The sequence below is a fragment of the Chryseobacterium formosense genome (assembly GCF_900116415.1).
Lineage (GTDB): Bacteria > Bacteroidota > Bacteroidia > Flavobacteriales > Weeksellaceae > Chryseobacterium > Chryseobacterium formosense.
Window position 1 is genome coordinate 980418 of the sequence record NZ_FPAP01000001.1, and the last position, 230686, is coordinate 1211103.

General features: G+C 34.2%; 199 protein-coding genes, 1 tRNA gene and 2 pseudogenes (2 of these 202 only partly in view). 88 read left to right on the forward strand and 114 right to left on the reverse strand.

Annotated features, from left to right (window positions below; genetic code table 11):
* The 6 genes from BM371_RS04620 to amaB form a co-directional block, all read right to left on the reverse strand.
* Positions 1-1001 carry the 5' portion of an efflux RND transporter periplasmic adaptor subunit gene (locus BM371_RS04620; protein WP_034676340.1) on the reverse strand. Its footprint begins 184 nt before the window's first position, so the window shows 1001 of its 1185 coding nt (coding positions 1-1001); it begins with the start codon at positions 999-1001; its stop codon lies beyond the left edge, outside the window.
* A gap of 1 nt (position 1002) precedes the next feature.
* Complete coding sequence (locus tag BM371_RS04625; RefSeq protein ID WP_034676342.1) at positions 1003-1458, reverse strand: P-loop NTPase family protein; 456 nt, start codon at positions 1456-1458, stop codon at positions 1003-1005.
* 124 nt (positions 1459-1582) lie between these two features.
* Positions 1583-2101, reverse strand: coding sequence for a GNAT family N-acetyltransferase (locus BM371_RS04630; RefSeq protein WP_034676344.1), 519 nt, complete (start codon positions 2099-2101; stop codon positions 1583-1585).
* Positions 2102-2278: 177 nt separating this feature from the next.
* A complete protein-coding gene (locus BM371_RS04635) occupies positions 2279-2509 on the reverse strand; it encodes a DUF2007 domain-containing protein (protein ID WP_034676346.1) in 231 nt (76 codons plus the stop codon).
* A gap of 63 nt (positions 2510-2572) precedes the next feature.
* Positions 2573-3898 (reverse strand): L-lysine 6-transaminase, encoded by a 1326-nt coding sequence (gene lat, locus BM371_RS04640; protein ID WP_034677373.1) that lies wholly within the window; start codon positions 3896-3898, stop codon positions 2573-2575.
* Positions 3899-3996: 98 nt separating this feature from the next.
* Positions 3997-5547: an L-piperidine-6-carboxylate dehydrogenase gene (gene amaB, locus BM371_RS04645; RefSeq protein ID WP_034676349.1), complete on the reverse strand. Its 1551-nt coding sequence runs from the start codon at positions 5545-5547 to the stop codon at positions 3997-3999.
* 137 nt (positions 5548-5684) lie between these two features.
* Here amaB and BM371_RS04650 point away from each other — a divergent pair, with 137 nt between their 5' ends.
* Positions 5685-5879 (forward strand): hypothetical protein, encoded by a 195-nt coding sequence (locus BM371_RS04650; RefSeq protein WP_034676352.1) that lies wholly within the window; start codon positions 5685-5687, stop codon positions 5877-5879.
* Positions 5880-5929: 50 nt separating this feature from the next.
* On the opposite strand, the gene BM371_RS04655 is transcribed toward BM371_RS04650, so the two are convergent.
* The 3 genes from BM371_RS04655 to ccsA all read right to left on the reverse strand — a co-directional run bounded on the left by BM371_RS04655 (position 5930) and on the right by ccsA (position 10675).
* Positions 5930-6118, reverse strand: coding sequence for a type II toxin-antitoxin system antitoxin (locus tag BM371_RS04655; protein ID WP_034676354.1), 189 nt, complete (start codon positions 6116-6118; stop codon positions 5930-5932).
* A gap of 188 nt (positions 6119-6306) precedes the next feature.
* Positions 6307-7185, reverse strand: coding sequence for an SPFH domain-containing protein (locus tag BM371_RS04660; RefSeq protein WP_034676356.1), 879 nt, complete (start codon positions 7183-7185; stop codon positions 6307-6309).
* Positions 7186-7342: 157 nt separating this feature from the next.
* Positions 7343-10675, reverse strand: coding sequence for a cytochrome c biogenesis protein CcsA (gene ccsA / locus BM371_RS04665; RefSeq protein WP_034676359.1), 3333 nt, complete (start codon positions 10673-10675; stop codon positions 7343-7345).
* A gap of 249 nt (positions 10676-10924) precedes the next feature.
* Between ccsA and BM371_RS04670 the strand changes: the two genes are divergently transcribed.
* The 6 genes from BM371_RS04670 (at position 10925) to BM371_RS04695 (ending at position 17415) form a co-directional block, all read left to right on the forward strand.
* Complete coding sequence (locus tag BM371_RS04670) at positions 10925-13447, forward strand: DNA translocase FtsK (protein ID WP_034676361.1); 2523 nt, start codon at positions 10925-10927, stop codon at positions 13445-13447.
* Between the two features lie 26 nt (positions 13448-13473).
* Complete coding sequence (locus tag BM371_RS04675; protein ID WP_034676364.1) at positions 13474-13935, forward strand: hypothetical protein; 462 nt, start codon at positions 13474-13476, stop codon at positions 13933-13935.
* 136 nt (positions 13936-14071) lie between these two features.
* Positions 14072-14719 (forward strand): outer membrane lipoprotein periplasmic chaperone LolA1, encoded by a 648-nt coding sequence (locus BM371_RS04680; RefSeq protein ID WP_034676366.1) that lies wholly within the window; start codon positions 14072-14074, stop codon positions 14717-14719.
* Between the two features lie 67 nt (positions 14720-14786).
* Positions 14787-16241, forward strand: coding sequence for an LptF/LptG family permease (locus BM371_RS04685; RefSeq protein WP_034676368.1), 1455 nt, complete (start codon positions 14787-14789; stop codon positions 16239-16241).
* Positions 16242-16372: 131 nt separating this feature from the next.
* A complete protein-coding gene (locus BM371_RS04690; protein WP_034676371.1) occupies positions 16373-16720 on the forward strand; it encodes a hypothetical protein in 348 nt (115 codons plus the stop codon).
* Between the two features lie 47 nt (positions 16721-16767).
* Positions 16768-17415 carry a hypothetical protein gene (locus BM371_RS04695; protein WP_034676373.1) on the forward strand — a complete coding sequence of 216 codons (648 nt, stop codon included), beginning with the start codon at positions 16768-16770 and terminating at the stop codon, positions 17413-17415.
* A 54-nt stretch (positions 17416-17469) separates the two neighbouring features.
* Here the strand turns inward: BM371_RS04695 and frr are convergent, their stop codons facing one another.
* Together frr and pyrH are read right to left on the reverse strand one after the other, a co-directional pair.
* The gene (gene frr, locus BM371_RS04700; protein ID WP_034676377.1) at positions 17470-18024 is read right to left on the reverse strand and encodes a ribosome recycling factor; all 555 of its coding nucleotides are present in this window, start codon (positions 18022-18024) and stop codon (positions 17470-17472) included.
* A 124-nt stretch (positions 18025-18148) separates the two neighbouring features.
* The gene (pyrH, locus tag BM371_RS04705) at positions 18149-18856 is read right to left on the reverse strand and encodes a UMP kinase (protein WP_034676378.1); all 708 of its coding nucleotides are present in this window, start codon (positions 18854-18856) and stop codon (positions 18149-18151) included.
* A gap of 166 nt (positions 18857-19022) precedes the next feature.
* Between pyrH and porQ the strand changes: the two genes are divergently transcribed.
* The 5 genes from porQ to BM371_RS04730 all read left to right on the forward strand — a co-directional run bounded on the left by porQ (position 19023) and on the right by BM371_RS04730 (position 22101).
* On the forward strand, positions 19023-20015 hold the full coding sequence (porQ, locus tag BM371_RS04710) for a type IX secretion system protein PorQ (protein WP_034676380.1): 993 nt from the start codon (positions 19023-19025) through the stop codon (positions 20013-20015).
* 80 nt (positions 20016-20095) lie between these two features.
* Entirely contained in the window at positions 20096-20782 is a 687-nt protein-coding gene (gene cmk / locus BM371_RS04715) for a (d)CMP kinase (protein ID WP_034676382.1), read from the forward strand.
* Between the two features lie 79 nt (positions 20783-20861).
* Positions 20862-21212, forward strand: a complete 351-nt coding sequence (locus BM371_RS04720) for a YtxH domain-containing protein (protein ID WP_034676384.1) — start codon at positions 20862-20864, stop codon at positions 21210-21212.
* Between the two features lie 79 nt (positions 21213-21291).
* Positions 21292-21600: a phage holin family protein gene (locus tag BM371_RS04725; protein WP_034676386.1), complete on the forward strand. Its 309-nt coding sequence runs from the start codon at positions 21292-21294 to the stop codon at positions 21598-21600.
* Between the two features lie 3 nt (positions 21601-21603).
* Positions 21604-22101, forward strand: a complete 498-nt coding sequence (locus tag BM371_RS04730; protein WP_034676389.1) for a hypothetical protein — start codon at positions 21604-21606, stop codon at positions 22099-22101.
* 71 nt (positions 22102-22172) lie between these two features.
* Here the strand turns inward: BM371_RS04730 and BM371_RS04735 are convergent, their stop codons facing one another.
* Positions 22173-22898, reverse strand: a complete 726-nt coding sequence (locus BM371_RS04735) for a TrmH family RNA methyltransferase (RefSeq protein ID WP_034676390.1) — start codon at positions 22896-22898, stop codon at positions 22173-22175.
* On the opposite strand from BM371_RS04735, the gene tamL reads away from it, so the two are divergent.
* Positions 22884-25481 carry a translocation and assembly module lipoprotein TamL gene (gene tamL, locus BM371_RS04740; protein ID WP_034676391.1) on the forward strand — a complete coding sequence of 866 codons (2598 nt, stop codon included), beginning with the start codon at positions 22884-22886 and terminating at the stop codon, positions 25479-25481. The two genes, BM371_RS04735 and tamL, sit on opposite strands and share 15 nt — an antisense overlap.
* Here the strand turns inward: tamL and BM371_RS04745 are convergent.
* Together BM371_RS04745 and BM371_RS04750 are read right to left on the reverse strand one after the other, a co-directional pair.
* Complete coding sequence (locus BM371_RS04745) at positions 25478-26095, reverse strand: SanA/YdcF family protein (protein ID WP_051882777.1); 618 nt, start codon at positions 26093-26095, stop codon at positions 25478-25480. The two genes, tamL and BM371_RS04745, sit on opposite strands and share 4 nt — an antisense overlap.
* Positions 26092-27216, reverse strand: a complete 1125-nt coding sequence (locus tag BM371_RS04750; protein ID WP_034676393.1) for a ferredoxin--NADP reductase — start codon at positions 27214-27216, stop codon at positions 26092-26094. The genes BM371_RS04745 and BM371_RS04750 overlap by 4 nt, the downstream gene beginning before the upstream one ends.
* Positions 27217-27247: 31 nt before the next feature.
* Here BM371_RS04750 and BM371_RS04755 point away from each other — a divergent pair, with 31 nt between their 5' ends.
* The 11 genes and pseudogenes from BM371_RS04755 (at position 27248) to BM371_RS04805 (ending at position 38120) form a co-directional block, all read left to right on the forward strand.
* The gene (locus BM371_RS04755; protein ID WP_034676395.1) at positions 27248-27808 is read left to right on the forward strand and encodes a TlpA family protein disulfide reductase; all 561 of its coding nucleotides are present in this window, start codon (positions 27248-27250) and stop codon (positions 27806-27808) included.
* Between the two features lie 16 nt (positions 27809-27824).
* Positions 27825-28796, forward strand: a complete 972-nt coding sequence (locus tag BM371_RS04760) for a FecCD family ABC transporter permease (protein ID WP_034676397.1) — start codon at positions 27825-27827, stop codon at positions 28794-28796.
* A gap of 234 nt (positions 28797-29030) precedes the next feature.
* Positions 29031-29407: pseudogene (locus BM371_RS04765) on the forward strand (GxxExxY protein).
* Positions 29408-29506: 99 nt separating this feature from the next.
* The gene (locus BM371_RS04770; protein WP_034676399.1) at positions 29507-30430 is read left to right on the forward strand and encodes an ABC transporter ATP-binding protein; all 924 of its coding nucleotides are present in this window, start codon (positions 29507-29509) and stop codon (positions 30428-30430) included.
* A gap of 166 nt (positions 30431-30596) precedes the next feature.
* A complete protein-coding gene (locus tag BM371_RS04775) occupies positions 30597-31046 on the forward strand; it encodes a MarR family winged helix-turn-helix transcriptional regulator (protein WP_034676401.1) in 450 nt (149 codons plus the stop codon).
* A 12-nt stretch (positions 31047-31058) separates the two neighbouring features.
* On the forward strand, positions 31059-33452 hold the full coding sequence (locus BM371_RS04780) for a 3-hydroxyacyl-CoA dehydrogenase/enoyl-CoA hydratase family protein (protein WP_034676404.1): 2394 nt from the start codon (positions 31059-31061) through the stop codon (positions 33450-33452).
* A gap of 84 nt (positions 33453-33536) precedes the next feature.
* On the forward strand, positions 33537-34001 hold the full coding sequence (gene tnpA, locus BM371_RS04785) for an IS200/IS605 family transposase (RefSeq protein ID WP_034676406.1): 465 nt from the start codon (positions 33537-33539) through the stop codon (positions 33999-34001).
* Positions 34002-34112: 111 nt separating this feature from the next.
* Positions 34113-35291 (forward strand): acetyl-CoA C-acyltransferase, encoded by a 1179-nt coding sequence (locus BM371_RS04790; protein ID WP_034676408.1) that lies wholly within the window; start codon positions 34113-34115, stop codon positions 35289-35291.
* A gap of 17 nt (positions 35292-35308) precedes the next feature.
* A complete protein-coding gene (locus tag BM371_RS04795; RefSeq protein WP_034676411.1) occupies positions 35309-37099 on the forward strand; it encodes an acyl-CoA dehydrogenase family protein in 1791 nt (596 codons plus the stop codon).
* A gap of 174 nt (positions 37100-37273) precedes the next feature.
* Complete coding sequence (locus BM371_RS04800) at positions 37274-37576, forward strand: hypothetical protein (RefSeq protein WP_034676414.1); 303 nt, start codon at positions 37274-37276, stop codon at positions 37574-37576.
* 97 nt (positions 37577-37673) lie between these two features.
* Positions 37674-38120, forward strand: a complete 447-nt coding sequence (locus BM371_RS04805) for a phosphohydrolase (RefSeq protein WP_034676416.1) — start codon at positions 37674-37676, stop codon at positions 38118-38120.
* Between the two features lies 1 nt (position 38121).
* On the opposite strand, the gene BM371_RS04810 is transcribed toward BM371_RS04805, so the two are convergent.
* Together BM371_RS04810 and BM371_RS04815 are read right to left on the reverse strand one after the other, a co-directional pair.
* On the reverse strand, positions 38122-38838 hold the full coding sequence (locus BM371_RS04810) for a DUF2490 domain-containing protein (RefSeq protein WP_034676418.1): 717 nt from the start codon (positions 38836-38838) through the stop codon (positions 38122-38124).
* 52 nt (positions 38839-38890) lie between these two features.
* A complete protein-coding gene (locus tag BM371_RS04815; RefSeq protein ID WP_034676421.1) occupies positions 38891-40702 on the reverse strand; it encodes a TonB-dependent receptor plug domain-containing protein in 1812 nt (603 codons plus the stop codon).
* A gap of 342 nt (positions 40703-41044) precedes the next feature.
* Here BM371_RS04815 and uvrA point away from each other — a divergent pair, with 342 nt between their 5' ends.
* The gene (gene uvrA / locus BM371_RS04820) at positions 41045-43837 is read left to right on the forward strand and encodes an excinuclease ABC subunit UvrA (RefSeq protein WP_034676423.1); all 2793 of its coding nucleotides are present in this window, start codon (positions 41045-41047) and stop codon (positions 43835-43837) included.
* A 146-nt stretch (positions 43838-43983) separates the two neighbouring features.
* On the opposite strand, the gene BM371_RS04825 is transcribed toward uvrA, so the two are convergent.
* The 6 genes from BM371_RS04825 to BM371_RS04855 form a co-directional block, all read right to left on the reverse strand.
* Positions 43984-44619 (reverse strand): NAD(P)-dependent oxidoreductase, encoded by a 636-nt coding sequence (locus BM371_RS04825; RefSeq protein ID WP_034676425.1) that lies wholly within the window; start codon positions 44617-44619, stop codon positions 43984-43986.
* A 454-nt stretch (positions 44620-45073) separates the two neighbouring features.
* On the reverse strand, positions 45074-45547 hold the full coding sequence (locus tag BM371_RS04835; RefSeq protein ID WP_131430932.1) for a hypothetical protein: 474 nt from the start codon (positions 45545-45547) through the stop codon (positions 45074-45076).
* A gap of 230 nt (positions 45548-45777) precedes the next feature.
* Positions 45778-46281, reverse strand: coding sequence for an endonuclease V (locus BM371_RS04840; protein WP_034676431.1), 504 nt, complete (start codon positions 46279-46281; stop codon positions 45778-45780).
* Position 46282: 1 nt separating this feature from the next.
* Positions 46283-46651, reverse strand: a complete 369-nt coding sequence (locus BM371_RS04845) for a VOC family protein (RefSeq protein WP_034676433.1) — start codon at positions 46649-46651, stop codon at positions 46283-46285.
* On the reverse strand, positions 46635-47093 hold the full coding sequence (locus BM371_RS04850; protein ID WP_034677378.1) for a GNAT family N-acetyltransferase: 459 nt from the start codon (positions 47091-47093) through the stop codon (positions 46635-46637). The genes BM371_RS04845 and BM371_RS04850 overlap by 17 nt, the downstream gene beginning before the upstream one ends.
* A 10-nt stretch (positions 47094-47103) precedes the next feature.
* On the reverse strand, positions 47104-48141 hold the full coding sequence (locus tag BM371_RS04855; RefSeq protein WP_034676435.1) for a M28 family metallopeptidase: 1038 nt from the start codon (positions 48139-48141) through the stop codon (positions 47104-47106).
* A gap of 81 nt (positions 48142-48222) precedes the next feature.
* On the opposite strand from BM371_RS04855, the gene BM371_RS04860 reads away from it, so the two are divergent.
* On the forward strand, positions 48223-49362 hold the full coding sequence (locus BM371_RS04860) for an aminotransferase class I/II-fold pyridoxal phosphate-dependent enzyme (protein ID WP_034676437.1): 1140 nt from the start codon (positions 48223-48225) through the stop codon (positions 49360-49362).
* A 49-nt stretch (positions 49363-49411) separates the two neighbouring features.
* Here the strand turns inward: BM371_RS04860 and BM371_RS04865 are convergent, their stop codons facing one another.
* The 12 genes from BM371_RS04865 to pepE all read right to left on the reverse strand — a co-directional run bounded on the left by BM371_RS04865 (position 49412) and on the right by pepE (position 61882).
* The gene (locus BM371_RS04865) at positions 49412-52147 is read right to left on the reverse strand and encodes a sodium-translocating pyrophosphatase (protein WP_034676438.1); all 2736 of its coding nucleotides are present in this window, start codon (positions 52145-52147) and stop codon (positions 49412-49414) included.
* A 168-nt stretch (positions 52148-52315) separates the two neighbouring features.
* A complete protein-coding gene (locus tag BM371_RS04870; protein ID WP_034676440.1) occupies positions 52316-52927 on the reverse strand; it encodes an inorganic pyrophosphatase in 612 nt (203 codons plus the stop codon).
* Between the two features lie 20 nt (positions 52928-52947).
* Positions 52948-53460 carry a DUF7935 family protein gene (locus tag BM371_RS04875; protein ID WP_034676442.1) on the reverse strand — a complete coding sequence of 171 codons (513 nt, stop codon included), beginning with the start codon at positions 53458-53460 and terminating at the stop codon, positions 52948-52950.
* A gap of 35 nt (positions 53461-53495) precedes the next feature.
* Positions 53496-54593 carry a hypothetical protein gene (locus BM371_RS04880; protein ID WP_034676444.1) on the reverse strand — a complete coding sequence of 366 codons (1098 nt, stop codon included), beginning with the start codon at positions 54591-54593 and terminating at the stop codon, positions 53496-53498.
* Positions 54594-54651: 58 nt separating this feature from the next.
* A complete protein-coding gene (locus tag BM371_RS04885) occupies positions 54652-55548 on the reverse strand; it encodes a phytanoyl-CoA dioxygenase family protein (RefSeq protein ID WP_228376739.1) in 897 nt (298 codons plus the stop codon).
* Between the two features lie 107 nt (positions 55549-55655).
* A complete protein-coding gene (locus tag BM371_RS04890; RefSeq protein ID WP_051882779.1) occupies positions 55656-56564 on the reverse strand; it encodes a hypothetical protein in 909 nt (302 codons plus the stop codon).
* A complete protein-coding gene (gene radC, locus BM371_RS04895; protein WP_034676449.1) occupies positions 56561-57238 on the reverse strand; it encodes a RadC family protein in 678 nt (225 codons plus the stop codon). The genes BM371_RS04890 and radC overlap by 4 nt, the downstream gene beginning before the upstream one ends.
* Before the next feature lie 31 nt (positions 57239-57269).
* A complete protein-coding gene (locus BM371_RS04900) occupies positions 57270-57842 on the reverse strand; it encodes a murein L,D-transpeptidase catalytic domain-containing protein (RefSeq protein ID WP_034676451.1) in 573 nt (190 codons plus the stop codon).
* A 9-nt stretch (positions 57843-57851) separates the two neighbouring features.
* Positions 57852-58520, reverse strand: a complete 669-nt coding sequence (locus BM371_RS04905) for an ABC transporter ATP-binding protein (RefSeq protein WP_034676453.1) — start codon at positions 58518-58520, stop codon at positions 57852-57854.
* A 66-nt stretch (positions 58521-58586) separates the two neighbouring features.
* On the reverse strand, positions 58587-59744 hold the full coding sequence (locus BM371_RS04910; protein WP_034676456.1) for a sensor histidine kinase: 1158 nt from the start codon (positions 59742-59744) through the stop codon (positions 58587-58589).
* Between the two features lie 6 nt (positions 59745-59750).
* A complete protein-coding gene (dacB, locus tag BM371_RS04915; protein ID WP_034676458.1) occupies positions 59751-61121 on the reverse strand; it encodes a D-alanyl-D-alanine carboxypeptidase/D-alanyl-D-alanine endopeptidase in 1371 nt (456 codons plus the stop codon).
* A 68-nt stretch (positions 61122-61189) separates the two neighbouring features.
* A complete protein-coding gene (gene pepE, locus BM371_RS04920; RefSeq protein WP_034676459.1) occupies positions 61190-61882 on the reverse strand; it encodes a dipeptidase PepE in 693 nt (230 codons plus the stop codon).
* Between the two features lie 185 nt (positions 61883-62067).
* Between pepE and BM371_RS04925 the strand changes: the two genes are divergently transcribed.
* Positions 62068-62631: a tetratricopeptide repeat protein gene (locus BM371_RS04925; RefSeq protein WP_034676461.1), complete on the forward strand. Its 564-nt coding sequence runs from the start codon at positions 62068-62070 to the stop codon at positions 62629-62631.
* Positions 62632-62661: 30 nt separating this feature from the next.
* Here the strand turns inward: BM371_RS04925 and BM371_RS04930 are convergent, their stop codons facing one another.
* Entirely contained in the window at positions 62662-63147 is a 486-nt protein-coding gene (locus BM371_RS04930) for a YdeI/OmpD-associated family protein (RefSeq protein ID WP_034676463.1), read from the reverse strand.
* A 268-nt stretch (positions 63148-63415) separates the two neighbouring features.
* Here BM371_RS04930 and fsa point away from each other — a divergent pair, with 268 nt between their 5' ends.
* On the forward strand, positions 63416-64069 hold the full coding sequence (gene fsa, locus BM371_RS04935) for a fructose-6-phosphate aldolase (protein WP_034676464.1): 654 nt from the start codon (positions 63416-63418) through the stop codon (positions 64067-64069).
* 101 nt (positions 64070-64170) lie between these two features.
* Here fsa and BM371_RS04940 read toward each other — a convergent pair whose 3' ends face one another.
* Positions 64171-64602 (reverse strand): DoxX family protein, encoded by a 432-nt coding sequence (locus tag BM371_RS04940; RefSeq protein WP_034676465.1) that lies wholly within the window; start codon positions 64600-64602, stop codon positions 64171-64173.
* A 67-nt stretch (positions 64603-64669) separates the two neighbouring features.
* Positions 64670-65545: a GTPase Era gene (era, locus tag BM371_RS04945; protein ID WP_034676468.1), complete on the reverse strand. Its 876-nt coding sequence runs from the start codon at positions 65543-65545 to the stop codon at positions 64670-64672.
* Positions 65546-65673: 128 nt separating this feature from the next.
* Here era and BM371_RS04950 point away from each other — a divergent pair, with 128 nt between their 5' ends.
* The 3 genes from BM371_RS04950 to BM371_RS04960 all read left to right on the forward strand — a co-directional run bounded on the left by BM371_RS04950 (position 65674) and on the right by BM371_RS04960 (position 67485).
* On the forward strand, positions 65674-66237 hold the full coding sequence (locus BM371_RS04950; RefSeq protein WP_034676469.1) for a Crp/Fnr family transcriptional regulator: 564 nt from the start codon (positions 65674-65676) through the stop codon (positions 66235-66237).
* Between the two features lie 178 nt (positions 66238-66415).
* The gene (locus tag BM371_RS04955) at positions 66416-66742 is read left to right on the forward strand and encodes a DMT family transporter (protein WP_034676471.1); all 327 of its coding nucleotides are present in this window, start codon (positions 66416-66418) and stop codon (positions 66740-66742) included.
* A 23-nt stretch (positions 66743-66765) separates the two neighbouring features.
* Positions 66766-67485: a T9SS type A sorting domain-containing protein gene (locus BM371_RS04960; RefSeq protein ID WP_131430934.1), complete on the forward strand. Its 720-nt coding sequence runs from the start codon at positions 66766-66768 to the stop codon at positions 67483-67485.
* Positions 67486-67532: 47 nt separating this feature from the next.
* On the opposite strand, the gene BM371_RS04965 is transcribed toward BM371_RS04960, so the two are convergent.
* The 7 genes from BM371_RS04965 to gpmI all read right to left on the reverse strand — a co-directional run bounded on the left by BM371_RS04965 (position 67533) and on the right by gpmI (position 73728).
* Entirely contained in the window at positions 67533-68300 is a 768-nt protein-coding gene (locus tag BM371_RS04965) for a class I SAM-dependent methyltransferase (RefSeq protein WP_034676475.1), read from the reverse strand.
* The gene (map, locus tag BM371_RS04970) at positions 68300-69109 is read right to left on the reverse strand and encodes a type I methionyl aminopeptidase (RefSeq protein WP_034676477.1); all 810 of its coding nucleotides are present in this window, start codon (positions 69107-69109) and stop codon (positions 68300-68302) included. Before map ends, BM371_RS04965 begins: the two co-directional genes overlap by 1 nt.
* Before the next feature lie 63 nt (positions 69110-69172).
* The gene (locus BM371_RS04975) at positions 69173-69538 is read right to left on the reverse strand and encodes a four helix bundle protein (RefSeq protein WP_034676479.1); all 366 of its coding nucleotides are present in this window, start codon (positions 69536-69538) and stop codon (positions 69173-69175) included.
* A 62-nt stretch (positions 69539-69600) separates the two neighbouring features.
* Entirely contained in the window at positions 69601-70032 is a 432-nt protein-coding gene (locus BM371_RS04980) for a BT0820 family HAD-type phosphatase (RefSeq protein WP_034676481.1), read from the reverse strand.
* Positions 70033-70117: 85 nt separating this feature from the next.
* Positions 70118-70942 carry a GLPGLI family protein gene (locus BM371_RS04985; protein WP_034676482.1) on the reverse strand — a complete coding sequence of 275 codons (825 nt, stop codon included), beginning with the start codon at positions 70940-70942 and terminating at the stop codon, positions 70118-70120.
* Between the two features lie 113 nt (positions 70943-71055).
* Positions 71056-72036: an acyl-ACP desaturase gene (locus tag BM371_RS04990; RefSeq protein WP_034676483.1), complete on the reverse strand. Its 981-nt coding sequence runs from the start codon at positions 72034-72036 to the stop codon at positions 71056-71058.
* Between the two features lie 150 nt (positions 72037-72186).
* The gene (gene gpmI / locus BM371_RS04995; protein WP_034676485.1) at positions 72187-73728 is read right to left on the reverse strand and encodes a 2,3-bisphosphoglycerate-independent phosphoglycerate mutase; all 1542 of its coding nucleotides are present in this window, start codon (positions 73726-73728) and stop codon (positions 72187-72189) included.
* Between the two features lie 141 nt (positions 73729-73869).
* On the opposite strand from gpmI, the gene BM371_RS05000 reads away from it, so the two are divergent.
* Positions 73870-74193: a translation initiation factor gene (locus BM371_RS05000; protein WP_034676487.1), complete on the forward strand. Its 324-nt coding sequence runs from the start codon at positions 73870-73872 to the stop codon at positions 74191-74193.
* A gap of 1 nt (position 74194) precedes the next feature.
* Here BM371_RS05000 and BM371_RS05005 read toward each other — a convergent pair whose 3' ends face one another.
* From BM371_RS05005 to BM371_RS05015, 3 genes are all read right to left on the reverse strand, one after another.
* Positions 74195-75094 carry a leucine-rich repeat domain-containing protein gene (locus BM371_RS05005; protein WP_034676489.1) on the reverse strand — a complete coding sequence of 300 codons (900 nt, stop codon included), beginning with the start codon at positions 75092-75094 and terminating at the stop codon, positions 74195-74197.
* Positions 75095-75150: 56 nt separating this feature from the next.
* A complete protein-coding gene (locus BM371_RS05010; RefSeq protein ID WP_034676490.1) occupies positions 75151-77301 on the reverse strand; it encodes an alkaline phosphatase PhoX in 2151 nt (716 codons plus the stop codon).
* 166 nt (positions 77302-77467) lie between these two features.
* A complete protein-coding gene (locus BM371_RS05015) occupies positions 77468-79252 on the reverse strand; it encodes a cytochrome-c peroxidase (RefSeq protein WP_228376740.1) in 1785 nt (594 codons plus the stop codon).
* A gap of 200 nt (positions 79253-79452) precedes the next feature.
* Here BM371_RS05015 and BM371_RS05020 point away from each other — a divergent pair, with 200 nt between their 5' ends.
* From BM371_RS05020 to BM371_RS05030, 3 genes are all read left to right on the forward strand, one after another.
* Positions 79453-80307 carry a nucleoside phosphorylase gene (locus BM371_RS05020; RefSeq protein ID WP_034676493.1) on the forward strand — a complete coding sequence of 285 codons (855 nt, stop codon included), beginning with the start codon at positions 79453-79455 and terminating at the stop codon, positions 80305-80307.
* Positions 80308-80488: 181 nt separating this feature from the next.
* The gene (locus tag BM371_RS05025) at positions 80489-80788 is read left to right on the forward strand and encodes a hypothetical protein (protein WP_034676494.1); all 300 of its coding nucleotides are present in this window, start codon (positions 80489-80491) and stop codon (positions 80786-80788) included.
* A 121-nt stretch (positions 80789-80909) separates the two neighbouring features.
* Positions 80910-81722: an enoyl-ACP reductase FabI gene (locus BM371_RS05030; RefSeq protein WP_034676495.1), complete on the forward strand. Its 813-nt coding sequence runs from the start codon at positions 80910-80912 to the stop codon at positions 81720-81722.
* A gap of 73 nt (positions 81723-81795) precedes the next feature.
* On the opposite strand, the gene BM371_RS05035 is transcribed toward BM371_RS05030, so the two are convergent.
* The 7 genes from BM371_RS05035 to BM371_RS05065 form a co-directional block, all read right to left on the reverse strand.
* Entirely contained in the window at positions 81796-82812 is a 1017-nt protein-coding gene (locus tag BM371_RS05035; protein WP_034676498.1) for a terpene synthase family protein, read from the reverse strand.
* Positions 82813-82999: 187 nt separating this feature from the next.
* Positions 83000-84439, reverse strand: a complete 1440-nt coding sequence (locus tag BM371_RS05040; protein WP_034676500.1) for a glycoside hydrolase family 30 protein — start codon at positions 84437-84439, stop codon at positions 83000-83002.
* A 99-nt stretch (positions 84440-84538) separates the two neighbouring features.
* On the reverse strand, positions 84539-85351 hold the full coding sequence (locus tag BM371_RS05045) for a glycoside hydrolase family 16 protein (RefSeq protein ID WP_034676501.1): 813 nt from the start codon (positions 85349-85351) through the stop codon (positions 84539-84541).
* 203 nt (positions 85352-85554) lie between these two features.
* Positions 85555-87777: a beta-glucosidase BglX gene (gene bglX, locus BM371_RS05050; RefSeq protein WP_034676503.1), complete on the reverse strand. Its 2223-nt coding sequence runs from the start codon at positions 87775-87777 to the stop codon at positions 85555-85557.
* A 182-nt stretch (positions 87778-87959) separates the two neighbouring features.
* Entirely contained in the window at positions 87960-89390 is a 1431-nt protein-coding gene (locus tag BM371_RS05055; protein WP_034676505.1) for a glycoside hydrolase family 30 protein, read from the reverse strand.
* A 2-nt stretch (positions 89391-89392) separates the two neighbouring features.
* Complete coding sequence (locus tag BM371_RS05060; RefSeq protein WP_034676507.1) at positions 89393-90856, reverse strand: RagB/SusD family nutrient uptake outer membrane protein; 1464 nt, start codon at positions 90854-90856, stop codon at positions 89393-89395.
* Positions 90857-90867: 11 nt separating this feature from the next.
* The gene (locus BM371_RS05065) at positions 90868-93651 is read right to left on the reverse strand and encodes a SusC/RagA family TonB-linked outer membrane protein (protein ID WP_034676509.1); all 2784 of its coding nucleotides are present in this window, start codon (positions 93649-93651) and stop codon (positions 90868-90870) included.
* 177 nt (positions 93652-93828) lie between these two features.
* On the opposite strand from BM371_RS05065, the gene BM371_RS05070 reads away from it, so the two are divergent.
* The 3 genes from BM371_RS05070 to BM371_RS05080 all read left to right on the forward strand — a co-directional run bounded on the left by BM371_RS05070 (position 93829) and on the right by BM371_RS05080 (position 97027).
* Entirely contained in the window at positions 93829-95013 is a 1185-nt protein-coding gene (locus BM371_RS05070; protein WP_034676511.1) for an MFS transporter, read from the forward strand.
* 22 nt (positions 95014-95035) lie between these two features.
* Positions 95036-95776: an NUDIX hydrolase gene (locus BM371_RS05075; protein WP_034676513.1), complete on the forward strand. Its 741-nt coding sequence runs from the start codon at positions 95036-95038 to the stop codon at positions 95774-95776.
* A 72-nt stretch (positions 95777-95848) separates the two neighbouring features.
* A complete protein-coding gene (locus BM371_RS05080; protein WP_034676515.1) occupies positions 95849-97027 on the forward strand; it encodes an acyl-CoA dehydrogenase family protein in 1179 nt (392 codons plus the stop codon).
* Between the two features lie 51 nt (positions 97028-97078).
* Here the strand turns inward: BM371_RS05080 and BM371_RS05085 are convergent, their stop codons facing one another.
* The 4 genes from BM371_RS05085 to rsmG all read right to left on the reverse strand — a co-directional run bounded on the left by BM371_RS05085 (position 97079) and on the right by rsmG (position 101416).
* On the reverse strand, positions 97079-99778 hold the full coding sequence (locus tag BM371_RS05085) for a PD-(D/E)XK nuclease family protein (RefSeq protein WP_034676517.1): 2700 nt from the start codon (positions 99776-99778) through the stop codon (positions 97079-97081).
* Entirely contained in the window at positions 99775-100311 is a 537-nt protein-coding gene (locus BM371_RS05090; protein WP_034676519.1) for a DUF922 domain-containing protein, read from the reverse strand. The genes BM371_RS05085 and BM371_RS05090 overlap by 4 nt, the downstream gene beginning before the upstream one ends.
* Positions 100311-100718, reverse strand: coding sequence for a hypothetical protein (locus BM371_RS05095; protein WP_034676520.1), 408 nt, complete (start codon positions 100716-100718; stop codon positions 100311-100313). Before BM371_RS05095 ends, BM371_RS05090 begins: the two co-directional genes overlap by 1 nt.
* Before the next feature lie 62 nt (positions 100719-100780).
* Complete coding sequence (rsmG, locus tag BM371_RS05100; protein ID WP_034676521.1) at positions 100781-101416, reverse strand: 16S rRNA (guanine(527)-N(7))-methyltransferase RsmG; 636 nt, start codon at positions 101414-101416, stop codon at positions 100781-100783.
* A 91-nt stretch (positions 101417-101507) separates the two neighbouring features.
* Between rsmG and BM371_RS05105 the strand changes: the two genes are divergently transcribed.
* From BM371_RS05105 to BM371_RS05120, 4 genes are all read left to right on the forward strand, one after another.
* Entirely contained in the window at positions 101508-102701 is a 1194-nt protein-coding gene (locus tag BM371_RS05105) for a pyridoxal phosphate-dependent aminotransferase (RefSeq protein WP_034676523.1), read from the forward strand.
* 167 nt (positions 102702-102868) lie between these two features.
* Positions 102869-103501 carry a peroxiredoxin gene (locus BM371_RS05110; protein WP_034676525.1) on the forward strand — a complete coding sequence of 211 codons (633 nt, stop codon included), beginning with the start codon at positions 102869-102871 and terminating at the stop codon, positions 103499-103501.
* A 299-nt stretch (positions 103502-103800) separates the two neighbouring features.
* Entirely contained in the window at positions 103801-104106 is a 306-nt protein-coding gene (locus BM371_RS05115) for a thioredoxin family protein (RefSeq protein ID WP_034676527.1), read from the forward strand.
* 58 nt (positions 104107-104164) lie between these two features.
* The gene (locus BM371_RS05120; RefSeq protein WP_034676529.1) at positions 104165-104413 is read left to right on the forward strand and encodes a DUF6952 family protein; all 249 of its coding nucleotides are present in this window, start codon (positions 104165-104167) and stop codon (positions 104411-104413) included.
* 204 nt (positions 104414-104617) lie between these two features.
* On the opposite strand, the gene BM371_RS05125 is transcribed toward BM371_RS05120, so the two are convergent.
* The 4 genes from BM371_RS05125 to BM371_RS05140 form a co-directional block, all read right to left on the reverse strand.
* A complete protein-coding gene (locus BM371_RS05125; RefSeq protein ID WP_034676531.1) occupies positions 104618-105304 on the reverse strand; it encodes a Bax inhibitor-1/YccA family protein in 687 nt (228 codons plus the stop codon).
* Between the two features lie 29 nt (positions 105305-105333).
* Entirely contained in the window at positions 105334-105798 is a 465-nt protein-coding gene (locus BM371_RS05130; protein ID WP_034676533.1) for a hypothetical protein, read from the reverse strand.
* Positions 105799-105863: 65 nt separating this feature from the next.
* Positions 105864-106310, reverse strand: coding sequence for a hypothetical protein (locus tag BM371_RS05135; protein WP_034676535.1), 447 nt, complete (start codon positions 106308-106310; stop codon positions 105864-105866).
* A 48-nt stretch (positions 106311-106358) separates the two neighbouring features.
* Positions 106359-107393 carry an acyl-CoA reductase gene (locus BM371_RS05140; RefSeq protein WP_034676537.1) on the reverse strand — a complete coding sequence of 345 codons (1035 nt, stop codon included), beginning with the start codon at positions 107391-107393 and terminating at the stop codon, positions 106359-106361.
* A 59-nt stretch (positions 107394-107452) separates the two neighbouring features.
* On the opposite strand from BM371_RS05140, the gene BM371_RS05145 reads away from it, so the two are divergent.
* The 8 genes from BM371_RS05145 to BM371_RS05180 all read left to right on the forward strand — a co-directional run bounded on the left by BM371_RS05145 (position 107453) and on the right by BM371_RS05180 (position 115052).
* Complete coding sequence (locus BM371_RS05145) at positions 107453-107803, forward strand: 4Fe-4S binding protein (RefSeq protein WP_034676539.1); 351 nt, start codon at positions 107453-107455, stop codon at positions 107801-107803.
* Positions 107804-107930: 127 nt separating this feature from the next.
* Positions 107931-108995, forward strand: coding sequence for a 3-phosphoserine/phosphohydroxythreonine transaminase (serC, locus tag BM371_RS05150; RefSeq protein WP_034676541.1), 1065 nt, complete (start codon positions 107931-107933; stop codon positions 108993-108995).
* Between the two features lie 109 nt (positions 108996-109104).
* Positions 109105-110064, forward strand: coding sequence for a D-2-hydroxyacid dehydrogenase (locus tag BM371_RS05155; protein ID WP_034676543.1), 960 nt, complete (start codon positions 109105-109107; stop codon positions 110062-110064).
* 7 nt (positions 110065-110071) lie between these two features.
* Entirely contained in the window at positions 110072-111316 is a 1245-nt protein-coding gene (locus tag BM371_RS05160; protein ID WP_034676545.1) for a DUF1015 domain-containing protein, read from the forward strand.
* Between the two features lie 52 nt (positions 111317-111368).
* On the forward strand, positions 111369-112769 hold the full coding sequence (locus BM371_RS05165) for a M28 family peptidase (protein ID WP_051882782.1): 1401 nt from the start codon (positions 111369-111371) through the stop codon (positions 112767-112769).
* A 28-nt stretch (positions 112770-112797) separates the two neighbouring features.
* Positions 112798-113208, forward strand: coding sequence for a hypothetical protein (locus BM371_RS05170; RefSeq protein ID WP_034676547.1), 411 nt, complete (start codon positions 112798-112800; stop codon positions 113206-113208).
* A gap of 1 nt (position 113209) precedes the next feature.
* On the forward strand, positions 113210-113674 hold the full coding sequence (locus BM371_RS05175) for a hypothetical protein (protein ID WP_034676549.1): 465 nt from the start codon (positions 113210-113212) through the stop codon (positions 113672-113674).
* Positions 113675-113693: 19 nt separating this feature from the next.
* Positions 113694-115052 (forward strand): M20/M25/M40 family metallo-hydrolase, encoded by a 1359-nt coding sequence (locus BM371_RS05180; protein WP_034676551.1) that lies wholly within the window; start codon positions 113694-113696, stop codon positions 115050-115052.
* 41 nt (positions 115053-115093) lie between these two features.
* Here BM371_RS05180 and BM371_RS05185 read toward each other — a convergent pair whose 3' ends face one another.
* Complete coding sequence (locus tag BM371_RS05185; RefSeq protein WP_034676553.1) at positions 115094-116260, reverse strand: retropepsin-like aspartic protease; 1167 nt, start codon at positions 116258-116260, stop codon at positions 115094-115096.
* Positions 116261-116424: 164 nt separating this feature from the next.
* Between BM371_RS05185 and BM371_RS05190 the strand changes: the two genes are divergently transcribed.
* From BM371_RS05190 to BM371_RS05245, 12 genes are all read left to right on the forward strand, one after another.
* Positions 116425-118107 carry an SNIPE associated domain-containing protein gene (locus BM371_RS05190; protein ID WP_034676555.1) on the forward strand — a complete coding sequence of 561 codons (1683 nt, stop codon included), beginning with the start codon at positions 116425-116427 and terminating at the stop codon, positions 118105-118107.
* Between the two features lie 124 nt (positions 118108-118231).
* Positions 118232-118319, forward strand: a tRNA-Ser gene (locus BM371_RS05195).
* Positions 118320-118569: 250 nt separating this feature from the next.
* The gene (locus BM371_RS05200) at positions 118570-119790 is read left to right on the forward strand and encodes a site-specific integrase (protein ID WP_034676557.1); all 1221 of its coding nucleotides are present in this window, start codon (positions 118570-118572) and stop codon (positions 119788-119790) included.
* A gap of 551 nt (positions 119791-120341) precedes the next feature.
* Positions 120342-121001 carry a TetR family transcriptional regulator C-terminal domain-containing protein gene (locus BM371_RS05205; protein WP_034676559.1) on the forward strand — a complete coding sequence of 220 codons (660 nt, stop codon included), beginning with the start codon at positions 120342-120344 and terminating at the stop codon, positions 120999-121001.
* Between the two features lies 1 nt (position 121002).
* On the forward strand, positions 121003-122319 hold the full coding sequence (locus BM371_RS05210) for an ABC1 kinase family protein (RefSeq protein ID WP_034676561.1): 1317 nt from the start codon (positions 121003-121005) through the stop codon (positions 122317-122319).
* A gap of 1 nt (position 122320) precedes the next feature.
* Positions 122321-122476, forward strand: coding sequence for a DUF2256 domain-containing protein (locus BM371_RS05215; protein WP_074958540.1), 156 nt, complete (start codon positions 122321-122323; stop codon positions 122474-122476).
* Complete coding sequence (locus BM371_RS05220) at positions 122428-123726, forward strand: DASH family cryptochrome (RefSeq protein ID WP_034676563.1); 1299 nt, start codon at positions 122428-122430, stop codon at positions 123724-123726. Before BM371_RS05215 ends, BM371_RS05220 begins: the two co-directional genes overlap by 49 nt.
* The gene (locus tag BM371_RS05225) at positions 123714-125189 is read left to right on the forward strand and encodes a cryptochrome/photolyase family protein (protein ID WP_034676566.1); all 1476 of its coding nucleotides are present in this window, start codon (positions 123714-123716) and stop codon (positions 125187-125189) included. The genes BM371_RS05220 and BM371_RS05225 overlap by 13 nt, the downstream gene beginning before the upstream one ends.
* 2 nt (positions 125190-125191) lie before the next feature.
* Positions 125192-125473 carry a TIGR03643 family protein gene (locus BM371_RS05230; RefSeq protein ID WP_034676568.1) on the forward strand — a complete coding sequence of 94 codons (282 nt, stop codon included), beginning with the start codon at positions 125192-125194 and terminating at the stop codon, positions 125471-125473.
* A gap of 110 nt (positions 125474-125583) precedes the next feature.
* The gene (locus BM371_RS05235) at positions 125584-126282 is read left to right on the forward strand and encodes an SDR family NAD(P)-dependent oxidoreductase (protein WP_034676569.1); all 699 of its coding nucleotides are present in this window, start codon (positions 125584-125586) and stop codon (positions 126280-126282) included.
* A 37-nt stretch (positions 126283-126319) separates the two neighbouring features.
* Positions 126320-126943, forward strand: coding sequence for a MarR family winged helix-turn-helix transcriptional regulator (locus BM371_RS05240; RefSeq protein ID WP_034676571.1), 624 nt, complete (start codon positions 126320-126322; stop codon positions 126941-126943).
* A 711-nt stretch (positions 126944-127654) separates the two neighbouring features.
* Positions 127655-130405, forward strand: coding sequence for an RCC1 domain-containing protein (locus BM371_RS05245; RefSeq protein WP_131430936.1), 2751 nt, complete (start codon positions 127655-127657; stop codon positions 130403-130405).
* 445 nt (positions 130406-130850) lie between these two features.
* Here the strand turns inward: BM371_RS05245 and BM371_RS05250 are convergent, their stop codons facing one another.
* The 31 genes from BM371_RS05250 to BM371_RS05410 form a co-directional block, all read right to left on the reverse strand.
* A complete protein-coding gene (locus BM371_RS05250) occupies positions 130851-131531 on the reverse strand; it encodes a hypothetical protein (RefSeq protein WP_034676575.1) in 681 nt (226 codons plus the stop codon).
* 74 nt (positions 131532-131605) lie between these two features.
* Positions 131606-132883, reverse strand: a complete 1278-nt coding sequence (locus BM371_RS05255) for a hypothetical protein (RefSeq protein WP_228376742.1) — start codon at positions 132881-132883, stop codon at positions 131606-131608.
* A 179-nt stretch (positions 132884-133062) separates the two neighbouring features.
* On the reverse strand, positions 133063-133809 hold the full coding sequence (locus BM371_RS05260) for a hypothetical protein (RefSeq protein WP_081874549.1): 747 nt from the start codon (positions 133807-133809) through the stop codon (positions 133063-133065).
* Complete coding sequence (locus BM371_RS05265) at positions 133775-134644, reverse strand: M23 family metallopeptidase (protein ID WP_034676577.1); 870 nt, start codon at positions 134642-134644, stop codon at positions 133775-133777. The genes BM371_RS05260 and BM371_RS05265 overlap by 35 nt, the downstream gene beginning before the upstream one ends.
* A 4-nt stretch (positions 134645-134648) precedes the next feature.
* A complete protein-coding gene (locus tag BM371_RS05270; RefSeq protein WP_034676579.1) occupies positions 134649-136637 on the reverse strand; it encodes a type IV secretion system DNA-binding domain-containing protein in 1989 nt (662 codons plus the stop codon).
* 40 nt (positions 136638-136677) lie between these two features.
* On the reverse strand, positions 136678-137541 hold the full coding sequence (gene traN / locus BM371_RS05275; RefSeq protein ID WP_034676581.1) for a conjugative transposon protein TraN: 864 nt from the start codon (positions 137539-137541) through the stop codon (positions 136678-136680).
* A 5-nt stretch (positions 137542-137546) separates the two neighbouring features.
* The gene (gene traM / locus BM371_RS05280) at positions 137547-138758 is read right to left on the reverse strand and encodes a conjugative transposon protein TraM (protein ID WP_051882784.1); all 1212 of its coding nucleotides are present in this window, start codon (positions 138756-138758) and stop codon (positions 137547-137549) included.
* Positions 138748-139101, reverse strand: a complete 354-nt coding sequence (locus BM371_RS05285) for a hypothetical protein (RefSeq protein ID WP_034676583.1) — start codon at positions 139099-139101, stop codon at positions 138748-138750. Before BM371_RS05285 ends, traM begins: the two co-directional genes overlap by 11 nt.
* A 1-nt stretch (position 139102) precedes the next feature.
* Positions 139103-139717, reverse strand: coding sequence for a conjugative transposon protein TraK (gene traK / locus BM371_RS05290; protein WP_034676585.1), 615 nt, complete (start codon positions 139715-139717; stop codon positions 139103-139105).
* A gap of 20 nt (positions 139718-139737) precedes the next feature.
* Positions 139738-140985 carry a type IV secretion system protein gene (locus BM371_RS05295; RefSeq protein ID WP_034676587.1) on the reverse strand — a complete coding sequence of 416 codons (1248 nt, stop codon included), beginning with the start codon at positions 140983-140985 and terminating at the stop codon, positions 139738-139740.
* Position 140986: 1 nt separating this feature from the next.
* Positions 140987-141817, reverse strand: coding sequence for a hypothetical protein (locus BM371_RS05300; protein WP_034676589.1), 831 nt, complete (start codon positions 141815-141817; stop codon positions 140987-140989).
* Between the two features lie 4 nt (positions 141818-141821).
* A complete protein-coding gene (locus BM371_RS20490) occupies positions 141822-142487 on the reverse strand; it encodes a hypothetical protein (protein WP_034676591.1) in 666 nt (221 codons plus the stop codon).
* 1 nt (position 142488) lies between these two features.
* Positions 142489-143169: a hypothetical protein gene (locus BM371_RS05310; protein WP_034676593.1), complete on the reverse strand. Its 681-nt coding sequence runs from the start codon at positions 143167-143169 to the stop codon at positions 142489-142491.
* Between the two features lie 10 nt (positions 143170-143179).
* Positions 143180-143833, reverse strand: coding sequence for a hypothetical protein (locus tag BM371_RS05315; protein ID WP_034676594.1), 654 nt, complete (start codon positions 143831-143833; stop codon positions 143180-143182).
* Positions 143820-146891, reverse strand: coding sequence for a TraG family conjugative transposon ATPase (locus tag BM371_RS05320; RefSeq protein WP_177225341.1), 3072 nt, complete (start codon positions 146889-146891; stop codon positions 143820-143822). The genes BM371_RS05315 and BM371_RS05320 overlap by 14 nt, the downstream gene beginning before the upstream one ends.
* Positions 146863-147177, reverse strand: coding sequence for a DUF4133 domain-containing protein (locus BM371_RS05325; RefSeq protein WP_034676596.1), 315 nt, complete (start codon positions 147175-147177; stop codon positions 146863-146865). The genes BM371_RS05320 and BM371_RS05325 overlap by 29 nt, the downstream gene beginning before the upstream one ends.
* Position 147178: 1 nt before the next feature.
* Positions 147179-147499 (reverse strand): DUF4134 domain-containing protein, encoded by a 321-nt coding sequence (locus tag BM371_RS05330; RefSeq protein ID WP_081874567.1) that lies wholly within the window; start codon positions 147497-147499, stop codon positions 147179-147181.
* 119 nt (positions 147500-147618) lie between these two features.
* Positions 147619-148164, reverse strand: coding sequence for a hypothetical protein (locus tag BM371_RS05335; protein WP_034676599.1), 546 nt, complete (start codon positions 148162-148164; stop codon positions 147619-147621).
* 20 nt (positions 148165-148184) lie between these two features.
* Positions 148185-148835: a ParA family protein gene (locus BM371_RS05340; protein ID WP_034676601.1), complete on the reverse strand. Its 651-nt coding sequence runs from the start codon at positions 148833-148835 to the stop codon at positions 148185-148187.
* A 36-nt stretch (positions 148836-148871) separates the two neighbouring features.
* Positions 148872-150335, reverse strand: a complete 1464-nt coding sequence (locus BM371_RS05345; RefSeq protein ID WP_034676603.1) for a relaxase/mobilization nuclease domain-containing protein — start codon at positions 150333-150335, stop codon at positions 148872-148874.
* Positions 150332-150682 (reverse strand): hypothetical protein, encoded by a 351-nt coding sequence (locus BM371_RS05350; RefSeq protein ID WP_051882785.1) that lies wholly within the window; start codon positions 150680-150682, stop codon positions 150332-150334. The genes BM371_RS05345 and BM371_RS05350 overlap by 4 nt, the downstream gene beginning before the upstream one ends.
* A 12-nt stretch (positions 150683-150694) precedes the next feature.
* A complete protein-coding gene (locus BM371_RS05355) occupies positions 150695-151273 on the reverse strand; it encodes a hypothetical protein (protein ID WP_131430938.1) in 579 nt (192 codons plus the stop codon).
* A 1327-nt stretch (positions 151274-152600) separates the two neighbouring features.
* Positions 152601-152999, reverse strand: a complete 399-nt coding sequence (locus tag BM371_RS05365) for a hypothetical protein (protein ID WP_131430941.1) — start codon at positions 152997-152999, stop codon at positions 152601-152603.
* 9 nt (positions 153000-153008) lie between these two features.
* A complete protein-coding gene (locus BM371_RS05370; RefSeq protein ID WP_034676614.1) occupies positions 153009-154007 on the reverse strand; it encodes a 4Fe-4S dicluster domain-containing protein in 999 nt (332 codons plus the stop codon).
* A complete protein-coding gene (locus BM371_RS05375) occupies positions 154008-154478 on the reverse strand; it encodes a hypothetical protein (protein ID WP_034676616.1) in 471 nt (156 codons plus the stop codon).
* 201 nt (positions 154479-154679) lie between these two features.
* On the reverse strand, positions 154680-155504 hold the full coding sequence (locus tag BM371_RS05380; protein ID WP_034676618.1) for a toprim domain-containing protein: 825 nt from the start codon (positions 155502-155504) through the stop codon (positions 154680-154682).
* 404 nt (positions 155505-155908) lie between these two features.
* A complete protein-coding gene (locus BM371_RS05385; RefSeq protein ID WP_228376743.1) occupies positions 155909-156979 on the reverse strand; it encodes a hypothetical protein in 1071 nt (356 codons plus the stop codon).
* Between the two features lie 90 nt (positions 156980-157069).
* Positions 157070-157720, reverse strand: coding sequence for a hypothetical protein (locus BM371_RS05390; protein ID WP_034676622.1), 651 nt, complete (start codon positions 157718-157720; stop codon positions 157070-157072).
* 1 nt (position 157721) lies between these two features.
* Positions 157722-157973: a DUF3853 family protein gene (locus BM371_RS05395; RefSeq protein WP_034676624.1), complete on the reverse strand. Its 252-nt coding sequence runs from the start codon at positions 157971-157973 to the stop codon at positions 157722-157724.
* Between the two features lie 832 nt (positions 157974-158805).
* Positions 158806-159651, reverse strand: a complete 846-nt coding sequence (locus BM371_RS05405) for an RteC domain-containing protein (RefSeq protein WP_034676628.1) — start codon at positions 159649-159651, stop codon at positions 158806-158808.
* 244 nt (positions 159652-159895) lie between these two features.
* The gene (locus BM371_RS05410; protein ID WP_165571778.1) at positions 159896-161512 is read right to left on the reverse strand and encodes a helix-turn-helix domain-containing protein; all 1617 of its coding nucleotides are present in this window, start codon (positions 161510-161512) and stop codon (positions 159896-159898) included.
* 356 nt (positions 161513-161868) lie between these two features.
* Here BM371_RS05410 and BM371_RS05415 point away from each other — a divergent pair, with 356 nt between their 5' ends.
* The 3 genes from BM371_RS05415 to BM371_RS05425 all read left to right on the forward strand — a co-directional run bounded on the left by BM371_RS05415 (position 161869) and on the right by BM371_RS05425 (position 164163).
* The gene (locus tag BM371_RS05415; RefSeq protein ID WP_034676632.1) at positions 161869-162201 is read left to right on the forward strand and encodes a hypothetical protein; all 333 of its coding nucleotides are present in this window, start codon (positions 161869-161871) and stop codon (positions 162199-162201) included.
* A 141-nt stretch (positions 162202-162342) separates the two neighbouring features.
* A complete protein-coding gene (locus BM371_RS05420) occupies positions 162343-163833 on the forward strand; it encodes a MauE/DoxX family redox-associated membrane protein (RefSeq protein ID WP_034676634.1) in 1491 nt (496 codons plus the stop codon).
* Positions 163834-163887: 54 nt separating this feature from the next.
* The gene (locus tag BM371_RS05425) at positions 163888-164163 is read left to right on the forward strand and encodes a DUF6520 family protein (RefSeq protein WP_034676636.1); all 276 of its coding nucleotides are present in this window, start codon (positions 163888-163890) and stop codon (positions 164161-164163) included.
* 71 nt (positions 164164-164234) lie between these two features.
* Here the strand turns inward: BM371_RS05425 and BM371_RS20635 are convergent.
* Positions 164235-164831 (reverse strand): annotated as a pseudogene (locus tag BM371_RS20635) (Gfo/Idh/MocA family protein); the annotation flags it as partial.
* On the reverse strand, positions 164807-165565 hold the full coding sequence (locus BM371_RS20640; RefSeq protein WP_228376744.1) for a Gfo/Idh/MocA family protein: 759 nt from the start codon (positions 165563-165565) through the stop codon (positions 164807-164809). The gene BM371_RS20640 and the pseudogene BM371_RS20635, both read right to left, overlap by 25 nt.
* Positions 165566-165799: 234 nt before the next feature.
* On the opposite strand from BM371_RS20640, the gene BM371_RS05435 reads away from it, so the two are divergent.
* A complete protein-coding gene (locus tag BM371_RS05435; RefSeq protein WP_051882786.1) occupies positions 165800-166180 on the forward strand; it encodes a response regulator transcription factor in 381 nt (126 codons plus the stop codon).
* Between the two features lie 43 nt (positions 166181-166223).
* Here the strand turns inward: BM371_RS05435 and BM371_RS05440 are convergent, their stop codons facing one another.
* On the reverse strand, positions 166224-168734 hold the full coding sequence (locus tag BM371_RS05440; protein ID WP_051882787.1) for an ATP-binding protein: 2511 nt from the start codon (positions 168732-168734) through the stop codon (positions 166224-166226).
* 463 nt (positions 168735-169197) lie between these two features.
* On the opposite strand from BM371_RS05440, the gene BM371_RS05445 reads away from it, so the two are divergent.
* A complete protein-coding gene (locus BM371_RS05445) occupies positions 169198-169467 on the forward strand; it encodes a hypothetical protein (protein ID WP_034676640.1) in 270 nt (89 codons plus the stop codon).
* Between the two features lie 1193 nt (positions 169468-170660).
* Here the strand turns inward: BM371_RS05445 and BM371_RS05450 are convergent.
* The 3 genes from BM371_RS05450 to BM371_RS05460 all read right to left on the reverse strand — a co-directional run bounded on the left by BM371_RS05450 (position 170661) and on the right by BM371_RS05460 (position 174310).
* Complete coding sequence (locus tag BM371_RS05450) at positions 170661-172064, reverse strand: serine hydrolase (RefSeq protein WP_034676641.1); 1404 nt, start codon at positions 172062-172064, stop codon at positions 170661-170663.
* 200 nt (positions 172065-172264) lie between these two features.
* Positions 172265-172936: a hypothetical protein gene (locus tag BM371_RS05455; protein WP_051882788.1), complete on the reverse strand. Its 672-nt coding sequence runs from the start codon at positions 172934-172936 to the stop codon at positions 172265-172267.
* A gap of 267 nt (positions 172937-173203) precedes the next feature.
* Entirely contained in the window at positions 173204-174310 is a 1107-nt protein-coding gene (locus BM371_RS05460) for a S41 family peptidase (protein WP_081874551.1), read from the reverse strand.
* 232 nt (positions 174311-174542) lie between these two features.
* On the opposite strand from BM371_RS05460, the gene BM371_RS05465 reads away from it, so the two are divergent.
* Together BM371_RS05465 and BM371_RS05470 are read left to right on the forward strand one after the other, a co-directional pair.
* Positions 174543-177026, forward strand: a complete 2484-nt coding sequence (locus tag BM371_RS05465; protein WP_034676643.1) for a hypothetical protein — start codon at positions 174543-174545, stop codon at positions 177024-177026.
* Between the two features lie 295 nt (positions 177027-177321).
* The gene (locus BM371_RS05470) at positions 177322-177660 is read left to right on the forward strand and encodes a prevent-host-death protein (RefSeq protein ID WP_228376745.1); all 339 of its coding nucleotides are present in this window, start codon (positions 177322-177324) and stop codon (positions 177658-177660) included.
* 737 nt (positions 177661-178397) lie between these two features.
* On the opposite strand, the gene BM371_RS05475 is transcribed toward BM371_RS05470, so the two are convergent.
* From BM371_RS05475 to BM371_RS05505, 7 genes are all read right to left on the reverse strand, one after another.
* Complete coding sequence (locus BM371_RS05475; protein ID WP_131430943.1) at positions 178398-179051, reverse strand: hypothetical protein; 654 nt, start codon at positions 179049-179051, stop codon at positions 178398-178400.
* Positions 179017-182541 (reverse strand): DUF6443 domain-containing protein, encoded by a 3525-nt coding sequence (locus BM371_RS05480; protein WP_051882789.1) that lies wholly within the window; start codon positions 182539-182541, stop codon positions 179017-179019. Before BM371_RS05480 ends, BM371_RS05475 begins: the two co-directional genes overlap by 35 nt.
* A 9-nt stretch (positions 182542-182550) precedes the next feature.
* On the reverse strand, positions 182551-185592 hold the full coding sequence (locus tag BM371_RS05485) for a hypothetical protein (protein WP_131430945.1): 3042 nt from the start codon (positions 185590-185592) through the stop codon (positions 182551-182553).
* Between the two features lie 106 nt (positions 185593-185698).
* Positions 185699-187294 (reverse strand): T9SS type A sorting domain-containing protein, encoded by a 1596-nt coding sequence (locus BM371_RS05490; protein ID WP_034676649.1) that lies wholly within the window; start codon positions 187292-187294, stop codon positions 185699-185701.
* Between the two features lie 252 nt (positions 187295-187546).
* Entirely contained in the window at positions 187547-190120 is a 2574-nt protein-coding gene (locus tag BM371_RS05495) for an alpha/beta hydrolase family protein (protein WP_131430947.1), read from the reverse strand.
* The gene (locus tag BM371_RS05500) at positions 190054-191355 is read right to left on the reverse strand and encodes a RagB/SusD family nutrient uptake outer membrane protein (RefSeq protein ID WP_228376747.1); all 1302 of its coding nucleotides are present in this window, start codon (positions 191353-191355) and stop codon (positions 190054-190056) included. The genes BM371_RS05495 and BM371_RS05500 overlap by 67 nt, the downstream gene beginning before the upstream one ends.
* 111 nt (positions 191356-191466) lie before the next feature.
* On the reverse strand, positions 191467-194538 hold the full coding sequence (locus BM371_RS05505) for a SusC/RagA family TonB-linked outer membrane protein (RefSeq protein ID WP_034676655.1): 3072 nt from the start codon (positions 194536-194538) through the stop codon (positions 191467-191469).
* Positions 194539-195196: 658 nt separating this feature from the next.
* On the opposite strand from BM371_RS05505, the gene BM371_RS05510 reads away from it, so the two are divergent.
* The 9 genes from BM371_RS05510 to BM371_RS05550 all read left to right on the forward strand — a co-directional run bounded on the left by BM371_RS05510 (position 195197) and on the right by BM371_RS05550 (position 207163).
* Positions 195197-195490, forward strand: a complete 294-nt coding sequence (locus tag BM371_RS05510) for a helix-turn-helix domain-containing protein (RefSeq protein WP_034676657.1) — start codon at positions 195197-195199, stop codon at positions 195488-195490.
* A 95-nt stretch (positions 195491-195585) separates the two neighbouring features.
* Positions 195586-195762 (forward strand): DUF3606 domain-containing protein, encoded by a 177-nt coding sequence (locus BM371_RS05515; protein WP_074958544.1) that lies wholly within the window; start codon positions 195586-195588, stop codon positions 195760-195762.
* 212 nt (positions 195763-195974) lie between these two features.
* Positions 195975-196385, forward strand: a complete 411-nt coding sequence (locus tag BM371_RS05520) for a hypothetical protein (RefSeq protein ID WP_034676658.1) — start codon at positions 195975-195977, stop codon at positions 196383-196385.
* 305 nt (positions 196386-196690) lie between these two features.
* Positions 196691-197200, forward strand: coding sequence for a hypothetical protein (locus BM371_RS05525; RefSeq protein WP_143106481.1), 510 nt, complete (start codon positions 196691-196693; stop codon positions 197198-197200).
* A 158-nt stretch (positions 197201-197358) separates the two neighbouring features.
* Positions 197359-200559: a sacsin N-terminal ATP-binding-like domain-containing protein gene (locus BM371_RS05530; RefSeq protein WP_034676659.1), complete on the forward strand. Its 3201-nt coding sequence runs from the start codon at positions 197359-197361 to the stop codon at positions 200557-200559.
* Positions 200560-200612: 53 nt separating this feature from the next.
* The gene (locus tag BM371_RS05535) at positions 200613-201758 is read left to right on the forward strand and encodes a cysteine desulfurase family protein (protein ID WP_034676660.1); all 1146 of its coding nucleotides are present in this window, start codon (positions 200613-200615) and stop codon (positions 201756-201758) included.
* Between the two features lie 30 nt (positions 201759-201788).
* Complete coding sequence (locus BM371_RS05540) at positions 201789-204176, forward strand: ATP-binding protein (protein WP_034676662.1); 2388 nt, start codon at positions 201789-201791, stop codon at positions 204174-204176.
* 9 nt (positions 204177-204185) lie between these two features.
* A complete protein-coding gene (locus BM371_RS05545; protein WP_034676664.1) occupies positions 204186-205961 on the forward strand; it encodes an AAA family ATPase in 1776 nt (591 codons plus the stop codon).
* Positions 205962-205966: 5 nt separating this feature from the next.
* Positions 205967-207163 (forward strand): hypothetical protein, encoded by a 1197-nt coding sequence (locus BM371_RS05550; RefSeq protein WP_131430949.1) that lies wholly within the window; start codon positions 205967-205969, stop codon positions 207161-207163.
* A 567-nt stretch (positions 207164-207730) separates the two neighbouring features.
* On the opposite strand, the gene BM371_RS05555 is transcribed toward BM371_RS05550, so the two are convergent.
* The gene (locus BM371_RS05555; RefSeq protein WP_034676672.1) at positions 207731-211525 is read right to left on the reverse strand and encodes a hypothetical protein; all 3795 of its coding nucleotides are present in this window, start codon (positions 211523-211525) and stop codon (positions 207731-207733) included.
* A 556-nt stretch (positions 211526-212081) separates the two neighbouring features.
* Here BM371_RS05555 and BM371_RS05560 point away from each other — a divergent pair.
* The 6 genes from BM371_RS05560 to BM371_RS05585 are packed head-to-tail and all read left to right on the forward strand — an operon-like array spanning position 212082 to position 221364.
* Positions 212082-212999: a DUF4007 family protein gene (locus BM371_RS05560; RefSeq protein WP_034676673.1), complete on the forward strand. Its 918-nt coding sequence runs from the start codon at positions 212082-212084 to the stop codon at positions 212997-212999.
* On the forward strand, positions 212989-216207 hold the full coding sequence (locus BM371_RS05565; protein WP_034676674.1) for a hypothetical protein: 3219 nt from the start codon (positions 212989-212991) through the stop codon (positions 216205-216207). Before BM371_RS05560 ends, BM371_RS05565 begins: the two co-directional genes overlap by 11 nt.
* Positions 216204-217307 (forward strand): phosphoadenosine phosphosulfate reductase domain-containing protein, encoded by a 1104-nt coding sequence (locus tag BM371_RS05570; RefSeq protein ID WP_034676676.1) that lies wholly within the window; start codon positions 216204-216206, stop codon positions 217305-217307. Before BM371_RS05565 ends, BM371_RS05570 begins: the two co-directional genes overlap by 4 nt.
* Positions 217308-217312: 5 nt before the next feature.
* On the forward strand, positions 217313-219535 hold the full coding sequence (locus BM371_RS05575) for a sensor histidine kinase (protein ID WP_051882791.1): 2223 nt from the start codon (positions 217313-217315) through the stop codon (positions 219533-219535).
* Complete coding sequence (locus BM371_RS05580; RefSeq protein ID WP_131430951.1) at positions 219516-220652, forward strand: hypothetical protein; 1137 nt, start codon at positions 219516-219518, stop codon at positions 220650-220652. Before BM371_RS05575 ends, BM371_RS05580 begins: the two co-directional genes overlap by 20 nt.
* Positions 220630-221364, forward strand: coding sequence for a hypothetical protein (locus BM371_RS05585; protein WP_034676682.1), 735 nt, complete (start codon positions 220630-220632; stop codon positions 221362-221364). Before BM371_RS05580 ends, BM371_RS05585 begins: the two co-directional genes overlap by 23 nt.
* Positions 221365-221434: 70 nt before the next feature.
* On the opposite strand, the gene BM371_RS05590 is transcribed toward BM371_RS05585, so the two are convergent.
* The 3 genes from BM371_RS05590 to BM371_RS05610 form a co-directional block, all read right to left on the reverse strand.
* Positions 221435-222577, reverse strand: coding sequence for a cysteine desulfurase family protein (locus BM371_RS05590; RefSeq protein ID WP_034676684.1), 1143 nt, complete (start codon positions 222575-222577; stop codon positions 221435-221437).
* Between the two features lie 1252 nt (positions 222578-223829).
* Positions 223830-225110: a DUF3945 domain-containing protein gene (locus BM371_RS05605; RefSeq protein ID WP_034677404.1), complete on the reverse strand. Its 1281-nt coding sequence runs from the start codon at positions 225108-225110 to the stop codon at positions 223830-223832.
* Between the two features lie 60 nt (positions 225111-225170).
* Positions 225171-225614, reverse strand: coding sequence for a JAB domain-containing protein (locus tag BM371_RS05610; RefSeq protein ID WP_034676688.1), 444 nt, complete (start codon positions 225612-225614; stop codon positions 225171-225173).
* Between the two features lie 920 nt (positions 225615-226534).
* Here BM371_RS05610 and BM371_RS05620 point away from each other — a divergent pair.
* The 4 genes from BM371_RS05620 (at position 226535) to BM371_RS20885 (ending at position 229241) form a co-directional block, all read left to right on the forward strand.
* Complete coding sequence (locus BM371_RS05620) at positions 226535-227098, forward strand: Crp/Fnr family transcriptional regulator (protein WP_034676692.1); 564 nt, start codon at positions 226535-226537, stop codon at positions 227096-227098.
* 70 nt (positions 227099-227168) lie between these two features.
* Positions 227169-228098, forward strand: coding sequence for an alpha/beta fold hydrolase (locus BM371_RS05625; RefSeq protein ID WP_034676694.1), 930 nt, complete (start codon positions 227169-227171; stop codon positions 228096-228098).
* 14 nt (positions 228099-228112) lie between these two features.
* On the forward strand, positions 228113-229009 hold the full coding sequence (locus BM371_RS05630) for an NmrA family NAD(P)-binding protein (protein WP_034676695.1): 897 nt from the start codon (positions 228113-228115) through the stop codon (positions 229007-229009).
* Between the two features lie 103 nt (positions 229010-229112).
* Entirely contained in the window at positions 229113-229241 is a 129-nt protein-coding gene (locus BM371_RS20885) for a hypothetical protein (RefSeq protein WP_262487374.1), read from the forward strand.
* 155 nt (positions 229242-229396) lie between these two features.
* Here the strand turns inward: BM371_RS20885 and BM371_RS20910 are convergent, their stop codons facing one another.
* The 3 genes in view from BM371_RS20910 to BM371_RS05640 are tightly spaced (at most 26 nt apart) and all read right to left on the reverse strand, a layout consistent with a single transcriptional unit that may run on beyond the window.
* A complete protein-coding gene (locus BM371_RS20910; protein ID WP_316931472.1) occupies positions 229397-229603 on the reverse strand; it encodes a helix-turn-helix domain-containing protein in 207 nt (68 codons plus the stop codon).
* Between the two features lie 26 nt (positions 229604-229629).
* A complete protein-coding gene (locus BM371_RS05635; protein ID WP_316931473.1) occupies positions 229630-230310 on the reverse strand; it encodes an AraC family transcriptional regulator in 681 nt (226 codons plus the stop codon).
* A 17-nt stretch (positions 230311-230327) separates the two neighbouring features.
* Positions 230328-230686, reverse strand: the 3' portion of a protein-coding gene (locus BM371_RS05640; protein ID WP_034676696.1) for an SDR family oxidoreductase. It continues 379 nt past the right edge of the window; 359 of the gene's 738 nt are visible here — the last part of the coding sequence; its start codon lies beyond the right edge, outside the window; it ends in the stop codon at positions 230328-230330.

Genomic DNA, 230686 nt, shown 5'->3' on the forward strand with positions numbered 1-230686 from the left:
GTATCTTTATCAACTTTATAAACATAAACAATACCTTGCTGCTCGTACGTTGCACTTTCCGGAACTACCAATACATTATCAAAATGTTTAGGGAATCTGATGGTTCCACTGTTTCCATTGCTTAATAATTTCTGAGCATTTGTAAAAACAACTCTGAACTGAATCGTTCCTGTTGTAGGATCTAAAGAACCTGTAATCGCCTCAATTCTACCCTTTTCAGGATAAATACTTCCATTCGCCAACTGAAGTTCAACCATCGGAAGATTTTTGATTTTTTCAGGTACACTTGCTCCGACTGATTTTTCAAGGAAATCAAAATATGCTTTTTCATTCATTGAGAAATAAGCGAAGATTTCTGAAGTATCTGAAATGGTTGTTAAAGCAGTCTGGTCAGTTGGCCCAACCAAACTTCCTACTTTCAATGGCAATTTTCCGATTACTCCGGAAATCGGAGCACGGATTACCGAATAATCGATATTGGCTTCAACTCCTTTGTAATTGGCAACAGCCTGACTTTTTGCAGCTCTTGCCTGTTGTAATCCTGCCTGAGCCTGAGCTAAATTTGCCTGAGCCGTTTGAAGCTGTACATTGCTGATAATGTTTTTCTGAACCAGTGGTTTTAATTTATTGACTTCCACATTAGCCGCATTTACAGCAGCTTGAGCAGCAGCAATATTTGATTCTGCAGCAGTGATTCCGGCTTTGGAAGCAGCGGCATTTTCAGTGAGAATATTGGTTTCAAGACGAAATAAAGGCTGCCCTTTCGTAACGTACTGCCCTTCATCTACCAAAACCTGAGTGATGTACCCCTGAATTTTTGCTCTCACATCATTATTCACTCTACCTTCAATCGTTGCGGGAAACGTATCGTACCCTACAATATTTTTATTCTCTACCGAAACTACAGGGAAAGGCTTTGGCCCGTCCTGCTTCGGAGCTTCTTTTTTGCAAGCAGTTAAAGAGAAAGCTGCTACAGAAAATAGTATAAGCTTGTTTGTCATTTTATAGTTTATTAAGAGATTCCTGAATATTTTTTATGTTTTTATTTAAAAGTGCTTTGTACACCTCAAATCTTTCATCGGCTTCTTTATGCTCTGTTTTTCTGAAGTTTTTGAGATCATCCAGAAGTTTCAGTTCGTCCTGCATTTTTTGCACAATTTTTTCAAACCTTATTTTTTTATAATCATCGTTGGCGAAAAAATAACGTTTTCTTTCATCCATCTTGTTGACATCGACAATTAATTCAGCATTAAGAAGTAAATTAATACTCGTGGAAACCGAGCTTTTGCTAGCCGAAAAAACTTCGACAAATTCATCAAAAGTAATTCCCACCTTATCAAAATCGAAAATCAGGTAGGAATATATTTTTGAAGCCAGTGGTGGAAGATTGAGAACAGTACCGTAAAATTTTACAGCATCCTGAAAGATTTTCTCATCTATTTCCAGACTTTTTTTCATTATAGAAAAATTTTTGAACAAATTTAGAAATTAGTTCGGAACTAAACGAACAAACCCAATAGAGTTTATGAATAAATAGTTTCTTAAAGAATCAATGAAATTTGATTTAACCTTTTGCTTTTTTCTACATCAACACTTTTTCAAATGCTTTTCTTATGCCTCCCGCAAGATAAACTTCACCACAATAGGTGTAACCTTTAGATTCCAAAATTTTCAACATCGCAAGATTGTCATAGTTGGTATCAACTTTTATGCTTAAAACATTCTGTGACTTTGTAAAATCTTCAATATAATCGAAGAGTTTTTTTGCAAGTCCTTGTCCTGCAAATTTTTCAGAAACTGCTACTCTATGTACAACCACAAATTCTCCTGTGGTAAGCCATGCCCCTTCAATAGAGCTATAGGCTGGTTCATCATTAAAAATAAGTGCTACAAAAACAGCTACTTCCCCATCAACTGTAAGAACATGACCAAATCCTTTTTCCACGTCACTTTCAACAGTTTGCAGATTAGGATATCCGTTTTGCCATTGTTGGCTGCCGTCTTTTCTTCTCCTTTCAATAGATTGCTGTATGATTTCCCAGATGGGATTGATGTCTGAGGTTTCCGCTTTCCTGAAATGGATTTCGTTTTTTTGAGTCATAAGAGCTTTGTATTACAAACTTGAAAATTGGGAAATTGCACAATCAGTGCCAAAAAATACCCATTAAAATTTTATTAATAATTGATGCTTTAAGATTATTAAACACCAAAAAACCGAAAATTAACTCTCATTAATTTTCGGTCCGAAGTAGTAAAATTTAAAATTATGAAATTGTTTTTATTGATTTAAATTTTGTTGAAGATAAGCATCTATTACATCAAATGCTTTCTTCTCGTCATGTAAATCTACCATTACTTTCAAAGACGTTGCCGTCGGTGTTGTTGTAAAAGTAAGATAATTATTTTCTACCGCATTAGTGATCTGTGCATCGTCTAACTTTGATTTGATCAACTGTATTTCTGCAGGTTTATCACTTTCAAAAACTGATACTCTCGTGTTTCTTTCCATATAAAATCCATTTTGAGTATCTAAATATAGAAATTTTTTTTCAGAATTCCAAATCCTGATGTTTTAAATTTTATTAATGTTATTTTCAATTTTATCTAAAGCGATCTGAATTTCTTCTTTTGTAACATTCAAATGTGGTCTGAATCTGATTGACTGATCGCCGCATGCAAGAATGATTAAGTTATCGTTGTAAAGCTCACTTCTTAGTTGGTCTCTTTGTTCTCCTGACGGAAGATCTATTGCGCACATCAAACCTTTTCCTCTTGCGTTGGATAATTTTTCAGGATATTTCTGAGCTAAATTTTGCAAGCCTTCCAATAGATATTCTCCCACAATATTGGCATTTTCTAGAAGATTTTCTTTTTCGATCACTTCCATCACCAATTGGAAACGAAGCATATCAATAAAGTTACCGCCAAAAGTAGAATTGATTCTTGAGCTTTCTCTGAAAACATTATTCGGAATCTCATCAAACTTTTCTTTATTGGCTAAAACTCCGCAAACCTGAGTTTTTTTACCAAAAGAAATAATATCCGGTACAACACTTAAATGTTCAAAAGCCCACATTTTACCGGTAATTCCGATTCCTGTCTGTACTTCATCAAAAATTAAAAGAACTTCATGCTCGTCGCAGATATTTCTTAAACCAACAAAAAATTCGTCTCTGAAATGATTATCACCACCTTCAGCCTGAATTGGCTCTATGATGATGCAAGCTACCTTATCTGGATTTGAAAGAATAGCTTCTGTAATCTGAAGCAATGCTAAATTTTCGTTCTTGATTGTTTCTTCTAAATTTTCTTCAGTAATGGGAAAATGTAATTTAGGATTCAAAATTCTAGGCCATTCAAACATCGGGAAATACTGATATTTTCTTGGATCAGAAGTATTGGTTAAGCTTAAAGTATAACCGCTTCTTCCGTGAAATGCCTGTCTGAAATGGATACAGATTCCGGCTTCTACATCAAGACCTTTTTCGAAATTTTTTCTTGTTTTCCAGTCAAAACAAGCTTTCATTGCATTTTCAACACCTAAAGAACCGCCTTCAATAAAAAATGCATATTGTAATTCTTTTGGTAAAACTACCCTTTCAAAAACTTCAAGAAAATGAGCATACTCTTTAGAATAAACATCGGCCAAAGTAGGTTTGTTCACGGCCATTTTACCCAACCATTCAGATTTTTCAACCAGATAAGGGTGGTTGTAACCGATGGATGCTGAACCGAACATTGAAAACATATCAAGGAAATTTTTCCCTGAAACGGAATCATGAATCCAGGATCCGTGTGAGTTTTCGATATCCATTACAAAATCAAAACCGTCTGCCAGAACATGTTTTCCTACGGTCTCTTTAACTTTGTTTGACTGAATTTCTAATATATTGCCCATATTAATTTTAGAATTTTTAGTTTGTGTTGAGTTATTTTTGATGCGGAATTTTTCATAAAACTTTGTCAAAGATTTAAACTTTGACAAAGTGCGATGATTTATAAATCAAATTTAATTCCCTGAGCCAATGGAAGACTCGCCGTGTAATTGATGGTATTGGTTTGTCTTCTCATGTAGTATTTCCAGACATCAGAACCGGATTCTCTACCGCCTCCCGTTTCTTTTTCACCACCAAAAGCACCACCAATTTCAGCACCTGAAGTTCCGATATTAACGTTTGCAATACCGCAATCTGAACCTGCATGAGAAAGGAATAATTCTGCTTCTCTCAGATTCTGAGTCATAATTGCTGAAGATAAACCTTGCGGAACATCATTCTGAATTGCAATGGCTTCTTCTAAAGTTTTGTATTTAATTAAATATAAAATAGGTGCAAAAGTTTCGTGCTGTACGATTTCGTAAGAGTTTTCAACTTCAGCGATACATGGTTTTACGTAGCAACCGGATTCGTAATCTTTCCCTTCTAAAACGCCGCCTTCAACGATAAATTTACCACCTTCTTTTTTACATTTTTCAATCGCCAGTTCGTATTGATTTACAGCATCAACATCGATAAGCGGTCCAACATGCATATTTTCATCTAACGGATTTCCGATTTTTAATTGTCCGTAGGCTTTTGCCAAACGGTTTTTGACTTCATCATAAACAGATTCATGAATAATCAGTCTTCTTGTGGAAGTACATCTTTGCCCTGCAGTTCCTACAGCTCCGAAAACAGCTCCGATAATAGACATATCCAGATCTGCATCTTTGGAAATGATGATGGCATTATTTCCACCCAATTCTAAGATTGATTTACCGAATCTTTCAGCCACTTTAGAAGAAACCATTCTTCCTACTCTTGTAGAACCTGTGAATGAAACCAAGGAAATACGTTTGTCATCTACTAATTTTTGCCCAATCGTGTGATCTGCAACCATTACACTTGAAATTCCTTCTGGAAGATTGTTTTCCTTTAAAACTTCATTCATAATATTTTGGCAGGCAATCGCGCAAAGTGGTGTTTTTTCAGACGGTTTCCAGATCGTTACGTTTCCACAAATCCATGCTAAAGCGGTGTTCCAAGCCCAAACTGCTACCGGAAAGTTGAACGCGGTAATGATGCTCACAATTCCAAGCGGATGATATTGCTCGTACATTCTGTGTCCCGGTCTTTCGGAATGCATGGTGTATCCGTGAAGCTGTCGTGATAAACCAACAGCAAAATCACAGATGTCGATCATTTCCTGAACTTCACCCAAACCTTCCTGTAAAGATTTACCCATTTCGTAAGAAACGAGTTTACCTAAGTCGTCTTTATATTCTCTTAATTTTTGTCCTAACTGACGTACAATTTCACCTCTTTTTGGCGCAGGCATTGTTCTGAATTCTAAAAATGCCTGCTGAGCAGATTCTATTACTTTGTCGTAATCTTTCTCGTTTGATAATTTTACTTTCCCTATTAATCTTCCGTCTGCCGGAGAATAGCTTTCTATAGATTTTCCTGATGCAAAAAATTTCCCTCCTGTAGAAGTTCCTTTATTTTCATCTTTGATTCCTAAATTTTTTAATGATTTTTCAATTCCGAAATCTTTGATTTTTTTTGACATAAAAATGTAACTTTTCGTTTTGCCTAAGATAGAAAATATTATGAAACTGGGAAATTTTAATTTTTTTTAACCTATTTATTATTTGGAATCATTATAAACATGCTTATCTTTGTAGAGCAACATATATTAATTCGGAGATGGAAAATAAGGAAGTTATCAACGATCAGAATACAGAAAAAAGCACAAGATGGAAAAAGATGCTGAAGAAATTCGGGATCTGGGGAATTGTGTTTTTTACGGTAAAAGGTATCATTACTTCTACCCTAATTTATTTTTTAGGTAAAAATTTCTGGACTGTAATCAGCGGTTATTTTACAGGAGCTGCTGAATAAAAAAAGCAAAGAAATTATTCTCTGCTTTTTATTTTTGTATAAACTAAATCTTATTCTTTTTTCTTTCTCCCCGAATTGATTAGGCTCTGATTAAGAAGATATTCTATCTGTCCGTTCACGCTTCTGAACTCATCATTTGCCCATTTTTCGAGAAGTTTATAGGTAGTCTCATCTATCCTTATCACGAAAGATTTTTTGCTTTTGTTTTCGGGAGAGTTCTGAGCTTTCTCTGATTTCATTTTCTTGTTTTTCTAATTGCTAGCTTTTTTGTTTTAACGCAAAGTACGCAAAGATTTTTTTATAATCTGTCTGCTTTTTAAGTTCGCGAAGGCGTTTCACTCAGCAAAGAACGCTGTAATTTCAATAAAATTAATTTTTATAAATACAGTAAATTCTTTTTTTCTCAATCTTAGCCTTAATCTCAACCTTAATTATACAAAGTTCCTGCATTTAAAATAGGTTGTGCCGCTTTTTCACCGCAAAGAACAACCATTAAATTGCTTACCATTGCTGCTTTTCTTTCGTCATCCAATTCAACAATATTTTCTTCTGAAAGTTTCTTTAAAGCTAAATCTACCATTCCCACTGCACCTTCCACGATTTTTGTTCTTGCCGCTACAATAGCTGTTGCCTGCTGTCTCTGAAGCATCGCTCCGGCAATTTCTGAAGCATAGGCTAAGTGCGAAATTCTCGCTTCCTGAATGATAATTCCCGCTTTTGATAATCTGTCAGTTAATTCCTGTTCCAAAATAGAATTGATTTTATCACCGCCTTCTCTCAATGTAATCGGAGCATGGTCGTCTTCTAAATTATCGTAAGGAAAACTCATTGCCAAATGACGAACTGCCGCTTCACTTTGCATTTTTACAAAATCTGAATATCTTTCAACATCAAAAGCTGCTTTGTAAGTATCACCAACTTTCCAAACCATTACAACAGCAATTTCGATTGGATTACCCATTTTGTCATTCACTTTCAAAGTCTGTCCCTGCAAGTTTTCAGAACGTAAAGACATTTTTTGAGATGAATAGAGAGGATTAATAAAAAACAGTCCGTTGTCTTTTACTGTTCCTACATATCTTCCGAAAAAGTTGAGTACTCTTGAATGGTTTGGCTGAATAATCATTAAACCTTTCAATAAAAAACACATTAGAAAGAATGCAACAATTGAGATGATAATATAAGTTACGTCAACATTTTCTCCATCATTAATCCCTGTTACAAAAAGATACGCTGAAACTCCTAGTAAGATTAATGAGAGAATTAATGCCAAATAACCTGACATTGGTTTTAAAACTTTTTCCATGATTGTAATTTTTAAAGTGATATTATTTTGATATCATAAAGATATAGATAAGTTTTGAATGATGAATGATTTTTTTTTAAAATTATTTAATATTCTTAAGCACAAAAAAATCCCGAAAATTACTTTCGGGATTCTGTATTTATTTTCAGTTAAAAATTTATTTCTTTTTTAAAGCAACAAATTTAAAGTAAGATATTACTGATAAGGTAAACATGGTTGCGAGACCGATGTACACCCAAGCCGGAACCGGAACCGGATCTCCCGCTGCATAAGAGTGAAGTCCGCTCAGATAATAATTTACCCCAAAATAGGTCATTACCATTGAGCAGAAAGCAAACATTGTTGCTACGTGAAATGCCCATCTGCTTCTTAAGCCCGGAACTAATCTCATGTGTAAAACAAATGCATAGACCATGATTGAGATAAATGCCCAGGTTTCTTTCGGATCCCAGCTCCAGTATCTTCCCCAAGATTCGTTTGCCCAGATTCCGCCTAAGAAATTCCCTACCGTTAAAGCAAAAAGTCCGATAGTTAAAGACATTTCAGATACAATTGCCAATTCTTTTAAGGTAGAATCGTTATGTAATTTGAATTTATTTTTATCCGTAATAATATAGAATACCAATGAAATCACTGCAATAATCATTGATAGTGCAAAGAAGCCGTAACTCGATACAATAATAGCAACGTGAACAATTAGCCAATACGATTTCAGAACAGGAACTAATGGCGTAATCTGTGGATCAAGCGCTGAACCTCCATGAGCAAACCCCATCATAATGACTGCAACCATAAATCCTGCAGCAGGAATTAATGCGTTTGAAGTGTTTCCTTTTTTGATAAGTTTTACTATAGAATCAGATGTTTTTTTGTTGAAATTTGGCTTTCCGAATCCGAAATAGAACATTAAACCTGCCGAAATTCCGACCCATGAAATAAAGATAATAGCTTCATAACCATTACTCCAAGGAGCATGACCGGAAATGTACCATCTTGCAATCAATCCTAAGAAATGGCAGATATAGCCAACAATTCCGATATAAATAATTGCTTTGATGATTTTATTAAGAGTTTTATTAGGTTTAAACAATTCCACAAAACCTAAAATCAATAACAATCCACCCACCAAAGTATAGAAAATCAATAATTTAAAATTGATATCTGCTTTATTCATGAATACTTCCAGATTAACTTTTGATTCTGAAGGAACAACTGCTTTCCCCCATTTTTGTTGATAATCTGATAATTTTTTCAACTCAGCATCCGCTTTGCTCCAGTCTCCAGTTTTTTGTGCCTGAAGTGCTTCTGCGAAATAAGGTCCCATCACTTTCTGAGATTCCATATCGGGTTCCATTTTCTGGTCAAGCCAAGAATGCCAAGTATGATTCGGGTCATTTTTCACAGGAACAATTCTCATAAACTGTCCGCTGAAGAATTCGTTGAAGATCTGAACTCTTTCGTTTAGTTTAATAACTTGTTTGTCGTATTCAGATTGCTCTGCCGGTTTTTTACGGAATGCCGTATTGTATTCTGCATCTAAAATATAAGTAAGATTTCCGTTGGCATCAGAAGGGAAAAGATTCATTAAAGATGTGTAACCGTCTTCATCAGCTTTTGTTATTCTCAAAAGTTCTTTTCCGCCTTTTGCATCAACTTTAATCAACGGAACCATTGTCCAGCTTGGCGTGTCTGTGTTAATCGACAAAAACCATTGTTCAGCTGTTAAATATTTTCCGTCGGTTCCTTTAAATTTATCTTTTTTGTAAAGTTTTCTTAAAACATCTAAAGCCTGCGTGTTGATCGGAACGATTCTACCTTCATAATTCTGTACCAAAAGGTAGCCGAATTTATCTGCATGCTCTTTGGTGATCTTGTTTCTGGCAATAATTTCGTCAGGCGAAATCATTCTCATTTTTGAAAGCGGAGCTGCTAAAGAATTCTGTTGATTTCCTTGTGGCTGAACAGTTTGAGGAGCAGCTTCATGAGTATGACCATCTCCTTCTACATGTACATGTTCCCTGCTTCCGTCACTTGTTCCGTGCGTTTCAATTTTCTGAGCAGTTAATGTTAAACTTAAAAATAGTAAAACAACTGTTGCTGCTCTTTTCTGATTGATGTCTTTCAGCATTTTGTTAAGCTTCCAGAAGTGAGTTCCTTTCCAGAAAAATATTACAAACATCCCTCCAAATAAAAGTGCATAACCGATATATGAAATCAAAGTTCCCCAAAAATCATGATTTACAGACAATAAAGTTCCCATTCTGTCTGGTGTATAACTTGCCTGGAAGAAGCGGTATCCTTTATAATTAAGAACATTGTTCATATAGATTTTATATGGAGTCTGTTTTCCTTCGTCAATAATTTTAATATGACTTTCATAAGCACTCGGAGATGAACTTCCCGGATATGTTTCCATCACGAAATCATCAAGTTTAATTGCGAAAGGCGTTGTGTAAATTTTAGGACCAAAACCTACCATAATATTTAAACCATCCATTGTTACTTGTTTGTAAGCATTAGGATTTCCTCTTTCTACAGAAAGTTCTACGATTTGCTTTGTTTTAGGACCTTCAATTTCGATCGTCATTGCATCGGGAACATTCTGGTCTTTCTTTTTGTCTCCTTCGAAAGCCATTAATTTTCCTTTTCTCAGAGGTTCAGGAACAACCAATTTTAATTCATTAATGCTGTATAAACTTCTTAAAACCAAAGGTTGATATTGGTCTTTCGTCGTATTTCCTGTTGCCTGAGTGGCCATTGTCATGTAAGTTGCATCAACAGGAGTTTTAATGAACATTTGTCCGTTTTCTTTTTTGAATTCTACGGCTCCATCAATCGCTCTGTTGAAAGTTACCAAAGTTCCGTTGATCGATTTTGTTTCTCCGGATTTGATGTAAATATTCTGTCTTCCCGTTTCCGCGGTTGATACCAAATGAAGATATTCTTGCCCATTTGCATCAGCAACCAGACTGTCTTTTTTTCTTTGAACATAATCCATAGTTTTTACTTTGACAGGTTTTCCATGGAAATCGTAAGTCGCTTTGAAATCTTTGTGCAAAGGCGACATCAGATAAGGAACATCCTGATAATTTAAAACATCTCCTTTGTCTTCAATCTGAATTTTAAAGAATTGCTTATCAGTTACAATTTCGTTTGAAGTTTCACCTTCTCGGATGCTCATTTGCCCTTCAAAGCTGATGTATCTTGTAATTGCGCCCCCAATGAAAATAAAAACAAAGGCAAGGTGGAAAACCAAAACCGGCCATTTTTCTCTTTTCCAAAGACGGTATCTTCCGATATTTCCGATAAAGTTGATGATTAGGAGAAGCATAATGAGTTCAAACCATTTTGCTTCATAGATTAAGGCTTTTGCGGTCGGTGTTCCGTAATCGTTTTCAAGGAACGTCGCATAAGCCATGGAAAATGCGTAAACCAGCAATAGAACAGCCATTGTTCTGGTTGAAATAAGAATATCTTGGATCTTCTTCATGATTTTTTTACTTGACATGCAAAAATAAGGATGATAAACCGAAAGGAGGTTAAAAAAAGCTGTTTTTTGTCATTTAAAAAGGGATTTGGCTTATTTTGAAGCGTTCTTAATAAGCTTGTTTTTATTAAATAAAACATAAAATTTAAGCATAATTTCATTCATAAAATATCACATCAAAAAACAAACGTGTTTTCCTCTAAAAAATATTTAAAATCTAAAAAAAACATTAAATTTGCGCAGACTGACATTATGGAAAAGAAATCACAGAAAAATCAAACACAGACGCCTGAAATAGGCAAAATCTTATCAAAACCACGTATTTTTTTCGGATTGACATTCATTGTTTTTGCCGGAGTGCTTACGCTGTCTTTTATTTCTTATTTAATGAATTGGAAAGCAGATCAGAGCCAGGCCGGAACAATGCTTGATAAGACGATAAAATCATCCAACATCTTCGGAAAGCTTGGCGATTGGCTCGGAAATATTTTTATTTTCGAAAGCATTGGTGTCGCTTCTTTCATCATTGCTTTTCTTTTTGTGGTTTTCGGAACAATGATTTTAAAGAAAAAAATCTTTAAACCATGGATGACTTTCGGGCATTCTTTATTCTTTATCTGTTGGTTGCCGATTTTATTCGGAGCGATTACGAAAGGACAAGGTGTTTTAAGCGGAGTTTACGGTTACCAGATTATGGATTCTCTGGCTGCAATTATTGGAAGTGTTGGTCTTTGGGTTGTTTTAATTGTGAGTATTGCGCTTTATTTTATTCTGGAATTTAATCTTCGCCCGAGTTCAATCAAAGCGAAGCTTGATACCATCAACGAAAATACGATCGGAAAAGTAAAATCGATGATGCCAAACTCTGAGCAGAATTTTGATGCAGACCAGGAATTGGAAGATGAGATCAACGAAAATCCTTCTAATATTACAGTAACAGATTTATCTGAGACCGTGGAAATTCAAGCTCCAAAAAGAGAATCTCCGTTCAAGGAAACTAAAAAGGAAGCAGAAGTTGAAACCATCGTAACTCCGAATCAGACTTCTTTTGAAGACGAAAAAGTAGAAATTCCGCAAACAGTTAATTTAAATCTTGATACAAAACCAGTAATTCCCGCTGTAAAACCGGAAGATGCTTTTGAAGTTCATTCTAATTTTTCTGCACCTGCAACTGAAGATATTAAATTTAAAGTAGAAGTTGCTCCCGTAATTGATATTGTTGATGATTCAGAGAAACAATCTCAGGAATTGGTTGATAAGCATGGCTTGTATGACCATCGCTTAGATTTGGCAAAATTCCAAATGCCTACTTTGGATTTGCTGAAAGATTATGGAAATGAAGAAATTTCAATTAATAAAGAAGAATTAGAGGAAAATAAAAATAAAATTGTTGGTCTTTTAAAGAACTTCAACGTTGGAATTGCTGAAATTAAGGCGACGATCGGACCAACAGTTACTTTGTACGAAATTGTTCCCGAAGCAGGAATCAGAGTAGCGTCCATTAAAAAATTACAGGATGATATTGCGTTGAATCTTTCTGCTTTAGGAATCAGAATTATTGCACCAATGCCTGGAAAAGGAACAATTGGTATTGAAGTTCCGAGAAAAAATCCTACGATGGTTTCTATGAGATCGGTTATTGCTTCTCAGAAATTCCAGAATACCGATATGGATTTGCCTGTGGTTTTCGGTAAAACAATTTCCAACGAAGTATTTATGGCAGATTTGTCTAAAATGCCTCACCTTTTGATGGCCGGAGCAACAGGACAGGGAAAATCTGTCGGAATTAATGCAATCCTTACTTCCCTGCTTTACAAAAAACATCCAAGCGAACTGAAATTCGTCATGGTGGATCCTAAAAAAGTGGAACTTTCATTGTATTCAAAAATTGAAAGACATTATTTAGCAAAACTTCCGGATTCTGATGATGCCATTATTACGGATACCAATAAAGTAATCAACACCTTGAATTCTCTTTGCGTTGAAATGGATCAGCGTTATGATTTGCTTAAAAATGCGTTCTGTAAAAACCTTAAAGAATACAATAAAAAATTCGCAGAAAGAAAACTAAATCCTGAAAACGGACACCGTTACTTACCATACATCGTTTTGGTCGTTGACGAATTTGCAGATTTAATTATGACCGCAGGAAAAGAAGTTGAACTTCCGATTGCCAGATTGGCGCAGTTGGCAAGAGCAGTTGGAATTCATTTAATTGTTGCCACACAAAGACCTTCCGTAAATGTAATTACCGGTATGATTAAAGCAAATTTCCCTGCAAGAGCTGCGTTCAGAGTGATTTCAAGTGTGGATTCCAGAACGATTTTAGATTCTACGGGTGCAGATCAGTTGATTGGTAAAGGAGATATGCTTTACTTTAACGGAAATGAAATTTTAAGATTACAGTGTGCTTTTGTTGATACTCCCGAAGTTGAAAAGCTGGCTGAGTTTATCGGTGAACAAAAAGGGTATGCTTCTGCGTTCTTACTTCCTGAATTTGTTTCTGAAGAAGCTACAAGCACAGTCGGAGCGTTTGATCCCAATGAAAAAGATGCTTTGTTTGAAGAGGCAGCAAGAATTATTGTTTCAACACAACAAGGCTCTACTTCTATGCTTCAGAGACAATTGAAATTGGGTTACAACAGAGCCGGAAGAATTATGGATCAGCTTGAAGCAAGCGGTATCGTTGGTGGATTTAATGGAGCCAAAGCAAGAGAAGTTCTTATCAGTGATCTGCATTCTTTGGAACAGTTTTTAGAAGATTTGAAAAATTAATAACCAATTTAAAACAATAATAAAAGATGAAAATTGTAAAATTTATCAAGGGATTTTTTTTAGGTTCTTTCGCTTTAATGATGTCATCTTGTGCTTTGAAGTCAATTCCAAGTGACTATAATACGGTGAAATTGGATGTTGTAAACACAGAAAGTTTGGGAAACGGAACAGTTTTGGTTTATAACGGAGCTGGAATATTGCATTCTGCTGACAATACTGCAAGATTAAATGTTTGGGTTGACGGTAAATCACTAGGACAAATAAAAGCTCGAGAATACCTGATTGTCGATCTTAATAAAGGTGATCACGAGTTTAAAATTCTCCATATCGACATGGTGAATATGAGAAGTACTCATCAGATTAATGTTAATGAAAATACAAAAGTAATCAGATTAGAACCTACTATCACATCAAACAAAGCAACTGTTACAAATATTTTGCCTGATAATTTCGATAAATACAGGTATAGAATTGAGCAGAATAAATAGATAAGGTTTTTCACATCGATCATTTGGAATAGTTTTTGGAAGATCTGCGAAATTAAAATTAAAATTAAAAAAAAGCTGCGATTTTAACTTTCAGATGATATGAAGGTCTAAAGAATAGAAAAATTAGAAAAATAAAATGAAAAAAATAATTTCAAAAGTAGTTTTGGGGGTATTTGTAGTGGGAAGTATGAGTTTTGTAGAGGCTCAGAAAATTGATGCTAAAGCAAAGAAAATTTTAGATGATATTACAGCAAACTACAATTCTAAGAAAAACTCATATTTTAAATTTGCATTCGGAAGCGGAACGAACGGAGCTGTTTCTAAAACTGAACCGGGAATCTATTATTCTGCCGGAGACAAGTATAAGTTGAAGATCATGGAAACCGAGCAGATTTTTGACGGAAACAAAATCTACAACATCAATACCGAAGACATGGAAGTAACAGTGGCAAAACCTAATGCAAACACAGCTATGTTTTCTCCGATCAACTATCTTACTTCATACAGAAATGATTATAACGTTTCTTACAGCGGTAAAAAAACAGTAGATGGAGTAAGTGCAGATTTAATTAAACTGACTCCTGTAAAAGCAAACGGATTGAAGTATATTTATCTTTATGTAGATTCATCGAAAAAGCAGATGCTGAAACTGGAACAGTTCGGAAACAACAAAGACATTTCTGTAATTTCTATTAAAGAATATAAAGAAAATCAGCAATTAGATCCGAATATGTTTGTCTATGACAAGAATAAATACAAGAATTATCTGGTTACAGAATTATAATTCTAAATAAATATTAAAATTTAAAGTCACAAAGAAAACTTTGTGGCTTTTTCATTAATTTTGGCGAATGTTTAAAATATTAGACCGATATATCATCAAGACCTTTTTTGGTCCGTTTTTATTTATATTCAGTGTTCTGTTTTTTATATTTATTGTAAACATTATCTGGATTCAGCTGGGTCAGTTTATGGGTAAAGGTTTAACGACGTTACAGATCATGAAGCTCCTTTTTTATCTCGGGGTAAGTGTAGTAAGTATGGTTTTGCCTTTAACGATTCTCCTGGCGAGTATCATGTCTTTTGGTGAACTGGGAGAACGTTACGAACTTGCTGCAATGAAAGCTGCCGGAATTTCTTTAACGCGTGTGATGATGCCGCTTTTAGGTGTAACCACTGTTCTGGCTATCCTACTCTATTTCTTTTCGAATAATATTATTCCGGATTTTCAGAGAAAAGCAAAGAATATGCTTTTTAATATTGCACAGACTAAACCTGCACTGAATTTTACGCCGGGACAATTTATTGATCAGATCCCCGGTTTCATGGTGAAATTTGATAAAATTAAAGGAGAAGAAGGAAGAGATCTTGAAGGTATTTTTATTCATAAAAAAGCGAGTAATTTCGAAAATCAACAAACCATTGTTGCTGAGAAAGGAAAATTTGCCAATGCAAAAAACCCGAAATTCATGCAGCTGATTTTATACAATGGATATGTCATCGAAGACAGCCATGCCGGAAAATCAGATCTTGTCAGAGCAAAACAACCCGATCAGACAACAAAATTCGATACGCTAATTACCCATTTCGACATTAGTGAGCTTATTGATAAAGCTATCGAAAAAGAACAGATTACCGATGATTATCGTTTTGAAACTTTTACACAGCTCTTTAAAACCATTGATAAGGCAAAGAAAGACAACACCAAAACTGTAGACAATATCAGTAATGATCTCATTAGCCAAACCAATGCTGTCGTTACGTACATGGATAAAAATAAAACCAAAGCTCCGGTAAAATCACAGTACAAATTAGATTCTATAAAAGGAGATAAAAAGCTTCAGATTCTTAGTAATGCTTATTCAAGGCTTGATAATTTAAAGGCAAATTTAGATTCCAAAAATAAAGAGCTGGATCCGAGTATAAAATATTTCAGTAAAGTAGTTATTTATCAGCAGAGAATTCTTACTTATTCTTTTACCTGTATTATTTTCTTTATGATCGGGGCGAGTTTGGGATCAATTATCAGAAAAGGAGGAATGGGAGTTCCTGTAATTATTGCGATTGTGATTTTCATTGTTTTTTATGTCATTAACGTTGGTTTTGAAAACGTTGCATGGTCGGGAAAAATGAGTCCTTATCTTGCAGCATGGCTTCCGAATATCATCTTATTCCCTTTTGGAGTTTGGATGACTTACAAAGCTTTGACCGACTCTCAGTTGTTTGATTCTGAAAAGTACAAAGCATTCTTCAAACCCATTACACGGGTTTTTGTCAAACAGAAAGAACATAAACGTTATCAATAATATTAAATCCGAAATTTATTTTTCGGATTTTTTTATAAAGTTTGATTAAAAAATTACGATTTAATTCATATTCAAAGATTGTTTATCTTTTCTTGTTTTCATTATTTTCGCAGCAGATTTATTATAACTAAATGAAAAGAGCTTTAATTGCAATACTGATTTCCGGAACATTATTTACTTCTTGTGTTTCTACAAAAGTGAGCCGCAACAACAATTTTGACTATTCAGTTTTAAAAGCCGATAAAAATTATATTATAGAAACCGGGGACGGAAATAAAATAAGGGCTTTTAAATATTTAAACCAGGATGATCTCTCCTTATCCGGAAGTATCGAAGGAAAAGAAATTTCTATAGAAAAGAACCAGATCAAAAGAATTCTGAAACCAAGCACAGGCAAAACTTTAGGACTGGTTGTCGGAATCATTGGAGCCGCTGTAGTTATTCCTGCTTATGCAGGGAATCGTCCGGTTGGTCAATAAAGAATTGCACATTTTTTGATGCTCTCAAAAAAGCAAAATATTAATCAATGAAAAAACTCATTTTATTACCGGCTGTTGTTCTGTTATTTTCGTGTGAAAACAAAAAGAATGATTCAACAGAAGGAAAATCTTCAACCGATACTTTAAAAACGGTTTCAAATAAAGATTCTTTAGACAAAAACAATTCTCCGCAAACGGTTGATGAAATCAAAGCTGAATTTACTTTATTAAATAATCTATTAATTGCTAAAAAGCTCGATTCTACAAGCTTTGAGTATGAATGCAATGAAGTTTCGGGAAATGTTGTTTATTATACTTCAAACGGAGAATTGAAAAGCATTAAACATTTTCACGGTGACAGTCATTTTTCTTCTGTAGAAAATTATTATCTGAAAAACGGGAAGCCTTATTTTATTTTTAAAGATGATATGCTTTGGAATTTTGACGGCGGAACTCCCGAAAAACCGGAAACAAAAGATAATATTGAGCAACAAAGAATCTACATCGTAAACGATAAAGCAATAGAATGTCTGGAAAAAAAATATACCATTAGATCCAGCTCCAAAAACAATCCGAATCCTGATAATATTCAGAATGTTCCGAGTAAAAATTGTTCTTATTCAGAATTGCAGAAAACTTTTGAAGTTCTTTTGAAGAACAAGGATAAAAAAGGAAAATCCGACTGTATTCTATAAAAACAAAAAGAGGCTTCAATTGAAACCTCTTTTTTTATTTTCAAAAACCGAAAATTATACCTTCATAATTTCAGCTTCCTTCGTCTTCAAATGGTCGTCACAAGACTTCACATATTTATCGGTAAGCTCTTGAATAGTTGCTTCTACATTTTTTACTAAATCTTCAGAAACACCTTCTAATTTTTTAAGTTCTTTCAAACCGTTTTGTCTGGCATTTCTTACAACGATTTTTGTATCTTCAGTTTCTCCTTTAGCCTGTTTTGCCAATTCTTTTCTTCTGTCCTCTGTCAAAGGCGGTACATTAAGGATAATGTTTTCACCATTATTAGAAGGTGCAAATCCTAAATTAGAATTGATAATCGCTTTTTCGATAGCATTAATCGCAGTTCTGTCCCAAGGTTGAATAGAAATGGTCATTGCATCCGGAACAGAAACGTTCGCAACCTGGTTTAGAGGAGTTTGAGCACCGTAGTATTCCACCATCACATCCTGAACCATGCTTGTAGACGCACGTCCCGCTCTGATTCTTTGAAATGCGTGATCCAAATGCTTAATAGCCGCATCCATGTCTTGTTGTACAGATTCTACGATAAGATCTAATTCTTCCATTACTATAATAAAATTTGATATGTTACACATTTATTGAAGATTCAAGTTTAAGAAAAAAGTTTGTTCACTTACAAACTTTATCACCTTATCCCTCTTGGATCTTTTTCCTTTTTACTTGGTTCTTTTAAAGATCAACTAATGTTCCAATATTTTCTCCGTCTACGATCTTAAGAAGGTTTCCGTCTTTATTCATATCGAAAACGATGATTGGAAGTTTATTTTCGTGGCTTAAAGTAAAGGCAGTCATATCCATTACCTTAAGATCTTTTTCAAAAACTTCTTCGAAAGTTAAAGAGTTATATTTTACTGCATTTTCGTTTTTCTCAGGATCGCTGTCGTAGATTCCGTCTACTCTTGTTCCTTTAAGAATAACATCAGCTCCGATTTCGATCGCTCTTAGCGTTGCTGCAGTATCTGTTGTGAAATATGGGTTTCCCGTTCCGGCTCCGAAGATCACTACTCTGCCTTTTTCAAGATGTCTTACGGCTCTTCTTTTGATGAAAGGTTCAGCCACTTTATCCATCTCAATGGCAGATTGTAATCTGGTTTTGATTCCTGCATCTTCCAAAGCCCCCTGTAAAGCCATTCCGTTGATTACAGTTGCAAGCATTCCCATGTAGTCACCCTGCACTCTGTCCATCCCTTTTGCAGCTCCTGCTACTCCACGGAAAATATTTCCTCCTCCGATCACAATTGCGATTTCACAACCTCTGTCAACCACCTTTTTGATCTCTTGAGCATATTCCATCAGTCTGTCATTATCAATACCGTATTGTCTGTTCCCCATTAATGCCTCACCGCTCAGTTTCAGAAGGATTCTTTTATATTTCATCTTTAATTTTAATAATAGTTTTCAAGTATTAATCTCCCCGGAAATTAACTTTGCAAATATAATCATTATAAATATTGAAAAAAGAAAAATATTATACATAAAATAATCGTCGAAATATTTTGATAAGTAGCAAAAAGAATTATTTTTGCATTAATTAAATAATGATTTGAAGAAAGTTCTAATTTTTTCACTATTTCTTTCGGGAATTGTTTCATTTGCACAAACTGGAACAAACGTTTATTCTTTTTTAAATATTCCTGTCTCCGCAAGACAGGCTGCTTTAGGTGGTGATGCAATAACAATAAGAGATTATGACGTTTCTTTTGCGATTGCCAATCCTGCTTTGCTGAATAAAGATTCCGACAAACAGCTTTCAGTAAATGCTGCAACCTATCTTGCCGACTCCAAATTCGGAACCATTGCTTTTGCAAAGGATCTTGATAACGGTCATATGGTTACAGTGAATGCGCGATATTTAGGCTATGGAAATATTCCGAGAACCGACGAAAGCGGTTTTGAAATGGGAGAATTTTCTGCTTCAGATGTTGCTGTTGGAGCCGGTTACGCCTATCAGTTCGAAGAAGACTGGACGATTGGTGGTGGATTGAATTTTATTACTTCAAAAATTGATACCTACACTTCTTCCGCTTTATCGGGAACTGCAGGAATTACTTACCACAATAAACAAAGTAAAGAAGTTGCGTCTGTTGTTTTCAGAAACTTCGGATATCAGTTTAAATCTTTCAACGGAGAGCGGGAAAATCTTCCTTTCAGAATAGATTTGGGTTATACTAAAATATTAAAGAACTTCCCTCTTGCTGTAACGATTACAGCACACGATCTTCAACAATTTGATATTTCTGAAGAATATAATGTGAACGGACAAGAAGTAGGTTTCGGAAGAAAACTGGCCGATCACTTTTCAATCGGAGCTGAATTGTTTCCTGAAAAAGGATTCAATATCAGATTGGGTTACAACGTGAGACGCGGAAATGAACTTGTTGTTCAGGATCAGAGAAGTTTTACGGGGCTTTCGGGAGGATTTGGCATAAAAATTTCCAAGTTCCGTTTAGATTATGCTCATGTGAGGTATCATAATTCTTCTAATGTCAACCAAATTGGTATTTCTGTAGACTTAAGCGGTCACAGAGGAGAATAATTTCTTTTAAAATTTATAATTATTAGGGTAATACCTGAAACCTACTTGATTTTTTCAGAAAAATTCTTGAAATTTGTCGTATGAAAAAACCAGTAATCGCTATTGATGGCTATTCTTCTACAGGGAAAAGTTCTATCTCAAAAATTATTGCCGAAAAGCTTGGTATTGTACATTTAGATACCGGTGCATTATATCGTGGGATTACGTGGTTTGCTTTGCAGAACTGTGTGGATGATAAGGACGAAATCAATTTAGAAGAACTTTTCAAATCATTTCATCTTATCGAGCTTGAATTTAAAAAAGAGGAAGACGAGCTGGTTCTATTCTTAAATAAAATCAATGTTTCTAAAGAGATCCGTACTGCGGAAGTTTCTGATAACGTAAGTTTAATTGCCAAACAAAAAGAAGTGAGAGATTTTTTGCTTGAAGCACAAAGATCAATTGCAAGAAACGGCGGGGTAATTATGGATGGTAGAGACATCGGAACAGTTGTTTTACCTGATGCGGATTTTAAATTTTTCCTTACGGCAAGTATTGAAGAACGCACAAAACGCAGATACAACGAACTTTTATCAATGGGGTTTGAAGCCGATGAAAATCAGGTCAGAGAAAATCTTATCGAAAGAGACCGTATCGACAGTGAAAGAGAAATTTCACCATTGCGACAGGCAGAAGATGCCATTGTCATTGATAATACAAATCTGACAAAAAGTCAAACCATTGAAAGTATTTTGCAGCATCTTAAAAAAATTAACAATTTTTATTAGACAGAAACCTCGATTGGTATGTTAATTGTAACCTTTTAAAACGAAAACTAGTATTTATTAACTATTAAAAAAACAAAAAATGTCTAGAAAAGGAAATAATACAGCAGGTATTTTGGCAGGACTTTTAGCAGGTGCTGCAGCAGGTGTAATTTTAGGAATGCTTTATGCACCTGAAGAAGGAAAAGAAACAAGAAAAAAAATCAGAACAAAAGCGAACGATCTGAAAGATCAGGCTAAAAATAAATATGGTGAAGTATCTGAAAAAGTAAAAGATCAGTATGACAATATTTCTTCTACTTTCAAAGAAACTGCCAATAATGTAGCTCATACCGTGAAAGACGGATATGATAAATACAAAGATCAAATTGTTTCTAAGACTACCGATATGGTAAAAGATGTAGAATCCGGATTGAACGATCTTAAAAACTAATATTTAATTTATTTTAAATATAAAAAAGGAACTTTAGGTAAAAGAGTTCCTTTTTTTGTAACTTTTAAAAAAAATAAGGATGATTGAAACTATTAAAGAATATGCATCTAAAAGAATAGATTTGCTAAAAATTGAAGCCACCGAAAAATCTTCAATTTCCGCAGGTGTTATTGCCTATCTTGTTGTATTATTGGTAGCTTTTGGCTTTTTTATCATTCTTTTTAATTTCGGATTGGCGTTTCTGCTGGGAAAAGCACTTAATAATACCTCTTACGGATTTCTGATTGTAGCAGCATTTTATTTTGTTATCATGCTTTTAGTTGTTACCTTTAAGAAGAAAATCGTGCATATGGTCGCAAATAAAGTAATCGAATTTTTAAATCACTAAACTATGGGCAGAAATTACGAGAGTCTGGAAGAACTTAAAAGAAAAAAAAGACTTTTAAAAGGTGAAATTAAAGATTTGGAAGCACTTCTTACATTTAAAAACACCAAAGAAAGTCTCAGTGCGTTTACAAACGGTCTCAGTGACCAGTATTTGCAGGAGAAAGTAGATGAAGACGGCGAAGAAAAAACGGTTATCAGAAAAGATGTTATTGCAAAGCAACTCACTTCCGAAGTTAAAGATATGCTTTTGAGCAAAAATGCGGCAGTAGGTTTGGCAAGTTCTGCTTTCAGTGGAAATGCTGTAGACGGGCTTATCAAATTGGGGGTAACTGCTTTAGTTGCCAATTATGCCAAAAAAAATATGAAAAGTTCCAACTGGAAGAAAAAACTTTTGGGAGCAGCATTGATTTATGTGGCACCGATTGCTTTAAAATATGTCCGCAAAAAGTTGGAAAATTACCAAAAAACAAAAAGTCTATCCAGTATGGAGCAACTTATATGAGTTTTGGAGTTGGAGAGTGAATGCGTGTTTGAGTATGTTAATTACCCTTCCACTCTCCGACTCTACAGCTCTCAATCTTTGAAGAGCTGTCCCAAAATAATTCCGGCTGCCATAGAAACATTTAAGCTTTCTGTCGACTGCGATTTTCCGAATCTTGGAATGCTTATTTTTTTCTGAAGAAGATTTTCTGTTTCATCGCGCATTCCGTTTCCTTCGTTTCCTAAAATTAAATTGATTTTATTGGGTTTTTCAAATTGGTAGATATTTTCCCCTTCCATATCAGTCCCTACATTCAGGTTTTCGGTGTTTGAAAGATATTCAACCAAATCACAGTAGACGATATTTACTCTGGTAAAAGAACCCATCGTTGCCTGGATTACTTTAGGATTATAAAAATCTACGGTATCTTCGCTGCAGATAATCTGTTCAATTCCGAACCAGTCTGCCAAACGGATAATTGTTCCGAGATTTCCCGGATCCTGAATTCCATCCAGTACCAATTGAAAGTTTTTATCTTCAAATTGTGACTCTTTTAAAAGTTCACAAACAGCCAGAGAATCTTTAGGATTTCTCAGAAAACTGATTTTTTTAAGTTCATTTTCAGAGATGTGTGTGAATTGTACATCTTTGGACAGAAAATTGTTAGGTTCTGTAGAAAATATTTCTTTAATTTTAAAGTTAGAATTAGGAAGTTCAAGAATAGTTTTATTCCCTTCAACCAAAAACAAATTGTATTTTTGCCTGAACTTCTTTTTATCTAAAGATTGTAAAATTTTAATTGTATGAGCTGTAAGCATTATAAGAATTCTCCTCAAAAGTATTATAAAATTATTTCTTTTGCAACATTTGTAGGTTTACTTTATGCCTGCAGTACCACGAAGAAAGTTCCGGACGGTGAATATCTGCTTACCAAAAACAACTTCGAGTTTGAAGATAAAAAACAATTTTTCGATGAAGAACTGAAAGATTATGTGCAGCAAAAACCGAATAAAAAGCAATTGCTTTTCATGCCTTTGAGTCTTCTTTTATACAATGCGGCAAATCCTAAATATGATACGATTCTCAATGAATACATGACCTACCCGAGTGAAATGAGAAATCAGAAACTTCGGGATTCTCTTTTCATCAAATACAATATGCAAAGCAGTGTCGGGAAAAGTCTTTTCATGGACAGATTGTATCACAACTGGGGAACTCCGCCGGTTATTTTAGACCAGACAAGAACTGAAAAAAGTGCAGAGTCTATCGAAAAAAGAATGACTTACAGAGGTTTTTGGGATTCTGAAGTGAAATATGCACACAAACTTGATTCTGCGAATAAAAAAGCATCAGTACAATATTCAATAAAACACAATACTCCCACCAATATTAAAGAGTATTATTATAATATTACAGATCCGGGGATCAAAAGTCTTTTTGAGCAAAACATTAATGAAAGTCTTGTGCGAAAAGGACAGGTATTAGATCAGACCGTACTCGAAAAAGAAATTACCCGATTGAATGATCTGATGCGTAAAAGTGGATATTATAGATTCAACGCAGGAAATGATGAAGTAGGTTTCATCGCAGATTCATTGAAAAGCAGAAAAGAAGTGCCGCTTGTTTTGGAGATTCACAAAGATTCTGCCGACCGTCCATACAAAAGAGCAACTTTCGGAAATGTTGATATTGCCATTGTCAACAGAAACAGAGATTTCCCTAGGAGGACGGTAAAAGACAGCCTTAGAAGAATAAGATTCCACAAAGTAAACGATAACTATAAGACCTCTGCTTTGTGGAGAACGATTATTGTTGACAGTAAAGGAATTTATGACCAAAGTAAACTGGATCTTACCAAGAGAAATATTCTTGCAATGAACAACTTCAGTATTCTGAAAGCAAGAGATTCTCTGAGACAAGGCGGTGTAACAGCTCCCAACGACAGTATTGTTGATGTTTTATATGTACTTAAACCGCTTGATAAATATGATCTGAAAGTGGCTACAGATTTGAATTATTCTCAGTTTTTAAATTGGGGTATTTCTCCGTCTGTAGATTTAACCACTAGAAATGTTTTTGGCGGTGCAGAAAACCTTTCAACCAGTTTGGCAGGAACGATCGGACGTGTTGTAGACCCGAAAAATCTTGATAAAAGAATCTGGGCATCTGAAATTTCTGCGCAGGCATCCTTAAGTTTTCCTCGATTACTTCTTCCGTTCAATTATTATAAACTGATTCCTAAAAGATATACTCCTACTTCTTCGATCGTTTTAGGAGCTTCGGTGCAGAATAATATCGGCTTGGGAAGAACGAACTTCAATACAGGTTTAAATTATTTTGCCAACGTGAACGATCAGGTGTCTCATAGATTGACTTTATTTAATACCCTTTTCAGTTTAACAAAAAATAAAGACAGTTACTACGATTTCTTTGTAGGAGACGATAATATCAGACGTGCTGCATTCGCAGATTATTTTGCTTATAACCCACAGTTAGGACAACAATTCGAGGCTGGAGAATTTACCCGAGATGAAATTTCACAGAAAATCATCGAAGATCTTGATTATGTTGCAACTTTGGATGTAGAAAAAGCAGACAGGCTTTTGGACTTCACAGGAACACTTGTAAATAAAGACAGACAAACTCAGGACGTTCTGATCTCTTCCATGGTTTATAATTTTATTTATAATGAAATCGGGAAGAAAGATTATCCGAATGCTTTTTACTTTAACGGAAAAGTAGAATTGGCAGGAAATATACCGAGTCTTTTTAATCAGAAAAGAGAAGATAACAGTGGGATTCTGAGAAGTCCGGAACGTACAATTTTCGGAATTCCGTATGCACAGTTTGTGAAATTCGATTTTGATATAAGAAAATATTTCAGGTTTAATGGAAATCAATCTTTGGTACTGCGTCAGTTCATAGGTTTAGGCGTTCCGTACGGAAATTCATCGGCAATGCCTTTTGTAAGATCATATTTTAATGGTGGAGCGAATGACATTAGAGCCTGGGTTGCTTTCGGAGGTTTAGGTCCGGGGGGATCTCAGATTGACGAAAGAGTACGTACTTATCTGATGGGGAATGTAAAACTTACTACAAATATCGAATACAGAATTCCGTTTACTAATATGTATGAAGGAGCCCTTTTTACGGATATAGGAAACGTTTGGAATACGGAAAATAATGGCTTTGACGATCAGTTTAAATTCAATAAATTCATCAGAGAAATGGGGATTGGTAGCGGATTTGGCCTGAGAGTAAATGTTGCTTACATTACTTTAAGAGTAGATTTAGCCTACAAAATCTATGATCCGAACAAACCAGATGGTGAAAAATGGAGATTCAATGATATTAAACCCCTGAAGCCAACTCTGAATATCGCCTTCGGATATCCTTTCTAATCAGGAGAAATTCCCAAAGTAAAATATATAACAGCAGCCACTCTTGCGATAATTTCGCGGGATTGGTTTCTGTAATAGCTTTCAGGTTTTGTAACGTCTTGCGCATCAAAACCCAAAGCATTCATATTGTTGTTTCGTGCAAAAAATAAAGCTCTTAAGTTGTGAAATCCCTGCGAAACAATGATCACATTTTTTGTTTTGTATACATCTTTACAGCGTAAAATACTCTTGTAAGTATTAAAACCTTCAGGGTCTTCAATAATGATTTCTTCAGGCACACCTTCCTGATAAATAAGGTAATTTTTCATTGCGGCAGGTTCGTTATAACCTTTACTTTTTTCTCCGCTTACGATGATTTTTTTAATTTTCCCGTGATGATACAATAAAGCTGTTGCATCCATTCTTTTGGTAAAGTAAGGATTGGAAAGTCCGGAACGCATTCTTGGAGAAGTTCCTAAAACTAAAGCTACTTCACGCGGCGGAATCTTTGAGATTTTGGTATAAGTTCTTCCGTTGGTCAATCCGAAAACCCACGCATTAGATAAGCAGATCAGAAGAAAAACAATTTCTGCTGACCCGAAAATAAATTTAAATATGTTTCGGATGATTCTCAATTAAAATCAAAGTTAAGTTTTATTTTCTTTGTTTTAGCAATCGACATGCATGCTAAAATTTTTCCGTTGGCTTCTTCTTTTTCTGTTAAATATTCATTTTCGAGTAATTCTACTTCACCTTCTTCAAGAGTACATTCACAACTGCCACAAATTCCTGATTTACAGGAATACGGTACCGGAAAACCTTTTAACAACAGCTGTTGCAGAATTTTTTCTCTGTTATCGTCAAGCTGAGTCTGATATTCTTTTCCAAACATTTTAAAATCAATGCCAACATCAGTAATCAGCGGAAACTCTTTTTCTATCGGATAAATATCATCATTAAATTCTTCAAACAATTCAAAATGGATGTTTTTTTTCGGAATTCCGTGATGATAACAGGCATTTGCCAAAGCTTTGATCATCTCTCCTTTTCCGCAGATCAAAACATCATCTACAGCATCCCAAATTGTCGATTCTTCATCGGTATCATCCAGATGCAGAATCTGATTGATAATTAAACTTAATTTTTTTTCATCCAGTCTTCCGTAAAAGAAAGAATTGGCAGTTTTTTCCTGAGAATAAAAATAAAAAATCTGCAGTCTGTCTCCATGCATTCTTGCAAGATTATCCAAAGCATCTCTGTAAATTAAATCTTCAGAACTTTTATTTCCAAAAAACAAAAACAATCTTGTTCGTGGTTCGTTATGAAGAATATTTTTAAAATGACTTAAAATCGGCGTAATTCCAATACCTGCAGCAAAACCTATAATCGTTCTGAACTCACTTGGTTTTGAAACCAACGTAAATCTTCCGCTTGGTTCACTTACCCAAAGTTCATCACCAATATTATAGTTTGCATACAATTCTGAGGTGGCTCCGTTCTCAGAATTAACTTTAATTCCGAGACATATCTTTTTCTCGTACGGAGCAGATGTCATTGAGTAATCATGGATAATTTCCTTACCATGAGACTGAAATTTCACACTGACAAACTGTCCCGCCTCAAATTCGAAATTTCCCTTCAAATCCTCAGGAATTTCAAGCTCAAGAGAAAAAGTATTTTTGGTCAGGTTCTCTTTTTTAGCTATTTTTAACCGATGAAACTTTATCAGTTTCCCTTTGTAGATGTGTTCTTCCATACTGCAAATCAAAAATAGAGAAAAATAATTTATGAAAAAGATAATTTTATCCACTCTTTTAGTTGCAATGCTTGCAAGCTGTAAAAAAGAAGCTGAAAAAACAGAAGAGAACATCAGTTCGGTAGATTCTACAGAAATTGATGTTCCGGAACCTGTAGCTGCAAATAATTCTATAAAATATTTATCGGTACAGCAAGCTTCAGATTATCTGCAGAAAAAAAATGATACGCTGTATGTAACCAATTTCTTTGCAACCTGGTGTGGACCATGCGTTAGAGAAATTCCTCATTTTAAAGAGAAAATTGAAGAACTGAAAGACAAGCCTGTAAAAATTACATTTGTCAGCTTAGACCAAAAGGCAATCTGGAATACAGAAGTCCCTCGTTTTACACAAGAACACGGAATTCAGAATCACACCGTTCTTTTAGACGGACAATTGCTCGATCAGAATTTTTTCGCTTCTAATTTTAAACAATGGGACGGTGGAGCTATTCCTTTCACATTTATGAGAAAAGGGGATAAAACCGATGAAACTTTGGGAATGATGAGTAAAGAACAGCTTAATGAGAAGATTAATTATCTTTTAAAATAAACTGCAGACTTCAATAATGTCTACAAAATTTAAAATCCTGTGTTTTCTTTTACTGATCGCCATTATTTTAACAGCGATTATTAATCTGAACACAGGATTTTTAAGTTTGAATTTTCAGGATTTTTTTGCAGAATCATCCAACAGCCAGATTGCTGAAATCCGTATAAATCGTGTTCTAGTAATGCTTTTAGCAGGAATTTCAATTCCGACCTCCGGTTTTCTGATGCAGGAATATTTTCAGAATCCTTTAGCCGGACCCGATATTCTCGGAATTACTTCTGTGGCAAGTTTGTCGGTAGCTTTTTATATTTTTTTTTCTTATAATGTTGATCTTCCTGAATTTCTTCAAAATAGCTTTCTCAGTTTGTCATCAATTATCGGAAGCTTAGTTTTGATGTTGGTTTTATTATCGATGTCGAATAAATTTCAGGATAAATCTTATTTAATCATTTTTGGTTTTCTTGTCTCGGCTTTTGCAGGAGCAATTGTTTCTTTGCTTCAGTTTTATGCTGAAAATCAAAGTCTGAAAAACTATATTTTATGGTCTTTTGGGGCGAATAATATGGTGACGAGAAACCAAGTTTATGTATTGTCAATTTTAGTTTTAATCGGATTATTTATCTGTTTTAAAAGTATAAAACCTCTAATCGGAAATTCATTGGGAACATCTTATGCACAAAGTTTGGGAGTTAATCTAAATCAGCTGAAGATATTCATAATTGTAGCTTCTTCCCTTCTTTCAGCTTCAGTGACGGCATTTTTAGGACCTATTTTATTCATTGGAATTATTGTTCCGCATTTTTGCAGGTTGATTTATAATCCTGCAAAACTTTGGCAACAATGGATTCTGAATATGTTTTTGGGAATGTTGATTATGTTGCTTTTTTCCATCATCGCAGAAAAAACACAAATTCCATTGAATGTGATAAGCTCAGTTTTTGGAATTCCTGTAATTTTGATGATGCTTTTGAAACATAATAAAGTCTAACTTTTTGTTGGTTTTTTCGCAAAGGCACAAAGATTTTTTTTATATGTTTACGTTTTAAGACGCAAGGATTTTATCTTTGATAAAATTTAGTCTTGTAAAGTTATTGCTGAATTAATTTTGATACAACACTTGCTGAAAATCTTTGATTTTCTTGCGCCTTAGAACAGATTGAAGATTAAAACATTTGCGCTTTTGCGACAAACCAACAAAGGGCAAAATAAAAATAGAACACAAATGACAGAAAACGAATTATCAAAGGTTGTCTTTGAGACAGGATTAAAAATACATAAAAAACTTGGAGCAGGGTTATTTGAACATGTTTATGAAGAATGTATGTTTATGAATTGACAAAAGCTGGGCTCTTCGTTGAAAAACAAAAACTTCTTCCAATTATCTATGAAGAATTAAAAATTGAAAATGCTTTCAGATTAGACATGATTGTTGAGAACAAATTAATTTTAGAAATAAAAACAGTTGATTATATTAATTCAACACATAAAGCCCAACTTTTAACTTATTTGAAAATGACAAATTGTAAATTAGGATTATTAATCAATTTTCAAAATGATCTTTTCAAAAATGGAGTTACAAGAATTGTAAACTTTATATAAATAATCAGCATTAAAATTTGACAAAGTCAAATTCCTTGCACCTTAAAAACAGTATGTTTGTAAAATAAACTTTGCGCCTTTGCGAAAAACCCAACAAAAATGCACCTACAGATCAACCAAGCAAACATCGGCTACAACAAAACTTTAATTTCAAATGCAAACGCACATTTGAATTTAGGAGAAGTATGCTTACTGATTGGTAACAACGGTGTCGGGAAAACCACTTTAATTAAATCTATTTTACATCAGATTCCAATTTTAAGCGGAGAAATTTCTATTAATCATAAAAAAGTGCAACATCTTTCCGTTAAAGAAATTGCTGCATATATTGCTGTTGTTTTTTCAAAGTCTATTATTCCACAGAATTATACGGTAGAAGATCTGATTTCGTTGGGAAAATATATTTATTATCCGTTTTATTTTGAACTTAAAAAAGAAGATAGAGAAGAAGTTTTACATATTATCGAAGAACTTGATTTAGTTCAGTATAAAAATACTTTGCTTAAAAATCTTTCAGATGGAAACCTGCAAAAAGCCTTTATTGGAAGAGCTCTAACGCAGAACTCACCTATCATTATTCTGGACGAACCCACAACCCATTTAGATGAAAAAAATAAAATTATTATTTTAAAAACGCTTCGAAAATTAGCACAGGAACAGAATAAGTTGATCCTATTTTCATCTCACGATTGGCGTTTAGCTAAAGAGTTTGCTGATAAATTATGGTATGTAAAAGACAATCAATTATACTCCGGAATTGTAGAGGATATTTTGCTGCAACATGAAGAACTGACGAATGCGTCTTTGTTTCAAATTAATGAAAATTTTGTTGCTCCAAAAATTATTGCACCTGATTTTTATAAAGAAATGTTGTACTCTTTACTTCAAAAAAACTTTCAAAAAGATCTTTCTTCCTTAAATTTTGAATTTCAAGATAAGTTTTGGTTAATTTCCAACGAATCTGTAAAAAAAGAATGCGAATCCTTTGAAGAAATGGTTAATTTCGTGAAAACCATTTATTAATACTTGTTTTTCATTACAAACTTCACATACTATGCATGCATAGTATTATGCAAATCATATAATTTAATTATCTTATTATCAGTTTGTTAACGAATTTTAACGTTAATAAATACTATGCATGCATAATATTTGCTATATTTGAGTAAAACCATTTGAGCAAAATAACATGGATAACAATAAGGAAAAAACAGAAAATATTGATCTTATTCTGAAACAGACCTGGATTTCTGTACAAAAAATGTACTCAGATCTTGCTCAGGAATATGATTCTACTGCTGTACAGGCACTTACCCTTTTAAAAATTGATCCCAAAGAAGGCACAAGAAGTACAAATCTTGGCCCTAAAATGGCCATTGAACCAACTTCTTTAACGAGAATTATTAAACTTCTGGAAGATAACGGTTATATCTATAAAGAAAAAACGACTACCGACAAACGTGAAGTGATTATTAAATTGACCGATAAAGGTTTGAATTCCAGAAACATGTCTAAAGAAGTTGTTGTAAACTTCAACAAAAAAGTAATGGAGAAAATTACTCCCGAAAAATTAGAAATTTTCAAAGAAGTAATGTCCGAAATCATGAAAATTTCAAACGATCTCAACAACAGAAAATAAAATAAATAAAATATGAACAGAAGAATCAAACACGTTACAGTTCTTGGTTCAGGAATTATGGGGAGCGGTATTGCGGCTCACTTCGCTAATATTGGCGTAGAAGTTTCGCTTTTAGATATCGTCCCTTTTGATTTAACTGAAGCAGAACAGAAAAAAGGTTTGACCAAAGATGACAAAGCGGTAAGAAACAGAATCGCTTCCGAAAACTTTGAAAAACTGAAAAAAGCAAGCCCGGCTCTACTCTATTCTCCTAAATTCGCAGATAGAATTAAAGTTGGAAATTTTGATGATGATTTACCAAAAATAAAAAACACAGACTGGATTATTGAAGTGGTAGTTGAAAAACTAGACATCAAAAAATCAGTTTACGAAAAAATCGAACAGTTCAGAAAGCCGGGAACTTTAGTTTCTTCAAACACTTCCGGTATTCCAATTAACATGTTGGTGGAAGGAAGAAGCGATGATTTCAAACATTATTTTGCAGGAACGCACTTTTTTAATCCTGTAAGATATCTTCCTCTTTTAGAAATTATTCCTACAAACGATACAAATTCGGAAATTATTGATTTCTACATGAATTATGGAGCAAAATTCTTAGGTAAAACAACCGTTTTAGCTAAAGATACTCCTGCGTTTATTGCGAACAGAATCGGGGTTTTCTCAATGATGGATTTGCTTCATAACGTTCAAAAATTAGGTTTAACCGTTTCTGAAGTTGATAAATTGACAGGTCCTGTTATTGGTCGTCCAAAATCTGCTACGTTCAGAACAGCTGATGTTGTTGGTCTAGATACGTTGGTAATGGTTGCAAATGGAGTCCGTAACAGTGGTGTTGAAGCGAATAATTTCAATGATGTTTTTGCACTTCCTGAGTACATCCAGAAAATGGTTGATAATAAATGGTTAGGTTCAAAAACAGAACAAGGTTTCTACAAAAAAGTGAAAAATGCAGAAGGAAAATCTGAAATTCACGGATTAAATCTTGATACTTTAGAATACGAACTTCAAGGAAAATCTTCTTTCCCGACATTAGAATTAACTAAAAATATTGATAAGCCAATTGACAGATTTAAAGTATTAATTGGTGGAAAAGATAAAGCCGGAGAACTTTACAGAAAATCTTTAGGGGCGTTATTTGCTTATGTTTCGCATAAAGTTCCAGAAATTTCTGATGAAGTTTATAAGATTGATGATGCGATGAGAGCAGGTTTCGGATGGGAAAACGGTCCGTTTGAAATCTGGGATGCCGTTGGTGTTCAAAAAGGTATTGAATTGGCTAAAGATGCGGGTTATGAAGTTTCAGACTGGGTTAAAAATGTAGAGACTTTCTATAAAGTAAATGATGAAGGACAAAGTATTTATGTTGATAAAAACTCAGGAGAATACAACAAAATTCCGGGTCAGGAAGCTTTTATTATTTTAGATAATATCAGAAAAAACAAAACGCTTTGGAGTAATTCCGGTGCATCGATTGAAGATCTTGGCGACGGAATTATCAACTTCGAAATCCGTTCTAAAATGAATTCTCTTGGAGGAGAAGTTCTGGATGGATTGAACAGAGCGATCGATTTAGCTGAAAAAGAATATGACGGTTTAGTTATCGGAAATCAAGGGACAAATTTCTCTGTTGGAGCGAATTTAGCGATGATTTTAATGATGGCTATCGAACAGGATTGGGATGATTTGAATATGGCAATCGCTTATTTCCAAAAATCGATGATGCGAGTGCGTTACTCTTCTATTCCTGTGGTGGTTGCTCCTCACGGAATGACGCTTGGCGGTGGTTGTGAAATGACCATGCATGCTGACAGAGTGGTTGCAGCAGCAGAAACTTATATCGGATTGGTTGAAACCGGAGTGGGTGTAATTCCCGGCGGTGGCGGAACGAAAGAATTGACATTGAGAACCTCAAGAGAATTCCACAGTGATGATGTTAAAAACAACAGACTTCGTGAAGCTTTCATGAATATCGCGATGGGTAAAGTAGCAACTTCTGCTTATGAAGCCTACGATATGGGAATTCTTGAAAAAGGAAAAGATATCGTTGCTGTTGATAAAAGAACACAGATTAAAACAGCAAAAATGCTGGCAATAAGTTTAGCAGAACACGGATACACTCAACCTATCGAACAAAAAGTAAAAGTTTTGGGTAAAGATGCATTGGGAATGTTCTACGTTGGAACTGACCAGATGTTGACCGGAAACTTCATCTCTGCACACGACAAAAAAATTGCAGATAAGTTAGCCAACGTTATGGTTGGAGGAAACCTTTCTGAACCGACTGTCGTTACTGAACAGTATTTATTGAATCTTGAAAGAGAAACATTCTTGCAGCTTTGTGGCGAAAGAAAAACGTTGGAGAGAATTCAGTATATGTTACAGAATGGTAAACCTTTGAGAAATTAATAGGGAGCTCCGTAGGAGCGAACTGTTAATAGCAGAATAATTTTAGAATGCATTGAGCCTCGTAGAGGCGACCTGTTAGTTTTTATGGCAAACACATACACACAGATTTATATTCAAATTGTTTTCGCCGTTAAAGGAAAACAAAACCTGATTTCAAAAGAAAACAGAGAGGAATTACATAAATTTATTACAGGTATTGTTTCCAATAGAAATCAAAAATTATTTGCAGTTTTTGCAATGCCGGATCACGTTCATATTCTTATGAGTATGAGTCCAACCATTTCGATTTCAGACTTAGTAAGAGATATTAAAGCGGGTTCGTCAAAATTCATTAATGAAAAAGGATGGACAAACGCAAAATTCAACTGGCAGGAAGGATACGGAGCTTTCTCCTATTCCAAAAGCAGTGTAGATTCTGTTGTTAAATATATTTCAAACCAAGAAGAACATCATAAAAAGAAAACATTTAAAGAAGAATATTTGGATTTTATGAAAAAATTTGAGATTGAATATGATCCAAAATATGTATTTGAATGGATTGAAAATTAACAGGTCGCTCCTACGGAGCTCCATAAAGCAAAGCAAAAACAAATAGCTATGAACAGTTTTACCTCTACGAGGCAAAAACTCTCAGAAAATAATATTAATCAATAAAAAAATATGAAAACAGCATATATAGTAAAGGGGTTCAGAACTGCCGTTGGAAAAGCTCCAAAAGGAAGTTTAAGATTCACGAGACCCGATGTAATGGCGGCAACTGTAATTGAAAAATTAATGGCTGAACTTCCGCAATTAGACAAAAACAGAATCGATGACCTTATCGTAGGAAATGCAATGCCGGAAGCTGAACAAGGCTTGAACGTTGCCCGTTTGATCTCTTTAATGGGATTGAATACAGACAAGGTTCCCGGAGTTACGGTGAATAGATATTGTGCATCAGGAAGTGAAGCGATTGCGATTGCGTCTGCAAAAATTCAGGCAGGAATGGCTGATTGTATCATTGCAGGAGGTACAGAATCAATGTCTTACATTCCTATGGGTGGTTACAAGCCGGTTCCAGAAACTGAAATTGCAAAAACAAACCCTGATTATTATTGGGGAATGGGCTACACTGCTGAAGAAGTTGCAAAACAATACAATATCACAAGAGAAGAACAGGATCAGTTCGCTTTTGAATCTCATATGAAAGCTTTAAAAGCTAATGCAGAAGGCAAATTTGCCAATCAGATTGTTCCGCTTCCTGTTGAATATAATTTCCTGGATGAAAACCAGAAAGTGCAGACTAAAAAGTTTGATTTTTCAGTGGATGAAGGTCCGAGAGCAGATACTTCTTTACAGGGTTTGGCTAAATTAAGACCAGTTTTCGCCAACGGAGGAAGCGTAACTGCCGGAAACTCTTCTCAAATGAGTGACGGAGCAGCTTTTGTGATGGTGATGAGCGAAGAAATGGTCAAAGAATTAGGATTAGAACCTGAAGCAAGATTAGTAGCTTATGCAGCTGCCGGACTTGAGCCAAGAATCATGGGAATGGGACCAATTTACGCTATTCCAAAGGCTTTAAAACAGGCAGGATTAGAACTTAAGGATATTGAATTAATTGAATTAAACGAAGCATTCGCCTCTCAATCTGTTGCCATCAAAAAAGAATTAGGGTTAAATCCTGATATTTTGAACGTAAACGGCGGTGCCATCGCTCTTGGTCACCCTCTTGGATGTACAGGAACAAAATTAACGGTTCAACTTCTTGACGAAATGAGAAAACGCGGAAACAAATATGGAATGGTTTCAATGTGCGTAGGAACAGGTCAAGGCGCAGCTTCAATCTTTGAATTATTATAATTAAAAAAACAAAAACAATGAGTGATACACTTAATAAAACATTAAAAGGCGGTGAATTTTTAATTAAAGAAATTCCAGCTAATGAAATATTTTCTTTGGAAGAACTTTCTGAAGAGCAAAAAATGCTTCGTGATTCTGCGAAAGAATTCATTGATAGAGAAGTTGTTCCGCAACACGATCGTTTTGAGAAAAAAGACTATGCATTGACAGAAGAAACAATGCGTAAATTAGGAGAAATGGGATTATTAGGAATTACCGTTCCTGAAGAATATGGCGGTCTTGGAATGGGATTCGTTAGTACGATGTTGGCTTGCGATTACGTTTCGGGTGGAAACGGTTCATTAGCAACAGCTTACGGAGCACACACCGGAATCGGAACGCTTCCAACGCTACTTTACGGAAGTGAAGAATTGAAAAAGAAATATCTTCCGGATTTAGCTACAGGAACAAAATTCGGAGCGTATTGTTTGACAGAACCGGATGCTGGTTCGGACGCCAATTCAGGGAAAACAAGAGCAAAATTGTCTGAAGACGGAAAACATTACATCATCAACGGGCAAAAAATGTGGATTTCCAATGCTGGTTTTGCGGATACGTTCACTTTGTTCGCTAAAATTGATGATGATAAAAACATCACTGGTTTTGTAATCAACCGCTCAGAACTGGAAGATCCAAACAGTTTGACTTTTGGTGAGGAAGAACATAAATTAGGAATCCGTTCCTCTTCTACTCGTCAGGTTTTCTTCAATGATATGAAGGTTCCTGTAGAGAATATGCTGGGTGAAAGAAATAACGGTTTCAAGATCGCTTTGAATGCTTTGAATGTTGGTAGAATTAAATTAGCTGCTGCAAACCTTGACGGACAAAGAAGAATTTTGAACCACTCTATTCAATATTCAAATGAGAGAAAACAGTTTGGTGTCTCTATTTCAACTTTCGGAGCAATCAGAAAGAAAATTGCAGAAATGTCAACGGGAGTTTTCGTAAGTGAAGCGGGATCTTACCGTTTAGCAAAAAATGTTGAGGATAAAATTGCAGAATTGATTGCAGGAGGAATGGATCATCAACAAGCTGAATTAAAAGGTGTTGAAGAATTTGCAGTGGAAGCTTCCATTCTTAAAGTTTTCGTATCTGATCTTACTCAAAATACAGCAGACGAAGGAATCCAGATCTATGGAGGAATGGGATTCTCAGAAGATACTCCAATGGAATCTGCATGGAGAGATGCCAGAATCGGTAGAATTTATGAAGGAACCAACGAAATCAACAGATTGTTGGCTGTCGGAATGTTGATTAAGAGAGCAATGAAAGGAGAATTGGATTTATTATCTCCGGCAATGGCGATCAGTAAAGAATTGATGGGAATCCCATCTTTCGAAGTTCCTGATTATTCTGCATTCATGAGTGAAGAAAAAGCAATCATCGCTAATCTTAAGAAAGTATTCTTAATGGTTTCCGGAGCTGCTCTTCAAAAATATATGATGGATATTGAAAAACAACAACATTTATTATTAAATGCATCTGAAATTCTTAACCAGATTTACATGGCAGAATCGACAATCTTAAGAGCTGAAAAACACTTCTCGGCTGATTCTGTGGAAGCTGCAATGGCTCAGTTAAACCTTTATAAAGCTGTTGAAAAAATTATAGTTGCAGCAAAAGAAGGAATCATTTCTTTTGCGGAAGGTGACGAACAGAGAATGATGCTTTCAGGATTAAGAAGATTTACAAAATATACAAATCATCCAAATGTAGTGGCTTTAACTGAAAAAGTGGCTGCTCATTATATTGGAAAAGGGGCTTATTAGTCTTTTATATATAAATTTGATTTTAAAGCGTCTCATTTTGAGACGTTTTTTATTTTAATACAAAGAAATTTAATTTAAAGTGTAATAAAAACTCATTTTGAATTGTCTTATAATAATCAGATAATAAAAAAGTTTAATTTTTAATTAAACTTTTAGATGTTTAAAATAAATATTATGAAAATTTACATTGTTGCACTTATACTGTCTTCAGCATCTTTTTCAGCACAGATTTCTCCCAGAAAACCTTTGATAATTGATTCTACCAAGCTTCCGAAAATTGAAAAATCAATTATCAAAACACCTTCGGATGTTTCAAAGTTTGACACGGCTATTGCTAAATTATACAAAATGCCGGTAGCTAAACCAAAAAATCTTGAACTTTACTCAAGTTTAAAAGCTCCGAAAAAAGACTCTACATTGCATAAAATACCAAATATTCTGGATGCAGCAAAACGACATAAACTGGCATTGAAATAGCAACTGTTGAAGAGGAAAATTGTTGATAAATTTTATGTAAAATCGTTGAGTTTATCTCAGACGTTTTATATTTTTGTATTCTATTTTTCAAAAAAGAATGACAAAAGAAGAATTGCTGAATAAAGCCATCAAAATTGCTGATAAAGCACATAAAGGGCAAAAAGATAAATATCACGCTCCGTACATTGCTCATGTGATGCGTGTAATGGAATATGGCAAAACAATGGACGAAAAAATAGTGGGAGTTTTGCATGATGTCGTTGAAGATCATCCTGAAGAATTCAGTTTTGAATATCTACGATCTGAAGGTTTTCCTGAATACATTCTTTTCGCAGTGAGCTGTCTTACTAAATTTGATCCGGAAGAAAATTACGATGATTTCGTTAAAAGAACAGAAAGATCACCTCTTGCTGTGGCCGTAAAGCTGAACGATCTTCGTGATAACATGGATTTGAGAAGAGTAAACCGGGAATTAACTCAAAAAGACATTCACCGATTTAATAAGTATCTGAAAGCTTACCGATATTTATCCGAGAAATATTAAATTAATCGGCGCCCGGGAAATGATACGTTTTGGTATCGTTATCGGTGTCGTCGATGTTGATATTCAGAGCTAGATATACAAAATGAACATTTTTGTTACCTTTCGCTTCAAATTCTCGCTGCCAAAGATAACCGCCCAAAACTCCGAAGTTTTCGTCAATCTGATATCCGAAACCCCCATAAACCCTGTTTCTTGCAAATGAAGGTTTATTAGGAGAAACTACAAAAATCTCATCATAAACATTCGCAAATAATGTTCCCGGTGCGATTTTTTTAGCATTTAATGGAACTGAAACATTCAAACGGTAACGGTAGCGCATTCTTTCCGATCTTGTGTCGGTTTGAGGCTCATAAAACCATGATTTTTCAGCACGAAACCTGTTTTCAAACTTTACAATTCCTTTTTTGAAATCGATCACATCCTGTAGCCAAACACGAAATTCTTCTTTATTAATAGCATGATCTTTATAGGTTGCATATCGACCTAAACCGATAAATGGCTTATGATTTTTGGTAAGATTATATCCTAAACCTCCTTTTATTTCGTAATAATCGGGATAGGTGTATTCTTCGATTCCTCTGGATTGTCCTTCAGCATAAAGGAAAAATTTTGGATGAAACTTGTAAGTAATCGTCAGTGCATTAAATGAGGAAATATGTTCCTGCGCTTTGAAAATACTTACACTTAAAAGTAAACCAAGACTTAAAAAAAGTTTCATCCAAAAAAATTTTTGCAAATGTATATTATTTAACTATTCGGTAATATTAAGTTTACTTAATATTAATATTGTAGGAAAACCCAATGTGAAACCATCTTTGAGGCATCGGTACACCAAAAGTTTCGGTATATTCTGAATCGGTAACATTATTCACCAATACATAGACCGAAAAATCTTTCTTATTAAAGCTTAGCTTTTCATCCAATACATTATAACTTCCGAAATTCATTCTGTCATTATATCTGTAAACCAGTTCGTTGGTAAAATATTTTAGAAATTTTGTGTTAAGTTTTGCTACAAATTGATGTTTCAGATTATCAAGGGCATAACGTGAGTTTAATTCGTTGATGTCTTTAAGCTTATTATCAAGATACGTGTAGCCTACCGTATATTTCAACCAGTCAAAAACCTGATGACCAATTTCTGCTTCAATACCCTTAATTTCAGTATCTCCGATATTTCTTGAATACCAAACAGGATCTGTCAAAGATTTTTTCACCCAGTCGATCGAATTTTCTGAACTTCTGTAAAATCCGCTCAATTTTGCTAAAATATTTTTATTCTGAAATTGGTAACCCACTTCAGTATAAATTGCATTTTCAGGTAAAAGATCAGAATTTCCCTGTTCCGTTTTGCTTACATAATATAAGTCTGTGAAGGTAGGAACTCTATGTACTTTTGAAATATTCCCATACACTTTATGATTTTGAAAAAATGTGTAACCCACATCTAAACCGGGATAAAAGAAATTTCCGTTGGTAGAATAATTTGCCCAAGAGGCTCCCGGACTGATATTCAATTTCTTATCGAAAAATGAAAAATGATGTTCAAAGAAAACCTGCGTTACAAATCTTTCTCTGTCACCCAGATTATTACTTGCCAGAAACTCTTTTCTCAATTCTACTCCTAAACCAGTCGTTCCTAAGCTTGAAGTATAACTTGAGTTCACCTCTCCTCCAACGTTATTTCCGATGTGCATATTTCTGTAGATCTCAGGTTTTTCTCTGTTAAAAAGGTACATATCCTGCCCTCTTCTCCAATACACATTAGAATTAAGCTTAAATTTCCCAAAAGTCTGCTGATGAGCAAGACTTATGATCGAAGCCTGCAGTTCTTCATATTGTTCTGTAGCTAGAGGTGATGAATAAAAACCGTTTGCTCCGAATTTTTTCTCAGAAAACCCGGCTTGTAATCGGATGTCTCCGTTTTTTATTTTCAACTGATTTTGATAGTACACATTTCTGATGTCAAAATCGGTGTTGTGTCTGTAGCCTTGCGATGAGTTTGAGTTTGCCTGCAATAATTGTGAAAATTTTTCATTACCAATATTTGCACTTAGCCCAAAACCATACGTCTCATAATCTCCTGCATTTGCGCTGATTTTTACATTTTTACCGATCTGTGCTTTAGTAATAATATTGATCGCTCCTGCATAAGCATTCTGCCCAAATCTTCTTGCTGCAGGACCTTTAATGACCTCTATTCTTTCAACATTATCCAAATCAACAGGAACGTTTAAAGAATTATGACCCGTCTGTGAATCATTCATTCTGATTCCGTTGATCAGGATTAAAACCTGCTCAAAAGAACTTCCTCTGAAACCGACATCGCTCTGCACTCCGTTTGCTCCTCTCCTTCTGATGTCCATTCCCTGGATCTGCTGCAGAATCTCATCAATACTTGCAGCCGGAGAATTCAGAATATCTTCTCTCGTAATCACAGAAATATTCTGATTGGCATTTTTATAAGTTGTTGCGACAAATTTTCCCTGAATTTCTACCGAATCTATATCCGTAGTTTTTACCTGTGCATTTGTCGAACAAAGTGCAGCAAGGAAAATCACAGTTCCGAGTTTCTTATTCATATTACTTTTAGTTTTTATTTGAAGTTTCCAAAATTAGGAGACTTTACCAAAACCAAAAAATGATACATATCATAAAAAAAGATGCATCATAAAATGCATCTTAGTGGATTGTAAATACTTTTAAATTATCTTTTTCTCATTAAATGTGCAATAAAATGGCTGAAAAGCTTTCTCATTGTTATCACGTATTTAAAGTGCAATTTTACATGAAAATAATTAATAAAACAAGTATAAAAAACTGCTTCATTTATTTTTTTAAAACCTGAATTACTTGTTTTTTGATTGTTTATTAATAAAAAGAATCCGTCAAAAATTCGTATTTTTGTTAGTCTTAAATTTACTATGGCTTCAACAACAGATATAGATATAAAAAAACAGGTCTTCGTTAAAAACGCGCACCTTAACAACCTGAAACACATTGATGTTTTAATACCGAAAAACAAATTGATCGTTATCACAGGAGTTTCCGGAAGCGGGAAATCTTCTTTGGCTTTCGATACTATTTATGCAGAAGGACAGAGAAGATATGTGGAGAGTCTGAGCTCTTATGCACGGCAGTTTTTGGGCAAACTTGAAAAACCGAAAGTTGATGATATTAAAGGTTTGGCACCTTCCATTGCAATTCAGCAGAAAGTAATTTCATCGAATCCGCGTTCTACAGTCGGAACTTCTACGGAAATTTACGATTACATGAAGCTTCTTTTTGCAAGAATCGGGAAAACGTTTTCTCCGGTTTCAGGGAATGAAGTGAAAAAAGATTCGGTAACGGATGTTGTAGATTATATTAAAAATTCTAAAAAAGACATTCCGTTTTTATTAACGGCTCCTTTAGATTTTGATCTTGAAAATTTCACGGAAACTTTAAATATTTTAAAGCTTGCAGGTTTCACAAGATTAGAAATCAATGGAAATGTTGCCGGTATTGAAGATTTGGAAAGTTTTGGTTTCACTCCTGAAAAAGGTATGGAAATCAATCTTGTGATCGACCGTTTTTCTTACGAAGAAGATGAAAGTTTTCTTCAGCGTTTGGCAGATTCTATTCAGATGGCGTTTTATGAAGGTCGAGGATATTGTTCGTTAAAAAACACCGAAACAGGAACTGTAAAAGAATTTTCCAATAAGTTTGAGCTCGACGGAATAGAATTTCTTGAGCCGAATGTTCATTTTTTCAGCTTTAATAACCCTTTCGGCGCTTGTCCGACCTGTGAAGGCTACGGAAAAGTCATCGGAATTGATGAAGATCTTGTAATTCCAAACAAAGCTTTGTCGGTTTTTGAAGATGCCGTTGCTTCCTGGAAAGGTGAAACCATGAGCGAATGGAAAAAAGATTTCATTAAGAAAGCAAAGGACTTCCCTATTCATAAGCCTTATCATCAACTAACCAAAGAACAGAAAAATTATCTGTGGAAGGGCGACGGAAAAAGCACCTTCCCTTCGCTGAATAATTTCTTCAAAATGCTTGAGGAAAATTTATACAAAATTCAGTATCGTGTAATGCTTTCCCGTTACAGAGGGAAAACACTTTGCCCTACTTGTGAAGGTTTACGTTTGCGTGAAGAAACAAGCTGGGTGAAAATTGACGGACACAATATCCAGTCGATGATTGAGCTTCCTTTGGATGAACTTTTACCTTTAATTCAAGGTTTAAAACTTTCAGAGCATGATAAGGAAGTTGCAAAAAGATTGCTGTATGAAATTACAACCCGTCTAGAATTTTTACTAAAAGTCGGATTAGGATATTTAACTTTAAACCGTACTTCCAATACACTTTCCGGAGGTGAAAGTCAAAGAATTAATCTGGCAACAAGTTTAGGGAGCTCTTTGGTAGGATCTATTTATATTTTGGATGAACCATCGATTGGTTTGCACTCAAGAGATACTGAAAACTTAATTGAAGTTTTAAAAAATCTTCGTGACATCGGAAACACGGTCATCGTTGTAGAGCATGACGAAGATGTGATGAGAGCGGCAGATTATATTATTGATATCGGTCCTGAAGCAGGATATTTGGGTGGCGAGCTGGTTTTCGCAGGTGATTTTAAAGAACTGAAAAGTGCCGATACGCTTACTTCAAAATATCTGACCGGAAAATTAGAAATAAAAGTTCCTGAAAAGCGCAGACAAGCAAAGGAATTCATTCATATAAAAGGCGCAAGATCAAATAATCTGAAGAATATCGATGTTGATGTTCCATTGGAAAGTTTAGTTGTTATTTCAGGAGTTTCAGGAAGTGGGAAATCAACTTTGATGAAAGAAATTCTGACCAATGATATTCAGATTCAATTAGGAATGGGCGGTAAAAAGGGAGATTATGACTCTGTGGAATTTCCTAAAAAGCTCATTAAGCATATAGAATTAATCGACCAGAATCCTATCGGAAAATCTTCCCGTTCGAATCCTGTAACGTATCTGAAAGCTTATGACGATATTCGTGATTTGTTTTCGAAGCAGAAAAGTGCCAAAATGATGGGTTACAAGCCCAAACATTTTTCATTTAACGTTGATGGCGGAAGATGTGATGAATGTAAGGGTGAAGGCGTGATCAATGTTTCGATGCAGTTTATGGCAGACATAGAGCTTGAGTGTGAAACCTGTAAGGGAACCCGTTTTAAAAATGAAATTCTTGAAATAAGATTCGACGAAAAAAATATTTCGGATATTCTTCATATGACCGTTGATGAAGCATTAGAATTTTTCAGAGAGAATAAAGAGGATAAAATCGTTACAAAACTTACTCCGCTTCAGGACGTCGGTTTGGGATATTTACAGCTCGGGCAAAGCTCTTCTACACTTTCGGGAGGTGAAGCACAACGTGTGAAACTGGCATCTTTCCTGGTAAAAGGGGTAACAACGGATAAAACTTTATTTGTTTTTGATGAACCTTCAACCGGATTGCATTTCCATGATATTCAAAAATTATTAAAATCTTTGCAGGCATTGATCGATCTCGGACATTCTGTGATCGTCATTGAACATCAACCTGATATTATGAAATGCGCCGATCATATCATCGACATCGGTCCGGAAGCCGGAAAATACGGAGGAGAAGTTGTTTTTGCAGGAACTCCTGAAGATCTAGCTAAAAATAAAAAATCGCATACAGCGAAATACATTAAAGAGAAGCTTGAAAATTAAATAGAAAGAGAGTCACAAAGACTCTCTTTTTTAGCTTAAACACTAATGACGCAAATGTTTTCACTAATTTTCACAATTTGATATTTTGAATTATTATTGATATCAAGATTAGTATCATTTGTGAAGAAAAATAGTGCAATTTGTGTTTAAACACTATACAAAAACGGACTCTTTTTAATAAAAGCCTCATCATCAATTTGAGAAACCAGAAATTCCCCTAAATCTGTTGCTGAGATATTTTTGCCTCTACAATCTTCCAGACTTGTTTCCGTTTTAAAACTGTCATCGGTTAAATTGATTAAAGGAAGTCTTACCAAAGTCCAGTCAAGATTACTCTGAGTAAGCAGCTCGTATTCTTTTTGTTTGTCAACCGTTGTTTCAGGATAGTTTTGGTACATCCAGTCCGTAGCCATTTTCACAGTCTCATTTTTATTATCAAAAGGTGTATTTACGCTCAAACCTGTTGTTACAATATATCGTTTGATTTTTTGGTAATTCATTGCACTGACAACATTTTTAGTTGCATCACTGAAGATTGTTCTTTCTCCTTTTGGCTGTCCCAAAGTGCTTAAAAGAACGTTACAGTTTTCCAGTAATTTTAAAACTGAATGATAATCTCGGGCATCTCCTTGTACAACTTCAATTAAAGGATTCTGAAGCTGGAAATTTTCAGGATTTCTTATTAAAAGCTTAATTGAATATTTTTTTTCTAGTAAACTCTGAACAAGATATTTACCCGATTTTCCTGTTCCACCAATTACGGCAATTATATGTGTATTCATTTTTTATAAATGTTTAAAGTTGGCTAACTATTCATCTGTAGTTAGCATTAATTGTTGAAATGAAGATTTAAGACTCAGGAAGTTGAGTCTTTGCGAATCAAGCCATTTGAAATTCGGCTGATTAATTAGGGTAATATTAAAAGAAGATTTTGATTTAATAAAGATATTAAATTTGTCAAATTTAAAAATGGATACAATGAAAAAAGAGCGTCTGATTTTATCCACAAAAAAATGTGGATAACTTGTGAATTTTAACATTTAATTCATTGTTTATCAAAAATATATTCCTACTTTTACTATGTAATAAAAATGAAATGAATCTTTTTCTTGCCTTTTTCGATTACGAAATTGCAATTAAATTTGAAATAAAAATTTAAGCACAGCATCGTCGGCTGTGCTTTTTTGTTGTTGTCTAATTAAAAAAATGAGATGTATTTATCTACTGAGTCCGCTTCTAAAGAGCGGATTCTTTTTTTTTAGGCTTTGAAAAAGGTTTTTCTTTTGAAGTTAAGATGTTGTTGATGACGTTTTGATCACGATAGATCCATACATTTATAAAGTGCAACTCTTTTGAGTTTTCAAAACCGGCATCAAAAGTCATCAATTCTATTGGATCACTATTTTTCGTGTAATCTTTAATATAAGCAGATCTGAATTTTAGAGAAGTAATTTTTCCATTCTTATTTATTATTTCGCATATTTTTTCATAATCATTATTTAGTTTTCTTTCTAACCTTTTATCTAAAATAAAACTGCTAAATTGAGAATAATCTTTATTGTTGCATTTTCTGTAGAATTCTTTAATGAAATTTTCGCTTACATCAATCCTTTCATTACTAACTTTCGAGCTGCTTATCTTGGTATAATGTCTTTGTGAGACCAGTTGAAGAGAAGAAATAATGGCGATAAGGTGAATAATTTTTTTCATTTTAAAAGTGTTTATTTCTTTCAAAAATATAGATTTTGAATTTAATTTTGGATTTAAAATAAAAAAACCGATAAGCAAAACTTATCGGTTCTTGAAAAATGAAAAATTAATATGGATATGAACTATTTGATGTTTTTAGAATCGTTTCTAAAAGACAAGCGAATTTATATTTATTTAGAATAAATACAAATAATAATTATACTGACTTTTATCAGTTTATTCACTTAATCTCATTTTTCTCTGGTCAACTGATCAAGTTTTTTGAGCAAAGTCGGAATTCTATAAGATCCGCTCATATTTTCAACAGCTATTTTTATCTCATCAACATCAATTCCCTGCGAAGTTACAAACAATGGAGTTTTGCTTTCGCCGCGAAAAACTTCACGTCTTTTGCTGTCTTCTGCTGCAAAACCATTTTTTGCGATTCCGATGACAGGAATCTTATTGTCGAGTGCATTGTAAAGATAGCCACCCAAACCAATTTTACCATCATTATCAAGAGTAACGTAGCCATCAACAATAATGATGTCACTTTCTTTTAAATCAATCTTTTTCAATAAACTGAGAATACACGGTAATTCACGTTTATAGAATGCCCCACTTTCATACTCGGAAGTGATGGCTGTATTTTCAGAATAGATTGCTTCTTCATTTTCAGAATCCCAGTTTTTGAAAGCGATGCAGATTGTTTTGGCAAAACCATCGTAGTAATAAGTATCGAATGCGTAGATCATTTTATTTATTGAAAAATTCACCAAAATGCCACAAAATTCCGGCAGGATCGATCATGAAGCATTCTTTACCCCAATCCATTGTTCTGGTGGGAACCAATTTAATGGAATCATACTTTTCGTTTAATTTTAAACTAACAAGCTCATCCCAAAAAAGATCAGTGTTTTCAACTTCAAGAAAAAGCATTGTGTTTTCTACCCATTCTTTAGCATAATAATCCTGAAGATAAAAGGCAAATTCGCCTTTCTTAAAAACCGAAAGCTTTGGTTCGAGAATGTTTTCTTCAAATCCTAAATCTGTGTAAAATGCTCTGCTCTCAGCAAAATCTTTCGAGCCAATAAATGGTCTTAGTGATTTAATTTTCTGATTCATATTGTTTTTTATTAATCCAATGATTATAAGTCATTTCAAATTTTATCTCATTTTTTCCATGCATTCCGATGTAGTTCCAACCGTTTTTTGTGTAGAATATTTCGGCTCTGGTATTCGGTGATGTTCCGAGCCATACATTTTCCCGGGTTTGATTGAAATACCAATCCAGCATAATATCATGGAGCTTCTTTCCGATTCCTTTCTTTTCAAAATCGGGATCAACAAACAATGCCCAAATATTATTTTCTTTTAGATCAACGATAGAAAAACCTGTTATCCTCCCATCGATCTCACAAACCCAGCCTTTGCCTCTTTCAGTTAAAAACTCTTTACAATCATCATCTGTTACAAGATTGGGATTAGAAAGCATGTTTTCTTTTACCGAATTTCTTACGATCTGAATTTGCGGAATGTCTTCTATTTTCGCTGCACGAATAACCATATCTGAAAATTTATTTTTTATCAACCACAATTCTATTTTCACGGTTCGCCAGTTCCCAGGCTGTGGTGAAGATCAGCTGTGTTCTTTTCTGAAGTAGATTAAAGTCAATTTTTTCCACATCATCAGTCGGCTGATGATAATCTTCGTGAATTCCGTCGAAATAGAATGCTACAGGAATGCCGTGTTTTGCAAAATTATAATGATCGGAACGATAATACAGTCTGTCAGGATCTTTCGGATCATCGTATTTATAATTCAGCTCAAGATTATGAGTTTTTTTATTGGCAGCTTCATTAATTATTTTTAATTCTGAACTCAGCATTTCAGAACCAATCACGTAGACATAATTTTTCCCTCTATTTGCGGGATCATCTCTTCCGATCATATCAATATTCAAGTCTGCAACTGTATTGGCTAAAGGAAAAACAGAATTTTCAGAATAGTAAGATGAGCCAAAAAGACCATGTTCTTCACCAGTAGCATGTAAAAACAAAAGAGATCGTTTCGGACCTTTTCCTTTCTTTTTCGCCGACTGAAAAGCTTTGGCGATCTGCATCACTGCGACCGTTCCGCTTCCGTCGTCATCTGCTCCGTTATAGACTACTCCATTTTTAGTTCCGACATGATCATAATGAGCAGAAACAACAATGGTTTCTTCAGGTTTTTCGTTTCCTTCAATAAATGCAATAATATTTTCTGAATCAGGAAGATTTCCACCACCTCTTTTTTTCATAAATGATGATGGAACTTTCTGGTAATATGAGCCCATTTTTTTTGGAAATGAGATGCCTAATTCTTTATAAAATTGTACAATATATTCGCCCGCTTTTTTCTGGCCGGGACTTCCCGTATCTCTTCCTTCCATTTCATCGGATGCAATAATGTGTAAATTTTTCTTTAAATCATTAAGCTTAATTTGCTGATATGCTTTATTAAAGACTTTCTCACTTTTAGCATTAATTGAATCTATTCGATCGCTCGAAACATTTGCTGTATTGCAACTCAGAAGAATAATAGCTGAAAATACAGGAAGAAATATCTTTTTCATGAACTGATAATTTCCCTAAAAATAGCAAAAATATCTCAACCTTAATTTGATAACAAATTTTTAATATATTTGATAAAGCCTATGCAAAAAAACTACGGATTTAATGATTATACGTTTTTCACAGAAATGTCGGAGCTTGCTTCGAGATACAACAGCTATGATTTATCGTTAGGTCTTCCAGATTTTGAAATTGATCCGCGTTTAAGATACTATCTAAAGGAATCAGCCGATGTGATCAGCCATAGTTATGAATCTTTAGCCGGAAATTCTCTATTAATTGATCAGATTATAAAGTTTAATGGCAATAGAAAAAATAGCTTACAGTTAAAAAGAGAAGAAGTAAATATTGTTCCCTGTTCTACATTCGGGTTATATACATCCTTAAAGTCAATTTTAAATAATGGTGATGAAGTTATTGTTATTCAACCATCTTATTATACTTATGCGCCATCAATTGTGCTCAACGGTGGCATTCCTGTTTACTACGATCTTGATTTTGATTTTAAAATAAACTGGGAAAAATTAAAGAGTTGCATTACCGCTAAAACGAAAGCCATCATTGTAAATTCTCCGCAAAATCCTACCGGTAAAATGTGGAGCAAAGAGGATTGGAATCAGTTGTATGATTTGATTAAAGATCAGGAAATTTATCTTATATCAGAAGAAATTTATGATATCTATTGTTACGATAATCAAGAGCATTACAGTTCTTTCATACATCCCGAGCTTAAAAAAAGAACGTTTTGTATTTTTTCTTTCGGTAAAATGTTTCATTCTACAGGTTGGAAGGTTAGCTATCTCTTAGCAGATGAAGATTTATTGCAAAATTTCAGAAATCATCAGCAATATATTTCGTACAGCTCTAATTCTCCGTGCCAATATGCGATTTCTAAATATCTGGAGGTTTTTGACCCTACAGGGAATAGAAATATTATGCAGAGTAAACGTGATATTTTTAATGAGATGATCAGTCACACTCCTTTAAAAGTGGAAGATAAATCTCAGGGTGGTTTTTTTCAGCTTGTTAATTTCAGAGAAATCAATAAAACAATGACGGATGTTGAATTTTCAAAATGGCTTACTATAGAAAAAAAAGTTTCGTGTTTACCGCTTTCAGCATTTTACCATTCTAAACAGGATTCGGACTATATACGATTCAGCTTTGTAAAAAAAGATGAAGTGATTATACAGGCAATGGAACACTTAAAAAACAATTTATAACAAAAAACACTGCAAGATGCAGTGTTTTTTTATATGTATCAGTAAGAAATTATAACGCTAAAACTCTGATATCTATTCTGCGGTTTATTGCCTTACATTCTTCGGTGTCATTTTCCGGACAAACAGGATGCTGTGAACCGTATCCTTCGGCTTCTACCCTATCTCCTGCAATTCCCATCTCGAGTAGTTTTAATTTGGCAGTCTGAGCTCTCAGATTTGAAAGCTTCAGATTGGTTTCCTCACTTCCCGTATTATCTGTATAGCCACCTAATTTTATCTTTAAATCAGGATAAGCATTCATTAATTCAGCAAGATTGGCAAGTTGGGCTTCTGAGCCTGTCTTTAAATCACTCGAACCTGTTTCAAAATACAGATTTTCAATGGTGTACCATTTATCAGGATTTAAAGCAGCTTTGTCTTTATTTTTAACATCATTATACAAGAAGTACAATTGACTTTGATTTCCGAGAGAAATTTTCTTACCTCCGTCTAATTTTATTTCCTGAATATCTCCTGTTGTATAAACGAAATCCCCGTTTTCATTTAGCTGACCATTAATTTCCAAAGGTTCAATAATAGTATTTCCTTCTTGAGCTGCTTGCTTTTCTGTATGAATCCCTGTCATTCCGGTCAAGCTTTCAATTTTTGCTTTTCTGTTTGCTTCTATTTTATCTTTATGCAAAACGGCTAAAGTCGGAGCAATGACTAATGAAACAATAGACATTAATTTAATCAAAATATTCATCGATGGCCCTGAAGTATCTTTAAACGGATCACCAACCGTATCTCCGGTTATCGAAGCTTTATGAGGCTCTGAACCTTTATAATAAGTTTGTCCGTTGATATCTACCCCTTTTTCAAAAGACTTTTTTGCATTATCCCATGCTCCTCCTGCGTTATTTTGAAAAATCCCCATTAAAACTCCGCAAACGGTTGCTCCTGCCAAAAAACCTCCTAAAACTTCTGGACCGAAAATAAATCCTATTAATAAGGGAGAGATAATAGCAATTGCTCCGGGAAGCATCATTTTTTTGATGGATGCGTCAGTAGAAATGGCAACGCATTTTTGATATTCGGGTTCGGCTTTTCCTTCTAGAATTCCCGGGATTTCCCGGAATTGTCTTCTCACTTCTTCCACCATCGCCATCGCAGCTTGTCCAACTGCTGTAATCGCCAACGAAGAGAAAATAAACGGAATCATTCCACCGACAAATAATCCTGCTAAAACGTCGGCTCTGTAAATATCAATTCCGTCGATTCCTGCAATTCCTACGAAAGCGGCAAATAAAGCTAAAGCTGTTAAGGCAGCAGATGCAATTGCAAAGCCTTTCCCAGTTGCAGCGGTAGTATTTCCAACGGCATCTAAAATGTCTGTTTTTTCACGTACTTCTTTGGGTAACTCACTCATTTCGGCAATTCCTCCTGCGTTGTCTGCAATAGGTCCGAAAGCATCAATAGCCAACTGCATTGCTGTTGTAGCCATCATTCCGGCTGCTGCAATGGCAACACCATATAATCCGGCGCATAAAAAAGAACCGTAAATTCCACCTGCCAAAACTAAAATTGGTAAAAGTGTAGATTCCATTCCTACGGAAAGCCCACCAATAATATTTGTTGCATGCCCTGTTGAAGATTGCCTCACGATGCTAGAAACAGGTCTTTTTCCCATGGCTGTGTAAAATTCTGTGATGATACTCATTAAAGTTCCTACCACTAAGCCAACCATGATTGCTCCGAAAACTCCCATTTTGGTAAACTCATGACCTCTTAAAACCATTTTCTCCGGTAACAGATAGGTTACCAAGAAATAAGAAGCAATTGCAGTAATTACGATGCTTCCCCAGTTTCCTAAGTTTAAAGCATTCTGAACGTTCGAAGTCGACGAGCCATCATTATCATTGATTTTAACAAATAAAGTTCCGATCATAGAAAAGATAATTCCTGTTCCTGCAATCAGCATCGGTAAAAGAATTGGAGCAAATCCGCCAAAAGAATCTTGAGAAATTGTTTCTCTGCCTAAAACCATTGTTGCTAAAACCGTTGCCACATAAGATCCGAATAAATCGGCTCCCATTCCTGCCACATCTCCTACGTTATCACCAACATTGTCAGCGATTGTTGCCGGATTTCTGGGATCATCTTCAGGAATTCCGGCCTCCACTTTTCCTACCAAATCAGCTCCAACGTCTGCGGCTTTTGTATAAATTCCTCCACCTACTCTCGCAAATAATGCAATAGATTCTGCACCTAAAGAAAAACCTGTAAGAATTTCGATGGTTCTTTCCATTTCATGAGAATCTACAGTTGCATCGGGTGCAAAAATCTGTTTAATAATTAAATAAAGAGCTCCCAAACCCAAAACTGCCAATCCGGCAACTCCCATTCCCATAACCGAGCCTCCTGTGAAAGATACTTTTAAGGCTTTGGATAATGAAGTTTTTGCTGCTTCCGCAGTTCTTACATTCGCTTTCGTTGCGATTTTCATTCCGATAAATCCGGCTAAGGCAGAAAGCACTGCGCCTATAATAAAGGAAATTCCGATACTCCAATGTGAATGAGAATTGGTCATTCCCATTACGGCTAATAGAATGGCTACAATAATTACGAAGTAGGTGAGAATTTTGTACTCGGCCTTGAGAAAAGCCATTGCACCGTCAGCGATATGTCCGCTGATAACTTTCATTTTTTCATTTCCGGCGTTTTGTCTGCTTACCCAGTTACTCTGCAGAAAAGTGTAGACGAGGGCAATAACGCCAAAAATTGGCACTAAAACAAATAAGTCCATAGTTTAATATTTTTTTGGTAATAGAATATTAAATATACTTAATAATTTCCATTAAACTGTTTAAAAAATTATGACTTATAAAAGTTTTTGTGAAATTTAGATAAATTTAGTAACAAAAAAGCAGATGAAAATTCATCTGCTTTGTATATTTTTAAAGTTTTTGAAGAATTATCCTCCGAATTTCTCAGAATAATCTTTCTGTGAAGCAACAATTACTTTTCTTGCATGTTCTGCTCCGTAAACCTCTTGGATTCTACATTTTGCAGGCTCATCCGGTAAGTTTTTGTAAGTAAGGAAGTAGTGCATCAATCTTTTGATTTCAGCTTCAGGCAATTCAGAAATATCTCTGAAATGACCAAATGCGTGATCGTTGATCATTACTGCAACGATTTTATCATCAGCTTCACCTCCATCAATCATTTTAAAACCTCCGATCGGAATAGCTTCCATCAAAAGTCCTCCAGCGTGAATGTTGTGTGAGCTTAATACACAAATGTCCAACGGATCGTGATCTCCCATAGTAACATCATTTGCTCCACTTTCGATCGCCAATTTCATTACCTCATTATGGCAGTATGTTCTTGGAACAAAACCGTACAATGCCGGAATGATGTTTGAGAATTTCTGCGGTCTGTCTACTTTAAGGTAACCAGTTTCTTTATCTATTTCATATTTAATGGTGTCTGAAGGAACTATTTCCACGAATACGTTTACAACGTTTGGCGCATCTTCTCCTGCAGAAATCCCATGCCACGGATGTGCTTTAAAATTTGGAATCATTATTTATATTTATTATTTAATTATGCTATTATTAAAATTTCTCTTCTCAAGTCTTCAATCGTCGCTCCGATATAATCATTATCATTCATGTAATTCATAATGAAAATGGTTTTATAGTCATTAAGATTCGGATTGTTACTAAGGCTTTCGTAAGTTTTGTGCAACAAATCTATTACAGCATTTTTAGAATCAACGATATTCTGCCATGAATTTTTCGTTAAATAAAGCTGTTGCGAAGCATTGTATTCAAATTCTTCGTTGATGGTTCTTTCTGTAAGAAATACAAACTCATGCACGGCAAGATCCTTATCGAATTTCTGAACCAGATTAGATGGCTTTATCCTTTCTAAAAAAAGCGTCATTCTTTCGTAAGAATGGGTCTTGTTTTCAGAGTTAGATTTTACAGACAGAAGCTTGATCTCCTGATTCTTTAAGTTGATGTAGGTATATACAAATTGTCTCAGCAAAACCAAAAAAGGAATTGCGATAACTAATGCGGCTGCATAAGGTAAATAGTCTGAAAAATCTGCCATAATTTGAGGTAGCAAAATTACTAATAAATTGGGTCTTAGGAAAGTTTTTTAAATAAATCTTCTTTTGAAGACTGAATATAGATCAAACTTAAGATAGTCAGAAGGTAAAAGCCGATCATCATTCTGTTGACCAATGTCGGAAAAACAAGAAATCTGATAAAAAAAGACAAATAAATAACCCCGAAAAACAAATACGGCATCCGGTTTTTCTTAATCTGAGGAAACTTATGATAAACGATGATCACCACAAAAATTAACAGTAAAAGGAAATAAGATGAATTAAATTCAAATAATAATTTAGATTTAATATAACCAAGATATTCATGGAAATTGAAATGATCCGGGTTTGAAATTGGGTACAACTGAACTTTTGTAAACTGATTCATAAACAAAACCGACCAGGAGATTTGGTTAAAATACTGTACTAAACCAAATGAAAGAAACAGATATAAAAATGAAAAAGCCAGTTCGTGGTTTTTTATATTGAAATTTTTCCGTTTAATGAAAATTAATGCATACAAAAACGAATAGAAGATAAAATATTCCGGTCTGGTTAAAATGCACAGCATCGAAAAAAATGTTGCGAAAAAAAAGCTTCTTTTAACAAGGAAAAAATAAAAGCTAACCAGTAAAAGTAAACAAGATAAAGTATCTGGTGAAGCATGCCTCGCTGATTCTAATAATGGCTTAAAAATCGAGAATAAAAAAGTCAAAAAAATTGCCAGACTATGATTTTTCAGGATTTTGCTTAAAAACAAAAATATAAACCCAAGAATTAATACATAAGATAATATTGAAATCAAAAAAGTAGAAGTTGATGCCTCGAAACCTGCTTTAAAAAATAAAAGATTGGTAAAATTATAAAACGGTTTTACCGAAAAAAGCTGAAGTTCTTCTTCAAAAATCTTGGGATTCTCGGAAATGGTTTTGTAATACGTATTTTCACCTTTTGCTGTTTCTTCATGCGAAAGATCAGACTCAAACATTCCCGGTCTTTTCTCATTAAGTTCCGTGAAAACTTTCTGATGAATATCTTCAATTTTCATATTGGGATATTCCGTCTTGTACAACAATCCCATATATGCTTCCATATCGACATTGTAATACTGATGCGTATAAAGATAATACGACATAATGCACAGATATACTGAAAAAAAGATTTTCAATAAAATATCAAAACGTTTTACCATTTTAAAGTTCGAATAATGCGGGTCTTTGCGTTACCTCGTGATAACAGATGCTTTTTTCATCAAAATAATGATATACCAAGCTTTTTCTGGTTCTTGTTTTATCTAAATGTGGTTCTCCGCCGTGAAGAATGTTGGCGTGCCAAATTAAAAGATCTCCTTTCTTGGCTCTGAAAACTTCTTTTTTCAAACCTAATTCCTTCACTTTATTTTCCAGGAATTCTTCGTAGGCAAGATAACTTTTTTTGCCGATTTTAAAAGCCGTTCCTTCATTATCATAATCGGAATTAAGGAAATACGGGAGCTTGTGACTTCCCGGAATGTAATGTAAAGCTCCATTGTTTTCGTCAATGTCTTCCAAAGCGATCCAGACTCCGAGAAGCCCGCCCAAAGGATAGGTTGTCATGTGAATGCTGTCTGAGTGCGTTTTTTGCTGACTTCCGTTGATGAAGTTGATGCTTTGAAACAATTTGGCGTCTCCATCAATCAAAACCGATAAAAATTCGAGTAAATTTTTGTCATTTCCGATGTTTCTGATGATTTCCGAATGATGAATAACAAACATCAGCTTTCCGCCATACCGAAATTTTATAATTCCCTCTTCCATCAGTTTTTCGATCTCATTATTGATCTGGTCTGCTGTTTCAGGCTTCAAATAATTCCTTAAAATTAAAAAACCATTGTCATCAAAACCTTGAGCACTCAGTTTGTTTTCTTCTGAAAGATTCCTGTAAAAATCTGTATTGAAAAGCTTTTCCGAATCAAATTTTCTTTCGTTCTCAGGTAAATGTGCAAAATCTTTACTTGAAATGCTCGAGAAATAAGATTTATTGAGACCGTATTTTTTGTAGAGCGGGATGTTATGCTGTAATTTTTTTCGGTTGAAAAAATTATAAATCATGTAAGGCAATTTGTAATTGCGTATCTTCTTTAGCATTGCTATTAGTTTGTAATACCTGTATAAATGTATGAAATATATTCAGAACTAATCTAAATAGCGTGATTAAATTAAAGTTTCATGATAAATTTCAAGCTCAGTAATTTTTTAATAATATCTTTTTTAGAATATTCAATCAAATGATAAGGTCGAAGTTCCGGTCTGAAACCTCTGAAAAACTCTTCTACATTGGGAATTTCACTTCCTTCAAAATCAAAAATTTTAGACTCAATATTTTGTTTTAAACAGGAATCGATCAAAACAGAAGCTCCGGAAATCTTCACAAAATCTTTATCGTTAAATGTTCCTAAAAGCGCTACCGTATGTTTATCAAAATAAGTAACGATCACATTAATGATTCTTTTATTCAAGTAAAAAGCAGAAAATGTAAGGCAACCAGCTTCCGCCATTTTTTTGAAAATCATCATGAAAGAATCAATATCTTCTTCTTTACTGGCTCCCAAAAAATTTTCTTTAATAAAGCTTTCAGCCTGTTCGAAATTGATATCTTTGGTTTCGGAATTGTTTACGACCTCTTCGTCAAGTCTTAATTTTCTTTTTCTTTTCGGAGAATATTTGGCATAAACAGTTTCATATTTTTCCGGAAGTATAAGGAAGTTTTTTTTGGATTTTAATGATGTTTTAAACTGATTAAATTCATTAAAAGCGTAAATTCTGATCAGGTAATTTTTCTCTAAAAATTTCAGAAAAACTTCATTGATTTCTACTTGATCTTCTTTAGAAAAAATTCCCAATTGCTGACAAAGCATAGGATTGTGAACAATTTTCACGCCCGATTTGTAAACATACGGAACAGGCATTACTGCTTCATAATCGTTGTAAACAATCAGTTCCCATTTTTTATCTGATGTAATATCTAGAAACGTTTTTGTTGCAGAATACTTTCGCTGTGCAGAGTTTTCGAGACAGAGCGTATATTTTTCAAAATCAATTTCATGGTATTGTAATCGTCTAATCATAATAATCCTTCGTCTGCAAAACTCAGATACGAGTTTTGGGTAATAATCAAATGATCCAGAAGCTGAATGCTCATAAGATCTCCGGCTTCCTTTACTTTTTTGGTGATGGTAATATCTTCAGAGCTTGGTTTCAGACTTCCCGAAGGGTGATTGTGCGAAATGATAATTCCCGTAGAAAAATGTTCTAAAGCCGTTTTGAAAAGTATTCTGATGTCTACAATCGACTGATTGATTCCGCCCTGAGTGAGTTGTGCAATATGAATCACTTTATTGTTCTGATTGAGAAACAGTGCCCAAAATTCTTCAGTTCTAAGATCAGCCAAATGTAATTTCAAAAGATCATAAGCATTTCTGCTGCTTGAAATCTGTGGTTTTTCCGGAATTTCCTGAGCTGCTCTTCGTTTTCCGATTTCCAGGGCGGTTGCAATAGAAATGGCTTTCACTTCACCGACGCCTTTAAATTTCATTAAATCTTTTATCGTCAGTAAACTCAGCTGATGCCAATTGTTATTCACCGAAGCTAAAATTTTTCTTGCCAGTTCCACAGCAGTTTCGTCCCTGCTTCCACTACCCATAATGATGGCTAAAAGTTCAGAATCAGAAAGCGAATTTTTACCTTTCAATAAAAACTTTTCTCTTGGTCTGTCGTCTTCGGCTAAAAATTTTATAGACATGGGATCAGATTTAAACTAAAACTTTTTAAAGTTAATAAAAAGCATATAAAATAACGCTCTTTTTTGACTGATCGAGATGTTTTGCAGTCTCATTAAAAGCTTTTGAAGAAAGCATCGGACAACCTAAACTTAAGCAAGCTAAATTCTGAGACTCTTTATCAGGAACACAGCCGAAAGAATGCAGTACAATGGCACGTTGCATTGCATTGCTGTTGGTGGAATCTAATCCGTTTAAACGATACGCTTTTCCGAACTGACCGACATAACTTTCTTTTATTTCGTATTTCCCTAAAGATGATTGATAAGAACCTTCAATATTGGAAAATTTTAAAGTACTCGATTTTGGAATAACAGATCCTGAACCATGAGAAACTATTGCTCTCTGAATGATTTTGTTATTTTTGAGATCATATACAAAATACCTATATTTTCCGGAATGTAATTTAAAATTAATAAAAACCGCCAGATCCTGATTGTAGTTTTTATTTTTAATAAAATTTTTCAACTCCGAAATCTTCTCTTTTGGTAATATTTCTGCATTTTCCTGTGCTTTTGACTCGCTGCAGGAAATAAAAAACAATAGTAATAAAAGTAAAGATCTCATTTGGAAAAATTATTCAATGATTAATCCGTCTTTCATCACCAATTTGCGGTCGGTAATTTCGGCTAACTGCGGATTGTGTGTTACAATCACGAAAGTCTGGTTGTATTTGTCTCTTAAATCAAAAAATAAACGGTGAAGATCATCAGCATTTTTTGAATCCAAATTTCCTGTCGGTTCATCTGCATAAATAATCTTCGGAGAGTTGATTAAAGCTCTTGCAACCGCAACTCTTTGCGCTTCCCCACCCGATAACTGATTGGGTTTGTGATGAATTCTCTGTGCAATTTTAAGATCTTCAAACAGATCATATGCTTTTTCCAGCATTTCTTTTTCGTTGGCTCCTGCAATTTTTGTCGGTAATAAAACATTTTCCAGCGCTGTAAATTCGGGAAGCAACTGGTGAAACTGAAATACAAAACCAATATTCTGATTTCTGAATTTCGAGATCTGTTTGTCGCTCATGTAAATAAACGGCTGATCGTTCAAGAAAATTTCGGTGTCGTATTTTTGAGGATTTGAAGGGGTGTCTAAAGTCCCTAAAATCTGAAGAAGTGTAGATTTTCCTGCGCCGGATTCCCCGACGATAGAAACTACTTCACCTGCTTTGATGTGAATATCAACTCCTTTCAATACTTCCAGATTTCCATAAGATTTATGGATGTTTCTTGCTTTAATCATGCTTCAAAAATAGTGAAATTTTTGCTTCCTGCTTTTAGCATTTAGCGTTTACTGCAATTTTTATTGTTATTTTTCTTTCCGGATTAAAATTCTAAAAGTTGTGCCTTTTCCGACTTCAGTCTGAGAAATTTTAATATCACCGTTATGATATTCCTGCACTACTCTTTTAGCTAAACTCAACCCTAATCCCCAACCGCGTTTTTTTGTAGAATATCCAGGCTTGAAAGCATTCTGAGCCTGATATTTTGTCATTCCGCTTCCGTTGTCTTTTACTTCTACCAGAATGTTTTTATTCCTTTCAAAAACAGACATTTGCAGAATTCCCTCCCCTTTCATCGCATCTACCGCGTTTTTCACGAGATTTTCTATTACCCAGCTCATCAGAATTTTATTGTGCGGAACCAGAATATTGTAAGTGGGAAGCAAAAGAGTGAATTTTATTTTTTTTGAAATCCTAGTTTTCAGGTAATCAAAATTTTCCTGAATGGTTTCATTAAAATTCATATCATTCAGCTCAGGAACGGAACCTATTTTCGAAAACCTTTCCGAGATTGTTCTCAGTCGGCTGATGTCTTTTTCAATTTCAATAACGCCATCCGAATCCGGATTTTCCATTTTCATGATTTCCATCCAGCCCATCATGGAAGATAGCGGAGTTCCGATCTGATGTGCGGTTTCTTTTGCTAAACCAGCCCAAAGATAACCTTCGTCGGTTTTTTTAACCGTTCTTAAAAACCAGAATGAAAATAAAAAATAACATAAGACAAAGAAGCCCAGAAGAAACGGAAAATACTGAAGGTTATTGAGAATTTCAGAATTATCGTAATACACAAACTGATCATTTCCACCCTGAACTTTTATTTCGATAGCCGGATATTTCTTCTCCATCCTGTTTGCTTCAGCAATGATCTTCTGAGGGTCTTCTCCTATTTCTTTTGATAAATGTTTGTATTCTATGATCTGATCATTTTTATCTAAAATAATCATAGGAATGGTTGTGTTTGAGCTGTAAATCGCCAAAAGCAATTCCTGAACCTCCAAACTAGGAGTGACATCCTGCTGAAATTTCAGAGCTCTTACCAAAATATCAACCCTTTTTACTTCTTCTTTCTTTAAGTAATTGACCACTAAAGTAGATGTAATTACGATGGATACAACGACCAGAGTCATTAAAGAAAAAATAAACCAGTTGTTGAACCTGGCAAAAATGGATCTTTTTTTCAATCTAATTTATTTTAAAACATTTAAAATCTTTTGCAGCTCTGTACTTCCGCTTCCCTGATAATTATTGATAATGATTGCATACACATATCTCTTGCCGTCTTTTGATGTATGATAACCTGCATAGGATTTTGTGTCTCTCATGGTGCCGCTTTTCATTTTCATGCCATTGTCCTGAGTCGGAAATCCGTCATAATAGGCATCAAACCAAGTCTGTTTTTTAGCATACAGTAAAGCCTGAACTTCTGCTTTTGCCGACACATAATTTTGTGGTGAAAGCCCACTTCCGTCAGCAAAATTAATCATGTTAGCATTGATTCCTTTTGATTTCCAAAATTCTTTCAGGTAAGCAATTCCACTTTTGAAACTTGGATTTCCTTTTTTCTCTTTGCCTAAAGTTTTAATCAGATTTTCACCATATAAATTAACGGATTTTCTTAAAAACCAATAAACGATTTTATCTAAAGACGGCGATTCATATGTGAGAATAATATTGTTTTTAGGAGCTTCCAAAGATTTATTTCCATCGATTTCCAGTTGAGAATTGGTCAAAACTTTACCTGAAATTTCAATTCCTGATTCTTTCAGCCATTTCTGAGCTTCAATACCTAATTGTAACGGCGGATTCGGGACAGAACCTGAAACAGTGACTGCTTTTGAGGGTAAAGTTCCGTTAATTAAAGCCACATCAGAATATGGGGCAGTAAAAATTAAACTTTGATCTGAACTTCCGCCAGTTTTTACATCATTCAGCCATTTTACACCTTCCAGCGGATAAGAAAAACTTTTGATCTCGCTTCCGTTCATATTCATGTCGAACTGATTTTCGCGCCAGTTGATTCCCCAAACTCCTGCTCCGTAATAATTTCCTAAGTCATCCCACGGCCAACCTCCGGGAATTGTCTGATGATCGAAATAAGAATCGTCAATAATCAGATCTCCTGAAATCTTTGTAATTCCTGATTTTTTTACGGCTTCAATAAGTTTTTGTTTAAAATTCTCAGGTTTATAGCCTTCATAACGCCAACTTCCTAAAGTCGGGTCACCGTTTGAGGTAATAAATAGATTTCCATTTAAATTTCCACCTGAAATATTCCCTGAATACGATGAAGTTGTTTTATAAGTATAGTTTTTTCCTAAAGTTTCGAGAGCTGCGGCGGCAGTGAAAATTTTCTGCGTTGAAGCTGTAGAAAGTCCTTTGCTTCCCTGAAATTCATAGATCAGATTTCCGCTTTCATCAGAAACATAAAAGGAAAGATTAGATGAAACGGCCAATGAAGAATTCATTAGATTTTTTGTGACATCATCTAACTTCTGAGCGACATTTTGTGCGAAAATAATTTGTGTGGAAAGAACTGATATGGTAAGTAACTTTTTCATAAATAAAATATAAACATTGAGATTCTTCACTTTCGCTTTGTTATCGTTCAGAATGACAAACTGTAAAATTAAAGATTTGAACCAGATTCAATTTCGTAAGGTTCTTTTCCCTTTTCAAAAATCCTTGTCAATTCGCTTCCTTCAACCGTAGTTTTCTTGCCAATTTTTCGGATCCAGTTTCCTTCACGAAGTCCGACAACTTTAATATCATTTTGGGTTAAAAATTCTTTGATTCTGGTTTCTCTCGTTTCACCATTATGCTTCAAATCCGGATTTGGATCTAAGTAATGCGGATTGATATTAAACGGAACCAATCCCATACAATCAAAACTTGGTGGATAAACAATCGGCATATCGTTCGTTGTTTTCATGTTTTGTCCGCCAATATTACTTCCTGCACTACAGCCTAAATAAGCTTTTCCGTTTTCTATGTTTTGTTTTAAAACAGACATCAGATTTTCTTCGTGTAACGTTTTAACCAATAAAAAAGTGTTTCCGCCGCCCGTAAAATATCCTTTTGCTGAATGTAAAGCTTCGGTTTTGTCTTCAAACTCGTGTAAACCTTTTACATTGATATTTATTGTTTCAAAGAAAGATTTAGCTTTTGCCGTGTAATCATCGTGTGAAATTCCGCCCGGTCTTGCAAACGGAATGAAGATGATCTCATCAATTTCTTTATATAATTCGATTAATTCTTCTTTTAAATATTCAAGATAATCTCCGCCAAAAAGTGTGGAAGTAGATGCTAATAATACATTCATAAATAAAAAATTGCTTAATTATTAAAACAAAGATAAACTCAAACGCAGTAAGAATCAAAAATTACGCTAAAAAACATAGTAAAACCGTTAAGAAACTCAAAAAAAGCTTAAAGGCTCTAAAAGAATGGGCAAAAAACAAATTTGAATCTGCTAAATTAGCTATAGTAATTTTAAAATGTAGAAATATGAAAACGGTTAAAATGAATATCAAGCAATTATTTACAGGTTTAATGATCTTGGGAAGTACAGGAATTATTTTTGCACAGACAAGTCCCAAAATGGATAGTGTAAGCAGTACGCCAGTTCAGGCATCTGCAAATGTTCAGACAAATCCTGTCATTGAAAATTTAAAAAAACAGGTAGAAGCCAATCCTAAAGATGCAGAATCTCTTGCAAAATTAGCAACCGCTTATCAGGATGCTTCTGACTGGCAAAATGCTGTAGCAACCTGGAAAAAAATATCTGTTTTACTCCCAGATTGGGCACCATCATATTACAGCCAGGCTTACGCCTATCAGTCTGCAAAAGATGATGTGAATGCAAAACTGGCTTATGAAAAATATATTTCAACGGTGAAACCTGAAGAGATTGAAGCCAGTAAAAAGAATTTAGCTTATGCTTATTATTTCATTGCGTTCTCGGAACAAAAAGAGAATCCGGACAAAGCAAAAGAACACATTGCAAAATCTATTCAATATGATCCAAGCAATCAGGATGCAATTAAACTGAGCCAAGCTTTAAATTCATAAAACAACACTCCGGAAAAATTTCCGGAGTTTTTATTTTATTCTTTTTCCGAAGAAATCTCCTTCTCCAATTAAATATCTTATTATTTTTCCAATATTTCTTTCGATGCTTTCTGCTGTTTTCAGATTGTTGATATAACGAACTACCTCTAATCTCATTGATGGAATGAGACTTTCAAAATTTTTCGTAGCAATAGGATTTTTTTTAATTGCTTTTTCTAAATCAGGATGCATTAAAATTGTTCTGTCCGAATCATCAAATTCTACTGAAATTTCAAGTATTTCCCCAATTCTTTTAGGGGAATTTTTCAGCATGGTTAAATTGATATACAACCGCCATTCTCCTGAATATCTCATTAAATTTTGTTTAAATTCTTTACCATTTACCACACCTTTTACAGGAATCGGACTTTTATTCTTTCCCGAGGTTTTAAATATTTCATTTAAAATCTCATCAGGAATGAAAACAAACGGATTGATTCCTATGATTTCGAGTTTGGCTGTGAAATGGTTTTTCATTTAAGTTTTTAAGAAGTTTAAAATTAATGATTAAATATATTTTATAAGTGTTTATTTTTAAACCAATCCGTCAAAAATTCTTTCGAATTTTCGCCACCAATGCCTCATTATTTTTAATTAATTTTTGTTTTGGTGAATCTCGTTCCTCGATTTCCAATGGAGGGGAATTTTATTTTGTATTCCATATTTATATTCTGATGTAACCCGCAAAATAATTTCGCACTCGAAATGGATTGTTTATCTTTGTGAATCTAAATAATTAAAGAAAATGAAATTTTTTATTGACACTGCTAATTTAGAGCAAATTAAAGAAGCAAAAGACCTTGGAATTTTGGACGGTGTTACCACCAACCCATCATTGATGGCAAAAGAAGGAATTCAGGGAGCTGAAGCGATCAAAAATCATTATAAGACAATCTGCGAAATCGTAGACGGAGATATTTCTGCTGAAGTGCTTTCTACGACTTACGAAGAAATGATCAAAGAAGGAGACGAACTGGCTGCAATTCACCCGAATATCGTTGTGAAAATTCCGATGATCAAAGACGGAATTAAAGCGTTGAAATATTTTTCAGATAAAGGTATAAAAACCAACTGTACTTTGATTTTCTCTCCGGGACAGGCGCTTTTAGCGGCTAAAGCTGGGGCAACTTATGTTTCTCCATTCTTGGGAAGATTAGATGATATTACGACAGATGGTTTAAATTTAATTCAGGAAATCAGATTGATTTTTGATAATTATATGTACGAAACTGAAATTTTGGCTGCATCCATCCGTCATTCAATGCACATTATCGACTGTGCTAAAATTGGTGCAGATGTGATCACTTCACCACTTCCTCCAATCTTGAGTTTATTGAAGCATCCATTAACAGACAGCGGATTGGCTCAGTTTGTTGCAGATTCTCAGAAATTAGCGTAATCATTTGAAATTTGATATTCTTCGATTATTAAATTTTAGCTCTACACATAAAAAATCCCGGAACAATTCGTTTCGGGATTTAATTTTATATAGGATTTATTTTACCAGTCATTGGCTCTTTTTCTTTTTTCGATCATATAATCGACTGAAATTTTTCCAGCTCCAAAAGCTATGATCATTAAATAAATTGAAAGATAAAGTAAACTTAATTCTCTTGCATTAAAACCATCGGCTCCATGTTTAACGAAAGCTACAATTGCCATGGTGAAAATTAAAAAACCAGCAGCAACTCTTGTAAACAATCCTAAAATCAGAAAAATCGAACAAATAAATTCAGAAAAAACGGTTAATCCCAGTGTAATTGTAGGTCCCAAACCCAAAAAATCGAAAGGGTCTTTTCCTAAATTTCCATCAATCAGATTCTGAAGTTTAGGATATCCGTGAGAAAGCATTGCAAATCCCACAAACAATCGCACAATAAAAATAATAATATCAAAAATTAATGGATTAGTCTTTGAATTTACGTAGCTCATCGATTGAAAATTTAGATTAAAGATAATAAAAATCTTTTAATACAACGATGGATATTGAGTTTTTAGTCTATCTATATCCGAAATTCTTCAAATCTCTGTCGTTTTTTCTCCAGTCTTTTTTTACTTTTACGAAAAGGTTAAGATGAATTTTTTTAGCAAAGAATTTTTCAAGATCAAGTCTCGCTTCTGTTCCTACTTTTTTGATCGCCTCACCTTTATGACCGATAATGATCCCTTTCTGGGTATCTCTCTCTACATAAATAATAGAATCAATAAAGATAATTCCTTCTTTTTCTTTGAACATTTCTGTTACCACTTCTACAGAATACGGAATTTCTTTATCGTAATTTAAAAGTATTTTCTCTCTGATCGCTTCATTTACAAAGAAACGTTCAGGTTTATCGGTGTACATATCTTTGTCATAATACGGCGGATTTTCCGGTAACATTGATTTCAGTTTCGGAAGAATAATCTCTGTATTAAAAGCATTTAAAGCAGAAATCGGAAGAATTTCAGCTTTAGGAATTCTCTCATGCCAATCGGAAACCAGTTTCTCAAGACCTTCCTGATTCGTCTGATCAACTTTATTGAGCAGCAATAAAACAGGAACCGGAATTTTATTTAACTTATCAATTAAAAATTCAGAAGGTTCAGCTTTATCAGTTACGTCAACAATAAAAAGGAAAACGTCTGCATCCTGTAAAGAATCTTTCACAAAATCCATCATTTTTTCCTGCAAACCATATTTTGGGTCTAAAACTCCGGGAGTATCAGAGAATACAATCTGTAGATCATCTTCATTATAAATTCCAAAAATTCTATGTCTTGTTGTCTGAGCCTTTTGGGTTACAATAGCCAGCTTCTCACCCATCAGTTGATTGAGAAGGGTTGATTTTCCGGCATTTGGCTTTCCAACGATATTTACAAATCCTGCTTTATGCATATAAAAAAATTAAATCGTTTTTATTACGATCTGCAAAGTTACTAAAACAAAATTTGGATTTTGGTCTATATTAAAATTAGATGCTTAAAAAAGTCTATTTTTGAAAAATAATTAATCCTGACTTTCTCATGGAAATCGATCAGATCATCAATACCATTTTTCCGCTTCCGGAATTATCCAAATTAAATTTAATTCAACATATTTCTGAAGTGAGCTATTCTAAAGGTTTTTGTCTGATGAAAGCCAATAAAATCATTCCCCATATTTATTTTCTGAAAAAAGGGATTGTTCGGGCTTATGCATCAACTGAAAACAATGATATTACTTTTTGGTTCGGGACTGAAGGAGAACCCGTTGTTTCGATGAAAAGCTATGTGGATGAAAAACCTGGTTACGAAAGCATTGAGCTTTTGGAAGATTGTGATTTTTATGTTTTGGAAACCGAAAAATTAAAGACTCTTTTTAATGAAGATATTCATATTGCGAACTGGGGAAGAAAATTTGCAGAAAGAGAGCTTGTGAAAACAGAAGAATTGATCATTTCCAGGCAGTATAAAACGGCTTTAGAGCGATATAAAGATTTGATAAAAGAAAAACCTTATTTGCTTCAAAGAGTTCAGCTGGGGCATATTGCTTCTTATTTAGGAATTACACAGGTGAGTTTGAGCAGGATTCGCTCGGAAATTAGGTGATTTCAAAATTTCAAGTTCTCGCAGATTCTGCTGATTAAGCAGATTTTTTCCAATCAGCGTTATCTGCTAAATCTGCGAGAGTTTTCTTATTAAAATTCAACAATAAATCTTTTTTTAACATTTGTAAAATTTTAATTCGGTAGAAAATCTCAATTTTGCGGCATAAAATTATGTATTAATGAACTGGATTATTTTAATCATTGCAGGATTATTTGAGGTGGCTTTTGCATCATGCCTAGGAAAAGTAAAGGAAACCACAGGAAATGAAATGTATTGGTGGTTTGGTGGTTTTTTGGTTTGCCTTACTGTTTCGATGCTTTTACTCATCAAAGCCACAGAAACTTTGCCGATAGGAACCGCTTATGCAGTGTGGACTGGAATTGGGGCAGTTGGAACTGCTTTGGTAGGAATATTTATATTTAAAGATCCTGCAAGTTTTTGGAGAGTATTTTTTATCTGTACTCTGATTGGTTCTGTAATTGGTTTGAAAGCAGTTTCTCATTAATTTTAGACCATTATTTCTTATATTTGGGAAAAATATTTATGAAGACAAAATTATTTTTTCTTTTAATCACATGTTCTTTATTTGGTCAGAATGCTGAGCTTTTAAATAATAACTGGTATGTTTCTCAGATTGTAACGAACGGCCAGACAACAAATGCAGTTTCTCTGCCTTCACCTTTGGGATCATCTAAATTTACATTAAGCGGATCTGATTATGTATTTATTTCTTATTATTTTAATACGGCAGGAAATAATGTAATCTTCTCATCATCGCAAAACAGCTTTACTAAAAATCAGGGTTCATGTACATTAGCACAATATGTTGGAGTAAATCAAGATGCAGTTAGAGATTTTGATCAGAAACATTGTGATTTTTACGTGAGTTATATTCCTGTTGGAACTATTTTTAATTATCAAATTATTAATAATGGAAGCTCAAAAATACTTGCAATAACCAATGCAACTACTGGTAATATAATTTATTATAATAATTCAATTTTGGGTACTAAGGAAAATGCTTTGAAGAAAACATTTAGAATCTATCCAAATCCTTCGAGTGACTTTTTGATTGTAGAAAATATTGATAAAAATTTAAAGGTGAAAATTTATGATGTATCAGGTAAAATAATTTATGAGACTTTATCATCCGGTAAAGCATTAAAAATTAATACTGAAAATTTTCAAAAAGGTCAATATATTTTAAGTATAGAAAATTCCAAATCTGAATTTTTCATAAAGAGTTAAACCTCAATTTTATAAACAAAAACGGCTTCAAATTCTGAAGCCGTTTTTTATTTCTTTAAAACAATCGGTAAAATTTCGTTGTGTCTTAAACCGTATTTTTTTATTTCAGCATCGGAGAACTCCTGCGAATAAAAATTAGCCTGAGCTTGGAAACCAGCTGCCTCAAGACGATCAAAATAATCCATCCCATACCATCGAACATGGTCGTACTGACCGAAATGTTTCTGACGTTCTTTCGGATCTGTAATGGTAAAATCTTCATAAGTTTTCTCCAGAGAATTTTTCATCGGAACCTGTAAAATTCCCCAACCGCCCGGTTTCATTACTCTGTATAGTTCACTCATTGCTTTTGCATCATCTTCAATATGTTCCAGAACATGGTTGCAGAAAATAATATCAAAAGAATTATCTTCAAATGGCAGATTCAAGATATCCGCTTTCACATCAACAATAGGCGAGTACAAATCTGCAGAAATGTAATTCAGGTTGCTCATCCTTTTGAATTTTCTCAAAAATTCCTGTTCGGGAGCAATATGAAGAACTTTATAATTCTTGATGAAAAAATCGGTTTCATTCTGAAGATAAAGATACATTTGACGGTGTCTTTCAAGACTTAAAGTTCCAGGAGAAAGTGCATTTTCTCGCTGCTTTCCGTATCCATAAGGAAGAAATTTCCTGTAAGATCTTCCGTCAATCGGATCAAAAAACTGATCTCCTTTAAAAAACTGGTATATAATCGGCCGCGCCCAAATGCTCATTTTAATCAACATCGGACGTGGAATTTTATTTAATAAAAACTTAGTCAGCTTTTTCATTAAAAATCCAGTTGAAATGGCTTTTCTTCATCACTTACGATTCCTAAAGCCTCATAAATGTAATCAAAAGTAGACAGCAAAACGGGTTTACCATTAATTACACAAACATCATGCTCGAAATGTGCAGAAGGCTGATTATCAAGTGTTGTAACCGTCCAACCATCATTATGGAATTTCACTTTTTCTGTACCAAGGTTAATCATCGGTTCGATAGCGATTGCCAAACCGTCTTTGATCACTTTTCCACTTCCCTGTCTTCCGTAATTCGGCACTTGTGGATCTTCGTGCATTTTCTTTCCTAAACCATGGCCAACAAGCTCTTTTACAACTCCGTAACCTTCTTTCTCACAGTGATTCTGAATGGCATAGGAAATATCTCCGATACGCTTTCCTCTTACACATTGCTCGATACCTTTATAAAGAGATTCTTTGGCTACTTTAAGCAGTTTTTTAGTTTCCGGTTTTACTTCACCGATTTCGAAAGTATAGGCGTGATCTCCTACGTAACCGTTAAGAATTGCACCACAGTCCACAGAAAGAATATCACCTTCCTTAATCTCTTCCTTATTCGGAAAACCATGAACAACTTGTTCGTTTGGTGAAATACAAAGAGAATTCGGGAAACCACCGTATCCTAAAAATGCAGGTTCAGCACCATGATCTTTTATAAAATCGTGTGCTAATTTATCTAAATGTAAAGTAGTGATTCCGGGTTTGATTTCTTTCGCCAACATTCCTAATGTTCTGGAAACCAATCTCGCACTTTCTTTCATAAGACGAAGCTCGTCTATCGTTTTTAAATGAATCATTATTTTTATGAAGAACCAAGAAACAAGTAAAAAGAAACTTTTTTCTAACTTTTGGTTCTATTTTTAATTTATATTATTGTCTTTATCTTTCGTATTATTTAAAATACTTCCAAAAATATTCTTTAGTTCGAAACTTTCTTGCAAGAGTGTATCTAATTCTGAAGATTCAAAATCGCTAAGTGATTTTATAATTCTCAGCCAATAATTCGTTTCTCTTGTTTCCCTTAAAGATATTCTTATTTTATTTCTAAAATCTTTTAAAGAAGAACCAGCTTGTGATTCTTCATAATTTGCTTCAAGTGAAGTTGCTGACTTACATATTTGAAATCTTATCACTTTATATTCAGGATAATTGGGAAGATTTCTTAAAAATTTTATACAATCAACTCCAAACTTAAAAGTTCTTTCAAGTAAATCATTTTTTTTCATCAGGTTTGAGTTTTGATTTTTGCGAACTCAAATTTGTGTCTTTTTACTTTTATCTTGTTTCTTTACCAAAACAAGCCTTTTTTCTTCTCTTTTTTTAATTTTGAATAAGGTAAAACCTCTCTACCCTCGACACGGAATTCAATTCTTTCGTTGATGATATTGTAGATTTCACCCCAACCCGGAAAACCGCCTAAATTTCTGTCATCAATAAACCAGTCTGCATCTAATTTTCTTGACTGTGTTTCAGAATCAAAAACTTCTCCTTCGAAACTTGAATTAATGGCATAGAACTCAATACCATTCTGTCTGCAGAATTCTACAGCCTCATCCAAGGTTTTTCCGTGTCTGTACGTCCAAAGTATCAATCTAAAACCTTGAGCCTGAAGTTTTTTAAGGGTTTCGAAAGCGAAAATTTTAGCTTTTCCGATCGCCGGATAAGCATCATCTACGATCGTTCCGTCAAAATCAACAGCAATTTTCTTATTGTTTAACATTTTGTTGCGTTTTTAGCTGGGCAAAGATACTAAAAAAAATGAGTGAGAAATTCCATTTTCTTGCACTGATTAGCTATAACATTTATTAAGGATAATGAACTATTCTATCTAACTCAAGAGGATTATTATATTTTTTAATCAGTTTTTTTTGAATTTCTGTTGATGAACGTAAATTTTCTTTTGTTAATTTGATACCATTATCGAGTAATATTTCTTCAGTTTGCGACCAGTCTACTCTTCCGTTTTTAAGATAGGCAAATGGATCATTATAATATGAAAGTTTATATTTCAAATATTCTTTATCTTGTAGAAATAAGTTTTTCTTAAGCATTCTGCTCAGTAAATCTATTTGATTTGTCGTACTGTAAGATTCAGACTTTATTAATTCGAAACTAAAATTATTTTTATCATCTGCAAGTTCAACAATCAATCCTGGTAAACCTCTAAACTTATGAGGTCCTTCCTGAAACGGAATTTCTGTAGTAAACCATGCAATCCAGTTTCTTCCTCCAAATGTTGTTGTTGCTTTTTGTAGAGAAAGATTTTGTGATATTTTCTTTTCAGATAATAATATCCATTTCTGATTTGGTTCAGATTCTTGTTTAATAATATCCCAACCTAAAAATTCGTATCGATCATATTTTTGACTATTCACTTCATGCACAATAAAATCATTTAGCTTTGGCGCAGGAAATCCATTTGGAAGCTGAAGTTTTTTTATAGAATCTGAAATAAATAAATCTCGTCCGTAGTATAATATTTTATCCGGATTAATATCTAAGTGGAAAATATCTTTTGTGAAAACATTTTCTGTAGAATCTCTTTTAGTATTTACTTCATATATAAAGCGGTATGTTTGTGCTTTTGCAAATCCAACAACTAAAAGAACAAAATAAAGTAATTTTTCCATAATTTATTTTTAGACAAATTTATAAATTATATAGAACTATGCAATACAAATTACTGTTTAATAAAAAAAGCACTAAAATATTTAGTGCTTATCAATTAAAATTTATAATCTTTTTATTTTTTTACCCAAGAGAATTCAAACTGTAAATCGGGTGTTGCAATTCTGTCGGTAATTTTTTGTAGTCTTGAAGGGAGCTTCATTAGATATTCCTGAGCTTTTTCAGCCTTTTCGGTAAGGCCGGTAACGTGCTCAATTTTCCATTCATCCAAAAGATCTTTCAGGATGTTGATATAATCCTGTCCTGTATAAACCATGCATCTTTGTGCCGCATCCGAAAAATGTCCCCAAAGTTCACCTGCTTTCTGACCAGACTGTCTCATCATGTGTGCAGGCATCACGATTTTTTTTCGCATCATATCTTCAAATGCTAAAATCAGTTCTGAAGGATCTAATTCTAATATCTTTGCCACAAAATGTTTGTAAGCTTTAGCATGTCTTGCTTCATCTGCAGCAATTACGCCACACATTTTTGCCAGTTTACCATTTCCGGTTTGTTTTGCTAAAGTCCCTACTCTTCGATGCGAAACGTTGGTTGCTGTTTCCTGAAAACTTGTATAAATAAAATTTCGGTAAGGATCCATACTTGTCCCAATATCAAAACCGTCACTGATGAGATATTGAGTTGTAATTTCCATCTGCCTCATATTTACTCTTCCGCATAAATACAGATATTTCCCAAGTAAGTCGCCATGTCTGTTTTCTTCTGCTGTCCAGGATCTGATCCAGCTTGCCCAAGTAGGCCCGCTTTTCTCCTGATCAATTCCGTCAACACTCATCAGCCAAGATTCGTAAGAAGGTAAAGCTTCTTCTGTAATACAGTCACCAATCAAAGTAACAAAAAGATCGTAAGGCATCTCACGAGCATAAGTTTGTATCTCGTCTAAATCATATTTAAAATCCTCACTTGAAGGATCCGGTAAAAAATCTGAAGGTTGCCATATTTTTTCAATCGGAGTCAAAAATTTCTCAAGAAAAGAACCCACTTCCTTTTCCAAAATACCCATTACCTCTTTTCTTACCAGCTTATTGTACATCTAAAAATTAAGTTTATAATTTGCAAAGATATGATTTATTTATTATTTAGGGCATAATATTCTATGTATCTCATAACATGCCTGATATAAATCATAAAAAATACCGCTATCTCTATGATAACGGTATTTTTCCAACATTATTATTCAATTTTAGCTTATTAAAATATCTCCTGTCATCACAGCCGGAATTTCAACGCCCATGGTGTGTAAAATTGTTGGAGCCATATCTCCTAATTTTCCGGGTTTTAAATTCCAGTTTTTGTCTTTATCCATCACAATTAAAGGAACAAGATTTGTTGAGTGTTGTGTATTCGGAGAACCATCTGGATTGATCATGACATCAGAATTTCCGTGATCTGCCAAAATGAAAACTGCATAACCATGTTCATAAGCCATTGTAGCAACTTTTTCTATACATTTATCAACCGTTTCGGCAGCTTTTACAGCCGCTTCAAAAACTCCGGTGTGACCTACCATATCCGTATTTGCGAAATTTAAACAAATAAAATCTGCTGTTTCATTTTCCAGTTCAGGTAAAATAGAATTGGTGATTTCATAAGCAGACATTTCAGGCTTTAAATCGTAAGTCGGGACATCTTTCGGGCTCGGACAAAGCAATCTTTTTTCTCCATGAAACTCCTCTTCACGACCACCCGAAAAGAAGAATGTAACGTGAGGATATTTCTCTGTCTCAGCAATTCTGATCTGGGTTTTTCCGTTTCTTTCCAAAACTTCACCCATGGTGTCTTTTAAAACTTCTTCATCAAAAACTACATTTACATTTTGGTAGGTTTTATCATAATTCGTCAATGTAATATAATGCAACGGAAGTTTTCTCATGAAATATTCGGGCATATCGTGCTGACAAAGCACTTCTGTAATTTCTCTTCCTCTGTCTGTCCGGAAATTGAAGCAAATCACGACATCATTATCGACTATTTTCCCAACAGGGACAATGTTTCCGATCTGAGTTTCTTTTACCAAAATAATCGGCTTAATGAATTCATCGGTAACATTTTCATTATAAGAATGTTTAATTGCCGCAACAGCATCTGTTGTCTGCAAACCGACTCCTTCCACCATTGCATCGTAAGCCAATTTCACACGTTCCCATCTTCTGTCACGATCCATTGCATAATATCTTCCGATGACAGAAGCTAATTTTCCGGTTGTATGATTCATATGATCCTGAATTTCTTCAATGAATCCCAATCCTGAATGCGGATCACAATCTCTTCCGTCTGTAAAAGCATGAACGTAAACGTTTTCATGTAAGCCAAAATCTTTTGCAGCAGACAATAATCCTTTTAAATGATTGATATGCGAATGCACTCCCCCATTAGAAACCAAGCCAATAAAGTGTACATTTTTGTTTTCTTTTTTAGCATAAGCAAAAGCATCCTGAATTACTTTTTCCTGTCCCAAAGTTCCGTTTTCGACAGCCATATTCAGCTTTACCAGATTTTGATAAACTACTCTACCCGCTCCCAAATTCATGTGGCCTACTTCGGAATTTCCCATCTGACCTGCCGGAAGCCCTACAGCCAAGCCGCTTGCTTCTAAAGTGGTGTGGGGAAATCTTTGATAACAGCTATCTATAAATGGTGTATTTGCCTGTGCCAATGCAGAAACTTCAGGATTTGTTCCCAAACCCCATCCGTCAAGAATGGCTAAAATTGCTTTCTTCGACATTATATTTTTAATTTTTAACAAACAAATTTACCGATTTTATGATGAATTCGAGAATTTGAGGACTTAAATTTTTGTTTAAAAATGATGAAAAGCTTTGATGAAAAATGATAATCAATAAAGTTTTATTTATAATTTTGCTTTATGGATTTACGAGATCAACTAAAAAACCTTTTTCCTGAGCATGAAGAGCAGGATTTTGAAATGCCTGAAGAAGAATTTAAGCAGAAAGAACCATTGGTTTGTAAGTTTGAAAAGAAAGGCAGAAACGGAAAACCTGTAACGATTGTTGAAGGTTGGGAAGGCAGTGAGGAAGATCTGAAAAAGATTTCAAAAAAGATAAAAACCACTTTGGGAATCGGTGGTTCCGAAAAAGACGGTACCATTATCATTCAGGGAGATAACCGTGATAAAATCATGGCAATTCTGAAAGATTTGGGTTACAAAACGAAAAGAGTCGGCGGATAATTTAAAAATAAATCTGTGTCTGTGGCATTAAGATCTTAAGCTTATCAATTGTCGCTTTATTCATCGGATTTCCGGATAAAATAAGGGTTTTGAGATTTTTTAGTTTACTAAATTCTTTAGGAAGATCTTTTAATTGATTGTTCGCAAGATTCATACTTACTACATTTTTTAATCCTTTTACTTTAGGTGAAATTTTTTTAAGATTGTTTTGACTGACATTCAAAAATTCCAGATTTTTAGATTTAAATATTGATTCCGGTAGATTTATAATAGAATTTTGTTGAAGTTCGAGGTATTTTAAATTTCCAGGAAACCTTACATCCGTTAAATCATTGATCTGATTGGCTGCGAGATTGAGGTATTTTAAATTTTTAATTTGATGTAAATCTTTCTCAACAAAGCTAATCTGATTACCTGAAAGGTTGATTTCTTCGAGAGTTGCAATCTTAATGAGAGCTTCGGGAAATACACTCAGATTGTTTGCATCGAAATGTACTATTTTCAGATTTTGAAGTTTTGCGAAATTATTGTTGATCTTGGTTAAGCTATTCAGGTTCATTGAGAAGCTCGTAAGCTTTTTAAGATCACCAATTTCATCAGGAATAAATTTAATGCTGTTTCCGTTTAAATTTAATATTTCAAGTTGTTTCAGCTTAAAAATTTCATCATCCATCTTTTCTAAGTTGTTTCCCATTAAATTCAGGAAAAAAAGAGAATCCATCTTTGAAAGCTTGGGAGAAACATTGAATAAGCCTTTATCTCTAAAACTCATACTGTAAATGGTTTTACCACTTTTTAGAGCATCTTCTACATTTGTATAAGTAGGATATTTTAGTGGATCAATCTGTGCCTGAATATTTGACAGAGATAATATGGCAATAAGAAAAAGTAATTTTTTCATAATAAAAAAAGCCACCGACAAAGAAAATGCCGGCAGCTGAGAAAGAAAATTAGTAATTATTTTTTAAGGATTTTAACCGTTTTCTGGAAACCGTCTGCTTCGATGTTCAGCATCAAAACTCTTGAAACCTGAAGCTGTGAAGTGAAATCCAGTTCTAATGAACTATTTGATCCTGTAAACTTTTTAGTATAAACAATTTTACCATCCATGCTGTACGCTGTTACAGAAAGATTTTTAAGTGCTTTCGGAGATTCTATTTTCACTAAACCTGAAGTTGGGTTTGGAGAAACGGTAACTTCTGTTTCAGAAATAGCTTCTGATGTTCCTAAAGAACCTGTTGTTCCTAAAAACTCCTTCAATGCGATGATCATCGTAGCCGATTTACCTTTGTAATCAATTGTATTTCCTGTTGCATCAATATCGGTAGAGATTGAAGAATCCGGATGCTGAACAGAGAAGAATCCGAATTTGTGATCCGGCGTAAACGTCAATCCTGTCGGTTCTGAGCCTGCAGGCATTGAAGCAAACAGTCTTACGTTAGGATTTGCCTGAGTGTGTGTTGGAGCAACTACCCAAATATAGTTTTTACCACCATCCTGAAGAACCCAAAGATTTCCAAGTTCATCGAATGTTAAATTATCATTACCATCACCCCAAGTTTCTGTTTTAACGCCCTGTGCTGTGTTGAAAGAATACTGAGTGTTTAATCCGCCTACAAAAACTTCAACCTGAGAAGCTGTAGTTCCGTTATCCAGCATACGGTAAACTTTGTTCAGACCTTTCGCAGCAAAATAAACTTTACCATCGATCGGGCTGATTTCAATATCTTCGATTCCGTTGAATTTTGTTCCGCCTAAAGATTCTGCTAAAGTTGTCGTATTGTTTTGGTCTGCCTGAGTTTTATTCGGAACCTGAACCCATGTTGCTGTAGTCGCAACCGGATCTCCACCTGATAATCCCTGATCTAATTTCAGTACATATAAATTTCCTGAAGCCAAATTATTTGGGGTATCCATTACATATTTGTAAACCATGTGTGTTCCGCCATCTTCTCCGTAATAAGCCGTCGTTCCTGCATTGTTAACCACTACATTTTCGTGGTTCATGATTCCCATCTGCCAAAGCTTATCTTTTGTGCCGTTAGAATTATGAGACATTACCTGAGCGGTTGCAGGATTGATCTCAACCAACCATCCGTAATCTTTGTATCCGTCTGCATTGGTATCATTTCCGGTAACAGATTCTTCTGCCGTAACAATTGTTCCCCAAGGTGTAACTCCACCCGAACAGTTTCTGATGGTTTGTACCAAGCTCGTAGAAGAGAAATCTACTCCTCTTGATTTTGTTAATTGCCAAAGCTTTGCAGTAGGATTATAGTTGATTTCTGCCATCGTCACTCCACCTGGGTTGGTTTCATGATTTACAGATAAATAACCGTCTGTACTGCTTGCATTTTTAGGAACATAACCTGTGAAATCATTTTGTCCGCCTACTAATCCTCCACCTTCTGTATAAGCATCTCCTTCTTTAAGGATCATCTGGAATTTGTGCTCTGCCGGAATAATCAATTTTGAAGTCTGGTTGGTAGGAACTATTGAAGTAAAGCAGCTGATGTGAGTTCCCGTACAAGTATTTGTAGGAGGTGGCGTAGTTGTAGCCACTGTTTTTAAATAAGCATCAATAGTTAAATCTGAACTGGATGCACTTCTGTTGTGTAATTCGATTGAAATTCTGTTATTTCCCTGAACAAATTTACTTTTGGGGATTGAGAAAGTATTAATCGCCGTTTCTGCTCCGCCATCGATTATTGTGCTGGAAAAAGTACTGTGAGAAATTGTTCCTGCAGGCATATTGTCTCGGATTACTTCTTCACCGTTCAGATAAACGATAATACCGTCGTCTCGTCTTACACCAAATTCCATTGTATTAGTAAGATCTGCTAAGTTTACCGTAAAATCTTTTGTAAGATAAGCCGTATCAACACCTGATACGAAAGCAGTTGTTACAGGATCTCCATAACCAAGCGGTCCGTTTCCTGATGCCCATGTTGAAACATCATAATTAGTGTTTTTCCATGTTGCAGGAAGTGCAACGTCTGCGTCATTAAAACGCCAAGAACTTGCAAGACCGAAAATTGTGGTCTGAGCCTGCATTGCAGAGCTCGTAACTAAAGCAAGCATTGCAACTGTAAGTAGTTTTTTCTTCATTTTTAATACTTTTATTATTTCTGATGCAAAACTATTTTTTTCCTGCGAAGCCTTTATTAATAGGGTTTTAAATAAACAACGTTAAAAATTAACAAATCAAAAACCTAATGTTACGAGCATTAAATAATTGTTAAATTATATAAGGATGAAAAACCAATTAGAATTTTTATTTAGATTTTGTTTTACTAATGTCAGTAAGAGCATTCAGAAAAGCGATGATCTGCTTTATTTCAATCAGAGAAAGATCCAGTTTATCTGCGGGTAAAGTCTGATTTTTTATTTTTAAACCAAGACCTTCTGCCCCGCCCTGATTATAAAACTCCAGAACTTCTTCCAATGTATTGAATGCACCGTTGTGAAAATAGGGTTTTGTGAGGGCAATATTTCTTACGGTTGTTGTTTTAAAAGAGTTTTCATAGATCCATGAATCTTCTTTTTTTACATTACTTTTTATTCTTCCTCTGTCCGAATCTATTTCTAAAGGTAAATTCTGAACAGGTTTTTTGGTAACTCCCAAAACTTCAGATTCATTTTCATTAAAAAACGGCGGAACAAGCCCCGAAAACAACGGCGCGAAATGACATGTTGCACAATTGGCTTTCCCCATAAAAAGATTAAATCCTTTTTTGGCATCATCAGAAATTTCTTTTTCATTTCTCATAAATCGGTCGAAATCGCTGTCGAAAGAATATAATGAAGCCACATAAGAACTCAGCGCTTTTGAAAAGGTCTGCTTATCAATATTTGCGTTTTTGTAGGCTTTTTTAAATGCCTGTTTGTATTCAGGATTTAATTTTAATTTTTTGATGATGCTTTCATAGCTTGTATTAAATTCTTCTGAATTGTAGATAACGTGTTCTGCCTGTTGTTCAAGATAATAAGCTCTCATATCATAGAAGAATCTTTTAGCGAAGACAGCATTATAAAGAGATGGTGAATTTCTTAAAACCGTTTTTCCTTCTGCATTGCTCAAAGATTTAGTTTTAAGATCTGTGAATGCATTTTCGGGTAAGTGGCAGGTTGCGCAACTCATTTTACCATTGTCGCTTAAACTTATATCATAAAATATTTTCTCTCCTAAACTTCTCAGGTCAGCATTGTCTTCGGAACCTTTCAGCAAAGTAAAAAAATAAGGGTTAAGAAAATCGCTGCTGAAAAAGTTTTTATTGGAGGCATTCCAGCCGGAAAATTCTTTCAAATCATCTTCATTCCCGTCCCATTTTCCCAATTCTTCATAGATTGGCTGTAAATGTTTTTTATAAAATTCTATGCGGTCGAAACTTTCAAAATCTTTATTTTTTGAAAGATACAAGATGGCATCAGAAAACATTCTGTTAACATTTTCTTTATTGTAATTATCAAAATACGGATCGTCATTGATGTACTTTTTTATTCCCTGAAAAGCAAAACTTGCTTCTTCAGAAATATTAAGAGATCCCGGAGTATCGAAACCGGTAAGTCCCAAAGTATAGATTCTGATCAATTCTATTCTTAAAGGAAGCGTTTTATTTTTCCCCTGACTGGTCCCGTTTTTTATCGTGCTTGTATAAAAATTGTTATAATTATTATATAAATAACCCGTGATTTCAGAGATTTTGTCTTTTTGTTCGGCAGCTTCATCAGAAAAAATCAGTTCATCCAAAACCTGCAATCCTTCCGGAGGTAAAGTATAGGCTGTTGTTCCTGCCGCTTCTATTCTGAATAAAGGAGCTGCATTAAGATGTGTTTTTGAAAATTCAGGGTAATGATAGGCAATATAGAATTCTATTTCCTTGTAAGAATTTCTTGTATTGCTTAATGATTTCTGAAGCTCTTCCAGACTTACTTTATCTTCTTTAAAGAGCTCAACATCAGCTTTTAAACTTTCAAGCTTAAACTTAAAATCAGACAATCCGTTTCTGATAAAACTGCTTTCAATGGAGTGGCCTTTATCAACAGTATTGAATGACATGACGAAAATCGTTGTTAATAAGACTAAAATAACTATAGGATAAGATTTCATAGAAAAAATTAAACGCAAAACTATCATCCTAAGATTACCACAGTTTTAACAAGGAATTAAATAATGTTTATATTTATTTCATTTAAAATTCACTAATTTTAAATCCCCAAAAATTAAAACAGATATTCATTTTATAATTAAAATAAACTATGCTAAATAAACTTGCAGCTTCAGAATTGGTTCTGAACGATGACGGAAGCGTCTATCACCTTAATCTTTTACCTGAAGATATTGCCGATAAAATTATTCTGGTTGGTGATCCCGACAGAGTTCCTAAGGTTTCTAAATATTTTGACAAAGTAGAAATCAAAAAAAACAAAAGAGAATTTTATACCCACACCGGAACTTTGCGTGGCGAAAGAATTTCTGTAATGTCTACAGGAATTGGTACGGAGAACATCGATATTGTGATGAATGAGCTTGATGCTTTAGTAAATATAGATTTGAAGCAGAAAGAATTTAAAACCGAACATAAATCTCTGGAATTGTTCAGAATGGGAACTTGCGGAAGTGTAAATCCTGATGTTCAGGTTGATAATATGCTTGTTACCCAGAATGTGGTTGGTTTAGATGGTTTAATGCACTTTTATCAGGATTATCATTTTGAAAATGAATTTTCGAAGCAGTTTTTAGACAAATTTCCATATCAGAAGATTAAGCCGATGCTTTATTTCTCTGAGTGGTCTGAAGAATTGGGAGAGTTGTATAAAGATGCAAAATACCACGGAAATACAGCTACTTTCCCGGGATTTTATGCTCCACAGGGAAGACAGCTCCGTCTGAAAGCTCTGGATGACAAATTTCTTGAAACTTTGAATGATCTGGGAATTACCAATTTTGAAATGGAAACTTCTGCCATTTATGCATTCTCAAAATTATTAGGGCATAAAGCTATTACCGTAAATAATGTCATCGCCAACAGAAGACGAGGTGAGTTTTCTTCTGATCACCACGCTTCAGAAAAGAATCTCATCGAATGGGTTCTTGAAAGAATCATCAAATAAAAGTAAACAGGATTTCAAATTTTGGAATCCTGTTTTATTTTTCATTAATCATTGTTTGTCTCGGTATTAAAAGCATCGACAGATCTGCAGTATAAGATTATGAAAAATTTAACAGTCGATATTTTTGTTAGGAACAGTTCTTGTTTAATGATTGTCATAACACACTTAAATTATCATTATTATGGAAAACCAAGATTATAACAAAGCCGAAAAAGCTGTTGACAACACAGAAAATTCTTTGAGAAATGCAGCCAACGATGCGAAATGGAAAATCAGTGATCTTGCAGACAAAGCGAGAGATTATATCAACGAAAAAAGAAACAATGATGAAGAGGCAAGCCAGGAAGACTGGTTCGACAGGGTAAAAGCTAACGCAGCCGAAACTTGGGAAGATATTAAAGACGGAGCCAACGAAGCTTGGGAAAAAACAAAGGATGCAGCAGAAGATGTAAAGGCAGAATGGAATAAAAAAACAAATTAGTTTATTAGTCTTTTATATATTATCAAAGAAAACGGAGTCTTTTTAGTGAAGGCTTCGTTTTTTATTATGCTCTAAACACAAATTATTGCTACATTTGTACATCAATAAACATTAAAAAATTATGTCATACGGTTTACTTAAAGGCAAGAAGGGAATTATTTTTGGAGCCCTTAATGAACAATCTATCGCATGGAAAGTTGCTGAAAGATGCCACGAAGAAGGCGCAGAATTCATCCTGTCAAACGCTCCTATCGCTCTTAGAATGGGAGAACTTAATGGTTTAGCAGAAAAAACAGGTTCTGAGGTAATCGGTGCAGATGCAACTTCTATTGAAGATCTTGAAAAACTTTTTGATGCCGCTGTTGCAAAATTTGGTAAAATAGACTTCATCCTTCACTCTATCGGTATGTCTATCAACGTTAGAAAAGGAAAACATTATACAGAAATGAACTACGACTGGTTGGAAAAAGGCTGGGATATCTCTGCTGTTTCTTTCCACAAAGTAATGAGAGTGGCGTACGAAAAAGACTGTATGAATGAATGGGGAAGCATTTTGGCGCTCACGTATATTGCAGCACAAAGAACATTCCCCGACTATAATGATATGTCTGACAACAAAGCGTATCTTGAAAGTATTGCAAGAACTTTCGGAAATTATTGGGGTGAAAGAAAAGTACGTGTAAACACTGTTTCACAATCTCCTACTCCAACAACTGCAGGAAGCGGTGTAAAAGGTTTCGGAGGTTTCTTGGGATATGCTGAAGATATGTCTCCGCTAGGAAACGCTACAGCTCTTGAATGCGCAGACTATTGTGTAACTCTTTTCTCTGATTTGACTAAAAAAGTGACGATGCAGAATCTTTTCCACGATGGTGGCTTCAGCAGCTCTGGTGTTACTCAGAAAGTGATCAGTAAGTATGATGTTGAAAATTAATTTATTTTAAAGGATATAATATAAAAACCCATGCATTGACATGGGTTTTTGTTTTTAGTATTTATACTTATGTTTATTGATTCCAACCGGGAAATTCACCTTCTACATATCCTCCGTTCACATATCTGGAAGTGTCGTTTGTATGCCATGCGTATACTCCGGCAATCATAATTCCAAGATCCTGTATGTAATTGTAGACATTGTTTTGATGCTCTCCGAATGGTGGAAGATGCTCCTGTAAGATTAAAAATTCTTTCAAATATTCATCATGAATTTCCATGGATTTTTTATAAGCGTCAAATAATGATAAATTATTCTCTTTCTGCAAAACTTTTACAATATTCATCGTATCACCTTCTCTCTGAAGTTCTTTTGGCAATGAAATAATATCATTATGTATTCCTATCATTAATGAGCAGAGACTGTAAATGCGTTTTATATGAGGATGATCAAAAATTTCTTCAGGAAGATTTCGGTATTCTTTCTGTAATAGCACATAATCGCAATATGGCTGAACTCCGCTTGTCGCTTCCCTGATAAGAAGATAAACTGGTAAGGGCGGAACTGTGTTGGTTCGATAGTATACTTTTTCTTCAGAATAACCAATTAAAACATCCTTGATTGACTTTACAAATCTTTTATATATTTTTTCAGGAATTTCGCATTTCATGGCATCCTGTCTTAAAATCCAGAACAAATGAAATATTCCGTTTTCTTTGGGCTCCTGAGTATCTTCACCTGATAATAAAGCAATAATCTTGTTCATTATCTGATACATTTCATCACGCGAACAACGATCAAAATAATCATCCATCATTGCTCCGTTTGCTGTATAATTCGCCAAAGGTCGTAATTCTGCAATATCTTTCAAGAATGGGCATCCTCTTGCAGCAATATCTGTAAGGTGATGCTTCTTGTGCTTTTCTCTGGCTTCTGTACTTTGGAACGCATATTCTTTGTCGATCCATTCGTAATATTCTTCCCGCTGTTTTTGCATATCGGGATGAGTAAAATCGGGAAATGGGTAATGCGGTTTGGGAAGATGCTGTAAACCAGCAATAAACTCGTCGTTTGTGCTTACTGTTTTCATAATTATTTTGTGTTAATTTAAGGTCTGTTAAAAATAATACAAAATTATATACCACGCGTTTTTTTTTTACATCATTATAAATTATATCTAAAACATAGAATTTATGATCATTTGAACCCTATATAAACAGTTTCGGCGGAGCCAAAGGCTCCGCCGAAACATAATAAAAATGTTAATACGAAGTGATCTATAAAATTATAGTCTGTATAGAATGTGCAGGTGCAGATAACTTGGCCGACATTCCTTCGATCCAAAGATTCGTATCGATATCGTTGTCAGAGTCGTTCATGATGACAGTAACTAACTGTCCGTTTTCATTCATGAAAGTAGTAGAAGTTAAAGCTGCTCTGTTAGATGAGCTTCCGATTCTTTGCGCATTTGGCTTAATGAATTTAGAAACGTGACCAACATAATAATACTCATACGTATAATGAACTTCCCCGGTTTTTGTATCGGCGATGATTGGTGCAAAACAGAAGTTTCCAACGTGGTTTGGTCCGCCTGTTTCGTCAAGAAGTACATTCCAATCCGTCCATAAAACGGTTCCTTTGTTGAAATCGTTGATCATATTTCTTCCGTACAATTCGCCTAAGCTTACATCGTAAATTTTCGACATATCAAATTGCTCTTTGCAACCTTCCGTAAACGCTAAAAACTTATCAGGAAAAGCTCTTTGCGTTTCTAATAAATTGTCGAATAACTGAGTTTTGTTATTCCATGTTTCGTACCAGTGATAGCCGATTCCATGGGCGTATTTTGAAGTTTCAGGATCGCTCAAAGTAGTTGTAGCTCTTTGGTAGATCAAGTCTCTGTTATGATCCCAAATCATCACCTTTTTATCTTTAAAACCGTTTTTCCAAAGCGTTGGTCCTAAATTATTTTTAAGAAAAGCTCCCTCTTCTTCGGCAGTATAAATACAGGATTCCCAAGTCTGCGTTGCCATCGGCTCATTCTGAATCGTCAATCCCCAAACATTGATTCCTCTTTTCTCGTATTCTTTGATGAATTTCACATAATAATCTGCCCAGGTTTGATAGAAAGCATTTTCCAGCCTTCCGCCTTTCAACATACTTTTGTTCGATTTCATCCAGGCTGGTGGGCTCCAGGGAGAAAAATAGAAGGTAAAATCTTTTCCAATTGCTTTTTGAGCTTCCTTAATTAATGGAATTTTATACTTTTCATCATGCGCAACGTTGAATGATTTTAACGATTGATCATTTTCTGTTACATAAGTATAAGAATCGCTTGAGAAGTCACACGAGTTCATACTGGTACGAACAACCGTATAACCCAACCCATTTTTACCATAATAAGCATCAATAATTTCTTTCTGCTTATTCTTTGGAAGTTTATAAAAAGTTTCAGCTGATGCATCTGTGATAGCACCACCGATTCCGATCAGTTTTTGATATTTAAAATCTGGATCTACAAAAATACAGGCATCAGTTTCTTTTGGCTGATCCATCTTTTCGAATTTCACCATTCCTTTATCGACCATTTTTTCGTTGGTCTTAGAATTGGTGAAAATTACTTTCGCTGTTTTTCCTGCATTCTTTTTCCAGTAATTCTGAGCATTTGCATTGAATACAATTCCGATTACAAAACAACTTACAATTAGCTTTTTCATTTATTTCTTCTTCTTTTTTCTATTTATATTTAAACCACCCCGTCTAAATTTTCCTCGAATATTTATCCACCCCTCCAAAGGAGGGGAATTTTGCAACGTTTATTTTTTATTCTGATAGACTCTTACATAATCAATGTAATATTTCTGAGGGAAAATAGAATCATCAATTCCTTCTTTTCCGCCCCAAAATCCACCGACCGCTAAATTTAAAATGATGAAATATGGTTGATCAAAAGGCCAAGATTCATAGGTTTTCTCTTTATTTTCATAGGTGAAAAACTTTTGATCATCAATGTAAACATCAATTTTTTCAGGTGTCCAATCCGCTTTATAGACATGAAATTTTTCGCTTGCATCTTTCATGATCAACGTATCAGTTTTCTGAGTTCCGATAATATGATTGTACTTTTTAGTATGAACCGAAGCATGAATATAACCTTGATTAAAACCAACGTGTTCCATGATATCCAATTCCCCATCGTCCGGCCATTTCTTCATATTTTCGCTCATCATCCAGATGGCAGGCCATGTTCCGCGACCTTTCGGAAGCTTTGCACGAACTTCAACCGTTCCATATTGAAAGGAAAATTTCCCTCTGGTTAAAAGCCTTGCAGAAGTATATTTGTTCTTTTCCCAGTTTTCTTTTTTAGCTTCAATGACTAAATTTCCGTTTTCAACTCTTGCATTTTCCAAACGGTTTTTGGTATAAAACTGAGCTTCATTGTTACCGTAACCATCACCTCCGACGTCATAATTCCATTTTGTGGAATCTGGTAAACCATTTCCATTAAATTCATCATTCCAGATTAATTTTCTGCTGGAATCAGGCTTGTTTGAAGCACAATTTGAAGCAGAAAAAGCTAAAGCTCCTCCGACTAAAATGGTAATGATATGTTGGAATTTTATGTTCAAAGTTTTATTCAGTTTAATTTATTTTCAAAGTTTGTCATTCTGATGAAGGAAGAATCTCAAATCCGTTTTAATAGATTCTTCTATACGCTGCGCTTCTTTCAGAATGACAAACAATGCTTTCTATTAATGCTCTTATAAAAAACGTTCAGTCTTTTACCACCAAAAGCGGGTTTTATCCCGCTCTCAGTTTCGTAAACTAATATTTATTTTAACCAATTGATTCTTTTTGTCTGAACATTTTGAGAATCGGTTCCTACCATAATATCAAATTCTCCGGATTCCCAATCATAGTTTAATGCATCATCGTAGAATTTTAAATTTTCCGGAGTCAACGTAAAGTTTACGGTTTTACTTTCTCCTTTTTTGATGAACACTTTTTGGAAATTTTTCAATTCTTTCACAGGTCTTACCACTTTTCCGAACAAATCTCTGATGTATAACTGCACCACTTCCTCCCCATCATAATTTCCGGTGTTGGAAACATTTACACTGATATTTAAAGTCTGATTTCCTTTAAGGTTTGTTGAACTTAAATTCATATCAGAATATTTAAACTGAGTATAACTTAAACCATACCCAAACGGGAATTTCGGATCATTATCCAAATCGATGTAAGCGGAAACGTAATTTCTGTCTGTATTGTTTTTCGCTGGTCTTCCTGTATTGTAATGATTGTAATACACAGGAATCTGCCCTTCCGTTCTAGGGAATGTTATTGGAAGTTTTCCACCCGGATTTACTGTTCCGAAAAGAACATCCGCGATCGAATTTCCAGCTTCCGTTCCCAACCACCAAGTGTAAACAATCGTCGGAATATTGTCTGCAGCCCAGTCAAAAACCAAAGGTCTTCCTGCGTTGATCATTAAAACAATCGGTTTTCTGGTTTTTGCAATTTCTTTTAATAAATCTTCCTGAACTCCCGTGAAACGCAGATTACTTCTACTTTTCGCCTCACCGCTCATGGCGTGCCCTTCGCCTAAAGTCATGATGACAACGTCTGCTTTTTTTGCCGTTTCTACAGCTTCTGCAAACATCGATTTATCCTGATCATCAACGTTTGCGCCTTTTGCATAGAGTAAAGTTGAGTTTTTGTCTAATTGATTTTTAATTCCATCAAATTGGGTTACAATTCTTTGATTGTCATCTTTAAATGCAACCGACCAAAAACCGTGATTAGCAGTGGTTTCTTTTCCGAAAGGCCCGATCAATGCAATCGTTTTTATAGTTTTTGAAAGCGGAAGAATATTCTTTTGATTCTTCAGTAAAACAATACTTTTTGAACCAAATTCTCTTCCGAATTTTCTATTTTCCTGATTGTTTAACTGTTCTTTCTGCCTTTTTTCATTACTAAATCTGTAAGGATCATCAAATAATCCCATCTCGAATTTTTTAATTAAAATTCTTCTTGCCGCATCATCAATCAACTTCGGATCAACCTTTCCTTCCTGAACCAACTTTGGAAGTTCAGCCATATAAGCACGACTTTCCATATCCATATCGCTTCCTGCAATGATTGCTTTTTCGGCAGCTTCTTTATTGTCTTTTGCGTACCCGTGAGGAACCATTTCGCCGATACTTCCCCAATCTGAAACCACAAAACCTTGATAGTTCCATTTGTCTTTTAATAAATCTCTTAAAATATATTTGTTTGCCGTTGCCGGAATTCCGTTGATATCATTAAAAGAGTTCATGAAAGTTGCAACTCCCGCTTCTGCAGCTGCTTTGAACGGAGGAAGATAAGTTTCGTTCAATTGTCTTAAACTCATGTCAACAGAATTGTAATCTCTTCCGCCAACTGCCGCTCCGTATGCTGCGAAATGCTTTGCACAAGCCATAATAGCATCAATATTTCCAAGTCCCTTCCCCTGAAAACCTTTGATTCTTGCCAAACCGATTTGTGTTCCCAAGTAAGTATCTTCACCCGAACCTTCCATCACTCTACCCCATCTCGGATCTCTGGCAACGTCAACCATTGGAGCAAAAGTCCAGTGGATTCCGTAGGCTGAGGCTTCTGTTGCGGCGATTCTTTCAGATTTTTCAATTAAACCTAAATCCCAGCTTGCAGCCTGTCCAAGATTTACAGGAAAAGTTGTTCTGTATCCGTGAATAACGTCCTGACCGAATAACAAAGGAATTTTTAACCTTGACTGCAAAGCTAATTTTTGAAAAGCACGTGTTTCTTCTGCTCCTGCTACATTCAGCATGGAACCTACTTTGCCTTGCTTTATTTCATTTAAAACATTTGCAGAGTTGGAATTCTGAGGACCTGTCGCATATTCAAATCCGCTGTATTGAACAAGCTGCCCTACTTTTTCTTCTAAAGTCATTTTCGACAATAATTCAGAAACTTTCTGATCGATTGTCTTTTGTCCAAAAGAATTGAAACCAAATACTGTAAATGCTAGTATGAAATAAAGCTTTTTCATTGTAATTTAATTTTGCTCTAACTTTAAATTTTAACGCAAAGTCCGCAAAGATTTTTTTTGAAAATTATACTGTTGATTTTTTTAAGTTCGCAAAGGTGTTTGACTATGTCGAATCTTCGATTTCACTTAACAAAGAACACAGAGTTTTCATTCTCAAAACATCTAAATGTGTCATTTAAAATTTAAAAAACATAAGTTGCAACCGAACTTGCTGTAATGTTTACAGGAGCTGTTTTGTTGTTATATTTAATATTAAAATTTTCATCTGTCTTGCTGTAATTCTGAACTATTAAAACCGTTTTTCCTTCAGAGGTTTTAAAGGCCACTGTAGACAGGTTATCCGTCTGCGTTGAAGATATTCTCTGAGAATTGGCAGGAACAAATTTTGATGCGTGAGCGATAATATAATACCCTACATTTCTCGTAAAATTCTCTTTATCTGAAACCGTAATTGCACCTTTACATTCTGTACAACCTCCGGGAGTATGGGGTTTAAATTCAGTGTCGTTGGCAAGATTCCATTCTAAAGCGATTTTGCTCCAATTTCTCATAGAACCAATCACAACATTTTTGGTATGCCAGTTTAAATCTTCATTGAAAGTACCTTTTGCACCCGTCCATTGCTCTGTGAAATATAAATTTTTATTAGGGTGTGCATTATGAACTGTACTTAAAGCTGAAATATCACCTTCGTATAAATGAAAAGCTGAACCATCGATATATTGGTTTGCTTCACCATCATTTAAAATATTGATGGCATATTCTGGCTTATTGCAATTGTGATCGTAAACGACAATTTTAGTTTTAATATTATTTGACTTAAAAATTGGTCCTAAACTTTGCTTGATAAAATCTCTCTGCTGATCAGAAACCATCAACAAACTAGGATTATTTCCCGGATGTAACGGTTCGTTTTGAGGAGTAATTGCATCAATGGTTATTCCTTCTTTCTGCATTCCCTGAATATATTTGACAAAATATTTTGCATAAGCATCATAAAATTCAGGCTTAAGACTTCCCCCAACTGATTTCCCATTATCTTTCATCCAAACCGGTGGCGACCAAGGCGCTGCAATGATCTTGATTTTCGGATTGATGGCTAAAATTTCTTTTAACATCGCAATTAAATCCTTATCTCTCGCCAAACTGAATTTTGATAAACTTGGATCAGTTTGACCTTGAGGCAAATCGTCATAAGAAAAAACTTCGCCATCCAAATCAGATGCGCCAATGCTTAATCTTAAATAACTGATGGAAATCGAATTTTCATCTTTCCCGAAAAGTTCGTTCAACAAAGCTTTTCTTTTTGTTGATGAAAGACGATTGATTACTTCAACACTTCCGCCCGTTAATGTATAACCGAAACCGTCAACATATTGAAATTTTTGAGTGTCGTCAATTTCAATATTCTGAAAGTTGTTGGATGTATTTACAAAAACTAAAGGTAATTGTTGCTGTAATTTTACGCTCTCATCTCCTTTCGTCAACCAGGATTGAACCTGATCTTTCGTATTTATTGTCGATTTACAAGACGTTAAAGATAAAAGTACCACACCGCTAAATAGCAGTGCAGTACTCTTTAAAAAGAAACTATATGATTTTTTATTGAACATATTTAATATCCAGGATTTTGGGTTAAGTTAGGGTTGTTATCAAGTTGAGTTTGTGGTATAGGCCACAATAATCTGTTTTGGTTCAAATTATTTACATATGGTAATAAGTTACCAGCTGCATTCCTTTGTTGAGAAAGTATTTCAATTGCTTTTCCTGTTCGTTTCAAATCAAACCAACGGTGACCTTCGAATGCTAATTCTAACTTTCTTTCTTTAAGAATCTTATTAATTCCGTCATCAGTATTAGCAATTGTAATAGGTGTTAAACTTGAACTCGCTCTTGCTCTCACTTGGTTCACCAGCGCTGCAGCATCTGTGAAATTACCTTGACGAACCAAAGCTTCCGCTCTGATTAATAATAAATCGGCATATCTCATCACATAAAAATTCTGACTACCATCCGTTTTTCTTAATTTATACATAAAAGGAAAACTTGAACTTGGCCAAAAGTTATCTGACCAATCAACGGTGGTAGGAGAAACCCAAATACTTGAATTTTTTCTAACCAAGTCGTTTTCTATATTAAAAGTATTTATAAGATCATAAGAAGGAGTATTGAATTTTTTCCAGTCTGTACCAAAAAACATAGATGATCCCCAAGCCCAGATAGTTCCAGTATTTCCATTGGATTCAAAAATTGATTCTGCATTGGCTTCATGAGCTCCATCAAATAAATGGTCGTAATTGGGAAGCAAAGAATATCCTTGCCCCATTAACTGCGATGTATAATCTAAGACTTTTGCATAATCTGGATTGGGTTTTGTCGCATATACTTTCGCCAATAGAGCCATAGCTAAACCTTTTGTAGCTCTATATTTATTTGAACTCGCAGGAGCATTCGCAATAGCTCCTTCCAAATCTGAGATGATTTGAGCATAAACTTCATTCACAGGTTTTCTTGCAGGATAAACTTGACTGTAAACTTCATCGAAATTATCTGCATTTACTCCAACAACTGCTTTTGTTACTAAAGGAAAATCGCCCCACAATTGTACGCCGTGGAAATTGTACATTGCTCGCATAATCGCAGCTTCAGCTTTCATTTCCGCTTTTCGAGAATTTGAAAGTGCAGGATCCGAAATATTATCTACGTAATTTAGGACTTTATTACAATTATTGATAAATCTGAACAAATAATTCCAGTCTCTGTTAACGTTTGAATTGGTTGCGATAATTCTGTATTCATCAATTTGAAAATTTTGAATATTATCACTTCCTGCATGAGCTACATCCGTTTGCGCATCACCATTAAAAAAATAATCTAACTGCCAGTATTCGTTACCCAAATCTGTGTAGATAACAGTCATCAAACCTTCCGCTTGATCCGCTTTTGTGTAGGGAGTATCATTATTCGGCACTGCTCTATCAGTAAGTGGCTCCGTATCCAAATAATCACTACAAGAAGTTGTTCCTAGAGTTAAAGTTGCTCCAAGTAGAAAATAGTATATTGTTTTATTAATTTTCATGAGAATTTAAATTAAAAATTAGCTTTAAGACCGAAAATAAAAGTTCTTACCTGAGGATAAGTTCCGTAGTCAACACCTGAAACACCATTTGTTGTATTGAATGCATTTACTTCAGGATCAAAACCTGTATAATCTGTCCAAGTTAGTAGATTTTGTCCCGTAATATAGAGATTTATCTTACTTACACCTTTGAAGGGACTTAAGAAATTATAGCCAAGTGTAGCACTCTTAATTTTAAGGAAAGAACCATTTTCCACAAATCTATCAGATACATACTGCGAAGTTGGAGAATTAGCCCTTGGTGTATTTGTAATTTGTCCAGGAGTAGTCCATCTGTCTAAGACCGCTGTAGATTGATTTTTAAAATCATTCATCATTTCAAGATCAAATCTTGAAGCATTGTAAATTTCACCTCCGTAAGATCCGGTCACCAAAACATCTAAATACCAGTTTTTATATGAAAAATTATTGCTGAAACCAAAACTGAAGTCCGGATTTGGATTTCCTATTATTGTTCTGTCATTGGGGTCAAAAATTCCATTTCCATTATTATCTTTGTATACCAAATCACCTGTTTGAGAATCGACATGACTCACTTGATAACCGTAAAAAGAACTTATTGCCTGACCAGGTGTAAATCTTACTAAATTAGCTCCAACCGTTTCAATATTTGCTACATCAATGTTTGGTCTATAATTTAAATCTAATACCTTATTTTTTGTAAATGAAATATTGAAATTTGTGCTCCAATTAAAGTTTTCTCCTTTGAAATTCTGCGTGTTTAGAGCAAATTCTAAACCTTTGTTTTCCATGCTGCCAATATTCTTAAGAATGTTTCCGATACCAGCACTTTCGAATGAAATAGGAACAATTAAGTCCTTGGTTTTTCTTTTGTAAGCATCTATGCTCAATTTAATTCTATTGTTTAAGAAGCCAAAATCTAAACCTATGTTTGCATCCGTAGTTGTTTCCCAACCCAAGTCACTACTATCCCACTGATAACTGTACCAGACACCATCTGGACCTACACGTGAATTTCTTTCAAGGTTATAATGAGAATATGGAGGAATTCCTGAAGCATTACCACTTTGTCCCCATCCTCCTCTCAATTTTAATTCGGATAAGATTTTATTGTCAGCTAAGAAATCTTCATTAGATACAGTCCACGCTGCTGAAACTCCAGGGAAGAATCCCCATTTATTTCCGGGAGCTAAAGCTGAACTTCCGTTATATCTGAAAACTCCCATAATAGTATACTTGTTATCATAGGTGTACAGAGCTCTTCCGAAGAATGATAATTCTCTCAAATGTTCTTTTACAAGACTTTCACGCTTATTATCAATTACTGTATTATAATCAAAGAAAGTTGTGCCTTCAGGAAAGTTGTTTCCTTCAAAATTATTCCATGAGTTTCTCTTTTCATGGATCTGATTTCCACCTAATAAAGCTAAATCATGAACTCCTGATTTTATAGTATAAGTTAAGGTGTTTTCAATATTTAAATCCTGATAAGTCGATAAATATTTGCCTCCAATACCTTTTTGCTGTCTTCCGTAACTCGTCTGGTAACCATCAGTAAACTGATCATTTGTTACATCTATAAAATCAAACGAAACTGTTGGCTTCCAAACTAAGTTTTTAAGAATGTTTACTTCTAAGCCTAAATTGCTTAAAAAACGCTGTGTACGAGTCTCGTTTTGTCTTGACTGATAAGCCACAGGGTTTTCCCAAGAAGACTGGAATGGGTTTAAAGCAAATTGTCCGTCTTTATAACCATCTAAGTAATTTCCTGCAGTATCTTTGTCTCTTATCGCAAGCTGACTGCCGTAAATAGGAAGAAAAGCTGGTGTATTCAACGCACTTAAAATAACTCCTCCTCTTGAAGTACCAAGATTATCATTGGTGTTTTTTAATCCGGTATTAATATAATTAAAATTCGCCGTAAGTTTGATCCAGGGAGCTATTTTAGCGTCTAAATTTGCTTTTGCCGAAACTCTGTCGAATCTTGCAGGATCAATTATCCCGTCGATTCCCTGATAACCCAAAGCAGTGTATGCTCTTACATTTTCGTTACCGAAAGAATAATTAACATTATAGTTCTGATCAAAACCTGTTCTAAATACTTCGTCTCTCCAATTGGTATTAATACCTTCATATCTTGGATTGTTAATGGTTGTTAAGTAAGAAGGATTAATTTCCGCCATTAACGTTTTATACTGATCTAGATTTAAAACATCAATATTATTAACGGTTTTAGACATACCCCAGTAAGCATTGAAACCTAACTGCGGTTTGTTTGCTTTCCCTCTTTTTGTAGTAACAATCACTACTCCTGAAGAACCATTAATACCATAAATTGCAGCAGAAGTTGCATCCTTCAGAATTGTCATATCGGTAATATCGTCAGGATTAATTCCACTAATATCAAACGTCTGAATTCCATCAACAACATATAAAGGGTTTACACTCGAAGAAATAGAGTTGTTACCCCTGATTTTTACATCAATTGCAGCTCCCGGTTTTCCTGAAGACTGAATGACGTTGACTCCGGCTGCATTACCTTGTAATGCCTGACCGACGTTGTAAATCGGTCTGTCATCAAAAGTTTCAGACTTCACTGTAGAAACGGCACTGGTAAGGTTTGATTTTTTAACGGATCCGTAACCAATTACAACCACTTCCTCAATTTTCTGTTCTTTCTGAACAGTGTCTTTCGGCGCTGTTTGTGCATGGAAATTTGCCGTAAAGTAAAGCGCTGCAACCAGCCCGATACTTCTTGATATTTTTACATTCATATACAGTTTGTTTTTTAATTCTCAAATTGAGACAATAAAAATATATTTTTTTTTGAACATTTAACATTTATTTAATAATTATTTTAATATTTCCTGTATTTTTGGGACTTTAAAGCCTATCAAATCAGGCAAAACAAAGTAAAAAATTCAATTCTTAGCTAAAAATTTATCCCCAAAATGAATCTCAAGCAGCCCAATATTTCTCTTCCGTTGAAGCTAACTTTCCTTATTTTCTCAATGGTTTTGAATTGCATGGGCATCATTATCATTCAGCTTTCACAGGAAAATATCACTTATGATAAGTTAGGTTTTTTAGAATCATTTAAGGATATTCCCATTGCTTTTATTTCACTTTTTGCAGTAAATTTCATCAGCAGATTCGGAACAAAAAAATCACTCGTTTTTTCGCTTTTGTTTGTTGCCATCTGTTCACTTATTCTTCCATTTGTAAAAGTATTCTGGTTTTATAAACTTTGGTTTGCGATAATCGGGACTTGTTTTGCACTAGGAAAAATTTGTGTTTACGGAATTATCCGGAATAATATGATCGAAGAAAAATCTCTTGCCAAAACCATGAACAGTGTGGAAGCTTCTTTCATGATCGGAATTTTTGTGGTCAATACAGGTTTTGGGTGGCTTATTTCAAGTAAATATGGTGAATTCTGGAAATTCGGGTTTATATTTATATCACTGATTTCATTTTTTACGGTGTATCTTTTTTCAAAACTAAAAATATCCGAACCGGAAAATAAAAATACCCGGTTGCTTCCCGACTTATCAGGCTTCGGAAAAACATCGGTTGTCGTATTTTTTGCGGTAATCTTTTTTATTGTTTTTACAGAACAGAGTTTCAACTCCTGGTTACCAGCTTTTTATAAAGATCATTTGAAGGTAAACTCATTTTTTGCATTGCAGGCTTCCTCATTTTTAGCCCTGTTTTCTTATGCCGGAAGAACGATCACATCTAAAATCATACAGAGATTTTCTTTAGGTAAATATTTTATAACTTGTCTACTTCTTACCATTTCCCTACTCATCATTATATCAATCATTCAATTTTATTTTTCGGATGATGCGAAGGTTCTTTTGTATCTTTTCCCGGTAATCGGCTTGTTTCTTTCACCTCTTTATCCGGTGATCAATGCAAAAATGATTGCTAAAATTGATAGAGAAAAAATTAATACCTTCACCTCACTCATTGTAATTTTCTCTTCATTGGGAAGTTCACTCAGTTCAATTACCATATCGATATTATTTGAAAGACAGTTACTTAGTTACTATTCTGTGTACATTTTAAGTGCTGTTGTCGTTATTTTTATACTTGCATTTGCTTATTTTAGATTAAGCGCTAATAAAATTTAAAAAATAATTTTATTTTTATCCCATGAAAACGGATCACAATAAAAACTTAGAATCATTAAAGGAACTCATTGACAGTAAGGATCTTATCCCTAATATCTCAGTAGACTGTACCATTTTCGGTTTCCACGACAATATCCTTAAAGTCTTATTATTGAAGTACCACGATATGGATTTGTATTCTCTTCCCGGTGGTTTTGTTTTCATAGATGAAGATCTTAGAGAAGCCGCAGATCGTGTTTTATATGAAAGAACCCATCTTAAAGGTTTGTTTCTGGAACAGTTTCATACTTTTGGAAGGCTCGACAGAACAAAGAATAACGTTCACAAAACTTTAATTAATAACAAAGGCCTTGAGGTTCCTTCTGATCACTGGATTTTGCAAAGATTTATCACAGTCGGTTATTGCAGCCTGATCGATTTTTCGATGGCAAATACTTTTCCGGATGCTTTTAATGAATCTTGCGCTTGGTTTGAAGTAAATAAACTTCCACAAATGGCTTTCGACCATGACAGAGTCATTTCTGAAGGATTGCAATATCTCAGAAAAAACATTGATACTCAGATTGCTGCAAGTAATCTTTTGCCTGAAAAATTCACCATGAAAGATCTTCAGTCATTATACGAGACAATTTTAGGGGAAAAATTCAGAAGGAATAATTTTCAGCGTAAAATATTAAGCACCAATTCTTTAGAAAGAATGGAAAAACTTTACGACGGTTCTGCCAACAAAGCGCCTTATCTGTATAAATTTATCAAAGAATAGCCTTTTTTCTCATTTTTAAAGTTTTTTTTTCAGGGTTCCGAAAAAATCTTACTTTTAGAAAAATTAAATTACATGTCATATTATCCTCTTACCAGCATTCCCGATTACTACGGAATTGATGCTTTATTAACCGAAGAACACAAACTAATTCGCCAGTCTGTAAGAGATTGGGTAGAAAGTTTTGTAATGCCGAAAATAGATGAAGCCGCTCAAAATCATACCGATTTGCCGAATCTGATGAAAGAATTGGGTAAAATCGGAGCTTTGGGACCATACATTCCTGAGGAATATGGTGGTTCTGGTTTAGATCAGATTTCGTATGGTTTAATTATGCAGGAATTGGAAAGAGGAGATTCAGCAGTACGTTCTGCGGCTTCTGTGCAAAGTTCTTTGGTGATGTTCCCGATTAATGAATTCGGTTCTGAAGAGCAGAAAAGAAAATATTTACCAAAATTAGCTTCAGGAGAAATGATCGGATCTTTCGGTCTTACTGAGCCTAATCATGGTTCCGACCCAAGCTCTATGGAGACTTATTTTAAAGATATGGGAGATCATTATCTTTTAAATGGTGCTAAAATGTGGATTACCAATTCTCCATTGTGCGATATTGCAGTAATTTGGGCTAAAAATGAAGAGGGAAAAGTGCAGGGACTGATCGTTGAAAGAGGAATGGAAGGTTTCACAACTCCGGAAACACACAATAAATGGAGCTTGAGAGCATCTAAAACCGGTGAATTGGTTTTCAATGATGTGAAGGTTCCAAAAGAAAACTTATTACCCAATGTTACAGGCTTGAAAGGACCTTTATCATGTTTAAATTCTGCAAGATACGGAATTTCGTGGGGTGTAATTGGCGCAGCGATTGATTGTTATTGTACTGCTGTTCAGTATTCTAAAGAAAGAAAACAATTCGGAAAACCAATTGGTTCATATCAGTTACAGCAGAAAAAATTAGCTGAATTTTTAACGGAAATCACTAAAGCTCAGTTACTTTGTTTACAGTTAGGAAACCTGAAGAATGACCACAAGGCAAGTCCGGCTCAGATTTCTATGGCGAAAAGAAATAATGTAAAGATGGCAATTGATATTGCAAGAGAATCACGACAGATTCTTGGCGGGATGGGAATCATGGGAGAATTCCCGATGATGCGTCACGCTGCCAATTTAGAATCGGTAATTACTTATGAAGGAACACATGATGTTCACTTGTTGATTACAGGTCTTGACATTACAGGAATTAACGCTTTTTAAATAACTCAATTCAAACCTGACAGATTTTTGAAACCTGTCAGGTTTATAATTTTAGCTAGCATTGTACGTTTTTACATTTTCAAGGAAACTTATTTCAGGATTTAAAATTTCAAGAATTAAATTTTGGATTGAAACCATTGCATCATCGAGATTCCCCTGAGCAAATTCAAGTGACACTACCCCTTTTTTAGCATCTGCAAAACTCCAGATTCCTGTTTCTACAGGATAACCCCAAAATTCGGGCAAACTTTGAACTACATATTGATACAAACAAAGCTGCATTGCCTGTTTTCGATCGCTATTCTGAAAGTAATCCGATTTGTTGAGCTCATCAATTTTTACCGTCAGATTTTTAGTTTTTGCTGTTTTATAATCAATAATTCGAATCGTTCCGTTGAGCTTATCAATTCGATCGATGAATCCAAAGAAAGATACCTTGTCAGATTTTTCATCATTAAGGTAAAAATCTACACTTTCAAAACGTCTTTCAATATCAATGATCTCTAAAGAGTTTCCGTTTTTAATCAATTCAAGATCATGATTAAGAATATTCTCAGTCACTTTTTTGGCAATTGCCCGATGAATGTAATTCATCCCTTTCTGATAGAATTCCGGTTGGTGTTTCAACTTTTCGATAGCAACATCTATAAATTGATCTATTTGTTTAATTGAATCCTGTAAATCATTTAATTTTAAAACTTTACCTTTTAATACTTCATAAATCTCTTGAAGGGTGAAATGCACTAAATTTCCGTAATTTCTGATGGATAATTCTTCTTCAATTTCATCAGCTTCAGAAGTATTTAATATTTTAGAAAGATAAAAATCAACCGGATTATACAGATAACTCGTCAAATGCGAAGCCGAAACTTTCTCTTTCCATTTCAAGAGCTGTTGCTGAACAATATCCGTTTTGAATATTTCGATGGGCTGGCTCAAAATTGGTTCAGAAGAATTCTCGACAATGATATGTTCGATCTGATGTGAACTTTCCATTTCAATTTGGGTGATAAATCTACTTTTTTCTCCTGTATTTACCCCCGAACTTAAAGCATTAAAAAGCAAATGAACATTCTTTGCATCCTGAATCAAACGATAGAAATGATAGGCATAAATACTGTCATTTTCCAGGAAAGTGTGCAGATCAAAATGTCTGCGAATATCAAAAGGAATATAGGTGTTTTGTGAATTTCCTAGAGGTAATTTGCCTTCATTTACCGACAGAAGAATTACGTTTTCAAAATTTAAAAGACGGGTTTCCAGCAATCCCATTACCTGAAGCCCTTTCAAAGGTTCTCCCTGAAAATCGATACTTTCTGAATTGATATGCTGGTTGATCAGAATTTCAAGCGTTTCCATCTTTATATCAAAACCATAAGGCGTGATCTGATTTTTGATGATTCTGAATGCATTTTCAAAATGAGAAACGTTTTCATATTGAATATCATCAAGCTCAAGCCATTTTATTTTACGGCAAAACTCAATAAGATCATCCAAAAAACGATATCCAGATTGTGCTTTTTGGAGAAGATTGAAATAAGATAAATTTTCTAAAAGTTCCCGAAAAAGCTTTTGAGAGATATAAACAATGTTCCTCTCCTCTATTTTAGACTTAAATTCATTAATGGTTTTTTCGTCTTCATCAGATTTAGGAAGTTCTTCAAGAATCGGAAAAACATCGCGATAATAGTATGAACTTTTGCTTTTTTCAAGCTGTTTCTGAAGATAAAAAAGTTGTTTTACCGCATTTGAAAATGAAAGATTTTTCAACGGAAAACCCATTGTAATGTTTAGATTTTCAACAGCATGCATGACATCGAGACTTGCAGGCAAAAGATTTTCATCTAATAAAACTACTGCGGTATTGGTAAATGTTTTATTATCAATTTTTTCAAATAATTCTGGTAGAATTTTGGTTTGGGTAACATTCCCTGAAACTTCGTAAACCCTGATGTTTTTAGGTTGATTAAAATCATCCTCAATCCAATTGAAAGCTCTGCTGTCATTGAATTCCTTCCATGTTTTATGATTTCTAAGGAATTTCCCGGCTTCTTGTCTTTCATCATCAAAATAATATTTATCTGCCTGAAAAAAACATTGTGCTTTATCCCATTGCAAAAGATTTCGCACTAATTTTTCTTCAACTGGTGTAAATGCATTAAAACCACAAAAAACAAAATTCTCGGTATTATTTTTAGCAAATTGTTCGATTTTAGCTTTTGCAGATTCATGAATCATTCCGGGAGTTGCCCAGTTTTTTTCTTTTAATTTCTTTTTTAAAACCGGAAGAAAAACATTCATGTTCCGCCAGAAATTCAGGAATTTTTTCCTTGGAACTTCATCATCACCCAAATCCTGTGCCCATTCTTTGATCCGCTCTTCATCAAACATATACTGCAGAACGGCTTCATCTGAATCTGAAAACTTCAGAATATCATCCCAATCTTTCTGAAGTGTCGGAAACCATTTTAAAAATTCAGAAAAATCATCATTAGGAATGAGGTTTAAACTTTTATAAACATCGTACGCAAAAAGCCAGAGAGAAATCCCCTGAATGGTTTGTTGGTCAACAATGTTAACAATAAGTTCTTCAATCGTGTAAAAAGTCGGAAGAAATCCCGAATAGTTGTTTTCTTCCAGAATCTGACGAATGAAAACGATGGGTCTTTTCCCGGGAAGAACAATATTAAATTGCGATAAATCAGAATTCTGAATTATTAATTCATTGATGATTTTGTTTAGAAATTTCAAATTTTCTGGTAGTTTTTTAGTTTTTCGAGCTCTTCGCTTATTAACATATTGTATTCTGCCTGTTTTTCTTTATTCATTCCGTGCTCTGTAACCCGGTCATAAGCAGCCTGAAAATTTTTATATTCTGAAGAAATTTTAGCGTAAATCGTCTTGAAAAGTTTATTGTAATCCGCAGTCGTTTTTATTTTTTCCGAAACTTCTTTTCTCAGTTTTCTTGCATGAATTTCAGCAATATCGAAATGTTTCTGCTCATGAAGAAGCACATAATCATTGATTCTCTTATCGTCCTTCCAGGATTTATCTTCGTTAAAAACAGTTTCAATGGTCATTTTTACAGGAATTTTAGGATCGCTTGAAGTAATTACAGAATATTCCCAACCGCAATGCGTGTATGCTACGACTGTTGAACCACCTAAATTGTTGCGTTTGCTTTTAAAATTATCCCAAACCAACTTCTGATCTTCACTCCAGTAAATTTTCTGAGCAGATAATCCGCTAAAAATCAATAAGAAAACGATTAAAAAAAACTTCATTATTCCACTACAATTGTTTTTGTGATCCAGCTATTATCTCCGTTCCAGAATTTGAAAGTGTATGTTCCCACTTTTTGAGGTCTGAAATTAATCTGATTCGCTCCGGTATAAATTGCCTGTGTACACGGACCGTTTGTTGTAAACTGATAGGCTGTAATATCCCTTTCAAGATCCGACAAGTGAACGTAGTCGTAACCGTAAAAACCTTTGCATCCCGATGAATAGGTTGAATACGTTCTGATACTCTGAACCGAAAAAACATCCATTGTATCGTTCACTATTTTCACACTGTCGATTTTCACCTTATCAACAGATTCGATCGTCTGATAATCGTCATCATCTTTACATGAAGTAAATGAGATACCAAAAATTATAGCAGCAAGACTTATTTTCAAAAGAGATTTCATGATACAGGATTTGATTAAATTCTAATTAAAATTAACAAAAATTATTCTTTATTAACGTCAAATTATGAATTAAAATTGCCTTTTGATAAATAAACTACCTTTTTAGTATCAAAAAATTCTTCATCAAAATAGTTTTTAAGGTTATAGAGTTCACATTTCAAGCCTGCTAATTCTTCGGCAAGATCTCCTCCTTTCAGATAAAGAACACCGTTATGCTTAGAATTTATTTGCTCTTTTTCAAATTTTCCTTTCAGCCATCTTAAGAATTCCGGCATTTGCGTAACAGCACGACTTACTACAAAATGAAACTTTTCTTTTACTTTTTCAGCTCTTCCGTGAATTGCAGTAACATTCGTTAAACCAACTCCTTCTGCAACAGCACTTACCACTGTAATTTTTTTGCCAATAGAATCTATTAAGGTAAATTCAGTTTCAGGAAACAAAATTGCCAAAGGAATTCCCGGGAAACCACCACCAGTTCCTACATCTAAAACTTTTGTTCCGGGAGCAAATTCCATGATTTTTGCAATTCCTAAAGAATGAAGAATGTGTTTTTCATATAGAGATTCCATGTCTTTTCTGGAAATAACGTTGATCTTTTCGTTCCATTCACCATAAAGGCTTTCAAGCTTTGTAAACTGCTCAATTTGTTTTTCTGTAAGATCCGGGAAATATTTTTGGATAATTGATATCGACATAAAGTTATTGTAAAGAGCAAAAATAAGTTTTATTCACATTTTATTCAAATTAAGTTTTTATATATATTTGTTAAAAAGACAAAAACAGTATATGGATAAACTTTCAGACAGAGTAAAAAGATTAGGCTACTCTCAGACTTTCGTGATGTCTAACAAAGCTAGAGAAATGAAAGCCAGCGGAATAGATGTAATAAGTTTAACGCTTGGCGAACCTGACTTTGACGTTCCCGACAATATAAAACAGGCGGCATTTGATGCAATTAATGAAAATTACAGCCACTACTCTCCTGTTCCGGGATTTTTGGAACTTCGGCAAGCTATTTCTGAAAAATTAAAAAGAGACAATCAGTTAGACTATAAACCGACACAAATTTGTGTTTCTAATGGTGCGAAACAGGCCATCATTAATGTTTTGGCAGCAATTGTTAACGACGGAGACGAGGTAATTCTTCCGACACCTTATTGGGTAAGCTATGATGAGATGGTAAAAATGATGGGCGGAAATTCTGTGATGCTTCCGACTTCTTATGTTACTGATTTTAAAATTACTGCAGAGCAGCTTGAAGGGGCTATTAATGATAAAACAAAAGCAATCCTTTTCAGCTCACCTTGTAATCCTTCAGGCGGATATTATACGTATGATGAATTGAAATCTTTAGCTAAAGTTATAGCTAAATATCCTCATGTTACGGTAATTTCTGATGAAATCTATGAGTACATTAATTACGAAACAAAAACAACTTCGATTGCACAGTTTTCTGAAATTTATGAGCAAACCGCTGTTATCAACGGGATGTCTAAAGCTTTCGCAATGACGGGCTGGAGAATCGGTTATTCTGCTTGTCCCGAATGGTTGGCAAAAGCTTGTGAAAAAGTACAGGGACAAATGACGAGCGGCGCCAATACTGTTGCTCAAAGAGCTTCGATTGTTGCTTTGAAAACCGATCCTTCAGAATATAAATACATGATTGATGCTTTCAAAATAAGAAGAGATTTGGTATTTGATTTAATGAAAGATATTCCAGGATTTAAAGTTCTTTTGCCTAAAGCAGCATTTTACTTTTTCCCTGATATTTCTTATTACATAGGAAAAACCTTAAACGGAACAGAAATAAAGGATGCTGATGATTTCGCCATGTTTATTTTAGAAAATGCTCATGTAGGTTGTGTTGGAGGCGTTTCATTCGGAAGTCCGGAATGTATTAGATTTTCGTATGCAGCGTCTGAAAATGATTTAAGAGAAGCGATGAGAAGAATCAAACATCTTTTGGAAAATTTAAACTAAATTACATATTTCCCGATAAAATATAATAAAAAGGCTCTTTAAACGGAGCTTTTTTCAGTATTTAAGTTTAAAAACAATTATAGATTTTATTTATCAATAATTGTAATATCAATAGATAAAACTATGTATATTTGCAAAGTAAAATTTTAAATCAAAAATAGAAAATTATGTCTTTAGTAGGAAAAAAATTCCCAAATGTAACGGTAGACGCAATGTCTGAAATGGGTGATGATTTAAAAATCAACATCTTGGAAGAAGCTACAAACAATCAGCAAAAAGTTCTTTTGTTCTGGTATCCGAAAGATTTCACTTTCGTTTGCCCGACTGAGCTTCACGCTTTCCAGGAAGCTTTAGGTGAGTTCGAAAAAAGAAACACTAAAGTAATCGGTGCTTCTTGTGATACAAACGAGGTACACTTCGCTTGGTTGAACGTATCAAAAGATAACGGTGGTATCGAAGGGGTTACGTACCCACTTTTAGCTGACACACACAGACAATTGGCAAACCTTTTAGGAATTGTGGATCAGGATTTCGAATACAATGAAGAAGGTGAAGAAGTTTTCACAGGTTCAAACGTAACTTACAGAGCGACTTATCTTATCGACGAAACAGGAAAAATTTTCCACGAGTCTGTAAACGATATGCCTCTTGGTAGAAACGTAAAAGAATATTTAAGATTAATCGACGCTTACACTCACGTTCAGAAGCATGGTGAAGTTTGCCCTGCGAACTGGGAAGAAGGTAAAGAAGCGATGAAAGCCGACAGAACTTCTACTGCTGAGTATTTAGCGAAGAACTAATACAATGTGGTAATTTGAAAATGAGATAATTTGAAAATTAATCACATGATTACTTTAAGGATTATCTCATTTTCTATTTCTAAGAACAGGTTTAAGTTTTATTATTTTAAATTCTATATGATTAACTTTTAGTTTTTCTCAATCAATTTTTAATATAATTCTCACTGATTTTGCTGATTGAGCAGATTTATTTCAATGTTTTTAATCTGTTAAATCTCTACAATATAGAGAGACTATAAATTTAAACATACTCTAAGCATTTTCAAATTAATCAATTTCCAAATTTTCAAATTAAAATTATGTATACAGAATTAACAGAAGATACGCTACAAAATATTGTAAGCGACAATGAAAAAGTGGTTGTACAATACGGAGCAACATGGTGCGGAAACTGCAGAATCATGAAGCCTAAATTCAAAAAACTGGCATCAGAAAACGACAGTATTCCTTTCCTTTATATAGATGCAGAAAAATTACCTGAAAGCAGAAAATTAGCTAAAGTTGATAATTTACCTACTTTTGCGATCTTCAAAAATGGAGAATTGGTGAATCAGGTGCAGTCTAATCAGGCAGAAAGTTTAATTAATTTATTTAATGAATTGTAATTATGAATTCGTATCACACGAATCCATATGACAAACAAAAAAAATACAGAAATCACATATGAAATTGCCAGTTATCAGACAGTTTTACCAAAATCAGACTCCTGAAAACCTTGAAAAAACGTTAGAAGTTTTGGAAAGCTTCACCGAGTTCAGAGGAACTACGGAAGAAGATTTGAATGTTGCAGGAGAAATAATCACAAATATTTGTGGTGCTCTTGAAGTTCATGCTAATGTACAAAACGGAATGAGTGAAAAAGATGCTTTAAACTCATTTGCGCAAAAGGTTTTAGGATCGATTGACAAATAATTTAAACGCTAAGATCACAAATATTTTTCACAAATTTTCACGAGTATAATTATTGAAAATTGTGTTATTTGTGAAGAAATTAGTGCCGCTTGTGTTTAAACAAACCAAAAATAAAATCCCGATGAAAAGACATCAGGATTTTTTGGGTTTATAAAGTTTTGAAAGATTTTTATAATTCAAAACTCATAATCTATAACTTTAAAATTAGCTTCTTCTGCTCATTAAAATTCTTAAAATATACCAGAACAAAAGCATAATTGATGCAAACAGCTGTAAAGAAGCCCCGACATATTGGTTGGTTGTATATCCTTCTTTAAGTTTGCTTGTTTGATATAAAATCGTTGCAGAAGCCAAAATTACCATTCCTACGGAGAACCAAAGTCCAAGATTGAATCCGAAGATTGCTCCGCCTACAATAAGTCCTAAAGCAATAAAACCTCCGATTACAATAATATTTCTGAGGAATGAAAAATCTCTTTTAGAAGTAAATGCTACTGCAGAAATCCCTGCAAACATAGCGATCGTAAGTGTTGCCGCCTGAAGAATTACAACGGTTCCCGCATTGGCTACGGCAATATAGATTAACGGAAGGAAAATCACAGCTTCCAGTAAAACATAAAAAGCCAATCCAAAATATTGGGTAGATTTACTTTGAGCCAAAGACCATTTGGTTGCTAGAAAAGAAGCCAGCCAGAATACACCGATTACCAATAGCCAAGTATATTTCTGAGCGAACATTAATCCGATTACTTCCGGTGGTACAACATTCAGTAAAACCGTTTCAACACCAATAAATGCGAGAATAGCAAAAGCTACATGCAAATACGTTTTCTTGTAAAATTCAGCCTTTTCTACATCCGAAGAGTGCGAGACTAAAACATCTGTCATCATAGTTATTTTATTTAAAATTCTAAAATCTTTTATTTTCTAATTTCATAAGGTTTAATTCCTAATATTTTCCCGTCTGGTTCGAATACGGCAGTAATAATTTCCTTGGGTTCTGCTGCCTTGTCATCAGAATATTTATATTGAATCATCGGAAAACTGCTGCCATCAATTAATGGTTTGTAACCCGTTTTTACAATTTCAAAAGTTTTATTGGTGTCGATATCTGTCGACAATTTTTTGTAGACAACATCCGTTACCATTTTTTTTGCCTTATCCGACAATAAAGCGTCCATAGCTGCACGGTCAGAAGCTTTCAGAGCGGCAATAAATTTCAGGAACTTTTCATGATAAAGATCCTTTTCTTTTTTGCTTAAACTTAAAGCATCATTTTTATTTTCGATGGTATTCTTCTTGTTTTCAGACTTTGCTTCTGTCTTTTTTTGTGAAATAAAAAATTGAACAGATAAAACCGCAAGAATTAAAAATATTTTTCTCATCCTATTTTAATTGTTTTGAATAAACAATAAACGAAATTGTGCGCTACTTATTCTTTTAAATATAATTATTTGCTGTAATCAGGTTTTACACCAAGAATTTTCCCATCGTTTTCGAAAATTACCGTAATCAGATCTCTCGGCGGATTTTGTTTGTCGTCTTCATATTTATATTGAATCGCAGGGTAAGTTTGGTTATCAATCAATTTTTGGTAACCAGACAGATAAACTTCTGTTTTTCTGTCAAAACTAATTCCTCCCGAAAGTGTCTGGATCATTTTTTCATTAACCAGATTCTTTACTTTTTCTGAAATTAAACCCGAAACCGCATTTTTATCTGATGCTTTCAGTGCAGAGACAAATTTTGAAAACGACTGATTATAGAGTTCGATTTTATCTTTAGCAATCGGAGTAGCAACATCCATCGCCGGATTCTGAATTTCTACTTTAGTAACATTCTGCGCCATTGCAAACGATACTGCAAATAGACTCAAAACCAAGAACAACTTTTTCATAATAAAACAGATTTGAAATTTTGGTAAAACTAATGTAAGCTAAAAAAATTAAATAACCTCCAAAAACTTCATCGTATCAACATTGTCTGCATAAGTGTTTAATGAAGGATTTTGAGCTTCTCCAAAAGGAATAGATCCGATGCCTAATTCATCTTTTGCAACAATGCATTGAATGTTTTCTTCATTTTCTTCAATAAAATTTTTCACTTCGTCCAAAGATGAATATCTGCTGAAATTAATTACAGAAAGCGGGCTGAACAATTTCTCATCTTCCTTAAGCATCACAAAATTATTGTCCCAGAATTTATCCTGATTCAGAAGATAAACCGCCCTGTTGTAATCGTAATTATTGGCATACTTATTATGATTGATGATTTCTTTGAAATCTAAGAAACTCTCAAATAATCTGTCGATTAGAAAATCTTCAGGAATGAAAACTCTGGTCACATTTCTGCAGCCTAACCCAAAATATTGGAAAATATCGTTCGCAAGGAGTTTTAGATCATCTTCTTTTTCATCACCTTTTAAAACAGCAACGGAAGTCCTGTTTTTTCTGATGATACTTAAATGATTTTTAAAATAATATTCTAAATATCTTGCAGTGTTATTGCTTCCTGTGGCAATTACGGCATCAAAATTCACCAATTTCTCAACAAATTCAAACTTAATCTCTTCATCAGAAAATTCTTTCCATTTTTTTAATAAAAAAGGAATCATTAATCGATCTTTTGATGATAATTTGATGAGAGGAATGTGATTGCTTAAGATCACTGAGATTACATCATGCAGCCCAACCAATGGAATATTTCCGGCAAGAATTAATCCTACTTTTTTTGATATTTTTGATGGTGAATATTCTGTCAGCCAATTATTTATATTATCAACAATCAGTAATTCAGACCATTGTTTTAAAGCAAATTTCTGATTATCAATTGTAAACCAAGGATTTTCAATTTCAGATCTTTTCAATACCTGCTCAAATTCTACATCAATTTCGCTATAATCTTCAGAATTTCTTGTTAAAAAATCTTTTATATAACCACTTAATTCATTTAGTCCTAAAACTGCTTTTTCGATATTCATAATTACTTTAAAATTGGGGAATATTTTGTAATTTTGTGCAAATTTAAAAAAAATTAGCGATGGCTATTAAAATAACTGATGAATGCATTAACTGCGGGGCTTGTGAACCCGAATGTCCAAACAATGCAATTTATGAAGGAGCAGTAGACTGGAAAGCATCCGACGGTACAGAACTTTCGGGAACTGTAACTTTACCTTCTGGTCTTACTGTGGATGCAAATGCGCCGCAGGAGCCTGTAAGTGATGATGTTTATTTTATTGTAACAGATAAATGTACAGAGTGTAAGGGTTTTCATGAAGAGCCACAATGTGCTGCAGTTTGTCCTGTAGACTGCTGTGTTCCGGATGAAGATCATGTAGAATCTGATGAAGCACTGCTAAACAAAAAAGCATTCTTACACGGAGAATAACAACTACCGTCTCATGAATCATGAGGCGGTTTTTTATTTTTATTTTATATAAATCTCTTTAAAATACCAATGAAACCGCAGATTTTTTCTATCTTGAATAAAATTTGCAAAAAACAATAAGAAAGTTATGATTAAAAAGCACAATTTCAGCGCAGGACCTTGTATTTTACCACAGGAAGTATTCGAAAAATCTGCAGCAGCCATTTTAGATTTTAACGGAATGGGATTATCGATTCTTGAAATTTCCCACAGAAGCAAAGAATTTGTTGCAGTAATGGATGAAGCGCGCGCTATTGTAAAAAGGCTTATGAATCTTGGTGATGATTATGAAGTGCTTTATCTGGGTGGCGGAGCAAGTCTTCAGTTTGCAATGGTTCCTTATAATCTGATGAAAGTTGGCGGAAAAGCTGCTTACCTGGACACCGGAACCTGGGCTGCAGGAGCAATAAAAGAAGCAAAAAAAGTTGGAAGTGTAGATGTTGTTGGTACTTCAAAAGAAGAAAACTATTCTTTCATTCCTAAAGATTATAAAGTAGGTGCAGAATATGATTATTTCCACTGTACTTCAAACAATACGATCTACGGAACTCAGATGAAAACTTTCCCGGATGTAGAAACCATTATGGTTTGTGACATGAGTTCTGATATTTTCTCAAGACAATTGGATTTCTCAAAATTTGACTTGATTTATGCAGGAGCTCAGAAAAATATGGGACCTGCAGGCGTAACTTTAGTGGTTGTAAAGAAAGAGATTTTAGGTAAGACCGACAGAGAAAATATGTTCTCTATTTTAGATTACAATCAGCACATTTCTAAAGAATCAATGTACAATACTCCGCCTGTATTCCCGGTTTATGCATCTTTATTGACTTTACAGTATTTAGAGAAAAACGGAGGAATTGCAGCTGCAGAAGCAAGAAATGAAGCTAAGGCTAAATTGTTGTATGATGAAATTGATTCTAACCCGTTATTTGAAACTTTCTGTGTAAAAGAAGATCGTTCTCTGATGAATGTTTCTTTCAAACTCCTTGATGAAAGTAAAAAAGAAGAATTTGATGCGGCATGGAAAGCTGCAGGAATCAGCGGATTAAATGGTCACAGAAGCTTGGGCGGTTACAGAGCAAGTCTGTACAACGCTTTACCGATTGAAAGCGTACAGGTTTTGGTAGATGTAATGAAATCTTTAAAATAAGCAGTTGCCCTATTTAAAGTATTTAAGATTTATTTTTCATTATCTTAAAATTTCTTAATTTGCGCAACTATTTATTTTGTAAAAAAGTTCGCCTTAATTAAATATAATCATGAAGGTTTTAGCTAACGACGGAATTTCAAAAGCCGGAGAAATTACTTTAAAAGAAGCCGGAATAGAGGTGCTCGACAACAGGGTTGCTCAGGATCATGTTGCCAGTTTCATCAATGAAAATAATGTTGATGTTCTATTGGTAAGAAGTGCTACAAAGGTTAGGAAAGATCTGATTGATGCTTGTCCGAATCTTAAAATCGTCGGAAGAGGCGGCATAGGAATGGATAATATTGATGTAGATTATGCGATAGATAAAGGAATTTATATCATCAATACACCAACTGCTTCATCAAAGTCTGTAGCAGAATTGGTTTTTGCACATTTCTTTTCTTTAGCCAGATTTTTGCATGAATCAAACAGATTGATGCCATTGGAAGGAGAAACCCATTTCGATGCGATGAAAAAATCGTTCAGCAAAGCGTATGAACTTTCAGGGAAAACGTTGGGCGTGATCGGTTTCGGAAGTATTGGTCAGGAAGTCGTAAAAATGGGGATTTCTTTAGGAATGAAAGTGAAAGTTCTGACAAGAAAACCAAGAACAGAAACATTAACTTTAGAATTCTTCGATGGTCAAAAAGCCAATTTTGAAATCACATCTACCAACAATACGGATGATTTTTTAAAAGATGCTGAATTTATAAGTATTAATACTCCGCAAACCAGCGAATACATCATTGATACGCCACAGTTTGAAAAAATGAAAGACGGTGTTTATATCGTAAATACAGCAAGAGGCGGTGTCATTAATGAAGTGACTTTACTGGATTTTATAGAATCCGGAAAAGTTGCAGGAGCAGCACTTGATGTTTTTGAAAATGAGCCTAAACCGGAGCTTATATTGTTGATGAATCCGAACCTGTCTCTTACACCACATTTAGGAGGAAATACGGTAGATGCACAAGAAAAAATCGGTGTAGAGCTTGCCCAACAAATTATTGAAATTAAAAAGAAACTATAAACTATATATGCCAGTTTTTAAACCTTTCCGCGGAATCAGACCTCATAAAGATCATGAGTCTACATTTCCTACACATCCTTTAGATAATTTCACCCAGGCTGAAATTGCTGAAAAAGCGCAAAAAGAGAAAACTTACATCAATATGATTAAACCTTATGTTGTAAGCAAATCTAAAGATGTCGACAGGAATCTGAGGAAAATTCGTTCTACGTTTGAAGAGCTTCTTGAAGAAAATGTTTTGGTTCAGGATAGTTCAGCTTATTATCTTTACGAGCAGATTTACCCGAATAAGCAGGTTTTCAGGGGACTTTTAGGTCTTGCAAGCATTGAGGATTTCTGGGCAGGAAAAATCAAGAGACATGAAAGTACCATTCCTGAAAGAAAAGAAAAGCTGGCGCATTATCTTGATAAAGTAAATCTTCAGGCAGAACCTGTTTTGCTAACTTATCAATCAAATTCAAAAATTGAATTATTGATGAATCATGAGGAGAAAAATGTTCCGATCTTCAATCACGTTGATACGATCGGCATCAGACATAAAATCTGGAGAATTGATAACCGTTTGAAATTACAGCAGTTCAAGGAAGTGATAGACCAGATCGATTCTTTCTACATCGCTGATGGTCACCATAGAATAGGTTCCACAGCATTACACGCCAAACGTTTAAAAGATAAAAACAAAAGGCATAACGGAACAGAGGCATACAATTTCGTTTATAGCTTTATTGTTTCTAACCAATCTATCAAAATTCACGATTACAACAGAATTGTGAAAAGCATCGGTGATCTTACAACGGAAGAATTCCTGAATAGAATTGAAAAATACTTTTTAATCCACGAAAAAGGAGAAACACCTTACTACCCTTCTCAGAAATTCCATATTTCGATGTATCTGGATGGTAAATTCTATTCTCTTCACGTAAAACACGATCTTCGTTCCCAGGAAATGTCTTTAGACAATTTAGACCACCATCTTTTAGATAAATATATTGTAAAAGATATTCTGAATATTGAAGATTCTGACAGCTCTGATGAGATTTCCTACATCAAGGGAACTTCCAATATTGAAGGAATCAATTTATTAAAAGAAAAGGTAGACAGCGGAGAAGGAAAAGTAGGTTTCGGAATTTATCCTATAAGCTTTAATGATATGATTAAAATATCTGATTTAAAGCTGAGTATGCCTCCGAAATGCACATTCATTGAGCCAAAGCTGGTTACTGCATTATTAATGTACGATATGAAACAATAATTATCTATTTTTTCTTTATTTTTATGCTCCGAAAAGAAAACGGTCAGTAAAAATGAAAAAAATATTACTTATCATACTTCCACTCTTTTTGAGTGGATTTTTATTTTCTCAGAAAAAAGCTCCGGTGAAAAAACCGAAAGTAATTCCTAAATTCAACTATCATGAAGAATTTAAGAAAATCTCTGATGAAATTTTTCTTCATGGAACAGCGTACGATAATCTTGGTGAATTAACCAAAGGAATCGGATCGCGATTCAGTGCTACACCGGGCTACGCTAAAGCAACCGAATGGGCCGAAAAAAATCTCCAAGAAGCAGGAGCTGAAAATATATGGAAACAGGAAGTAAAAGTTCCGGTTTGGATCAGAGGAAAAGAATCTTTGCAGATCAAAACTTCTTCAGGCGATTGGAAATCTATTAAAATGCTTTCATTCGGGAATTCTGAAGGAACAAAGGGAAAAGATTTAATCGCTGATATTCTTTTGGTAAATGATGTTCAGGAGCTTGTAAACCTGAGAACCGCAGACGTAAAAGATAAAATCATTTTTGTAAACTATCCGATTGATCCTACCATTATCAATACCGTAGATTCTTATATGATTGCTGCAAAATCTAAACTTATTTCGGCTTCCGTGATTGGACAGAAAGGAGCAAAAGCTTTAATTATAAGATCATTAACAACCGCTTCGGACGACATTCCGCACGCAAAACAGGTTTATTATGAACCTGAAGACAAAACAAGAATTCCGGCAATGACCATTGGAGTCCGTTCTGCAGATGAGCTTGAAAAACTGCTGAAGAAAACACCGGTTAAGGCTAAAATCAACATGTCTGCCGAATCAAAGGGCGAAACCATTAATCATAATATTATCGGCGAAATTCCAGGTAAAAAAGATTCAAAAGTGATTGTTCTGGGTGCGCAGCTGGATTCTTGGGATTTTGCTGAAGGCGCTCATGACGACGGAACCGGAGTTGTACAGTGTATGGAAGTTCTAAGAACGTTTAAAGCTTTAGGTTATGATAATAACCATACGCTAAGAATTGTGCTTTATGCCAACAGTGAAAACGGTGGAATGGGTCGTGAAACCTATGCTTTGCAGGCAAAAAAGAAAGAAGAAAAGCACATTTTTGCATTGGGAACCGATGCAGGAGGTTATTCTCCACGAGGTTTTTCATTGGATATGTCTCCACAAAGAAGAAAGCTGATGTTCGAATGGAAAAATTATTTTTTACCTTATGGAATTTATGATTTCGACCAGACTTATGCCATTCAGGATATTGCACCGTTGAAAAAACTAGATGTTCCGTTGGCTGAAATGGTCGTTGATACTCAAAGATATTTTGATTATCATCACTCCGAAAAAGATACCTTCGATAAGGTCAACAAAAGAGAATTACTTCTCGGAGCAGTTGCCATGACCCAGCTTATTTTTATGATTGATAAAAACTGGTAGACCTTTAAATTTAATTTATAAAAAACTAATGAGTATTAACAAAACTCTTTCAGAAGAAAATACACAACCTGTTCATCCGAATTACAAAAAATCTGCCGAACTCCTTTATATCTCAGGATTTTTAGGCATTGGCAACCTGATCTGGAAATATGATACTTTAGAAAATGAACTGCAAATTTTCATAGCAATTATTGTTCTGGCATTTGGTTTCGTGCTTGCGTATGTCACCAGTAAAGGGATTGAATGGTTTAAATATATTTTACTTGCTCTTTTCGCATTCGGTCTTATCAGTATTCCGTTTATTATTTCGGATATTTTAAATGAGCCTGTGGTCGGAATTATTAATATCGTACAAACGATTCTTCAAATATATGCACTGGTATTATTATTTAAAATTCCAAAAACTATAAACCCCAACCAATCTGATCAGAAAAATTAATATGGAAATCAAACAATTAAATTTAAACCCGGAACAGATCAATAACGATAAAGTAAAAAATCTGTACGATCAGATGCAGCAATTGATTGAAAAACTTAATATTAAAAAGCTTCCATCAGAAATTGTACAATTTATCAATCAACAGATTGAAGATATTAATTCAACAACTCTGACAGGTTTTCAGCTTTATAAATTTCTAAAAAAAATACAGACTGCTATTATCAAAAAACTAGAAGCTGATCATAAAATAGTTCCTAAAAATTATTACAGAAACCTTTGGACAGCCGTCGGAATGTCGGCTTTCGGATTGCCTTTAGGTGTAGTTTTCGGTTTGAGCATGGGAAATATTGGTTTAATGGCATTGGGTTTACCCATTGGTTTGGCAGTTGGTGTTGGAGTAGGAACTTCAATGGACAAAAAAGCTTTGGCAGAAGGAAGACAAATCGATATGGAATTAAAATTTTAATGAAATCACAGAAAATTCAATGAAAAATATAATTTCAACCGCTATCCTATTCTTCGGTTTCACTGCTTTCGGACAGACTAAAGAAGATTCAATTCAATTCAGCAGAATTTCTATTGAAATTTTAAATAAAGGAAAGTCGTACAACGAATTAAGAGATTTAACTAAAAACATAGGTCATCGACTAAGCGGCTCAGAGGCTTACGAAAAATCGGTAAAATGGGCCGAACAAAAATTAAAAGAAGCCGGAGCCGATAAAGTGTGGCTTCAGGAAGTCATGATTCCGGTTTGGGAACGAGGAAAAGAATCTTTAAAAATAAAAGCCGGAAACGGAAAATGGATTTCTCTGAAAATGCTTTCTTTAGGCAATTCTGAAGGCACAAAAGGAAAAGATATTTCAGGAGATATTATCATGGTGAAATCTTTAGCGGAATACAACAAACTTACTCCTGATCAGGTAAAAGATAAGATTGTTTTCTTCAATTATCCTTTCAGTCAGTCTTACGTTCAGACTTTTCATGCCTACAGCGATGCAGCTGTTTATCGCTCTACTGCTGCATCATTAACGTCAAAAAAAGGTGGGAAATTTGCGATTGTACGATCACTTTCGTCTGCATTTGATGATGTTCCGCACACAGGAGCGATGCGTTACGATAAAGATATTGAAAAAATCCCTGCCGTTGCCATCGGAAATACTACTGCAGATGAACTGGAAAGTCTTTTAAAATCACAGAAAATTATCGCTAAACTCAATTCCAACTGTGGTATGAAAGGTGAGAAACTCTCCCACTCTGTTATCGGGGAAATCACAGGTCACAAAGATAGAAGTGTGATTGTTGTAGGCGGACATTTAGATTCATGGGATGTAGGCGAAGGAGCTCATGACGACGGAGCAGGAATTGTACAGAGCATCGAAGTTTTGAGAACTTTTAAAAATTTAGGGATTAAAAATAATCACACGATAAGAGTCGTCTGTTTTGCCAATGAAGAAAACGGTGTAAAAGGCGGTCAGCAATACGGAAAAATAGTAAAAGATAGCAACGAAAAGCACCTTTTTGCCTTAGAATCTGACGCGGGAGGATTTTCACCACGAGGAATTGCTCTGGAAATGGATGAGGCTAAAATCAATCAGATCAAAAGCTGGTCTTCCTTATTTTTACCTTACGGAGCTTATGATTTTGGAGGAAGATATTCAGGAACCGACATATATCCTTTGAAAGATATGGGAGTTCCTACCGCAGAGCTGGCTCCGGATTCTCAGAGGTATTTTGATATTCACCACACCGAAGAAGATACTTTTGAAAAAGTAAACCGCAGAGAATTGTTGTTGGGAGCAACGATCATGACGCAGATGATTTATATGATTGATAAAAACTGGTAAATATAAAGTCATCGATTTGAGGACTTTATATTATATTAAAATTATTTTAAATATTCTTTTTTAGCAATAACAAAATTTAAAACTTTCCCTTCTCTTTTTATTTTAATATTGATAACATTAACATCTTTCTCAATTCGGTTCAGCAAATATGTGCAAACCGTTTCGTTGGTCAGATTTTCGAGACTTATGTGATTGATGCTTAAAATCTCATCATCAAATTTTAAAGGAAAATCTTTATCATTAAATAATAAAACCACTTTCGCTTTATTGTCGATAAATCGATATCCAAAACCAAATGATTCTAGTTTAGGCTCATCTTCTTTAATTTGATGAAGGTAGATCTTACTATTTTTCCAATCCAGAATATAACTAAATTTTTTGAGAAATTCATTTCCCAGCAAGCTTGTAGATCCGGTAACGATAAGCTGGTTGCCGAATTTCTTTTGATCGATCATAATTTCGCCTGTCTTGAAATGATATGAAACCTGTGGTTTTCCTGCTCCGAAAGCACCTATAGAAGCAATTCCGTACGTTTCAACAAACTTCACATTACCTTTTTTCGGATCGAAATATTTATCTAAGATTTTCATGGAACCTGTAAAGCCGGTATCAAAAGTCATCTCTATTTTTTTATCTAAAATTTTAGCTTCAATGATAGGTGTTTTCTGCATTTTGGGATCAAAAGAAAATATGGTTTCGTACCCTTCGATCGAGAAATTGGTAAGATTTTGGGTTGCTTCCAGATTATTTTCAGAATAATTGATTCTCCAGAAAAGCTTTGCCATTTGATTGGCTCCGATAATTCCGTCGATTTTTATACAGCCGAATTCTGTCCCTTGCAAATCCATCACAACTGTCCCGATATTTTTGAAGATGATATTATCAATTTTCATTTCAGGGATTTCGGTAAAAATCTGTTTTTGCTTATTTTTCTGTGAATCTGAAACTTTGCTGGTATGTTTTTCTTTCAGTTTTAATTGATTAAAAATTGCGAAAGAAATAACTGTAGGTGCTCCTGTGTCAAACAAAAACTGATACATTTTACCATCTATTTCTACTTTTACAAGAGGTAATTCATATTCAAAATTCAAATTAACTTTTTCCACAGGATTTTTTAATACTGCTTCTCCAGTTTCAAAAAATTTCTTTCCTTGAGCAGAAATTGTAATGGTAAGAAATACGTAAGCAAAAAGTGAAATTTTCTTCATGAATAATTTTTGATAAAAATAGTGTTTTGAAATTAGTAATGTGAATTAATGATGAGTGATTTCAAGAAAATTCATCTTTAAGAAAGCTTAAAACCAAATTATGGTTTTCCGTAATATTTTTTTCAATCATTTGTGTATTATTGTATATCAAAAAACTAATAACCATGGAAATTATTTTAATTGTTATTTTAATCATTTTAGTGATTTATTTTTATGCTAAATCACAAAAATTAAATAATGAAATCAAAACCAAAGATTCAAAAATCACTGAACTATCAAAAGATATAGCGCAACATCAAGCTGAAAATAATTTATTAAAAAATAAGCTTCAATCAACCCAAACAGAATTTTCAGAACTTCAAATTAATAATCGTGATCTAAAAGATAAAATTGCAGAATTAAGTAAATATCAAAATATAATTGATGTAAAAGTAGAATGCGAATATTTGTTGAAAAAAGCTCATAAAGATTACGAGAAACTCCGAGAAAAAGGAAATCAGGAATTATTTGATGCTCAGGAAAATGCAAAAGAATCACGCCGAAATATTAAAGAACTCATAGAAAATAAAAAACGTGAAATTGAGCTTCTCTACGAAAATGCAGTAAGAGAATCAAAAAGAATTATCGAAAATGCAGAAAACAGAGCAGAAACCATTGGCGGTGATGCTTACAGAAGTTTGAGAGAAGCCAATGAAATTGCAGACAGAATTCAGGCAATGCAAAATGTAATTAAAGGTTATGGAAATGAATATCTTGTACCGAGCTATACGCTCTTAGACCAGCTTGCAGAAGATTTTAGTCATAAAGAAGCGGGAGAAAATCTTAAAAAACTTCGCCAAAACAATAAACTGATGATTGTGAACCGACAAGCCGGAATCTGCGAATATATGGATGAAGAAAGACAAAAAACTGCTGTGGATTTTGTGATTGATGCTTACAACGGTAAAGTTGATTCTATTTTAGCAACAGTAAGAAAAGACAATTATGGCATCTTGAAACAGAAAATAGAAGATGCTTTTCAGTTGGTTAATTTTAACGGAAAAGCGTTTAGAAATGCAAGAATATCAGAAGTTTATCATCAGGCGAGATTAGAAGAATTAAAATGGGCAGTCGTTGCACAAGAATTGCGTGCAATGGAACTTGAAGAACAGAGACAAATCCGCGAACAGATTCGTGAAGAGGAAAAAGCCCGAAAAGAGTTTGAAAAAGCAATAAAAGAAGCCGAAAAAGAAGAACAAACTTTAAAAAGACTCATTGAAAAAGCAGAAGCACAAGTTTCAAGAGCTAATGAAGAGCAGAAAGCAATTTTCCAACAAAAACTGGAAGAACTCCAGGGAAAACTCGAAGCGGCAGAAGAAAAAAATCAAAGAGCCATATCAATGGCTCAGCAAACAAAAACCGGAAATGTGTATGTGATTTCAAACATCGGTTCGTTTGGAGAGCATGTTTATAAAATAGGAATGACGAGACGTTTAGAGCCTTTAGACCGAGTTCGTGAATTAGGAGATGCAAGTGTACCGTTTGAATTTGACGTTCATGCAATGATATACTCCGATGATGCGCCTGCCCTAGAAAGACAACTTCATAAAAAATTTCTTAAAGATCAGCTCAATAAAATAAATCCTCGGAAAGAATTTTTCAGATTGGACATTAATGATTTAAAGCATCATCTTGAGTTAATCGGAATCAATTGTAAATGGACACTTTTAGCAGAGGCAAAACAATACAGAGAAAGCCTTAAACTTGAAAAAGAAATGAAAACGGACAAAACTCTTGAGGCAGAATGGGAACGTTATCAGGAAATCGTTGACCCAGTAACTTATAATGAAGTGATTGAAGAAGTTTAAAATTTAAATCTCTCATTCTTCGATTAATAGGATCAAATCTTAAACAATTTTCAATTTTCTCTTTGCCATAACAAAAAAACATCCTATATTTGCACCACTGAAAACGAGAAATCGTAGTAAATAAGGAGAGTTGGCAGAGTGGTCGATTGCGGCAGTCTTGAAAACTGTTGACTGTAACAGGTCCGGGGGTTCGAATCCCTCACTCTCCGCCAGTTGGGAAACCAAAATAAGCTAAAACGCTGTAAACATCAATGTTTACAGCGTTTTTTGTTTTGCGCTAGTATCAAAGAAAATCAAAAAAGGTCATATTTAAAGTGACCTATTTAGTGACCTATAGTGAAAATATCAAAATAGGTCACTGAAATCTCTGGAAAACCCGACCAATAGGCAGTCTAACGATTGAACATCTTGCAAAAAGTGGTAACAAAAAGTAAATTATTAAACAATTAAAGTTATCACACAATGAACAAAACATTCAACCTGTTATTCTTTATAAAAAAGAATAAAATCAGAACAAACGGAACCGCTCCTATCTACTTAAGAATCACAGTAGATGGCAAGGCAGCAGAGATTGCGGCTAAAAGATATATTGACCCAAAGAAATGGGATAATAAATCGCAGAAAGCCATAGGTTATAGTCAAGAATCCAAAACACTGAACTCTTACCTTAAAACTTTAGAACAGCAAGTTTACGATTTCCATTACTTGATGCTCAAAGAAGAAGACTTCGTAACCGCAGAAAGTTTAAAATCTAAACTGCTTGGAACTGATGTTTCGACAAGAATGCTCATTCCTATTTTTCAGGATCACAATGATAAAGTAGAAGCATTAATAGGTCAGGATTTCGCTCCAGGTACATTGGAACGATACAAAACTTCCTTGAAACACACACAGGAATTTCTAAATTGGAAGTATAAAATTTCTGACATTGATATTACAAAGATTGATCACGCTTTCATTATGGATTATGATTTCTGGCTTCGTAGTGTCCGAAAATGCGCTAACAATACTGCTGTAAAATACATCAAGAACTTCAAAAAAATTATGCGTTTATGCATGGCGAACGGTTGGCTATCAAAAGATCCGTTTCTAGGTTACAAAGCAAAAATTAAAGAAGTGGAACGCCCCTATCTTACAAAGAAGGAAATTCAATCGGTTTATGACAAAGAGTTTGCTTCAGACAGGTTGAATCAGGTACGTGATATTTTCCTTTTTAGTTGTTATACTGGTTTAGCTTATGTTGATGTAGTGAAATTATCTAAATCGCACATCAATATTGGAATAGATGGTGACAAATGGATATTTACAAATCGTCAGAAAACTGGTACTGCAACCAGAGTTCCACTACTGCCATTAGCTCAAGAGCTTATTTTAAAATATGAAGACCACCCGGAATGTGTAAATTTAAACGTACTTTTTCCTGTACTAAGTAATCAGAAAATGAATTCTTATCTCAAAGAAATTGCTAATGTTTGTGGGATTAACAAAGAATTGACATTTCATATTGCGAGACACACGTTTGCTACTACAGTTACATTATCCAATGGCGTTCCGATTGAAAGTGTAAGCAAAATGCTTGGTCATAAGAATATAAAAACCACTCAACACTATGCGAAAATTCTTGATAAGAAAGTGAGTGATGATATGCTACTTGTGAGGGAAATATTTAAAAATAAAGAATAAAAAGTTGTATAAATTAGTTGTAATAGAGAAGAAATTATGTTTATAATTTCTTCTCTATTTAAGAAAGTGAAATCTAACTAAGTCGACTATATATTTGAGTCCACCAAATAAAATATAAAATTCTAAATATCTTAATTCAACCTGGCTCTTTTATATGTAGTATAAAAATGGATGTACTAATCTAGTGTACAGTTAAAGTTAAGCATTTATTTTAAAAATTCTTTAAGAATTACCGTTTGCTAGTAATGAATTAAAAAATGCAACTTGCACCAAAAACTTGTTTTGGTACATAACTTCCTCAAGGGTTTATACTTATAGGAACGCAAATTGAAAGTTAGCAAGAATTGATAAATTTACAATTTTAACAAGTATTATTCATAAAATAAAATATATAAATTACCTCTATCAAAAATTATATTATAATCCTTCTCTTTATATAATTATTTAAGGCTGTCGATCGTTTTCTTCAATCATTTATTTTAGAAATACATATTACTAATTTTTTAGATTTAGTAAAATTAATTACTAATTTTGTTATAATAAAATGTATTATGGAAAAAGAAAATCAAATCTCAGAAGAAAGAATATTCGAATTGTACGGAGACTATATCCTCAATCACGGTGAAAAACCAAAAAACATTTACCGTTTTGCCAAAGACAATGAGTTTGAAGAAAAAGACTTCTACGATTACTTTGCTAGCTTTGAGCAAATTGAGAAACAAATGCTGGTTAACTTGTTTGTAAAATCTTTTGAACTTGCGGCTGAAGTAAACGAAGCTAAAAAAATGACTTCAAAAGAAAAACTTTTAAATGTTTATTATATATTTTTTGAAAATATGACGATGAACCGTTCTTTGGTTTTAATCATTTTAGGAAATACCAAAATGCAATCCGCTAAGATTCTCAGTCAGCTGAAAGCAACTCACCGCGAGTATATCAAAACGCTTGATTTCAATGATTGGGAGATCATCCAAAAAGCAAAAGATGATATTAGAAATGCGCATCAAAAAGCCCGTGAAGAAGCACTCTGGTTACATTTGGTTTCTGTTATTGAGTTTTGGAAAAAAGATACCTCACCCGCCTTCGAAAAGACCGATATTTTCATTGAGAAAACGATTGACACTGGTTTTGAACTGATGGATAATGAACCATTGAGAAAACTCGCAGACCTCAGTAAGTTTTTATTTAAAGAAAAATTTAAAAAACACTAAAATGAAAACACTGAATAAAATTCCTACCGGAAAGATAGAAAGAACTGGAAGTTTGCTGAAAGCGGGTGCCAAAATCGGTGTCAATTACATCAAATATTACGGAAATAAAATCACCAAAGACGAAGAACAAGCAAGGCAGATTCTAAACGAAGAAAATGCCACGGATATTTATGATTCCTTAAAAGAATTAAAAGGTTCTGCATTAAAAGTTGCTCAGATGCTGAGCATGGAAAAAAATATTCTTCCGCAGGCTTATGTGGAGAAATTTTCGCTGTCGCAGTTCTCGGTTCCTCCATTATCAGGCGCTTTGGTGAAGAAAACATTCAGAAAATATTTCGGGAAGAACCCGGAAGCAATGTTTGATGAATTTTCTCAGGAATCGGTGAATGCGGCGAGCATCGGACAGGTTCACAAGGCAAAAAAAGATGGGCACGATTTAGCGGTTAAAATTCAATATCCGGGCGTCCGGGAAAGTATTTCCAGCGACCTGAAAATGGTAAAACCGATTGCCATGAAGATGTTTAATATCCAGAAAGAAGGTTCTGAATCGTATTTTCAGGAAGTTGAGAGCAAATTATTTGAAGAGACCGACTATAATCTGGAACTGAAAAGAAGTCAGCAAATCTCTAAAGAATGCAGTCATTTGCCCAACCTGAGATTTCCCACCTATTATCCTGATTTATCTTGCGAGAAAATCATCACCATGGACTGGATGAACGGAAAACATTTTTCGGAATTCACCAAGCAAAATAATTCTCAGGACAACCTCGACACAATCGGACAGACCCTTTGGGATTTTTATATATATCAGATGCACGTCCTAAAGCAGGTGCACGCAGATCCGCATCCCGGCAATTTTCTTGTTTCAGAAAATAATGAGTTGTTGGTCATCGATTTTGGCTGTATTAAAGAGATTCCCAATGAATTTTATACACCTTATTTTGAACTGGCAAAGATGGAAAATCTTAAAAATCCTGAAACTTTTAAACTAAAGCTGTATCAGCTGGAAATTCTCCGACATGATGATACGCGGGAAGAACAGGAATTTTTCAGCAAGCTGTTTTATGAGCTTCTGGAACTGTTCACAAGACCATTTAACCTTGAAGTTTTTGATTTTTCTGATGAAGGCTTCTTTCAGGAAATCGCTGACCTCGGCCAGCGTTACGCGAAACTGAATGACATGAAAGGAATGAATGTCAATCGTGGTTCAAAGCACTTTATCTATCTGAACAGAACATTTTTCGGGCTGTACAACATGATGCATGATGTGAGAGCTAAAGATATTAAAATCAATAATTACAAAAACTTCATCCCATAAAATGCCTGCTAACTTACCTACCAAAATCTGTAAGGTCTGCCGACTGTCTTTCAACTGGCGGAAAAAGTGGAAAAAAAACTGGGACGAAGTGAAATATTGCAGTGAAAAATGTCGGAAAAACAAAAAATCAACATCCTCTGGTTCACCAAAAATTTAAGAATCAGAGACAACGAATCACTTCTGAAAATTCAGCAGGAGAATCTCCCGTTTCTTGTGGTGTATGTCTTTGACAGTGACTTTTACCAGGAGAATCAATTCGGATTCAGAAAAATCGGAAAATTCCGGAGTCAATTTTTACTCGAAACTGTTTTGGATCTGGAAAAAAATCTAAATGAGATTGGAGTTTCATTTGTCAAAAAGTTTGGAAAAACCGCTGAAATATTTAAGGAAATATCTGAACATATTGATATTGAAACCATTTTCTGCCAGGAAGAATGGACGAGAGACGAAATTTATGTGCAACAAAAGATTGAAAAAGTTTTGCCGAAAACCGTTTGGACTAAATCTTACTCCCAACAATTACTGCAAACTGATTTTGTCTACAGTCAGATAGAAAAAATTCCGATTCAGTTTACCACTTTCCGACAGAAAGTTGAGAAGAATCTTACAGTTCGTGAAGAATTCAGTTTAGGTCAAATCAAAAACCATTTTAATTTTGAAATTAAAATCGAAAGCGATGACATCAATTTAAAAATTTTAGGTTTTGAAGATTTTGAAATTCATCCATCATCAGCCTTTCCATTTTCCGGTGGTGAGACAGTAGCTTTGAAACGGCTAAATGCTTACTTCTCTGAAACTAAAAATCTAAGCACTTATAAAGAAACCCGCAACGGAATGACAGGTTTGGATTACAGCAGTAAGTTTTCTGCGTGGCTCGCCAACGGAAGTTTGTCGCCCGTTTCAGTTTATCACGAAATCAAAAAATATGAAGCAGAATTCGGAAGCAACGAATCAACATACTGGCTTGTTTTTGAACTGTTATGGCGTGAATTTTTCAAATATGTTTCGAGGGAACACCAGGATAAAATTTTTCAGTTAAAAGGAATTTTAGGCAAAGAATATCCGTTTAAAAATGATGAAAATGTAATTCAGGACTGGATTCAGGGAAAAACAAACTCAGATTTCATCAATGCGAATATGCTTGAAATCAAACAAACAGGCTGGATGAGTAACCGCGGCCGACAAAATGTAGCATCCTATTTCTGTAAAATACTTAATCAGGACTGGCGGATTGGAGCGCGTTACTTTGAAGAAGTGCTCATAGATTACGATGCTCACAGCAATTATGGCAACTGGATGTACCTCGCCGGCATTGGAAATGACCCGAGAAGCCGGACTTTCAATGCCGAAAAGCAGGCAGAGCAATATGATAACAACCACCAATTCAGAAATTTATGGCTACAGTAAAAACTTCCGTTGCCCAGTTGATTTTTCCGCATCAGCTTTTAAAGGATACTGATCATTTAGACCATAAACAGCCTGTTTATCTGGTTGAAGAATTTCTGTTTTTTAAACAGTATAAATTTCATAAGCAGAAAATTGCGTTTCATCGCGCAAGTATGAAGTTCTACGAACAGTTTTTACTGAAGGCTGGTTTCAAGGTAAATTATATAGAAGCCAATGACCAATTATCGGATGTCCGGAAATTAATCAAACACTTAGAAAAGGAAAAGTTTACAGATATTTTCATAGTTGATGTCTGCGATAACTGGCTGGAAAAAAGAATTAACAACACAAAATTAAATATAAAAATTGCTGACAATCCGATTTTCATCAATACAAAAGAAGATCTGAAGGAGTATTTTGATGGCAAAGAATTTTATCATCAGACTGATTTCTACAAACAGCAGAGAATTTTCCAAAATATCCTGATGAAAGCAGGAAAACCATTGGGCGGAAAATGGACTTTTGATACCGAAAACCGCAAAAAATATCCTAAAAATAAAAAAGCGCCTTCCGTTTCATTTCTAGACAACTCAGCGTTTTACGAAGAAGCAAAAACATACACTGAAAAATATTTTGGTAAAAATTATGGAAATCTCACTTCGTATCAGCTTTATCCAACCACTTTTGAGGATGCTGAGAAATGGCTCGATCAGTTTTTAGAACTGCGTTTTGCAGAATTTGGAGTGTATGAAGACAGCATTGTGGAACGTGAACATTTCCTGCACCACAGCATACTCTCCCCTCTCATCAACGTCGGACTGCTAACGCCATATTTTGTTTTGGAACAGGCAATACAATATGCAGAAGATTTTGATGTTCCTATCAATTCTCTGGAAGGATTTGTCCGCCAGATTTTAGGTTGGCGTGAGTTCGTGAGAGGAATTTATTTGTATCAGGGAACTTATCAGAGAAATAAAAATTACTGGAAACATAAAAATCCGCTTCCGGAATCATTTTACACCGGAAAAACCGGAATTAGACCCATTGACAGCACGATTTTAAAAGTTTTAGAAACAGGATATGCCCATCACATTGAAAGACTGATGATTTTTGCCAACTTCATGAATCTGATGAAACTCAACCCTAATGATGTTTATCAATGGTTTATGGAAATGTTCATCGATTCGTATGATTGGGTGATGGTACCTAATGTTTATGGGATGAGCAGTTTTTCTGATGGCGGTAAAATGAGCACAAAACCTTACATCAGCGGGAGCAATTATGTAAAAAAAATGAGCGATTATTCTGACGGTGACTGGACTGAAAAATGGGATGCTCTTTTCTGGAATTTTGTGAATGACAACCGTGCATTTTTCGAAAAAAATCCGAGGTTGGGAATGATGATCCGGACTTTTGATAAGATGACGGATGAGAAAAAGAAAGCGCACCTGAAACTGGCTAAACAAACTATAAAAAACCTTTAACAATGATAAAACAATTTAATGCAGAACAAACCGACCGCATCATCGAAATGGCTTGGGAAGACCGCACTCCTTTTGAAGCTATTGAATTTCAGTTTGGGACCAGCGAGGCGGAGGTGATTGAAATCATGCGGAGCGAACTGAAACTCTCAAGTTTTAAACTGTGGCGAAAAAGGGTAAATTCCGGTGTGAGCCAGAAACATTTAAAGAAGAGAAATCCGGAAATTTACCGTTTCAAATGCAGCAGACAGCGAACCATAAGTCATAATAAAATTTCTAAGCGATAATAAGATTCCACGAATGCACGAATAATAAATTTTGATTTTTAATTCGCACATTCGTGGCCAACAAACAATACTATTTGAAGTTTATTTTAAATCTTTAAAAACATTAAAATATGAAAAACATCGTCATCATCGGTTGCGGGCAGGGAATTGGGTTTGCTGCTGCAAAAATACTGTCAGAGAATCATCATGTGATCGGTATTTCGAGAAGCAAAAATTCAGAAGTTCAAAATCTGAATATTGATTTTCACCAAATGGATATTCTTTTGGGAAATCTGGATGAAATCACCTTTCCAGAGGTCATCGATGGCTTGGTTTATGCACCGGGAAGTATCAATTTGAAACCCTTCAACAGACTTTCCCTCGACGATTTTAAAAATGATTTTGAAATTAATGTTTTGGGAGCGGTAAAAACGATTCAGAAATTATTGCCCAATCTGAAAAAATCTGAAAGTGCTTCTGTCGTATTATACAGTTCGGTAGCTTCAAAGCTGGGAATGCCTTTCCACGCTTCGATTTCGGCCAGTAAAAGTGCGGTGGAAGGTTTAACGAAAAGCCTTGCCGGAGAACTTTCTGCACAAAAAATAAGAGTAAACTGTATAGCACCTTCTCTCACGGATACGAACTTAGCATCTCAGCTTCTTTCGACACCAGAAAAAAGGGAAGCTTCAGGCAAAAGACATCCTCTGCAAAGAGTTGGAACTGCCGATGAAATGGCAAATATGACGGAGTTCCTATTGTCTGGCAATGCCTCATGGATTACAGGACAAATCATCGGGATCGACGGTGGCATGGGAAGCGTGAAGCTTTAATTCAAAAAACTAATTTTTATCTTTGTATTTTAAAGTTATGAAAACTGATTTTATCATAGATTTGCTTCATCATGTAAAAGAGTTTGAAAATTCTTCTGCCTGCAAACCCAACTGCAGCGTGGAAGATTTCAGGATGTGGATGAATGAAAAGAAATATACCGAGGAAAGCCCGACCAAGCTTTTTAAAAACGAAAATCATCAGGTTTCATTTACAGAAAATGAGATTTGTAAACAGGTCCTATTGCTTGGGCGTTATTCTAAACTGTTAATCCGAAAAGGTTTAAGTGATTTTCCCGAATTAGCCAACGAAGAATTTACGTATTTATACCGTCTTAAAGATGAACCTTTTTTAAGCAAAATTCAGCTTATCGAAAAAAACGGTCACGAAAAACAGACGGGAACTCAAATCATCAAAAGACTTCTTGAAGCAGGACTTGTAGAGGAGAAAAATGATGAAAGCGATAAGCGAAGCAAACGCTTAAATCTTACAGAACTTGGCGAAAAAAAGTTTCATGAGTCTGTAAAAAAAGTAAATCAAGCTTCACTCATACTTTCAGGAAGTTTAACTGATGATGAAAAAAAAGAATTTCTTTCACTCCTGAAAAAACTTAATGAGTTTCATGCATCGGTTTATGCAAATCATAAAAGTTATTCGAATTAAAAATAGAAAAATACTTGATTCGCTTCTGAACGGTTAGTTAATAAAGTCATTTGTTTTGTCATTTGTACACATAGGGCGCGAGTAGAGAAAGATTACTACAAGTTCGTAATGCACATTGTTTTTCGAAATGTTCAGAAGAAACGTCTTTTTGCTATTGTAAGCCGTCAATAAATATCGTTAAGTCTACTGTTTTATTTCATCTGCATTACCTGTTTGAGACAACGGCAGGTTATTATGATCACTATTGAATGATATTTCTCCCAGATAAATTTTTAATTCACTACAATGTCATATATTTGCAGGAGATAACTTTTTTTGTATAAATAATATGTTATCTCTAAAAACTAAAACTTAAAAACTAATTAACATGAAAAACAACAGAAAAACCTGCGTTATTCTTAACACGGTAAATTACTCCAACAATTCAGGAATTATAACCAAATAATTATCTCTATACTTTCAAGAGATATCGTGTTCTCAAAATTTTGTACTAATTCTGCAAATATATTACTTAGCATCGCTTGTTACTAAAAAGCAGTCTAAGTAATCTAGCGATATAGATTACGGTTACAATATAAAATCTACAAAAAAGTTAGGTTAATTATTTTTATACAAGTGAGTTTGATCAATCCAAAAATTATTTTTACTGACATTTATATAAACGAAGCGGAACCGAAAAGCTTACGAGTAGGGAAATTTTATAAATTAAATATGAGAAAATTTTTTTTATTTTTTGTTTTTATCAGCTTAAATTCCTTTGCCCAGTGTTGGCAAAGCCTTGCAATAGGAAGCCAGCACTCAATCGCTATTAAAACGGATGGATCACTGTGGACATGGGGAATCAATAATTCCGGACAATTGGGTACCGGATCAAATATGACCAAAAGTTCCCCCACTCGTATAGGATCATCCACGGATTGGAAAATTGTTAGTGCTGGTTATAATCAGTCTTTTGCTATCAAAACGAACGGAACATTATGGGCTTGGGGAGGTAATAGCTACGGACAATTGGGTGATGGTTCTACATCTTTTAGAAACATCCCTACACAAATAGGTACTGCTACAAATTGGAGTACCATTAGCGCTGGAGATGATTTTACAATTGGTTTGAAAACCGATGGCACACTTTGGACATGGGGACGCAATGATTCAAGACAGTTAGGAGACGGCACAAATATTTCAAAAAATATTCCGACTCAAATTGGCACTGATACAAATTGGAAAGCAGTCGATGTGGGAAATAAATATTCGTTAGCAATCAAGACAGATGGAACACTTTGGGCATGGGGCTCTAACACATTCGGACAAATTGGTGATGGGACTACCGTAGTAAAAATGATTCCGACACAAGTTGGAAACGACACAAATTGGAAAACAGCAATTGCATCTGATAATCATTCTATGGGAATAAGGACAGACGGAACATTATGGACATGGGGATACAATACCTATGGGCAATTGGGAGATGGTACTACAATTAAAAAAAACATTCCTGTTCAAATAGGAACAGCAAGCGACTGGCTTAATGCAGCTTCGAAAAATGCTGCTACTTATGCAACAAAAACTGATGGAACCCTTTGGTCTTGGGGATACAATTATTACGGACAGTTGGGAAATGGTAGCAGCGGTCAGACAAATGGTGGTACATCACCTTCACAGGTTGGTTTTTCTTCGGACAATTTAAATATTTATGCAGGTGAAAATTATGCTCTTGTCGAAACTATTGACGGTAATTTAAAATCTTGTGGACAAAATAACTACGGGCAGCTTGGTGATGGCACTACTATTAGTAAGAACACTTTTATATCAATTTTCTGCCCCGAAGTCTGTATTGCCCCTACTCAGCTTGCCACTTCTAATATTACCGCAGTTTCAGCTACGATTTACTGGACCGCTGCAAGCCAGAACCCTTCTAAAGGTTATCGATACCTCTACAGCACTAATCCTACGATGGGTGGAAATAGTGGAGCTACCATTTCCAACACAGTAAATTTGACAAATTTGCTACCGAACACTACCTATTATTGGTGGGTTGCTCCTGATTGCGGATTCAGCCAGGTAGTCTGGTTGTCTGGAGGTTCATTTACTACACTTTCTTCAACCGAAGCAAGCTGCTGGCAAAGTGCCAGTGCAGGGGCTTATTATTCGTTAGGACTAAAAAATGATGGCACATTATGGGCGTGGGGAGACAATTATGATGGCTCGTTGGGAGACGGTACATTCGTTGACAGATACACGCCCACAAAAATAGGAAATTCAGCCAATTGGACAAAAATATGCGCCGGGCTAACTCATGCTGCGGGAATAAAAACAGATGGAACATTATGGACATGGGGGTATAACTATGACGGACAACTTGGCGATGGTACAACAATTAAAAGGAATACTCCGGCACAAATAGGTTCCGACACAGACTGGATTAAAATAGCGGGAGGTGATGCGCACACTGTTGCGATAAAAATAGACGGAACACTTTGGGCTTGGGGTGATAATGCTAAAGGCCAGTTAGGAGATGGTACAAACGTGAACAAAAGCGTTCCCATACAAATAGGAACTGCAACAGACTGGAAAAGTGTAGCATCCAAAGGTAATCACACGCTAGCCATTAAAACTGATGGAACATTGTGGGGTTGGGGTGATAATACTTATGGGCAGCTTGGCAATAGTACGTTAACAGCAAGCAATGTACCTCTTCAACTGGGCACAGCTACAAATTGGTTAGCTGCTGAAGGAGCAAGATCAAGCTCAATCGGAATTAAGACAGACGGAACACTCTGGACATGGGGTGATAACCGTTGGGGACAATTGGGAGATGGAACCCTAATTTCAAAGATTGTTCCTACACAGGTAGGAACAGAAACAGACTGGCAAAATTTCAGTATTGGTTTCAACAGCTCCACGATTGCTATAAAAACAGATGGAACGCTTTGGACTTGGGGATATAACGTATTGGGTCAGTTGGGAGATGGGACGCAAATACATCGTTCTATACCCACTTTGATGTCTGCGTCTACCGATTGGCAAACTGTTGCGGCAGGAGCTCAGAACACACTCGCAATAAATTCGAGTGGACTTCTAGCAATTTCTGGGGATAATGGTCATGGTCAAATAGGTGACGGTACGATTATTCAAAAGAAAATTTTCACTCCTGTAAAATGTTCTGCAAACACAATGGTTAACAACAAAATTTCATCAAACAAGATTCCAGCAGTCGATAATCCATCAGTAAAAGATTTTCGACTAAAAGTTTATCCAAATCCTGTTTGCAACGAATTAAGGATATCGTCTGAGAGAAAAATTTCATCGGTAAATGTTTATAATATGGCAGGATATCAAGTTTTGAGTAAAATCGTAAATGATAATAATACAACACTGGATTTTTCAACTTTGCTACCAGGCGTCTATCAACTTAAGATTAACGATGGTGAAGCTGTAAAAATGGTGAGAGTTGTAAAACGCTAAAATTTGTGTATAAATGTGTAATAACGAATTAATTTCTAAATAAAATTAATCATTATATAAACCTTTTATTAGAACAGCATCACATATATAATTATGTGATGCTGTTTTTGTATAATTAAAATTATCTCAGTCTTACAACTTCATTAATTTATTAGAGATTGAGATAATTCGATAAACTATCAGTGACAATCTTAATTTAGCATTTAAAAATATACTGAAATTGACCAAGCATCAAAAAATAATTGACTGATGATCTTTATCCTCAGTACATCTGGATTGTCTTTTTCAGAGTTTTTCGTCTTTTCAAGATACTCCTGCTGCCACACTAAGCGGAACATCAATGGTATTCATTACTATAAATTAAAGAGTCGAAAGATTTAGCTAAATTTATCGACAAGGTCATCTGCTTATTTAGTAGAGATATTATCATCTTCATACTAAAGACTCAATTACTTTTTCTGGTTCTTATAAAATGATTATACTTGAATAGTTCCCTGGCTTGATCATCCCAGCTTTTCCTGGGCAGAAGTTGTAGAGTTACAAAAATGTCAGTGTTTTTATTATAAGAGTCCATGCGTTCCAATCTTCCGCTATAATCATTTTCGATATGCTTATAAAAAGAGTACGGTAAAATAGTATCGGTTGGATACACATAAAATCGAGTGTAGTTCCAGGGAGAGTTTATCTCAAATCGCTTATATTTTTTATTGAATAATACTGTATCAGACAAATTCTTTCTGTTTCTATAGTTGAGAACATGCTCTTTTGAAAATACTGCACCCTCTTTTTTGTCCCAAATCGATAATGGTTTATGTTTCTGAGAAACTTCTGAAAATATTGTGTTATTCTCTGACGGATCCAGTTGAAAATACAATGAATCTTTTATGTAGTAAACTTTTTTGGTGATTTCCGGAAATCTAGTATTCGGAACCAATTCTATTAACTGATTTTGGGAGTAGTTCATTTTCGACAAATGAAAGCTTTCCATTTGATCCAAGCCTTGGGAAGCATCAAAATAAACATTGGAAATGATATCAATACCTCCGCTTTCAGAAACGATTTCCTTACGACAAGAACTAAATGTAAAAAAGAATGCATATAATAGAAATATTAACTTTATTTTCATTTTAAGTTGTTTATAAAAAAGCGGCAAATCTAATAGACCTACCGCCTCCGATGGTATTATGGTAAGCAAAATATTTATCTTTTGATACTTTGTTCTCTAACATTGTCTCCATAGTGATTGTTGTTTTGTTCTAAGCCGCCTACAGGTTTGTTGGTATTAAGCCTGTTCATATCGTTGTCATAAAGTTTAAGATTTCGATTTTGCGGATCCAGAACTGCTTTTCCCTCTACAACCCGATCATTCTCTTTAAATTTTACTTTTAATATATTTCCTTTTTCTAAGGATTTTATAGCGCTTTCTTTCCACTCAGGTTGGTCAAAAACGAGATTAGATTTTTCGACTATTCTAGCTGTATCCACACCATATTTTTTATAGAAATTCTGAAAGTAATAATTTCCTTTTTCGGTTTTTGGTTCGTTGAAATTAAATTGAACAAATGCTGGTTCTACTTGTTGGCTCTTTGGATTGAGAAATTCTATTTTTACACTACGTCCCTCCAATAAATTAATTGCTTCTTTCGCAGTAAAGGTGTTATCCTTATTGACGGGAAAATTATGCGAGATCTCCTCATTTTTGTCATTGGTCATCTTCGCATGGTAAGAATTGAGAAAAATTCCTCCACGATCTGTTTTATTGAATTTTAATACAAAATCAACCTTATTTTCGGGCAGGGTTTTATCGGAAGTGGTCTTAATTTCAAACTCTTGCTTTTTTGAATTGATACCTATTTCCAAATTTTTGTGTAGTTTTTTATCTTCTCCAAATCCAAGATATTTCAGTTGGTCTTTTAGGTATTTAACCTGATCAAATTCTTTTTTTGTGTCCATAATGTTTGGGTTTTGATTGTTATATTTTATATTATTAACTGTTATAATTTTATTAGCTGGTAAACTATCTTCATGTATAAAAGTTTTGAAAATTTCACCATTTGCTAATTCTTTATTTAAGCTTATATAATTGAGTAAATCATTTTTTTCATCCTCAGAAAGCTTTGGAGACAGATTATTTTCAGCAGCTTTTACTTTTAAGTCCAATTCAGCATAGGTTTTAAATTCATTCAAACTTTTAGGTTGTTCAAAAAAATCTTTCATATTTGTCCAGCGATTGTGTAAAGTCGGGAGCTTATATTCCTGTGTTTGTAGATCATAGTTATAGTAATAATTACCATTCGGGCTTTTTAGGGAACCACTCCCATCATCATAATCGTACCAACACCAACCTTTTGGAAGGCCTAATGCAGAAACATGGTTTTCTTTCAAATATTCTTCTGGAAAAAATTCATGAATTCTGTCATTAACAGAAAAATCACAGCCCTCAATATCTTTACTTTCACGATATTTATAGATTTGCATAAATCTTTTCTCCTGATTCGAAAATTTTCTTTCTGAATCTTTAAAAAATAATTCAGGAGTATTATATCTGATTTCATTTTCAAAATCCTTGTATGCTTTGGTTTTTGGAGTAATCACTCTGTCAAACCATGATAATTTATTCTCCATTATTTTAAGTTTTTTTTTTTTGGAGGTGGGAACTATCTTCTGAATCCTCTCCTAATCTCCATATCCTCGGATTCTCCTTCTTGCTTCTCCCTGTTTCTGTTAGCATCTTCATACATATCCCTATCATTTACATTCAATTGAATTTGCGAATCAACTCCTTCTGTAAGTTGGTTTTCTCTTGCAGCAATGTTACTTAAAGTAGAAATCTCTCTGGAAACAATATTCATATCATTTACAATTTCTTTTGCTATTTCAGGATACTGATCGATTTTATCTTGTAAATAACTTTTAAGTTTTAGAAGTTCGTTTTTATATCGGCTGAGTTCGTCAGGATCTTTTTTATCTGCAATGATTGCGGTAAGCTCATTTGCATTTTTAATAAAATCGAACTCTACTGTTTTTCCTGTTTCATTATCGTATACAAAACCTTTTTTTTCAAGTGAAGTCAATTTATTCGCAAGCTCTTTAATATCTGAATACTGAATTTTTTCCTTGCTGTTGTCCAGAATTTGAGATAGGTTTCGATCCCGTTCAAGAAAGATAATCTTCAGTTGAGTATTATCTTCTGTGAGTTGAAAAGTTGCCCTGTTTTTATCGTTGTCAGCAACTATGGTATATCCCTGAAGAAATTTCTGAATGTCATCTTCGCTCAGTTTTCTGGAAAACGTATGGTCATCGTTAATAATTCCAAAATTTTTAAGTTGCTCAGTCGGTAAATTGTGGTTTTGCATAATATTTTTAAGTTTAATAGTGGCGGTATAAAGATCTTCCAGTTTCATAATAGTTGGCAATTAGATTATTGGTTTTAATTAGATCGTTCAGAAATCGGATTGGATTGATGAATTTTCCATTTTCTGTCACTGAAAAATGAAGATGCGGACCTGTCGAATTTCCGGAATTCCCACTTTTTGCGACAATATATCCGACTTTTACAAATTCTCCCTCTTTGTAATAGATCTCTGAAAGGTGTAAATATGAGGTTACAAATGAATCCGAATGTCTGATTTTAAGATAATTCCCTCCTCCTGCGGAATCCCAACCCGATGCAATGACAGTCCCGTCTAAAACAGCATAGACATTTTCATAGTTAGCTTTTAAATCTGTTCCATTATGCATCCTTGTAGCTCCGAAAATAGGATGAACTCTCCGCCCAAAAGGAGACGTGACCATTAACCTATTGTTGAGCGGCATACTTATTCTTGATGTATACTTCTCCTCACTAATGAAATCAAAATCTTTAACAGGTTTTCTTTTACTCTTATCATCCTCTGTTGATATTTTCTTCGTATTGTTTTGAAAAATTGAGTCTATACTGATTTTTGAATTAGCCTTAATTTCCGCAGTTTTTGATAGGTCATATCGAAGAATCAACGACTTTAAAGAATCAATCTCTTTTTTAAGATCGTTTTTATTGGGAGCATTGAAAAGTTTATTAATAATTAATAGTGTCTTTTTTTCTTTCTTAAATGCTGACTCATCTTGAAAACTTTTTTGTTCATTAAAAACTTCGTTGGAAGTAATTTTTTTAGGCGTGAGTGTATTAAACTGCGCGAAAAACAACGAGTAGCTTCCTAAGATCAGAACTGTTATTATATATTTTACTTTCGTTTCCATCGTATTATTCTTTGTGATGTTCGTTTACGATGAGCTCAACCTCTCTGTTTATTTTTCTAAAGTTGGTCATCAGCACTTCTTCTTTACGATTGATACCCTTCTTATCAATGAATGAATAATAATCAGGCATTTGCACATAGTTTTGTTCTTCTTGATTGATAGCCTTCATATCTAAATTGATTCTCCCTTTAATCGCAGAAGTTTTGTATTCTTTAGAATTGTTTTCCTCGCCTTGGGCAATCATCCCAACCATTTCACCTGTTTTAAGGGCTGCAATTTTTCCTGCAGGAATCATAAAGTCCATTTTTTCATTGATGCTTGTTGATGTTCCTTGCTGAGAAATAGATTGAGAGTAAGATTTCTGTTTAATTTTTCCGAACAATTTTTCAAGCCATTCCAATGTGTTCTTATCTCTTACAGAACCAGAAAGGACATTTCCTACAATAGCTGAAATAGTATCGGCAACTTCTTTCTTGTAAAACTGTCGAAGTTGTGGAATTTCCTGAAGCCCCAGTAATACAGCTACCTTATTGCTTCTAGCAGTTGCTATTATATTGTCAATTTTATGTATGTAGATTGTTGGGAATTCATCGCCAACAACTCCACCAGGTAAATTATGTTTGGAATTGATCAAGCGTAAAGTTCTGTTCAATATTGAAGAATACAAAGCTGAATTAATATCCTGTGTACTTGGATCGGAAGCCAAAATCAGAATCGAAGGATTTTTTCTATCTGTAATTTTCAGTTCCACTTCATCTCCTGAGAAAACCCAGAAGCTTTCTTTAGTTGCCAATCGCGATAAAAATATTTTTAAAGTACCAATTTGTCCTTCCAATTGATCAAAAGCCTTATTATCATATGCTGTTTTGAAGGGAGAAAGCAAAGAAAGAATCTCTTCATTGGTAAAAAGTGTATCAAAGATTTCTTTATAGCTGCGGTTCATAAAGGATAAAATATGTGGCAGGTCTGAATATTTACCATTTTCCAGTGTGGCAAAAAAGTAGATACAAGATGAAAGAAAGTTGATTGCCGACTGGGTAAAGAAAGCTTCGGAACCACCTCCGGAACTTGCACCTCCTTTTTGTAATGAAGAAACCATTGATTCTGCCATTTCCTGAGCTTCCGCCAAGGTTTGAATATACTTTTTATGAAACGGATTTACTCTTCTTGATTTTTCTGCTTCATTCAGATTGATAATATGAAAACTGTAGTTGTAATCTGATTCTTTACTTTTTTTCAATAAGTAGTGGTAATAGGCAATCTGTGCCAGATCAGGAAACTTGAAATCGTAAATACAAAGACAAAAACCTTTGGCAATCATCTGTCGAATGGAAGGATTAATAACCCCAAACGATTTTCCAGAACCAGGTACTCCGATTACAATAGTTCCTCTAAAAGGATCTATATTGATATAGCCTTTGTAGGTTTTATTATTGTATCTGAAAACATACGGGATATTAATTGAAGTATTCGTGTTTACAAGTTCTTTGTTTTGATCAAAAGACTCTTCTTCAACATTCCATCGGTCTTTTCCCATTTTCTGCTGCATCAGTTTCGAAATGCTGTCTGCTCCCATCTGAAGAATAACTGCTCCTAAAAAAGAAAGAACTGCATAAATGATTTGATACAAATTAAGTCCGGGGAAAATATTGGGCAGTTCTCCATTTCCTGCTTCATTCTGCCAGATCAAGGATGAGAAAATCATAAATAACCCTAACACCATTGGAATTCCAATCTTCGTATAGATATTGAGATCTTTTTTCTTCTTAGCTTTTGTTCCAACGGCAACCAGTCCTATCAGAATCACCGTGGCAAATTTTGCATTGATGGGAGGATAAATGAAACTCATCTTTGAGAAGTTCTTTAATAAGTTGGAAACTACAGGGACGTTAGCATTCAGATAAAACAGCGAAGCACAATCCAATACAACCACAGCATAGACCACCTTTTGCAGAAATCCATAGATTTTGATTTGATGTTGTTGCTCTTGCATTTTGTTATTTTTTTATTTAAAAATGGAGGTCGAACCTCGACTAGAATGTATCAGCTTTTAGAATGTCAGAATAGTTCACTTTCATTTCAATAGTTCTGCCCGATAGTTGTTCCTCAATTAATCTTATCATCATCACTTTGGAATTAGGGTAAGTGAACTTTTTGAAGACGTAAATGTTTCTGAAATTTTTCTTGAAATGTTTTTGAGGATTAAGCTGAAAAAGCGGAGTCATCTCGATGCTTTGGTTATTCGTAGCCTTATGGATTTTTTTATCCTCTATGGAAAATTTTAACGCCTCTATATCATAGCTTAGATTAGAATTGTTTTTAAAGGTCATATCAAGGAAAATGTAATCGCTGATGACATAGACATTGTTGAGCTGGAAGCTGAGTTTAAGATTTTTCTCTTCTCTGATTGGATTATTTTCAGATTTCTTCTGAATGATTCCCATTGCAAATCTTCTAAGTTCAAGGTTAGAGAAGACCATTTTATCGAACTCAATAGGCTGCATCGCTTCAGGCTGAATGTGAATATTGGTAATTGTATTCAAATTTTCAGAATGTCTGTAAACCGCTTTATACTGTGCAATATAAGATTGCCCTACAACGGTAATAATTCCAACTTGATCTCCATTAAAAAAGATGGAGGTCTTTTTCTTTTTATCTTCTTCAGATGTTTGACTATCTGCAATTTTGATTCTTGCAATATTGGTCGTTGGTAAATCCCCTGTTAGTTTTTCAGTTGATAAATCGACGTATTGGATAGGTTCAGGAGAAATAATATGCAGGTTGACCCCTTCTGCTATTTCTATTTCTGGCAGATCAGAAATAATTTGTTCTTTGGTTGCTGTTTGAGCTTTGAGAGTCGCTGTAAACAGTAAAAGTGTATATAAAAATGATTTCATTGCTTTTAAGGTTTTGGTTGGTTTTGTGAGTCTTTCAATTGTTTTTCATCGATTAGAAATACATAGGAATTGTATTTCAATTTTGCTTTATTGGTTTTGATCAGATTAGCAATCGATTTGGAGGTGGATGTAAATAATTTGGAGCCGATAGTGGTAAAAAATCCTTCTCCTCCCATATCCATCTGAGTTCCCTGAACCGAATTGCTTCCCATTTCACGAATCATATCTCTGAATATACTTTGGGGAACATACAAGCCTTTCATCCCATCAACATCATAAATTGAAAGGTTGATTGGAAAAATCTCTCCTTTCGCAAATACTGAGATGATTTTCAAATCAACTCTCTGCATTGTAAATCCTGAAATCTGACCATACAAAATGGAACCTTTACTGATTTTCCTATTTCCAACAAAAATGTCTTCCAACAATCGAAATCTGATTCTGCTCCCTAAAAATCCTTTGTTGTTTTCATCGATGACGGCTTTGATAAAACTGTTTTCCTTGTCTTTATAAATTGCATTGAAGTCATTATTGATACCTGACTTGCTGACATTGAAAGTAGAATTAAGGAACTCGTCCATCTTTTCTTTATTGGCTTTTAGCTTTTGTTCAGCCGCCAGCTTGGTTTGATATTCTGGATCTCTAGCTTTCTCTAAAGAATCCATCACCAGCATTTGCTGCTTCAGATATTTTACAGGATCCTGCTGTGCATTTTGTTCCTTTGTTTTAGGCTTTTCAGTCTGAATATTATCTTCTGCTTTTCCGTAGGATTTGTCATTTAGCATTTTAATAATCTCAGTCGATCTTTTATAGTCCTGATCTTCTTTACCTTGTTTAGCGTTATAATAGGATGATGGATTTCCGTTTGCCTGATATTGATTCTGCCTTGAATTGACAGCTTTTAAAGAATCAATTCTTCTTTTTTGAGCTAATGACAATTGTTCGTCATAGCTTTGCAGACTATCTTGTTCCTTGTCCAATCCACCAAGCATTGTTCTGTTATCATCCTTTTTAAAGAATGCATCATAAGCATCATTCTTGGTCATAATGGAATCCTGCGATTCACCAAGTGACAGAGAAAGCTCTTTCGGTTTATCTGCAGGTTTATCTTCTTCCATAAACTGAACCCCAACATATGCAAACAACAAAACGAAAGGCAGAGCAAGGAGAGGCAGAACATATTTCTTTTCTTTAAAGTTAATTTTCTTAATGTCCATTTTTTAAGTGTTGGTATTGGTTAAACAGATATTCTATTCTCAGGCTGTCCTCTTTCCGTAATTTTTGCTGATCTCTTTTATCTTTAAGTGATTGTAGTTCATTCACTATTTTTTTCATCTCCTTATCATTATTTTTCAAAATATTTTGAGCCACCGAACTTTTGGAATAAAGCACAGGGGGCTTGATTTTAAATGTCATATCAGAAGGAAATAAGATTCCTTGCATAATAGAAATGATGAAGGAAACTGATAGGAAAGCCATCGAATACATAAAAAATCTCTTCGGATTTTTGACTGCCCAGCCTAACCATTTCTGTCCGTTTTTTTTAACAAAAGCATTCATTTTAGTAAGAGTTTTTATTTTGATTAGACAGTTCTTCGTTATTGATGATTCGCCAGTTTTTGAGAAGAACACCGTGCGGATTGTTTGGGCTTCTTATGATGTCATCAAAGAAACCTTCAGTAAATAATTTACGCGTAATGACAGAAGATTTTCTTGTAATCATCTGCTTTCCGAAATACTGGAATTTCTTGTTTTCCATATTCAGAGAAATGGAATCGGTGTGAATACTGACCATAGAACTTGAAGCAACAATCTGATTGTAAAATCCCTTTTCTCTTAGGTTGGTGTACTCCTTTTTTCCACTATCATCAATGAGGTATAATGATTTTTGAATGTTTTCTTTGATGTAGGAATCATCAGGAGCCAAAGTGAAAAATAGTCGGTGGAATAATTCGATCTGTGCTTTATATTCCACAGGTCGATTCAAAAGCACATCGGTCTGTTTGGCAAGAATCGGAACACCGTTATCCAAAATGTAGATTGACTTTCTGGAATCCTGAATCATTCTGTAAGCAAAGAAGAAACCTGCAATGATGATGAAGACAGCAAATGCAATAGCTCCCAATGAGACCACTTTGTTGATCTTAATTCTCTGTTCTATGTTTTTAATAAGCATTTTCAATTATTTTTTTCAGATTACTTTCCATTTTTCATAGCATCATTAACTCTTCCGGATGCAGAACCTGCAGCAGCGGCCTTTGTTGTCGCAGCAACTGCTGAAGCACCTCCCGTTTTCGCAGCCAAAACCGCTGTTTTTGCACTACTCGCCATTTTACCTGCTGCACTTTTCATTTTGGTCATCGCTCCTGCTCCGCCCGCAGTTACAATCGTATCAGCAATGGTTGGCGTCATCAGAACTCCAACGCCTGTGACGATATAAGCTACACAGGTAAAGAGTTGGTTGTAGATCATTCCGGAATTTGAAACATAGACCATCAAAGCATCCAAATTGGTAATGGTTCCGTTGGTTAAAAGAGTATCATATCTTTCGATTTCCATTGTGTAACCTGAAGCAATCAGCTGTTGTCCGATATTGATAATGGTGTAGGCAACAAAAGTGTAAAGATTGATGTTGATGAATTTTGAAACCCAACTGTATAAAGAATTTTCAAATCCAGGTATCAATGCCATCCCAATAGCAATAGGACCAAGAATGATTAATATATATGCCCAGATCTTTTGGATAAAGAAGATGAGATAAACACAAATTCTGAGAATGGATAAACATATAAACTCAATGATTTCTGCAACTAATTTCTGTAGCTGGAATTCCATCCTGATCTGCCATTCTTTGATAGGCTGTAATAATTTGTCAATCCCATCACTGATATCAAACCAAGAATCGTCTGTATCTTTACTTGTATTATTGATAACTTCCTGCTTGGCATCTTCTTCAGCATTGAGCTTGATGACTGCATCCAATAATTGCTGCTGTTTCTTGAACCTTTCAATTCTGAGGTCATTTACCTCAGATTCAATATCACTAAAGATGGCTATTCCCGGTTCCGCAATGGCCTCAAAAGGAGCTTGAATCAGATTAACAAATCCAGTCCAGTAAATCAGTGTGAATCCAATAAGAATGGGTTTTAACATTGGTACAATTTCCCATTCACGATCTCCGGCTGCCATTTGCCATCCCATATATCCGAGATACATTAATGCTCCCAATCCGCCTATGGCTCTTCCAACCAATGCTGAACCTTCCGCACTGTCCTGCACACTATTATCAAGTTTAGTAAAGACTTCCATAAACCATTTTTCAAAAGCGCCATCACCTTTTAAAAACTGTAAAAGATTACTGTAATCACTATCGGTCTGGGCAAAGCCCATTACCGGCAAACCTATTGCTAAAAGGCAAAGAAAGTATGTCAATTTTCTATTCATCTTAGTATCTGTGTTTGTATTGCTGCATCACATTTTGAACAATCTGTTTATCTGAAGCAGGTATCCATTGTGTTGGTAAAGCTGTAGGTAAATGACTATTCAGTATATTTTTATAATCCAGTAGCAAAGTCGTTTTGTTATTATGCTTTCTTAATTCCTGAACAAATTTTCTCCATTTGATAAGCGTTTCGTGATACATTACAAACCGTTTTCCCCTCGGCATATCCATAGAGCGGGACATCGAATATTTATCTTTGATCAGATCCAATTCCTCCTGCAGTCTTTTTAATGTTCCTGTCGAATTGAGTGTCTCATAGGTCTGTTGGTCTTTCAGTCGCCATTCAATAAAATTCTGCGGTGTATCAGGAAACTCTGTAATAGGTTTCAACATTCGTTTGTAATATAAAAGCCAGAGAGGATCGGCATCGACAGTTGCTGAAGTCCAATGGGCGAGATCTTGCACGCTTCTCTTATAAATGGTATCCGAAGCGGCTTTGATTTTCTTAGCTTCCTCCTCCTGAAATTTCAACTGAGCGAATCGTAGATTCTGTTCTCCGGTTGGTTTAAGTGGTCTTATATCGTCACCGTCTTTATAATCTCGGTTAATTTTAGGAGCCCACATTCCCCAAACCGTTGCGTAAGCAAAATTGGTTTGAATACCAAGAAAATATTTAGGATAAGGTCGCCAGTCGCCCCAGCTTTCAAAGGTCATCCTCTTATGCTGTGCAACAATAGAAGGGTCATTCAATCTCTTTACACTGACTTGCCCAAAAACATTTGCTACAACAAAAAGTAAGAGGAAAAGTTTTATTTTTTTTGATAGATTTTCCATAAGTCTAATTGAATAGGTGTTTGTATTTTTGAATGATATCACCGACAATGGCTTTGTCGATATTGAGATAGTTTCTGAGTACAGGGACTTGGAACAGGTACGGGAATTTTTTGGTGTTCTCCAATCGTAAAATGATATAAAGAATGTTTCCATTAATATTTCTTACCCTGGTAAATACTTTCTCAATCAGCATTTCTCTGTCCATTGCATCCATCAGGAAATCTTTATCTTCGTTCAAGACATCTTGGGTAACTTCCTGTTGGAGTTTAATAACCTGAATGCCTATTTCTGAATAGTATTTAGAGACCAGAGCTGCATATTCAGGATGCTGCGCAGACAGATCCAGCATCTTGTTGGAATTGGTCACAATCTTTCCTAAATACTGATAGAGATAGATTAATTTTTTGCTTTGTGTAAGCGCTGAATTGACATTTTTAAGCTGCTGATAGATGTATTCCTGAATTGCAATAACTTGGGTGGTTTTATTGTTGATATCATCGTATAGCTCCTTTTGTTTTTCGTAGGAATCCAAAAAAGCCTGCTCACTTGCCAGTCGAACACCGTGATTAAGCGTGATTTGTGATAGTAGTTTATCATTGATGACAATCTGTTGGCTCTTTACAAAAATGCTGGAGAGCGCAATGATTCCAAAGGTTAATATTTTCTCCATCTTAGAAGGATTTGATATTGTTCATGATACTTTCTACAACCTGTTTATCTCTGTTGACATAATACTGGAATGCTCTTTTGTTTCGTAAAACCTTTGCCTTGATATCTTTTATTTTTAAAAGCATATGCGTAGAATTTCTGCTGATTGCTTTGACTTCACCCAATGCGTAATCCAGCAAAATTTTTCGTTCTGATTTTTCCATCTGATTGATAGCTCCATAAGAAAGGATGATTCCTGTGATTAATCGAGTGACCATTTGGAGGTCATCCACAAACTGTAGTTGCGATGGCAGAATGGTTACGATTGAATATGGAGCAGTGCTAATCTCATTAATAATTGCTGTCTGATTATCCGTTATCTTCGTTATCTCTCTGCTCATAGCGATTCCTGTGGGTATTGCCTGAATGGCAAATGATACAATGCGTAACCTGTCCTGTACTTTGGTTATTTTATCTTTATAATCTTTCCATTGTGATTGATTGACAGTTTCCACCGTAGCATTTACAGTTTGCTTCTGCCTCATTTCTTTCTGTCGGTCGTGCTCTTTCATTGCGGCATTGATCTCTAAATCCATCATCGGAAAGGATACATTTTCCTGCTGCCACGCAGGTGTAGAACTCCCACCTGAAGAAGTCATCACGATATAAATTGGAATAATTAGAATCAGAAAAATCTTTTTCATTTTTTGACTTTTAAAAATTCCTCTTGTACTTATTCATTATGTTCTCCACAATACCTTTATCGGTATTTATGTATCCTGCAAAAGGATTGATTGAATTCCAGAATCCCAATAGATTGGCTTTTTCCAGTCTTAGCTTTATTGCCAAAAGCCATAGTTTCAGATTTTTTACATTTCCGGATATATTATGCAGGATTTTATAGCGGTCTCCGGCAGTAGCTAAATTCAACTCTCCAGACGCCAAAATATCAGTGATATCCGTTACTATTTTCAAACTTTGCTCATAGGTTTTTTGCGAAGCTTTAGTTCCAAATATGGCGTACTGAGGATGCTGTGAAGCCAGTTGAACGACCTGAGCAGAGTAATCATAGCATTTGTTCAGCTCAGTGTAGATCTGCTGTACCTGAATTCCGTTTTGAAGTGTTCCAGAAACCTCCTTCAAGCCCTTTAATATTTTATTCTGAATATCATTGGCGGCTACCATCTGGGTTCCCACCCAAGTTTGGGCATCCTTTAACTTTGAGGTTTCTTCAATAACTTCATTTTGTTTAGCTTTCAGATTTTCTGAATACAATATCATCGCTGCTGTTACCGTAGGATCTATGTAGGTATTTTGAGCAAATAAAAAATTTCCCAATCCTAAAAAAAATAGACTAAACTTTTTCATACTGATAATTTTTATTGATTAATTCTGAAAAACTGATTTGATGATCTTCGAGCTCCTGTGAGATCACTTTGAAAACATTTTTCACTTTTTTCTCATTTTTCATCCTGTCGTAATAAGAAACAATCTTTTGGTCTAAAGGATTTTTGTACAGATTGACCAGTGAAACAAGATTTTCAAGGCTGTCTCCAAAAATTTTTAAATCAGATACAATTTTAATGAGTGCTTCATCATAACTTCCATACTTCTGTACATAATACTCTACTGCCGATTTTTCGGGCTTCTCTGTAGTGTATGTTAGGTATTGCTCTATTGAAACTTCGTTACCGTAGACTTCTCCTTTAGAACCTCTTTTCAGGTAAAACTCTTTGAACCTGCTTCGTCCGAATTTGTTATTAAGGTTGTTGATCGTGAATATCTTGTTCTGTTCGACTTTATTCAATGAAAGTAATGCCCCTATCCTATCGAAATTGTCTTTGAATTTGGTCTGGTCAAGAAGAATGAAAGTATCCGAATTGTTGATAATGGAGTCTTTTACAACTGCATTTCCAATAATATCATCCAGCTCCTGTGTTACCACAACCGCTTCTCCCCAAAATTTTCTTACCGTTTTATAGAGGTATAAAATATACCCGCCCATCAGTTTACTTGCAATGGCTTTCCACGCTTCTTCAATAATCAGAGCTTTGCGCCGGTCTTTTCTCAGTCGCATTTTCTGGATGAACGTATCCATAATGATGAGCGTCACAATTGGGAAAAGCTTAGGGTTATCTTTCACATTATCGATTTCGAAAACGATAAATGACTCATCAAACAAAGTATTATCAGCACTTTCATTGAGTGTTGTTCCATAACGTCCTCCCTTGTAAAAGTCCCTGAGAACAAATAGAAAAGTCCTTAGATTAAACTCTTTTTCGGTAATACTATGCTTCTTATTATTCAGATAAAGAGGAAGAAACTCATCACAGTAATCATAGAACCCGTTAAAAGAAAGTTCTTTTGCATCAAGCCTTTCTTCCAATTCTTTGATTTTTTTAATGATAGCTTTTCTAAACGATTCATTCCAATTTTCTTCTTTTTTGTCCTGTTTAATGATCTCATTGGATTTTATGAGAATCAATTGAGTTTCATTATAAATCCTTCTTCTCTCTTCATCACCCAAAGTTTCATAAGCCTCATAAACAGTATAGAATTTTTCATTGTCATAATCTGGATTATTGATATTCTTGTCAGGATGATAGAACTTCAATAGTTTCCTTCCGGCTTCCTTGATCTCTTCAGAACTTGCATCAAAGGAAATTCCTAAAACATCGTAGTAAGTCCGCTGTTCGTTAACTTCATTCTCATATTGAGCATAGATATCTTCTTCGTGAATGTTGTATTTATTCAAGTAAAGAATTAGTTCTTCTGAAGTTTTATTCTCATACCATTCGGTTCCCGAATTGAAATACTGATGATAATAGGACATCAGCACATTGTCCAATATTGATTTCTGGGCAGATGACATTGACGCATCAGGACCTTGCCAGATAAGGAAGATCAGATTGGTTAAAAATTCTATTTTCTCAATATTGAACTCTTTCTTATCCATGAGGAAAGGATTCATTGTGATCGGCTTTTCTTCGGTGTACTGAATGTATCTGCCTCCTTTGTACTTGCAGGTCCCTGAATAGGAATCTCCGGTATCAACGATAACCACATCATAGTTGTAGGTGAGATACTGTTCAATGATATTGTTCATTAAGAAACTCTTTCCTGAGCCACTGGGTCCCAGAACAAACTTGTTTCGATTGTTAATTCTGCCAATTTTCATAGGCAGGTCAGCAGGATCTACTTTCAATGGAACACCTTGCCTGTCCGTAAACCTTAGATAGAAATTGGATTCTTCGTTCACAGGGTAACTCTCTTTAAAAAAAAAACACAAGGCCGCTTCGCTTGTCGTCATAAATAGATCGTATTCCCTAAGTTCCGTGGCATTGCCAGGAATAGCAGATCGGAAGAGCTCCAGCTGATTGTAAGCATTCTTGGAAACGATGATTCCCTTCGTGAATAATTTGTTTTCGATCATAGATTGGATATTTTCCATCTTTTCCAATGTATCTGCAGAAAATAGAATGGAGAAATGAGCGTTGACAACCAATTGCCCATCTGTGGCGATGTTATGCAGAAGAGTTTGGATTTCTTCCGCTATAATGGCATTGGACGGAGAGTTATTTGCTGCACCTTCGTGCTTTTTCTTTTTCTTGTTGAGTTCTCTCTGTTGTTGTGCCTGAAGAGGAATCGTAATCACCTGATTATAAATGATGGTTTCATAGTCCTCCAATTCATTGATGAATGTAAAATTATCAACAGCAGTTTCTGATGCTGCACCATTTCCTCCAAGTATAGAATAAGGCTCTATTTCAGAAGGCAGATCAATATTTTCAACATCGACATAGGAAATATTCTTAACGAATTTATTTCCTATCTGCAGATATTCATTGGTTGATTTGATATTATCAAAACTTGGTATGTCAGAAAACTGCATTGACAATACACAGGAAATGTAATGTTCAAAATCTTTTTCAAACAAAAATTGTGGCTCGCAGTCATTTTGCTGTAAAAGCATAAATACCTTTTGGCATTTATCACGAAGCTCTTTATAACTCTTGTCAGAGAAATGGTAGTGCTTCATTTTCTTTTTCAGCTTATCATCCACAATATCTGTAAAAAGAAGTATTGTCTCAATAGTTTTAAAAAGTCGCCCTTCAAAATGTTCTGAGTATTTCTGCTGTAGAAATTGGTTCGACTCTTCAGCAGTGTATTTTTTCTTTGAAAAGAAATCGAGTTTCTGAACGATTCTACCCTCTCCTATAATGGCTACAACCTGATTTAAAACCGTATGGAAGTTCAGATAATTGTCAGGATCTGCCGAATACTGCTCAACAGGATTTTTTATTTTGATTCCGATAATAGGATTTCCGTATTGTCCAAATAAAACATCAAAATCCCATCCGAAGATCTTGCCATAATCATAGCCGATAAATGGGATATCAAATGCCTGTTTCTTTATGTTCGTCATAATCAAAAAGTCTTTTATTGTTTATTTTTTTTGGAAAAATCAAAACTTGGTTGAAGTTTTTGGTCTTAGAATACAATCCATATTTCTCCTGTCTTTTGAAAATGAGATAAACTCCTCCTCCTGTTACTACAAGTCCTAATAAAGATCCCACCAAGCCGAACTTGGATAATATCAGTGCTGCGATAACTCCTACTCCGATAACACCCAATGCGTAAAAGATGTATTTCCCTTTAAGTCCGAAGAATACAAGGGGTTTTTTAAGCCCCTTGTAGAGATAAAACCCCATTCTAAGCAAAGAATGCTGTTACGAATTCCGGAACTACGAGTAAGAAAATCATAGCACCTCCATAGCCCAAAATCTCTTTGTTGACATCCTGGTCGCCATTCGTCCATTTGTTATACACTCTCAGACCGCCGATGAAACCGACCAGTCCTCCCACTGCTTTCAGGATCAGCTTAATTGGATCCCAATAATCCTTGATATCGTTAGCTGCATTGGAAATTGCTGTTGCACCACCCTGTGCAAATGCAGGAGTAAAAGCAAGGAGTATTACACAAGCGGTTAATAACTTTTTAACCATCTGATGACGTTTAGATTTGTCGTTCATAATAATTGAAGATTTATGTTTAGAATTCTGTTTATTTTGCTTAGAATTAGGCATAGAGGATGTGCTATCCGCCATTTATTGTCGGATCATTTTTAATGTGAAAAGTTCTGATTAATCTCTTAGATCATCGATTGATAGACCTTGTAGCCGTCACGGTTGGAGAGAACCTGAACGTTGGTTTCAGCGAGGTTTAGAAAGTTCTTAAACTGTTTATGATAGGAATAACGATTAAGAGAATTTGTCTCTTTATTTTCCTCATGCTGACCATCTTGAGTTTGTATGGAATCAAGATCTGCAGTTTCGTTTTTATTTATTTCTACTGATTTTTCTATAATTTGTGGAGCAGTATTAAAGTCATCAATATCCTGCTCCGATTCGAACTTCTTTCGAAAGTGTTCAAGATCACGGATTTCATCCTGCTCATCCTGACTAACGGAAGAAAGGTCTTTCTTATTGAAAGAACTAGGGGTATTGATATTTTCCACATCATCGATTCCAACTTGTTGTATTTCGTTTTTGTCTTTTTCTGAAAATTCCATCAGGGAATACTCTTCAGTTTCTTCCGGTCTTCCAGAATTATCTTTTTTCAGAAAAAGATCGTAGACCATATTGCCTGCGTAATAAAGCAGATAAACGGCTATGATAGTGGTAATTATTTTGATCATCTTTAGTAAAGTATTTGTGGTTATAAAGTAATTTCAAGGCAATTATTAATGTGATCTATTATTTCTGCGAATGGAGTTTTAACAGCATATTTTTGTTCATAGGTCAGTTTCCTTGTATCAAGGATTTGGAGACAATTTCTTTTGTATACAGGACTTTTCAGTAAGATTCCATACCTGCTGATTTCAGCATCCATTCCTTCCTGGTTCAGGTATTTATAGCCTTTATCATATTTTGAGCGAATGAATATCCTTTCTGCCTGACTTTCCAGTAGACCCAGAAAATTGATGAAGACCAGTGTTGATTTAGCGGACACATTTGAATATTCAAAAGGAATGACAATGAAATCGCTGTAAATCAGAAGGTCGCTGTATTTCACATCCAACGTTCCTGCTAGGTCAAAAATGTTGATCTCATCGCTCTCTTTCAGTTTAATTAAGCTTTCAAAATCAGAGTATGGCTGTTTGTTATCTTCCTCGATGATTTCTACATCGTATAGTTTTGGGATATCGAGCAATTCGTCTTCTTTCCACTTATGGTAAAATGACTTCTGAAAATCGAAATCGAAAACATTGACTTTTCTCTTTGAAATAGCAGAAACATAATTCGAAAAAGCAATGGCAAGTGTTGTTTTTCCGGTTCCCCCTTTCTGTGTTGCAAAAGTGATTATCATAATTCAAACTTTAAATAATTTCACATTACATTTTACTTACATTCTTCTTTTTTTTCTTCGTTTTTTAAGTTCATTCTCTGCAGGATCTTTTGTCATCCCTGAGCTTTTTGTCAGCTCAAAAAACAGTTCGTTTAGAACTCTGCTCAATTCATTTTTTCCTTTGGTTTCTCTATGCTGAGCTGTTTGTAACTGAGGATTCAGGAATTCCTGATATTTTTTTTCTCCAATCATCGGTTTTAATTCTCCGATATAGTGAAGCCTTGAATGAATGACGTAATATTTCCCATCTTCTGATTTGACAATATTGACATCTTCTTTATTTTGAGTTTTCAGATATTCTTTTACATCATTTTTGACAGCATAAAGCGTCTGCTTATTTTTTAGCTTTTTATTCTCAAAAAGCATAAAATCCTTTACTTCATCTTCCCTACACTGGTTTCCCAAAAATCTTTGCAATATTCTTTTGCTTTCATAATTTGGAATATTGTAATCTTTAAGACTTTCAAACAGTCTCTTATCCATTTTATCAGAAGTAAATTCGAACAGTTCTTTCATCTTCATTATTTCGCTCCCTTTATAGACTGCACCTGTTTTATGATCAATGACTGTGTAACCAAAAGGTTGATTTTTGTCTTTATGATGAAAAACCAAGTCGACACCAAATACATCTTTCAGTTTCTTCTGAATCTCACTTACGAATTCAATCTTTGGTATCCAATTATCTTTTTTCTTTTCTTCCGGAAGCATTGCTTCCTGTTTCCTAAAATCCTCAACTTTGAAAACCTTATTGGAGTAATTTGTTTTATATTTTGAAAAGATAGCTGTAAGCTGTCTCGCTCGGCTACCATTTTTTTTGTTTTTAAAAACAAGCTGGCCGCCTGAAAATATTTTCTGAACAACTCCATTTTTTAAAATCTTAAAAAATTCTTCATCATTTACGTTTTTGCTCAACTTAAAACCATTTCTATCAAGTAGGGTTTCTAACTGATGGAGACAACTTATTTTGTAATTCAGTAGCTTCTTCAACTCTTCCTCTGAACTTATTCCATAAAGCTTTTCCAAAGTATTGCCTAATGCTTTTTGAGCTTTCAGTTTCTCGTAGCTGTCATCAATCTTCTTTCCGGTCAGCTTGTCGACTCGGGTCGTAACGATATGGATGTGATTGTTCTCAGTATCATTATGAAAAACAACAATGAAAGGCTGTTTTCCATATCCCAATTCATCCATAAAATCTTCTGCAATTTTGGTAAGCTCTTCTTTGGAGTTTTCTGTGAACTTTGTTGATATTGTTGTGTGAAACTGTGGCTTCTGTACTTTTTTATTTCCATAAGAAATAGCTTTCAAATAATCTCGGACTTGCTGTTTATCGCTGTCTTCATTAATAAAAGATGGAAAGTTCTTCAACAACATCAACTTTCCCTTTCCCTTTTCGATCTTCTTGTCGTTGTAATTGACTCCTGGAAAATCATGTCCCGCAGCATCCATAATCTTGACGATCATTTGGACAGAAGAGTATAGATATTTTCGAATATTTTATTTTGTCGCTCTTTTAATATTATAATTTCTGACAGCTTATCTAAAAAATCATCTAACTCTTTTTTAGCAATAAATTTTTGAGCATTCACAATTCTGGCAACTTGATTAATGTTTGTTTCAATCTTTACAAAAACATTATCCTGCTTTTCAATAAATTTCAGTACTCTCTTTCTTTCATCATCCAGAATTCTACTCTCGACAGAATTAATAATTAAACTGGTTAAGGAGATTTTTTTCTCAGTACATACTTTTTTCCAATTTTCCTTCCTGCTGCAAGAAATTCTAATTTTGACGTAATCTTTATTTTCCAAAATTCTCTTATATTATTCTACGACATTCAAGTAATTAATCGGAAATGTTGTCATCCCTTTTATGGTTCCACTAAATTTCTCAATCTGGTTTTTCCACAAGAGAAGGTGAAAATCCACGTTAGTTAATGAAATAATGCCTTGCTCTACCTCGAAAGAATTTCCATTTGAGCTTCCGCTAACCAAAATATTGTTTATTGATCCTACACTACCATCCGACATAAAACCTAAATCACTCAATGGTTTTGATAGATTCAACATGGCATAATTTGAGTTAACAGGCATCGAACAATTGATGCTGATATCTAGGTAGCCGATTGTTCCCACTCGTCGAGCATTAATCTGTCCGGTTATTCCGAGACCTGATGTGCCAAGTCTATAAATTTTTGTTGACAATGTATGCTGACGAGGATTTGTAGGAAATGGTAGATAATCATTCCACGACGTTTGTTCAGTAATAGAATTAAGAGCAAGATTTTCGTCTAAAATGATAAGAGCGTCATAGAATCTTGGTTCCTTATACATCTGATTCCAGATCATTCCATTAAAAAAGTAATAGCCTTCATCAACAACATGTATAACTTGACCCGACAAATTTGTTGCTGCTTGAGTAACATATACAATTGCACCTTTTTGCAGCACTGAATAATTTTTATTTGCAAGCTGATTACCTGTAATTTTTGGCGCTATTATACCATCAAAATGATTGCTTACATCAGGTTTTCCTACGACCTCCAACGTTGAATTTGGTGTCTGTGTGTTAATTCCGACCTGAGAATGGAATTGTATATAAATAAGAATTATAAAAAAATAAAATAATCTTTTCATTTGTTTTTTGATTAAAATTTCTATTGCAAAATTGGGGCATAAAGATCACGAAAACAATAGTTTACGAGAGACTAAGATGTGATACTGTTAATATGAAACAATCTAGATTTTGAGAAAATTAAATAAGAATAAAATGGATTATTTTGGAAGCCTAAAACAAATTCATAAAAAAGAAAAACAAGTTTCGCCGTTTTTCCAACCCTTTGATAAAGGGCAAGAAAGTCTTTGATACCTAAATTTGAAAAATTTGTGGGTACAAAGGCACATCTTGCCATTAACATCGGTAGTTGCTATGTAAATTCTAATTTGAAAAATCGAATCAGAAGTATTTATAATACATGGTAATCAACGTGTATATCATATAACTTTTTCAATTTCTCACATGAGAAATATGAGAAATATGTCAAATTATTTTTTTATTAGTTTACTTGAGTATATTTAACGAAGGTCAATCTTATGCTTTGGATTTTATTACGTAGGTCAATAAAAACCCACCTCTATTTTACACAGGTCGATAAAAATTAGTTGGTTAATCACATAACGCAATGGATCCTATTAAAGAAATATGTACATTGTTAAGGAGATGATCAAATGAAAAATCCGATAAATCTATGGATCGTGATGTTACGGAAATAGAAAACACTATGAGTTTTAATTTGTAAAGGTGGGAAGCTCTAGATGTTCATAATAAGAAAGTTCAGACTAATTCTAAATCTTGAAAAAAGAAGTAGTTGTAAAAACAATTATCTTGAAATGGTAAAGAAAATAGCGAGATGATGCAGTATCAAGATTTATTTCATAATGTAAAGAATCGAATTTGTCTATTGAATAATATAAACTACCAACTTTGCTAAAAACTATCTTCGAAGGTATAGCAAAAAAACATCAAAACTCTTTGAAGGTACGCAGTATTGGTAAATTTAACATTAGAGAATAAGTATTATATGAAAATACAATATGCCATGTATAAAAATTTGGTTTCTTAAATAGTGGCCAGTTCATATTAATGAAAGTATGCTTTTAGATCATCATTTTTAATTTCAAATCTACGATATTACAACAGATCACTGTAAGACAAATTACTTATTGTAAATTATCGGCTAATAGAAACAACCCTCAAATTGCCAAATTTTCGTTTAACTTCGTTTTTATCAGTATCAATTTTATAGAGTTCAGCGGGCATTAGCTTATCAGTCAAATTACTACCATCAACAACAATTGTAACTCTATCCTTTTTTTCAGCTTTGCTAAAGGTCTTGTTATCAGTAAAGCCAAAAATAAATGTACTGTAACTGTCCTGTGGCATATTCGGGATTATTCTCAACATTTTAATATTTGGAATACTATCAAGAAATTTATTTATACTTAGCCCTTCGTATAATTTGGAAGATTTCTTTACTTTTTCTATTTGTATTTTACCATTAAGATCTAGCTCTTGTGAATAAAATAACAAGGAAGAAAGAAGCGAAAAGATAATTAATATTGATCTCATAGTTTTAAATCATGGACATTTAGTTTGTTCATATTTTGGACTTCCATCTGCAGCCGTACTTTTATTTGTTCCCAATTTTTGAAAGTTTCCAGACGAATCCATTTTCATTAGAGCTATTCCAACATTATATGTGTCCAACATATATGCCATCGCAACTTCATAACTAACTTGTGTGTTAGAATTATAGTCAAAAGCTACATCATGGTACAGATCATTTAACGGTTGTGGAAAATTTACAGCAGTTGAACCATCTGGATTGATTGAATAAGATGGAGGATAATCTGTCAAAAATTGAGACATTGCTGATGGATCGGTAACTGCTATCGCATATACAGAGCCGTTTGGTGATGTTATGTAAAAAGTACTGTAAGAATTAAAATCATTGTAAGCACCTATCAATGAATATATGTCTCCAACAGAGCTAGGATGATTATTGTTTGTGTGGTAATGAAGACTAGCTACCGGAAGATTATATGAGTGTTGTAAATTGACAGAATGAGCTGAGCCATGCTGTACTGCAGTTGATTCAAAAACTCCGTTTACACTGCCAAATACTACTCCATGTTCTTTACCATCAAGAATTTTCACGTCGTTTAGACCTTGTTTAAATTTACTTTCATTAGCTAATGCAGTTGCTAATGACGTTGCCGCTTTAGTTTTTTCACAAGGATCGTCAGGATCATTTGGATCATCAGGTGGTGAAGAACTACCACCTCCACCACCTGCTGTACCGCCTGGCGGGTTCGTTCCACTATCTTGCTTATGTGCAATAATAGCATAGGTAGGACATACACTTGCACATATTCCACTTCCGATACATTCATCAGGATCAATAAACATTTTTATATGTGTTGGACCATAAAGCGGTCCTCCTGTTCCGCCACCAACCTCAAGCCAACTTTTTTTGACTGTAATAGCATCAACGACACAAACTTCCGTGCAGAAATTACATCCGATGCAGGCCTCAGCATTATAGCTGATCACATCATTTACATCATTATACGACATCTAAAAAACGACCTTTTTCTCTAAAAATTTCTCCCTTAACTCTTCATAAATTGTATAACGATATTCAATGCCCCTAAATGTATTAGGAAGATAAGTCCTAATTGGACGATTAAAGATTATACAAGATTGATGTTCATTCAGACGCACAATTTTAAATTTTGAATTAAACACAATATTCTCTGGTATCATCTGGCTTGATGTTATATAGCCATACGTTATCAGCTCCTTCACGACAGTCCATTTACTTAATAGAAATGCAGATTCAGCTTTTACTGCATTAACATCTAGATTTTCGCTTACCAGATAAATTGGTTGGATTAAATTTTTAATATGTGAGTTATCAAACCCAGTATTGATAAAATCTCTATCCTCATTGAGACAAGAAACTAATAAAGATCCTCCAGCTAAAAAAATAGATGCTTTGATTGAGCGTGTGATAAATTCTTCCCTAGTCATACAAGCAACAAACATACATAAAATTATTTCCTAAAAAAAATTAATTCACATAAAAAAGTATTAATATTAACAAAAAGTATATTATTTTAAGTGATTACATAGATAATTTAATTCACTAGATGTAAACTTATATTGATAACAAAATTTAAATAATTTTATTTATCGATTGTTTTTTATTAATCTCAAATAATATTTACATACCATATTGTAATTTTATTAATCCTTACAATACCATTCATTCAAATCATTATATCCCTCATAAATTAAAGAACAGTCTTCTGCATTCATAAAAACATTTTGAATTTTTGTTTTAGCAAAATTTCCGTTCTTATCATTATCCAAAAACAAAGATATTTTATGATACTTATCCAGATCATTTTCAATTTTAAAAAGCATTGATGTAGAATTCAGAATCAAATAATCTGAATTTTGGTGTTTTTGCATCTTTCTAAAAGTAAGATAATCAAAAAAGCCTTCAAATATTGCAACTTCATTAGAGTTGTTTATTTCACTTTTAATCCACGTAACGTCTTTTTTACCCACACATATTTTAGAAAACTTATTTCGTACCTCAAAACCGCCAGAATCATTTATAAAGCCTATTCCAAAATATTTTTTTCCATACATTTCATAATGAATCTCTTTTACCAAATCCTTTTGTTCATAAACCCTTCGGGTTATTAAATACTGAATTAGTGCAAAGTGTCGAATTTCACTCACCTTTAAGATTTCATATTCCAAATTTTGCTGAGGCTGCACATTCTGAATAGAAAAATCAAGCTTTGTTGCTAAGTATTTCAAAGCATCTGCAACAGAACATTGATTGATTTGCTGGACAATAGAAATCACATCGTAACTCTTCCCGGTACCAAAATCAAATGCTTTATTTTTAATAAAGTCCACTGATAAACTTGGTGTTCTCTCCTCTCGGTCAAGTGCAAAGTAAAAAGCCGTCCTTTGATTATCCTTTATAGGAAACAAATTAAATGATTCCAAGACTACTCTGATACTAATCGTTTGTTTTGCTTCTTCGCAATTCATTTTTTTTCTTTTAAAGCAATTTTTTCACTTCCATTCTTTTTAAAAAAAATAAAGTTTCATTTCTTTTTACTAACACTTTTAATAATTATCGCTAGCCCTCTATTAAAAACATAATATAAATATTTCCAATGAGCACAAATCCGAAAGATGCATGAGCATAATTCCGAAATTTAAATGAGTTCAATTCCGATTTTTCCGCTCAAATCAGATGAGTACAAGTCCGACTTCAGTCTATTAATAATGATAAGTTTTTCACAATTCCAGTCCGAAAGTTTACAAAAGGAGTGCAATTCCGAACAGTCAGTTTAAAATGTTTCCAATCTACTCCATATTTAACATCAGAGAGTGTCATTCCGAAATGCAGATGAGTACAATTCCGAAAAACAAATGAGCTCAAATCCGATTTAAATAATAAGCGGGTAACCATTGGGAAGCAGCTCCCCCATCTTTGTATTTCTGTAATGAAGAATAATATATTCCTGAATCTTTTTCAGGAAATCTATACCGTTTACATCAGTCGACTTCAATCTATTCAATCTGCAATCTTTCAAAAAAGCATTAAAACACCTTTCAATCATCTCTCTGGTTTGAGGAATATTCCTGTATTGATAAGTAAATTGAACAATATCCTCTTCCTCTAAACAATACCTTTTTCTGAAGTAATTCAACCTTCTAGTAACTTTTGACTTTTCCGAAATACTAGTCACCAGGCTTTCATCCGGAATAGAATTTGTTTGATAGGGAATGATGTAAATCAAATCAGCACGGTACTTGTAATGAAACGAAAGGTTATTAAATTGATTCAGACTGATTCTTGCAGGCTTCAGAAACTTAAAACAAAAATCATTGGGAGTCTTGTAATTCAATCCGAACTTCCTGTTGAATGTAGAAAGCTTTAATGCAGTTCCTGATAAAGGTATCTTCGAAAGCCAAATTGCAAAAATGACATGCTTATTGTTACTTATATTGTACACAAGATTATACAGCACATAATTATACTCTGGAATTACGATTAATTTTCTTAACCAATAACTGCTGATTAAAAAAGTAGTATAGCCTCTCTGATCATAACTAGGAGTAGAAATCAGCCCTCCAAATGTTTTGATTTCCTTTCCTTTTGAATTCACTGATTTGTACCAGCTCATCTTATATTTTGCAAGGAACTCATACGCATCAATAACCTGCTTAGTGGAACCGCTTGGTGATACTTTACTGTTTCGGATTTTAATTGATGCAAAAATATTGTTCTCTGTCTCAAATTCTTCATTAAACAATGATAGCTGCTTAGGTCTATCTTCAGGACGGAACTGCTCGCTGCTGATAATTGAAATTATATTAAATATGATTCTAAGAGCATTTATGGGAATATCCGCAGCTTCCTGCTCTTCAAAAATAAAGTCATCAACAAAAGAATTTCCGAGACGGATCTTTTCTAATATTCGTTCGCTTTTCTCTTCAAAGGTTTTTCTAACCAATCTAAAATTTTTATTTGAGTTCACTATTTTATTCTATATTTTGACCAAAAAAAAATGATCATAACTTTAACTCATAAGACAATCGATCTCTCAAGTATCATTCTTGGTTTCAGTATTCTTCAATGTTAATCTCGGATGCTTGATATCTGGTATTCTTTCGTTTAAAAAACTCTTTTGCAACGACTCTTTTAAAAATGGGATTGCGCTTTTCAATGAGGCCCTCCAATCAGTAATCGGTCGGTTAAAGTTGTTCTTCCAGCCATTGTCGATCCAAAGTTTATATTTTTCTTTTATATAAGGTTGAAGTACGGAGCTGTATGTTTCAAGTTTTCCTGCATATTCCAAAAACACATCATAGTTTGGTATATTATCTGTAAGCATTACGCTCATTGTCTCCACTCTATCATTAAAAATGTTCTTTGCCACAGCAGTACTCAATTCAACATTCTTCTGAACTTTAGGCAACGGATAATTCAACAATAACCTGTAGGAGCATGGAACCCCATTTCTGTTGTTGAAACTTATCAATCCCATTGTTTGAAGCTTCTCTTTAGTAACCTTTACTGTTTTTCGTGTCAAAGAAAGTTTGTTGCTTACAGTAACATCAGAAATACTAAAGTCATATCTTTCATTTTCAAAAGCATTTTTAAGCAAGAACAAATACATAGCAGTAGCAGTTGCACCAACTGAACTCCTATCATTATATTCCCAAAATCGCTGAATCAACTCGATGTAATACATGTTATTTTTTTCCAAAAAGCTTTAAAGCCATTTCCTTGTCGATAATGATGATGTTTCCATTCTGAATAATTGCATCATCAAGAATCCCTGATGACTTTACCTCTGAAGCTTTGGATACGGAACACCCTAGAATCTTCGCTAATCCTTTAAGTCCGTACTCATATTTTTTTTCAGAGCCACCACCTCTACATATTTCAAGAAACTCCTCAACGGTAAGCTGCCAAATAGGTGTTTTAGGGTCAATATTTTTCATGTGATACTTTTAACTTTGTTTTATAATCAATCTTTTCATTCTGCCACGTCAATTATTTCTATAAAAGTTCCCTTATGAGAATTGTAACTGGGATAGTAGATAATAACTCTGTAAAACACTAAGTCTTTTATACATTTATGATAGGTAGCAATAGATTTTATTCTGGCTAGTTTCATGAGTTGATTTCGATAAATTCTATAAGGATTTTGAAATCTACTTTTTTCCCATATTTGAAACAAAGCAACACAAAGGCTGATATGAGAAGTATTTAGTTGGTCATCCCTGAAAACCTTTTCAAAAAAGACTATGCTTTTTTCGATCTTCGTCATGCTAATATAATTTACAAATAATGCAATGCGCTGAACTCTTTCAATAAATGACCAATAAGAAAAGTTTTGTCTGCTGGCTGCAATTCGAAGCTGTAGTACAGAGTATCGTGTTTTATTAAAATTGATTGTAACATAATTAAGAAATTGTTTGTCTGACAAATTTCCAAATTGAAATACGTTTAATTTCGGTAGTTCTTCGTTGCTACCGAACGATTTATTTAAATTTTACTAAAAACGTTTTGAAATAGATTGTTTACCACTATAAAAATTCAGCAGCTCAATTAAAGTCTTCTTCCATTCAGCAGATTCCAATCATGTAAATATGATATACTTGCAATAAACAGTCAAAACTGACAAAGTCATGAAAAATCGAAAATCATTTGTAATACAGTAATTGTGCATTATCCCGGAGTTGAGAAAAGCATATTAATTTCTTAAATCAAAAATTTTCTCGGTAATAACGAACCACTACCGAGAAAAAGAGTACAGATAACTCCGATAGTTTATTCATCGGAACTTTCCAGATACTGTTGCATATTCTGTTGAATTAAATCGAGAAACCTTGTCCGGTAGTTTTTTCTTATCCGTATTTCTGCTAACGTCTTATGAAAATTCCCCAAATTGATGTCAAGTGCAGTCTCTGCCCATCGAAAGACATCAGAAATCTCACATTGACCGGCATTAAAACATTTTGTTTGATACAATGCGAATAATAATTCAGTGAGCGCAACTTTTGGCGCAGTCCATTCTAAAGGACTATTTTGAAAAACTTTCTTTTCAATGGTGAGATCGGAATTAATTTTTGAGGCGAGGTACTGATCAAGCAAGTCGTTCGCTAAAATCTGTGAGACACAATGATCATGAGAAGTTGAAAAATCCTGATCGTAATTATAAAACTCAGCGCTGAGCTTCAATTTAAAATCAAATTTAAACCTTACAAAATACTTCTTATCCAGATAGCTTGCATTACGCCTGTAATAACTTATAAAGTCTCTATTCTCCTCGTAAAAGTACATTAGATTTGATCTCTCCTTCTCATAATAAGAAATAAGCACAGAAGGGTCAGCATAAGGTTTTGAACTTTCGATTCCTAAGATCCTTGAATAATAAATATAAACAGAAACAAATTTAGGTTTAGTGTTTTTAAAAAAGTTAATCTCATCACGCCAGTCTGTAAATGTATATTGAGATACCAGCTTTTTAAGATTTCTGACTGTAGCATCTGTTTCCATAAGAATCTCTTCTGCGATGTCAATGATATTTGTTTTTGCCCGATTAATAAAATCAATGTGTGCATTTAAATCCTTCCACAATTTTTCAATTTCTGTTTTAAAATCTTTTTGGTTCATGTGCTAATATTTTATATGTATAAAAAATCGCATTTTAAGAAAATTTACCAATTGATTGAGCATTTGAAGTAGCTTATTTGTTAATGATGTTATTAATTGAAGTCATCCGCAGAATGGATATTTCATGATGAAAGAATTTTTAAATTGGTTTATCACGAATTCCCAGAGTGGTTTATCGTCATCCAAAGAACAGCTATAACAGATAAGGAGACTGTAGCAAAAAAAAACAATAACAATTGAAAAATTAATTATTTTTAGATTTAAGTTCTTCCAGCCTTTTACGGATAAAGTCTGTCGGCCGCATTCCGGTGACTTCAAGAAAATGCTTTGAGAAAACTTGTCTGTTAGACATTCCACATTGGTCGGCCAAACTCTCTATATTATATCGAAGATATTTTTTATCGTTCAGCATTAAATTCATGATGTAGTTGATCCTTAATTTTTTCAGATAGTCCGGAAAATTGATATGAAGATGCTCATTGAGCACATAGGACAGCTGAGAACGGTTTGTTCCTATTATGGCTGCTACATCTGGAAGCTTAAGTCCTTTTTTAATAAACTGCTGTTTTTTTTCAAATACAATGAGGTTTTGTTTTACTTCTTCAATTTGTTCTGCAGTATAAAGATTTTTAACATGTTCATCAAAAGATTCAACTTTACTGTGAAACTCCTCGGAACTGTTTTTATAGCTAAGCATTAATTGCTGATATTTCTTATTCAGGCTTCTCTCCTTTTGTCTAAAGTGATAGAACAAATAAAGAATTGAGACTGATGCCAAAAAAATTACGCCAATAATTGTAAGACGCGAGATCGTATGCTTTCTTAGAAGTGAACGCTTTTCATCATTCAATCTATCTGTATCATATTCATATTTTATTTTTGAAGAGAGTTTTGCAAAATCTGCATTTATAATTGAATCAGCTTTAAGCAGCTGATTCGTAAAGTAAAGCTGATCAGATTCATTTTTACTTTGCTTTGAATGATTAATAAGATACTCATAGGAAGATCTAATTTCCGGTGTTATGAAATGATATGTATTGACTAGCGAATCAACTTTCAGAAGGTATTGTAACGATTTTTTTCGATTTCCTTTTTTCCAGTATAGTTTACCCAGATAGAAATTGACGGTTGCGAGAGAAGCAAAATCCTGTTTATTTGCCAATATGTCTCTTGATAAAATCAAATGTTTTAGTGCGGCATCGGGATGGTCTTCCCTTAATAATTGTATTCCTCTACCCTTTTGAAAATATCCATATTCAAGCGAATGCTGATCAGGGGATTTTATTTTTTCAAGTCCTAAATCAATTAAGGAATCTTCCTTCTCATATAATCCCATCTTCGAATACGACTTACTCAAACGGTAAATGCTATTGAGATATCCGGACTCGTTGTTAAGTCTGATATTTTCATGAATGCTTTTTTTGTTCATCGACATTTCAAAAAAATTGGCAGTCCCCGTAAAATGTACTATTGATTCATCGTAGTAACCGAGATAGCTCTTCACCACACCCAAGTGATAAACAACCTTGTTTTTCAGATAGGCATCCTTGGAATATTTTGAGGACTTAAAAGCAATGATGTATTGCTCAAGCGCTTTTTTGAAATTTCTGATATTATAATAGTAGATAATACCTTTTCCCAATTGAGCTCTGGCTATTTGATCATCATTATTAATTCTTTTTGAAATAATTACAGCACTGTCAGCGTAGATTAACTTTCGTTGAGGATTTCGTGAATAATATACAGCTTCTTCATAACCTGCAATAATTTTTAAATCGTTGCTTTCTTTTTTTGCCTTATCAATATACATGTTTACAAAAACCATCGCCCTCTCATCATTCTCAGCATATGCATTTATCAATGATGAAAGTTTTTTATAAGAATAATTGATTTCCTGAGCTTTGACAAAGGATACAGAAAAGTAGATTATGACGAATATAAAAAGGTTAATAGTCCGCATGTGATTGGGTAAGCTCAAAATTAGCAAAATTGGAAAAATTAAACACGAATTTAATTTATCGACGAACAATAATAACATAAGTTACTCAATATCAAATATATAAAGCGTTAAAACATGGGAATGAAAGATCATTTATTACAACATTATTGATCTTAGAACCCTACATTTCCTTTTTTGCAATTGGTGATAGCCATAATTTCGAAGCAGAATTCTAAACAACCTGGCCGGGATAACTTTTAACAATCATTTAAAACATCATGAAAAAGTATATCTCAATTTTTAATTTATTATCTGTATTAATTATAACATCATGCGAGAGATCATCCGATCTGGACGCTGAAATCGAGAATTTAAAACCTACACCTAATGGGAGTATTTCATATAACAACTTTACACCTTCGGCCAGACAGGAATCGTCAACCCCTGAAATTTCAGACCTAAATAATCTGGACACCGGAGATGATGACGAACCCAGAAGGGACAAGCAGCATTGGAGGATTGCTACCGACAGCGTTCAGTATCAATTAAATTTTAATGAAATAAAGTTTGATGAGAACATCAAGAAAAAATATAGTACTGCAATCCGGTGAACTTTGTACGATGAGCGGCGAATATGAAACTTCTGGTTCAATTTCTACGACAATCTTCGTATCAAAAGGAGAACAGATGCCTGAGTATTGTGGAAAAAAAGTCAAATGGATATTGGTAAAAAACGGATAAAATTAACGCCAATGAAAACCTTCAAATTAAAACTCGTAGAATGTACAAGCTATTTTTTCATACTGCTGTTTTGCTATGCTGCCATCAGTAAAATGATAGATTTTGAAAACTTTCAGGTTCAAATCGGACAATCTCCACTTTTGAGTGCCTATGCAGGGGCAATATCATATGGGGTCATCATTTGTGAGATTCTGATTGTCATATTTTTATCGACTAGGAAGTCACGATCAATTGGTTTGTATTCGTCAACAGCACTAATGTCAGCATTCACGATGTACATCTTCTTGATTTTAAACTATAGTGATTTTGTACCTTGTTCATGTGGTGGCATACTTGAAAGTCTAGGTTGGACAGAACATTTAGTTTTCAATTTGTTATGTGTAATTCTGGGTATAACTGCAGTATTTATTGCCGATAATAATACCGGGTTTTCAAAACTAAGTATCACTGCTTTATTATTTTTATCCAATGTACTATGTTGCTTCTTAGTATATATACTTTATATAAACTCGGAAGAAATTATCAAACAGGACAACAATTTTACCAGAAGATACTTAATGCATCCTATTATTGAAAAGAAAATATCAAGTCTGGATAATCCATACTATTATATTGCGGGCGCTGATGATAAAAATATTTATCTGGGAAACATCAAATTTCCGCAGCAAATCCTGGTGATTGATTCCGCAATGGTTATAAAAAAGAAAATTAATATAGAGCTGGATATAAAGGAATTTCCCTATCGAAAGCTTGAAACAAAGGTAGCAGGCAAATACTATTACATTTACGACGGGACAGTTCCAATTATTAAGAGAGGTTTGCTAAGCAGTTCGAAACCACAAACCATCAGCCTTAATGATGCATATTTCTCGCAGCTGGATGTCATCAACAATTACAATTCATTTGTACTGAGAACACAGAGCAGTAAAACTAAGAATTTACTTATAGCTTCACTTCGTACCGGTTTGCAAAAAAACAAGGTGGAATTATGGCCCAGCTTTCTTCGTAAGCAGACAGACGGTGTTTTTGACAGCGATGGTGCGCTTAGTGTTGACAGCGAAAATGGAAACATTATTTACACATACCGTTACAGAAACGAATTTATTGTTGCCGACTCAACTTTTAAGGTAAAGCAAAGGTTAAATACGATAGATACGGTAAGCATCGCACAGATTAAGCTCATAGAACTTGAGGGCAGTAAATACAAGTTGAAGGCGCCACCTTTGAATGTTAATGGTTTTTCCACTGTTCACCGTGGACTCCTTTTCAATCAGTCATACTTAAAAGGAAAATATGAATCCACTAAAAGATTTAAAAATTCAAAAGTAGTTGATGTTTATAAAACTGACTCAAAGCTATATATAGGGAGCCTGTACCTGGAAAATAGGAATGATACTGCTGTTAACGATATCATTACAACCGATCAGTTTTTATATGCCATAGCCGGAAAGCAACTTATCCAGTATCAATTAAACCAACCGCTCCTTAAATATTTAAAATAAGGGGAAGCCGAAAACCTTTATCAAGAGTAGGCAACAATACAAATCCTTTTTATTATGAAAAAGTTCATTTTTCCTGTAGTCCTGATATTGATGGGCACAGGGTCAGCTTTTGCAACCAAAATGGTAAAAGAAAGCAAGCAAGCCATCGAAGCCGGTTACCGTCTGGTAAACCACGGTGAAGGCCAGTTTGAATGTATCAATGCAGATAAAGACTGCAGTACCGTTGCCACAGCAAATGTCTGCACTTGGAGCGCCGATCCTTCTGTTCAGTTAAGAGCAGTTGGTTCTGAAACAATGTGTGGCGAACTTCTCTATGAAATTCAGCCTTAATTAAAATTGAAGGGCGTCCACAAGACGTCCTTCTTTTATTTGCACCATAAAGCAAAAAATCATGTTTTAAATTATAAATCAGGCTCTGGACCTCTCCAATTATTAATTTGAGCAAGACCATTTATCTTTATAGGCTTACCTTCCTTTGCAGATTGGTAAATTGCTTCCATGATAATATGATCTTGAAGTCCCTCTTCACCCTGTGTAAAGGGTTTTTTATCATTCATCACACAATCTGAAAAATGATCCATTTCTGCTCCGAACTGATTGTTCTCTGCAAGTATTATTTCTTCACTTCTCTTCATCATCCCGTCTGCTTTCGATGTTTTTAAACGTTGCCCTTTGTAGGCGTAAGCCTGGTCAAGATCAATCCATCCCTTTTCACAGTTTACTCTATATCGTCTGCTTTCATGAACATCATAATCGGTTGCACATCCTGCTATGATACCAGTTGGGAAACGCATCTGCCAACTGACCAGTTCCTCTACCTCTTTGAATAATGGATTTCCCGGAGTACTGTATTGATATGCAAAAACCTTGACAGGCTCTTGACCTAGGACAAATCGTGTCGTATTGAGGCAATACAGACCAATATCGGGAAGCGCTCCACCTCCTGCCAAAGCTTTTTTATGACGCCAATGATCTACATTTGCCGTACTTTGCGAGTTATGAGCCTCAACATATTTGGCAAGCCCAAACTCTTTTTTTTCAACATTTCCCTTAGCTTTCGATTATGCGGCTGGTAGTGGATACGATATGCAATCATTAGCTTAACATTTGCCTTTTCACATTCTGTAATCATTTCCCTACATTCGGCAGCTGAATTTGCCATTGGCTTTTCACATAGAATATGCTTACCAGCGCGGGCACTTCTGATCACATACTCTTTATGAAGTCCATTGGGTAAAACGATGTAGATGACATCAACGTTTTTATTATTTTTAATCTGATCAAATGTGTGATAACTGTAGCAATTTTCATCACTTATACCATATTGAGCAGCCACCTTTTTCATTTTATCAGGACTTCCGCTGACTAAAGCGATAAGTTTTGATTTTTTGCAGTTAGATAATGCCGGTAATATTTCTTCTAGCGACAAATGTCCCAATCCAACAACTGCGTAGCCAAGTCGGCTATCAGGAGGAAGCGGTGTGGGTGTCGGAGCAGACTTTTGGTCTGAATCAGATTTCCATTCTTCCAGAAGGATGGGCTTTTCCACATCAGATGGAATCTTTGCAGGGGGTGATATCGCCTGTTTTTGGTCTTGCCCATAAACGTGTGCTGACAGTACCGGAGCTAAAGCAAGTGTTCCGGCAGCACCAGCCAGTGACCTGCCAGTTAAATTAAGAAATTCCTTTCTGGACAATTGAGTTTTTTTAATGAGATCTTTGGAAAAATTCATAGGTTTAGTATTAAGTGATGGTGTTCAGCTATTCACAGAGATTACACTTTTTGTAACTTTATGTAGCCATTATGATTTATTCAATAAAAATGCCACTACATTTGTGACCATAATCAAAACAAACGATCAAAAGACAGCACATTAAGACATGTAAATTTTTGCATGATTTTTGCTACACAAAATTTAGCCTTAAACGACACTGATTATAGAACCTAGAAGTAATGGCTCAAAATTATGAAAACTGTTTTTATCCTAGAAGATGAAGCTGGTATCAGAGAAGTATTGGAAATATTATTTGAATCTGAAAATTACCTTGTTTCAACATTTGCTGACATTAAAGAATTTAACAGCAGAAATTTGACCATAATACCTGATGTTTATATTCTGGATGTTATGCTCCCCGATGGAATAGGAACAGATGTTTGCAACCAATTAAAAAATCATCCTGCAACCACTCACGTTCCTGTGATTATGATGAGTGCGCACGCTAAGGCATTAGAATTGGAAAAGACCTGCAATCCAAATGCATTTATCAGCAAACCTTTCGACCTTTCTGAGATACTTACAAAAGTTGAAAATTTAACTTCCGAAGCAAATTTAGGTTTGGTAGTTTAATTTAAAATAATCAATTAGATTCTTTTCTGACAGTCTTTTTTTATTAAGAGGTAATGGGTAACGTAAACCAAAATGTGCTTCCATGTCCTTCCTTACTCTTTACCCCTATTTGGCCAGCATGTCTTTCGATAATTTCTTTACAAATATAGAGGCCGATTCCAAATCCTTTTTTGTGTTTCATTTCTTCACTTTCAACTCTATAAAAACGGTCAAAGATATAGGGCTGATCTTTTTGGGGAATGCCCATTCCCTGATCAGTCACGCATACGTAAGCTAAATTATTCTCCGTTACACATGCAATATTGATCACCGTGTCATATTGAGAATATTTAACGGCATTATTAATAAAATTTAAAAGTACCTGTTCAATCTTATCCCTATCGGCTTCAACTGCAGTAAATTCAACAGGTGCAAAGATAATTTTATGTGAAGTTATTGTTGCCAAAGATTCTTCTTCAGCTATCCGTACAAGATCTGCTATATCAAATTTAGTCTTATTAAGCTGAATCTTGCCCTCGCCTAATCTTGCTGTTTCTAAAAATCCGTTGATCATCGCATCCATACGCTTTGTTTGTCTCGTTAATTTGGATGCTGTCTCAGACAGTAGATGATCATTATTTTTGTCTGCTCTCTTACCAAGGATGTATGTATAACCACGAATAGCGGTCAGAGGATTACGAAGCTCATGGCTCACCATTCCTATAAAATCACTTCTACGTTGCTCATCCAGCTTCCTTTCCGTAATATCTGCAATTGTTCCGGAAAAATGAGAAATCCCAGGGTTTACGGAATTCAGATACAATTTTCCGGTAGCATATACCCAGCGAAGCTTTTTGTCAGGTAAACAATTTATTGGATATTCTAGTTCATATGGCACACCTTTATTTATCGCTGCATCAATTGCTTCAACAACTTTTTGGCGATGAGAATCTTCAATCTGATTTACCGTCGCATCGTATTGCATTTCTTCGTCTGCACTAAAACCGAAAATTTCTTTCAAACGCGCAGATGCTGTGAATTCTCTTGTTTTTGCATTGATGCGCCACGTCCCTAAATTCGCAGAAGAAATAGCCATACTTAAATATTCTTCTTTGTCCATTACCTCCTGATGCAGTAAATAGCTCTCTGTGATATCGGCAAAACTTCCAATGGCTCCTATAATATTTCCGTCATGATCTTTCAATGGAGTCGAGTTCATTCTCAAATAAAGCGAATCCCCCAGTAAATTATCAACTAAAAAAACATAATTCTCTACAGGTTTACCCGTCCGAATAGCAACTATTATAGGATGCTCATCATCAGGAAGCGGCGTTCCGTCAAGCTTTCTGTTATTCCATTGTGGTGAAGAATTTTTCAGGGTAAGCATGCTCAATTCATCCACCTTGAAGATCTCGCGATTTTGTTTATTGGTATAGACAATATTTCCATTCTCATCTGTGATACCAATCCCCTCGCCGACCGTATCAAGAATGGTTTGCAGCCTGTCCCTGCTTTGAAAAAGTTCAATATTGCTTTTTTTTAATTTATCCTCTGCTTCACGCAATCGTTTATTGGCTTGTACGAGATCCTCATTAGAAGTGATCAGCTCCTGATTTCTTCTTTTTAATTCATATTCATTCTGTTGTAAAGCTAATTTTGACCTTACCTGATCCGTCACTTCTACAGCCATATCGATAATTCCCACGATCTTTCCATCTTCATACAAAGGGGTGTAGGTAAAATTGAAATAGGCTGTTTTGATTTGTCCGTTACGCTTGAGTTCGACCGGGGTTTCATTTCCATATACAGGTTTCCCGGAATGGTAAATATCATATAAAAGATTGTAAGCGGACTGTCCTTCAAGTTCCGGTATTGCAGTAAGCAATGGCAGACCAATAATGTCAGAATTTTTATCGAGAAGCTCAAGCATAGGCGCATTGGCTGTGTCGATCACCAAATCTGGACCGCGAAACAGAATAATAGCAGCAGGAGATTGCTCTATAACGTTTTTAAAACTGCTTTCACTTTTCCTGTTATTTTCTTTGAGGATTAGATTAACCTTTTGAGCCAATTCCAGTTCATGCACCCTTTTTTTAAGAGATAACTTGTCGATAACCTGACGGGCTAATGTTCGAAGTGCTTTTTGTTGTGCATCGTTTAATTTTCTCGGTTGATGATCAATAACACAAATGGAACCTAAGGCATAACCTTGTTCATCAACTAATGGCATACCTGCATAGAAACGTATATCAGGACTTCCTGTAACCAGCGCGTTATCTCTGAAACGAGGATCCGCCAAAGCATCTTCAACCTGCATCAGAATGTCAGGATGTTCAATGGCATGCGAACAGAATGAATGACAACGGTCCGTCTGTCTCGTATCAAGACCATAATGAGACTTAAACCATTGTCGGTCTGCATCAACAAAACTAATTAAAGCAATGGGCGTATTACAAATAGACGCTGCCAACTCAGTAAGGTCATCAAAATTCTTTTCTTCAGCTGAATCCAGAATTTGGTAAGAACGAAGGGATTGAAGCCTCAACTGCTCATCTAACGAATTGATATCAGCCATTAAAAGGTATTGAATTTTATTGTTAACTTAAAACCAGTGAACAAAGATATAAAATATAAATAGTCAATTGACACCAAAGCAACGAGTAATGAATACTTGATAAAATCATGGCTAAAAACCACTTAAAGCGAACCTCTAAAAAGCGTCTGCTATAATTGGTTATATTCCTAACTTAAAGTTAAACATCATCCCTCCTCCTCTCTGCAGAAGTCACTGTAAATAAATACAGGGGCTTTTTAGTTTTTAGATGCTAAAAATTTTAACGGAAAATTTCATAAGTGACTTTTCTTAATCAAACATCTAAGATACAGGTCATCGTAACAAAAGGTGTATGGATATTTGACTGTAGTTGTAAAAAGATATCTCTCTAATCTCTCGATTAGCATTTTATAAATTAAACGACGACAAATGATTTCACAAAACAAAAAATGCTAATTTTAATATCTGAAGAATTATACCTGATATGAAATTAAAAGCTAAAATTGTAGAAGAAGTTAAAATTCCGGATAAAACAATTATTGTTGAATTTGAAGGCGATGAAAAAAAACAACACTTCGAAGTAAAGTGCTTATTCAGTCCTTTTTACAAGGAGATGAAAAAATCGGATTTGTGGATTCTTAATATTAAGATGGAAAGCGAAATATTTACAGATCCAAATACAGACAAGAAATCATACTTTACTCATTTATGTAAGAAGGCTGAATTGTCTCACACCAATTATAAAAAAGATTAGATAAAGCCGCAGACAAAGAATTCTCTTATGTAGGTTGTTCATCACGATGAGTTAGTGTTTTTTCCTGCATTTATAATAGGTTAATATTTCTTCTTCCTTCTCACTTTCATCGAAATTTGTACTATATAACTGGTCGAAGATCAACTCTATTTCCTGTATCAATCTTTTCAATTCCTCGGTATTATCATATTCCATAGCACAAAGTAAACCATGAGAAGATTTGTGAGATGTTCTATATTAATTTCAGAATTCTTGTAGTCATTCGTACAAATTTATATATTCTTCAAAATAAAAATTTATATGCGTCAGAGTCATCGCAATAAAAAAGATCTTCCCATATAGATAGAGGAAGATCTTTAAGGTGTTTTTCAAAAATAAGTTAATTTTTAAATTCAATTAGTATGCCAAAAAAACCTTCACTGCAAATGCGAAGGTCAATATTATACCGTGATCTTGGTTTAAGTTTTCTGTACAAAATCACTAAAAAAAAGGAATCAAAATAATCCCTTAACACCATGCTTCAATATATACATTTGAAAAGCATTGTCAAATAGATACTAAAAAATTAAGGCTTTTTATGATTTAAATCAAGGTATTAACTGAGCTCTACATTATATGATAATACAAAAAGGACCTTCCGGATTGATAGAGGAAGGTCTTTAATAACAATTTAATTTATATTTGAGTCGAAATAATTATATCAAACTATGTACCATAATTATAAAGCAAAAAAAAATGCAAAATTGCCTATACCTGAAAAATTAGTGGATTAATTTTAAAACGAGCAGGTGCTTTGTTTCAATGAAAACTCGATTTGTCTCAAACAAAAATCTCCCATCTATTTAGATGTGAGATTTTTTGTTTTGCAATATATGTGATTTGATTCCGGAGGTAATCACAATCTTTGTGCCAAATAAGATTACTTAACCTAGAAACTGCTTTTTCCTAGATCAATTATTATTTATGATATCTACTTTTTTTTCAAAACAAATTTACGATTGCCTTCTTACTTTTTTTTGTAATCTTGATTCAGATCAGTGAATAACATATTAACATAAGAAAACATCGTCTGTAAGATCATATGCTTTAAATATAGAAAAGTTGTAGTGTATATTAAACAATAATAATTTTAATACTCATAATATTTCTATCAAAAATCATTTAACTGATGTATTGAATAATAGTTAGCTATCTTATTTTTTTAATTCCTGCATCAATTCAAAACACAACGGATCAATATTTTCTATAGGATTAAATGCAGAAACATTTGATAAGATAATTACTGCTGTTTTGTTGTCAGTATTCATAGTGATCGAAGATGAATATCCGGCTGCTCCACCATTATGCCAAAATAAATTTTGACCATTTTCTGATTTTAAAACATGCCACCCTAAACCGATTTTCATTTTTTCACTGATATCAAAAGTAGGTGTTCTTGTTAATGCAAGTTCTTTGTTTTTAGGATCAAACTGTGCTGCTGCAAATTTCGCTAAATCTTCTGTTGTTGATAAGATTCCGCCGCCGCCAAACAAAACGTCAAAATCCCAATTTGGGATTATTTTTCCATTGATATCTAAGCCTTTTACCAATTTTTCTCCCAAATTTTGCGAATTGGTAAAAGAATTCGTCATTTTATATTTATCAAAAATTTTTTTCTTTAACAACTCCTGAATACTTGTTTTTTGAGATAAACCTAAAGTATATCCTAATAAACCTGCTCCCAAATTTGAATAATCATAAGATGTTGAAGGCTTATTCTTAAGCGTCAATGAATTTCGAAGATAATCTTCAAGTTTTTTCCTGCCATAATTTTGATAGGGATTAGATTCATTGGATAAATCTAAATTCTCGGGTAAACGAGGTAGTCCAGAAGTATGATTTGCTAAACTTTCAAAACTGATATTGATGTTGTCTTTGAATATAAGATGATAGTACTTATTGATATGATCAGACAAATTGATTTTTTTATCTTCTACCAAAGAAGCCAAAACTGTGGATGTAAAAACTTTAGTAATCGAACCTATTTCAAAGACCTTGCTTTGATTTTCAATTGGTTTTATAGAATCATTTTCTTTTACAATTCCGTAGTAATTTGTTTTTCCGTCTTTGATGACGGCTATAGATACTTGGGTGCTATTTGGAAAATCTTTCGCCTTTGAATAAACAATCTGTGCAATTTTTTGTGGATATATACTTAAAATATTTACAGTATTCTTCACTTCTGATGTAGCAGATCCTTTATACGGTTTTACAAAAAGTCCGTCGATTTGACTATTCTCATCTAGTGAAATATTGACTGACAAAACTGCCTTTTCAAATTTGGTTTTATAACTTGCATAAGTTTCCTGTTCGTATTTGATAAATTCTTTACTCTCAATTTTACCAGCTTGCAATTTTAAATTATTCAAAAATTCTTTTGTGCTTTCAAGAGGTAATGCCTGTTTCATTTCTCTCGAAAAACTGTTGAAAATTTCATCATATTTTCCGGCATTATATTTAGTCTGAAATTGATCAATCTTAGCTCTGTAGTTTTCAGTCTGAGCAAAAATTTGATTGCTTATCAGGATGGTGAAAAGTAGTGCAAATATTTTTTTCATTAGATTTTTGTTTTTAAGTCTATTAATTTTAAACTTTAGCCAATTTTAATAATAGTGAATTAAAATTTGTTTCTATTCTTTTTTGAGACTGTTGGCAAGTTTATAGTAAATTTACAATGTCTATTTTCAATAGTTTTAAACTCTTGTATGGTTTTTTATAATGACGACCAAAGTCATTTTCCAGAACGATATCAGGCTAATTAGAAGCTTAGTTTTTCTGCATTAAAATTTTCTGCAATTATATATGGTTGGTTTAAATTAAAATTATCTGGACTTACAACTTCATTGCCAAATATTAGTATTTTCATATTTTTTTCTTCATTCAAAATCTCACTTTTAATTTCTAATGTCAGATTTTCTTCTTCACATAGTTTTTTAAACGGTTCAAAAAGAATTTTTGGTAGATTTAAATATTCGATACGTTCTGCATTATTCACAACACCTCTCCACTTTTCAGGAATTTCTCTCTGAGTAAATAAATTTTGGGTGTTCCAAAAGAAATCTTGAATGTTTTTCCAAAAACCAACTTCATTTTCTAACATTTGATGAAACTTACCAATAAATTCAAATTTATTATTTGGAATTCCATGTACCTCACATCCAAATTCTGATCCTTGAATAATCAGAATTAGAGGATGATTATCATAAATGTTTATTTTTAAAAAAGGCATTAAATTTCCAAAGTGCAAATTTTTAAAACTAAGAATATTTTCTGCGGCAATAATCCAATGACTTTCTTTTTCTGATTCATCAATAAGAGTTATTCTTAGCTCAATTATTGACTTTTCCGCATCAAAATTTAATTGTTTTAAATATATGAAACCTTGTGATAAAAAGTTTTCTGTATTCGTTAATTCAATTAATTCTTTCATGGTCTATTGTTTGAGGAAAGCTAAAAATAACTTCCAAAATTACGTCAAGCTAATTTATTACTTTCGTTAGTCTATTTATACAATTAACCAAATTATTTTGATCGTTTTTTAGATCAAAACAAACCTAAGAAAACAGAACAGTAAAAAATGTAAATATTTGCATATTTTGCCTCACAACATTTAAACGCAAAAAGATGTCGGAGTATGACAGGCGTATATGTTGTAATCGGAAAATTCATTAACAGTCATAGTGTATTGCGAACAATATCATTTTTCCAGCTGCAATCTGATTAAATTAATTTTCTGTTTCTCGCTATTATCAATCAATATGTCAGGTTCTATTCCTATGTTATCAATCGGATTGCGAGGAAGTCTCGTTGATCTTGATATGGGGATAACTAAATTATATTCTGCACACAAAATATCGAAATATTGTGAATTGGCATAATCTAATATTCCATAAGAATTTTCGCCAAATACAGTAACCTTCTTACTCTGCTTAGCTGTTAATAAAAGAGATTCTGCTGAACTTGCTGTATTGCGATCAATTAGAAAAGCCACTTTTTTAGGATATTCAAATATAGAATCTAATTTTACATACATTGTATCCTTGCCTACCGGATTAATAAAACTACCTATGTTCCTTTTCATAAGTGTGACAATTTCTGCAATATATTTTTTAGATTCTTCGCTCACACTTTGATCTTCAAGCTGCTGCTCATAGATTTTAATATTGTCTTCACTAGCCCAATATTCTGAAGGAAATATTCCGATCGAATTTGTATACAGATAAGGTATAAACGGACCATATGTTAAATCATTCCCTCCCATATTCCCCCTCAAATCGATAATCCAGTGTGGAAACTTTTCTAATAATACCTGATTTTTTTTAATGATCCTATCTATTTTTTTCTTTTCCTCCCACTCAAAAGAAGGTAATGTTATTAATAAGGTTTTATCACTTAATTGTTTTAAACTTGTTTCTTTTGCTAAGCTATCTTTAGCCGGAGGAGGAAGATTTTTAAATTTAGGAAACTGTTTACTGAGCTGGCTTAACTTTTCAGGGTATTTTTCTCTGTAGCGCCAATCAAGTTGCACTTTCAGATGATGGTCCTTAAAATAGTTTGTCCAAGTTCTTAATAAAACATAACAGGAGTCAATATCAGTTGTCTTTTTTGATTTTGATAAAAGGTTATTAGTAAACTGAGTAAACGCACTCTTCTTATTCAGATTGACTTTGTCATTATAACCCGCATAGTTTTTACTTACCTTGCTCACGGTATAATTAAAATTTTCTAAACAGTCACAGCTCTGCGCCATTAAATTTAATGTCAGTAATATAAAAATACTTGAGATAGATATTAGTTTTATCATGGGTTTCTTTTTGGCTTCTAAAATATAATGCAATAACTTTTTACATACTGCTACAACGAGAGTTGTTAAATTATATATTTCGTGGAATAAATTACAACAATTATTACTACTAATACAGTAATTCTTCACATTACAACTATCCGATCTTAGTCAATCAAAAAATAATCGTTTCATGTAATAACTTCCACATCTTGGAATATGATTTGTAGATGTCGATAGTAGAAGCTTATCCATGAAAAATAAATCTACCCCAAAAAGAAATAGCAGACGTAAATGGCTTATTTCAATTACAGTTGCAATAATTACAATTGCTGTATGTTTTCCGGTTGCATTGGAATACTATCTTCAAAAAAAACTTCCTGATATCATTAACGAGAAAACTCCATACAATGTTAAGATTGACAATTTCAGTCTAAGTTTGTGGCGTGGAAACGTATCGGTTACCAACTTGAATATCTCAACTAAAAAAACAAATGATAATTCAATAGCTCAGATCAATGGTTTCGCAAAAAGAATTATCGTATCTGATATTGGAATCTTAAAGGCAATGTTTTCAAAAACCTATCGCGCAGATAAAATCATTGTGACTGATTCGGATATTAAAATAAAAACAGGCGCTAAGACTCAAAAAGATAAAAAAGAATCTGGTAATGTTGACTTTTATATTAATAATATCTCAGTAAAAAACCTGACCGCCGATGTATCTGATTTTTCAGGAAAACCCCTCCTTAAAGGAAAACGTATCAATATATTAATGAATGATATCAAGCAGAGTAAAAATAAAGCAAAGGTCCCCATTGCTTTTTCAAAAATCAATATTGATGCTTCTAACGTAACAGTAGGAGTTAATAAGTTTTATGAAATCAGTGCAGGTCAAATTAGTACTGATAATAAAAATCTTGCAATAACATCCTTTCATCTGAAACCTCTTTTAGACCCGGCACTTTATAACTCTAAAAATGTTTTTGATTTTGCTGCTGAAAAATTTACAGCTAAAGATTTTATGGTGAGCCAAGACTCACTGATCGTATCAGATGTAGCATTTCAGAAACCCAATTTAAAGGTAATGTCTACAGGAAAGAACACAGTGCAGGAAAATACCTCCAAAAAAGAGGTTGAATTAAAAATTGGCATGAAGAATATTTTCTTCGAGAAAGGAAGAATTTTGGTTTTTCAACCTAATAATGAAAAAACTGCATCTGTAGAAAATTTCAACTTCAAATTAAATAATATCGTTTTTGATAAAAATACGGTAAAAGAAAAAATTCCTTTCCGTTTCAGCAATCACGATATTGAGGCAGAAAATATTTACTTCAAAGCTGATGCTTTACAGGCTTTCAAAATCGCCAAGATCTCATCCAAGAACTCAGATATTGTTGTTAATGATTTCCAAATGGTTCCGTTGGCAAAAAGCAACATAAAAGATGTACTACATATTTCCACAAAACAGCTTAAAATTGTCAATAACCAAAGCAAGTTTTTAGGCCAAAAATTACAGCTTAACCTGGGAGGAATTGAAATTGAACGACCGCTGATTCATATTTATTCAGCTGTTAAGAAAGAACCTTCGAAAAAAACTCAAAATAAAATTCCTGAATTTACAGCATTGGTTGGATATCTAAAAGTGCGGGATGGGATCATTAGGCAGTCAAATCAATCCAAAGAAAAAATGGCTGTCGGAAAACTTAATATTGATATCAAAAAAATCCAGTCCAATGAGAAATTAGCAAGAAATGACATACCTTTTAAGATTGATGATTATTCTGTAAATGCTAACAACATACATTTTGATGCAGGTAAATATTATAATCTGAAGATTAAGGAAATCGCCAGTTCAGCAAAAGATACAGAGATCTCCAATCTCCAATATATTCCAAAATATTCAAGGCAGGTTTTCAGTAAAATTATTGATAAAGAAACAGATCTTTACACCATTAAGGTGAGAAAAATATCCATCAAAGATTTTCAATCATCACTTTCGGGTAGAAAATCAATTGATCTTGACAATATCTCAATTGACGGGCTAAGCTGCAATATATATCATGACCTAGCTCCACCCGATGATAATGCGGTACGCTATATGTTCAGCAGGAAACTACGAAATATGAGCCTTCCATTATTTATTAAAAAAATTACAATAAAAAATTCTGAACTTACGTATGAAGAAAATGCAGAGAATAGCAATATACCCGGAAAAATAACATTTAATAGTTTTAATGCTACCATAAAAAATGCTAACAATGCGAAAATTACTGGTCGTCCCACAACAATTACAACGGATGCAGAATTTGACTTTTTTGGTAATGCAAAAACCAGTGTTACCTGGAATTTTGATGTTAAAGATCTCTCAGACAAATTTGCTATCAAAGGGAATATCCAAAAACTTTCTGCAGAAAATGTGAACCTTTTTGTAAGGCCTTATCTTAATGTGACGCTTGATGGGCAGATCGATTATTTGAAGTTTGATTATTACGGAAATTCAGAAGGTATAGCAGGAAAGTTCTATTTTAAATATAACGACATGTACGTTAATTTTCTCAACAAAAAAGGAAAAGAAAGAAAACTGTTAACAACCATTGCAAACTGGTTTGTCAAGAATGAATCTACCGGAGAACCTGATCACGTGCTTATAGAGAAAAAGAGAGAGCCAGAAAGAAGTTTTTTCAATATGCTTTGGCAGGGGATTATGGAAGGTCTCAAGAAATATGTGATTTAAAATACTGCAAATTGCACTAAAAAATATATGTATACCTTAAACCATTACAAGAATCATGATAAACTCGGTGATTCCCCCGACCACCGTCTTAAAATATTTCTAATTTATTCAAGCGAACAAATTACACAGTTTAATGGTTTCAGCTTTTTTAATTAAAATATACCACAATTTGTATTCTAGGCATAATACTTGTAAAGAATAAATAAATGCTTTTTATCCATCAGCTCATCACTATATTTAATTGAAATAATAATCCTCCAATCTTTTTAGCGGAGGATTTTTTTTAGCTACTTTCATGAATTACACACTAGAACTCAATACGCAATCCAAGGAATCAAAGGTTGTTTTCAATAATATTATTTTCGATTCATTTAAAATAAACATTATTGATCATTACAGGGGTAACATGAAAAACAACCCTGTTTTATGGAGAACCATTTTTAAAGTTAGAACCATAGATAATAATCTTATTGAAACCATTGGTGGAAACAACCGCGTTATTTTAAAAGGAATTGATTTTAAAAACTATAATGAACTTATCAAAATTCTTAATTCATATCAATACAAAAACAAATTAATAAAGAGAAGAGATGCCGATGAGGATTATGTACATTTTTTGCTGAGTTATTTTTAGCAAACTACAAAATAGATTAGCTAAAAATTAAGAATTAATGAATAATAGATGACCACTTTTTCTTCTTAAAATTTTAAAGTTGGTAGTATGCAGATTAGACTAAGAAAGGCTTCTCGATAGTTTTATAATAGTTTGTGCCCACTCTGAGGCTATGATTTTGCCCATATTTTTAAGGTTTTATTCTGTACAGGAGGTGTAGATAGGTATAGTAGAATGCTTAATAAAAAAAGTCTTTATCTATTTTCTGTACTTTAGTGATTTAACCTCTTTTAAAGCAGACATCAGATTAAATTGGTTGAACCTGTAGAATATTCCTATTTGTTCATCTTTAATGTAATCTTTAAAATGTGTGAGCGTGCGGTCTGGTAATCGAATTTAGAGTTTCAATACACTTTTTAATACAGTATAAATTCTTTTTCAACTCGATTTCAGAAATAAAATAAGTCTTTTACTTACTCCAATTTGTCGAGAATGGTTTGGAATAGATTTGTTGTCTGAATAATCTGTGATATTTATTTGCAGACAAAATTGTATGATTGGAATAACTAGTGATACGATTCCACTTAATTGAGTAAAGATTAAACCTAAATTATTTACAGTTTAAAAATATTGATTTAATATCCACAAAAAATAAGGTGAGCAACTATTATTCTGTAAATATGTAAAAAGTCCGTTCTCACCAGTTGTGAGACGGACTGTTTATAAAAACGAATTACAATTTCGAATGACAGTAAAAGTTAGATTTGCAGATAATCTTTAAATTCAATAAGTTTTAAATCAACAGCTCTTCCAAATTTTTTACTTAACGTAATTGTGATCAAATCTCTCAGCTTTTTAATATCTATAAAATTATCTAATTCAAAATTCATTATATAGTTTATAACTCTAATATGACTTCTGTAATCAGTAGTCTTTTCCATGTTAATTAACAATTCCTCGATTTGAGCATCTCTATCTTGTTGAATGAAGAATAAATTATTAACAATAATCTGATTTTTAACAATATATTTGGTACTTTTCATATCGTATATTGATTTAAAATCATCTGCTTTATATATTTTGTAATAAAAAGAATGATTATTAATGAAATAGTCCAGAATAGAAAGTTTAAAAAGATAGTGTCTTCTGTGGGACAGATACTCTAAATATCTATCATACAACACATTATCTACAATTTCTAGTCTATCTGCTAGTTCTATAATTAATGAATTATACCAATCATTATTTGTCAATTCAAAATTTAGAATAAAATTTTTAAAATAAATGTAGTTAGTTTTATCACTTTCGAAATCATAGTCTTCTAAAAATTCTATTCGTTTGCTCAAAAATCTATTTTCAAAATAAATTTTTATATTGCTATCTTCTGCCTGTGCCTGTGCCCTTTTCTCCACTTTTTTTCTGTTTATTTCGTGTTGTACGTGCTTTCTGTTCTTTAGTCAATCTTTGCTTTAAAGCTTTTTGTTCTTTTGACAAATTACCTTTTAGTCCAGCCAATTCTGTAGCAATATCTTCGTCAGACCATCCTATTAATCCTGTATCACGTTGATTACCTCTTGCTACTTTCGAAAATTCGAAGACACTGCTAGGCTTTTTGTATCCACTATCATCTACTGGAATAGGTACACCATTAATATCTATTTCCTGCTCAACATTTGGAAATATTTCAAATGTTTTAGGAGTTGTTTCTTCATTGGCTTCATCATATATGTCTCTATTTTTAATAGCATCAGCTGTTTTATCTGCTATGTCCCAAGCCGCATAAGTAGCTACGGTGTAGAATAATGCTTCAAGAAAGGCATATGCAGCGGGTATTGCTGGAATAAAAGCCTGATGCGTGAAAGAAAGCCCTGCCATATTGGTTTGTAATGCCTTTGATCCAGTAAGAGTAACTTCTTGAATTGGTGTTACTTTTAAAGAAGCAGTGTTTGTCTCTGAATTATAAACATACACATTCTCTTTATCATCAATGTATGGCTTGAATTCTGCTGTTTTTGGACAGGTAGGACAATGTGCAAATCCTTCTCCAGTCATACCTGTTGGATCGTTATAGAAAATTGGATTATTCCAAACGTAACTGTAAGCTTCGTGTGTGTATTGACTTCTAGGATCTATAGTTCCAAACCTTGCAACATCCGGCATATAAAATCTCGCGCCATAGTCGTACATTCCCGTCTCTTGGAGTTCTTTGCCGTTGTACTTATAGTTCATGTATCCTCCCACATAAGATTTGCTACCACCAATATGATTTAATCCGAAAGGATAGTAATCATTTTTGTCTGTAATTTCCAAAGAACCGTCAAGTTTCTTTGCGTAACTTATTCTAGAATTACCTAAGTGATCCTCATATTGATAAATATACCGATTTTCCGTGTAACTATAAAAACCTTCTGCTGTGATTACAAAATCCAGCGTCCAGACTGGAGGTTTTGGAGGTATGCCAGGGCCTATAATAATATCTTTTTGAAATGCCTGTTCTTCATATGCAACTTCTGTACGGCACGTTATACAAGAGACACTTTCATAATAGTTATAATGAAAACCATCCAAATAATCGGTAATTGTATTATTGGTTGGCATATTTCTTCCTTCTAACCTTGTTGAATAAATCTTTCGCAATTTGGTGCCGTCTGAGCGGTAGAGATAACTTAGATTTATATAGTTTGGTATCCCGAAGTTTGAAACAGGCATAAACTGAAAGTTTTCAGGTAAATTTTGGTAATTGTACCGAACGTTTTCAATCCCCTTATCCAACATATTGGTCATATTGCCATTAAGGTCGTAAGTAATAATATTATTTCCGCCTTCATAACCTGTATCGTTCATTGCATTTTCCACAATACGGTTAAGCCTGTTACCTGTATATTCATAGCCGAGATTATCGATGACAGTAGAGGTAAGCCCCGAAACCGGCACCGCCTTTCTCTGCAAATTGCTTATATTTCCATTCAAATCATAGGATAAGTACTCGTCAAAATTACCATTTTGTGGATTTGCAACATCGGGTTCTGCGTACATCCCTTTTTTTAGCCTGTCTAATCCATCATAAGTGTAGTCATACCTTTTCAATACATTATCAAAAGAACTTTTCCAATCGATCTCGGCAATATTACCATTGAATTTGCCATTTGTCAAATTAGTATAAACAGGATTGTTGTATTTGATCTCATATCCAAAAAGATCACCGTTACTCAAGCTATTCGGATTATTAATCCTCGTCATCCAGCCTCGGATATTATATTCATAATCTACTGTCTGAAGTCCGCTCCCAACATTTGCTCCGCCTACTTTCTTACTTTTCAGCTGTGATAGCTCATTGTATTCGTTTTGAGCTAAATACTCGACTGGATTTCCGTCAACCTGATGGGTATGTGTTAATAACCTGTTTTGGTGATCGTAAGTGAAATTTTCTGTGATTACTCTTTCTGTATCTGTTAAAAGTCTTTTATGCTGTGTCAGAATGATATTTGAATTTCCTGAAAAGTCAAGACGTTTTTCAACATTGGTATATCCTCCCAGATGATTTTGAGAGTACTGTCTAATCGGCCTGCCTTTTAAATCATAATAATAATATGTTTTTGTCCAATTATCATCTTCAATATTCTTTACAAAACTGGAGACCAATTGACCTTTTGTGCTTACGCCATACTGCTGAACGTCTGAAGGCAGAACAACCTGGTCATACACCATCGTTGGAAAAGGATCGCCAGGTAGATATGAATCATAATAATTAACAGACAGAACGGTTTCAATATCAATAAAATAGCCATTACTATAATAAATCTGCATTCCGTTTCTTGTGAATCCCGAAGGATCTCTAGATTCTGCAATTATCACCCCTCCCGCTTGACCCTGCATACTTTCCCTGCTGCCACCGGAAATAATTCCAGTATATATCACTCTCCCAAATTTATCATATTTGGTAATGAGCCATTTCGATTGCTGGGCAAGATTAGCATCTTGAGTCATAATTAAGCGGTCTGCCTTATCATACACCATATACTCCCAACCTTTTCCTGGAAGCTTTTTTTCAACCAGACGATTCCTCCTATCATAACGGTACTGGTAACAAAGGTTGTCGAGAACGGTCTGCGGAATTTCTTCACCATCAGCAAAGCCATTATCTTGCATCTCTCGAACAGCTTTTGGAGGGATTACAAATGCCAGATGATTATATTCATTATATATATAATAAGTATCAGCATACTCGGTGGCAGTCAATACCTTTCTTACCAATATGATTTGCCCTTGTCCGTTTTTAAATTCAATAGTTTTATTTCCATCCTCATCAGTCACTATATTTTTATAAATTTTATTGTCCGTATAATAAAGTTCGGCAGATGATTTAGGAATAGAATTGGTTATACTCGACCATGTTGTGGTCGTCAAAAGTTTATAAACCTTATCACTTGAAGAATTTGCACTATAATCAAATTTCACAGGCTTATTAGTCCAGTCGTTACCTACTTGGATTTGCTGATGAATTCTGTCCAATGGAGAATTCTCTATTATTTTTTCTGAGTAGATCTTTTCTGATCCGTAAATGCCAGGCTGTGTAGCATTGGATAGCGGATTAGAAATGATAGAACCATTCATCGTATTTGGTTGCGGTATCGGAAGATAATCTTTTGATTGCCTCCCAAATCCATCATATTCGATATGCATAACCACATCTCTTTGCAATGGTGAGGCTTTGACATTCACGATTTGTTTTGGCCTGCCCAAACCGTCGAAATATTTGACTGTCTCCGAAGTTTTGGAAGCCGCAGCACCATTATAATCAAGATATGTTTTTGTATACACATAATTTTCAGCTGTGCTTAACTGTGCCCGAACTAGACCCGATAAGAATAAAGTTACGATTGGAATTAATATTTTTTTCATGATGAGGTCTTAGTTTTTATAATTGTATTTAAACTCTTTTATTAGTTTTCCAGTAGATGAATTTTCTCTTATTTCTTTCAATCTTAAAGTATAATCGTAGAGATATACTTCTCTTGCTCCTAAAGGAGATGTAATACTTGTAACGCCAACCATAGGATTATAAGTGTATGTCGTTATATGAAAAGCTGTAAAACCTGTTCCCTTCCTTAAATTATCTAAAGCATCGATTAGAGCCTGTTCGTAACTTACTGAACCGTATTGTCCATCCTCATTCGATTTTGTTATAGCTGCTGATATCAGCACATCGTCTTTGACATTATCATAAAATGCTCCTTCAATTTTTGCTATTGGCTGAGTCTGATTATAACCCCAAATTATGGTTACAGGAATTCCATTTTTGGTCGTGTATTGTAAAAGATTTCCTTTTGAATCATATTTGTCGTAAGTAACTTCGGTTGAGCCATATGCAACTTGAGGTACTATTGAAGGTCCTAATCCATTATTCACAACTTGTGTCATATCTTCAGAATAAAATAATTGCTCTTTAGGAAGCAATAAGCCAGATGAATTATCTGGAAAATATAGAACTTGGTTTCTCTTTTGAAAAATAGAGTTTTTATAGATTGAAGTAACAAGGGGAATGTCTCGCATATTATTAACAACCATTATAGGAGTAAACTGATAAGGAGGCATGTTACTATTAGGCGAATTTCCATGTCGTAGATCATCAGCATATTGATATTCAGTTTCGTAAATTTCGGCATTTGGATCCGTAATTTTTTTCTTAGTTAAGTTTAAATGATTTTTACCTTCATAAAAAAACTCTGTTTTAGTTTTTAAATCACCAGTTGCAAAGAAATCAGTATTTTCTATTTTCTTAGGTGTAAATAATCCTCCGAATAATTTAAAAAAATACTTTGTTCTTAGTCTGTCAGTTACATATGTTACAAAATTATTTGGCTTTATTTCGGCTATATCTGTAAACTCAGTATTTGTAGATTTTATCTTTAAGAAATTATTATCATAATATTCTTGCCTATAAACTTTCCCCCTTTTGTATCCATTTGAATGATACGGAAGATTAATATTTGCTATATTAAGAGGAAAATAATTTACGTTTACAGCACTCAGATTATTGTCAACTTCTTTTGAAATAGAAATATCCGGATAATTGCTGTAATTAGTAAAATAATGTTTTGTATATCCATTGTTATTTTCTTTTTCCGTCACTTCTGAATAAAGTACAGGAAATGAATTAAAAGCTGTTTCAATATAATTGTCAGAAGATACCTCAAGCCTTTCACTATTGCTATAGGGAGTCTGCATTCTTAGGTACATCAGATTTCTATAATAATTCGAAAGAACTCCACTGGATTTGGTGGTCGCTGTATTGGGATTGTAATTACTTATGTATTTGTACTCTTTAGTGCCAATCAAAGTACCATCATTAGAATAATTATTAATAGTATTTAGTCTACCTCCACCCACGATACCCTGAGATTCCACAAGAACATTTTTAAACTGTGAATTGTAATTTCGATCAATCTTTTCACTGTAATCATGTGGTTCATAGATGAACTCAGATTTACCTTTAGTCGGATAAATTATTGATTTTAGAAGAGCCGTAGCGTATAAATTGGGGTTAGCATCTCTAATATTTTCCGTAAAGCTATAAGCATCTGTGTTTTTATCTAAAGTAAAATTTGGAATTAGCTTTCCTGCTACCCTATTGTTCCAATACCCCCAATGATCAATACCTATCGTTGTCTCATCAGGCAACTCACTTTTACTGTAGTAATCAAATTTATATTCCTGAAGGTAGTCAAATGACAACCTTTCTTTTCTAAATAGTTTTACTTTATCTAAAAAGAAATAATCCTTATATCGATAGTATTCAAAAGCTACACTTTTTAACTGTTTTTGAAAATTATCAAAGAAATTAATTCCTGTAAGTTTTAGTGATGGTATTGTATAGCTTGAATACTTATCAAATCTCTCATATGAGAAAGATGCTAATGTATTCCCATTTAATAATATCTCAATTGGAAAACTTTTTTTTGTTGCAGAAAAGCTGTGTTGTACTGATGAATTAGAATAAGAAGATGAACTTCCCCAATAAATGGTTCCATCATAAAGCAGGTTTCCACTGCTGGTATTATAATTTGAGTTTTCTGCTAAAATATTTTGCCTCAGAACATGATGGTGATCAAACATTAACAAGAAGGGTTCTTGCGTCATTATTGAAATATTATCTCTATCTAAACAAAAATTTCGGTCGCTGTTAGAAATATCAGCTGTTCTATATTTAATTTCAATTATATTAGTATTTGGATACTCTATTTTAAAAAGGTTCCAAGCAGTAATTGTAAATCTATTTTGTGTAGTTTGTTCAGGATATAGAGGATATGATACCTCTAAATTTTCATAATTTCCTCCGAAATAGTATTTAATTCCTTTACCATCAGTTATTTTGATTACTGTTGGTTTTGTTAAACATCTAGACCCATTATTAAAAGAATTTAATGGCTGTCTTGAAGACATTTGTGAAATATCAATCAACAAATTTGGATTGTCGGAAACAATAATTGGTTCTCGATCATTTCCAATGAAGAAATAACCGCTCATCCCCATAAAGTTAAAGTTAAATTTGTCAGGCTCTATATCATATGAATAATTACCACATTTCATACCTATGTTACCATACCCCCCACTTAGTCCACTATAATTTTGATTATAAGTATCCTGATTATTTTTATAACAATTTCTGATACCTTCCAAATAACCATATAATACATTGGAAGACTGTGGTGATTCAGGAAAAAAATCGTCAGGAGTTCCTCTAACCTCTCGACTGATAGAGCCTCCAACAGCTAAGGACCAGTCTAAACCAACATAATTTGATTTCTTTGAAGGTATAAATCCTGTTCCAAAATATCTGAGATCTATGTTCAACCCATCTTGATTGTAAATATTATTATAACTGAATAGATTAATGTCATAAGAAACGCTACCCGTACTTAGACTGACCGGAATATTTCCAAATTTTTCCATGTCGTACGTTTGAGGCGATTTAATAGTAGGAACAGTTTGCCCCATGCAGATCGACATTGGAACTATTACTAGTGTGAGTATAAAAAACTTTATGTTATTCATTTTTCTATTTTTTTATTAATTTAGCATTAGCCGTCTGATCGGTATCTGTTTTTACAACAATCAGATATGCTCCCTGAATCAGATTCTGAGTATTCATTTTTATTACCTTATTCTTTGTTTTTAGTGATTGTAGCTGTCTGCCACCCATATCATACAAAGTTATATCCGCTTCCTCAAATTCAAAACCTATTTCCACATAACAGTAATCACTCACCGGATTCGGGTAAATCTTCATATCCTGTTTTTCAATCAACTGATCAATCTGTTGGTCTCCAAGCTTTACAATCTTCCAGTTTTCTTTTCCCAATTCTTCAGCACTTGTTCCTGCCAATATAATAGAACCATCCTTATTCATTTTCAGGTCAGAAAGTCTTTCCTCTTTCTTTTTTGATTCTCCTTTTACGTGTTTTCTCCATTGCTCGTTTCCATTATTGTCAATATACAGCATCCAGAATGTTTCATCATCAGCTTCAATTCTTCCTTCAGCCTGAGTATAACCTCCAAACAAAACTCCTTTAGAGTTTTTTCCATCTCTTGTGTTAATTACATTCATTCCCATCAGAATATCACGGTTTTTTAAGTTGTACGATTTCTGCCACTGTTCTTCACCTTTTGTGTTTAATGAGATTAACCAGATATCTGTTCCTTCTTCAATTCCTACGGTCTTATTTCCTGATTTCTCAGATCTCGATTCTCCTCCGATAATATACCCGGAAGCAGTAAAGACCATTGTTCTCACATGATCATCACCCTTACCGCCGAAGTTTTTATCCCATTCTACTTTCCCATCCTTGCTCAGTTTTACGATCCAGTAATCGCCTTCTCCAAAGTTTTCTGTCTTTTTCGAAACAAATTGGGCTGATATAGAATTGTCCATATTCTCGCTTTTTACCGTATTATTTCCTGTGGAAATGCTGCTTCTGGAGTAAATACCTAATAAAGCACCTCCATCAGCAGTCGGAATCATCTTTTCTACTTCATCCAAACCTCTTCCGCCTAAAACTAATTCTGAAAGTATTTTTCCGTCCTTATCAAGTCTAGTTACTAACACATCTTTTGAACCAAAACCATTGGAAGCATTTTGAACATTTCCTGCGACCATAAAACCAAAATCAGCAGTCTGAATAACAGATCTTGCTTCATCATCTTGTGATGTTCCTAAAGTTTTTTGCCACAGTTCATCTCCGAATTCATTGATTCTGATGAGCCAGATATCAGACCCTCCTTTTGAAGCATCTTTTTTATCTAAACCTTTTCCCGAATAAGAAGTTCCAGCTAAAAGAAATCCTCCTTCTTGTGTAGCTACTGTTGCTGATAAAAAGTCATGATTTTGTCCAGAGAAATATTTTTCCCAGACTTCTTCGCCTTGCTGACTGAGTTTGACAAGATGAAAATCGTAGCCGTTGTTTTGTTTGTTTTCGGAAGTGATTTTTTTTGATTGAATCGAGCTTCCTGTTATAAGGTATTGCTGATCGACTGTTGTGGTGACTTGTGAAAGAAAATCCTGTGTAGAGGACTTAATATCTTTCTGCCATATCACCTCCTGCGAAAATACAATTGCACTACTTAGCAATAATGCACTCATGTAGAGTTTTTTCATGATTTAGTTTAATTTAACACCGTGCGAATTTAACTTTTTTTAACGTAATATATCACTTGGTGTATGAAAATTATTATGAGAATTATCATATCATTGTGACAAAAGTAATTCGCACAAACGACAAAACTTGACGTGTTGTAAAAAGTTATATCTAAATTTTTAAAATTTTTGTGATTAAGCTTCACCTTTTTACAAAAGTTATGCGCTATAATAAAAAAGAACGTCTTAAAACGCTCTCATAATCATTATATTTTAATAGCTAATCATCTCCTTCCTAATCCACTCCACATCTTCACTACCCTTTAGAAAATAGTCCCACCACGCTATTACTCTTCGATTCAGATCAAAAGTCTCAGGTGTCATAAAACCTAAACTATGCGACTGGTCCCTATAATGCAACGCAACAACTGGCTTTCTATTCCTCAACAAACCTACATAAAAGGCTTCAGTCTGCTCAGGAACAACATTCGTATCTTTGCAACCAGCCCACAAAAGCACCGGAGCATTAACGTTCTGAACATAATTGACCGGATTGTTCCGATCATACAGTTCCCGGTTTTCCGAATACGGAACATTCATCTCAAACTGACCGTGTTCATATCTTGCATAATCAGGAACCTCAAACAGCGTGTTGTATGAAAAATATGCCTGTACCGTATTTGCTACGGAGGAGCCCGAAATGTACGCTGCAAATCTTTTCGATTGCGTTGCTATAAAATTCGTTTCGTATCCTCCCATTGAATGCCCCATTAGACCTACCTTTGAAAAGTCAATTGATGAGTGACCCTCCAACGCATCCAATGCTTTATTCACACAATCCAGAGATGAAACACCTGTTCCCCGATGGTCAAATACGATATCAGGCTGAAAGACAAAATATCCCTTCTCAATCAACAGTCTTTTACTGAATCCATCCTGCGCTACATCGGCGGATATGTAGTGAGATGAAGCTGACGACTGCAGCTGATAAACCCGTACAACCATAGGATACTCCCTGCTTGGGTCATAATCTACAGGATAAGTCAAAATGCCCTTCAACGGCACACCCGAAGAATTACGATAATGCACCACTTCCACTTTCAGCTTTGCAGCAACACTATCCTGAGGATTGGTTTGATAAATCAACTTTCTATTTTTGGTAAAACCCGATATGGAATACAAGCCATCGGGAAGGTTAAAATTTTCCTCTATGCTAAACCCCGATTTATTTTTACCTTTTCTACCAAAAATAACTTTTCTAACTCGTCTATCTGTTTCAGGAATAAGAACCACTGCTTTATCCCCATTCCACTCTAAAACCGATGTAACACTTTGCACCGAATTGTAAAGCTGTAGTCTTAAAGGCTTTGCGGTGTCTACCGTAACCGTATTGAACTTGGTTTCCAAATGAGTAAAACCCATGACAACTTGCTTATCCATCACTACCACTTCAGCATCTTTTGAAATATCCAAAGACTTCAAAACACCAGTCTTCAGATCAAAACAATAAAGATCAGTCTTCCCACTAAAAAACAGTTGTCGTCCATCCAAACTAAAAACAGGATTCCGAAGATCAGCGCCTTTGATACCAGTCATCTTCTGATCTTGAAGATCAAACAATTTCCAGATTTTCTTCTTTCTGTCAAACGACATTGCATACCTTCCATCCGCAGAACCGAATATTTCGGCTGCCTGTGGATAAATCAAGGTATAGGTTTTCAACTGGGTATCATAGAGAAACATATCATACCGGGGATTAGCGTGAACATAATCAAATGCTTCCTTATTGCTAAACGCCCATAAATAACGGCTGTTATTTAGCGGCGTAAAAACTTCAAACCTGTCCATAGGAAGTTCTGTGATCTTTTTAAAACTGTCCGTCAGATACCAAAACCGATACTTAGTCTTTCCATTCTTGGTAAACCGAAGTTCCTTAGCCGTTCCATACCAAAGTTTAACAATAGGAGTTTCAGGAACAGGAATCTGAGTTTCTGCAGTGACTAAAAAAGATTTTCCATTTTCAACCTCCGTTACCTTAACCACCCTCTCAGGAATGTTCTGAAGCTCCTGAGGAGAAGTCAACATCCCCGTAAGGCAATCAAGAATCTTTATTGATCTTGTATCAGATTTCACCTCCGTTTCTCTTATACTCAAATACCTACCCAAAGGCATCAGTTCAATTTTGTCAATGCTCAGACCACTGGTATATATAATATCTCCCTTTTGCCCATCCCAAACCACAATCGAAGATCTTCCATCTGATGAGCTCCTCACCAATACCATTTTATGCTCATCACCCACTACTTTATCAACAGCATCAGCACGATACAAAACATCTCCTTCCAAATCATATACAGTCAACATTTTTTTACGGTCTACAACATAATACTGTCCTTTGCCTTTGATCACACCTGCATTTCTTACAGAACTGTAATCCAATCTCTTTCCGGTTTTCACATTGACAAGCCTTGCTTTACCGACACCGGAAGCAAATAAATGGGTATTCGTCACAAATGACCTTGAAATCGTATATCCTACAAGAGTATCAACGGGATTTTTCCTATTGTGCGAAAACACAAGCACCGTATCAACATTTCCCATGTATGATTTGGTCACCGCAGCATAGGATGCATCATCGTTTGTAGTAAGGAGATGTAAAGACGAAAACTGCGAGACCCATTTTTTCAACCCCTCATCTGTCATATCCTGAGCATTGACCGAGAACAAACCCCAAAACAACAAAACTCCAATAAGCAAAACCCGTCCACACTTCCCTTTCATCAGTATCCCGTATTTTGAGGATTCAGCTTCGAATTCAGCAGCAGTTCCTTCTGAGGAATCGGCCACAGCTTATGAAACTCTTTCCAGTTAGGCTTAGTAGAAACTAGCTGGTTGAGCTGCTCATTCCTCTTCAAATCTAGAAAACGGTGTCCCATCTCAGTAAAGAACTCCCTCCTGTTCTCATTCAGTATTTCGGTCAACAGTACATCCTTGGTAATTGCGGCACTCAAAACCGGAAGCCCAGCACGCTGTCTTGTCTTGTTCACAAAAGGAACAGCATCCGCAATGTTGTTCTGCTGTGTCAATGATTCAGCAAGAAGAAGATATACTTCCTCCAATCTGAACACTACAGAATATTCCAAAGTATTCGCTGAACGAAGCTTATATTTTTCAGCCCTGTACCAGGTATTCCCGCCAACCGTCACAGCAGCCATCCAATTCAGTTTACGCAGGTCACCCGCAGGAAAACTTCCAATCAAAGAAGGCGTCAGCGAAAAAGCAGTCGGTGCTGCATTCACAAAATAATAGATCGAAGCTTCCTTCGTGGCATCCCCTGAGTTTTTCGGCTTCAACTGCCAAAGAATATGGGTGCCTGATTTATGGAATACCTTGGTGATATCATTCTGAAAAGTATACAGAGGACTCTGCAGAATATTCTTCAGCAACACTTCCGCATGCCCATACTTTTTACGGTGCATAAAAACCTTTGCCAATAACAGTTCCGCCGTTTTCTTATTTACAAAAATGCGCTCCGCATTTCTGTAGGTATCATTCAGCGCTAAAACAGCCTCCGACAAATCCATTTCCAAACGATCCAACACCTCATCGGAAGGTGTCTTGGAAATCGTCTGATTAAGCGAATAATTCGTGGTTACCGGATATGGGATATCCCCGAAGACCTGTTGCAAATAAAAGAAAAGTAACGAACGGATGGTTAAAGCTTCAGCCTTAATGCGAATCTTATCCTTTTCAGCAATTCCGGTTGAACGCTCAACCCCTTCCAAAATACTGTTCGCATAATAAATCTTCTGATACGCAGCCGTCCAGAATGAGTTTACAGGAATACTGGAATCAATCAGCGTATTGTTGTAAATCTCGGGAAAACCATTGTTGGTAGCGGTCGTATGATACGTTAAATCATCAGTATACATCCCCAAAAGCCTGCCCGACTGATCCCCGGACACCGGGGAATTGTCCCAAAGACCTGCATACAGCGCAGACAATGCCGCATTAGCAGTCTGCACATCATTAAACACATTCTCCGTACCGATCTGATTCTGGGGAAGGTCGGTCTCAATCATCTTCTCACAGGAAACACAGGTTGTCATCAGGCACAACGCTCCTGCCATGGTCAATATATAAATCAATAATTTCATTGAATTTCTTTTTTAAAGTTTAATAGGATTTTAAGATTACAGGGACAATGTTGCCCCAAATGAATATGTTCTTAAAGGCGGCAGAAAACCCACCGAACTAAACTCAGGATCCACCCCGAAATATTTCGTCCACGTGTAGAGGTTTTGTCCCTGAAAATAAAGTTTCACCTCCCTGAACAGTTTTCCCTCCAAAGGCATACGGTATGCCAGCTGAACATTTTTCAGGCGGATAAAAGAAGCATCAGACACCGTTGCATCACTTACCTGAAACAACTGATGAGAAGCAGTCGGTGCCACATGATACGGCATATAAAAACCATTGGGGTTCTGAGGCGACCAGACATCCAGCGCTTCTACAGGAAGATTATTCATCAGTCCGGGCGAAGCCATTAAACTATTGTAATTCCTGCTCTCCTGCTTCACAAACTGCAACAGCACAGACAGATTCCAGTTCCGATACTGAAAGTCATTCGTCATACCCCCATAAAACTTCTGTCCCAAATTCCTGATCACCTGACGGTCATCAGGTGAAGCAATCTTACCGTCACCATTAAAATCCGTAAACGCATACTGCCCGGTAGAAGGATTAATGCCATTCAGCTGATACAGCTTTATGATATTCACAGGCTGTCCAACAACATAGGTATTGGCATAAGAAGAACCTTCAAGCCCCGGAAAAGACAGAAGTTTGTTTCTCGGAAAACTTATATTGAATCCTGCATCCCACGAAAAAGAATCATCAGAACCCCTCACCAAATCACCCTTCACTTCAAATTCCCAACCCTTATTCTGAACCGTTGCCCCAAGGTTCGCCAATACCGAAGTAAAACCTGTTACTGCCGAAAGCTGATAACCCAACAATTGGCTTGAAGACCTGTTATCATAGTACGCAGCCGTCACATTCAACCTATTCCTGAACAACCCCAATTCCAGTGCAGTTTCAAACTTCAAGGTCTTCTCCCAGCTGAAATCAGGATTATAAAGCCTGGACGGAATCAATCCCACTACTCCATTATAAATTAGCGTTGAGGTCACATACGTGTTGAGGTATTGGTTCTCACCAATATTATCACTTCCCGACGAACCATAACTCCCCCGAAGCTTTCCGAAACTCAACCATAAACTCTCCTTCAAAAATTCCTCTTTCGAAAAAAGCCAGGCAGCACCCACAGCACCAAATGTTGCAAACTTATTGTTCGGTCCAAACCTGCTGCTTCCATCCCTTCGTCCTGTAAAGTTCACAATATACTTTCCGTCATACTGATAATTAACCCTTCCGAATAAAGCAGCATAGCGGTATTCAGTCTTCACATCATCGGAAACAACCTTGGTCTGCGCAGCACCAATATTATTGATAAATACATTGCTCTCAAAACCAAATCCCTGAATCGCCGAATTCGTATTCGTATCCCGCTGATACGTTCCACCAACCAGCAAATCCAAGGCATGATTCCCCATCTTAAACGAATAATTAACCTGTGGTTCAACCACCAATGAAAAACGGTTCTGATTACTCTTGGAAGCCGCAGACTGAGCCGACGTCATCCCCGATGACGGATTGTTAGCCGTATGAGGACGCAGCGACCACTCCTCAAACGTCTGATAGGTCAATCCTCCATTCAGCCTCAGCTTCAGATTCTTGACCACCTCATATTCCGTCGTAATATTATTCAGGAACTGAAGCTGGTTATTGGTATAAGTATTCCGGTAAGTAGCCAGAGGATTATTGAACGTATTATTCTCCCAATTCAGATTCCCAGAAGAATCAAACAATGACGGTGCATTCGGAGGAAGCAAATACGAAGTATTGGTAATATCCGAAGTCAGCACATTATTGTCCAATGCAGAAAAAAGGTTCGACATATTCAGGCTAAACTTCCTGTCCTGGGAACGGTGCGCTATATTAGTAGACACCGTATTCGTCCTATATTTAAAATCCTCACCAAATACTGTAGTCTGCTCATTATGCCCCAGGCTCAATAAAAACGAAGTCGTATCACTCCCACCGCTTAATGAAAGCTGTGAATTTGAAAGCGTGGCATAACTGCCAATCAATTCCTTTCTCCAATCCGTAAAACGATTCTGATCCCAAGTCCCATTCACATCATACGCATTGGCAGGATAAACAGAGATATTATCATTGGCAAAAGCCTGTTTACGCATCGCAATATACTGCTCCGTATTCATCATCTCCAATCCCGATACAGCATGACTCAAACCATATGAGGAATTCAATGTCAGCCTGAGATTCCCCTTCTTCGCTTTCTTTGTCGTAATAAGAACCACTCCATTCGCACCACGTGAACCATAAATAGCCGTAGCATCCGCATCTTTCAGAATCTCAAAACTCTCAATATCATTCGGATTAATACTGTTCAGAGGATTCACATTCGCCATAGCCAGTACCGTTCCGCCATACCTTGAATTCACGCCACCCCCTACAGGCACACCATCCACAATATACAACGGCTGATTACCATCAATCTCCGAATTAGACCGTGTTCGCAATGAATTCCTGCCCCTGATCTGAATATCAAATCCACCTCCCAGTGTACCCGAGTTCTGAGTGATCGAAACCCCACTCATTCTCCCCTGTGCTGAAGCAAGAACGTTGGTGACAGGCTGGTTCTCAATATCCTTTGCTGACACACGAGAAATACTCCCCGTCCTCTCCTTATCCCTTACCTTGTAATACCCTGCATTAAGAACGACCTCCTCTATTGCTTTCTCATTTTCATTCTTTCTCCCATTCCCATTCTCACTCCCAATTCCTTTATCATTCTCACTTTCATTCTCTTTACCTAATGAGACATCAACAACTACTCTATCTCCTAAAGAAACTGTTTGTTCAGGATAATCAGGATGCTTAAAGACAAGCACAGGATTCTCTCCTGATACCTGAACCCTATAAATACCAGAACTATTAGTAGTAGCAACCGTATCACTACCCTCCTGAAATATACTTACCCCTGAAATCGGTTTATTATTAGTATTATCTGTAACAGTGCCTGTGATCACACGCATCTGCCCTATTGCTACGCCGGAGGCTAGCAAGGTGAAGCCAAAAGCCAACTGGATATGACTCAGGCTGCAAAAGTTTTTTTTCATACTTTTGAAAAGATTTAATTCGTTAAATTTTAGGCTCTCTTCTGCACTGCGTAAATTCCACAATACTTATAGTGCTAAGAGGGCTTTCTTTTTTCTATGGCTAGTTATTCTTTATGCTCTACTTTCTGTTTCTTAAAAATTCAGTTTTATTTTTAGCATAGACATAGTTTACTGCGATGATGCTTGGGAGGAAGTCTCATTAAAGACATAGCAAAACCTCCTGCCCCAGCACATCTTAAAAAAATTAATATGAATGAAATTTGTGTCCCGTGTAAGCTTAAAAGCCGCAATGAGTTGTACACCCCATTGTATCATACAGTCTGTTATTATTTTTTTAGAAAGCAGCTTAGGGTGTAGAGATGATATCGGACAACATTGGAAAAAAACAGCGTGGAACTCTACTTACTGTATCAGGGGTACTGGTATACCTTGCTCACAGATAAGAGAGCCCACGCCTAAGACGTGAGCTTTCTACTTATCCCCTCGTGAGCATTAAATTACCAGTTTTCTGATACGAGATTCTAAGCGAATAGCTTCTATAATTCTTTGAAGTATCGCAAAATTACATTTCTATAACTTATTTTACAAATATAATAAAAATTTTGATTTGTGACATATTTGTCAATGATAATTTTGACAAATATGTCACTTTTATTCAATGAAATATATTGATGATAAATATTTTATTGCAATCGCTGATTACATAAAACTAGTAATTGAGGAGAAAGATATTGATATCGCTGATTTAGCCGCCGCCGCAAATGTTGATCGCAAACAAATCTATAGACTAATAAACAAGGAAAATATTCCTAAACTCTCAACATTGGTAAGAATATCTTTAGCTGCCGGCATTGAACCACAAATTCTTTTCGCTCTAAAATTTGATTTTGCCATTTATATGAAGGAAAATAATATTCTTAAAGCAGAGCCTAGAAAGACAAAAAAATCCTGACGAGAGTTGGGATTTTTTTTGTTTTACGGAAAACAGTAATTATTTTATTTACAAACTTTTTACCTTTACTTTTATTAACCATCAAATTATTTATTATGAGCGATGATTTAAGTAAAAGAAGACCCCAAGACGCAAATAAGGTCAATGTGAACGAAAGCTGGGAACTAGACTATTGGTCTAAAGAACTTGGCGTTACGAAAGAACGTTTGAAAGAAGCTGTAAAGGCTGTCGGAACTTCTGCTGCTGCAGTCCAGAAGTATCTTGGAAAATAATGTCGGTTTTCACTATGAAAACTTTTATTTCAGTAACAAATCCTGACAATAGTTGGGATTTGTTATTTATTAGTGTCATTCTTTTAAGTAAAAGTTAATTTATGTATATTTGATATGATAGCCTAAAACGACATCCTGTTCAGGTTCAGTTTCTTTTCAAAATTGTCATTTTTTCCAAGAAAATAACAAAAGTTAAATTTTAAATTATCATTATGATAAAAACCATATTTATTCCTGCCTATTTCAAACCAATTATACAAGATATTTTTGAAAATATTCCGACCGGAGAAATAAAAAAGAATTGGTTGGGTAGTGAAAAACCAGTTACTAAAAGAGTAGCATCTCAAAAGATTACAGGATGGTCTGATTCAGAAATTGATGGTGAAAGATTGTCTAATGATATTAACAACGAAATCGAGAAGTGGTCTTCTCAAAATGTAAGAGTAATTTCTATTTCCCCTATTACTTCAGGACGTTATAATTATCAGTTTAGTTCTCAAGGTATATCAAGTTCACCAAGATTATTATCAGACACAGAAAAAGTAAGTGGTGGTGGAAGCTATGGGTTTGGATACGGGTATAGTTATACAGAAGGTGTTTTAATTTGTATTGAAATTTTATAAAGATTCTCTAAAAACTGCTTGGAAATTATCGAGGGATTTATTAATGAATTTTTTCAATAAGCTGGTCTACCATTTATAAGTTTATAGAAAATTCAAAGCAAACCTAATAGCACTACACATTACAAACTTGAAAATCCTGACATTGTTGGGATTTTTACTTTTGTAAAATTTGTTTATCAATATTCTTCAGGGAAATTCAGTAAAAATACTGAATACTCATCTAGATTTCTTTTTTATTTTTATTGATTAAAAACTAACAGCCTCAAAATTTTATGCAAAATTTAACACGAGAAAACTACAGCGAAATGCTGTACGACTTTGTCAATAAATACAACTTGAACAAGAAAAAAGTTTCCAAAGTTATTGGTTGCTCTTTGGCTACAATGGAACGTCTTTTAAACGGTAACAGTCTTCCAAGTGATGAAATGTTAAAACAGACTGGAATACTTATGACTGTAGGCATTGAAAAATATAGTAAGATGACTAAAACGGAAAGGGAAAAAATTTCAGAAGTTTTAGGAACTCTTTCCGGTGGAGGTCTAGGATTTGCAACTTTAACCGCCATTGTTGGCGAGTTAGGGTTTGTGGGACTTTCAGGAGCTGGAATTATGTCTGGTTTAGCTGTTTTAGGCAGTGCAGTAGGTGCAGGTGCAGCAGCTGGAATTGTTGTTGCGGCGGCTGTTCCCATAGCGGCAGGTGCAGCTGGCTATGGGATTGTAAAAGCCGTAAAAGCAATAACGAAGAACTATAAAAACAAAAGTACTTTCATTGACAATAAATGGGAAATTGTACAAGCCGTTTGTATCTCACAGTAAACACAAAGAGAATTACTTTATAAATTAATTTACCGAATTACAAAAACTTACCTTTAGAATTAAAGGAGAAAAACAACAAAAAAACAATTTTTACGGATTTCAGTAAAAACGATCTTCCAATTCTTTTTAAATTGCTTATTTAAACCAGTTAACTAATAATGATAAACACAGAAACAACAAATAGAGAGGAAATAATTCAACAAACAATAAGAGATGATGAGCGTTCGGATCTAAAACAACATGCAGATAAAATGTTACGGGATTTTGAAAAATTTAATGACTTTTCATCTAATCGTGCGATTTGGGAACTAATTCAAAATGCTTGTGATCTTAGCTCAAAATGCGAAATTATTATAGACTACAGTAATAATCAAATATCATTTTCTCACAACGGAAAGCCATTTAACACAAAATCACTTATTTCTTTAATTAAACAAGTTAGCGGAAAATATGGTGAGCAACAAGATATTAAAGAGGTAGGGAAATATGGAACCGGATTTTTGACAACCCATACTTTTGGTAGAAAATTTTTTGTTGATTCAGTGTTAGATACAGGCGAATTCTACTTACCAATTAATAAATTTGAAATAGATCGAACTCCCAAAACATGGGAACTATTGAGTGATAATATATCCGAGCAAAAGAAAAAAGTATATGACATATTAAAAAATGAGAGTGCAATAAATATTGACAGATTTTTAACATCTTTTACATACCTACCCCAAACTGCTAAAGAACTTGATTATATAAAAAAATCAAAAACAGATTTGGATGAATACATTCCATTTGTATTTACTATTAATGATAGGCTCGATAAAATAACGGTAATCAGCCAAGATCAGAATGTGTGTACCTACTCTTTCGAAAAAAAGAATAAAGTAGAAACTAGTGAAGATATTTGCTTATACAAAACAGTTGTTCTTAAAAATAATGAGGAAATTTTTATTTATAGTATCATTGACGAACAAGAAGAAATAGAAATCATTCTACCCATTAACAAGAATCACAAGGTTTTTGAATTTAATGAGCGTATAGCAAGGTTGTTTTTATATTACCCATTAATTGGCTCTGAAGATTTTGGAATAAATTTTATTATAAATTGTAAAAATTTTCTACCTACTGAACCTAGGGATGGAATACATTTAAATAGCGATAAGGATCAAGTTAAAGACCAAGAGGAAAAAAATAAAGACATTATTGAAAAATGTACTACGTTAATATTTGATTTTTTAAATAGCAATGTAATAGAGGTAGACAATCCTCTTTTATATTCTGCAATTAACTTTAAAACAAATTCGGACGATTTTCTTTTAAACGAATATTTTCAAAAACTGCAAACAACATGGAATGGCAAGTTCAAATCTCTTCCTTTTGTAAATACCTTATCTGGTTACAAAACAGTACAAGAGACTGTCTTTTTATCACAAGACTTTTTGGATACTAATTCTGAAATCTTTGATTGCTGCTTTGAATTGCTTTCAAAATTTTACAATTTAATTCCACAAAAAGAAAGTATTATCAAATGGAGTAAAAATGTCATCAATTGGAATGATGATCAGATTAAACTTATAACGCACCAAGATTTATTGGAAAAAATAAGAGTCTGCAAACTTGATGATTTTAATGCAAAAACTTTAAATCAATATTACTCTTTTTTAATAGATAAAGGATTTTCAGCTTACTTTAGCTCATTAGAATTAATACCAAATATTGATGGTAAATTTCATAAACTAGGTATTTTACTATTAGCTAAAGATTTAGATAGCAATTTAATTACATTGGGTAAAACATTAATACCTGATTCTATAAACAAACTTATTCATAAGGAATTTTTGTTCAATTTCAATTTGGAAGAATTCAATCGCAGAAATTTTTCAAATGATATAAAAATTTCATTGGATCAAAAAGATTTATCCAATTTTATTTATTTCTCTAATAATCTCAGTTTGGAACATTATCATTCAGATTTAGTTGAATCAGCCAATAAAATTGACAACGATTATTTTATTTCTTTACTAAGATATTGTATGATAGTAAATAATAAAGAATCTTTAAGTAAGCCTAATCAATTAATCAAAAAAATATGTCAGTATTATGGCTTAGAAGATGAATTATCTGAACTTAAACTCTTAAGTGAGGAAAGTGAAAATATTGAATATAGGTCAACTCGTAAAAATCTAATAAAAATATTCTTTAATCTCGTAGCATTACATAATAATGAATGGGTTCAAAAAAATCAAAAATTATTATTTGACTTTTGCTCGTTAAATGATGATAGTTATAAAGAAATATATAAGGAAAGCAAAATTTATCCTAATCAATTGTTTGAACTCCATTTGTTAGAAAATTTAAAAAGAGATTTGGGTGTCAAAGAAATCATCAAAAAGATTTATTTAGATACAACAGGAAAAGACATTAATGAAATTTTAGTTATATCCGACTTTAATGATTTTCTTCCGGAAGCTAATTATATTGACAATAGAGATTTAACCACGGTAATAGAGAATATAATATTCCAAGAGAATGTTTTTAATATTGATTCTCATACTCATAAAGATATAATCTTAAAGATTATTCCAAAACTGACCGATAAAGAATATCAAAACCTTTTTCCGCAATTAGATGATAAAAAAGCAAATATCATGATTTCTGTTGTAACAAAAGAAGAGACTAAGGATGATATTTTTGCTATTGTTACTTTAGATAGTGAGAAACTGAAAAAAATTGGAAAATTAATTCAACAGGAAAATTTTGAAGAACTTATCAATAAAGCGGAAAATATAATTATTGACGAACAACAGTCTCAATCGAATTTTGCACATAAATATAAGATTGGAACTTATATTGAAAACCAAATAAGAGCCAAACTGGATCAACAACTAAACTATAAAATCTTAGTTGACAACCTTGAGTCCAAAAACGAACAAGGAGGTCAGGATATTGTTATTAGATTAAACGGTGAGCCAATCTATTATATTGAAGTTAAATCGAGATGGGACAAAAGAAATTCTGTAACTATGAGCAAACTTCAATTAGAACGTGCAGCATTAAATTGGGAAAAATATTGTTTATGCTCAGTAGATGTAACATATTATGAAGGTAAAAATAATAAATACAATCTTCCAATTGAAGATATTTTACCGTTAGTAAAAATTATTGATAATATCGGAACTAATGTAAAACCACTTGTTGAAAATAACATTATAGCAGAAGAAAGAATAGAAGACCAAGTACATTTAACTGATTATCGAGGTGTTATCCCTCAAAATATTATTGAAAAAGGACATAGTTTTGAAACATTAGTATTAAATCTGATTACTCACATAAAAACTGCTGAATTTAATGTTGATAGTATATAATGAAAAACTAATACACGAAAATAAGTATATTTGATACTATCAGATTTATTAAAATGCTAATAAATAAAGATTATATATACTTAGATAATGCTGCTACTACAAGAATAGATGATAATGTTCTCAAAGAAATGATTCCGTTCATGTCCGAGTTTTATGCTAATTCTTCCAGTTCTCATTTAATGGGAAAAAAAGTTAAAAATGAAATAGTGAACGCTAGAGAGCTGGTTGCTAATTTATTAAATGCAGATGCTAGCGAAATAGTTTTTACTTCTGGTGCTACCGAGTCGATTAATGCAGTACTGAAAGGGATTGTGGCAAATTCAGATAAAACCACAAAGCCACAAATTATTACGGTAGCCACAGAACATTCAGCCATTCTCAACACCTGTAAATATCTTGAAGAAATAGGTTTCGAAGTGATTTATCTCCCTGTTTTACAATCAGGAATTCTTGACATAGCTAATTTAAAAAATGTGATTTCTGAAAGAACCCTTGTACTTTCAGTTATGCTAGCTAATAACGAAACTGGAGTAATTCAAAATATAAAGGAAATCACAAAAATCGCTCATCAGTTTGAAGCTCTTATGATGACAGATGCTACACAAGCAGTAGGTAAGATTCCCGTTGATGTTAAAGATCTTGATATCGATTTTTTAATATTTTCGGGACATAAATTTCATGCTCCAAAAGGAATTGGAGGATTTTACTACAAGCAAGAAAACAAATTCGTACCATTAATTCATGGCGGTGGGCAAGAGAACAATAGACGCAGTGGTACATCAAATACTTCTGGAATTGTTGGAATTGGTAAATGTGCAGAAATTAGCCTTAATCAATTGGATCAGGACATTGAATATATTAAAAAACTTCGTGATCGATTGGAGCAAGAACTTTTATTAATTGAAGGAACTTTTGTGAATGGGCATTCAGCAGAAAGATTACATAATATAACGAATATATGCTTTCCGAACATAGAGGCAGATTTTCTAATCGGTATGTTGAGAAATATTTGTGTTTCAAATGGCTCAGCTTGTCACTCTGAACTGATAGAGCCATCTCATGTTTTAATAGAAATGGGGCTAAGTAGTGAAGATGCATTTTCAAGTATCCGCTTTAGCCTTAGTAAGTATAATACTCAAGAAAAAATTGATTACACCATTAGTAAGGTCAAAGAAATTGTAAATAATTTTCAAACATAATACTATCAAAAAAACTCTAACTAAAACACCATGAAAGAATTATTTGAACAATTATATTTTAGTGCTACAGAACAAGATGTTGAAAAAACGATACAAGAATCTAAGGATATTTTTAAAAAAGAGAATTGGGTTCCAATTGGTGGAAATGATTCGAATTTTAGCATCATTGAAAACCAGCAGTCCAACCCTATCGCGGCTCTAGTAGAGAAGGTTACAAATTCAATTGATGCAACTCTGATGAAAAAGTGCATTGAGTTGGGAATCGATCCTAAAAGTGTAGACGCACCTAAATCGATGGATGAAGCTTTAGAAAAATTCTTTCCAGATAGTAAAAATTGGGATCTTAATACATTCAGAAGAAAACAAGCAGAAGATATACAAATCATTGCCGATGGTCCAACGAGACAAAGCTCAGTTATTATATATGATAATGGCGAAGGTCAACATCCTGAAGATTTTGAAAATACTTTTTTATCATTGATGAAAGGGAATAAAAATGAAATTCATTTTGTTCAGGGTAAATACAATATGGGAGGTAGTGGTGCTATTGTATTTTGTGGAACAAAAGGATATCAATTGATTGGATCTAAAAAATTTGATGGGACAGGCAAATTTGGATTTACTTTAGTTAGAGAGCACCCTCTTTCAGAAGCAGAATTAACCACTAAAAAAAATACTTGGTACGAATATCTGAAAATTGATGGAAAAATGCCCCAATTCGATGTTAGCGATATGGATTTAAAGCTTCTCAATAGAAACTTTACCACAGGTTCAATCATTAAGATGTATTCTTATCAAATGAAGGGCATTTCAGGTTTTGCGCAAGATTTGAATCAAAACCTAAATGAATTTTTATTTAAACCGGTTCTACCCATATTCACAATTGACACAAAAGAGCGTTATCCTAATAATAAAGTATTGCAAACTACCGTGTATGGACTTCAACGACGCCTAGAAGATGAAAAAGATTATGTAGAAGATTGGTTCTCAGAGGATTATGACGATATTGTTTTTGGAAAAATGAAAGTTACGTGCTATGTTTTTAAACCAAAACAGGAAGGAAAAACAGTCAAAGAAACAAAAGCAGATATTCAAAGACGTTATTTTAAAAATAATATGTCTGTCTTATTTTCAATGAATGGGCAAGTACACGGTCATTACACATCTGAATTTATTACCAGAAGTTTGAAATACAATTTACTTAAAGATTATTTATTGATTAATGTAGATTGTTCGAAAATGAAGTATGAGTTTAGAAAAGATCTTTTTATGGCTTCCCGTGATCGTCTAAAGAATGGAGCAAAAGCTGAAGAATTAAGAGATTACTTAAAAACAAAACTGACAAAATCCAAACTTGATGAAATAAATAAGCGTAGAAAGGATTCTATTGGACTAGAAAGTGAAGACACCTCTGAGTTAATAAAGAACTTTGCTAAAAACTTATCCAAAGATAGCGACCTGTTCAAATTGATACAAAACACACTTAAACTTGACGAAAAGACTAGAGACAAACCTGAAAAAACAGAATCTAATGGTAATAAACCTCAGGAAAAGCAACATAAACCATTTAAGCCTGAACGTTTTCCTAGCTTTTTCAAATTGCAAAGTAAGGCTAATAATCCCATCCCTGTACCTGTTGGAGGTGAGAAGACATTAAAATTTGAAACTGATGTCGAGGATCATTATTTTGACAGGACGGATGACCCTGGGGATTTACAAGTTAGTATCTTGAAAGTCAAACGTAACGAACCGAATGGTGGTAATCAGCAAGGAAACCAAAAAGAACCAGGAGAATTATTAAATATTATAAAATCGAGTCCTGATAAAGGAACTATTAAAATAACCTTTAATCCTGATATTGAACTCAGACAAGGTGACGAAATCGAAATTGAGGCTAATTTGAAAGGTGCAGGTTCTGAATCTTTTCAGGAGATTGTTTTTCTCAAAATTGTTGATCAGCAACAGAAAAAAGAAACAGCACCCAAGGAGGAAGAGGATTTTAGTAATATGGGACTGCCTGAACTAGTTAAAATTACAAAAGACCAATGGCAAGGTTTGGAGAGCCAAGGTATCGCTATGAATTATGAAACTGTGATGAATCCTGTGGCATCGGGAGATATTCTAGAAAAAATTTACGTTAACCTAGACAGTAACGTCTTTTTAAACTATCGTAAAAAATTAAAGAATGAGGAACAAATACTAGTTGCTCAGAAAAGATATATCGCATCTGTATATTTCCATTCGTTATTTCTATATATGATTACTAAAAAGAAAAATTACAAACTGTCTCAATCATTAGAAAATAATGACGAAGAAATAACTATTGATGAATACATACGTGATGTATTTGATAGCTATTACTCCGATTTTTTACTGAATTTTGGAATGGAGCAACTAATTGGAAGTTTGGAAGATTAAGTTATAGATATGGATCAACTATTATTTGTTTGGGTTGAAAAATTTAGAAACATTGAAAATGTTGGATTTAATTTTTCAAATCGATATGAAATTAATTATAAGAAAGGCGAAAATGAAATAATCGTAAATACAGTCGATGGAGAATCTGTTTTAAAAGAAGATGATGTTAAATTACTTTTTAATGATGAAAAACATTATTTGGAAGATTTTTTTCAAATCGAAAATAAAAATAATGTAACTATCTCACAAATATGTGCTTTAATAGGCAAAAATTCATCAGGAAAAAGTAATATAATCGATTTTATTTTGACTGCTATTAGTATAGGTAGCAGAAATAAGTTACAATCAAATTATATCCTAGTTTTTAAAAAAGATAACGAATTATGTTTTTTCGGCAAAACTAACAATAATAATTTGAATACTTCTACCCTAATTTGTTTGAACAAAAATGTACCCAAAATTGAACCTGATAAAAATTGGGTGTCAATGTTTTATTCCAATGTAGCAGATAATAAAGAGCATATCTTTAATGATAGTTCTGTCTACAACTATTCTTTTAATAAACTAAATGAACTACAATCAAACAAAATCGATTTTGTCAGTTCTATTTTCTTTGAAGATACTTGGAAGAGATTAAATACGAAAGACTCGCCTATAAAAAATGTCAGATTTGTTTTTAATCCTATTTCGTTTTTAAGAATCGAAAAAGCAAATGATCTAGATGAAAGGTTAGCCGGAATCTTAAAAAGATATCGTAAAGCTATATATGAAGAGTCTTCTTCAAATGCAAATCGTTTTTATTATGGTTTAGTAATTAATTTGCTATGTTTTTTATACGAAAGCAAACTTGACATAAGTCCAATATTGCAGGAAGTTAATTTAGTTGGAAGTGATGGATTTGCTGAAGCCATTAGAATTCTACATCCCAAAGTAGTTTTGTTCCTTGCAGGAATAAATGAGATGGATTCTGATACATTAAAAAAAGATGAATTTGATTCATATAAAAATTTAATTAATCAATTTTCTTTAAAAGATGAAGACGGGAAAGTTGTTGTGTACAATTTAGGTCAGATTGATAACTATAACAATTCCATACTTGTAGACTTTAATGATGATTTCAAGAAAATATTATTAGATAATCAAATCGCATTTAATAACTCAAGTTTGATTACGCATGATTGGTCACAACTAAGTTCTGGTTTGAAAGCTTACCTTAATTTGTTTTCTCAGTTATTTGATTTAAGTAGCAAAGTTACTAAACCTAACAATCAAAACATTCTAATATGTATTGACGAAGGTGATTTATACCTTCATCCAGAATGGCAAAAAAACTTTTTAAATGACTTGATCTGGTTTCTAGAGCAAATATTTACAAATATCAATATACAATTACTATTAACCTCACATTCACCATTTTTAATATCCGATTTACCAAAGGAGAATGTTATACTTTTGGACAAAGACTGTAAGCCTGATAGGCAGTTAAATCAAAGTTCATCTTTTGGTGCAAATATTCATCAACTGTATAATAAACAATTTTTCTTAATCAATGGTGCAATAGGAGAATTTGCTAGAATTAAAATATCAAATATTTTGTCAGAGTTAAAATACGTTAATAAAACAACTCTAGAAAAGTATGAAAAATTGATTTCAATGATCGGAGAGCCTGTATTAAGAATTAGACTGGAGGAAGAACTGCAAAAATATGTAAAGATGATAGGGAGAGAAGCTTTAATTGAATGGCATAAGTCACAAATTTTACAATTAAATAAGGAAATTGAATGATATACTTGGGAGAAATACCGAAAGAAATATTAGATAAACATTGGGAATATTTCGAAAACTCAATTGGATATAAAAAAATTGAGGAATATAAAAACCAGAATATTTTACCAAGCAAACAAAGAGCACTATTTCGAATTATTAGTAATCACGAATTACTGAAGAAAATAATTATTGGTAAACCTAGTGAAATAAGGGAATTAATTGACCAATATAATGAGGTAGTTATTAATAAAGGTATTATTATTTCTAATGAAGTCTTTTCTTTCTATAAGGATTTTATTGTTACTGGTGGATGGAATTCTATATGGTTGAAAATTAATAGAGAGGCATGGTTATCCCATAAAAAAAACATTAAAGCGAGAATGATTTATTTAGATAAAAGATTTTCTTCAATGGAAATGCTTTATGGACTAGGTAAAAATGATAGATTAAATATCGGTGTACTAAAGAGCAGATTTAACAATATTAATAATAATATATCTTCCAATTTAGAATCTTGGAATGATTTACTGAAATCTATTTTTGATTACTCTAAATTTATCGAAATAAACGATAATTGGAACGCATATAAATATACAACAGATTTAGGCATTACAGTTTGTCCATATTGTAACAGAAATTACATTCATACATTAGAAACAGACTCGGGTAGAACACGTGCAGAATTAGATCACTTTTATCCAAAATCTTTGTACCCCTTTCTTTCAATATCAATTTACAACTTAATTCCAAGTTGTCATATTTGTAATTCTAATTTAAAAGGTTCGAAGAATTTTTTTGAAGAACAACATATGCATCCTTTTGAAAATTTAAATCAAAGTAAAATTACATTTAAATTACACTATACAGACTTGAAAATAGAAACTGTCATTCCCAATACCAATCAATTTGAAATTGATTTTGATTTTAGTCCAAGCTTGAAAAATAGTGAAATGACAATGATTAATAATTCATTAAAAACTTTTAAAACTAAAGAATTGTACAATAATCATAAAGATATTGCGCAAGAGTTAATTTATAAGGCATATTATTATAATAGGACTAAAATAGAGGAATTGCAATCTATTTTAGGAGATAATTCGGGAATTGATGAGAATTTTATTGAAAGAATTGTATATGGCAATTATATTCATGAGAACAATTTTGGTAAGAGACCATTAGCAAAATTTACTGGTGAAATAATATCAAATTTAGAAAATTAGAGTTATTATCTACCTCATCTGGAAAATGTAGATATAAGGTAGCTTTGATATTTGACAATAAAAAATAGTCTTTTGAGAATTTAATACAATTTTACTTAAATTTATTTAAAAATATTATCATTAAAATATTAATATTTTAATGATAATATTAAACTTAATTCGATGGCGTCAAGTAAAATAATGTTTGAGCAGATAATAGAACTGTTAAAAGAATTGTGAAATATTTGTTCTGGCGGGATTTATTATTTTTTCATAAAAACCCTGTCCATAAGCCTTATGCTATTCTCTTGTTTTTAGGTCACCGAATAGGCCACTTTTACAAACAATGTAGAAAGCGTCGTTTTTACTGGTGCAGAGATATGGCTTTTTTAGTTTAATATAATTATTTTGAAAACTATCTACAGTATCCGAGCTTAATTTCCTTATTATCAATTATAATAATTTTTTATCCATTAAAAATAAATCCAAAAATGTGGCGGACGAATGTGCTTTGATTTTTTTAACATGAAAAATATTTTAGACAACCAATAATTCTACTGAAAAATAAGATTATTTATACCGTAAAGTTTACAGATAAAATTGCTCATCATTTAACTTTTCAATCTTAATCTGATCTTCAGTTTGTTTTAATTTCTCACTTGCCCAATTCTTAACTTCTTCAAAGTGATGATTCAGCAGTGACTCTAATAGCAATTTTTGTGTTTCGAAATACGGGACTCTTGATCCAGAAGTACCAAAGGTTCCCATATTGGACGAAAGTTGGCTAAGGAGTTTCTCATTATTTCCAAATTGATCAATAATTGATTGTGAAAAAGGATGCCATTTTACTGTATTATCGATATTTTGACCCAATGGCATTAAACTAGCAATTCTTTCAGATACTACTTGAGAATTTACTTTGCACCAATTTAGAACATAATTATAATATTTAGGATTTAAAAAATCTTTCTTCCTACTTCCTGTAAGGTACCCATTTTTTGTACCAATAAATTGTTGTAAATGAAAAAATGTCAAATAATCATTCTGTAATGCATTTCCTATATATTCCCAAACATCTGTAAAATATTTGTCTAATAATACATCTATAACACTATGAATGTATGAGTCAAACGAATAGTCAAAGTTTCTTTCGGAACAAAATTCTATTATCTGCTCGGTGATTACAACAGCAAATTCCTTGTCATAGCTGGAATTTAAAATTCTAATCGCTACTTGAGACCAGTGGTATTTTTCGAGACGACCATTTTCAATATTTCCGATTGTCATATTATCTTCAATCAGAAGATTTCTGAAGAAAGATTCGCACTTTTCCCATCTATCACCCACACCATAGCAGAACATAAATAAAATGTCTAAAGATGTCCACCTGCCTAATTTACCATATGTAATAATTTTACTGTTAAGTTCTAACATTTCATCAACACTTAGATTTTCAAGCGATCTTCCATATTGAAATGTCTGGAATTGATTTATTGAATATCCGTATTTATCAATCAAAATAAAGAGCCTATTTAGTTCTTCATAAGAAGGCTCAAGATATCGTGTAAGATTAAATACGTGATGTCTTAAATCATTATCTGAAATAAACTCTGCAATAATTTCATCTGACCAAGACCTATTCGAAGGTATTACAATAATACCCGCCAGTAAATCAATATTCTGATCTTTTACCGGGATCTTTTTTAATGTTCTAATTATTTCTTGCACTGTTTCAAATTTCACACTGGCGCCAAGAGCTTTGCCAAAATTATAAGCTTGTCTTTGCTCTCCCTGTAATAAGTCTTCTATATACAATGTCCAATTTAAATTTTGGCTAATAACTTTTTCTGCAAATTTTTCAACATTTATTTTTGGTTTATCTATATAATAATCTTCTTCATCTTTTTCATATGGCTCCCATTCAGGCTTCGTCACCCTCATAAATAATTCCGTTCGGAAGTCCTTTGGCGTTAGCTCATCTAATAATTCTTTAATTTGATCTTTTATATGATCCGAAAGATATTCTTCGTATGATAAGGTCATTTTTAAATTGTTGATAGCTTCAGTCCAAATATTTTTTCTTATCGGCAGAATTTTCCTAATAGAGTCAATTATAAGTTGTGAAGAATCAAATCTTGACAAACCTCTTATTGATTGAGCTAATATATTTTGTGCAGTAGCAGCAAACTGATTATTTGAAGTAGCAACGTCCGTTAGGATTACAACAATTTTTTTCCAGTAATCGAACACCTCTGATCCATCGGGATGGTAATCTTTTAGAGGAGAATTACTGCCTTGCTTCTCTGCGCCGCCCATTCTCATAAAATGATCAGTTTTTAAGCCTCTTCCTAATGCGTCGATTGCTATCCTGGCATAATCGTCGTCATTTTTTGAAAGACCCCATTTTATAATTTCAAGCCTTTTATCTAAATTGACCTCTGTGCCAGATAGATATATTTGAAAAAGTTGATTAAACTGATTTGTAGAATTATTTCCCCAAGTTTCATTTTCAGAAACTGCAAAAGAAAATAGAATTTTAGCAGCTATATTGAATGTTTCTTTTCTGAAGCATAATTTCTCTAAAGCTCCAACTAAATTTCTTCGACTCTTTTCAATAGTAAACAATTCTTCTTTACTCATTCTTCCAAAAGAGAATTGTAATGCTTCAGCAGTGACTTCCGGATTCACTTCAACTACGTTGCGGAAGAGTTGTGAACCCCATAAAGTATTAAGAACTTCCGCTGAACCAAAAGGGCCTCTGGCACCCCAAAGATCCTTAACTATTTCTTTAGCTTTGTCTAACTGATTTAAGTCTTTTAATCTATCAACAAATTTTTGCTCTAGTCCAACTGCCTGTAAATTTTGAACTATATCAACAACTCGATCAGCATCTGTGTACATCAACCATTCTGCAGCTAAATTGACTGCAAGAACAGTTGGTTTCACTATATAGAATATGCCTTTCTTTTCTATTATATCATCATTAATAAAATTACTGCAAATCTCATTAAATTTTGTCTGTGAAATGTCGCCATCATATATTTGAGTTCTAATAAAATTCATTTGCGCTTTTAGTGATTCTGCTAATTCAGTATTGATAACCGCTCTAAAGCTGTCGTCAAGAAAGCCAAATGATGAAAATACTGAACAGGCTCTCAAAACTTCATATGCGACGCTATCACCATCATTATGGTATAATAACTTTTCAATAAAATTTTTCAGGGGTATTGTAGTAAGGTCAAACATACCATCTTTCAAGACAATATCGCAGAATTTTATTGCCATTGCAGGATATCCTTCCGAGATTCCTACTATATGCCGTATATCAGTATCAATACGTTTATCTCCAATTTTATGTTCAACAATTTCTTGTACTATTTTTTTTTGTTTATCTCGCTCCAGTCTAATTTTTGAATCATCTATCGAAGCATTATCATCGAAACCGATTGTTATAATTCTTATATTTCCTTCATCCTTAACTAAGCTCGATAAAACGATATGCCTTTTGCTATCACAGTTGTCAATAACAATAATACCTTCCTTTGCATTTTGGTGAGAAATAATAAAATTTTTTAGACCGGTAATATCTTCACCTCCCTCCAAATCATAATATACAACCGAATTTTTCAGATCTGATTCTCTAAAAGCTTCCAGAACCAATCTGCTTTTACCCAGACCAGAATGTCCGCTTACGCGAATGCATTTCTTATCATTGATCTGCTTTATAAGATCAATATTGTTATTTGTATTTTCGTCAGTTTGAAATAAATTATCTTTTGCTTTAGAATGTTTCTCCCATCCTTCCCATATCCTAAAACCAAAAGGTCTAGTCATATTATTAAAACCCTGAACAAGAGTGACCGTGGATATAAAATTATTTACCCAATCTTTAATATCATTTGCATCATAAACGATTATTTGAAACGTTTGATATTTTTTTTCTCCAGCAACTTTAATTGCTTCTCGAAATTTAGCTATCCTATCCTCTTTTCCTTTGGTTACAATAGATTGATTTGTAAATAATATGTAGCATCCATTGTTTTTTACTAATTTTTCTATTTGACCTTTTAATTTCCTTGAAGTAGAATTTCCTTGTATTGGTTCTAATATTTCGTCCATACATTTGGAAGGAGGTAATTTTGTAGCTTTATTCTGAAATAGTGTGTGTCTGTTCTTCAAAAAATCTGTGAATTTCGGTTCTCCTGTCCATTTTGCAATCGCATCCTCTCCACCATCAGCCACTGTAATGTTAAATGGAACAAATGCTTCATAATCCGTTATATTAAACTTAATAAATTCCTGTTTAATCAAACTATGCAAAACCTCAGACAGTTGTATATCAGTAAGTTGATTAATCTCTTTAATTGTTATTTCATTTATCATCAAATTTAATTTTCATCATTTTATAAAAAAACTCGTAATGTCAGAAGTAATTCTAAACTATGTAAATTTAAGATTTTTACAAATATTTTCCTCCAGTTTCTTAGTAACGACTTCACAAAAAGCTTAATTAAAAAATAAAAAATCACGTATTAATCTGATTATAAGCTCGATAAGGATTAATTACAGTCTTTTTTATTATATTCATTCTAGGGAATAACACATTTTTTTAAAGAAACTCACTGATACTGAATAGAATTACTAATTGATTAAAGTCGAATAACAAAAAAACTGTTCTACGTAAATTGCTTAACATTCTAAAAATATAAGCTTCCATATTGTATAAAAAACCCGTAATTGTTTCTCTCTCATTACATCTCTTAAACTTTTAATCACAGCAGTAAATTAAATCTTAAAAGCTAATTCAAATAATGACTAGACATTATTAGCTGTAGGCAAAGAATTATAGCTCTTCAACAAATCAACTACAGCATTCCAGCAATGCAAAATCCAAAAGATAAATAGCATTCAATAGTAATTTTTTGTTACTTTGTAGTGTATGAAGAAAGAAGAAACTACAACTCTAAAAAAGCTTACTTTTTCTGGTCACGACACGTTTCACTGCAGGCAATTGTGGTTAAAAAAAGGTTATGATTTTATAAAAAACGGGAAAAAATTCGTTGATGACGATGCTGTGATTACATTGGGCGTTGGAAAAAATATGGTTTCAGCTATTCATTTTTGGATGAAAGCATTTGGCTTATTGGATAAAAATGGAAATACTACTGATTTTGCTAATTATATTTTTGACAGTGATAATGGCAAGGATCCTTACTTGGAGGACAATGCCACCTTGTGGCTTCTTCATTATCAACTAATTACACAAAACCTATCATCAACGTATAATTACATTTTCAATGACTTAAGAAAAGAAAGAATTGAATTCACAAAAGACAACTTCCTTTCATTTATAGAAAGAAAATCTTCAGAAGTTGGCTTTTCTCAATTCAACAAAAAAACCGTAAGTACGGATTTTGATGTTTTTCTCAAAACCTATAACAGAACTGATGAGCAGGTAAAGGATCGGGAAGATACTTTTTCAGGTCTATTAACTGATCTAAACTTATTACAAGAAGAAAAAAGGAAGCTAGACGACAAACGGACTGTTACATATTATTCACTTCCGAATACCAACAGAAGTGATATCCCGGAAGAAATAATCTTATACACTATTTTGGATGGTAAGGATTTTCAGAAATCTATCAGTTTCAATACTATCAGTCAAGATACTGATCAAGCAGGATTAGTATTTGCTATCGGTAAATCTGCTTTACTTGAAAAAATACAAGGCGTTATCGCAAATCCCAAGTACAAAAAATATGGTTTAATATTGAACGACCACGCAGGTATAAAGGAATTGCAATTTTCAACAAAACCTGAAAAGTTTGAGGTTTTAAACAATTATTATGGCAACTAAATTCACAACATCAATTAATATAATCCGTGATACAAATAGAGAGATAAATTATATCCCGACACCCAATGCTATACGTATTGCTGACCAAATAGGTAAAGATTACGAACAAGGATTAAGATCATTTAATATTATTGGCTCATATGGAACCGGAAAAAGTTCATTTCTATGGGCTTTTGAGCAGACCGTAAAGAAAAATCGAAATTACTTTGGATTAGATTTGATTAAAAATGCCAAGGTTAAGTTTATAAAAATTGTTGGTTCATTTCGTCCAATAAGAGAGGCTCTTATGGATGCTTTGGATATTGACGCAAAAATGAATTCTCCTGAGAATATATTTACCGAACTATTTAACATTTATCATGACTTGGGAAGCAGTCCCCTATTGGTTATAGAGATAGATGAATTTGGGAAATTTTTGGAATATGCATCGAAAAACAATCCGGAAAATGAACTATATTTTATACAACAGTTTACAGAATTCCTAAATAATCCGGATTTAAATATTCTGTTGCTCACAACTGTTCATCAAAATTTTGATGCCTATGCATTGGGGCTTTCTAAATTACAAAGACAGGAATGGGCAAAGGTGAAGGGAAGATTTAAAGAAATAACTTTCAACGAGCCTATAGAGCAGTTATTATATTTAGCTGCAGAACACCTTGAAGAAAAAGCATCAAGCAATTTTGAGAATGTAAAGATTGACAATATTTTAAAACTGCTGATAGATTCAAAGGTGTTTACCGTAAATGAAAATTACATTAAAAATATTGCTGAAAAAATTTTCCCACTCGAAATTTTTTCAGCCTTTCTAATTACAACATCCTTACAGAAATATGGTCAGAATGAGCGATCATTATTCTCTTTTCTGGAGTCAACGGATCACACTAGCTTATATCAGCATTACATACTAAATAAGGGACTGTACACAATAGCAGACGTATACGATTATCTTATTTATAATTTTTTTTCATTTATAAACTCAAGATATAATCCTGATTTCAGTGGTTGGAAAAATATCAAGTCAACATTGGAACGCGTAGAAAGTTCCTTTGATGAAAACATTGAGGATTATATAAAAGTAGTTAAGACAATAGGGCTTTTATCATTTAATGCAAAGGCGGGTGCTATCTTAGACTATAATTTTTTCAGTCAATATGCAGAACTTTGTTTATCTATTAAGGATGCAGGAAAGTTATTAGCAAATCTGGAAAAGAAGAAAATAGTTTTATACCGAAACTATAGCAACAGATATATACTTGCTGATGGTACAGATCTTGACATTGAAGGAGCTTTATTTGAAGCTGCAAAAAAGATAGAAGAAGAAGTTAAGGACGTAGTAACCTTGCTCAAGAAAAATTATCCCTTAAGTCCTATTCTTGCGAAAAGGGCTATGTTTGATACTGGTGCACCGAGATTATTTGAGTATGTCATTTCTTCGGAGGCTATTACTCAAAAACCCGTAGGAGAGATAGACGGATTTGTAAATCTGATATTTAACGACAGGAATATTCTCCCAGAAATAATCAGTACTTCTAAAGAATGTAAAGAAGCTATTCTTTACTGCTATTACAAAAATTCTGGAGATATACAGGAACTTCTTTTTGAAATCGAGAAGACACAAAGAGTAATTGAAGAAAATCAAGATGACAAAGTTGCTATCACTGAATTGCAAAACATTATAGTGCATCAAAGAAATTTATTGAATTACCGTATTATACATAGTCTATTCATTGCCAACACCCCGGTAATCTGGATATTTGATGGTAGAGAGCACATCCTTCCAACGCAAAAAGATTTCAATAAGTTTCTTTCTGAAATTTGTAAAACGGTTTATGACAAGACCCCATATTTTAACAATGAGCTTGTAAACAAGCATAAAATATCAACATCAATTCATACTGCGAAACGAAATTACTTTAAGGCTCTTGTTCAAAATTGGGATGTTCCACATCTTGGTTTTCCAGAAGATAAGTTTCCTCCTGAAAAAACTATTTATCTTTCACTACTGGAAAATAATGGTATCAGGCTATACGACAATTCTTTGTCATCCATTATAGAGCCACATAATGAAAATGGGTTCAAAAATTTGTGGGACGCTTCTGTAGATTTTATGAATAGTAGTAAAACATCAAAAAGAAGAATTACAGAACTAGCAGATCTATTAAATAATAAACCATTCAAGCTAAAACAAGGTCTTATCGACTTCTGGATACCAACATTCCTCTTTATAAAAAGAGATGAATATGCTTTATTTGGCAGTAACGGTTACATCCCCTATATTACTGAAGAAATTTTAGATTTAATTTCCAAAAGGCCTTTTGAGTTTGAAATTAAAGCATTTGCACTTGATGGTGTAAGGGTGGATATTTTTAATAGCTACAGAACCATCATAAATCTTCAATCAAAGACCAATATCAGCAATGAATCGTTTATAGAAACAATAAAACCATTTTTAATTTTTTACAAAAAACTGCCACTATATTCTAAAATTACCACCAGATTATCGAAAGAAGCCATTTCCATAAGAAAAGCGATTTCAGATTCTAAAGATCCGGAAGAAACTTTTTTTGAAGATTTTCCATCTTCACTGGGATATTCTATAAAGACTCTACAGAACGATAGAACTGCGCTTATACAATACGTTACAAAACTTCAGGACTCCATAAAAGAATTGCGAAATTGCTATGATGGATTAATAGACCGCTTCGAAACATTTTTGCAAGATAAGTATTTTAACAATGAGTTTTCATTTGAAGGCTATCAAGAGGCATTTCAAAAGAGATATAAAAAACTCCACAGACATTTGCTAGTTCATTCGCAAAAAACCTTTGTTATGAGACTAGATTCCAAAATTGACGTAAGGAATGCCTGGTTAAATGCATTAGCTCAGGTTCTAGTCGGGAAAACATTGGAAAATTTCAAGGATGAGGATGAATTGATATTGTATGATAAGTTTCAGGAGATGATTTTATCGTTGGACAGTTTGAATAAAATATCAGAGACCAAATTTGACGAAAGCAAAGAATATGTACTCGACATAAATATTAATTCTTTTCAGGATGGTCCTATGCAAAAGATAATTCGTTTGCCAAAAGAAAAGAATCACGAAGTAACGAATCTTGAAAAAAACATCAAGCAGCTATTATCAAAAGATCGACAAACTGATCTGGCAGCGTTGGCATCTGTTTTAAAACAATTATTAGAATGAAGAAGGTAAGACATTTATTGGGAATCTCAGGCGGTAAAGACAGTGCTGCACTTGCTATCTATATGCAGCAGAATTATCCAAATTTAGAAATTGAGTATTATACAACAGACACAGGGAAAGAACTGAAAGAAACGTATGACCTTATTGATAATCTGGAAAATTATTTAGGAAAAAAAATAAAACGCCTCAAGAGTTATGAAGGCAGCAACGAGGCACCTTTTGATCATAAATTAAAATCTCTGATGGGTTTCTTGCCTTCTGCACAAAACAGATGGTGTACGAAATATCTAAAATTAGATCCTTTTGAAAAATTTGTAGGCGATGATCTTGTTATTTCTTATGTCGGTATTCGTGGAGATGAAGACAGAGAAGGTTATATCTCAAGAAAATCAAATATCCAATCCATTTTTCCGTTCCGGAAAAATATCTGGAGTGAGGATGTGATGCAGAAATTTTTAAATAATTCTAATTTAGAAAATCTAATGAATTTCTATTCATCGCTTGATTTAGGTTCAAAAAAAGATAGAATATTAGAAATTGTAAAAACGCCAATTTCACTCGATTTTCAATTATCTCAAAAATTAAATATCCTATTAGACCTTGGGATTATAGCTTTTAATAATGCTGTTTTCAGTTTCCTGAAAACGACTTCTTATCCTTTAGCGGTTGAAGAAGAATTTCCCTTAATCGAAAATAAAGACATTCTTGTAAGAGATGATATTTTTAAGTTGTTACGAGAGAGCAATGTTGGCGTACCAGGCTATTATGAAAAAATTGACTTTGAAGTGAACGGTCAGATAGGGCAATATGCAAGGAGTCGCTCAGGGTGCTATTTTTGTTTCTATCAACAAAAAATAGAATGGATCTGGCTATATGAACAACATCCGGATAAGTTCCAACAGGCAATAGATTACGAGAAAGACGGGTACACTTGGATTCAGGATGAAACATTGTCTGATCTTATAAAACCCGCAAGGATTACACAAATTAAAGAAGAATATTTAAAGCGTTCAAAAAGAAATTCACAACCTCAATCTCCTTATCTTATTGATATACTAGAAGATGCCGAAGGAGAAGGCTGTGCAAGCTGTTTTATTTAAAATATATGAACAAAGAAGACTCAATATACTTTAACGTAGACGCCGGACTGATTGACCGTTTGGGAAGAGAGCTCGTAGGAAGAGCTGAAACTGCTGTTTCAGAACTTATTAAAAATGCTTATGACGCTGATGCTAAGATGGTCGAAGTTGATTTTATTGACACTCAGGAAAAAGGAGGAACATTGGTCATTCGTGATGACGGTGTCGGAATGACCTTGGATCAGTTACGAAATGGTTTTATGACTATTTCTTCGACAGACAAGATTCATAACCCCAAATCACTTCGATACAACAGAAGTAAAGCTGGTAAAAAAGGAATAGGACGTTTTGCAACTCAAAGGCTGGGTGAAAAATTAATAATAATTACGCAAACCCTCGAATCTGACGACGCTATAAAATTAACAGTCAATTGGGATGACTATAAAATAGACACCGCATTGACCAGTGTTGAAAACAAAATAGAATTCATTCCGAAAGCACGGAAAGAAGGAACAACACTTATTATAGAAAATTTAAGAGAATCGTGGTCCGAGGCAGATCTTCGCAGGGTTTACAGGTATGTTTCTGATTTGTTGCAACCCGATTATATCTCAGACAGAAGTAAAGAATTGGGCTTGGCAATAAACTCTGACGAATTCTTTAAAGTAGTTTTCAGACAAATTTCAGATAATCAGCCAAAAATAATAGCCGATACAAACAAAATGCTTCTCAGCAAGGCTCTAGCTGTAATAGAAGGCTATGTTGACAGTTCACAAGACGGATATTGTATGGTTACAAGCAATAGTTTGGACCTTAGTGATGATATTATCGCTATTTATAATTCGGAAAAAACACCAAAATTTCACAATCTTGGTGAGGTGCATTTTAAAGTATATTATTTTATCTATCAAAGAGAAAAATATTATGCTGATGGTATTTCGAAAACAGAATTATCAAATATTCAAAAAATAGCTAATGAACAAGGTGGAATAAGATTGTACCGAAATGGTTTCCGCGTCGTTCCTTATGGTGAATCTAATAATGACTGGTTACATATCGATAAGCGATACTATAATGAATCAGGAACCAATGCTCCTTTTGGTAATCGTAATGTTTTCGGCTTTGTAGAAATTATTGATTCTAACGGTAATCTTTTTGAAGAAACTGCAAGTCGTGAAGGTTTAATAGAAAACTATGCCTTTCGGGAACTTACTACATTTTTGCACAAAGCTCTGATGGCAGGAAGAGATAGAATTCGATATGCAGTAGAAAAGTTAAAAAAGGAGGTATATCAGAATAATCCTTCCTCTACAAATCAAAATGAACCTCCGAAGACAACTTTTGAGAAACTAGAAGATCTGTTTAAAAATGTTGACGACCTTGTTAACAATTCCTCTTCGGACAAAAGTGTGGCAACACAAAACTTAAAGCAGAGTACTCAAAAAATAGTTAAAGAGTTAAAAGGAGATTTCCAATCTATAATAGACGAGCTGGGGATGTTAAGAGTTTTGGCTGGTTTGGGATTGACAATTGGAGAGTTTACTCACGAAGTAGTCCAGTTCACTCCATCAATAATGGGTGATTTAAGTGTTTTAGGAAATCAGAATCTGAATGATAATGGAATTCAGTCATTGGAAAATCTTAAAAGAACCATACACCTATTCACATCTTACACCTCCTATTTTAATGCAACAGTGTCCGCTAATGTCAGTCGAGAGCTAAAGCCTCAGGATGTAGAAAAGGTAGTATCACAATTTAGAAAAGTCATTCAGGCAGATTTAGAAAAATTGAATATTGAATTGGAAATTGAAACATATGGTTACGATCTGGTTTCGCTACCAATGCATTCATCAGAATGGACGTCAATTTTATTCAATTTATATACTAATGCAAAAAAAGCCATTAGAAGAAAGTCGACTGATGGAAAATTAAAAATTGTAGTAGGAAAAGAAGGAAAATATGTATATTTAGAATTCGCTGACAATGGTGACGGAATCCCCGTAAATAACAAAGCCAGAATCTTTGATGCTTTTTTTACCACCTCCTCTCCTGTTGGGTTTGATGCTTCTGATGATGAAAAATTAACAGGTACGGGTCTTGGGCTAAAAATTGTTAAAGACATCATTCAGACGTACGGAGGTTCGATTGACATTATTGACCCAGAAACTGGATATGCAACATGCTTTAAAATTGAATTACCATTGGCAACTAATAAACAAAGAGAAGAATATGAACAATACGATGTATAAATATTTATATATTGACGATACCAGAGAGCGCCTGGAAGAAGGAATGATCAATGCATTGCAGGACAATAGCAATATAGAAATCACATTTCGAGGACCCTCTGACTGGGAAACTATTATAGAGTATTTAAAAACAGAACTACCTAAGCATAATGGAATCATATTAGACCTTAGATTAAATGATATAGCATACGCGAAAGGAAAATATGCGCAGTATAAAGGAAGCACGGTTGCGCAAGAATTAAGATCATTAACTAAAGAAGGACTTTTAAATGATTTTCCAATGATTTTGTTTTCCGGAACCGATAAGTTAGATCATTATCTTGATCCTACAAGCAAAGATCTTTTTGATAAAATCGTCGACAAAACTAAAATCGAACAACCTGGATACTTCAATTATGAAGATTTTAAGATAAAGCTTAAATGGTTAGCAGACGGATATAGTTTTTTAAATGATTTAAAAAATCGTTCTGTCGAGCATATTTTCAAGATGGATGATCTTACGTTTTTTGATCCAAGGTTTATAGATCATTTCAATTCTCTATTGACAAAACCAATACACATAGTTGCTCATTTTATTATAAAGGAAGTTATAGGGAAACCCTGCTTTCTAATAGATGAAAATTATCTTTCTGCTAGAATGGGAATAGATAAGCAATCGGAAGATTGGTCTGCATTTCTTGAAAAAATCTCAGGATGTAAATATACAGGTGCATTCTCAAACTATTTTGATCGCTGGTGGATGCCTGCAATAAATAAATTTTGGCAAACAGAAATTTCAACAGAACAAAGCTTAAGAACATTAGGAAGCCCGAAACGTATAGAGCTCTTGATAGAAAAAACTGGATTACAGAATTTAAATCCGCTTAGCAAGACTAAAAATGCAAAAAGTGAATCTTTCTGGGTCAGCTGTAAAGCTACTGGTATAAGCATTGATACGGTAGACGGATTCATATTAGCAGGACAGGAAAATCGTCACCCATGGCAGGAACCAGAATACATATCTTCAGATGAAGCACTACGACCTACAAAAGATTATTCTGTTTCCATTACTGAAAGACCAAGATTAGAGAAATTAAAAAATCTTTTAGAAAAAAATGAGCAGCGAATTAGAAAATAAAATCATTGGTTCTGATCTCTGTAAGTTAGCAGATCTTCTACAACAATATAATCTATGTAGTGATGTTTCTCCATTACAGAATGCAGGTATTCTGTGCCTTCATTCTGCAACAGAGCATTCTTGGGAGTACAGTATGGCAAAAATGGTTTTCAGAGCGGACGAAGTAGGCGGACGTATTCCTTTGGAGTCTGAAGATTTCTCAGTTTCATTAACAGTAGAAATCCAAGGCATAAGTTTAACAGATGAGCTAAAGGATCCTCTTACAAAATTATTTTTTGATATAGAGATTGAGGGAATTCACTCTTTAGATTGTAGAGATTTATATGCATCTTGGCACTTAGATAGGCATATAGGTAAATCCACTGATGCTAAAACTAAATATTCTCATCCGTTTTATCATTTTACGTTTGGGGGTGATAAGATGGAGTGCAAGGGAGATATGTTCGGTGGAACTCTAATACTACCATCACCGAGAATTGCATATCCCCCAATGGATGCAATTTTAGGAATTGATTTCATTCTGCAGAACTATCTACATAAAGATCAGTTGAATGCAATAATTCAGGATTCAGAATATACAGAAATAATCCGAAGGGCTCAGGAGCGTTTACTAAAACCCTATTTTTCATCTATAATGTCCTATTGGGATAAGGCGACCTATACACCAGTCGTCGACTTTAGTTGTAATAAATTATTTCCTTTATTTTATTAACATTGTAATACTACTATACATAATATAAATACTTTTTTAGTTTGGAGCTTGACAATTATCTCTGCTTATTTTATACGTTGCGCATAAATTGATGTATTCTTTCCATAAAAACAAAGATATCTTTGTCAGTGGTGTTCCTCCCCATAGATATACGTATGCTTCCTAATGCATCTTCATTGGACAAACCCATCGTAGAAAGAACGTGCGATGGCTGGACTAATCCTGCAGTACACGCTGAACCATTACTTACTGCAATATTTTTATTCATCCCGATGAACAATTCTGTGTCAAAATCAGGAATACAAACATTTACTGTATTGTATATCCTTTCGGCATTACCACAATTAATGTAGGCATTGTTAATTTTGAGAAGCTGACTTTCTACTGTATTTCTTAGTTGAGTTAATACGCTCTCATTTTCCTTCATTTCCATTTTAGCTATCTCAAAAGCCTTTTTCAATCCTGCAATTAAAGGTATATTATAAGTTCCGCCTCTCATTCCATTCTCTTGGCCACCACCGTGAATCAAAGGCTGTATTTTATTTTGTTTTGTAATAGAACTATTAATATACAGACCTCCAATACCTTTCGGAGCATACATCTTATGACCCGAAAAACAAAGAATATCAATATTTGACTCTTCAACATCTACCGCTAGTTTACCTACACCCTGCGTTGCATCACATACAAAATATACACCCGATTCCTTTGCAATTTTTCCTATTTCTTTTATCGGGTGTATAAGACCAGTTTCATTATTAACCCACATAAGGCAAATTAACAAAGTATCCTGTCTAATTGTAGATTTCAGCAATTCTAAATCTAAACTTCCATCCCTATTAACTGGCAAATAATCGATCTCATAGCCAATACTTTCTAAATATATACAAATTTCTAAAACAGCTTTGTGCTCTGTAGAACAGGTAATGATATGTTTTTTATTGTTTCCCGGATTAAGTGCCAATCCTTTTAATGCGAGGTTTAGACCTTCTGTAGCTCCAGAAGTAAAATAGATTTGCCTCTTTTCTGTTCCAAATGTCTCAGCAATCTCTAGACGTGCTTCATCCAATATAAATTTTGATTTTTTGCTGAAATCATAATTGCTTGAGGCATTTGCATAATATTCTTCGAAATATGGCAGCATTTCTTGGATAACCCGTTTATCAACGGGAGTCGTAGCATTATAATCTAGGTAAACTATTCCATCATCCATAAACTTATCTTAAAGGTTTAAAGGTATTAATATTAGAGGTAAATAAAAAATCTTGTTTTCAAAAGTCTACTTATTAACAGTATGTATTTTAAGTATAGTTAAAATATAGGATGAGAACCAAAAGCAATAAAAATAATAAATTCTGGAAGGATTGGAGACGATACAATTATTCATATTAAACGCTGATCGATGGTATCTGGTGGAGAACAACACTCGATTTCAGAAACACAAGCTATAAAAAACTCATTCTGATCAACTGGCAAATGCTAGTTGACAAAGACACTAACACGATAACCCAATTTTTACATCAGGGCGTTTATAACGAAGTTCGGGTGAACTCATTTAAATTCTTTGTATTAAGATTTTAATGAACAAACATCCAATCAACGACAGAATTTACTAATTCAATCTTTCTGTTTTTGAGAGAAAATACACCATTTTCGTATTCGCTTTGGTATTTATTTTCTAATATCTTCAATATTACCAAAGGAAATTCCCTGATCAACTTAATAGTTAATGATATATGGGCACAGACTGTTGTTTTCTTTATCATAATTTCAGGATTCATTAATATTTTTCATCCTTTTACCATCAAAAAGTAATAAGTGAAAAATAGATCATGAGGATCTCTTCTGAAATCTATAAAAATGAGGAGAAGAAAGAGTTTTTGGAGAAGAGAAAAAATAGGTGCAGATGATAAGATATGAAGAGAACTGAGTTTTATTTAGCTTAATTATTTTAATATCACAAATGAATGTTACGACAAAAGAAAAAAAATAAAAGGTCATCTCAAAAAAGTAAAACCCAATCAAAAAGATTTGTAGTTGTCAGACAAACATAAGTTTATAGGTAATATCGCGCCAGCCCCCACCAAAATGAAATTATACAGCACTCTTGCTTTGAGGATCTCTCCTGAGCTATTTGAGAATAAATCTATGAGGAAGAATGAAAACAATTAAAATTCAATTGGTACAGTCTTCAATTTTAAATTCCAGCAACCTTTTTTCAAAAACATATAAAAGCCAAGCCCGGCAATGTTTTTGAAATGGGGTTGCTCCATTTTCAGCAAAAATGCGTTTCCGGCCCCAGGGAGGAATTGCATTTTTGCTGCCCGATTTTCTCAGCCAGTTGATTTTAAAACCCAGACAAAGCAACCTGCAAGGTCAATCTTCCTTGCAGGTTACTTAAAATTTATATTTAAATTAACTTATTCCTTACCTCTAGAACTCCCTACAACATTTTCACGACTCTTCTATTTCTTCTTCGGATTCTTAAAAGAAAATACGATTCTCCCTATCGTCTTATCAAAAATCATATATCCTTGATAGGTCTTTCCTTTTCTGCTCTCCAATCCCTTGATATAAGCCACATCCCCTGCCTTCAACTTATCCATCTGCCATCTTCGAAGTTTCTTTCCCCTGAAAGCTAAAGGAACTTCCCTTTCAGAATGATGTCCTTCGCTAAAACCAGAACTTCTGAACTTATTCTCAAACAAAAACTCCACCCATTGCCTATCGGTATTAAATTGCACCATAGCAGAAAAAAGTTTCCCTTTCTTCGACAACATATTTTCAATACACAAAGATTTCCCATCACGAAGCACCTGTTTTTGTTCCAAATCCAATCTCACCCCGCAAAGCACATCAGGAATCCTCACAAATTCCACCCACAATGAGATCAGCTCATTGGTCAGCCTGTCCAAACTTATCAATGACGGAATTATTTCGCCTGTCACCGCATCAATAAGATCCACCACTCTGCCCATATTTCCGGAATTTAAAAGATTAATCCTATCCTCTTTTGTAAACTTGTGACCTTTAAACTTCTTTCTGAAATCCACTTTCTTACAAACCCGATGCACCTTAACGATCAATTCTCCATCATCATCGATCCGCAACTGCAACCGTGCATCAATCTGACTTACCGTTTCCCCATCTTTAAAAAGTACCGGGATCAACATTGGTGTCTTATATCCCTTTAACAAAGAATCCAACGCACCTATCTCTTCCAATTTTTCGCTGTCAAGACCCAATTCAGCGATCGTGTCCCACGGAACATCTTCGATCTGATAGCGGTATTGAGAACTACTATTACTAGTAACTGACCCGTTACTAAACCCCTTCTTCAAAACAGAAGGCTCATTTTCAATGGTTCTCTTATTTCTGATCGCATTGACCGCTTCAATAGACACTTCAACCGCTTTCAGATCTTGTCTCTCACCCTCAGATAAACAATCAATGTACTCTTGTAAATCTATAGCTGTATCGTGTGCCTCGAATTCCCTCACTTTAAAAAATGAATATTCAGAGGGATCTTTCAGCTGATGGTAAAAATCCGAATAGAAGTCCGTAAAAGAATACTCCGCCGAATCGATCCGCATGATTGTATCTACCTTATTACGGTCAGGCTGAAAGTCTATGAGATTTCCGTTGTGTTCGATGCCCTGTACAATTCCAACGGAATTGTTACTGTGACGAAGTACCAATAAAGTACTCACCTCTGAAATTGCCGTGTGATTTCCTATTTTGTTCATGATCTTGATTTTAAATATTATTTGATTCTATTATTTTTCGATTGCATATTATCTTACAACTCATATCATCCCATCATCCGCAAAAGAATAATGAGAATCCGAAGTCAGGATCACATGATCCAGCAACGACATACTCAATATCTTTGCAGCCTCTTTGATCTGTCCCGTCATCTTAATATCACAACTGGAAGGTTTTAAATTTCCTGAAGGATGATTATGGGAAACAATGATCCCTGAAGCATTACAAAGAAGAGCCGCCTGCATAATAATTCTCACATCTACCAAAGTGGAAGAAATACCGCATTCTGATATTTTCTTAATTCCTAAAACCTTGTTCGCCTGATTCAGATACAGCGCAAAAAACGATTCCCTGTAGTCCATTTCCTCCTCATCAAAATGCGCCCTGAAAACATCCACCGCATCTGCTGATGACGATATAGACCTTTCACAATTTCCCTTTCTTGAGTAGCTCAATTTAATTTCGTTCACAATATTGAATTTCATAATTTCCTGCTCCGAGTACGGCGGAGACCTGTTATTCCCGCACTTGCATTTAAAAAAAACCTGTAGATTCTGTAATTGCAGATTGAAGGAAATTTTGACCTTTTTCTATCCTTTATTTGAGCGTATCATCTGATGAAATGAATTATAATTGGATTTGACTAATTGATATTTTATAACATCTGACGAATTGTTTTATAAAAGAATCTGATCAAACGATTTGTAAGAATGTGATCAATTGATTTACACCAATGTCTTTCGAGATATTTTATACTAACATCTGATAAGATAATTTTTACCAAGAGAATAATAAGGATCAAAATTTCAATGAACTGCATTTGCATCTTGTGAGGTTTCTGACTTTTTCTATGCGGATTACCATTCAGGCAGGCACAAGGAAAACTGCAATCAATTCCTTGAAAACAATAAGAAAGAACATTGATGTAAGCCTGAAATATTTTTGCGGAGGTTCTGGGATCTCCGATACCGGATACCCAAAAAGATTTTTTTCCGCAGTGACCACGGAATATATTTGCTATAGAAAATCAGGTAGCCTCATAGGGAATCATTGTATTTGAAATATGATCTGCATTTTGATAAATTCAATAATAAAGAGAAACTTTTGACAGGTCTGTAATATAGAAGGTCTGTTTCGACAGTTGTAAATGCAGGAGCAAAAATCATTGAGATTCATACTACAAAACCTTGTGTACAATTCTTCGCACGCAATAGAAATACTTCATAATATTATAACCAGAACTTCATCAATAAGAAAGTTGATATTTAGAAAATCTCAACTTCTTTTTTTGGTGGCATGTTGTATCTTAGCTAAGCTTTTAATTGAGTCAGATTCATTGTTTAGATTTCTTTGAAATATATTAAAAGCACAGTTTTAAAAAGAATAAAATTTGTAACATTTTTTAATGGAAAACTTCGAAAGATTTATAAAAAAAACCATTAGTATTGATGAAACCGAATTGAAAATTGTACTATCGAGATGCAGAAAAAAGTCGGTTCCGAAAGGAAAATTAGTTCTGAAAAAAGGGCAGATTGCCAATCAGTATTTTTTTATTATTTCCGGCGGTCTGCGTTTCTTTTATGAAGGCCCGACCAGTGAAAATACAACCTGGGTCGTTTTTAAAAATGAGTTTTTCACAGAAATCTCAAGCCTTAATCCGCAAAAACCAACCAGGTTTAACATCATTGCGATCGAAGATTCAGAATTGGTTGTCATCGATAAGAAAGATATGGACTTCCTTTATGGTCACGTCCCTGTTTGGCATGAGTTCGGCAGGAAAATATGGGAGGAAACGACTGTCAGAATGATCGATCAGATTTTGAATTTTCAAACACTCACTGCTGAAGAACGGTATCTGGAATTCGTCAATACACCGGAGATCCTGCAAAAAATTCCTGTCAAACAATTGGCAAGCGTCTTAGGCATCACGCCCAATGCTTTGAGCCGAATCCGAAAAAATATCAAATAAATCATTTACTACCAGATGGTAGTTCTGCCTTCAATAAGACCATTTATCTTTGTATCAAAGTAAAATTGATATGAACGAGAATTCAAATGACATCTCTGATCAATATTCTGATACAGAATTGATCAAGAATCTCCCAGGCTTTGAAAATAAATATATTACCGTCAATGGTATCAAACTACACTATGTTGAAAGTGGAACTGGTAAACCATTGATCTGTCTTCCCGGCTGGCCGCAGACCTGGTATTCATTACAACCCGTTGCGATGCAATTGGCAGAAGAATACCGCGTCATTATTATTGATCTGAGAGGTATGGGAACTTCGGAAAAACCTGAATCGGGTTATGATAAAAAGACAATGGCTACCGATATTCATCAGCTTGTGTTACAGTTAGGTCTTGAGAAAGTCAGTTTGATGGGACACGATATTGGCGGAATGGTTGCGATGAGTTTTGCTTTTAACTTCCCGGAATTCACTGAAAAACTGATCGTTCTGGATGGCTCACATCCAAGTGAAGGAATGTACCAAATGCCACTTATACCTTCTCCCGGAACTTTCAATGAAAAAATGGACGGCAAAATGCCTTATGCGTGGTGGATGGGGTTCAATCAGGTAAAAGGTTTGCCCGAGCAATTGTTGGAAGGCAGATTTCATTTGCTGCAGGACTGGCTTTTTAATTATGTGATGATTGACGAAAGCAAAATGACCGAACTTGAAAGAGCGGTTTATGCAGCAGCTTACAATGATAAAGAAAGCATCCGAGCGTCCAACGCGTGGTATCAGACTTTTCAGCAGGATATTGAGGATTCCAAACATTATCCACAATTGACGATGCCGGTTTTAGGAATTGGAAGCTACATCAGCTACAATTATATGAATTACGGATTGCCTTTTGTAGCTACTGACCTTCAGGTTGTAGGGATTATGGACAGCGGACATTATTTATTTGAAGAAAAACCAAAGGAAGTGCTTGATATCGTACTACCCTTTTTAGCATCGTAAAAAAATAAATATTTATGGAAAAAACAATTTTAGTTGCAGGCGCAACAGGCAATTTGGGAAACAGAATTTGCAGAGAATTAGTAAAACGTGGCGCTACAGTCAAAGCCATTGTCCGTGAATCAACTGATACAGATAAAATAGAAATTCTTGAAAAAATAGGCGTTGAGGTAAGGATAATCGATTTAAATGATGTGAATGCCATAGCTGCAAAATGCGCAGATGCCGACTGTGTCATTTCCGCAGTCGCAGGCTTAGGAGATGTTATTATTGATCTTCAGAAAAAGATTTTAGACGGCGCTATAAAAGCAGGTGTCCCAAGATTTATCCCTTCCGATTTCTGTACTGATTACAATGATCTGAAGGAAGGTGAAAACAGAAATTTCGATTTAAGAAGAACTTTTAAAAAGTACATTGATCAATCGTCTATCCAAGCTACATCTATTTTTAATGGTTGTTTTGCAGATATTTTGAAGTACAACACGCCGATTCTTAATTTGAAGGAAAAAAGTATCGGATATTGGGGAGATAAGGCAGATTGGAAATTGGATTTCACAACAATGGATAATACGGCATCCTTCACGGCAGAAGTTGCTTTGGACGATTCCGCACCAAGAGATCTTCAGATTGCCAGTTTTCAGGTGAGTCCGAATATGATCTTTGAGGATGTGAGACGGATTACCGGACAGGAATTCAAATTACATCAGATTGAAACGTTGGAAAATTTCGCTGAATACATAAAAAAACAAAGAGCGAAAAATCCGGCTGGTGAAAATGAATTGTACGCAAAATTTCAACAAGGTCAATATATGTACTCAATGTTTACTACCCACCATAATAATTTGGAAAATAACCGTTACAAAGGAATTTCGTGGACCACGAGTGTTGATTATTTAAGAACATTCATAAGATAAAAAATTTCACAATTTGATAAATAATTTTAAAAATGCACCTCCATTTATAAGATTTCGTCAGTGACTCATAGCTTAAAATTCGGAAACAGCCACGGTTCTTCATTTGGAAATCCAAGAGTCAAGCATTAGCGGTTGGATCATCATTACCAAAGGCGTTTCTTATAATCCCTGGGTTGGAATTGTTTTTGGAGTTTTGGCATTTGTTATGATTGGATTGGGAAGTTTTTTATAACAATTTAAAAGGAAAAGTTTTAGAGACTAGAGTAATCCTAAAAAAATTATGTTGCCTTTTGAAATCACTCTGCTCTGGAAACAATAATCAAATCCCGATCTCTGTCGGGATTTTGATGTTTTAAGGAATTGCGAAAAATCGTTATATTTAGATTTCTAATTAAAAGACTGTCTAAACTCCAACGGCGAAACATTTGTCTTGGTCTTGAAAAGTTTACTGAACGATTGCGAATGTTCAAAACCCAGTTCATAAGCAATTTCGGAAACAGATAAATTAGTCGTCGATAATTTTTCTTTTGCTTTTTCTATGATCACATTCTGAATGTATTGTTGTGTATTGAATCCTGTTAATGAACTCAACATATCACTCAGATAACGTTGAGACAGTTTTAGTCCGTGCTGATGTATTTCACAGATGGCAATCCATTTTTTAGACTATTTCCTTCTTCAAAATAGTTGTTCAGGAGTTTGTCCAGAGAAGAAATAATATCGTGATTGACTGCTTTCCTCGTCAAAAACTGCCTGTTGTAAAAACGGTTGCTGTAGTTCAACAGCAATTCTATCTGAGACACCAGAACATCCTGGCTGAAGCTGTCAATATTGTTAGCTAATTCAGCAGCTATTGAAGCAAATAAATTGGCTACAACTTCTTTTTCCTTTGCTGATAAAAACAAGGCCTCAGAAACATCGTAAGAAAAAAAACCATATTGATTGATCGTTTTTCCCAATGGATAATTTCTGATAAAGTCCGGATGAAAATACAAAGCAATCCCTTCATAGCTTTCTATTTCTTCCGGTGGAAAAACAATTTGTTTTGGCTTCAAAAATGCCAATCCGCCTTCTTCAAAATCGTAATAGCCCTGTCCGTATTTTATGTTCCCTGTGAAGGTAGGCTTAAAGGAAATCTTATAGAAATCAAGACTTACCTTTTGACCTTTTGGGAACATTTCAACCGAAACATTATTGTAATCCACCAACGTGATTAATGGATGCAACGGCGCAGGAAATCCCAAGATACGTACCAGTTGCGATATACTTTTAATCTGATTAATGTTAGATTGTTGTTCCATTTCGTTTACGAATTTAATCAATTTTGTTTTGACGGACGAATGACGATATCGCCAATTTCAACATCATCCGGCTGGCTCACTGCATACATCACAGCATTGGCTATGGCAATGGGATCTATTGCAATCTGCTCCATTCCTTTCTGAATCGCTGTTTTCATTTCTTCGTTTTTTATGTTGTCCGCAAAATCTGTCTTCACAAATCCGGGCGAAATACCTGTAATACGAATATTTCCGTCTGACTCCTGACGAAACGCCTCTGCAATCGTGCGAACAGCATTTTTAGTTCCCGCATAAACACCCTGCATCGGGACAATCTTTATTCCTGAAGTTGAAATGATATTAACAATATGTCCCGATTGTTGCTGTTTAAAAACAG

Bases quoted from the DNA above. Each gene is read 5' to 3' on its own strand.
- BM371_RS05585 (WP_034676682.1), top strand. From the start codon at position 220,630: ATGAGCAGCGAATTAGAAAATAAAATCATTGGTTCTGATCTCTGTAAG.
- BM371_RS04835 (WP_131430932.1), bottom strand. From the start codon at position 45,547: ATGAAAAAAATTATTCACCTTATCGCCATTATTTCTTCTCTTCAACTG.
- BM371_RS05155 (WP_034676543.1), top strand. From the start codon at position 109,105: ATGAAGGTTTTAGCTAACGACGGAATTTCAAAAGCCGGAGAAATTACT.
- BM371_RS05555 (WP_034676672.1), bottom strand. From the start codon at position 211,525: ATGATAAATGAAATAACAATTAAAGAGATTAATCAACTTACTGATATA.
- map (WP_034676477.1), bottom strand. From the start codon at position 69,109: ATGATTCATTTAAAAACGATAGACGAGCTTCGTCTTATGAAAGAAAGT.
- BM371_RS05325 (WP_034676596.1), bottom strand. From the start codon at position 147,177: ATGGGGTTTTATCTCTACAAGGGGCTTAAAAAACCCCTTGTATTCTTC.
- BM371_RS05245 (WP_131430936.1), top strand. From the start codon at position 127,655: ATGAGAAAATTTTTTTTATTTTTTGTTTTTATCAGCTTAAATTCCTTT.
- BM371_RS05375 (WP_034676616.1), bottom strand. From the start codon at position 154,478: ATGTTTGTTGCTTGTATGACTAGGGAAGAATTTATCACACGCTCAATC.
- BM371_RS04825 (WP_034676425.1), bottom strand. From the start codon at position 44,619: ATGAATACACATATAATTGCCGTAATTGGTGGAACAGGAAAATCGGGT.
- BM371_RS04770 (WP_034676399.1), top strand. From the start codon at position 29,507: ATGCACCTACAGATCAACCAAGCAAACATCGGCTACAACAAAACTTTA.
- BM371_RS04800 (WP_034676414.1), top strand. From the start codon at position 37,274: ATGAAAATTTACATTGTTGCACTTATACTGTCTTCAGCATCTTTTTCA.
- BM371_RS05545 (WP_034676664.1), top strand. From the start codon at position 204,186: ATGGATCAACTATTATTTGTTTGGGTTGAAAAATTTAGAAACATTGAA.
- BM371_RS05105 (WP_034676523.1), top strand. From the start codon at position 101,508: ATGGATAAACTTTCAGACAGAGTAAAAAGATTAGGCTACTCTCAGACT.
- BM371_RS04730 (WP_034676389.1), top strand. From the start codon at position 21,604: ATGGGCAGAAATTACGAGAGTCTGGAAGAACTTAAAAGAAAAAAAAGA.
- BM371_RS05490 (WP_034676649.1), bottom strand. From the start codon at position 187,294: ATGAAAAAACTCTACATGAGTGCATTATTGCTAAGTAGTGCAATTGTA.
- BM371_RS04750 (WP_034676393.1), bottom strand. From the start codon at position 27,216: ATGGAAGAACACATCTACAAAGGGAAACTGATAAAGTTTCATCGGTTA.
- BM371_RS04790 (WP_034676408.1), top strand. From the start codon at position 34,113: ATGAAAACAGCATATATAGTAAAGGGGTTCAGAACTGCCGTTGGAAAA.
- BM371_RS05120 (WP_034676529.1), top strand. From the start codon at position 104,165: ATGAAATTGCCAGTTATCAGACAGTTTTACCAAAATCAGACTCCTGAA.
- BM371_RS05065 (WP_034676509.1), bottom strand. From the start codon at position 93,651: ATGAATGTAAAAATATCAAGAAGTATCGGGCTGGTTGCAGCGCTTTAC.
- BM371_RS05090 (WP_034676519.1), bottom strand. From the start codon at position 100,311: ATGAAGTTTTTTTTAATCGTTTTCTTATTGATTTTTAGCGGATTATCT.
- uvrA (WP_034676423.1), top strand. From the start codon at position 41,045: ATGGCTTCAACAACAGATATAGATATAAAAAAACAGGTCTTCGTTAAA.
- BM371_RS05390 (WP_034676622.1), bottom strand. From the start codon at position 157,720: ATGTATTACATCGAGTTGATTCAGCGATTTTGGGAATATAATGATAGG.
- BM371_RS05575 (WP_051882791.1), top strand. From the start codon at position 217,313: ATGAACAAAGAAGACTCAATATACTTTAACGTAGACGCCGGACTGATT.
- BM371_RS04635 (WP_034676346.1), bottom strand. From the start codon at position 2,509: ATGGAAAGAAACACGAGAGTATCAGTTTTTGAAAGTGATAAACCTGCA.
- BM371_RS04690 (WP_034676371.1), top strand. From the start codon at position 16,373: ATGAAAAGAGCTTTAATTGCAATACTGATTTCCGGAACATTATTTACT.
- BM371_RS04810 (WP_034676418.1), bottom strand. From the start codon at position 38,838: ATGAAACTTTTTTTAAGTCTTGGTTTACTTTTAAGTGTAAGTATTTTC.
- BM371_RS04815 (WP_034676421.1), bottom strand. From the start codon at position 40,702: ATGAATAAGAAACTCGGAACTGTGATTTTCCTTGCTGCACTTTGTTCG.
- dacB (WP_034676458.1), bottom strand. From the start codon at position 61,121: ATGAAAAAGTTACTTACCATATCAGTTCTTTCCACACAAATTATTTTC.
- BM371_RS05335 (WP_034676599.1), bottom strand. From the start codon at position 148,164: ATGATCAAAATAATTACCACTATCATAGCCGTTTATCTGCTTTATTAC.
- BM371_RS05215 (WP_074958540.1), top strand. From the start codon at position 122,321: ATGCCTGCTAACTTACCTACCAAAATCTGTAAGGTCTGCCGACTGTCT.
- BM371_RS05520 (WP_034676658.1), top strand. From the start codon at position 195,975: ATGATAAAAACCATATTTATTCCTGCCTATTTCAAACCAATTATACAA.
- BM371_RS04900 (WP_034676451.1), bottom strand. From the start codon at position 57,842: ATGAGATCTTTACTTTTATTACTATTGTTTTTTATTTCCTGCAGCGAG.
- BM371_RS05075 (WP_034676513.1), top strand. From the start codon at position 95,036: ATGAAAACGGATCACAATAAAAACTTAGAATCATTAAAGGAACTCATT.
- BM371_RS05300 (WP_034676589.1), bottom strand. From the start codon at position 141,817: ATGGAAAATCTATCAAAAAAAATAAAACTTTTCCTCTTACTTTTTGTT.
- BM371_RS05320 (WP_177225341.1), bottom strand. From the start codon at position 146,891: ATGACGAACATAAAGAAACAGGCATTTGATATCCCATTTATCGGCTAT.
- BM371_RS04990 (WP_034676483.1), bottom strand. From the start codon at position 72,036: ATGTACAATAAGCTGGTAAGAAAAGAGGTAATGGGTATTTTGGAAAAG.
- BM371_RS05635 (WP_316931473.1), bottom strand. From the start codon at position 230,310: ATGGAACAACAATCTAACATTAATCAGATTAAAAGTATATCGCAACTG.
- BM371_RS05255 (WP_228376742.1), bottom strand. From the start codon at position 132,883: ATGCAAATCTATAAATATCGTGAAAGTAAAGATATTGAGGGCTGTGAT.
- BM371_RS05505 (WP_034676655.1), bottom strand. From the start codon at position 194,538: ATGAAAAAAAACTTTTGCAGCCTGAGTCATATCCAGTTGGCTTTTGGC.
- rsmG (WP_034676521.1), bottom strand. From the start codon at position 101,416: ATGTCGATATCAATTATCCAAAAATATTTCCCGGATCTTACAGAAAAA.
- BM371_RS04875 (WP_034676442.1), bottom strand. From the start codon at position 53,460: ATGGCAGATTTTTCAGACTATTTACCTTATGCAGCCGCATTAGTTATC.
- traN (WP_034676581.1), bottom strand. From the start codon at position 137,541: ATGAAATCATTTTTATATACACTTTTACTGTTTACAGCGACTCTCAAA.
- BM371_RS05220 (WP_034676563.1), top strand. From the start codon at position 122,428: ATGTCGGAAAAACAAAAAATCAACATCCTCTGGTTCACCAAAAATTTA.
- BM371_RS05165 (WP_051882782.1), top strand. From the start codon at position 111,369: ATGAAAAAAATATTACTTATCATACTTCCACTCTTTTTGAGTGGATTT.
- BM371_RS05005 (WP_034676489.1), bottom strand. From the start codon at position 75,094: ATGAAAAAATTACTTTTTCTTATTGCCATATTATCTCTGTCAAATATT.
- BM371_RS05380 (WP_034676618.1), bottom strand. From the start codon at position 155,504: ATGAATTGCGAAGAAGCAAAACAAACGATTAGTATCAGAGTAGTCTTG.
- BM371_RS20910 (WP_316931472.1), bottom strand. From the start codon at position 229,603: ATGTTGAGTTCATTAACAGGATTCAATACACAACAATACATTCAGAAT.
- BM371_RS04985 (WP_034676482.1), bottom strand. From the start codon at position 70,942: ATGGAAAAATTACTTTATTTTGTTCTTTTAGTTGTTGGATTTGCAAAA.
- gpmI (WP_034676485.1), bottom strand. From the start codon at position 73,728: ATGTCGAAGAAAGCAATTTTAGCCATTCTTGACGGATGGGGTTTGGGA.
- BM371_RS04840 (WP_034676431.1), bottom strand. From the start codon at position 46,281: ATGATCTACGCATTCGATACTTATTACTACGATGGTTTTGCCAAAACA.
- BM371_RS04695 (WP_034676373.1), top strand. From the start codon at position 16,768: ATGAAAAAACTCATTTTATTACCGGCTGTTGTTCTGTTATTTTCGTGT.
- BM371_RS04965 (WP_034676475.1), bottom strand. From the start codon at position 68,300: ATGAAAAAGCTGACTAAGTTTTTATTAAATAAAATTCCACGTCCGATG.
- BM371_RS04655 (WP_034676354.1), bottom strand. From the start codon at position 6,118: ATGAAATCAGAGAAAGCTCAGAACTCTCCCGAAAACAAAAGCAAAAAA.
- pyrH (WP_034676378.1), bottom strand. From the start codon at position 18,856: ATGAAATATAAAAGAATCCTTCTGAAACTGAGCGGTGAGGCATTAATG.
- BM371_RS04850 (WP_034677378.1), bottom strand. From the start codon at position 47,093: ATGGTTATTCGTGCAGCGAAAATAGAAGACATTCCGCAAATTCAGATC.
- era (WP_034676468.1), bottom strand. From the start codon at position 65,545: ATGCATAAAGCAGGATTTGTAAATATCGTTGGAAAGCCAAATGCCGGA.
- tnpA (WP_034676406.1), top strand. From the start codon at position 33,537: ATGGCAAACACATACACACAGATTTATATTCAAATTGTTTTCGCCGTT.
- cmk (WP_034676382.1), top strand. From the start codon at position 20,096: ATGAAAAAACCAGTAATCGCTATTGATGGCTATTCTTCTACAGGGAAA.
- BM371_RS05260 (WP_081874549.1), bottom strand. From the start codon at position 133,809: ATGAAACTGGAAGATCTTTATACCGCCACTATTAAACTTAAAAATATT.
- BM371_RS05035 (WP_034676498.1), bottom strand. From the start codon at position 82,812: ATGAAAACAGTAAGCACAAACGACGAGTTTATTGCTGGTTTACAGCAT.
- BM371_RS04680 (WP_034676366.1), top strand. From the start codon at position 14,072: ATGAAAAAAATAATTTCAAAAGTAGTTTTGGGGGTATTTGTAGTGGGA.
- BM371_RS05080 (WP_034676515.1), top strand. From the start codon at position 95,849: ATGTCATATTATCCTCTTACCAGCATTCCCGATTACTACGGAATTGAT.
- BM371_RS05515 (WP_074958544.1), top strand. From the start codon at position 195,586: ATGAGCGATGATTTAAGTAAAAGAAGACCCCAAGACGCAAATAAGGTC.
- BM371_RS04905 (WP_034676453.1), bottom strand. From the start codon at position 58,520: ATGATTAAAGCAAGAAACATCCATAAATCTTATGGAAATCTGGAAGTA.
- BM371_RS05500 (WP_228376747.1), bottom strand. From the start codon at position 191,355: ATGATTGAGACCGACCTTCCCCAGAATCAGATCGGTACGGAGAATGTG.
- BM371_RS04720 (WP_034676384.1), top strand. From the start codon at position 20,862: ATGTCTAGAAAAGGAAATAATACAGCAGGTATTTTGGCAGGACTTTTA.
- BM371_RS05610 (WP_034676688.1), bottom strand. From the start codon at position 225,614: ATGAAATTCAATATTGTGAACGAAATTAAATTGAGCTACTCAAGAAAG.
- BM371_RS05030 (WP_034676495.1), top strand. From the start codon at position 80,910: ATGTCATACGGTTTACTTAAAGGCAAGAAGGGAATTATTTTTGGAGCC.
- BM371_RS04865 (WP_034676438.1), bottom strand. From the start codon at position 52,147: ATGGACTTATTTGTTTTAGTGCCAATTTTTGGCGTTATTGCCCTCGTC.
- BM371_RS05465 (WP_034676643.1), top strand. From the start codon at position 174,543: ATGAAAAATAAATCTACCCCAAAAAGAAATAGCAGACGTAAATGGCTT.
- BM371_RS04955 (WP_034676471.1), top strand. From the start codon at position 66,416: ATGAACTGGATTATTTTAATCATTGCAGGATTATTTGAGGTGGCTTTT.
- BM371_RS05225 (WP_034676566.1), top strand. From the start codon at position 123,714: ATGGCTACAGTAAAAACTTCCGTTGCCCAGTTGATTTTTCCGCATCAG.
- BM371_RS04725 (WP_034676386.1), top strand. From the start codon at position 21,292: ATGATTGAAACTATTAAAGAATATGCATCTAAAAGAATAGATTTGCTA.
- BM371_RS05170 (WP_034676547.1), top strand. From the start codon at position 112,798: ATGAGTATTAACAAAACTCTTTCAGAAGAAAATACACAACCTGTTCAT.
- traK (WP_034676585.1), bottom strand. From the start codon at position 139,717: ATGCTTATTAAAAACATAGAACAGAGAATTAAGATCAACAAAGTGGTC.
- BM371_RS05480 (WP_051882789.1), bottom strand. From the start codon at position 182,541: ATGAAAAAAATATTAATTCCAATCGTAACTTTATTCTTATCGGGTCTA.
- BM371_RS05605 (WP_034677404.1), bottom strand. From the start codon at position 225,110: ATGAACAAAATAGGAAATCACACGGCAATTTCAGAGGTGAGTACTTTA.
- BM371_RS05140 (WP_034676537.1), bottom strand. From the start codon at position 107,393: ATGAATATCGAAAAAGCAGTTTTAGGACTAAATGAATTAAGTGGTTAT.
- BM371_RS04890 (WP_051882779.1), bottom strand. From the start codon at position 56,564: ATGATTAGACGATTACAATACCATGAAATTGATTTTGAAAAATATACG.
- BM371_RS04630 (WP_034676344.1), bottom strand. From the start codon at position 2,101: ATGACTCAAAAAAACGAAATCCATTTCAGGAAAGCGGAAACCTCAGAC.
- BM371_RS05055 (WP_034676505.1), bottom strand. From the start codon at position 89,390: ATGTTCAATAAAAAATCATATAGTTTCTTTTTAAAGAGTACTGCACTG.
- BM371_RS04925 (WP_034676461.1), top strand. From the start codon at position 62,068: ATGAAAACGGTTAAAATGAATATCAAGCAATTATTTACAGGTTTAATG.
- BM371_RS05200 (WP_034676557.1), top strand. From the start codon at position 118,570: ATGAACAAAACATTCAACCTGTTATTCTTTATAAAAAAGAATAAAATC.
- BM371_RS05405 (WP_034676628.1), bottom strand. From the start codon at position 159,651: ATGAACCAAAAAGATTTTAAAACAGAAATTGAAAAATTGTGGAAGGAT.
- BM371_RS05625 (WP_034676694.1), top strand. From the start codon at position 227,169: ATGAACGAGAATTCAAATGACATCTCTGATCAATATTCTGATACAGAA.
- BM371_RS04780 (WP_034676404.1), top strand. From the start codon at position 31,059: ATGAACAGAAGAATCAAACACGTTACAGTTCTTGGTTCAGGAATTATG.
- BM371_RS05565 (WP_034676674.1), top strand. From the start codon at position 212,989: ATGGCAACTAAATTCACAACATCAATTAATATAATCCGTGATACAAAT.
- BM371_RS04675 (WP_034676364.1), top strand. From the start codon at position 13,474: ATGAAAATTGTAAAATTTATCAAGGGATTTTTTTTAGGTTCTTTCGCT.
- fsa (WP_034676464.1), top strand. From the start codon at position 63,416: ATGAAATTTTTTATTGACACTGCTAATTTAGAGCAAATTAAAGAAGCA.
- BM371_RS05315 (WP_034676594.1), bottom strand. From the start codon at position 143,833: ATGAAAAAGTTTAGTCTATTTTTTTTAGGATTGGGAAATTTTTTATTT.
- BM371_RS05365 (WP_131430941.1), bottom strand. From the start codon at position 152,999: ATGAGATCAATATTAATTATCTTTTCGCTTCTTTCTTCCTTGTTATTT.
- BM371_RS05270 (WP_034676579.1), bottom strand. From the start codon at position 136,637: ATGCAAGAGCAACAACATCAAATCAAAATCTATGGATTTCTGCAAAAG.
- BM371_RS04660 (WP_034676356.1), bottom strand. From the start codon at position 7,185: ATGGAAAAAGTTTTAAAACCAATGTCAGGTTATTTGGCATTAATTCTC.
- BM371_RS05095 (WP_034676520.1), bottom strand. From the start codon at position 100,718: ATGAAATCTCTTTTGAAAATAAGTCTTGCTGCTATAATTTTTGGTATC.
- BM371_RS04845 (WP_034676433.1), bottom strand. From the start codon at position 46,651: ATGAATCAGAAAATTAAATCACTAAGACCATTTATTGGCTCGAAAGAT.
- BM371_RS05310 (WP_034676593.1), bottom strand. From the start codon at position 143,169: ATGAAAAAGATTTTTCTGATTCTAATTATTCCAATTTATATCGTGATG.
- BM371_RS05425 (WP_034676636.1), top strand. From the start codon at position 163,888: ATGAAAAAGTTCATTTTTCCTGTAGTCCTGATATTGATGGGCACAGGG.
- BM371_RS05535 (WP_034676660.1), top strand. From the start codon at position 200,613: ATGCTAATAAATAAAGATTATATATACTTAGATAATGCTGCTACTACA.
- BM371_RS05485 (WP_131430945.1), bottom strand. From the start codon at position 185,592: ATGGAAAAATTTGGAAATATTCCGGTCAGTCTAAGTACGGGTAGCGTT.
- BM371_RS04975 (WP_034676479.1), bottom strand. From the start codon at position 69,538: ATGAAAAAAAATGATTTACTTGAAAGAACTTTTAAGTTTGGAGTTGAT.
- BM371_RS05110 (WP_034676525.1), top strand. From the start codon at position 102,869: ATGTCTTTAGTAGGAAAAAAATTCCCAAATGTAACGGTAGACGCAATG.
- BM371_RS04870 (WP_034676440.1), bottom strand. From the start codon at position 52,927: ATGATTCCAAATTTTAAAGCACATCCGTGGCATGGGATTTCTGCAGGA.
- BM371_RS04760 (WP_034676397.1), top strand. From the start codon at position 27,825: ATGTCTACAAAATTTAAAATCCTGTGTTTTCTTTTACTGATCGCCATT.
- BM371_RS05040 (WP_034676500.1), bottom strand. From the start codon at position 84,439: ATGAAAAAGCTAATTGTAAGTTGTTTTGTAATCGGAATTGTATTCAAT.
- BM371_RS05395 (WP_034676624.1), bottom strand. From the start codon at position 157,973: ATGAAAAATATTGACCCTAAAACACCTATTTGGCAGCTTACCGTTGAG.
- BM371_RS05530 (WP_034676659.1), top strand. From the start codon at position 197,359: ATGATAAACACAGAAACAACAAATAGAGAGGAAATAATTCAACAAACA.
- ccsA (WP_034676359.1), bottom strand. From the start codon at position 10,675: ATGAAGAAGATCCAAGATATTCTTATTTCAACCAGAACAATGGCTGTT.
- BM371_RS05190 (WP_034676555.1), top strand. From the start codon at position 116,425: ATGGAAATTATTTTAATTGTTATTTTAATCATTTTAGTGATTTATTTT.
- lat (WP_034677373.1), bottom strand. From the start codon at position 3,898: ATGGGCAATATATTAGAAATTCAGTCAAACAAAGTTAAAGAGACCGTA.
- BM371_RS05540 (WP_034676662.1), top strand. From the start codon at position 201,789: ATGAAAGAATTATTTGAACAATTATATTTTAGTGCTACAGAACAAGAT.
- BM371_RS05125 (WP_034676531.1), bottom strand. From the start codon at position 105,304: ATGATGACAGATGTTTTAGTCTCGCACTCTTCGGATGTAGAAAAGGCT.
- traM (WP_051882784.1), bottom strand. From the start codon at position 138,758: ATGGACATTAAGAAAATTAACTTTAAAGAAAAGAAATATGTTCTGCCT.
- BM371_RS05180 (WP_034676551.1), top strand. From the start codon at position 113,694: ATGAAAAATATAATTTCAACCGCTATCCTATTCTTCGGTTTCACTGCT.
- BM371_RS04755 (WP_034676395.1), top strand. From the start codon at position 27,248: ATGAAAAAGATAATTTTATCCACTCTTTTAGTTGCAATGCTTGCAAGC.
- BM371_RS05010 (WP_034676490.1), bottom strand. From the start codon at position 77,301: ATGAAGAAAAAACTACTTACAGTTGCAATGCTTGCTTTAGTTACGAGC.
- BM371_RS05070 (WP_034676511.1), top strand. From the start codon at position 93,829: ATGAATCTCAAGCAGCCCAATATTTCTCTTCCGTTGAAGCTAACTTTC.
- BM371_RS05025 (WP_034676494.1), top strand. From the start codon at position 80,489: ATGGAAAACCAAGATTATAACAAAGCCGAAAAAGCTGTTGACAACACA.
- BM371_RS04685 (WP_034676368.1), top strand. From the start codon at position 14,787: ATGTTTAAAATATTAGACCGATATATCATCAAGACCTTTTTTGGTCCG.
- BM371_RS05455 (WP_051882788.1), bottom strand. From the start codon at position 172,936: ATGAAAGAATTAATTGAATTAACGAATACAGAAAACTTTTTATCACAA.
- BM371_RS05160 (WP_034676545.1), top strand. From the start codon at position 110,072: ATGCCAGTTTTTAAACCTTTCCGCGGAATCAGACCTCATAAAGATCAT.
- BM371_RS04735 (WP_034676390.1), bottom strand. From the start codon at position 22,898: ATGCTTACAGCTCATACAATTAAAATTTTACAATCTTTAGATAAAAAG.
- BM371_RS04885 (WP_228376739.1), bottom strand. From the start codon at position 55,548: ATGATTTATAATTTTTTCAACCGAAAAAAATTACAGCATAACATCCCG.
- BM371_RS05205 (WP_034676559.1), top strand. From the start codon at position 120,342: ATGGAAAAAGAAAATCAAATCTCAGAAGAAAGAATATTCGAATTGTAC.
- BM371_RS05370 (WP_034676614.1), bottom strand. From the start codon at position 154,007: ATGTCGTATAATGATGTAAATGATGTGATCAGCTATAATGCTGAGGCC.
- serC (WP_034676541.1), top strand. From the start codon at position 107,931: ATGATTAAAAAGCACAATTTCAGCGCAGGACCTTGTATTTTACCACAG.
- BM371_RS05295 (WP_034676587.1), bottom strand. From the start codon at position 140,985: ATGAATAGAAAATTGACATACTTTCTTTGCCTTTTAGCAATAGGTTTG.
- BM371_RS04650 (WP_034676352.1), top strand. From the start codon at position 5,685: ATGGAAAATAAGGAAGTTATCAACGATCAGAATACAGAAAAAAGCACA.
- BM371_RS05230 (WP_034676568.1), top strand. From the start codon at position 125,192: ATGATAAAACAATTTAATGCAGAACAAACCGACCGCATCATCGAAATG.
- BM371_RS05570 (WP_034676676.1), top strand. From the start codon at position 216,204: ATGAAGAAGGTAAGACATTTATTGGGAATCTCAGGCGGTAAAGACAGT.
- BM371_RS05590 (WP_034676684.1), bottom strand. From the start codon at position 222,577: ATGGATGATGGAATAGTTTACCTAGATTATAATGCTACGACTCCCGTT.
- BM371_RS04795 (WP_034676411.1), top strand. From the start codon at position 35,309: ATGAGTGATACACTTAATAAAACATTAAAAGGCGGTGAATTTTTAATT.
- BM371_RS04980 (WP_034676481.1), bottom strand. From the start codon at position 70,032: ATGTTAAACAATAAGAAAATTGCTGTTGATTTTGACGGAACGATCGTA.
- BM371_RS05145 (WP_034676539.1), top strand. From the start codon at position 107,453: ATGGCTATTAAAATAACTGATGAATGCATTAACTGCGGGGCTTGTGAA.
- BM371_RS05265 (WP_034676577.1), bottom strand. From the start codon at position 134,644: ATGGAAACGAAAGTAAAATATATAATAACAGTTCTGATCTTAGGAAGC.
- BM371_RS04625 (WP_034676342.1), bottom strand. From the start codon at position 1,458: ATGAAAAAAAGTCTGGAAATAGATGAGAAAATCTTTCAGGATGCTGTA.
- tamL (WP_034676391.1), top strand. From the start codon at position 22,884: ATGAGCTGTAAGCATTATAAGAATTCTCCTCAAAAGTATTATAAAATT.
- BM371_RS05630 (WP_034676695.1), top strand. From the start codon at position 228,113: ATGGAAAAAACAATTTTAGTTGCAGGCGCAACAGGCAATTTGGGAAAC.
- BM371_RS05185 (WP_034676553.1), bottom strand. From the start codon at position 116,260: ATGAAGAAAATTTCACTTTTTGCTTACGTATTTCTTACCATTACAATT.
- BM371_RS05435 (WP_051882786.1), top strand. From the start codon at position 165,800: ATGAAAACTGTTTTTATCCTAGAAGATGAAGCTGGTATCAGAGAAGTA.
- pepE (WP_034676459.1), bottom strand. From the start codon at position 61,882: ATGAATGTATTATTAGCATCTACTTCCACACTTTTTGGCGGAGATTAT.
- BM371_RS05235 (WP_034676569.1), top strand. From the start codon at position 125,584: ATGAAAAACATCGTCATCATCGGTTGCGGGCAGGGAATTGGGTTTGCT.
- BM371_RS05510 (WP_034676657.1), top strand. From the start codon at position 195,197: ATGAAATATATTGATGATAAATATTTTATTGCAATCGCTGATTACATA.
- BM371_RS04860 (WP_034676437.1), top strand. From the start codon at position 48,223: ATGCAAAAAAACTACGGATTTAATGATTATACGTTTTTCACAGAAATG.
- BM371_RS05340 (WP_034676601.1), bottom strand. From the start codon at position 148,835: ATGATAATCACTTTTGCAACACAGAAAGGGGGAACCGGAAAAACAACA.
- BM371_RS05440 (WP_051882787.1), bottom strand. From the start codon at position 168,734: ATGGCTGATATCAATTCGTTAGATGAGCAGTTGAGGCTTCAATCCCTT.
- BM371_RS05330 (WP_081874567.1), bottom strand. From the start codon at position 147,499: ATGAACGACAAATCTAAACGTCATCAGATGGTTAAAAAGTTATTAACC.
- radC (WP_034676449.1), bottom strand. From the start codon at position 57,238: ATGTCTATAAAATTTTTAGCCGAAGACGACAGACCAAGAGAAAAGTTT.
- BM371_RS05015 (WP_228376740.1), bottom strand. From the start codon at position 79,252: ATGTCATTCAATACTGTTGATAAAGGCCACTCCATTGAAAGCAGTTTT.
- BM371_RS05285 (WP_034676583.1), bottom strand. From the start codon at position 139,101: ATGAATGCTTTTGTTAAAAAAAACGGACAGAAATGGTTAGGCTGGGCA.
- BM371_RS05345 (WP_034676603.1), bottom strand. From the start codon at position 150,335: ATGATCGTCAAGATTATGGATGCTGCGGGACATGATTTTCCAGGAGTC.
- BM371_RS05445 (WP_034676640.1), top strand. From the start codon at position 169,198: ATGAAATTAAAAGCTAAAATTGTAGAAGAAGTTAAAATTCCGGATAAA.
- BM371_RS05060 (WP_034676507.1), bottom strand. From the start codon at position 90,856: ATGAAAATTAATAAAACAATATACTATTTTCTACTTGGAGCAACTTTA.
- BM371_RS05580 (WP_131430951.1), top strand. From the start codon at position 219,516: ATGAACAATACGATGTATAAATATTTATATATTGACGATACCAGAGAG.
- BM371_RS20490 (WP_034676591.1), bottom strand. From the start codon at position 142,487: ATGGAGAAAATATTAACCTTTGGAATCATTGCGCTCTCCAGCATTTTT.
- BM371_RS05175 (WP_034676549.1), top strand. From the start codon at position 113,210: ATGGAAATCAAACAATTAAATTTAAACCCGGAACAGATCAATAACGAT.
- BM371_RS04670 (WP_034676361.1), top strand. From the start codon at position 10,925: ATGGAAAAGAAATCACAGAAAAATCAAACACAGACGCCTGAAATAGGC.
- amaB (WP_034676349.1), bottom strand. From the start codon at position 5,547: ATGTCAAAAAAAATCAAAGATTTCGGAATTGAAAAATCATTAAAAAAT.
- BM371_RS05470 (WP_228376745.1), top strand. From the start codon at position 177,322: ATGAATTACACACTAGAACTCAATACGCAATCCAAGGAATCAAAGGTT.
- bglX (WP_034676503.1), bottom strand. From the start codon at position 87,777: ATGAAAAAGCTTTATTTCATACTAGCATTTACAGTATTTGGTTTCAAT.
- BM371_RS05525 (WP_143106481.1), top strand. From the start codon at position 196,691: ATGCTGTACGACTTTGTCAATAAATACAACTTGAACAAGAAAAAAGTT.
- BM371_RS04805 (WP_034676416.1), top strand. From the start codon at position 37,674: ATGACAAAAGAAGAATTGCTGAATAAAGCCATCAAAATTGCTGATAAA.
- BM371_RS05460 (WP_081874551.1), bottom strand. From the start codon at position 174,310: ATGATAAAACTAATATCTATCTCAAGTATTTTTATATTACTGACATTA.
- BM371_RS04950 (WP_034676469.1), top strand. From the start codon at position 65,674: ATGGAAATCGATCAGATCATCAATACCATTTTTCCGCTTCCGGAATTA.
- BM371_RS04880 (WP_034676444.1), bottom strand. From the start codon at position 54,593: ATGTCGTATTATCTTTATACGCATCAGTATTACAATGTCGATATGGAA.
- BM371_RS05240 (WP_034676571.1), top strand. From the start codon at position 126,320: ATGAAAACTGATTTTATCATAGATTTGCTTCATCATGTAAAAGAGTTT.
- BM371_RS04855 (WP_034676435.1), bottom strand. From the start codon at position 48,141: ATGAAAAAGATATTTCTTCCTGTATTTTCAGCTATTATTCTTCTGAGT.
- BM371_RS05210 (WP_034676561.1), top strand. From the start codon at position 121,003: ATGAAAACACTGAATAAAATTCCTACCGGAAAGATAGAAAGAACTGGA.
- BM371_RS05115 (WP_034676527.1), top strand. From the start codon at position 103,801: ATGTATACAGAATTAACAGAAGATACGCTACAAAATATTGTAAGCGAC.
- BM371_RS04930 (WP_034676463.1), bottom strand. From the start codon at position 63,147: ATGAAAAACCATTTCACAGCCAAACTCGAAATCATAGGAATCAATCCG.
- BM371_RS05135 (WP_034676535.1), bottom strand. From the start codon at position 106,310: ATGAAAAAGTTGTTCTTGGTTTTGAGTCTATTTGCAGTATCGTTTGCA.
- BM371_RS05415 (WP_034676632.1), top strand. From the start codon at position 161,869: ATGAAAAAGTATATCTCAATTTTTAATTTATTATCTGTATTAATTATA.
- BM371_RS05130 (WP_034676533.1), bottom strand. From the start codon at position 105,798: ATGAGAAAAATATTTTTAATTCTTGCGGTTTTATCTGTTCAATTTTTT.
- frr (WP_034676377.1), bottom strand. From the start codon at position 18,024: ATGGAAGAATTAGATCTTATCGTAGAATCTGTACAACAAGACATGGAT.
- BM371_RS05560 (WP_034676673.1), top strand. From the start codon at position 212,082: ATGAAGAAAGAAGAAACTACAACTCTAAAAAAGCTTACTTTTTCTGGT.
- BM371_RS05000 (WP_034676487.1), top strand. From the start codon at position 73,870: ATGGATTTACGAGATCAACTAAAAAACCTTTTTCCTGAGCATGAAGAG.
- BM371_RS05250 (WP_034676575.1), bottom strand. From the start codon at position 131,531: ATGAAAATAAAGTTAATATTTCTATTATATGCATTCTTTTTTACATTT.
- BM371_RS05020 (WP_034676493.1), top strand. From the start codon at position 79,453: ATGCTAAATAAACTTGCAGCTTCAGAATTGGTTCTGAACGATGACGGA.
- BM371_RS05450 (WP_034676641.1), bottom strand. From the start codon at position 172,064: ATGAAAAAAATATTTGCACTACTTTTCACCATCCTGATAAGCAATCAA.
- BM371_RS05420 (WP_034676634.1), top strand. From the start codon at position 162,343: ATGAAAACCTTCAAATTAAAACTCGTAGAATGTACAAGCTATTTTTTC.
- BM371_RS05620 (WP_034676692.1), top strand. From the start codon at position 226,535: ATGGAAAACTTCGAAAGATTTATAAAAAAAACCATTAGTATTGATGAA.
- BM371_RS20640 (WP_228376744.1), bottom strand. From the start codon at position 165,565: ATGAATTTTTCCAAAGATCTCATTAAAAAAACTCAATTGTCCAGAAAG.
- BM371_RS04940 (WP_034676465.1), bottom strand. From the start codon at position 64,602: ATGAGCTACGTAAATTCAAAGACTAATCCATTAATTTTTGATATTATT.
- BM371_RS04775 (WP_034676401.1), top strand. From the start codon at position 30,597: ATGGATAACAATAAGGAAAAAACAGAAAATATTGATCTTATTCTGAAA.